Consider the following 224624-nt stretch of genomic DNA (forward strand, 5'->3'; position numbering starts at 1 on the left):
AACGACCGACACCCCGGACGCGGCGCCGTCTCAATCGTCTGCGGCCGCCTTCGCCCGTCGCACGTCCGCCTCGAGCCGTGCGGCGTGGTCCAGTCGGATCTCGCGCGCCCGGTCCCGAGAGACCGGTGCCGCGCCGTCGAGTTCGTGCGCCATCGGGTCGTACGCTTCGACGTCGAAGCCCATGCGGTCGAGATACGAGCGGACGCGTCCGGACGAGAGCCCGTCGCGGATCGCCTCGTTGACGTACTCGATGACCGCGTCGAATTCCGGGAGCACGACCGCCTCGTCGGTGATCCGTCCCTCCTCGCCTTCGATGCGGACCTCCACGTCGTCGAGGTGGGCGACGAGGGCGGCCAGCCGGTCCGCCAGCCGCACCACGTCGCTCGGGAGGGCGGTGTCCGGCGAGCGCCACTCGACGGTCGAGAAGGCCTCCCGGAACTGCACGGGGGTCCACACGGCGCTCTCGGGGTCGAAGTTCGACGCGACGAGGTGGCGGTTCACGCCGGCTTCCATCGCGGCCGTCTCGAACGCCTCGTACCGGCGTTCTATCCGACGCGTCCACTCCTCGGCGTCGTCGATGTACGACCACAGCCGCCCCTGATGGGGGACGTCGTCGTAGGCCATCCAGCGGTAGAGCTTCGAGCGCGCGCCAGCGGCGAGGCGCCCCCCGCGGAAGTACGGCGAGGAGTTGACCAGAGCGAGCGCGGGGTCGAGCGCGACGAACGCGTTCAGCTGGTCGACCGCCAGCCCGGGCTGTTGCTCGACGTGGACGTGCGTCCCCGCGCAGCGGCGGACGTACTCGAAGTCCTCACCGACGACCCTGTTCTGGACTCGCGTCCGCTCGCTCGGGAGTTCGGCGATCTCCCCGGCGTTCACGGGCGTCGCCAGCGGAACGAGCCCCTTTCCGACCTCCTCGGCACGGTCCAGCACCGATTCGATCCGTCGGTATAGCTCCCGCCGGAGCGCCGCTGTCGACTCGCACGGTGTCGTCTTGATCTCCAGCAGCGGCTCGACGAACTCCCGCTCGGTACCCGCGGACGCCTCGACGAGCGACTCGGGCTCGACCAGCCGCCCGTCGCCGTCTATCACCCAGTATTCGACCTCGATGCTCCGTCGTATCGGCTCTGAGTCGTGTGCTGACACTGTGACCTCGCTGTGTTACAGTCTCCTCGCACTGCCAGTGCACCGGACCGAGACACCCTATCGTGCCATTGTCACACATACCCATATGCAGCGAGGTCACTAAGAGTGTTTCGCGGAGCGAGATATTTGCGAGCGCCGACGAGCGCTCGGCTAGACGGCTCAGAAGGGCGTCTCGCGGACGACGGTCTCCGAGCGACCGGGGCCCACGCCGACGGCGTAGACCGGGGCGTCGAGTTCGGCTTCGAGGTATTCGAGGTAGGTGCGGGCGTTCTCGGGCAGGGCCTCGTAGCCCTCTTCGGCGACCGCGGCCCAGTCGGCGTCATCCCAGCCGTCGAAGGTCCGCAGGTTCGCCTCGCACTCGCCCCACTGCTCGGTCGTCGCGGGCATCGTACGGAACTCCTCGCCGTCGAGCGTGTACGTGTGGCCGACCTTCACCTCGTCGAGCCCCGCGAGGGTGTCGATGTGGTTGACCGCCAGCCCGGTGAACCCGTTGGCGCGCGCGGCGTGGCGGAGCATCGGCACGTCGAGCCAGCCGACGCGGCGCGGGCGACCGGTCACGGTACCGTATTCGTGGCCTTCGTCGCGGATGTACACGGCCAGCTCTTCGCGTTCGGTCTGGGGGTCCTCCGGGTCGCCGTCGTAGCCCGGCGTGTCGCCGGGAACGCCACCGAGTTCGGTCGGCATCGGCCCGCTCCCGACACGGGAGAGGTAGGCCTTGACGATGCCGATCACTTCGCCGTCGCCGACGACGCCCGGCGCGAGACCGGTGCCGGTGCAGGCGCCGCCCGCCGTCGGGTTCGAGGAGGTGACGTAGGGGTAGTTGCCGTGGTCGATGTCGAGGATGGTGCCCTGGGCGCCCTCCAGCATGACGTTCGCGCCGTCGGCCATCCGTTCGGCGAGGAAGTTACCGGCGTTGACGGTCATGTTTTCCTCGGCGAGTCGCTCGCCGTACTCGGCGAACTCGTCGTAGAGGGCGTCGACGTCGAGCGCGTCGGGGTCGTCCAGGTCGGCGACGTCGAGGCCGAAGACGTCCTCGACGAGCGCGCGCTTCTGCGGGACGGCGTACTCCAGGCGCTCGCGCAGGACCTCGGCGTCGAGGAGGTCGCCGACGCGGACGCCGCGGCGGCCGGCCTTGTCCTCGTAGGTCGGGCCGATGCCGCGGCCGGTGGTGCCGATCTCGTCGTCGTCCTCGCTCTTGACCTCCTCCTCGATGCCGTCGAGCAGGCGGTGGTAGGGCAGGATGACGTGGGCGCGTTCGGCGACGCGCACGTCGGGGTCGAGGCCGCGCTCGCGGAGGGCGTCGAGTTCGTCGAAGAGCGTTCGCGGGTTGACGACACAGCCGTTGCCGAGGACGTTGACCTTGCCCCGGATCGCGCCGCTCGGCACGAGCGAGAGCTTGTATTCCTGGCCCTCGTGGACGACGGTGTGGCCGGCGTTGTCGCCGCCCTGGTAGCGAACGACGACGTCGGCGTCGTCGCCGAAGACGTCGACGATGCCACCCTTCCCCTCGTCGCCGAGCTGCGAACCGACGATGGTGACGGTCATACACCCGAGATTTCGCCCACCGGGGTAAACCGATTACGGTCCATCGCCCGCCCGCCCGCCGGCCGATCCCAGAACTACCGCGCGCTCGCTCGCTCGCCCGCAGTCACGCGCACGCGCCACCGGAATCGTTAACTGCTACCACGGAGAACCTCCGGATCGTCATCGATCCGGCCGCGGTCCGGACTGAATACCGCTCGACGGCGGTGGTTCGCCGTCCGTCGATCCCCCGTTCGACAGCAACCTTTAAAACCCTCAAACACAAGTTAACAATTGCCATGATAGACAGACTTGAGAAGGAAGTAGACATGCTGGAGCGCCATCTGCAGGTGTTGCGGATGGTGATACAGAACGAGCCGATCGGCATCGTGAAGATGTCCAACGAGACAGGCTACCCGCACCACAAGGTGCGCTACTCGCTGCGCGTCCTCGAAGAGGAGAACCTGATCGAACCATCCAGCCAGGGGGCCATCACGACCGAACAGACGGGAGAGTTCGTCGAGGACCTCGACGGCAAGATCGACCACATCATCGAGAAGCTCGAAGGGATGAAGATCGAGGAAGCGGCCGAAGTCGAGAGCTGATTCTGCGACCGCCGATTTGCGTTTCTGCCCTTACAGTTCCGGGACGGCGAGGTGGAACTTGTCTTCGCGCGCCTCGACGAGACAGAGGTGATACCCCTGCTTCCGGGAGAGCTTCACGAAGCTCTCGCGCTTGTCGCGGCTGAGGAGCCCGCCGCTGGTCGCCTCGGCGGCCGTCTCCAGCGCCTCGGGCTCGAAGAAGCTCGACGTGACGAGGAACGACGCCCCCAGCGTCTCGGTCGACTCGCCGACGTGCGACGAGGCAGTGACGAGCGCGGACATCATGCTCTCGCTCGCGGCCTGCCGGGAGTCGTTCATGTTCGCGGTCAACAGCGGGTTGCCCATCCGGTCGCGCATCACCACGTCGAACGACTCCTGACTGCGTCGCTCCTGGCCGTCCTCGGTGTACTCCGTGGAGACGGTGCCGTTGAGCTCCGCGCGGTCGATCTGCGGGATCGCGTCGTACAGCGCCTGCAACTCGGCGATCTTCCCGGTGTCGCGGATCTCGTAGAGCAGGTCGTTGATGACCCAGGTGACGAACTGGAACTGGATCGTCTCCCGGAGGAACTCGTCGAAGGGGAGTCCTCCCACGGAGACGTTGTCCCGGTCGAACTGCGTGTGGTACTCTAGTCCCAGGTTCTCGCCGACCTTCTCCCGGCTGGCGTCGCCCGCGTGAGCCGTCTCCAGTGTCGCCTTCCCCTTCGACTCGTAGCGGACGAACAGGTTCGTCTGGTCGAGCGCCTCGCCCGGGCTCATCCGCCGCTCGGCGTCGACGGCGTCACCGAACTCGGCCTCGATCTCCTCGAGCTGGGATTCGAGGCGGTCGACCTCTTCCTCCAGTTCGTCGACCTCCGCGGCGAGGTCGTCGCGTTCGGCTTCCAGCTGGTCGCGCTCGGACTCGAGCGGGTCGATCCGCGACTGGAGGTCGTCGCGCTCGGTCCGTGCCGCTTCGAGTTCGGCCCGGAGGTCGTCGCGCTCGGTCTCGGCGGCCGCCAGGTCCGCTTCGAGCCGCTCGATCTCAGCCTCGCGCTCCTCCAGTTCGGCTTCCAGGTCCGCCACCCGACCGCTCGCCGGCTGGCTTCCGGCGTCCGCCGACCGCGGTTCGTCGGCGGCTCGATCCGGGCGCGCCTCGGAAGCTCTCCCGGGGTTCCGGCCGCCACCGGATTGGTCGCGAGCGCCCGACCGACCGTTCGGGCGACTCCCGCTCGGCTCGGCCGGCCCGCTCGCGGACTCCGCAGTTCGCTCTTCGGCAGCCGGGACGGCGGTCGACGCGTCCGTCGCCGGCGGGTCGTCGGTCGACGGCGACGTGGGCGACGAGTCCTCTTCGGACTCGCGCGAAGTCGTCCGGTCGGGGTCGAGCGACGGGATCGAGTGCGTCGCCAGCTGGTCGGGCGTCCCCGCCGACCCCGCCCCGCCCGCGCCGGCGTCGGCGCTCCGGCCGGCTGCGGCAGACTCGTTCGCTCGGCCAGTCGACTCCGGCGTCCGACTCGACGACCCGGCGGGCGACCCGGTCCGCTCGGCCGTCGCCTCGGTATCGGACTCCGCCGCGCGCGACTCGGTCGTCCGCCGCGCCTCGCGGCGGTCGGTGCGGGACCGCTCCGTCTCCGCCGATCGGTCCGTGCGATCTGACTCCGCCGATCGGTCGGTTCGGCCGGCGTCCGCTGACCGGTCGGTTCGGTCGTTCGCCGCTGCGTCGGTCGACCGAGCGCTCGAACCCGACTCGCGCACTCCACCGGCCGAGTCGTCGCCTCCGGACGCGTCGTCCCGGGAGCTCCCGCTCCCCGTCCTGTCGTCTCGGTCACGTCCTCCGGCGGAGCCGGCCCCGTCGTCTCGGCGGTCGGTCGCCCGGTCGACCGACGCGGTCGCGTCGTCGACGCCGTTCCCGCTCCCTGCGTGCGCGTCCGAACCGGCCTCGGTCGAGTCGGCAGCGTCGCCGTCCGCGGACGGACCGCCGCTGTCACGTGCAGCCACGCCGTCGTCGACGGAGGCGTCGCTGGCGGTCACGTCGTCGGTGTCACGCGCGCTCGCTCCGGTCGCCGTTTCCTCTCGCGCGCCGCTCGTCGCCGCGTCGGCCGACGGCTCGGCGGCCGCGTCGTCTGGATCGCCGCTCTCGTCCGCAGATGCGGTCGCACCGGTCGACGCCCCGTCGCCGTCGTCCCCCGCGGTCGACCTGTCCGCGTCGGCGGTCGCCGGCCGGTCGGCGTCGGGTTCGGCCGCGCCGGCGGACGCGGTGCCCTCCGCGCCGTCGTTCGGCGCGACGTCCCCCTCATCGGACTCTGGCGCGGTGTCGGCCGGGTCGTTGGCTGTCACGGCGCCGGCCGCCGCGTCGGGTTCGGCCGCGTCGTCGGATTCGACTTCCGGGATCTCGACGGGCTCGATCTCGGCCGGGCGGACCTCGAAGATGCCGACCTCGTCGTCTGCGCGGTCGAACGCCTCGTCGTCGGTGAGGAGCTGGCTGGAGTTGCCGACCCAGGCGACGGCCATCGAGCGGCCGCGGTGGTAGACGACGTAGTAGTCGCCGCTGAGAACGTTCTCCGAGAGCTCGATGAAGCCGGTGAACCCCCCGTCGGCGAGCGTGTCGTCGATCTCGGTGAGCGGCGTGTCTTCAGAGTAGTACTTGGCGCGGACCTCGTCGTTGCGTTCCTGCATGAGCGCGAGGAGCGGGAGCGCCGGCGACGGGGCCTCGTACGCGGTGCCCGTCGCGCCCTCGAACGAGTCGATATCGCCGTCGAGGATGCCGACGGCCGTCCCGTTAAGCATACAGAGTTTCGCGCCGCCGGCCTCGACGATCCCCGAGAACTCCCCGTCGGCGAGGTCGTGCAGGCCGCGATACCCGTCCCGGAACGGCGACGACTCCCACTCGTCGAACTGCTCCACAGCGCGCGTGGTCATTGTCTACGACAAGCCCCATGCGAACCAAATACTTTGCGCCCACGACCCGCGACCGAACGGGGATCGAGCGACCTCCCGACCGGACCCCCGACCCCCACGACGAGTCCGGTGCGCCTATGACCCGTCGGGCCCAACGCCGGGGCATGGAAGAGCAACCGGGACTGTCTGACCAGTATCGGACGGCCAGCCCGTGGCCGCTCCTCGTGGCCGTGGGGTTCGCCCTCTCGGAGGTGGGCGTCTTCCTCGGCGTGTTCCCCGTCGCCGTCGGCGGGATCCTCCTGCTCGGCGCCAGCGTCGCCGGCATCCTCGCCGAATCGGGCTACGCGCGGCGCCCCTGGCGCACGCTCGCCGCGCTCGGAGGCGGGTTCACGGTTCTCGGCGCGATCGTCGTCGCGACGCAGGTGTCGCCCTCGTCGGTCGACCTGCTCGGTATCGTCGGCGACCCGAACGGTATCACCGGCCGCGGCCTGGCGATCGCCGTCGCCGGCGTCATGCTGGTCGTCGCCGGCGGCGTCAGTCAGGCGGCCGGGCGGAACCGCGGGCTCTGACCGAGCGAGCCGCGTCGACGAGATCCGTCCGCGCGGTCGGTGCTCGCCGGCGCGAACCACCAATCTATTTATCCGCGTCCACGAACGCCTACGTATGACAGAGAAGGTCTTCGACCGCGAGACCCTGCTGGACCTGACGGTCAACTTCATCCCGCTCGGAATCCTGATCTTCTTCATCGGCGCGTTCGCGCTGGTCGCGCCCTGGGGCGTCGACCCGCTGATCACGAGCCTCCAGTTCACCATCGTCGGCGGCACGGCGATCCTGCTCATCATCCTCACTTACTACGCGGGCAAGGCGATCTCGACCGCCGAGCAGGAGATGGAAGCCGACCACGGTCACGACGCCGAGTAACACCACCCGCAGGATTCGCCGCCGGTCGACGCGAACCGGGCGACGCGGACCGTCTTCTCTACACGCGCCCCGACCTGTGCTCCCTCGTCGCGACTTCCAGTCGCGTCACCTCGATCGAGTCCTCCGAACGTCCCCGGTGGGGCCCCGAGATCGTGCGCCAGTCCTTCACGAATTACCATCACGGTAGCGGATAGGCGAACGGATTCGGCGGAAGGGTTTCCTAACCATTCATATGGCCCCAGTCCCGAGGTTCGAGCATGGCATCAGGGCAGCTCGTGCTAACGGTGTTGATGGGGGTCTTCCTCGTCGGCATCGCCGCTTTCCTCTCTCGTGTCGAAGACTGGCGCACGTACACACCGCTGGCGAGCGGCGGTGGCGGCTACGGCGAGGCCGGCGGCCACGTCCACCGCGAGAAGCCGGCAGGTATCGTCCGCTGGCTGACGACCGTCGACCACAAGGACATCGGCATCCTCTACGGCACCTACGGCGTCATCGCGTTCGCCGTCGGCGGCCTCATGGCGTTCCTCATCCGGATGCAACTCATCACGCCGAGCGGCGCCATCGTCGGCAACGGCTTCTACAACGCTATCATGACCAGCCACGGGATCACGATGCTGTTCCTGTTCGGGACGCCCATCATCGCGGCGTTCTCGAACTACTTCATCCCGCTGCTCATCGGCGCCGACGACATGGCGTTCCCGCGGATCAACGCCATCGCGTTCTGGCTGCTGCCGCCGGGCGCGCTACTCATCTGGGCCGGGTTCTTCCTGCCCGGCATGACCGGCGCCCAGACCTCCTGGACGATGTACACGCCCCTGTCGGTCGAACAGGCCAACGCCGGCGTCGACCTCATGCTGTTGGGCCTGCACCTCACCGGCGTCTCCGCGACGATGGGGGCGATCAACTTCATCGCGACCATCTTCACCGAGCGCGACGACGAGGTGACCTGGGCGAACCTCGACATCTTCTCGTGGACCATCCTCACCCAGTCGGCGCTCATCCTCTTCGCGTTCCCGCTGCTGGGCAGCGCCATCGTCATGCTCCTGCTCGACCGAAACCTCGCGACGACGTTCTACGCGGTCGGTGAAGGGGGCGGCCCGATCCTCTGGCAGCACCTGTTCTGGTTCTTCGGCCACCCCGAGGTGTACATCCTCGTGCTCCCGCCGATGGGCATCGTCAGCTACGTGCTGCCGAAGTTCTCCGGCCGCAAGCTGTTCGGCTTCAAGTTCGTCGTCTACTCGACGCTGGCCATCGGCGTCCTGAGCTTCGGCGTCTGGGCCCACCACATGTTCACGACGGGCATCGACCCGCGCCTGCGCGCCTCGTTCATGGCCGTCTCGCTGGCGATCGCGATACCCTCGGCGGTCAAGACGTTCAACTGGATCACGACGATGTGGAACGGCCGCCTGCGCCTGACCACGCCGATGCTGTTCTGTATCGGCTTCATCTCGAACTTCATCCTCGGCGGCGTGACCGGCGTCTTCCTCGCTTCGGTCCCCGTCGACCAGGTGCTCCACGACACCTACTACGTCGTCGGCCACTTCCACTACATCGTGATGGGCGCCATCGGCTTCGCCGTCTTCGCCGGCGTCTACTACTGGTTCCCCATCTTCACCGGGCGGATGTACCAGCGGACGCTCGGCAAGGCCCACTTCTGGCTGTCGATGGTCGGGACGAACATCACGTTCTTCGCGATGCTGTTCCTCGGCTACCTCGGCATGCCGCGCCGCTACGCGACCTACGACTTCAACGAGGCCATCGCCCCGCTGGACATGGTGACGCTCAGCCATCAGGCGGCGTCGCTCGGCGCCATCCTGCTGCTCGTCGGGCAGGTCATCTTCGTCTGGAACCTGCTGTCCTCGTGGCTCGAGGCCCCGAAGGTCGAGGACCCCGACCCGTGGGACCTCAAGGAGACTGACCAGCACGGCCGCGAGTTCCAGTGGCACGAGCGCCGCACCGCGACCGCCCTCGCCGACGGAGGCGAGGAAGAAGAAGCCGTCACCGACGGCGGTGAGGTCGTCGACGACGACGACGCCACCGAGCGCGCGGACGACTGACGACCCCGGCCGGTTCCGACGGCGTTTCTCTCCGAACGTTCACTCGCGCAGTGGCTCCGGTTCCGTTGCTCCGTACGACTGACGACGAAAACAGACTGGGCAGCGGCTCGCGGGGTCGCGGACAGCGGTCCGATTGACGAGGGTCGCGCTCCGGATTAGCTCCCGTAGACGAGCACGAACGCGGAGACCGCCATCAGGACCGCGATCGCGGTGAGGACGAACAGGAGCAGCTCTTTCTCCGAGAAGCCGGAGTCGTCGTCGAAGTCGCTCATATCCGGGCTAGCGGGCGTGATGTGAAAAGGCTAACCACCTGTGGGCGCAAGTCCGCCTGTGACAGTGAACTCCGATCGCTCGCCGCTGGCCGAGCGGGTCGCGGGACCGCGCGTCGTGCTGGCGGTGTATCTGGCGGTACTGGGCGTCGCTGGCGCCATGGGCGCGCTACTCGGCTACGTGAATCCGGAGGGCATGGACCCGGTGCTGTTCTTCCTCGTCGACCTCCCGGCGACGCCGCTCGGGATGGCGACGTTCGGCGTCGTCACGGTCGGCGTCGGGCTGGGCGTCCTCTTGCTCGCCGTGCGGTACGTCTCGCAGTTCGACGAGGACCGGGTCGAGTGAGTCGCCGGCGGAGACTACCCCGGTCGTCGACCGCGAGCGCGGGCCGCCGGCTAGTCAGCTGTCGCTGGACCGGCGCGCGCGAGGGAGATCCGGGCCCGGGACGACTGCCGAGAACGGGCTGTGGCCGAACACGTCAGGTCTCGGTGGGGGGTCGAGGGTGACGAGCGGGGCGATTGCGTCGAATCGCTAACGGTTTCGGGCGCGTGAGCGGCCACGCACGGGACGATACAGAAATCTTCAAAGGGCGTCCGGTAGGAGATTCGAGACAACGATGGCATTGCTCGAGTCAATCGCGTTTGCGCTGTTCGCCATAGTCACAGTGGGGAGCAGCCTGGGCGTCGTGCTGGTGCGCGACGTCTGGCACTCGGCGCTGATGCTCGGCGTCGCGCTGCTGTCGGTGGCAGTGCACTACGTCATGCTCCAGGCCGAGTTCATCGCCGCGATGCAAGTACTGGTGTACGTCGGTGGGGTACTCATCCTCATCACGTTCGCCATCATGCTCACAGAGACAGAATCCCAGCCCGACGAGGTGGCAACATGACCTCCCGCCCGCGGCTGGCGACCGACGTCAACTACGTCAACGGACTGGCCGCGCTCGCGCTGTTCGCCGTCATGGCTTACGTCTTCATGATCAGCGAACTCGGCGCGCCCGCCGGGTTCGCCGACGGCAGCATCACCGAGAGCATCGGCTACGCGATGTTCGACATGCTCGACCAGGCGGCGATCGAGGCCGAAGGGTTCCTGGTCGCGTTCATCATCATCGCGTTCGTCCTCGACGCCGCGCTCGACGGCGCGGTCATGCTCGCCCGCCGCGAGGACGACGAGAGCGTCGTCACCGCGCTGGCCGACGGAGGTCGCCGGATCGCCGGCCGCGGCGACGAGCCCCGCCGCACCGACGGTTCGACCGACGCCGCGGACGGAGGTGACCACTGATGGCGGTGTTGCCGCAGTACTACCTCCTGCTGTCGGCGGCGGTGTTCTGTATCGGTGTCTACGGCATCCTCACGCGACGCAACGCGCTGATCTTCCTGATGTCCGTGGAGCTGATGCTCAACGCGGCGAACATCAACCTCGTCGCCTTCTCGTTCTACCACGGGAACCTGACGGGACAGGTGTTCTCGCTGTTCACGATGGCGCTGGCGGCCGCCGAGGTGGCCGTCGGCATCGGGATCATCCTCGTACTGTATCGCAACTTCGAGGACATCGACGTCACGAAAGCCGCTACGATGAGGTGGTAAGATGGCAGGTGCATTCGACTTCGTTCCCGCGATCGCAGCGCTCCCGTTCCTGGCGTTCGTCATCGCTCTGTTCGCCGGGCAGTACTTGCCGAAGCGCGGCGCCGAGGCCGGCATCGTCGCGACCGCCGGCTCCCTGGTCCTCTCGATCTGGACGGCGCTGACCGTCGCCGGGTTTACGGGTTCGGCCACGACCTACAACGAGAACCTCTACACCTGGGTCGCCGGCGTCGCCGACAACGCCGTCACGCTCCGGTTCGGCGTGCTCGTCGACCCGCTGACGGCGCTCATGCTGATCATCGTCTCGCTCATCGCCCTGCTCGTCCACATCTTCTCGCTCGGATACATGAACGACGAGGGCGAGACGGGCCTGCCCCGGTACTACGCCGGGCTCGGCCTGTTCACGGCGAGCATGCTCGCGTTCGTCTTCTCGAACAACATCCTGATGGCGTTCATGTTCTTCGAGCTCGTCGGGCTCTGTTCGTTCCTGCTCATCGGCTTCTGGTTCCGCGAAGACGGCCCGCCGTCGGCCGCGAAGAAGGCGTTCCTGGTCACCCGCTTCGGTGACTACTTCTTCCTCATCGGCGTGGTCGGCATCTTCGCCACGTTCGGCACGGGCCTGTTCGCCCCGATCACCGACGGCGGCTCCGTGGTCGCCGAGAGCTTCCCGCAGATGGCCGAACAGGCCCTCGCCGATGACGCGAGCTTCTTCGGCTACGGCGCGCAGACGTGGTTCACCGTCCTCGGGCTGCTCGTGCTGGGCGGCGTCGTCGGCAAGTCCGCGCAGTTCCCGCTGCACACGTGGCTGCCCGACGCGATGGAGGGCCCGACGCCGGTCTCGGCGCTCATCCACGCGGCGACGATGGTCGCGGCCGGCGTCTACCTCGTCGCCCGGATGTACGGCTTCTACCTGCTCTCACCGACGGCACTGGCGGTCATCGCGCTGGTCGGCGGGTTCACCGCACTGTTCGCGGCGACGATGGGCGTCGTCAAGCAGGAGCTCAAGCAGGTGCTCGCGTACTCGACCATCAGCCAGTACGGCTACATGATGCTCGCGCTGGGCGTCGGCGGGTACACGGCCGCCGTGTTCCACCTGACCACCCACGCGATCTTCAAGGCGCTCCTGTTCCTCGGCGCCGGGTCGGTCATCATCGCGATGCACCACAACGAGAACATGTGGGACATGGGCGGGCTCAAAGAGCGGATGCCCGTCACCTACTGGACGTTCGTCTCGGGCTCGCTCGCGCTCGCGGGCATCGTCCCGTTCGCAGGCTTCTGGTCCAAAGACGAGGTGCTGTTCGAGGCCATCGTCCACGGGCTCGGCACCGAGGGCATCCTCGGGAACCTCTACCTGCTCGCGTACGCGATGGGGCTGCTGGCCGTGTTCTTCACGGCGTTCTACACGTTCCGGATGGTCTTCCTGACCTTCCACGGGGACGCGCGGACCGACGTCGCTCGCGACCCCGAACCCGTCCGCTGGAACGTGAAGCTACCGCTCGCGGTGCTGGGCATCGGCGCGGCGACGGTCGGGTTCATCAACATGGTCCCGGTCAAGGAGGTCACCGGTGCGGAGATCGACTACCTGCACCAGTGGCTCGACGGCGACCTGACCGCGACCGCCTCGCACCACTACAGCGACCTGCTCCACGACGTCGCCCACGTGCAGGCGGCGGAGCTGTCGGCGCTGATCCCCGGTGCGGTCTCGCTGCTGCTTGCGCTCGCCGGTCTCGGGTTCGCGTGGTCGCTGTACAACGTCCGCGACCCGGTCGAGCACACGGACAAGTTGGGAGGTGCGAAGACGCTGCTCATGCACAACTACTACCAGGACGAGTATCAGGTCTGGCTGGCACAGGGCGTGACGGTCCCGCTCGCGCGGGCGGCGGACAAGTTCGACCAGGGCGTCGTCGACGGCGTCGTCAACGGCGTCAGTAGCGTGAGCCTCTTCACCGGCTCGCGCTTCCGCCGCATCCAGTCGGGCGTCGTCTCGAACTACGCGGCGCTGATGACGCTCTCGCTCGCGCTCCTGCTCGTCGTCTTCGTCGTCCTGGGAGGTGGCGTCTGATGGCGATCGCAGGCCCGATCGAGGCGCTGCTGGGCGTGACGCTGCTCGGCGCGTTCCTCGTCTTCCTCGCCCCCGACGAGTGGGCGGGCAAGCTCGCCACCGCGGTGAGCCTCGTGCCCGTCGCGATCACCCTCTGGATGTACTCGGTCTTCGACGGCGCGGGCAACGCGCTGCTCGGCGGGACGCTCGCCTTCGAGTCGAACCTCGGCTGGGTCAGCCTCGGCCGTTACGACGTGGCCTGGCAGGTCGGCCTCGACGGGATCAGCATGCCGCTGCTCCTGCTGGCGACCGTGCTGACCACGCTCGCGCTCGTGAGCTCGTGGACGCCTATCGACGAGCGCGAGTCGCAGTTCTACGGGCTGATGCTCCTGATGGAGGCCAGCCTCATCGGCGTGTTCACCGCCCTGGACTTCTTCCTGTGGCTGGTGTTCTGGGAAGCCGTGCTCATCCCGATGTACTTCCTCATCGGCGTCTGGGGCGGCCCGCGCCGGAAGTACGCCGCCATCAAGTTCTTCGTCTACACGAACGTGGCGACGCTGATCATGTTCGTGGGCTTCATGGCGCTGGTGTTCGGGCTCGGCGACTCTATCTCGTCGTTCGGGATGCCCGAGATCACCCAGGCCCTGCGGGAGGGCGGGAACCTCTCGGCGGTCGCCGGCATCCAGCCCGCGAACCTGACGCTGATCGCCTTCACGCTGATGTTCGCCGGGTTCGCGGTGAAGGTGCCCGTCTTCCCCGTCCACACGTGGCTGCCGGACGCCCACGTCGAGGCGCCCACGCCGGTGTCGGTCATGCTGGCGGGCGTCCTCCTGAAGATGGGGACCTACGCGCTGCTCCGGTTCAACTTCACGATGCTCCGCGAGGTCGCACAGGCCAACGCGGCCATCATCGTCGCGTTCGGCGTCCTGAGCATCATCTACGGCGCGATGCTCGCGCTGGCCCAGCAGGACCTCAAGCGCATCGTCGCCTACTCGTCCATCTCGTCGATGGGCTACGTCATCGTCGGGCTGATCGCCTTCACGCCCCACGGGTTCGGCGGCGCGACCTTCCAGATGGTCGCCCACGGGCTCATCTCGGGGCTGATGTTCATGACGGTCGGCGTCATCTACAACGAGACGCACACGCGCATGGTCGGCGACATCTCCGGTATCGCCGACCGGATGCCCTGGACCGTCGGCATCTTCGTCGCCGCCGCGTTCGGGTACATGGGCCTGCCGCTGATGGCCGGCTTCGCGGCTGAGTACCTGATCTTCCAGGGCGCGTTCTCGTCGACGGTCATCCCGGCGGCGCCGCTGGTGACCGCGATCGCGATGTTCGGCATCGTCATCGTCGCGGGGTACCTGCTGTGGGCGATGCAGCGGACGCTGTTCGGCGAGTACAGCCTCGCGACGGACTACGAGGTCTCGCGGGCGCCCGTCCACGACGTGGCCCCGCTGGTCGTGCTGCTCGCGCTCGTCATCGCGCTGGGCGTGCGACCGGGACTGGTCTACCAGATGATTCAGGACGCCGTGAACCCACTTGTTGAGCCGCTGATGTACGGAGGTGTCGGTCTATGGTAGTCGACATCGCCGGCTTCCAGGTCGCCGACTGGGTGGCCCTGACGCCGACGCTGATACTCGGTGCGGCGGCGATGCTCCTGTTCATCGTCGACAGCATCGAGCCGCGACCGGGGTCGAGTTCCAACGCCGTGCTGGCCGGGATCTCGACCATCGGCGCGCTCGGCGCGTTCCTCGTCGCCGGGTACTTCCTCGTCCTCGGCGTCGGTCAGCCGCGCGGGACGGGCGCCGTCGACCTGTTCAACGGTCAGCTGGTCGTCGACGGGATGAGCCTGTTCTTCGTGGTCATCGTCGGCAGCGTGACCGCGCTCGTCACGCTGGCCAGTTACGATTACCTCGACGGTCAGGACTACCAGGCGGAGTACTACGGGCTCGTCATCATGGCCGCGACGGGCATGTCGCTGATGGCCTCGGCGAACAGTCTCGCGACAGTGTTCGTCAGCCTCGAACTCGCCAGCCTGCCGTCGTTCGCGCTGGTCGCGTTCCTCAAGACCAACCGCGGCAGCGTCGAGGGCGGCACGAAGTACTTCCTCGTCGGCGCGCTGTCGTCGTCGGTGCTCGCCTACGGGATCAGCCTCGTCTACGCCGCGACCGGCAGTCTCCAGCTGGACGCCGTCGCCGAGGCGCTCACCGGGTCGGGGATCCCCACCGGGGTGCTCGGCGTCGGCATCATCATGATCCTGCTCGGGTTCGCGTACAAGACCGCGAGCGTCCCGTTCCACTTCTGGGCGCCAGAGGCCTACGAGGGCGCGCCCGCGCCCGTCTCGGCGTTCCTGTCGTCGGCCTCGAAGGCCGCCGGCTTCGTCGTCGCCTTCCGCGTGTTCCTGACGGCCTTCCCCGAGGTCGGCGGGATCGCGGGCGGCGACCCGACGGTCGACTGGGTGGTCGCGGTGACGGTGCTGGCGGTCGTCACGATGACCGTCGGTAACTTCGCCGCCGCGACCCAGGAGAAGGTCAAGCGGATGCTCGCCTACTCGTCGGTCGGGCACGCCGGCTACGTCCTCATCGGGCTCGCCGCGCTGAACGCGCCCGACCAGGGCTTCGTCCTCGGCGCGAGCATGATGCACCTGCTCGTCTACGGGTTCATGAACACGGGCGCGTTCCTGTTCATCGGCCTCACCGAGCACTGGGGCATCGGCCGCACCTTCCAGGACTTCAACGGCCTCTCGGAGCAGGCGCCGCTGGCCTGCGCCGCGATGACCGTCTTCCTGTTCAGCCTCGCGGGCCTGCCCATCGGCGGCGGGTTCATCTCGAAGCTCTACCTGCTGGCCGCGACCGCGCAGGCCGGCGCGTGGCTGCTCGGCGCCTCGCTCATCGTCAACAGCGCCCTCTCGCTGTACTACTACAGCCGGGTCGTCAAGGCGATGTGGATCGAGGAGCCCAGCGGCGACTTCGAGATCGACTCCTACCCGAGTTCGCTGTACGCCGCGGTCGTCATCGCGGCGTTCGTGACCTTCGCGCTCCTGCCGGCCTTCGGCCTGCTCTCGCCGAGCGCCTTCGACGCCGCGTCCGTGCTGTTCGGCTGAACGCCAGCCGCCGTTCTCCCGGTCGTATTTTTGCGACGGCTTCCTCGCGGAGCAGTGCGCGCGAGTCGCGACGCAGGACCCGTCGTCATCGACACCGAACAGTTTACCTACAGCGCACCGACAGCCCTATCCAGTGACAGGAACGCGCGAGATGAGTGAGCCGCCCGATCACGCGGTTCGGCGACAGCGGCGGCTGTCCGCAGTGTCGTATCTAGCCATGCCCCTGAGCGGACTCGTCGTCTGGTACGTCACGGGGGACGACGAGCGCGTCGAGTTTCACGCGCTCCAGAGCGTCTTCCTCGGAGTCGGGCTGCTCACGCTGTTCCCGGTCGCCCTGTTCGTCGGGGAACTGTACTTCTCCGCGGCGATCGCGACGTGGGTCGTCGCGACGCTCACAGCCTACAACGGGATGGGTTTCGAGTTCCCGGTCGTCGGACCGCTCGCGCGCGAGCGGTCCTGAGCGGTGCGAAAAGGTGCCGCTGGGCAGACGTCCTCAGGCCGACTCGACGGCGTCCAGGACGGCGTCGTAGTCGGGTTCGTTGGTGGGGTCGTCGGCGACCCAGTCGTAGACGACGGTGCCCGCCTCGTCGATGACGAAGACCGCGCGGTTCGCGTTGCCGTACAGGCCCAGATCGGGGATGTCCATCTCCAGACCGTACTCGCGGATTGTGTCGCCGTCCATGTCGCTGACGAGGTCGAACTCGAGGCCGTGGTGCTCGCAGAAGGCGTCCTGCGAGAACGGCGAGTCGGCGCTGACGCCGAGGATCGTCGCGCCGGCGTCCTCGAATTCGCCGAGGCGGTCCTGCAACGCGACCATCTCGTTGGTGCACGGCGGCGTGAACGCGCCGGGGAAGAAGGCGAGGACGACCGGGCCGTCGCCGATGCGGTCGGCGAGGTCGAAGTCCTCGTGGTCGCTCGTGCCGAGCGTCGCGGTGAACGTGGGTGCGGAGTCGCCTGTGGAAACCATCACTCGGTAGTTCGGACGGCTGTCAGATAAATCACGTACCGAACGCGTTTTCGGGGCCCTCACAAGGGCCGGCCGACCTCCCGGTCATCTGGTCGATCGGCCGGGAGAACTTTGTGGTGGCGCCCCCAGCGGACTGGCAGATGCGCCGGGTCGGGTACCTCTCACTGGTCGGCGCCGGCGTCGCCGCCGTGGCGAGCCGGCTCGTCACTCAGTTCGTCGAACCGCGCAGCCTCCGGGGACTCTCGGCCGAACGGCTCGCGGTCACCGCGCTGGTGGGGGCCGCGGTCGTCCTGGCGACCTACGGGTCCTACCGTGTCGTCGGCGGGTGGCTTACCGAGCGGGCCGCCTCGAAGCGACGACGCCACGACCTCCGGAACGTCCTCCGGTTGGCCTTCGGGCTCGTCGGCCTGATCGGACTGCTCGGCGTCGTCACCGAGCAGTGGCTCGGGGTGTTGTTCTCGCTCGGTGTGGTCGGGTTCGCGGTGACGTTCGCGCTCCAGCAGCCCCTCTTTTCGCTCATCGGCTGGGTGTACATCATGGTCAACCGGCCGTACCAGGTCGGCGATCGGGTCGCCATCGAGGAGTCGAAGGGCGACGTCGTCGAGGTGAACTTCCTCGTGACGACGCTGTGGGAGATAAACGGCGAACTCGTCTCCTCGAACCAGCCCTCGGGCCGGATCATCACGCTGCCGAACTCCGTCGTGCTGTCCTCGCACGTAAAGAACTTCAGTCAGGAGGAGTTCCCGTACGTCTGGAACGAAGTCGCCGTCGAGGTGGCCTACGAGACGGATCTGGACTTCGCCCGAGAGACGATGATCCGGGTCGCCGACGAGGTGGTCGGCGACGAGATGGAGCGCAACATCGAGCGCTACCGCGAGCGGCTGGCCGAGACGCCGGTCGAACTCGAAGTGCAATCCCGACCGACCGTCAACGTCGCCCAGGAGGCGTCGTGGGTGAAACTGCGGGTCCGGTACATCGTCCACCCGCGGCGCGGCCAGCGGACGAAAAACCGGATCTACGAGCGTATCCTCGCCGAATTCAACGACAACCCCGAGCGCGTGAAGTTCCCGGTGAGCCGCAATCGGTGAGGCGCAATCGGTGAGTCCCGATCGCAGTGGCGCTTACGCTACCGATCGCTCGCGGCGCTCGTTGTGAGCCTCGACCGCTCTGTCGATCACCGGACAGTCGACCGGTGCGACCGGAACCGAGAGCGGCGAGACCGCGATCGCCCCGTCGCGGAGGGCGCCCTGCTCCGAGTCCGCCGGGAGCGACGAGGGCGCCAGTTCGCCCGGCGCAGGTGAGTCGTCAGCGAGCCGGTTCTGCGGCCCGTAGTAGTTCTCGAACAGGACCGCTCCCCCGTCGTCGTTGACGGTGGTGCCGTAGAACTCGCGCGGTTCGGTCACGCGCATCGGCGCGTCGTCGGCGACTTGCCCGCTCCGTCCGACCGGGACGTTCACGTTCAGGAGGGCCGCACCGCCCTCGCGGCGGCGGCTCTCGACAAGCGCCGGGAGGAGCGAGGCGGCGACGTCGGCCGCACCCGCGTAGCAGAACTCGTCTTCCGGTCGCGGCAACAGCGATCGCGGGTCGTACGCCGAGAGGGCGACGGCGGGGACGTCGAGCCACGCGGCCTCGACGGCGGCGCCGACGGTGCCCGACTGGCCGAGGACGTACGACCCCACGTTCGGGCCGTGGTTACAGCCCGAAACGACCGCGTCGGGGGTGCTGTCCAGTCCCCGGAGGCCGAAGGCGGCGCAGTCTGCGGGCATGCCGTCGACGGCGTACCCGGTGTCGGTCACTTCGTAGGAAATCCGGCGCTGGCGCGTGCGCCCGACCCCGCTGACGTCTCCCTCCGGCGCGACGACCGTCACGTCCGCCACCTCCGAGAGCCTGTCTGCGACCGCCCGGAGCCCGTGGCCGTCGATGCCGTCGTCGTTCGTCACGAGGACGTGTTCTATCTCCTCACCGAGGTCAGCGTCTCTCCCGTCGCTCCCGTCCATTCGTACTCCCGACGGTTTAGGCGGTCCCTCGAAAAAGGTTCCCCCACTGACGGAACGCACCGGCGAGCGTGAACGCGGAGCGAACCCGAACCGTCGATCGTGTCAGAGGCCTTTATTATCTCTCACCGCCGACGGTGTGTCAATGCCCAACACTCCGCCCGACTACTGCCCGGACTGCGGGGGTCGGCTCGAAGCGGTCGATCCACCGTCTGTCCAGCAGTGTGAAGACTGCGGCGAATACGAGTTCTTCAACCCCATCCCCACTGCGCGAGTGGCCGTGATCGACAGCGGGGGACGAAGTCCCCCGGGCAGTGCGGCGAAGCCGCACGACGACGACGCCGTGCTGCTGGTGAAGGTCGATATCCCCGACCGAGACCTCTGGGGGACGCCCGGCGGGATGGTCGAAGCCGGCGAGGACCCCGACGTCGCCGGCGCTCGCGAACTCGAAGAGGAGACGACGCTGACCGTCGATCCCGCAGATCTGGTCCTCTTCGACGCGCGGACGTTCGTCAAGTTCGAGGCGACCCACAAGACCTGCCTCTGTTACGCCGTCGACGCCGCCGACGTCGCCGGTACGCCAACCGCGGATGACGAGGTCGCAGCGGCGCGCTTCTGGACAACAGAGGAACTCGCCGCGGCCGAGGACAGACTGCTGACCAGCTGGCCCGAGGCGTACAAGGACTTGCAGTGGTGGGTCGACGAGGGACGGGCAGCGCTCGACCGGGCCGACTGACGACGAACCGAGCGGGAGAGCGCCTGGGCAGTTCTCACCGCTCCTCGACGCGCATCTCCATCGTCTGGCGGGGGTGCATCGTCAGCGACGGCATGAACTCCAGCGGCGGCTCTCCCAGGAAGTCCAGTTCGTACTCGGCGATCACGGTGGCGAGGATGAGTTTCGCTTCCAGCAGGGAGAGGTGCTTCCCGATGCAGTGGCGCGGGCCGCCGCCGAACGGGAAGAACGCGAAGCGCGGCCGGTCGGCGCGACGCTCGGGGCTGAACCGGTCGGGGTCGAACGAATCGGGGTCCTGCCAGTACCGCTCCGAGCGGTGAACGCCCCACTGGGGGAGCATGATCGTCGAGCCCGTCGGCACGCGATACCCACCGAGGTCCACGGGTTCCGTCGATTCGCGGAAGATGGTGAACACCGGCGGGTACAGACGCATCGCCTCGTTGACGACCCGGTCGAGGAACTCGAACTCCCGGACGTGCTCCATGCCGGGTCGGTCGCCCGCGAGCACGTCGTCGACTTCCCGCTGGACGCGACGCTCGGCCTCCGGGTGCTCCGAGAGGAGGTACCACGTGTAGGTCAGCACCAGCGCGGTCGTGTCGTGGCCGGCCAGCAGCATCGTCATCATCTCGTCTCGGAGCTGCCGGGCGGACTGCTCGCCGCGCTTTTGCGCCCGCAACAGGATCGAGAGGAAGTCCATCGGCGGGTCGCCGGTATCGGCGCCGGTCGATGCCCGCTCGATGCCCTCGACGCCTTCCGTCCCGCGACGCGTCTCGATGATCTCGTCCAGCACCGCTTCGAGCGCGTCGACCGCCGACTCGAACTCCTCGTCGCCGGGCATCGGCACCCACTCGGGCATCGCGAACCGGATCGGGTCGGGCTCGAAGCGCCGTCCCAGGGGTTCTAGCTGGTCCTCGACGGTCCGGACGCGCTCGTCCGAGAGTTCGACGCCCATCATCAGGTCGAGGATGACGTTCAGGGTCACGCGGGCCATCTCGCTCTCGACGTCGACGGTCTGGCCGGCCGACCACTCCTCGACCATCGACTCGGCGTGGCCGGTGATCCGGTCGGCCATCCCCGAGAGTCGAGCCATCCGGAAGGCCGGATTGGCGAGGTCGCGCTGGCGCTCCCAGGTCTCGCCCTCGCTGAGGAGGAGGCCGTCGCCCAGCAGGTCGCCGAGCGCGTCGTTCTGGAAGTCCGGTTTCCGGTAGGCGTCGGCCTCCGAGACGAGCACGCGCTCGATGTCGGCCGGCTCGGTCACCATGTAGGTGTCCATCGGCCCCATGTCGAACAGCGCCACGCCGTCGTAGGTCGCTTCGACCGCCGCGATGAACGAGAACGGATCGCGGGCGTAGCGCCGACTGCTCCCGAACAGTGGTTCGCCCTTCGGCCCCGGCGGCGTCTCTGACATGTCCGGGGTTACGGCCGTACCCGTTTGAATGTCTCGACGGCTAGGAGTGCTTGTGTACCGTGGTAGATGGATCGGTGTGATGACTGCCACCTCGAGGAGAATCGCTACGAACAGCGTGAAAGCCCCCGGGCGCTCGGCCGGCCCTGACTCGCTGCGCTCCTCGCTCACTGCGTTCGCTGTGGTGCTTGCGTCGTCAGTTACCGGCGAGCGCCCGGCCCCTTTCATTCCCACCCGCACAACTCGTTCGACAGTCTACGCGGGTGGGAATGAAAGGGGCGGCCGTCCCGACGAAGGCGGCCGACGGAAGCACCGCAGGGAGCGGAGTCGTTCGAAAGAGCGCGGAGCGCTCTTTCGTGATGACGAGAGAGCTTCGCTCTCTCGGACCACGACCGAGGAGCGCAGCGAGGCCCCCGAGTCGGGACGGCCGGGGCTTTCACGCTGTTCGCTGTTGCTGGCTCGCTGTCTCCGGACTCCTCGATTGGATTCCCACCGCTTGCCACTCTTGATCCGGCACGGACTACCGGGGCGGGGCCCCTTTTTCCGGACGGGGAGCGAACAGACGGCCTATGACGGCAGACGAACTCCCGGAACTGCTCGAATCGTACGCGACGGCCATAGGCCCCGAGGCCGACGAGATTATCGAGGAGATGGGCGCGCAGGCCCGCCGCGAGGGGTTCCCGTACGTCGGGCCCGCGGTGGGCGGGTGGCTCGCGATGTGCGCCCGGTTCGCCGACGCCGAGCGCGTCTTCGAGTTCGGGTCGGGCTTCGGCTACTCGGCGTACTGGTTCGCGCGCGAACTCCCGGAGGACGGTGAAGTGGTCCTCACGGAGATCGACGCCGACGAACTCGACCAGGCCCGCGAGTACCTCGACCGCGGAGGCCTCGCGGACCGGGCGGCATTCGAACACGGCGACGCTATCGAGACGATCGAGGACTACGACGGTCCCTTCGACGTGGTGCTGATCGACTGCCAGAAGGAGCGCTACGCGGAGGCGTTCGAGGCGGTCCGGGACAAGGTGGCACCGGGCGGCATCGTCGCCGCCGACAACGCCGTCGCCGGCGGGTCGATCGACGCCGAACAGCTACGCGACTACTTCGAGGGCGACGGGGACGCCGGGTCGATGGACGGGATGACGCGCGGCATCGCGGAGTACATCGAGACGGTCCGCGGCGACGAGGCGTTCGAGACGACGCTGCTGCCGCTGGGCGAGGGCGTCGCGGTGAGCCAGCGCGAGCACTGAACCGCACCGCCCCGTCTCGCCTCGCCTCATTCCGCCTCACCTCGTCCCTCCCCACCGCGGCGGATTCCTCGCCAGTCTCGATTGCGAAAATCGGGGGGGACCGCTTATGTGGGTCGGGTCGAAACCCGTCGGCACCCCGCAGGGTCGCCAATGAGTCTGAAGATAGATATCCGCAAACTCGGGTTGTTCAACAAGATGGCCAAGGAGGGCGGCAACACCGTCGCGGGCCATCTGAGCCAGATGACCGGGATGGAGACGGAGATGGAGATCACCAAGATCAACTTCATCGATATCCCCGACATCAAGACGCACGTGGGCCACGCCGAGCAGATCGGCATCAGCATCGAACTGGTCGAACCGCCCCACGGCCACATCCTCTTTCTCCTCGAAGCCGCGAGCGCGAAGGAACTCTCGCACGGGATGATCGGCGACATGGGGGAGACCGACCCGTCCGCCGACGGCTTCACCGACATGGAGCGCTCGGCCATCCAGGAGATCGGCAACATCATGACCAGCGGCTTCATCGACGGGTGGGCGAACGTCCTCGACACCACCATCGACATCGGCCCACCGAGTTTCATCTTCGGCCCCGGGAGCGGCATGGTCGACGAACTCGTCGGCGACCGCGAGAGCGACATGGCGCTCATGTTCGACTCGCACGTCCAGGCGCCCGACTCGAACGTCGACGTCAAGGTCTACACCTTCCCGCAGCTCGACGAGCTCGTCGCACTGATGCAGCAGATCGAAGTGTAGGCCGACGGCCCCGAGCCCGGACGCCTCCCGGCCCCTGCCGAACGCGCAGCCACCGAACGAACGGCCGATTCGTTTGCGATCGTTCATGCACATTTCTTGTACCAGCGGTACGTGTGCTACTGTATGCCAGGCGGAACCGACCAGACACTGCGACCGTTCGCGTGGCGGGCCGAACAACTGTATCCGGAGACGGAGGTCGTCTCGCGCACGCACGACGGCGTAGTCAGGTACGATTACGACGAGTACGGCGACCGGACGGCACAGCTGGCCGGTGCCCTCGACGATGCGGGCTACGGGGACGGCGAACGGATCGGCACGTTCTGCTGGAACCATCATCGGCACTTCGAGACGTACTTCGGCGTACCGGGGACCGGGGCGCAACTGCACACGATCAATCCACTCCTGCCCGACAAGCACATCCAGTACATCGTCGAGAACGCCGAGGACCGGACGCTGTTCGTCGACCACTCGCTGCTACCGAAACTGGAGGGCGCGGTCGCTGACGACCCCTCGTCGTTCGAGTCGGTCGAGCGCTACGTGGTGATGGGCGAGACGGTGCCCGACACGGACCTCGACGCGGTGGCCTACGAGTCGTTCATCGAAGGTCACTCGACCGAGTACGACTGGCCGGACAACGACGAAGACCAGCCCGCGGGGATGTGCTACACCTCGGGGACGACCGGGCGGCCGAAGGGCGTGGAGTACACCCAGGGCATGCTGTGGAGTCACACGATGGCACTCCAGCAACCGCAGGGGATCCCGCTGGACGACGACGACGTGGTGATGCCCGTCGTCCCGATGTTCCACGTCAACGCGTGGGGACTGCCGTTCTCGGCGACGGCCGGCGGCGCGAAACACGTCTACCCCGGCCCCAAGCCCGAGCCCGAAGACCTCGCGAACCTGATCGAGGCGGAGGGCGTCACCGTCACCGCGGGCGTCCCGACGGTGTGGCTCGGACTGATGGAGTACGTGAAGGAGAACGACGTGGATCTCTCGGCGCTTGACCGGCTAGTCGTGGGCGGCAGCGCAGCGCCCGACGCGATGATCCGCTTTTTCGACGACCACGACGTGGAACTGCTCCACGCCTGGGGCATGACGGAGACCTCGCCCGTCGGCTCGGCCGCCCACCTCAAGGGTAGCCTCGCGGACGCCGACTACGAGACGCAGCTCGAAAAGCGGTCGAAACAGGGGCTCATCACGCCTGGACTGGAGTTCAGAGTCGTCGACGACGACGGCGAGGAGGTCCCGTGGAACGGTGAGGACTTCGGTGAGCTGTGGGTCAAGGGGCCGTGGGTCACCACCGAGTACTTCGAGCGACCGGAGGCGAACGACCTGGAGTTCGAGGACGGCTACCTGAAGACCGGCGACGTCGTCTCGGTCGACGAGGACGGCTACATCAAGATCGTCGACCGCGCGAAAGACGTCATCAAGAGCGGCGGCGAGTGGATCTCGTCGCAGGAACTGGAGAACGAGTTGATGGCCCACGACGAAGTGGCCGAGGCCGCCGTCATCGGCGTGCCCCACGAGCGCTGGCAGGAGCGACCGCTCGCGCTCGTGGTTTCGAACGAGGGCGTCGACCGCGACGCGCTGGAAGCGAGCCTGCGCGACCACGTCCTCGAATCGTACCCCAAGTGGTGGGTGCCGGACAACGTCGTCTTCATCGACGAAGTTCCCAAGACCGCGACTGGTAAGTTCAACAAACAGGCCCTCCGCGAGGAGTACGGCGACGAGTCGCTCGTCGAGGGCCGCGTGCCCGACGACGCCGCACCTGGGGCCTGACTACCGCTCGCCTCCGTTCGTCGAATCGACGGCCGAACTGGGCGCTCGCCCCGGCGGCCGGGGACTGAACGATCAACGAGTCACCCGTTTGTTGCCGTGTCAGCGTTTATTTGGGTCTCCCGCTCCTTCCGGGGGACATGGAGCTACTGGACGAGCGACCGGTCCCCGAGGAGGCCCGCGAGGTCAAACAGCAGGCCCGCGAGTTCGCGGCCGAACACATCGCACCGAACGCAGCGGAGTACTTCGAGACGGGCGAGTACCCCCACGAGGTCCTCGAAGCGGGGATGGACGCCGGGCTCGTCGCTCAGGACATCGGCGAGGAGTACGGCGGGAAGGGGTTCTCGCTCCACCAGGTGCTCGCTATCGCCGAGGAGTTCTACCGCGCGGACGCCGGCATCGCGCTCACGCTCCAGCTTGCGAGTTTCGGCGCCGAGATACTCGAAGAGCACGGCGACGAGGAACTCAAAGAGGAGTTCCTCCGACCGGTCGCGACGAACGAGCAGATCACCGGTCTCGCCGTCTCCGAGCCCGACACGGGCAGCGACCTGGCGGGGATGACCACGACCGCGGAGAGAGACGGCGACGAGTACGTCCTGAACGGCGAGAAGTACTGGATCGGCAACGGCGTCGAGGCCGACTGGGTGACCGTCTACGCGAAGACCGGCGACGACGAGAACAACCGCTACGGCAACTACTCGCTGTTCGTCGTCCCCACGGACACCGACGGCTACGAGGCCGAGCACATCCCCGAGAAGATGGCCTTCCGCGCGTCGAAGCAGGCTCACCTCACGCTGGAGGACTGCCGCGTGCCCGAGGATCACCTGATCGGCGTCGAGGGCGCCGGCTTCTACATGCTCGCGGAGTTCTTCAACCACGGTCGCGTCATCGTCGGCGGCCACGGCATCGGCATGGCCGCCGCGGCCATCGAGGAGGCGTGGGACTTCGTCCACGACCGGGAAGCGTTCGGCCGGTCGGTCGACGAGTTCCAGGCCGTCCAGCACAAGCTCGCTGACATGCGGACGGAGTTCGAGGCCGCGCGCGCGCTGAACTGGCGCGCCGCCGACCACGTCGCTGACAGCGACGACGCCGGCTTCTGGGCGGCGATGGCGAAGCTCAAGTCCACGGAGACGGCCAACGACTGCGCCCAGAAGGCGATGCAGCTCCACGGCGGCCGCTCGGTCCTCCACGACCGTCGGATCGCCCGCGTCTACCGCGACGTGCGCGTCCCCGTCATCTACGAGGGCGCGAACGACATCCAGCGCAACCTGATCTACAACCAGGCGCCGAAGTAACCTCGGCTTTCGACGCCGGTTCCGCGGCCGCGTTCTAGCTTTTTCTGATATTTCTCTCGAGGTCGCCGACACCGATGGAACTGCGGCGGCGCTGTGACAGGTGATCCGACGACTGTCTGAGCGGCCGATATCTACCGGTAGCGACTCCGAGCGAGGTGATGATCGGTTTCGAATAGATGGTCAGGACTTGTAGGGAATGGTTTACTGATATAGAGAACACGTACAGAGATATACGACAGCGATCGTATGTGCGTGCAGTTGTCACCCTCGCCCGAGTTCAGGCGCGAGACGGTCCGTACCCAACCTTCACGATTATTAGCCGGTGACAGAGTGAAAACGCTTTAGTCGGGTCCAATCGTCGATCCGTTCACGGCACCCGAATCGGGGCCGATCGATGTATCCATGACAGATCAGGAACTAATATGGCGGATTGCGGGTGGTTCTGGCGACGGTATCGACAGCAACAGTCGATACTTCGCCAAGGCCCTCATGCGGTCGGGTCTCGACGTATTCACACACCGACACTACCCGTCCCGGATTCGGGGCGGCCACACCTACGTGGAAGTACGGGCCACCCCCGACGGGGCGCGTTCCCGCGGGGACGGCTACAACTTCCTGCTGGCGCTCGGTGACAGTTTCGCGCGGAACCCCCAGGAAGACGCCTACTACGGCAACGAGGAACTGAAACCCCTCTCGGAGAACCTCGACGACCTCCGCGAGGGCGGCATCATCGTGTACGACTCGGGGCTCATCGACGAGGAGCAGGTCGCGGAGATTAACCTCGAAGAGCGCGCCGAGGAGAACGGCTGGCACGTCTACCCGGTCGATCTGCGCGGCATCGCGAAGGAACACGGCCGCGAGATCATGCGCAACAACGCCGGGATCGGCGTCACCGCCGCGCTCCTCGACATGGACACCACCGAGTACGAGGGGATCATGGAGGAGATGTGGGACGAGGACATCCTCGAGGCCAACCTCGCAGTCATCCAGGACGGCTACGAGCAGGCCCAGGAGTTCGAGCAGAACCACGACATCTCCATGCCCGACCACGGCGAGCCCGAAGAGCCGCAGGCGCTCGTCTCGGGCAGTGACGCCATCGCCTACGGCGCCCTCGACGCGGGTTGTCGGTTCATCGCCGGCTACCCGATGACGCCGTGGACCGACGTGTTCACGATCATGTCCCAGAACCTGCCGCAGTTCGGCGGGATCTCAGAGCAGGTCGAAGACGAGATCGCTGCGGCGGCGCTGGCGCTCGGCGCCAGCCACGCGGGCGTGAAGTCCATGTCCGGGTCCTCCGGCGGTGGGTTCGCCCTGATGAGCGAACCGCTCGGACTCGCCGAGATGTCCGAGACGCCGGTCGTCCTCGTCGAGGCCATGCGTGCGGGGCCCTCGACCGGGATGCCGACCAAGCCCGAACAGGCCGACCTGGAGCACGTACTCTATACGAGCCAGGGCGACTCCACGCGGGTCGTGCTCGCGCCCGGCGACCAGGAGGAGTGTTACGAGCAGATCCGGACCGCCTTCGAACTGGCCTACGACTACCAGATCCCGGTGGTTCTGGTCTACGACCAGAAGCTCCAGGGCGAACTCCGCAACGTCGACGCGAGCTTCTTCGACCGCGACCCCGACGGCGACCCGGGCTCGGTCATCACGGAAGAGGAGATCGCCGAAGCCGCCGAGCACCACGCTGGCAAGTTCAAGCGCTTCGAGTACGACGCCGAAGGCGGCAAAGAGGGCGTCAGTCCGCGCTCGGTGCCCGGCCAGAAGGGCGGGCGCTTCCTCGCGACGGGGAACGAGCACAACGAGGCCGGCCACATCAGCGAGGACCCGACGAACCGCGTCCTGCAGATGAACCGTCGGCTGGGCAAGCTCGACTCCATCCGCGAGGAACTCGACGCGAAGGGCAACCAGACCCACCACGGTCCCGACGAGGCCGAGTACGGAATCATGTGCTGGGGGAGCCACCAGGGCACCGTCTTCGAGGCGGTCGACCGCCTCAACGAGGCCGGTCACTCCGTGAAGGCCATCGGCGTCAGCGACATGATGCCGTACCCCGAGGACGAGGTCAGCGAGTTCCTCGAATCGGTCGAGGAGTGCCTCGTCGTGGAGATGAACGCGACCGCGCAGTTCCGCGGGCTCACCCAGAAGGAACTCGGTCGCTTCGGACCGAAGCTCTCCAGTCTGCTGAAGTACAACGGCAACCCGTTCGAACCGGCGGAGATCGTCGAGGGCTTCGAGTCCAGCATCGAGGGCGAGGAACTCTCCGTCAGCAACATGAAGTACGTACCAGCGGCAGGTGACTAACCAATGAGTGCATTCAGCGCCATCGGCGAACAACGAGAAGCTGAGGAAGACGAGTTCACACCGGGGATCGAGCCCCAGCCCACGTGGTGTCCGGGCTGTGGCGACTTCGCGGTGAACAACGCCCTGAAGAAGGCGATGTCCAAGCTCGGGAAGAACCCCGACGAGGTCCTGCTGTGTACGGGCATCGGCTGTTCGGGCAAGCTGAACAGCTATTTCGAGAGCTACGGGTTCCACACCATCCACGGGCGCTCGCTGCCCGTGGCGCGCGCGGCGAAGCTCGCGAACCCCGGCGTCGAGGTCGTCGCGGCCGGCGGCGACGGCGACGGCTACGGGATCGGCGGGAACCACTTCATGCACACCGCCCGCGAGAACCACGACATGACCTATATCGTGTTCAACAACGAGATCTTCGGCCTCACCAAGGGCCAGACCTCGCCGACGAGCCCGAAGGGTCACAAGTCCAAGACCCAGCCCAGCGGGAGCGCCAAACAGCCCGTTCGGCCGCTCTCGCTGTCGCTGGCGTCCGGGGCTTCCTACGTCGCCCGCACGGCCGCGGTCAACCCGAACCAGGCCGCGGAGATCATCGCCGAGGCCGTCGAGCACGACGGCTTCGCGCACATCGACTTCCTGACCCAGTGTCCGACCTGGAACAAGGACGCCCGCCAGTACGTCCCGTACACGGACGTGCAGGACTCCGACGACTACGACTTCGACGTCACGAACCGGGAGGAGGCCGGCAAGATGATGTACGAGGTCGAGTCGAAGCTCTACGAGGGCGAGGTGCTGACCGGTCGCTTCTACAAGGCCGAGGACCGCCCCTCCTACGGCGAGGAGAAGCGCGCGACGGGCGAGATGCCCGAGGAGCCGCTGGCCGAGCGCTACTACGACGAGGACGCCGAGTGGGAGCGCTGCGCCGAGCAGCTCATCCAGAAACACACGTAAGCCGGACCGACCCGGCTCGACCCGAGTTCGGTCGTCTCCAGCCGACTCGTCGCCGCTGACGGGGTGCGGCCGTCCCCGGACGGCCCGTTCGAACCGCGTTTGTGGTTTCGGAAGATATTTTTCGTCGCGAGGTAAATTAAGGTGTATGAGCGCCGAATCGACGGAGGAACGGATCCTCTCCGTCTTAGAGGAGGACGCCCAGGCCTCCTACGCCGAGATCGCGGACCGGGTCGAGGTATCGAAGCCGACAGTCCGCAAGTACATCCAGCGCCTCGAAGACGAGGAGGTCATCGTCGGCTACTCCGCCGACGTCGACCCGAAGAAGTTGCCCGGCCAGTCGATCGCCCTCGTCGGGATGGACGTCGAGAGCGAACGCTACGTCGAAGCGATCCGCGAACTCAAGGGGATCGAGGAGATCGAAGCCCTCTACACCTCCAGCGGCGACCACATGCTGATGGCCGAGGTGCGCGCGCCCGACGGCGACGCGGTCGGCGACGTCATCGAATCGCGGATCAAGGCCGTCGCGGGCGTCAGCGCCGCCCACCCCTCTTTCCTCCAGGAACGACTGAAGTGACGCGGACCGACGCGGACGGGGGCCGCGAACCGGTCGATTCGCGGAGCGAAACGAGTGTGATGGTTTTTTATCTGCCGTTGCCTGACCACAGGGTATGACGTCCCGCCTCGTTCTGGGGACCGGGTCCCTCGCGGGCGCACTCGTCGGTGAACTCGCCGAGCGACGGGGCCGTCTCTCGGTCGTCTCCGCCGACGAGAACGCCGTCCGGACGCTCCGCGAGGAGGGGATCGCGGCGGAGGTCGGCGACCCCACCGAAGAGGCGACGCTGCGGGAGCGCGAGCGGCCCGACACCGTGGCCGTCGCGACGGCGGACCCGGGGACCAACGTGGCGGCCGCACGGGCCGTCCGACAGGTGTTCCCGGGCGCGTTCGTCCTCGCGTACACCGGCGAGGAGCCGACGAGCGACGAGGTGGCGGCCGTCGAGGCGGTGGCCGACGAAATCGTCGATCCGCGGGCGGCCACGGCCGAACGGTTGATCGAGACGGTCGGCGACGCGGGCCTGCGGACGCGGAAACTGACGAGCGTCCTCCGGGACGTCGACGGTCGGCTGGCGATCGTCACCCACGACAACCCGGACCCGGACGCCATCGCGAGCGCGGTCGCGCTCGCCCGGATCGCGGCGGCCGCGGACTGCCCCTCCGACATCTGCTACTTCGGCGACATCACCCACCAGGAGAACCGGGCGTTCGTCAACGTGCTGGAGTTCGACCTCATCAACCTCGAACCGGAGGCGGACCTGGACGAGTACGACGGCGTGGCACTGGTCGACCACTCCCGACCGGGCGTCAACGACGGGCTGCCGGACGACACGTCGGTCGACGTCGTCATCGACCACCACCCGCCGCGGTACCCGGTCGAGGCGCGGTTCGTCGACCTCCGGAGCGAGGTGGGCGCGACCAGCACGCTCCTGGTCGATTACTTCCGCACGCTCGGTCTCACGCCGACGCGAGAGGTCGCGACGGGGCTGCTGTTCGGTATCCGCGTGGACACCGACGAGTACACCCGAGAGGTGAACCCACAGGACTTCGAAGCGTCGGCGTTTCTGGTGCCGTACGCGGACCCGGGGACGCTCGACCGGATCGAGTCGCCGAGCATGAGCGCGGAGACGCTCGACACCATCGCGCGGGCGATCCGCAATCGTGAGCGCCACGGGACGGGCCTGTTGAGTTGCGTCGGCGAGCTGTCCGACCGCGACGCGCTCGCCCAGGCCGCCGACCGGCTCCTCGACCTGGAGGACGTGACGACGACGCTCGTCTACGGCATCAGCGACGGCATCATATACGTCTCGGCGCGCGCCCGCGGCACGGACCTCGACCTGGGAGAGACGCTCCGGGACGCCTTCGGCCAGATCGGGAGCGCCGGCGGCCACGCCGACATGGCCGGCGCGCAGATCTCTCTCGGCCTGCTTGACGCCATCGACGCGGACGACGAGTCGCTCAACGAGGTCGTCCGCGCCATCGTCTCGGACCGCTTCCTCGACGCGATGGGGTCGCGGTCGCACCGCGTCATGGCCGGTCTCCACGCCGACGACTACCACGGCTCTGGGGTGGTCGGAGCCCGCTCGCTAGAAGACCTCGCCGGCAAGGACCTGGAAGGCGACGGCGACGCGCGTGATGAGGACCCGTTCGGCGACGACCGCGACACGGACGCGGCGTCCGACGGCGACGCTCCCGACGACTCCTGACAGTCCTCGCCGACCGCGCGGGTCGCCGTCGGCTTCAGGCGGTGTGTTTTTGGCCGCGCGACGACACTGACCCCTAATGGTCGAGGAGGGCGCGCTGTCAGTGAAAGACTACATGACTCGCGAGGTCGACACCGTCTCGCCGGACGACACGGTCGGCGACGTCGCCGCGAAGATCGCGGGCAGCACCGAACACAGCGGCTTTCCGGTGTGCGACGGGCGTCACGTCGAGGGGTTCGTCAGCGCTCGCGACCTGCTGCAAGAGCCCGACGCCGAGCCCATCTTCAAGGTGATGAGCGACGACCTGCTGGTCGCCCATCCCGACATGAACATCGACGACGCCGCGCGCGTCATCCTGCGGTCGGGCATCCAGAAGCTCCCGGTCGTCGACGACGCCGGCAATCTCGTCGGTATCATCAGCAACGCGGACGTGATCCGCTCGCAGATCGAACGCGCCACGCCCGGGAAGGTGGACAACCTGATGCAGACCCTGGAGAACATCCACGGCGTCGCCGTCTCCCAGGAGCGCCGCGAGGTGTCGCTCGCCGACCTGACGCCGACCCAGGGGAAGGTCTACGCCGACGAACTGGAGGGGCGCCGGTACGAGCTCGAACGCCGCCTGGCGGAGCCGCTCGTCGTCATCGACAACGACGGCGACCTGTTGCTCGCCGACGGTCACCACCGCGTCAAGGCCGCCGCGCGCCTCGACATCGAGTCGATGGACGCCTACGTCATCGTCCTCTCGGAACCCGTCGACCTCGGGATGGCGAAGACCGCCGAGAAGGAAGCGCTCGAATCGATCGGCGACATCGCCGTCGTCGACTACGCCCACCACCCGCTCGTCCAGAAGACCCAGCGGTTGCAGGACTGACCGCCGCGGCCTCCGTCACTCGCGCTCGTACTCGACGACGTTCGTCTCCCCGTCGAGCCACAGCGACAGACGGTCGCCGTCCAGACGCACGTCGACGCGGACGCGGACTGGCTCCGCCGATTCGAGGGCGCCGCGGTTGAGGTGACAGAACGGCAGGGTGACGTACGGCCGGCCGCGGATCGGCTCGTCGTGGCGCCGGTAGAACGCCACGACCGCGGGGTGTTCGACGACGCACGCGCCCGGCGGGAGGTCGAACGAGATCCCGCACTGGCCGCAGTCGAACGTCGCGAGCAGCGCGTCTTCGGGGAGTTCGGCGTCTATCTGCGACGGCAGCGACGTGTCCGTCCCGGGGAGCTGTCCCTCGATCGGTCCCCAGCAGTTCGGGCAGACGCCCGCTCGGGCCCGCTGGACCTGCTGACGCAGCTCCAGCATGGTGATCGCGACCAGTTCGTCCGCCGTGTGGTGGTCGGCCGCGACCGGCGGAAGCGCGGTCCCGTTGAACACGTGGTGGTCGGGACAGCGCAGTCGGAAGTACTGGTCCTCGTAGACGGCGACGAGCGGGCGGTCGCAGTCGGGATACGGGCAGTCGTACGCGACCTCTTCGCGAAACGGGTCGCCGGGACCGGTGTACCGCCCCGACTCGACCGCCCCGACCAGTTGCATGCCGCGATTTCGCAGGTGGTACTCGTCGCCGTCCTTGACGACCAGCGGCCCGCAGAGCTTCTCCAGGTGGTAGCTGAAGTTCCCTGCGTCGTCGACGCCCACGGCGCGGCGCAACTCGGCGAACGTCGCACCCGCCCACTGCCAGTTCGACTGACGCTCCGCGGCGAGTTCCCGGACGATCGCCAGCCGCGTCTCGTCGGCGAGTAGCTCGAACACCGCCGCCGGATCGGCACCGCCGGCCGTCCGCCCGCCGCTGTCGTCGTTCGAGTCGCCGGCACCGCGGGCGTCGCTATCACCGTCGGTACCGCTACCACCGCCGTCGCCGTCCCCCACCCCGCGGGATCCACCGCGTTCGACCATGCGATCCGTTGCCCAGCCGCCGGAAAAACAGTTGCGTCCTGTCAGAAGTGAAACTGAACGGCCGTGCAGGAAATTGTTATGTGCTGACACCGACTACGCCGACCCACGATGACTACGGCACCTGAACAGGTCCCTCGCGACGTGGCTGCGGTCGACGAGCGGGGCGGGCCGACGGACGAGGGCGAGGCCGCCCTCTCGGTGCGGAACCTGACGAAGACCTTCGGGGACGGTGCGGAGGAGGTCCGGGCGGTGGACGACGTGACCCTCGACGTCCGGCCTGGAACGGTCATCGGCGTGCTCGGCCCCAACGGCGCGGGCAAGACGACGCTCATCAAGTCGGTCCTCGGGCTGGTGATCGCCGACGAGGGCGACGTTCGCGTCGCCGGCGTCGACGTCTACGATGACCCGCAGGCGGCCTACGCCCGCGTCGGCGCGATGCTGGAAGGCGCTCGCAACGTCTACTGGAAGCTCACCGTCCGGGAGAACCTGGAGTTCTTCGCGGCCGTCGGCGGCGAGTCCCCCGGCGCGCTCCGCGAGCGCCACGACGCGCTCCTCGAACAGCTCTCGCTCGCCGAGAAGGCCGACGAGCCGGTCAACGACCTCTCGCGCGGCCAGAAACAGAAGGTGTCGCTGGCCTGCGCGCTCGCCCGCGACGTGGAGGTCGCGTTCCTCGACGAGCCGACGCTCGGGCTCGATGTCGAGTCCTCGGTCGAACTCCGGCGGGAGATCCGTCGGTTGGCCGACCAGGAGGACATGACCATCGTCCTCTCCAGCCACGACATGGACGTCGTCCAGGACGTTTGCGACCGCATCGTCATCATGAACGGCGGCGAAGTCATCGCTGACGACGCCGTGGCGGACCTGATCGACGTGTTCCGCACCTTCGCCTACCGCGTGGTCGTCGGCGTGGCGGGTGAGCGAGACGCGGCCGCTACCGACGGCGACGGCGGCGGCGACGGGAGCGAGGACGCGGTCGGCGACGAGACGCGCGAGCGACTCCGCGAGGTCTACGGCGTCGACGAGTTCGAGGCCCGTGGCGACCGGACGGCGTTCGAGGTCGCGCTGGGCGACCCGGAGCGGTTCTACGACCTCATGGACGACCTGCGGGACGCGGGTCTCACGGTCCACGAGGTCGAGTCGATCGACCCCGACCTCGAAGACGTCTTCCTCGAACTGACGAACGGCGACGGGCCGGCCCCCGCGGCCCGTGCGAACGGTGGTGACCAGCGGTGAGCGCCGAGACCGCTTCCTCGGAGCCCGGCCCGACAGACGGGCGAGAGCGGGGACGCGCCACCGGGAGCTACGGGACGCTGCTGTGGGCGCTCGCGAAGAAGCGGGCGCTGTTGCTGTACCGCTACCCGGTGAACACGCTGTCGGGGCTCGCGATGACGTTCCTGTTCTTCGGGATGGTCTTCTTCGGTGGCCGGGCGCTCTCCGGCCGTGCGCTCACCGACAGCCTCGGCGGGATCATCGTCGGCTACTTCCTCTGGAGCATGGCGATGACCGCGTTCTCGGGCCTGGCGTGGAGCGTCACGCGCGAGTCACAGTGGGGGACCCTCGAACAGCTGTACATGTCGCCGTTCGGGTACGGCCGGGTGATGCTCGCCCACATCGCTGTCCGCGTCGCGGAGAGCTTCGGCTGGGGCGCGGCCACGCTCGCCTTCATGCTCGCGCTGACCGGCGAGTCGCTTCACTTCCCCCTGGTGACTATCGTGGTCATCACCGTCCTCGCCATCGCGCCGGCGATCGGGATGGGCTATTTCTTCGGCGGCCTGGCGCTGCTGTTCAAGCGGGTCGAGAACGTCTTCAACATCCTCCAGTTCGTCTTCCTCGGCCTGATCGCCTCGCCCTCGCTGGACGTGTTCTGGGTCCGCCTGCTCCCCATCTCCCAGGGGAGTTACCTCCTCGCGGGGTCGATGCAACAGGGGCTCCGCCTCTGGGAGTTGCCGCCCGCAGAGGTCGGCTTGCTCGTCGGCACCGCGGTCGTCTACTTCGGGCTGGGTTACGGGGCGTTCCAGTGGATGGGGACGCGCGCTCGCCGGCAGGGGCTGATGGGTCACTACTGAGAGCCGTCGCCGCGACGGTCGCATGCGACCGATTCGCAGCAGGTATCCTCAGATTACGCACGAGCCCGTCCGTCCCGAGGTGGGACGGGCCCGCTTCGAGCCCGGCCAGAGTCACGGAGGGAAGTGAGCACCCATCCGTGAGTAACCGGCACGGAAGCCGACGCGCAGGGAGAGGTATCCGCAGGAACCCCTTTTACGATATCTCTGTCTTACCCGGGTATGACGCGGCCTACCGCCCGACCTCGGACTGATTCCAACGGGCGTTCCGGACCGACCGAACCGACGACCGAACCGACTCCGTCGCCCGTTTCGACCGGCCCCTCGCCCCGTCCGTCCCGTGGGAGAGGGCAACACCGGTATCGCGACGCTACCGACGGCGAGGTCGACGACGGGGGACGCTGAGGATGTCGACACAGGGCGTCCAGTCGGAGTCCGACCCGGTCGACCCACTCGGGGAGATCCGGGACGTGACGCTCCCGGAGCGCGTGGAGCGACTGGCCGACGCGTACGCCGACCACTTCGAGGAGCGCGATCGGTTCCTCTGGCGATGGATCTACTCGCTGTTCCCCTCCTTCACGCTCTCGTCGGTCGCCGAGGAACACGCGGCGCACGTCCGCGAGCAGAAGACGGTCCTGACGATGTACGTCACGGTGCTCGACGACCTGATCGAACACCGCGGCGACCGCCGGACCTTCCGCGAGGCGTGCCGCCTCCCCTGCGACGTCGTGGACGCCGACCCCGAGCGGGCCGCCGTCGACGCCGAGACGTTCGCGTTCGTCGAGCGCCTCTGGACCGAGTTCGAGGCCGGAATCGAGGACGCCCCGCGCCGCGAGGAGTTCGCGGACATCTTCGCTTACGACTTCAGCCAGACCGCGGACGCGATGGAGTACAGCGCGCTCCTCAGCGACAACCCCGCGATGGCGAACCTGACCGGCGCGACCCAGTACGACTCGCACAACATGGTAATGTTCCCTTACGCCGACCTCGACCTGATGTACTCGCCGTCGTTCGACCCCGCCGACCTGGGCGCGCTGCGGAACACTCTCTGGGACCTCCAGGAGATGGCCCGCATCGGGAACTGGCTCACCACCTGGGAGCGCGAGGTCGTCGAGGGCGACTACTCCGCCGGGATCGTCGTCGCCGCCATCGAGGAGGGCGTCGTCTCGCCGGTCGAAGTGGCGGCGACGGACGACACCGAGTCGGTGGTCGAGGCGATCCGCGCCAGCGGCATGGAGGGTCGCTTCCGCCGTCGCTGGCAGCGTATCTACGAGGACGTCCACGCGCGCCACGCGGTCGCAGACAGCGTCGATCTGGCGACCCTCGTCGACGGTATGGAGACCGTCTTCGAGTACCACCTCGCCACCGAGGGCCTGAAGTGACGAACCCCGCTCCTCGATCCGACACTGAGCACCTTGACCTGCCCGCTGACGCGACGGCCCTCCTCCGTTGACTGATCCGTTTCCCCGTTGGCGCCCCTCTCCGTCCCTCTTCCGCTGTCTCTCGGCTCGCCCGAACCCTTATGCGCGCTCCGGCAAAATTTGCACCCATGTTCGACGACGAGGACCTCGCCGCGATCCGCGAGTCCCGCGAGGCGTGGGAATCGGAGACGCTCGACCCTGTCCTCGACGGTTACGGCGAGCGCACCGACCGCTTCGCGACGGTCTCCAACCACGAGGTCGACCGGCTCTATACGCCGGAGGACGTCGCCGACGTCGACCACGGGGAGGACCTGGGTTTCCCGGGCGAACCGCCGTACACTCGCGGCGTCTACCCGACGATGTACCGCGGACGCACCTGGACGATGCGCCAGTTCGCGGGCTTCGGGACGCCGCGGGAGACCAACGAGCGCTTCCACTACCTCATCGACGAGGGCCAGACCGGCCTCTCGACGGCCTTCGACATGCCGTCGCTGATGGGGCTGGACTCCGACGACCCGATGAGCGACGGCGAAGTCGGCCGCGAGGGCGTGGCGGTCGACACCCTGCGGGACATGGAGATCATCTTCGACGGCATCGACGTGAGCGAGGTGTCGACCTCCTTCACGATCAACCCGAGCGCCCCGGTCGTCTACGCGATGTACGTCGCCGTCGCCGACCAGCAAGGCGTCCCCCGCGAGGAGATCCGGGGCACCCTCCAGAACGACATGCTCAAGGAGTTCATCGCGCAGAAGGAGTGGGTGGTACCGCCCCGCCCGTCCCTCGATCTCGTCGTCGACACCGTCGAGTTCGCCGTCGACCAGACGCCGAAGTTCAAGCCCATCTCCATCTCGGGGTATCACATCCGCGAGGCCGGATCGACGGCCGTTCAGGAACTCGCCTTCACCCTCGCCGACGGGCTGGCCTACGTCGAGGCCTGCGAGGAGCGCGGCCTCGACGTCGACGAGTTCGGCCCGCAGCTGTCTTTCTTCTTCAACTCCCACAACTCGATCTTCGAGGAGGTCGCGAAGTTCCGGGCCGGGCGGCGGATCTGGGCGCGGCTCATGGACGAGTGGTACGACGCCGACGACGAGGCCCGGGCGATGAAGTTCCACACCCAGACCGCCGGCCAGTCGCTGACCGCCCAGCAGCCGCTGAACAACGTCGTCCGGGTGACCATCCAGGCGCTCGCGGGCGTGCTCGGCGGCACCCAGAGCCTCCACACCAACAGCTTCGACGAGGCGCTCGCGCTCCCGAGCGAGGAAGCGGTCCGCGTGGCCCTGCGGACCCAGCAGATCATCGCCGAAGAGTCCGGCGCCGCGGACATCGTCGACCCGCTGGGTGGGAGTTTCGCCGTCGAGGCGCTCACCGACGAGGTCGAGGCCGAGGCGATGGCGTACATCGAGACCATCCGCGAGATGGGCGACGGGTCGATGACCGAGGGCGTCCTGACTGGCATCGACGAGGGGTACTTCCACCGGGAGATCCAGGACGCCGCCTACGAATACCAGCAGCGCGTCGAAGACGGCGACGAGGTGGTCGTCGGCGTCAACGCCTACACCGTCGAGGAGGACACCGAACCGGACATCCTCAGCGTCGACGAGGAAGTCCAGGAGACCCAGCTATCGCGGCTGGACGACGTGAAAGCCGAGCGCGACGACGAGGCCGTCGAATCGGCACTCGCCGCCCTGGAGGAGGCCATCGACGCCGACGAGAACGTGATGCCGTACGTCGTCGACGCCGTCAAGGCCTACGCGACGATGGGCGAGATAATGAACCTGTTCGAGGCCGAGTACGGCACCTACCGCGAACGGATCGGGACCGCGGGGTAGCCGTCCCTCCCATCGCGGGGGCTACTCGCTCCCGCCGCCGGCCGGTTTCGACCCGTCCATCACGGACGATCCTGGATTAAATTCATACGGGGGCCGCGAGAACGCCGTACTGAGAGGTTCCAGAGCATGCCAGACGACACACCACTAGAGTCGCGGCTGACCGAACAGGAGTACTTCCGGCCGCCGGCGGACTTCGTCGGCCAGGCGAACGCGACCGATCCCGATATCTACGACCGCTTCGACGAGAACTACCCCGAGGCCTTCGAGGAGTACGCGGAGCTGCTCGAGTGGGACGAGCACTGGGACGAGGTGCTCGACGACTCGAACCCGCCGTTCTACGAGTGGTTCAGCGGCGGGGAACTGAACGCCTCGTACAACTGTATCGACCGCCACCTCGACGAGCGCAAGAACCAGGCGGCGTTCATCTGGGAGGGCACCGACGCCGACGAGCGCGAGACGATCACGTATCAGGATCTCTATAATCGGGTCAACGAGACCGCCGCCGCGCTGCAGGACGTGGGCGTCGAGGAGGACGACGTCGTCACGTGTCACCTCCCGATGCTCCCCGCGCTCCCGGTCACGATGCTCGCCTGCGCCCGCATCGGCGCGCCTCACTCCGAGGTGTTCGCGGGCTTCTCCGCCCAGGCGCTGGCCGACCGCATCGACGACGCCGATTCCGACGTCGTCGTCACCTGCGACGGCTACTACCGCCGCGGCGAGTTCCTCAACCACAAGGAGAAATGCGACGAGGCGCTCGAACTCGCCGAGTCCGACGTCGACACCGTCCTCCTCTGGTCGCGCCACGACGACCTCCACGAGGACGTCTCGGTCGACAGCGACGACCCGTACGTCCTGGTCGACGACCTGCTCGCCGACAACGAGCGCGCCCGCGTCGACCCGGTCTCCCGCGACGCCGAGGATCCGCTGTTCCTGATGTACACCTCCGGCACGACTGGCAAGCCGAAGGGCTGCCAGCACCGGACCGGCGGCTATCTCTCGTACGTCACCGCCACCTCGAAGTACGTCCTCGACATCAAGCCCGAGGACACCTACTGGTGCGCTGCCGACATCGGCTGGATCACCGGCCACTCCTACATCGTCTACGGCCCGCTCTCGCTGGGCACCACCTCGGTCATGTACGAGGACACGCCGGACCACCCCCACAAGGGCCGCATCTGGGAGATCGCCGAGCGCTACGACGTGGATATCTTCCACACCTCCCCTACCGCGGTCCGCATGTTCATGAAGTGGGGCGCGGAGTACGTCGAGGACTACGACTTCGACTTCCGCCACATGACCACGGTGGGCGAACCCATCCAGCCCGAGGCCTGGCTCTGGTACTACAAACACATCGGCGACGAGGACGCCGTCATCGTCGACACCTGGTGGCAGACCGAGACCGGCGGCCACCTCATCACGAACCTGCCCGCGCTGAAGGACATGAAGCCCGGCTCCGCCGGGCTGCCCGCACCGGGCATCCAGCCCGCGCTGTACGACGATAGCGGCGACCCGATGGAGGCCGCCAGCGGCAAGGCCGGCAACCTCGTCATCGAGAAGCCCTGGCCCGGCATGCTCCAGACCGTCTACGGTGACGACGAGCGCTTCATCGACGAGTACTGGCGGGACTTCTCGGACACCGACAGCTCGGCGAGCGAGGACTGGGTGTACAAGGCGGGCGACGGCGCCGTCCACGAGAAAGACGGCTACTTCCGCGTCCTCGGCCGCCTCGACGACGTGATGAACGTCGCCGGGCACCGCCTCGGGACCATGGAACTGGAGTCCGCCGTCTCCGAGGTCGAGTACGTCGCCGAGGCTGCCGTCGCCGCTCGCGAACACGACGAGAAGGGCGAGGTGCCCGACGTGTACGTCGTCGTCCGCGAGGGCATCGACGCCAGTCAAGAGGAGATCCGCGACCGCATCATGGAGGCCGTCGAGGACGAGATCGGCAAGTTCGCGCGACCCGCCCGCGTCGTCTTCGTCGAGGACCTCCCGAAGACCCGGTCGGGCAAGATCATGCGTCGCCTCCTCGAGAACATCTCCAACGGCGACGAACTCGGCGACACCACGACCCTGCGCGACCCGAGCGTCCCCGAGGAGATTCGCGACCAGGTCCACGGCGACTGAGTCTGGTCCGCGGCGACTGAGATCCCCTCCCCCGTCTGCCGACGACCGGCCCCCGTCGGTACGCAGCGCCTCGACGGGTCGCCCCGAACGGGGCAACGCCCTATTACGAGCGGGCCGAACCTCACAAGCGATGCCCGACACCGACGGGGAAGCGTACTACGTTATCAGCGACCTCCACATCGGCGGGGACGAGCAACTGGAGCACGTCGAGTTCCTCGACGAGTTGCTCGCGTTCCTCGAACGGCTGGAGCGCTCCGAGGAAGCCGCGGAACTGATAATCAACGGCGACGCGTTCGGGCTCTGGGAGTTCACCAGCATCGACGGACCGGCGAAGTTCGACGCCCTCCTCGAGCGGTATCCGGACCTGTTCGAACAGTTCCGCGCAACCGGTGCGACTATCCAGATCACGTTACAACCCGGCAACCACGATCACGAACTGGCCGCCTACGACGAGTACGTCGAGCGCTTCGCCGAGTACAACGTCGACGTGGTGCAGACGGAATCGATCGACCGGCGGGTGGGCGACCGGGTGGTCCACTTCGAACACGGCCACCAGCGCGACCCGAACAACCGGATCGAAGACTGGGGTGAGCCCAACGCGACGCCGCTGGGGTACTACTACAACACGCTCGTGACGAGTCGGGCGGGACAGCTCTCCGACCGCGGGCGCTACAACTGGTTGCGGGACATCCAGGCGGTGACGCCCACCGAACGGACGCCGATCTGGCTCCTCTCGAAGTACTTCTACCGCGAGATGAACCCCCTGCTGCGCTACGCGCTGGTTCCGTTCCTGCTGCTGTTCAACGTCAGCGTCGTCCTCGCGGCGCTGTCGGCCCTCGACCTGGCCGGTATCTGGTCGATGCCGGTCGAACGCGCCACGGCCTTCCTCGGTCAGTTCGGAACCGCAGGCACGGCGGTCTGGTTCCTGCTCGCGGTCAACGTCGTCGTCACCGGACTGCTCGTGCTCGTCGGGGTCCCGCTGTATTTCATCCGTCGGGACGTCCGGAAGACGATCCAGCGCTTCGGCGTCTTCGAGACGGCGCTCACCGTCGACGCCGAGACGCCGTACGAGTCGGCCGCCCGCGAGGTGTTCGCCGACCGCCCGGAGACGGCAGTCTTCTGCTACGGCCACACCCACCGTCCCGCGCTCCGGGAGGTCGACGGCGGACTGCTGGTGAACACCGGAACGTGGCTGAAGCGACTCCATCGCCACGACGGGATCATCGGCGTCTTACCACCGGTCTTCTACCCGTCCTATCAACTCACCGCGGTCCGCATCGCCGCCGGATCGGAGGGCCTGACCGTCGAACACGAGGAGATCCAGAAGCCGAACCCCGGATCCGAGGAGCTCACCCTCACCGAGCGGGTGCTCACCCTGGGCCGGGAGCCGGATCCACAGCTCCCGGATCCGGTCGTTCTCGAACCGGACGAGACGGCGTCGACTACTCGGGCGCCGACTCCGGAAGAGTAGCCCGACCCCGCCTCGATCCACGGCGTCGCTGGCTGAGTGGTCCTGGACGGTGTCGGTCGGCCCCTCAGCCGATGTACGCGTTCTCCTCGTCCACGGTGTTCGGGAGTCGATCGGTTCCGTCGCCGAAGGTCGCCGCCGCGTTGTGGGTGTCGAACGGATCTATCGGCGCCGGCTCGCCGTCGTTCGAGTCGAGTTCTGCGTCGGTTGTGGTCTCGGTGGCCGATTCGTGTCGGATATCTGGGCTCGCGTGTGTGCTCATCTGTGTCTGGATTTCGGGCGGTCTGCGAACTGGACGACTCCGTCAGGGGAAGAAAATCAGCGTACGGCTACGGGAAGTGACATCGTCCGGAGCATCGCGTGTCTACCGATTCGATGCATCAGTATATGATAAATGTTTATGTTATACGGTGGGGCGCCACCGACTCAGTTCGATCCCCCGTGCACAGTCAAATCGTTCCACGGACAGGGCCCGGATCGCCGTCCGAGAGTCGGTCGTGACGGCGTCGGAATTCGGGATTTTGGGCAAACGCCATAACCGTCGCGGTCGTTCCTTGCGATATGGGTGCAAATAACAGGCCGACCGTCGAAGACGTGATGTCCACGCCACTGGAGACCATCTCGAAGGACGCCTCGGTGAGGGAGGCCGCACAGCAGATGCGGGCGAAGAACATCAACGCACTGGTCGTCTTGACCACGCCGCGAGCGATAATCAGCAGTACGGACGTTCTCGACGCCGTCGCCGAGGGGCGAGACGTCTCGGAGTTACGCGTCGACGAGGTCATGACGACCGACGTCGAGACCGCCACGCCCGACCTCTACATGGAAGAGGTCGCCGCGATGATGGACACCTACGGCATCAAGCACCTCCCGGTCGTCGACGGCGACTACGTCGGGATGGTCTCCTCCACCGACGTCACCGCGCATCTTTCCTAACCACCTGGTTACCATCTTTTTGGCGGGTGGGTTTCCTCGCTCACTTCGTTCGCTCACGGGTCGCTTCGCTCCCCGTTCGCATGGAGGCTCTCACTCCGTTCGAGCCCACGCTCCCTGCGGGAACCCACCCGCCAAAAACATGGGTGAAAAAGGCCGAACTCGCGCGAAGCGCGAGTTCGGTGTCTGCGGGAGTGAGCACCGCGAACGACCGCAGGCTCGTCAGAGCGAAGCTCTGCCGGTGAACCGGCTCGGCGCTTCGCCCCTCGCCGGACGATAGAAAGGGAGTCGCCTACTGGTAGTCGACTTCGACGTCGCCTTCGCCGATCCACGCGCCGCGGTCCGGTTCGCGGGACTCCAGCGGGTCCATGGCCACCACCTTTTTTCGTCGGGTTTCCTCGCGTCGCTGCGCGACGCTGCGGGAACCACTCCTCGAAAAACGTGGGCGAAAAAGCCGGACGTCTCCCTCACTTCGTTCGCTCGCGTCCGGAGAATCGCGCTCGCTTCGCTCACGCGAACAAAAAACGAGTGTCGGTCTACTGGTAGTCGACTTCGCCGTCGCCTTCGCCGATCCACGCGCCGCGGTCCGGTTCGCGGGACTCCAGCGGGTCGATGTCCTTGTACCAGGGAACGTTCTTCAGCTGTTCCTTGTCGAGGACGAACTCGTCTTTCGTGTCGGCCGTCCACTCGAAGTTCTGGGTCAGCAGGATTGCGTCGACGGGGCAGACCTCCTCACACAGTCGGCAGTAGATGCACTGGCCGATGTGGAGGTTGTACTGCTCGCCGTTGCGCTGGTCGTCGGTGACGATCTGGATGGTGTTGTTCGGGCAGACGTTCTCGCACTGCCGACACCAGATACAGCGCTCCTGGCTGAACTTGTGGACGCCGCGGAACCGCGGACTGACCTCCGGCGGCGTCTCGGGGTACTCGACGGTGAACGTCTCACCGTCGAGGGCGTGTTTCATTGTCGTTGCCATCGATTTGAGGATACCTATCATTGGGAGTCACCTCCGACCGTCGGGACCGTCGCGATCATGCGTTGACCACCCCGACGATGATGGCCGTCAGGATCAGGTTCGCGAACGAGAGCACGAGCATCCCCTTCCAGCCGATCTGGATGAGCTGGTCGATGCGCACGCGGGGAACCGCGGAACGAGCCCACTGCGTGAACAGGTAGACCGAGATCATCTTGATGAAGAACCACACGATCCCGGGGAGCACCGGCCCCGACGCGCCGCCGAGGAAGATGGTCGCGATGATCGCGCCGCCGAGGAAGATGTGGATGAACTCGCCGAGGTAGATGAGCACGAAGTACACCGAGGAGTACTCGGTCTGGTACCCGGCGACGATCTCCGTCGGCGCCTCGGGGATGTCGAACGGGTTGCGCCCGACCTCCGCGAGGTTCGCGATCAGGAACAGCGCGAACGCGAAGGGGTTGACGAACGCGAACCACGACGGGATCCCGATCCCGCCCAGCGAGATGAGGGTCTGCTGCTGCACTTCGACGATGGTCGACAGGCGGAGCGACCCGGCGAAGAGCACGACCGAGGCGCCCGTGATGACCAGCGGGATCTCGTAGGCGAGGTTCTGCGCGACGGCGCGCAGTCCGCCGAGGAACGAGAACTTGTTGTTCGACGCGTACCCGGCCATCAGCAGGCCCAGCGACGCGATCGACGCGACCGCGAACAGGTACGCGAGCCCGATTTCGGGGTCGGCCAGCTGGAGGCCGTGTCCGAACGGGATGACCGCGAAGCCGAGCAGCGCCGAACTCGCGATGATGAGCGGCGCGAGGTCCCACGCCGGTCGGTCGACGCCCTCGGGAACGATGAGCTCCTTCGAGAGCAGTCGCACGGCGTCGGCCGGGATGATCAACAGCCCGTACGGACCGTGGCGGTTGACCGCGATGCGGTCCGTGAAGGCGGCGGTGATCTTCCGCTTGCCCCAGATACCCAGGACTGCGGTCATCGTCAGCAAGACCGTCGCGATCACGCCCGCTGCGGCGATCGCGGTGACCGCGACGACCCACGGCTCGTTGATGTCGAGCCCGAGCAGGTCGGCGAGGATCTTCGGGAACGGCGTCTCCGACTGGAGCGGTAACATCACCGGTCCACCTCCCCGAGGACGATGTCGAGGCTACCGAGCGAGGCGATCATGTCGGGGACGAACTCGCCCTCGGACATGACCGGTAGCGTCTGCAGGTTCGAGAAGCACGGACTCCGGATCTTGAACCGGGCGGGCTTGTCCGTGCCGTCGCTGCGGATGTAGATGCCGAGTTCGCCCTTGGCGGCCTCGACGGCGCGGTAGATCTCCGTGTCGGGGTCGGGGCGGAGCGTGCGGGGCACGTTCGCCTGGATCTCGCGCTCGTCTTCCGGCCAGTCTTCGAGCAGGTCGACGCACTGCTCGATGATGCGGGCGGACTGCTCGACCTCGCGCATCCGGACGAGGACGCGCGCGTAGTTGTCGCAGCCGTCCTCGGTGACGACGTCCCAGTCGAGCTCGTCGTAGTAGCCGTAGGGGTCGTCCCGGCGCAGGTCGTAGTCGATGCCCGACCCGCGGGCGACCGGGCCGGTCGCGCCGTACTGCTTGGCCTCTTCCGGCGGCAGGACGCCCGTGTCGACGCAGCGCATCTGGAAAATCTCGTTGGACGTGACCAGGTCGTGGTACTCCGTGAGCTTGTGCGGCAGGTCGTCGAGGAAGTCCCGCGTCTTCTCGAAGAACTCCTCGCGGGGCTCGGGCAGGTCCCACGCCACGCCGCCCAGGCGGAGGTAGTTGAACATGAGGCGCTGGCCGGTCAGGTCCTCCAGCAGATCCTGGACGACCTCGCGGTCGCGGAACGCGTACTGGAAGACGGCGGTGAAGTCTCCGAAGACGTCCAGCGCGAACGTCCCGAGCGCGAGCATGTGCGCGGCGATACGGGACATCTCCGCGGACATCGTCCGGATTACCTGCGCGTACTCGGGCACCTCGATGTCGGCAAGGTCCTCCGCCGTGCGCGCGTACGCCCACTCGTTGAGGATGCCGGCCGAGACGTAGTCCCACCGGTCGGGGTACGGCATGATCTGGTGGCGGTAGGTGCCCTGCTGGCACATCTGCTCTTCGCAGCGGTGGAGGTAGCCGATGTCGGGTTCGACGTGGGCTATCTGCTCGCCGTCGAGGACCGTCTCGACGTGGAGCACGCCGTGGGTCGCCGGGTGGTGCGGGCCGATGTTGATGTACATCGTGTCCGCGTTGTCGCTCTCCGCGCGGTGGTCGCCTTCGAGCGGGTTGGCGTGCTCGCGCAGGGTGACGATCTGCGGCTCCTCGCCGCTGAAGTCCTGGGAGAGCGGATGGCCCTGCCAGGTCTCGGGCAGGAGGATCCGTCGCAGGTCGGGGTGACCCTCGTAGTCGATCCCCACGAGGTCGTAGGCTTCGCGCTCGTGCCAGTCGGCCGTCCGGTAGACCGGTTCGGCGGTCTGGCTGACCGGGTCGTCCTTCGTCGTGGGGACGACGACCGATACTTCCTGGGTGGGGTCGTCGTACTTCCGCAGGTGGTAGATAGACTCGTAGCGGTCGTCGTAGTCCTGTGCGGTCACGCACGCGCAATGGTCGAAGCCGGCCTCGTCGCGCAGGGCGAACAGGGCGTCTTGCACCTCGTCGGGCCGGACGACGAACGCCTCCGCGTTGACGTGGCTCTCGCGGTCGATGACCGTGTCACCGAGCAGGTCCGCGAGCGCGTCGTAGTCGACGCCGTCCTCGGTGACGCCGACGTCCTGGGTGGCGAGCAGGTCGCCTTCCGGGTCCTCTAAACTCATGGCGAGTCACTCCAGTTGTACCGCATGACGAGGTCCTCCTCGTCGATCTGGTCGGCGAGCTTGTCCACGAGTTCGTCCTGTTCGAGGTCGCCGAACTGCTCCAGCTCGTAGGGCTTGACCGTCACCGGCGAGGACTCGCCGTTGGCGATGCGCTCCTGGAGCTTGGCGACGCCGTAGATGAGCGCCTCCGGGCGGGGCGGACAGCCCGGAACGTGAATGTCGACCGGGATGACCTCCTCGGCGCCCTTGACGACGTTGTAGCCCTCCTGGAACGGGCCGCCGGAGATGGTGCACGAGCCCATGGAGACGACGAACTTCGGCTCGGGCATCTGGTCGTAGACGCGCTTCATGCGCGGGGCGAACTTGGAGACGATGGTCCCCGGGACGATGATCACGTCGGCCTGGCGCGGCGACGCGCGCGGGACGCCCGCGCCGAAGCGGTCCAGGTCGTGCTTGATGGCGTAGGTGTGGATCATCTCGATGCTGCAGCAGGCGATCCCGAACTGCAGCATGAACATCGACGAGCCCCGCACCCAGTTCATGAACTTGTCGAACTTCGTGAGAATGAACGGCGAAGAGCCGAACGCCTCCCGGAGCGTCGAGTTGAAGCGGCTGTCGACGCCCTCGCCCAGCCGCGCCTCCTGGGTCGATTCGATGTCTGTGCCCTGCTCGTGCGTGCGTGTGTTGTTGCTCATGATTACTGTTCGACCCGCTGTGCTTGAGCCCGCGGGCTGCGGACCCACTTGACCGCGCCGTTACGCCACGCCCAGCCGAGGCCGATGACGAGGACACCGATGAACACGAGCATCGGGACCAGCGCTTCGGCGAGCCCGACGTTCGCGACCGCGTCCTGGTAGATGACCGTCCACGGGAAGATCAGGACGGTCTCGATGTCGAAGACGACGAACAGCAGCGCGACCATGTAGTACTGAATGTTGAACTTGATGCGCGTGTCGCCAGTCGGGACCTCGCCGCTCTCGTAGACGGCGCGTTTCCCCTGTTCGGGCACGCTCGGTCGCAACAGCGCTGACACCGCCATCATACTGAGCGGGATGACCAGCGCCACCAGTGCGAGCGCCCCGATGGCTATCCATGGGTTACTCATGACTCTCTATCGTTCGACGGTTTGGGGTCGGGCCATATAAGGGTTGATTGTTGTCCTCGGCGCCTCTCGGCCTGTGAAATCCGGCCAACGGGTAATCCGTGTCTACCCGAATCCATTCGACTCCGACTGGCGGCCCGTGCCGGTCGTCTCGGGAGACGCGCAAGTCGTCCGGGTGTCAGACCGGCACGTTCATGCGACGCCAGCCGCTCGTGACGTATCCGAGCGCCAGCATGCCCTCCGAGAATCCCTTCACGAGCACGGAGTCGTACTACGCGGAGCACCGACCGCAGTACGGCGAGCGGCCGATAGCTCACATCGTCGACCGGTTCGACCTCGGCGAACGGTCCCGAGCCCTCGATCTCGGCTGCGGCGCCGGACAGATCGCCGTCCCGCTCGCCGCGCACGCGGGCCGCGTCGTCGGGATGGACCCCAACGAACGAATGATCGAAGAAGCGCGCGAGCGGGCCCGCACCGCCGACGCATCGAACGTCGAGTGGCTGGTTGGTTCCGACGCCGACCTCCGCGGAGCGGTCGGCGGGGAAGTGGCCCCGCTGACGGTGACGACGATGGGCCGGTCGTTCCACTGGATGGACCGGGGACCGACGCTCGATCGGATCCGCGAACTAACTGAACCCGGCGGCGGCGTCGCCGTCTTCGGCGACACGGAGTGGCTGACGAGCGGGCGTCGCGCGTGGCAGGACGAGGTATACGAGACCGCTCGCGAGTACCTCGACGAACTGCCCGAACGGACTGGTCCACGGATCGAACCGTACGAGGACCCCTACGACGAGATGCTGGCCGACCACGGGTTCGTGGACGTCGAAGAAGCGGCGTTCGAGCGGACCCGCGAGTGGACCGTCGACGGGGTCGTCGGCTACGTCTTCTCCCTGTCGTTCTGCTCGCCCGCGACGTTCGGCGAGGAAGCCGACGCCTTCGAGGCCGAACTGCGCGAGCGACTCGAAGCACTGGGCGGCCCCTTCGAACAGGACGACGAGGTGCGCGTGATTTCGGGACGAAAACCGACGTGACCGCTGGGGACCGCGTGACTACTCGTCCCAGTACTCGTCCTTGAACCCAGGTGTCCCGAGTTCGTGCAGGTCCCGCGAGACGTCGCCCACGTCCTCTTGAAGTCCCTGGTGATACTCGACCAGTCGCTCGCGGATCTCGGAGTGCTGACGCGAGAGGACCTGTGCGGCGGTGAGCGCGGCGTTGAACGACTTGCCGGCGTCGACAGCCGTGATGGGCGCGCCCTGGGGCATCCCGATGACCGAGTCGACGGACTTCTCCTGAACGGGGACGCCGATGACCGGGAGCGGATAGGCGATGGAGGCGGTCATGTTCGGCAAGTCGGCGGACTTCCCGCCCGCGCCGGCGATGATCACGTCGATCCCGCGCGCCTCGGCCGTCTCGGCGTAGGCGTACATGAGATCCGGCGTCCGGTGAGCCGAGACGACGAACGTCTCGAACGTGAATCGGCTCTCCGGGGCGTCCTCGTAGTCGGTCTGTTCCTCGAAGCCGAGTTCGTCGGCGAGCGCGGCGTACGCGCCGGGCCGCTTGCCCTGCCCGCCGGCCATCGTCGGCAGGTCGGAGTCCGACCCCATGACGATGCCCACGTCCGGCGTCTCCTCGTTCGGCAGGTCCATCTCGGCCTGCTCGCGCAACTGGTCGATTATCGACTGGACGGAATCGGCGGTCATGCGCGAGGGTGCGCACGGGGAGACCGTAAGCGTGTGCGGTTCGGGCTGAGCGTCTGCAGTTCGGGCCAAGCGAGTCCGGTTCTGGCTAAGCGAACGCCCTTCGGGCGACTACCTGAAGGAGAGTCCGTCCCGCAACTCCCGCACGTCCGCGAGGACCCTGTCGGTCCGTTCGTCGCGCTTCCCGACCAGCGTCACGTGGCCCATCTTCCGCAGCGGGTACACCTCGCGCTTGCCGTACCAGTGGAGGTGCGCGCGCGGCGCCTCGAAGACCTCGTCCTCGCCGGAGAGTGTCGCGTTCTGTCGCTCGTCCACGTCGCCCAGGATGTTCGCGGACACCGTCGGGGCGCGCCGGTCGGTCGTCCCCAGCGGTCGGCCCGTCACCGCGCGGACGTGCTGTTCGAACTGCGAGGTGTGACACCCCTCGATGGTCCAGTGGCCGGAGTTGTGCGGCCGCGGCGCGATCTCGTTGAGGAGTATCTCGCCGTCGGAGCTCTCGAACAGCTCGATCCCGTAGACGCCGCGCCCCTCCATCACGTCGAGGACGTCGAGCGCGACCTTACGGGCGCGCTCGCGGACGGACTCCTCGGCCCGGGCCGGCGAGACGGTCTCGCGGAGGATCTCCTCCTCGTGGATCGTCTCGGTGACCGGGAACGTGTCGCGCTGTTGGCTCCCCTCGTCGTGCAGCGCGCTCCCCAGACAGCCCATTACGGCGAGTTCGCGCTCGAACTCGACCATCTCCTCGACCATGGCGACGCCCGAGGGGTCCTCTTGGCTCCCGCCCTGTGCGGCGTCGACGATTTCCGCGAACGCCTCCTCGACCTCGTCGGGCGATTCGACGGGAACGTTCCCGCGGCCGTCGTAGCCGCCCTTGCGGGCTTTGAGCATCGCGGGATAGCCCAGGTCGTCCAGCGCCTCGCGCAGTTCGTCGGCGGAGTTCACCTCGCGGAACTCGGGGACGGGCACGCCGGCCTCGGCGAGTCGGCGCTTCTGGACGAGTTTGTCCTCGATGATCCGCAGCGTCTCGGGCTTCGGGTGGACCGGCGTGTCCGTCTCCTCGGCGACCCGGTCGAGTAGGTCGGGGTCGGCGAGTTCGATCTCGAAAGTGAGGACGTCCGCGCGTTCGCCGAGTTCTCGAATCGTCTCGTAGTCGTCGAAGTCACCGACGACCTGGTCGCGGGCGACCGGCGCGGCCGGCGCGTCCGGGGTCGGGTCGCTGACGACGACCTCGACGCCGAGCGGCGCGGCGGCCTCGGCGAGCATGCGGCCGAGCTGGCCGCCGCCGACGACGCCGAGGGTGGGCGGGGGCGAGGAGAGTATCATTGCCGCCGGGTTACCCACCGGGCGGAATAAGCGTGTCTGTCTGCGACGAGCGAGGCGGGCGCTCACCCCCGGAGGTGGTGTTCGCCAGGTCCTCGCGGACGAAAAAGTGCGTCAGCGTGTCTCGGTCCCGCAGCAACGCCGTCCGCGCCTCGTAGTCCGAGAGCGCCCCGGAGACCCGAGACTCGTCGACAGGTCGAGCGACGACGAGCGGCGGGCGCTCCCGTTCGACGGTTCGGGCCAGCGCGTCGGCCGAGTCGACGCAGGTCGCCGTCGCGTCCGCGCGCTCGAAGTACCACGGGAGCGGGAGAACCTGCTGCCACGACGCGCAGGCGGGCCGTCGAGGACCGGACGATCCGGGCGCCTGGACGAAGTAGTCGCCGTACAGCACCACGTCTGTCCCCTCGTGGTCGGACGCGGCGGCGTCTAGCTGTCGCATCACCGGCTGGACGTCCGGCGCCGGCTGGGCGTACTGGACGAGTTCGTTGTCCTCGGTGTGGTCGGTCCGGTAGACGCTCCCGACGCTCGCCACCGCGACCTGTGCGGTGATGATGAGAACGATCAGGACCGCGAGCCCGGTGCTCACGCGGTCACCGTCGGCGCGGGCCTCCCGGCCCCAGCGGACGAATAGACCGAGCCCTACCGCCGCGGGTATCGCCAGCGGAACGGCGGCGTGGATAGCCGCCCACGGCGCCTTGATGTCCGTCGCGATCGGGTACCCGAGGACCGAGACGGCTCCCCAGTAGAAGGCGATCGAGACCAGATCCGAGGGGCCGTCGGGCCGGTACCGGTCGGCCACGAACCCGACGACTGCGAGGACACAGACCGCGAGCGCGCCGTGACGCAGCGTCGCGACGAAGTGCGCCAGATACGGGAGGTACGGGTGACGCTGATGCGCGCCGCCCACCCAGGTTCCCCACAGCGCCTCGGCGGATCCGGCGGTCGCCTCGCGGAGGACGGCCGGCAGGAGCGCCGGGTCTCGCAGTGCCGTCCCCAGTCCCGGTCCCAGCGTGGTCTGGCCACGCGGCGCGTAGAAGAACGCGACGACCGCGAGGAACCCGAGCGTCCCCAGGACGAGTGCGTCGACGTGACGCCAGCCGATCCCGATTGCGCGTCGGCCGTGGGAACGGGCGACCGCCGTCCAGTTTCCTCCGCGGTCGGCCGCCCGGAGCAGGCGGTGATCGAGCAGGAGCACCGCGCCCCCGACCCAGCACAGCAGGTAGAGCAGGGCGTTCTCCTTGACCGTGAACCCGAGGGCGACGAAGCCGACGCCCGCGTAGAAGTATCGCCGCCGGCCGGTGTCGACGGTCCGGACGAACAGCGCGAACGCGGTGACCATGAACACCGCGACCAGCGGATCGCCGCGCATGAACCGCGAGTAGTACAGGAAAACGGGTGTGAACGCCCACAGGGCCGCGAGCGCGACGACTTCGACGTCGCGGAGTCGGTCGCGCAAGAGAAGCGCGACCAGCGGAAACAGCGCGGTGACGGCGGCGACGGCGGCGCGCATCGCGAAGTCGGTCGGACCGAGGACGCCGAAGACGACCTCGTTGACGTGCTGGAAGAACGGACCGTGGATCATCGGCCGGTACCGGAAGTCACCGGTCGCCGCGTAGTCGACGACCCAGTAGGCGACGCGACCCTCGTCGAAGTGCGCGGTCCGCGCACCGAGGCGGAAGAATCTGGCCCCGAACGCGGCGACGACGACCGTGAGGACGGCCAGTCGGACACGATCCGAACCGTCACTGTCGCGGAAGGCGGTCACAGTCGCGCGCAGTCGAGCCCGTCCGTCGGAGGCTGCCATCACCGCCGACCACGCCCGCACCCCAAAGAGCCATACCGGTTGGAAAAGCAACCGTTTGATCCACCGAAAGAACTGGACGGGGTCGTTCTCGGGCGGAGCCGCCGTCGGTACTCGATCGGGAGTTGTCGAGGGTCTTCGGGTGCGGTCGTCCGCGGGCGAGTTGCCGCCGACGCCGCGGGTTCGGTAGTTCTTTTACCCGCGCTGGCTTGGCCGCAGATATGGCACAGCTCGGTCTGGTGGTCGCCCAGTTCGACAAGGAGGGGACGGTCATCGACGGGATGGAGGCCGCGGCGCGCGACGCGGCGGCCGAGCGCGACGCCGATATCGTCGCGACCGTCGAGGTGCCCGGCTCCTACGACACGCCGCTGGCCGCCGACCGGTTGGCCCGCCGCCAGGACGTCGACGCCGTCGCCGTCCTCGGCGCCATCGTCGAAGGCGACACCGACCACGACGAGGTCATCGCCGACGCCGCCGCGCAGGGGTTGACCGACGTCAGCCTCGACCGGGACACCCCGGTCACATTCGGGATCATCGGCCCCGGGATGAGCACGGCCGAGGCGAAAGCGCGCACCGACTACGGGGCGACCGTCGTCGACAGCGCCCTCGACCTCGTCGAAGAATTGCCCTGACACCGCACCAGCGCAGCACACAACACACTCATGGACTTCGCAGCACGCGTCGACCGGATCGAACCGAGCGCCACAGTCGCGATAAGCAACAAGGCCTCCGAACTGGAGGCCGAGGGAGTCGACGTCGTCGACCTCTCCGTCGGCGACATCGTCGACTTCGACACCCCCGAGAACGTCAAGCAGGCCGCTAAAGACGCCCTCGACGCCGGCCACACCGGCTACACGCCCTCGAACGGCATCCCCCAGCTCAAGTCGGCGGTCGTCGACAAGCTCCACGCCGACGGCCTCGACCAGTACGGGACCGACAATATCGTCGTCACGCCCGGCGGCAAGCAGGGCCTGTTCGAGGTCTTCCAGACCCTCATCGACGACGGCGACGAGGTCGCCCTGCTCGACCCCGCGTGGGTCTCCTACGAGGCGATGGTGAAACTCTCCGATGGGTCCCTGAAGCGCGTCGACACCGCGCAGTACGACTTCGCGCTCGAACCCGCGCTCGACGACCTCGCCGAGGCCGTCTCCGACGACACGGAGATCCTCGTCGTCAACTCGCCGGGCAACCCCCACGGCGCCGTCTACTCCGACGAGGCCCTGGAGGGCGTCCGCGACATCGCCGTCGAGCACGACATCACCGTGATCTCCGACGAGATCTACAAGGAGATCACCTACGACGGCGTCGAGCCGACGAGCATCGGCTCGCTGGAGGGCATGGAAGACCGCACTATCACGCTCAACGGCTTCTCGAAGGCCTACGCGATGACCGGCTGGCGGCTGGGCTACTACGCCGCCCCCGAGGAACTGGTCGACCAGTCCGGCAAGATCCACGGCCACTCCGTGACCTGCGCCGTCAACTTCGTCCAGCACGCGGGCATCGAAGCCCTCGAAAACACCGACGAGGCCGTCGAGGAGATGCGCTCGGCCTTCGAGGACCGCCGCGACATGCTCGTCGACCTGTTCGCCGAGCACGGCAAGGAGGTCCCGACGCCCGAGGGCGCGTTCTACCTGATGCTCCCCGTCGCCGACGACGACGTCGCCTGGGCCGAGGAAGCCATCGAGACGGCCCACGTCGCGACTGTGCCGGGCAGCGCGTTCGGCACCCCCGGCTGGGTCCGTCTCGCCTACGCCAACAGCGAGGACCGCCTCCGCGAGGGCGTCGAGCGCCTCGCCGAGCACGACCTGCTGTAAGCTGGCCCGTCCGTTCTCGGCCGATTTTCTGCAGTCCTCTCGTTCCGAGTGGCGCGTGCCGTCGAGCGTGTTATCGCGAGACGGTCCGCGCGAGGGATGAGCATCACAGCGAACGCAGTGAGCGAGAAGCGCAATCGGTTGGGGAGGTGTGAGGCGCGGTGCTGTGCGGTGGCCGTCCTGGTGGACTGAAAGGGCGAGGTCAGGTCGCGCGGTCTGCGCGGGCCCTATCCGAGGGAGCGCTAGCGACCGAGGATATCCCGCACAGACCGCGCGAGCGGGCCGAGGGCTTTCGTCGTTTGTTGTCAGTGATGGTCGAAGTAACTGCTAGCGAGCGGGCCGAGGGCTTTCGCCGAAGAATGGGGCGTCCGCTACCCGCAGCCGGTCTCGCTCAGACGATCCCGATCGCGTTGTGTCGCTTGTACGCGAAGTAGCCGAAGTAGAACACGCCCGGGATCACGAGGATCGTCGAGAGCAGGGCGATGAGGAAGTGATTCACCGGGTTGGGACGCCAGTCGCTGTTGAGTCGGACGTACACGGAGTCCTTGTAGATCCCGATGACGAACAGCGGGAGGGCGATGAGGGCGATGCCGAGCGTCAGCGGGTTGACGACGGAGCCGGCGACGGCGACGATGCCGACGGCGGCCCCGACGAGCGCGGCGTACCACCACGTCTCCGAGCCCACCCAGTCGATGACGTACTCGTGGCGCTTGTAGAGGTAGTGCAACACGGCGATGCCGCTGACGAAGAAGCCGAGGATCAGGTACAGGACCGGTTCGGGCTCCCAGTCGAGGTCCTGGTCCGCGACCTTCTTCGCGTCGAGATAGAGGCACAGCGGGATACCGACGATCGACAGCAGCCCGATGACGATCGCGAGGAGCCAGACGATCGCGATCCCGCCCGCTAACGCCAGGAATCCGGTACCACCCGTCTCGGCCCCGGTCGCGCTCGCGGCGGTCCCCGCGCCTGCTCCCGCGGCGGTCCCCGTCGGACTCGAACCGAGACTCATCAGGCCGACGACGAGGATCCCCAGCCCGAACAGCACCGAGAGGATCATCGGCACCAGCATGAACAGTTCCAACCCCCGATACGACCACGACGGCACGTCTTCCACCGTAACCCGTTCCATACCCTCCCGAGGCGTACCGGTGTGATTTAAAGATTGGTGATTTGACAGCAGAACGCAGAGCCCGTTCGCCGCAGTAACGCCGGCTGGACGGCAGATTCGGGGACGGTCTCACGCGCACCGGTGGGCCGGTATCGATCAGTCGCGCTCGTCGAGGATTCGGTCGATGATCTGGCCCGAGGAGAGGAGACTCCCGTCGTAATCAGGTTCGTACGCAGTCGCGCGGCGCACTTCGCAGTCGACGCCGCGGTCGGCGAGCGCGGACCGGATGCCGTCGGCGTCGTGGTGCTGGTCGTAGCCCAGCGCGATGACGCTCGGGTCGAGTTCCTCGATGGGGACGAAGATGTCCTCGGGGTGGCCGAGTCGCGCTTCGTCGACCGGGTCGAGGCCGGCGACCATCTCCCGGCGCTGCGGGCCCGGCACCACCGGCGGCGCTTTGTGCGTCACGTTCGCCGAGCGGGCGACGATGACGACCAGTCGATCGCCCATCGCCTTCGCGTCCCGCAGGTAGTGGAGGTGGCCCGGGTGCAGGATGTCGAAGGTCCCCTGTGCGACGACGACCTCCGCGGGCTCCGCGCTCTCTGGCCGGTCGTCGCCGGGGTCGGCGCCTCGCCCTTTCGTCATCGGTTGCCCCACTCCTCGTCATCCGGTTCGGACCGGAAATCGGTCGGATCCGCGCCGTAGCCGGTCTCCTCGGCGAGTTCGGCGTCGATGTCTTCCTGCGTGAAGTCGAAGAACTCGTCTTCGGGCAGGTCGATGTCCAGCACTGGCAGGTCGACGGGGTTGCCCTCGCGGTCGAACGCCTGCCAGTCGGTCTTCCCGTAGGGTGCGCCGATGATGATGTGGACCTTTCCCTTGCCGAAGGTCTGGAGGTCCTCGTCGCTGGGGCGGAGGACGCCGTTGGGGTGGGAGTGGATCGACCCGGCGGCCCGCGAGTCGTTGGGGATCATGCTGGTCTTCACGGTGGCGCTGACCGGGTTCGATTCGGTGCCGGGGATGACGAGCACGTCCGTGAGGACGGTCCCCTCGTAGTCGAGGTCGAACTTGCGTGCGTCCTCGCCGCGCAGAAAGCCCATGTACTCGTCCGGGTGGGCGTCCTCCGAGGCCTCCAGCGCGAACTCCAGCGCCGCCTCGGCGATGCCGACCACCTCGCCCGAGCGGAACAGTCCCATGTCCCCTTCTCCGGTAGCCCGCGTAACAAGGCTTTCCAAACCATCTTTTTCCCTGTGGGGTTTCCTCGGCGCGCGCGTAGCGCGCCTGCGGGAACCCCACCGGCAAAAACATGGGTGAAAAAGGCCGAGCGCTCGCTTCGCTCGCGCTCGGTTGAACCGCGCGCCGACGGCGCGCGGACGTTAACTGCAATATAGGGCGTCACAGAACAGTTCACAGGGTGATCGATTTCAGGTCCCAGGGGGATGAACAACCTGCTCAGTATACGTGCAAACTGAACGGATTCCACGAATCGGTCAGTGGCGTCAGCTCTACTTATTCAACCCTTTCAAAATCACCGTTCCTGAGACTACTGAAACGAGCAGGAAGACGAGCGGTGACTTCCACGCGGGTTCCCCAAGTCCCCCCATGCACAAGATCTTCCGCTCTCCCACATCGGTGCAACCTGGTAAAAACACATTCAAGATCCACAACGAAAGGACCGCTATAATGACGGAGCAACCTAGCGTTAGTAGCCACCTGAGAAGCCGATTATCCATGGTTGCGATTCCACCCCCACCCTAATGTAATTTCCAACTGTCACCTACCATCAAACAGGCCAGAGAGGGTAATTGATACAAATAATCAGTATCACAACAAGCACCGTCGGTTGGTAACTTTACCACCTGTACTGAGCATCCGCGCGAGCGGAGCGAGCGCGGTTCGCCGGACGCGAGGGAGCGAAGCGACCGAGTCGTCCGGTTTTTTCACCCATGTTTTTGGCTCGGGGGTCGCCTGCGGCGACCCCCGAGCGAAAAAGATGGTGGCCAAAGACTTTCCGAAGGTTAAACTGCCGGCGGGGCGGTATCGAGTACAAATGACTCCTGTACCTGACGCCGGGGATTCCGGCGTCGCGGTCCCCGATGGCGGGACCACCGTCTACGACCTCGACGCGAACTGTGACTTCGAGCACGTCTCCGAAGGTGACCTCTACCTCGCCGAAGTGAACGGCGTCGTCGAGTACGGCGTCTTCGTCGACGTCTCCGACGACGTCTCCGGGCTCGTCCACGCTTCGAACCTCGTCGGCACCTACGAGGTCGGCGACGAACTCGTCGTCCAGCTCGAAGAGGTCCGCGAGAACGGCGACCTGGCGTTCAACGAGGTCAGCCTCGACGACTACGAAGTCGAATCGATCTCCCGAGAGAGTCACGCCGTCGCCGACCTCGGCGACGTCGTCGGCGAATCGGTCACGCTGGAGGGCGTCGTCGTCCAGATCAAACAGACCGGCGGCCCGACCGTCTTCCAGGTGCGCGACGCGACCGGAATCGCGCCTTGCACCGCCTTCGAGGACGCGGGCGTCCGCGCCTACGAGGACGTCGAACTCGACGACGTCGTCAGCATCGAGGGCTACGTCGAGACGCGCGAGGGCGCCATCCAGGTCGAGATCGACGACCTCCAGATTCTGGACGGCGACGACGCGGCGACCGTCCGCGCGGCGCAGGACGAGCAGCTCGACGAACTCGCCGCGCCCCACGATCCCGACCCGCTCGTGGAGTGGGAGGCCTTCGAGAAGCTCCGCGACGACCTGCAGGCGGTCGCGCGACGCCTCCGCCGCGAGATACTGGAGGGGCGCCCCATCCGAATGCGCCACCACGCCGACGGCGACGGCATCTGCGCGAGCGTCCCGATGCAGGTCGCGCTGGAGCGGTTCATCGAGGACACCTACGAGGATCCCGACGCCGCCCAGCACCTCCTCAAGCGCCTGCCGAGCAAGGCGCCGTACTACGAGATGGAGGACGTCACTCGCGACCTCAACTTCGCGCTGGAGGACCGGAAACGGCACGGCCAGCGCCTCCCGCTCCTGCTCATGCTCGACAACGGGTCGACAGAGGAGGACACGCCCGCCTACCGGAATCTCGCCCACTACGACGTCCCCATCGTCGTCGTCGATCACCACCACCCCGATCCCGACGCCGTCGAGGGGCTGCTCGACGAGCACGTCAACCCCTATCTCCACGACGAGGACTACCGGATCACGACGGGGATGATGTGCGTCGAGCTCGCGCGGATGATCGACCCCGGCGTCACCGACGACCTGCGCCACGTCCCGGCCGTCGCCGGCCTCTCGGACCGCTCGGAGGCCGACGCGATGGACGACTACCTCGCCCTCGCCCGCGAGGAGGGGTACGACGAGTCCGAACTCCGCGACGTCGGCGAGGCGCTGGACTACGCGACCTTCTGGCTGCGCTACGACGACGGCGGCCAGCTCATCACCGACGCGCTCAACGTCGACTGCGACGACGAGGCGCGCCACCGCGAACTCGTCGACTTCCTCGCCACCCGCGCCGAGCGCGACGTGGAACGCCAGCTCGACGCCGCCATGCCCCACGTCGACCACGAACGCCTCGACAACGACGCCCATCTCTACCGGATCGACGTCGAGAACCACGCCCATCGGTTCACCTACCCCGCACCGGGGAAGACGACCGGCAAGATCCACGACTCGAAGGTCGCCGAGACCGGCGACCCCGTCATCACCATCGGCTACGGCCCGGACTTCGCCGTGCTCCGCTCGGACGGCGTCCGCCTCGACATCCCGAACATGGTCGAGGAGCTGAAAGACGAGGTCGACGGCGGCGGCGTCAGCGGCGGCGGCCACCTCGTCGTCGGCTCGATCAAGTTCGTCCGCGGCATGCGCGAGACGGTCATCGACGCGCTCGTCGAGAAGATGGCCGACGCCGAGATCGACGAGGCGCTCGGCAGCTCCGCCGCGTTCGCGGAAGACTGACGGAGACGCTCCGGTACTGGTTGTTCGTCCCGCTCTCTCGTCGTTTCGGTGGCTCCCATCCGACAGTCGCAGGTCATCGATCCGGCCCGATCCCTACGTCCGGACCGAAGTCGATGCGGCGGACGACCAGTAGCGCGAGCACGAGACAGCCGGCGACACCGGCGACGATACCGACCGGGAGCGGCCGCCCGGCGTCCCCGCCCCAGTCGGATTCGAACGCGTCCCGGTAGTACGCTCCCACCGCCTCGCCTTCCAGCGCGAGGACGACCTCGCGATTCTGCCGGATCGACTCGCCGTTCCAGTTGAGGCTCCCCAGGAGCACCTCGTCCCCGTCGACGACGACTCCCTTCGCGTGAATCTTCTCGTAGTCGCCGCCGGGTTCGGCCAGTTTCGCCGAGAGCGGCAGGTCCTCGCGGTCGGCCACCCCTCGAAGGTGTTCGACGAGCCGCCGGTTCTCTTCCTCGACGTACCAGGCGCTGCTGAGCAGGACGCGCACGTCGACTCCGCGGCGGGCCGCGCGAACCGTCGCGCGGAGGAACCGCTGGTCGGGCCCGTCGATCGACATCTGGATCACGTCGATGGACTCGTCGGCGTCGTCGAGCGCCGCAGTGACCTCCGAACCGGCGTTGTCTGGCGTGACGAGGAGCCGCGTCCGGTTGACGGGGACCGTCTCGGGCGAACGCTGACTCGGATAGGAGCCGTTCGCGACGCCCGAAGTCCCGAAGGAGCGTCCGCGGCGGACCTCTGTCCACGGACGGGCGCCCCGCCAGTCAGCGTCGGCGCGGAACGTCTCGGCGAGCCCGCCGACGATTTCGGACTGGGAGACGACGGCGCCCCACCCTCTGCTCGCGTGGCCGCCCGTGCCCGCCGGCTTCCAGTTCTCCGTCAGGACGACGGCCCTGTCGTCGGCGACGGCGTACTTCGGATGGTGATAGGCGTATCGACCGTGGGGGCCGCCGAGGAGTTCGACGGTCACGCCGGCCTCCGTCAGCGAATCGAGCAGGCGCGCCTGCCGGCGAGTGATACCGTCGACCGGTTGGCCCTCGAGGAGGACGTGCACGTCGACGCCGCGGTCGGCGGCGCGTTCGAGCGTCTCCGCGGTCCGTTCGGACGTGAAGGTGTACCCGGCGAGCAGGATTCGCCGGTCGGCGTCGCGGACGACCTCTAGCGGAACGTCGGGCGCGTCGGGGAGCGTGAACGCCCGCGCTTTACCACCGGTAGCGGTGACGACCGACCGGTTCGTCCGCCCGAGCGGTCGCCACGTGAGAGCGCCGCGGTCGTCGAAGCGACCGATCTCTCCCTCCGGCGCGTCGCGGTATCTCGCGGACGTGACAGTCGTGTTGCCGCGAATCAGCCGGAGCCGGTCGCCGCCGTTCGCGAGCGCGACGGATCCGTCCGCGTCGACGACCCGATAGTCCGTGCGGTTCCGAACTACCGTCGGTGCGGTCGTGACCGCGACGCGACCCCCCACCGTCGCGTTCGGGAACGAGAGCGTACCGTCGGCGTCCGTGAGTTCGTATCGGCCGATATCGGTCCCGTTCGGGAACGCGAGGACGACGAACTCCCCGCGGTCGCCGTCGGCCACGGGGTTCGGGTAGACCGCGGTGATGGCGGGCTGGAACGGCTGGGCGGCGTCTGTCCGGCCGTCTACCGCCACGTCGGTCGACTCGGTCGTCGCCCCAACGGCTGGACCCGCGACTCCGCCGACGAGCAGGCAGACCGCGGCGAACCACGCCACTCTGGACACGGGACTGGCTGGTCCCGCTCTCGAATATAAACGTACGGACGGAGAGAACGCCGCGGAGACGGGTGAAAACGGATTCGTCGGAACGGGGACGCCTCAGACCGCTTTCTGCGCTTCGGACTGGACGAGGAAGGCGCGGTCGTCGGTGTAGTCTTCGAGCACGCCCAGGGCGCGCTCGGTGCCGATCTGGTTGAGCGCCCAGGCGGCGCTCGCCCGGACCTCGTTGGCCTCGTCGTTCTCCAGCACGTCAGAGAGGGGTTCGATGGCGCGCGTATCGCCGATGAGGCCGAGCGAGCGGGCGGCGGCGCTGCGGACCTCGTAGCTGTCGGCGTCGAGTCGGTTCGCGACCGGCTGGACCGAGTCCTCGCTCCCGATCTCGCCGAGTGCGCGCAGGGTGACCTTCTGCAGCGCCGGGTCACCGTCGCCGTCGATAAAGTCGTGGAGCGTCTCGGTCGCCCGCTCGTCGCCGATCTTCCCGAGGATCTCGACGGGGCGCTTGTTGCGCTTCTGCGCGCGCTGGTGGACGGCGTCGAAGGCCTCCTCCGGCCCCATCCGCCAGAGGGACTTGAGGACGTTCTCCTCCATGAAGTCCGAGTCGAACGTCTCCAGGGCCTTCACGATCGGCTCGACCTCACCCATCTCCTCGTAGACCTTCACCGCGTTCCACTCGGCGGGGAAGTCCTTCCGGTTCTCCGATTCGAGCACGTCGTAGAAGCCCTCGGCGTCGAGTTGCTCGCGGACCGTGAGGTCGTCCCACTCCTCGGCGGCCTCCAGGTCGTCCTGGAGCGCCTCGGCGTCTTCGAGCAGCGCGGCGATGGTCTCGGCGTCCTCGTCGGGGTCGAGCGTGCTCCCCTCGACGACCTGTGCCGCCTGGTCGAGCGCGTCCGCGAGGTCGTCCGTGCCCTCGCTCTCCGGCGAGATCTCGGTGTCGAGCTCCTCGGCGAGAGTGCCAAGATACGAGTCGACGGCGGCGACGACGTCGGGCTCTCCGTTCTCGGTCCAGCGCGTGTCTGCGACGGTGGACTCGGCCTCTTCGAGGACGGCGACTACGTCTTCGGCGTAGGGCCCGCGCTGGTCGTCGAGCTGGTCGCGCAGGTCGGTGACGCGGTCTTCGAGTTCGGCCGCCGGGTCCTCGGCGTCCTCGTCGTCTTCGTCGGGTTCGGGCAGGTCGGCGGCTTCGAGGTCGGCCTCGATCTCGTTGAGGTCCTCCTCGACCGCGTCGAGGTCTGCCTCGGTCTCGGCGGCTTCGAGGTCGGCCTCGGCGTCGTCGAGCCGCTGGTCGAGGGTGTCGGCCGACAGTTCGGTCGTCTCCGCGGCCTCGTCGGCGCCGGCTTCTTCCTCGGGAGCGGCGTCCTCCTCGGCCGCTTCGTCGTCCCCGTTGCTCATGCCCGGAAATGCGACTCTTTGGGGCAAAGGCGTTTCCATTCGAAGCCCTCGGTGCGACCGGTTCGGACCGAGAGAAACCGGGGAAGTCCGTCAGCCTCACCTACGCCCGCTCGAACTCACCGGCGAGTTCGGACAGGCGTTCGATGCGCTTCTCCGGGTCGGGATGGGTCTGCATCGCCTTCACCAGGCGCGATTTCGCGTCGGCCGGGACGATGAACAGCGCGTTCAGTTCGGCGTGTTCGCGGAGGTCCTCGTCGGGTGTCGCGGCCATCTCCGCGGAGATGGTCTCGATCGCGGCGGCCATCGCCCCCGGCTTGCCGGTGATGACGGCCGCGCCGCGGTCGGCGGCGAACTCGCGGTGGCGACTGATCGCACGCGAAACGAGGTAGCCGCCGATCCACGCGACCAGGGAGACCGCGACGAACGCGAGGAACCACGGCGTCCCCCCGTCGCCCCCGCCGCCCCCGTCGCCACCGCCGTCGCCGAACCACCAGAAGTTCCTGACGACCATCGCCGCGGTGGTCACGAGGAACGTCACGACCGACATCACCAGCGCGTCGCGGTGCTCGACGTGTGCGATCTCGTGGGCCAGCACGGCGTCGAGTTCGTCGCCCTGCAGCGTGTCGAGCGTACCCTTGGTCACGGCGACCACGGCGTCGTCGCGACTCTTCGCGGTCGCGAAGGCGTTCGGCTGTGCCTGAGGTGCGACTGCCACGTCGGGTTTCGGGATGCCCGCCTGCGCAGCGAGGCGACCGACGCGCGCGTGGAGGTCGGGATACTCGGGCTCGGTGACGCGCTCGGCGTCGAGGGCCTTCAGCGCGGCCGCCGGGGCGTACTTGTACTGGAGGACGACCAGCACCCCCGCGACGCCGACGACGAGGACGACGCCGGCCGACCCCATCGCGTCGGTCGCCCACCACGCGGCGACGCCGACGAACGCCGCGTAGAGGACCGCCATCCCGGCCATCGCCAGGGCCATGCGAACCCGCAGGGACCAGTCGGGTTTGAGGCGCATGCCGAGATCTACCCGCTGCGGACGAAAAGTTGTTGCGCCACCATCTTTTTCGCTCGGGGGTCGCCGCAGGCGACCCCCGAGCCAAAAACATGGGTGAAAAAACCGGACGACTCGGTCGCTTCGCTCCCTCGCGTCCGGCGAACCGGCGCCTTCGGCGCCGGATGCTCAGTACAGAGTGTGTACTGAACAGGGTTGTACCCGACGTGACAAGACTTACACTATTTCGGGGAAATCATTCTTCATGCGCCGAGGCTTTTTCTATGCTCTGGTGTTGCTATTGGTTTCCTTCGTTAGTTACGGACTCTGGCAGGAGGTATCTGTAGGACTGCTCCTCGCTGGCACAGTTATCTTGGTAGGTGGTATGATTTTCACGACGTACGGGTTGTACGGGTTGCTCGACCCGTATACCGTAGCGCGGTTCTTCGAACAGTTAGATGCCATCGGTAGCACGCGTCGACTCTCATCCGTTGAACCCGTTGGCTGGAAAGTCTCGCTGACGAAAGTCCAGTCGATAGCGTACCTCGTGATTGGAGTCTTCCACCTGTGTCTCACCCTCTATTTCCTCGCATTTATAAGCTGAACGAGAATTGCGTTCTATCCAGATGCCTCTCCCAACAGCATCCAATTCTGAGACGACTATGAATGCTCAGTAGGCAACATATACCGAACACCGTCAGAGGGCATCTCCAGCGGATCGTCCCCGTTCGAGTTCTGACGACCGTTCGATACCGAGTCCTCTATTTGGGCCGAGTACCCACCGTTTCGTATGGACAGACGGGCGTTCCTCCGGAGTGCGGGCGCGGTCGCCGTCGCGGCCGGGGTAGCCGGTTGCGGCGAGAGCAGCGGCGAGACCGGCGACTACGACGTCAGCATGACGCCCCGGAAGTTCGATCCGGCGACGGTCGAGGTCCCGCCCGGGACGACCGTCGTCTGGAAGAACACGAGCACGCACGCCCACACGGTCACCGCCTACGAGGAAGAGGTCCCCGAGGGGGTCGACTACTGGGCGTCCGGCGAGTTCGACTCCCAGTCGGCGGCAGAGGATGGCTGGCTCGACGGCAACGAGGGGGCGATCTACCAAGAGGAGACCTACGAGCACACCTTCGAGACGGTCGGCACGCACAGCTACTTCTGTGTCCCCCACGAGACCGGCGGGATGGTCGGTGCGGTCGTCGTGAGCGAAGACGCGACGGCGGACCCGACGGACGCGTAACGGGCGGCGGCCGAGCGCACTGACGGCCGCGTCGCTCGGCGCTGTGGATTCGCCGAGCGAAAGAAATCGAAGGCGCGCGTCGTCAGTCGGCGGTCTCGTCGACTGCGACTTCCTCTTCGTCGACGTCGACGGAGGTCTCCTCTTCGGCGGCGACTTCCTCGGGGCGGGCCTCGAGGGTTAGCTTCTGGATCTCCACGCGGCGCAGCGGGTAGATGGTCTTCGCGTCGTTGTAGATAGCCGAGGAGAGCCGCCCCTCGACGACGCTGTCGACGAGTTCCTCGTACGTGCGCTCGCGGGCGGACTCCTCGACGATGTCGATCATCGTGCGGCGGATGGCCTTCTCCTGGCTCTCGTCGGCGCTCTTGGTGGTGAGCGCGACGGGCTGGATCTGGACGCGGTAGTCGTCCTCGGTGAGGACGGTGATGTACGCCTGGATCTTCGAGGAGCCGCGGCGCACGAGCGAGCGCAGGTAGTCCCGCGTCAGCTCGTGTTTGACGAACTCGGTGTACGCCGAGTCCGACGCGACTTCGTCGACCTTGAAGGTCAGCTTGGTGTTGTTCTCGCTGGCGTCGTTGCGCAGGTCGCCCAGCGTGGTTTCGATGGTGCGGCCGAGCACCTTGTCCGGTTCGTCCGCGGGGGTCTCACCGAGTTCCTCCCGGTCGAACTGCTCGGGAGCCATCAGTGTGTACCACCGCTTCTCTTGTTTTTGCCGTGAGACTGATCGTTCGCTCATGTGTTGGTGTCTGTGTCTGGTGTGTCGTCTGTCTGCACTGTACTCCACTCCGCCTCGCCCTCGTCCCGGCCGAGTCGCGCGGCGACCCGGCAGTTGACCACGTAGTCGTCGACCGTCGACCGGAGCCCGCCGGTCGCCTCCCGCGTCACCGTCGTGACCACCGCGTCGCCGTCGACGCGCGTGTCCATCTCGGCAGTGTTGTCGGGTGCGAGCGCGGCCGCGACGCGCATCGCGGCCTCCTCGTCGCCGTGGGTCGTCGTGATCGTCGCTCGTCTCATAGCGCCTCCCTGAACGCGGTGATGAACGCGCCCGTCTCGACGTCGAAGCGGGCGTGCCCGGTCGTCCCGGTTGCGTCCGTCGCGGCGGTGCCGTCGACGCCCTCAGCGGCCGTCGCCAGCACGGAGTCGAGGTCGCGGTCGTCGGACGCGACGGCCGCTACGCCGTCCGTGACGGCCAGCGTCACGGGTTCAGGCGAGCGGTAGTCGTGGACGAGCCGCGCCATCGTCTCGACGGGCGCGTCGTCCGTCTCGGCGCGAGCGACGAACAGGCCGTCGTACCGACCGGTCGTCGCGTCTGAGACGGCGGCATGCGCGCGACGGGCGTGCGACCGCCACGCGTCGAGTGCGACGGCCTCCACGTCGTGACCGAGCGCGAGCGCGACACCGGTGCCGGGCTCGTCTCGCGCCAGCGCATCGAGGACGTCCGCGTAGCCGCCGATCGTCCCGAATGGACCGCCCGCGAAGGGACGGAGCGCCCGTTCGACCGCGTGGCCGCCCCGGGACGGGACGGCGTCGTCGCCCGCCGCTCGCAGCGCGACCAGCGAGGCGACGTGACGACGCGCGTCGTCGTCGAGCGCGCTCGCGTCGACGCCGTCGTCGCCCGGACCGAGTCCGAGGTCGGCGAGCGTCGCCGCCGTCGCGTCGACATCGCCCGAGAACGGCGCGTGAACCAGCATCGAGTGGGTGAGGCCGTCGACGAGGTCGCCCGTCGGGACGGCCACACCGGGTCGGCGCTCGATGCCGGCGTCGGCGGCAGCCTCGGCGACCGGCCCATCGAGCGCGCGCCCGTCGGCAGTGACGCCGGCGAGCGCGAGCGCGATGTCGGGCTCGGTTTCGAGTTCTCGGGCCGCCTCGAAGGCCGTCTCGCTGGCCGGCCGCGCGCTAGCGGGCAGCGAGCAGTCGGCCGTGGAGTCGGCGCGGCCGACGGCGACGGTCAGGTCGGCGTCGGTCGCGCGCTCGGCGTCGGTCGGGAGCGCCGCGAGACTGATCTGGAAGGGGCTGTCGAGTTCGGTCAACGCCCGCGCGAGGACGCCGCTGGCGGCCAGCGCGTCGCCGGTCGCGGCGCCGACGAGGCGGACGAAGCCGGCCTCGCGGAGCCGGTCGGCGAGCTCGCCGGCGGCAGCGTCGTCTTCGGAGCGGGCGGTAGCGGACATCTATTCGAGGAGTTCCGCGGCGGTGTCGGCGCTGTAGGTAAAGTCCTCGTCCAGTTCGTCGCCGCGGTAGTAGTTCGCCAGGCGGCGGATCTTCGCTTCCGTGTTCTGGAGCGCGCGCTTGTTCTGGTGGTCGGTCGGGTTCTCGTCCATGTGCTCGTGCAGGCGGACGGCCCGCTCCAGCAGGTTGCGCAGGTCCTCCGGCAGCTCCGGGGCGGCGTCGTTCTCTTCGAGGATCTCGGTGATCTTCTTGCCCGTCGCCAGGGAGACGTCCGGGACGGGCGTCCCGTTGACGCCTTCGTCGCGGAGCTTCAGGCCGATCTCGCTGGTGCTGAGGCCCTGCTCTGCCAGTTCGACCACGCGCTCTTCGATCGCCGATTCGTCTACGTCGCTCCACTCCGGGGGTTCGTCGGCCGCCGGCTTGTCCGAGGAGGACGAGCCGCGACGGCGCGTATGCATTCGTGCCATGTGTCTGAATTGGAACGCGACTGACCGCTGTTCGACGGTCGTGAGACCGCGCAGTGCGTGCGTGCGCCGCGGCGGGCCTCGCGGGAGCGAGGCGGCCGGATCGGCGCGAACACGGCCGCAATCCCGAGTCGCGCAATCGCGCGACGATGTCAGATTTGCGGTCGTGCGTTCCCATCGGAGAGTGCCTCCTCGCACACTAAACAGTTTCCATCGGGTACTCACCGCCCGGGCCGAAAGACCGTTCTCACTGACAGGGAAGACCACGCGACGGCGAGGCAACCGAAACGAGATCGAATCTCTGGGCGTTATCACAGTTTGTATTAACACTGTCGTGTCGTCTACTGGGTCTAAAACGGGTTTGAGCGGGCCGACGGGCGCGCTGGATTCAATCGTGATAAACGAAGGCGCGCGTTTATTGACCGGGGTGTCGAACGGAGGGCAGAAACCGATGAGTCAGGACGCTCGGGGCGTGAGCAACGTGTTGGGGATCGTACTGCTGTTCGCCGTCGTCATCGCCGGGACCGCGCTGGTCGTGTCCATTGGCGCGGCGGCGCTGGACGACACGAGCAACGGGCTCGACGTGAGCCGGGCCGAGAAGACGCTGACGCAGTTCGACTCCCGGAGCGCGATGGTCGCGCTCGGCGGCACGAGTCACCAGGGAGTCTCCCTCTCGGCCGCCAGCGGCGCCGCATACCGCGTCGACGACGCCGCCGGCTGGATGAACGTCACCATCTACAACCAGACCGCCGACGAGACGGAGACGCTGACAAACGTGACGCTCGGGGCCGTTCGCTACGAGAACGGCGACCACGACATCGCCTACCAGGGCGGCGGCGTCTGGAAGGGGACCGAGGCCGGGACGGTCATGCTCTCCCCGCCGGAGTTCCACTTCCGGTCCGCGACGCTGACGCTACCGATAATCACCGTCGACGGCACGTCGACCCTCGGGTCCGGCGTGACGGTGTCCAAGGCCGACCAGACCCGGGTCCGGTATCCCAACGCGACCGACGACGCCGACTTCACCAACCCGCTCGACATGGGCTACGTGAACGTCACCGTTCACAGCGACTACTACGAGGCCTGGGGGCGCTTTTTCGCCCAGCGGACCGAAGGCAACGTGAGCTACAACCACACCAGGGGGACCGCCCGCGCGAAACTGGTCGTCCCCTTCGACGCGACCTACGACCAGGTGCTCGCGGCGACCCAGCCGGGCGGGATCCGGATGAACGGCAACGACGACCCGCCGGATCGCTCGGAGACGGGTATCAACTACCCGCTCGCCGACGAGCGTATCGAGGACCGGATCGACGAGTGCGAGAGCGACGACGACGCCTGCGATGATATTTCGCCGGACAGCACAGTCTCCATCACGAGCGGGGGGACCTACTACGCGGATTCGTACTTCTCGGGGACGCTCGACGTCGACAACCCGGGCGACGACGTCACGGTCGTCGTCGACGAGAACTTCAGTCCCGAGGAGGTGACGATCACCGGCAGCCACAACGTGACGGTGCTCGTCCGCAATTCCTTCGACATGGGCTCGGGCGACGACCTCAACGACGGCGGTCAGGCGGGCAAGTTCTCGGTCGTCATGCACTCCGACGGGGCGGTCAACGGCAACGGCAACTTCAAACTCGTCGGCCTGCTGTACGCGCCCGGCTCGGACTGCAACATGAACGGTGGCGGCTCGGTCGAACCGAACGTCGTCGGCGGCGTGGTCTGCGAGAGCGTCACCGTCAACGGTAACCCCAACGACTTCGAGTACGACCCCAGCGTCGAGGACACCGACCTCAAGCTGACGGGCGATATCACGCCGGTCACCTACCTCCACGTGACCGAGAACCCGGTCAACGTCACCAGCAAGTGACGCGCGACGCGACCAGTTCGCACACCTCCGCAGTTTCTCTCGCTGGGAGCTACCGTCCCGCCTGTCCGACCTCTCCCCCTCGTTGACCGGTGGCTGTCGGCCCACCGACCGTTCCGTGCGGGCGGCTGTGGCTCGCGTTAGAGGAGCAGTGAGCCCGGTGAGTCACGGGAGTCCGCGAGGCGATCGCAGCCGGCTCAGGCCTTCAGGTCGACCGCGATCCGGACCTCCGTGACGTAGAGCTGCTCGGGCGTCTCGTCGAGCTGGCAGGAGACCCGCTCGGACCCCGAGCGGAAGCAGGTCAGGGCCGGGTCCCGGCCGAGCATCGACAGCCAGAGGTCGTCCCTGGGGGAGGTCACGTTGATCCAGACGTCGTCGTACTTCCCGGTGTCGTCGGCCACGGGGACGAGTCGGCTGTTCGTGTTCGCGCGCACGAGGACCGTCGAGCTCTGGATCTGCTGGACGGTGTCGGTGGCCGAGATCGTCGTGACGATCGGGATCAGCGTGCGCTCCTCGTCGAACACCGGCGACCACGGCTGGACGACCGTCCCGCCCCGCGGGTCGTCGCGGAAGATGGCGCCCATCGCGTACACGAGTTCCGTGTCGCCGTCGTCGTAGACGATCGGCCGGATCTTGTGCGTCCGGTTCACCAGGAACGACGGATCGCCCGCGCTCTCGTTCGGGTCGCGGACGGTCACGATCGTCTCGTTCGCGAGCGAGAGCGACGCGTCTTCGAGGCTGATCTCCGTGGCTCGGCTGGGCGCTCCCCGTTCGGCGATGTCGCCCATGTTGTCCGAGAGCACCTCCATCGCGCGCACGGCGTTGTCGGTCTGCTGTGCGTCCCGAGCCGATTCGAGGCTGGCGAGCCCCGACAGCGAGACGATCCCGACCACGCTGACGATCATCGCGAACACCAGGACGAACCCGATGACGTCGCTCACGGCGCGGTCGTCGCGCGTTCGCGGCCCGGTCATCCTCGCACCTCCAGATTCGGACCGCTCGGGTCGTAGACGACGCTGACGTCGCTGCCGCCGGATACTGCACCGGTCGCGACGGTCGTCTTCGTCTTGATCCGGACCGACACGGAGACCGACGGGTCAGACGTCGAGAGGTTCAGCCACTGCTCCGAGCCGGTGTGGGTGACCGCGACGCTGTAGTGCGAACCCGCGATCGTCGGTGGGAGCGACGCGTTGACCGCGACAGTGTCCGTGCTCGCGCCGGCCTCGACGAGTCGGTCCGCCGCGACGACGTCGCCGGCGAGTTGCTGGCCGACGACGCCCAGTTCCGTCCGCACGACCTCGGTGCGCTGCTGGGTGACGAAGTCGCCCGCGGCGACGAATAGCCCGGTGATCACCAGCGACGCGACGGCGAGAGCGAGCGTGTACTCCAGCGTCGTCGACTGTCCGCGACTCGCGCTCGCGAGGCCGCCGTAGCGCCGGCCGCTGTCCGCGCGCTCCGCAGCTTGCCCGCGACGCCGCGGGGGCGGGCTACCCATCGATCTCACCCGGCCCGACCCGGATCGTCGACCGGTAGCGGACGTCCGACGACCAGTAGATCAGGTCGACGTCCATCGAGTAGAGCACCTGCGTCTGCTGATCATCGGTCACTCTGGATCCAGCGGTCCCGTTGACGAGCATCGTGAAGTCTCCGTTCGCGACCGAGCCGTTCTCGAACCGGAGGTCGTACGGACCCGACTCGCTCGCCAGATCGAGAGAAGCGCAGTCATCGCCGTCGACCGTTCCCGCCGCGAAGTCGACCGTGAAGTCGGCGGCGATCGACGAGTCACACGTCGAGTACGTCCCCGAATCGTTCACACCGACCGTGTACTCCGACCCGTCGAACGAGACGTTCATGTACCAGGTTTCGGTGTCGTCGGCGACGACGCGGAGCTCCTCGCTATCGGAGTCGGGCCATCCCTCGATGTCGAGGCGGAACGTGTGGAACTGCCGGACGCCCGAGGCGACTTCCCAGTCGTCGGTGCCGTCGTCTGCGTCGAACGTATCGTCCGTGTTCGTGATGTTCACTCCCGGCGACGTCGACGCGACGCTGACGTTGGTGAGCTGGGCGTGGGCCGCCTGTTGCCGTCGGGTCGCGTTGTGGTAGGCCTCGATCGCGTCCTCGACACTCTGGTTTAGTGCGTCGTGGTCGCCGCTGTGGACGTCGTGCGCGTAGCGGAACGATTCGGTCGCGGTCGTCTCCGTGGCGCGGTGGAAGGCGTGGGCGTTCGACGTCTCCGCCGACTCGCTGCGCGTCGCCAGGTTCTCCGTGTAGATGGCGGCGTTCATTACCAGCGCCAGCGCGACGAACACGACCGCCAGCGCGAACGCGCCGACCAGAATGATCTGCCCGCGGTCAATGTCCGCTCCGCCGATGTCCGGCCTCAGATCCGCCACACGACCACCTCCACGTTGATCACGTTGTAGACGCTGGAGCCAGACGGATGCGGCGCGAAGTACGTGTCCTCGTCGCTGACCGCCGTTCCCGTCGGGTCCCCGTTCTCGTCGCGGATCTCGTCGTCTACCACGAGCGAGAGCGACCACGTCGCTCGGACCGCGTGGTCGCTCGGCTCTCCCTGATAGACGTACCGCTGCGTGTGCGTCTGCCAGTCCGTCCCCTGGTAGCGCAGGTAGACGTTGTACGCGATTCCCTTCCGGTCGAACGACCGTTCGAGCATCGCCCCGAAGCGGTTCGGCGGCGCACCGGTGGTGAAGTAGCCGACCTGGCCCGTGTGGTAGAAGTCCTCGCTCGTCTCGTTCCACGAGAGCACTGCTCGTTCGAGCGCCCCCGTCTCGGCCGCCGACGCGAGCACGCCCCGCGCCGTCGCCTCCTGCTGGTTCTCGATGTGCTGGCTCGACGTGCTCGCCGACAGCGGCGTCACCGCCGTCATCTCCAGCGCGAACACGACCGCCGACAGCAGGACCAGGCCCGCGACCATCCCTTCCAGCGTGTGGGCCTGTCCGCGGTCGCCGTCCGCGGCGTCCGTGGTCCCGGGGCTCCCGTTCGTCCGACTCGACGGCGACCGCGGCGGCCGACGGGCGCTCACCACATCACCACCTCGACCGTGACGTCCCGTCCGTCGAGCAGCGCGACTCGCTGCGCACTGACGGTCTTCCCGCCGCTGCCGGCCGGGTTCGACCCGTCGGTCAGGACAGTTCCGCAGCTCGGACTCTGCTCGACGACCGAACTCCCGTCCCAGCAGAGTATCGCGTCCTCGCTCGATCCGACGTCGCCCCTGATAGTCACGTTCACCGGCGTCCGGTCGATGACGCCAACCCGCTGTTGTATCGGATCGCCGTCGAACCCGCAGGCGGTGACCGACTCGTCGAAGAACGCCCGCGTGCACTCGCCGTCGAGTACGTACGGCGCCGTCGCGTTGCCCAGCGACCGCTGGGTAAGGTCGTCGGCCACGCGATTGACCGCCGGCGTCTCCGTCTGGCCACTGTCCGAGAACGGCTCGAACATCCCCGGGACGAACGCCAGCGCGAACGTCAGCGCCAGCAGGAAGATGCTCATCCCGATGGCGAAGTCCAGCGTCGTCTGGCCGCGCCCGTCCCGACGGCGGAGCGCTCGCTCTATACGGCCCTCTCGCTGTGGGCCCGTGCCGTGTGTCTTCACGGGCCCGGGTGGATCCCCGGATGCTCGCATTGTGTGTGTGTCTGCCGGTCGCTGCGAGCGCCGTCCCCCGAGGGCGCCGCAGGTTCCGTGCCTTGCCGACTGAACGACAGTCCCCGTTATATCCGTTGGCCCGGCAGTACAGAAATTGATACTCGGACGGTTGCGCGACTGACATCACCGCCGTGTCACTCGATGACGATCGGCCGCCCGCTTCGATGGGTTTATGAAAAGTCCCCGGATACGTGTCTTTGCAGGCGGGCTCGTAGATCAGTGGTAGATCATCCCCCTGGCACGGGGAAGGCCCCGGGTTCAAATCCCGGCGAGTCCACTACTTTTGCGACGAACAACTTCCGCGAGCACCGCGTAGCGTGTGCTCGCCAGCGTGAGTCGCATCGTAGTGCTGTGCGAGACGGGATTTGAAGCCCTGGAAGTCGCAGCCCGGAACGGCCGAGCGAAGCGAGGCCGCACGCCCGGAACGTCTTCCTCTGGGTTCAAATCCCGGCGAGTCCACTCACTTCTTCCGTCGCTTCGCTCCGTCAGTCGTTCGTGGACTCGCCGACCCTCGCGAACGCGAAGCGTTCGCTCAGTCCCGGCGAGTCCACTACCACGTGTTTCGACGAGCCTTCGGTTCGCTGCGGGAAGGCCCCTCGAAACACGTGGGCGAAAAAGGCTGGACGTTCACTCCGCTCGCGTTCGGAGAACCGCACCGAGCGGTACGAGGTGCGACCGAAGGGAGCACCTCGACGTGAACGGGGAGCGAAGCGATCCGTGAGCAGTGCGAGGCGCGGACGCTGGTTCCAACCGCCCGCCACAGGAAGCACCGGCGCCCGTCCCGTCCGTCGAAGCCGTATTGTACCTCACGTCCCTAGCGACGCCCAATGCGAACAGGGGCGGTCATCGTCGCGGCGCTCGTCGTCCTGTCCGGGTGTAGCGCGGTCTCGTTCGGAAGCGACGGCCAGCCGGGCGCTTCGACGGACACCGTCACACCGGTCCCGATCACCGACACCGACGCGGGCGCGACCGGGACGGCCACGCCGGTCGACCTCCCGCCGGGCGTGAGCGCGGACGGCTCAGTCGACGCCGTCGAACTCAGTCGGGCCCACGAGGCGTTCCTGGAGAACCGGACGTACACCTGGTTCGTGGACTACGACACGGGCGAGGAGGACTTCGTCGGGGGCGTGTTCACCCGGCGGGCGGTCGTCGGCAACGAGAGCTTCTTCGTCCAGCAGGTCAGCCTCGGCCCAGGCGCGAACACCTCGCTGTACGTCAACGAATCGGGCGGGTTCCTGCGAGCGGTCGAGGGGAACGAGACGCGCTACGAGATGCTGCGGATCCCGGGACAACAAGATGAGTACGCCTTCGCCGGCGACGCCATCCTCCGGTTTCTGGACGGCACCCAGTTCGACGTGACGACCGTCGAGCGGGGCGGACAGGCCTATTATCGACTCCACACCGCTGACGGCCCGATCCCCCAGACGCTGGCCTCGTCGTCGGTCGACGTCCGCAACTACTCCGCGACGGCGTACGTCACCCCTGAGGGGTTCGTCCGGTCGCTGACCGCCGAGTACGACCGCGTTGTCCGGGATACCCAGACCCACGTGAGCTTCCGCTACGACTACAGCGGTGTCGGCGAGTCGACGCCGGAACCTCCCACCTGGGTCGACGACGTACAGCGACGGTCGACGCCGGAGCCGGCGCAACCGGGGACCCCGGCGCAGAACGGAACAGCGACACCGGACGGCTCGACATCGACTCCCGAGGCCCCGACGCCGACGGACGAACTCGACGGGTAGCCGTCGCGACGCGGTCGCTACCCCGGATAGGCGCTGCGAGCAGGTTCGCAGAAGTGGCCGGTTCGCACAGCGAACGGCCGGGAGCGGACACTCAGGACCTGATACGGAGCATCCCGTCGTTGACCGAGAGGTCGGTCACGTCGTCGGACACTTCGAACTCGAACTGGCGGTCGCCGGCGACGACGATGGCCGTGCCGCCGACCACGTCGAGTTGCGCGTCGGCGCCCTCGCCGAAGTCGACGACGATCAGCGTCTCTCCGTCGAAGTCGCGGCGCGTGATCGCGATGTCTTCGTCCTCGGCCGCGGCCGACTGCAGCGTCCTCGGTGCTTCCATGGGCACCTTCGGGCCGTCGCACACCTAAGGGCGTTGCCGGGCCACGCCGGGTGCGCTGCGGTCAGCGAGGGTGGTGCGGATCAGGCCGCCGTCACGACATGAGCGTGACGACGTACCAGACCACCAGCGCGATGGTCGGGAGCACCACGGCGAACTTCACGCCGGCGAGCAGGCTCACGTCGCGGATGTACCCCGCGATGAACGAGGACAAAAGCGCCTGCAGGACGACGGCGTGGAAGAACAGCACCGAGAGCATCTGCGTGTTGACGCCGCTGAATTTCCCGCCGGGGGCCTGACTGCTACCCCCGCCCGACGAGGCGGACTGGCTGGCCAGGTCCGCCATCACGTTGAGGAACTTGATCTTCAGGAGCGCCATCACCCCGAGCAGCGTGAGGTAGGTCATGATGATGATGACCATCTGCATCCGCGTGCGGGACTTGCGCTCCAGGTCGATGTCGTCCTGGTTCTCGGAGGCCTGGGCGGCCGTCGAGAGCACGTCCTGGATCTGACTGGACGCCTCCTGCGCTTCGCTGATCAGCTTGACAGTTCGCGCGAGCCGGGGGATGTGATAGCGGTTATTGAACTCCCGGAGCGCGTTCTTGAGGCTGGTCCCGTAGTTGACCTTCGCGTGCATCGTCTCCAGCTCGTCGGCCATCCGGCCCGAGGAGGTGTCGGCGACGACCCTGATAGACTCCAGAAGCGTCATCCCGGTGTCGTTGGCGCTGGCGAGTTTCCGGAGGTTCTCCGAGAGGTTCCCGACGACGCTCCGGCGGGTCCGGAGGTTCCACTCGTAGAATACGGCCAGCGGCAGGAGATTCAGGTAGATCGGGACGTAGACCCACATGAACGTCCCCGTGATGACCGGGTAGGTCCACCGCTTGTCCGGCGTGTTGAGGTCCTCGGGCACGTCGCCGCCCACGGGGACGACGAGTTCCGAGATGGTCATCGGCGCCATGTGGAAGATGACGACGACCGCGAAGAAGGCGACCGTGACGGGGATCGTGATCCCGAGGACGTACAGCGGGTTGTCCCGGAAGAAGATGTGCGGGCGCTTGAGGATCTGGGTCGCGCGGTAGGTCCCTTCGCGGCTTTTGATGCGGTCGAAGACGCCGAACCGACCCGTGTAGCCCTCGACCAGACCGAGACTCAGGACCCCGTCGTCGGCCTCCGAGTAGGTCTCCTCGGTGTCCCTGTCGGGGCGGAGGTAGCCGTCGCCGATGGAGTCCTGGGTCACCGTCGAGGTGAGGACGAGGAACCCGACGCCGGTCAGCGGGATGAGGCCGTACACCGTCCCCAGCATCATGTCCATCTTCGACCCCGAGGACATCATGCTCATGATGACGAGGATGATGATGAGCAAGAGCGGGAACAGCGAGAGCGTCATGTACATCTCGCCGAACAGCTCCAGCGTGTCCAGCATCTTCTTCTGCTCCTGCTTGGCCGTCCGCATGTGCTTGTCCTTCTGGTCCTCGAGGAACGAGGTCATGTCCCCGCCGGAGTCGACGATGGAGAGCATGTCCGTCAGGAACTGGCTGAGTTCGTCGCTGGGCGTCTCCAGGGCCTGGTTGCGGATCGCCGTCCGGTAGTCTGTGTCGAAGTACTCCGTCTCGAGGACGAGCGACTGGAACTCCTTGGCGACCTCGCCGTAGGTGTCGTCGGCCTGGGCCATCGCCTGCAGAATTTCGAGCTGGTTGAGACCGCCCACGGAGAGGGCGTACATGAACGCGACCGAATCGGAGAGAAGGACGTTGATTTCGCGTTTGCGCGCGTTCGAACGGAAGTAGGGTATCGAGACGAGCGAGCCGAAGCCGACGCCGAAGCCGATCGCGCCGAAGACGATCCCCGAGACGAAGATGATGGTCGGGACCTTCAGCGCCGCGACGATCGGCTGGATCGACTCGGGCAACCGGAGGCCGATGAACTCGGGGTTGGTGATCCCCAGCATCTGGACGACCAGGTACCCGAGTAGCATCCCGAGCAGCCAGAGGGTCAGGCCGGCGACGGTGCCGACGGCGAGCGCGCGCGAGATGTACATCTCGACGTTGTCGTCCATCCGCGCCTCGGCCAGCTTGTCCTCGATACCGGAGACGAAGTCACCCTCCTCGTCGAACAGCGTCTGGTAGAGCGGGTAGAACGTGTCGCCAACGGTGTTCGAACCGCCGAGCTGCTGGGTCTCGCGCCCGAGGCTCATGCCTCGTCAGCCTCCGCACCGGCCGCCGGGACGAACTCGCTGAAGTCGATCTCGTCGTCGTCGTCCTCTTTCTCGACGGGCGTGATGTCGGTCTCCTCCTCGTCGACGCCCGAGCCCGTCAGCGCGCTCACGATGTCCGAGGTCTCCTTGTCGCGGAACTGCTGGAACAGCGGCTGGGCGTTCTCGAGGATGTCGCCGGCCTCCGCTAACATCTCCGCTGGCGGGTCCGGCCGCGGGACCATCTCCTCTTTCTCCGGGTCGATGTTGATCTTGACCGACTCCATCTCCCGGAGGTCCTCCAGCGAGCGCTCCAGTTTGTCCTCGGCGATGAGGGCCATGATGGTGTCCGGGTCGTTGATGAACGCCTGGACGGCGGCCGCGACCTCGGTGTAGGTGTTGAGGTCCTGCTCGATGAGGTACGCGAGGACGACCTTCCGCATGAACAGCTCCTCGTCGAGGCGCTCCTGTTTCCACCCGCGGTCGAACTTGAGCTCCTCCAGCGTGTTGGAGTTGCCCATCTGGAGGTACTCGTCGGTCTCGGCCTGCCACTCGTAGACGTCGCGGACGTTGATCTCGTCGTGTTCCGCCGAGTACTCGTTGATCTCGGTGAGGTTCTTGTTGCGGCGCACCTTGTTGCCGTCGACCCGCGTCTGGGTCTGGATGGACACCAGGTCGAGCGCCGTGAAGAGGGTCTTCGAGACGTTGATCGGCTCGGTGGTGAACCGCTTGATGACCTCGCCGACGGTGTCGGCGTGGAAGGTGGAGTAGGCCGTGTGCCCGGTCGACATGACCTGGAAGAGGTCGCGACCTTCCTCCCCGCGCACCTCGCCCATGACGATGTAGTCGGGGCGCTGACGCAGTGCGGCCTCCAGCAGGTCGAACTCGTCGACGTCGCCCTTGTCGTCCTCGCCGAAGGAAGGGCGCGTGACACTGGCGACCCAGTTGCGCTGGGGCAGTTCGACCTCGCGCGTGTCCTCGATGGAGACGATCTTCGCGTTGGACGGAATGAACAGCGAGATGGCGTTCAGCGAGGTGGTCTTCCCCGACGCGGTACCGCCGGCGAAGATCATCGACTTGTTGTTCTCGATGCACAGCCAGAGGAACGCCATCTCGTCGAGCGAGAAGGTGTTCCAGTTGATGAGGTCCACCGGCGTGAACGGGACGTCCTTGAACTGACGGATGGTGTAGTTGGTCCCGTGGTCGGAGACCTCCTCGCCCAGGGTCAACTGGGCACGCGACCCGTCGGGCAGCGTCGCGTCGACCTGCGGTTGGCGCTTCGAGATGCCCTTCCCGGAGCGCTGAGCGAGTTTGACGACGAAGTCGTCGAGCGACTGCTTGCCGTGCTCGACGTTCGTGATGATGTTCTCGTACTCCGTGTGGTAGACGAACACGCGGGAGTTGTACCCGTCGCAGGAGATGTCCTCGACGTTGATGTCGTGTTTGACGGGGTCGATCCGCGCGTAGCCGACGAAGTCACGTTTGAGGCGGTAGAGCAGTTTCTCCACCTGGTACTCGTTGAGCGTCTCGGGGTCGTCCTCGATGACGACCGGTTCCGGCCGCGCCCCGATCCCGTCGAGTTCCCCGCCCTGCGTCTCCACGCCCACCTCCATGCCGAGCGCCTCCTTGAACTGGTCCATGACCCCGAGGTCACCCTGTTGCCCGGGCGTGTAGAGGTCGTACCGTTCGAGCAAGCGCTCGGTCTCGCGCTGGATGACGTTGGCGCGGTCGGCCTCCGACCCCTCGACGACGACGTCGTCGTCGGAGTACTTGATCGCGGACTTGAGTTTCCCCGAGAGGAAACTGACGAGGTCGGACTCGATGTCGTTCTCGTAGGGCTCGATGGCGTAGTACTTCTTCTCGTTCTCCTTGCGCGAGTGGAAAATGATCACGCAGGCGTAGGGCTTGTTCACCCAGTAGCGCTCGACTTCGACGAAGTGGGCCTTCTTCTCCAGCGGCACGGCCTTCTCCAGGTCGTAGCGGTTGACGACCGTCGTGTGCCCGTCGACCGTCGAGAAGAAGGCGTCCTCGTCGAGGTCCGGGTTGACGTCGACCGTCCGCTCGTCGACGATGGCCGACAGGCGCTCGGCGGCGCTCCCGCCCTGGCTCAGTCGGTCCTCCGTCTCCTCCGGGTCGAACCCGAGGTACCCCTCGGGTTCGAACGGGATCTTCTCCCCGTCGCTGTCGCGCGGGATCTCCCCGTCCTCGTCGTAGTAGTACTCCTGCTTGAAGTGCTCCCAGGTGTAGCGGTCCTTGACGACGAACGACCGCTCGGCCTCGATCCGGTCTCCCCAGGCCTGTTCGAGCGTCTTCGCCGCGCTCGCACCCGACTGGAGGCGGTTCTCGATGTCGAGCGGGTCGAACCCGAGATACTCGCTCCTGTCGAACCGTCCGCCCGTGTGGACGTCCCGCCGCAGGTCGTTCCACGTGTACTCGCCGACGGTCGGTCCACCCTCGGAAAACCGGTCGCCCCCCGACCCGACCTGGTCAGACTCGTTGCCCCCCGTACCATCAATTGCCATTACAGGCTAACTACTGGTAAGACAGAAAAAGCTTTACGCCCAGGAGGTTGCTGTCGATAATTCCACCAATTACCGGCTAAGCGGCGGTAGGGACTCCCTACTACCAGAGAATGGTTCGGTGACGGTGAATGTTGTCAACTGATAAACGATTCGATCCGGGCCATCGCTTCCTTGAGATCGCCGAGGCCCGTCGCGTAGGAGACGCGGAGGTGGCCCTCGCCGCCGGCGCCGAAGACGTTCCCCGGAACCACGGCGACCCGCTCCGCTTCGAGGAGCGCTTCGGCGAAGGCGTCTCCGTCGTCCCAGGGGCACTCGGGGAAGGCGTAGAACGCGCCTGCGGCCGGGAAGCAGTCGATCCCCATCTCCTCGAACCGCGAGAGGACGAAGTTCCGCCGCCGGTCGTACTGGGCGCGCATCTCGCGAACGTCGTCGTCGCAACTGTCCAGGGCCTCGACGGCGGCGTGCTGGGCCGTCGTCGGCGCCGACAGCATCGTGTACTGGTGGATCCGGTTCATCGCCTCGATCGCCTCGGGCGGCGCGAGCGCGTAGCCGAGCCGCAAGCCCGTCATCGCGTAGGCCTTCGAGAAGCCGTTGAAGACGACCGTGCGTTCGCGCATGCCCGGCAACGTCGCGATGGAGGCGTGGTCGTGCTCGTAGCTGAGCTCCGAGTAGATCTCGTCCGAGAAGACGAGGAGGTCGTGCTCGCGGGCGAACTCGGCGACCGGCTCCAGTTCCTCGCGAGTCATCGTCGCGCCGGTCGGATTGTTCGGATAGCACATCACGAGTGCATCAACCTCGGCGGCGCCGGAGGATTCCAGCACCTCGCGGGTGAGTTTGAACTCGTCGGCGGCCCGGGTCGGCACGTCGATCACGTCGGCGCCCGCGAAGCGCGCGCCGGGCACGTACGAGACGTAACACGGCTGGGCGATGGCGACCGAATCGCCGTGGTCGAGGAAGGCGCGGAACGCCAGGTCGACGGCCTCGCTCGCGCCCGAGGTGACGAGGATCTCCTCGTCGGGGTCGTACTCCAGCCCGTAGCGCTCGCGGGCGTCGACGGCGATCCGGTCGCGCAGGGACGACATGCCCCGGTTGGCCGTATACGACGTCTGCCCGCGCTCCAGCGAGGCGATCGCGGCGTCGCGGGCCGCCCACGGCGGGGCGAAGTCGGGTTCGCCGACGCCGAGCGAGATGATGTCGTCGTACTCCTCTGCGAGTTCGAAGAACCTGCGGATGCCGGAGGGTGGCACCGAGGCGACGCGGTCGGTCGGGTCGAACGTCATGGCGAGATCGACAGGCGGTCGTCGTCGTGGCCGTCCCCGAACTCGACGCCGCGCTCCTTGTAGCTCTCCATGATGTAGTGGGTCACCGTCTGGGTGATCTCGGGAACGGGCGCGACCTTCTCGCTGATGAACCGGGACACTTCGCTCATCGAGTCGCCCTCGACCTCCATGGCGAAGTCGAAGTCGCCGCTCACCAGCCGCAGCCCCTGCACTTCGGGGAACTTCGCGAGGCGCTCGGCGATGTCGTCGTAGCCCGTCTCGCGGTCGAGGGTCACGTTCAGCTCGACGGCCGCGCGGACGCGCTCGGGTTCGACCTTGTCCCAGTCGACGACGGCCTGGTAGCCCTTGATCACGCCGTCGCTCTCCAGGTCCTCGACGACCGCCTCCACCTCGCTCTCGGTGAGGTCGGTCTGTCGGGCCAGGTCCTCGGTCGAGTACCGCGCGTTCTCGCGGAGCAACGCCAGTATCTCCTCGCGGTCGCTCATACCTATCTACCGGCCCACTGCGAACAAAAGGGTTTCTCCATCCCGGTATCGGGTGGCACGCTCCGAACCGACGGCCGCGTACGCTGCCGCGACGGGCGGCTTTATCCGCACGTCTCACATAGGCCGTCAGTATGCTCGACACCGACCCCTCTGACGACGCGGGGGACGACGCCGGCGCCTGGGCCTTCGTCGCCGACAGCGACGGGGCCGCGAAACTGTTCGGGACCCTGGTCGACCTCGACGCGGACGACGCCTACACCCGCTCGGAACTCGCCGAGCGCTCGGGCGTCCCGCTGAAGACGCTGTACCTGAACGACCTTATCGCGGCGTTCGTCGACCGCGGCGTGCTCGAAACCGAGGTCGCGCCGTCCGACGACGAGGGCGAACCGCGGTATCGCGTGGTCCCCGACTCGGACCTCCTGGCGGCCGCCGCCGCGTTCGAAGACGCCTATCGATCACAGACGGACTGATCGGCAGGTCCAGTCCCCTCCGCTCTCGGGCCGCACCCGTGCCGCCCAGCCGCGACCGTCGCTACTCGGTCGACCGCGCCCCCTCGAACCCGTCGAGCCAGCCGGTGACCGCGGGCTTGAGCGCCCCCGTCGTGCTCCCGACGTGGAGGATCTGGTAGCCGTTCTCGGCCTTCTCGTTGACGTCGTCCATCCCGAAACCGAGGCCGCCCAGCGCGACGTCGGCGTCCACGGCCGTCGAGCGAATCCGCTCGATTCCCTCGCGGACCTCGTCGTGGTCGAGTTCGCCGGGGTGGCCGAGCGACACCGAGAGGTCGAGCGGACCGGCGAAGACGAAGTCGAGTTCCGGGACGGCGACGATATCGTCGATGGCGTCGACTGCCTCTCGGTTCTCGACGGTCACGCCGAAGAACACCTCCTCGTCCTCCGTGGCGACGTAGTCCTCGGCCAGGCCCCAGCGACGCGCTCGCGGGCTCGCCATGCCGCGGTCCCCCGGTTCGCCGTCGTACTCGAAGCGGGCCGCCCGCGCCGCCCGTTCGACTTCCTCGGCGTCCTGCACGCGCGAGAGGAAGACGTTCCTGACACCGGCGTCCAGCGTCTTCCTGACGAGCGCGGGCTCGGTGGTCGGGACCCGGGCGAGGATCTCCGTGCCCGTCCCCTCTGCGGCACGGAGCAGTTCCTCGAGCGCGCTCGCGTCCCACGGACTGGGGCCGCCGTGTTCGAGGTCGATCCAGACGAAGTCGACGCCGAGTTCCCCGTAGAATTCCACGAGCGTCGGGCTGTACGTGTTGTCGAGGACGCCCAGCGCGACTTCGCCGGCCTCGACTCGGTCCTTGACCGCGTTGGTTCGGTGGTCGTCGACCATGCGGAGCCAAGGGCCGTCACGCCCCTAAGGGTGATGCCGGCATCGGCCGGAGGCCGGTCGGGAGAGGGGCCGTTCCACCCAAAACGTCATTCTTCAGCCCTGCGTAGCACCGCCCGTCATGGTCGCACTCGACTCCGAGGAGGACGCGCTCGACCGCGGCGACGCCGCACCGGCCTTCAAACTACCCGGCGTCGACGGGGAGACCCACGCGCTCGACGACTTCGCCGACAACGAGGCGCTGCTGCTCGTATTTACGTGCAACCACTGCCCGTACGCCCAGGCGAAGTTCGACGAGCTGAACGCGCTCGCCGACGAGTATGACGACGTCGCCGTCGTCGGGATCAACCCCAACGACGCCGAGGAGTACCCAGAAGACTCCGTCGAGAAGATGCAGGAGTACGTCGAGCGCGGGGAGGTCCAGTACGACGCCTACCTGCGCGACGAGAGCCAGGAGGTCGCCGCCTCCTACGGCGCGACGTGTACGCCCGACCCGTTCCTCTTCGAGGAGGCCGACGGCGAGTTCCGTCTCGTCTACCACGGTCGGCTGGACGACGCGCTCAATCCCGACGACGAACCGACCGAGCGGGAGATGAAAGACATCGTCGACCGCCTGCTCGCCGGCGAGGATATCGAAGACGAGTTCCAGCCGAGCCGCGGCTGTTCGATCAAGTGGAAAGACGAGTAGGTCGCAAGCAGCGGTAGCGCTTCGCCTCTCAGGGCAGATCGAGCGGCGCGGACGCGTAGCGGATCTCACAGCGCCCATCGGCGACGTGCGTCGAGGTCATCTGGAGCAGTTCCTCGCCGTCGGCCGACGGGAGTAGCGGCGTCGTCCAGGCGACTGTTCCGTGGCCAGCGTCGAACTCGTCGTCGAAGGCCAGCGGCGCGGTGACCGGTTCCCAGTCGTCGAAGTCCTCGAAGTCGGTCGTCGCGAGGAGCGTCCGCCCGCTGCCGGGCGCCTGTTCGCCGTCGCCGGTCCGCAGCGTCTTCGCGGACGCCACGACCGCGCCGTCCGCACGGTCCGCTTCGTCGGCCCCTTCGGACCCAATATCGGGTACCCACGTGACGTACGGCCCGTTCGTGAGCTGGTGGCCCTCGACGGTCTCGACCGGTGACCCGAGGTCCTCGGGGTCCCCCCAGTCCAGTCCGTCCGGCGAGGTCTTGACGAAGACGCCGCCCTCGTACGTCGGGCCGACGACCTCGAACGTCAACACGTAGCGGCCGTCCGGGAGTCGCGTGACGACGGGCATCCCCGGCCGGTCCTCGCCGTTGGGGACGACCGCGTCGAACACCTCGTCCTCCCACGTCTGTCCCCCGTCGAGCGACCGCCGGTGGCCGACGAGCTGGTTGTATCCCTCGCCGTCGTGGCGTTCGTCGGCGAAGTAGCAGACGAGTTCGCGGTCGGCGTCGAGCGCGAACTCCGGCTCCCACACCGGCGTCTCCTCGGCCTGGGGAGCGGCGCGGCCGCCCTCGGCGACCGTGCTGACGTAGGACCACGAGTGGCCGCCGTCCTCGCTGGCGTACACGTCGATTTTGGTCTGCGAGCGGTCGTCGGGGATCGAGTTCCCGGCGGCCAGCACCGTGCCCGCCTCCCACGGCCCGACGGCCTCGGGCAGTTCGAACAGGACCGGCTGGTAGCGCAGGCCCCAGCCGTTCTCGGTGTCGCGGATCGCCGAGAACGGTTCCCACGTCTCGCCGCCGTCGGCACTCCGGTAGATCGGGAAGTAGGGCTGGTCTTCCGGGACCACGGTCGTGTCGTCCAGTTCGTCGGCGAACGGGTCGGCGCAGTCGGGATCCGCGCTCGCGTAGTGCTCGAACGTCGCGAGCAGGACCTCCCCGTCGGCGTCGTCGTGCAGTAACCGCTCGACGCGGGGGTACATGGCTCCCGCGCCCGGTGCGTCCGCTGGAGGCGCGTACAGCACGCGTCCCTCACCTGATCGGGTCATACCGACTCGTCCGCGGCCAGCCACATAGATCCGGGGGATCCGGAGCGGAAAGCTACAAAGGGGTCGGTACCACGAATCGACGTCTGGGAACTGCGAACTACGATTTCTCGGACGAGACAGTCATCGTGACGGGCGGGACCTCCGGCATCGACCGCGAGGGCGCCCGCGAGTTCTGAGACGGCGTCGACGTGATGGTCAACAACGCCGGCATCTACCGCGACGCCGCGCTCACCGAGACCGACGCCGACGAGTTCGACCAGGTGATGGCCATCAACGTCCGCGGCGTCTTCGCCGGCTGTCGCGCCGCCGCGCGCGACATGCTCGACCGCGACGAGCCCGGGTCCATCGTCAACACGACCTCTATCAGCTCCGAGTACGCCCAGCTCGGCCACACGATGTACGACGCCTCGAAGGGCGCGGTCATGATGATCACCCGCGTCGCCGCGCTCGAACTCGCGCGCCACGACATCCGCGTCAACGCCGTCGCGCCGGGGATCATCCGCACCACCTTCGGCCAGGGCAACCCCGACGTCGACGAGGGACTCGGCGACGGCTTCCTGCTCGACGACACCGACCTGCCGGACCTGCGCGACCAGGATATCGAGCCGACCGTTCCCATGGGCCGGATGGCGACCCCCGACGAGGTCGCCGGCGCGTACCTCTTCCTCGCCTCCGACGACGCCTCGTACGTCAACGGCCACCTCCTCTACGTCGACGGCGGCTATCAGATCGTCTGCCCATCTTTTTCGCTCGGGGGTTTCCTCGCGCGCCTGCGGCGCGCTGCGGGAACCCCCGAGCCAAAGACATGGGTGAAAAAGGCCGAGCGCTCACTTCGTTCGCGCTCGGAGGAACCGGCGCCTTCGGCGCCGGATGCGCAGTGATCCGTTCAGTAGTCCGTCACCGCTTTTCCGCTCACAGGTCGAGTTCGACGCGTCGCCCCTCTTCGGCGGATTCGTAGAAGGCGCGGATGACGCGCATGTCGACCATGCCGTGTTCGCCGTCGGGTTCGGGGTCGAGCCCGCGCTGGAGACGGTTGGCGAAGTAGTCGAACTCCTCGCGCATCTGGTCGACCGGTTCCGGCCGGTACTCGCCCTCGATGCCCGGTCCGGAGACCCGGAGCACCTTCCGGGTGTTCGGGAAGAACAGCCCCTCGATGCTCAGTTCGCCCTCGGTGCCGACGAACCGGAGGCTCGAAGCCAGTGACGCGCTGTGGGTGACCGTACACGAGGCGAGCTTCCCGTCGGGGAACTCCAGCTGGAACGCCCCGTGCTCGTCGGTGCCCTCGTAGGCCGGCTGCTCGGACTCCGCACGGGCGTACACCGCCTGCGGGTCCTCCCCCAGGATGAACCGGATCGTGTTCAGCGGGTAGATCCCGATGTCGTTGAGCGTCGTCCCGCCGGAAAGGTCAGGATCGAACCGCCAGCTCGTCTCGTCGACGGCGTCGAGGATGTTGTCCGACATGTGCCCGGTTATCGAGACGACGTCGCCGATGGCGCCGTCCTGAATCAGTTCTCGGGCGCGGCGTGCCACCGGTTCGGTCTGGAGCCGGTAGGCGACCATCAGCGGCACGTCCGCCTCCCGGCAGGCGTCGACGGTCGCCTGTGCGTCCTCGACGGTCGCCTCCAGGGGCTTCTCGCAGAGGACGGCCTTGTCGTGCGCGGCCGCGGATTCGACGTTGTCGCGGTGGAGTCCGTTGGGCGTGCAGACGTACACCGCGTCGTAGGCGTCGGTCGCCGCGCCGTCGGCGTACTCGTCGTAGGTGAGCGTTCCCTCGATCCCCTCCATGTCGGCCGCGACGTCCTCGGCCTTCTCCGTACTCGAACTGACCAGAACCGTCGTCGTGCAGTGATCGGCGCCTTCGACGGCGGGGATTGATAGCTCCCGCGTCCACCACCCGAGTCCGACCATGGCGAACCGGATCGGATCTGCGTCCGTCGGCTCCTCCCAGTCGCGAGCACTGAAGCTGTCGAGATCGATCTCCATGAGCGAGAGTTCGCCGCGCACCACAGATAATCTTCACGCAAGAGGAACAACGGCTGCGACGCATTCGGGAACCACGGAACGCCGTCCGACGGACCGGAGCCACAACAGCAAAGTGGAGACCCGCGGAGTTGCGGGTATGAAGGCGACCGCGAAGGCCCACCCGATCCAGGGACTCGTGAAATATCACGGGATGCGCGACGAGGAACTGCGACTCCCGTACCACGACTCGATCAGTCTCTGCACCGCGCCGAGCCACACGAAGACCACCGCGGAGTTCGACCCCGACCGCGACGAGGACGAGTACGTCGTCGACGGCGATCACGTCGAGGGGAGCGGTGCTGCCCGCATCCGTAAAGTCGTCGACGAGGTCCGCGACCGCGCCGGCATCGACCACCGCGTCCGCTTCGTCTCCGAGAACTCATTCCCGACGAACATCGGCTTCGGCTCGTCAGCGTCCGGATTCGCAGCGGCGGCGATGGCGCTGACCGAGGCCGCGGGGCTGGACCTCTCGCGGCCCGAGGTCTCGGCGATCGCTCGCCGCGGGTCCGCCTCGGCAGCCCGCGCGGTCACGGGCGCGTACTCGCACCTGCGCACCGGCGCGGACGACGTGGACTGCCGCTCCGAACGCATCGACGTGGCCGACGAACTGGAGGACGACGTCCGTATCGTCGCGGGGATGGTCCCGAGTTACAAGGAGACCGACTCCGCCCACGCGGAGGCCGCCGAGAGCCACATGTTCGAGGGGCGGATGGCCCACATCCACGGCCAGATCGCGAAGATGCGTGGGGAACTCCGCGCGGGCGACTTCGACGCGGCCTTCGAGCGCGCGGAACACGACTCCCTGTCGCTCGCCGCGACGACGATGACCGGCCCCGCCGGCTGGGTGTACTGGCAACCGCGCACCATCGAGATTTTCAACGCCGTCCGCGAGCTCCGCGAGGAGGGCGTCCCCGTCTACTTCTCCGTCGACACCGGCGCCAGCACCTACGTCAACACGACCGCCGAGCACGTCGACCGCGTCGAGGAGGTCGTCGCCGACTGCGGCGTCGACACCCGCGTCTGGGAAGTCGGCGGCCCCGCACAGATCCTCGACGAGAGCGAAGCGCTGTTCTGATCTGCCGGGTACCGGGCGCGCTCACTCCGGGTTCTCGTGGCGGACGGACAGCACGGGGGCGCTCGCGTGGCGCATCATGCGCTCGGTCGTGCTGCCGAGGAGGACGCGGTCCAGGCCCGTTCGCCCGTGGGTGCCCATCGTCACGAAGTCGATCGACTCCGTGTCGACGTACTCGACCAGGGCCGATCCGGGCGACCCTTCGACGACCTGGGTGGTCGCGTCGAGGCCCGCGTCGTGCGCCCGTTCGGCGATCCCCTCCGTCGCGTCCTCGCCGCTGGAGACGAGCGGTTCCAGGAGGTCGCCGGTCGCGACGCCGCCACCCCCGCCGGCCATCGTGGTGTCGGCGCCGCCGGCCAGGGCCATCGTGTCGATGACGTAGACCGCGTGGACGGTCGCGTCGAACGCGTCCGCGACGGCGATCCCGTGGTCGACGGCCACCTCGGCCGCGGGGCTGCCGTCGGTCGGAATCAACACGTCGTCGTACTCGGTGGACAGCGAGCCGTCGACGTCCCGGACGGTCACCACCGGAACCGGCGACTCGCGGACGACTTGGGCGCTGGTGCTACCGGTCACGACCCGGTCGAGGCCCGTCCGGCCGTGGGTCCCCATCGCGACGAGGTCGACGCCCTCCTCGGCGGCGTAGTCCACGATGGCGTCAGCGGGGTCGCCGTCGACGACGGCGGTCTCGACCGGCCGGTCACCAACCGCGTCGACGACCGAATCGACCGCCGCTTCGGCGTCGGCTTCCAGCCGACCGACGAACTCGTCGTCGACCCCGCCCACGTCGAACGGGCCCGCTTCACCCTCGACGTCGACGACGCCGAGGACGTGGACAGTCGCGTCGAAGGCGTCGGCCAGCGCCAGCGCGTGGTCGGCGGCCAGTTCGGCCGTGTCGCTGCCGTCCGTCGGCACGAGGATGGACTCGTACATACACTCGATTGGGCGCCCGGCCGTTTCAATGACAGGCCGTCAGAGTCACTCCGCCGGTCGGTCGGCGTCGGGACGAGCGGCCAGCACGGGCACGGGAGACCGACGGACGAGGCGTTCGGTCGTGCTCCCCAGGAGCACCCTGTCCAGACCGGTCCGGCCGTGAGTGCCCATCGCGACGAGGTCTATCGACGCCTCGTCGATGTAGTCGAGCAGTTCCGTCGACGGGAACCCGTGTTCGACCGCGGTGACCGCCTCGATGCCCGCGTCGCGGACCCGTTCGGCGATCGCTTCGGTCGCCGCCTCGCCGGCTTCGGTCATGCGATCGATCTGGGCCGTGGGCGGTTCGAGTCCCGAGCCGGCCGTCGCTGCGCTGATGTCGACGACGTGGAACGCGTGCACCGTCGCGTCGAACGCCTCTGCGATGGCCAGTGCGTCGTCGACGGCGGCCTCGGCCGCCGTGCTGCCGTCGGTCGGAACCAGCACGTCGTCGTAGTCGGTCACGGGGTCGGCGTCGGTGTTCCGCGCGGTGAGCACGGGGACCGTCGCGTGGCGGAGGACGTGTTGCGTGACGCTCCCGGCGAGGAGCCGAGCGAGCCCGCGGCGCCCGCGCGTTCCCATGGCGACAGCGTCGACGGCGTGGTCGTCGGCGTAGTCGAGGATCGCCTTCGCCGGATCGCCGCGGACGACGTCCGTCTCGACGGAGACGCCCTCGGCCAGCTCGGCGGTCTCCTCGACGGCTGCCCGGCTCTCGGCCACGATCCGCTCGACGAACTCCCTGTCGACGCCGCCGGCGTTGAACGGTCCGGCCGCTCGTTCCACGTCGGCGACGCCGAGCACGCGGACGGTCGCGTCGAACGCGTCGGCGAGCGCCACCGCGTGGTGGGCCGCCCGTTCGGCGTGTGTGCTGCCGTCGGTCGGGACGAGGATCGTCTGGTACATATCTGAAAGTTCTCGGGGGCCGTATTTGAAACCAACCGGGAATCCCAGGACCGTGGGACTCCCGCACGGTCGTTCCTGTCAGATATCGTTATCACATCTCGCGTGGTAGGACGTCGCATGCCGATCGACGAGCCGACGCGGGAGGCCTACGAGATCATGGCCGAGGAGAACCCCGACTGGAGCGACGAACCGCATCGGCGCCACCTCGAATGGCCGGCGACGCGGTCGCTGCTGCCTGACCTCGACGGTCTACGACTGCTCGAAGCCGGCTGTGGCATCGGCGATTACACCGAGTATTTCGTCGAGGGAGGCGCGGAGGTGGTCGCCGTCGACGCCACGGAGCCGGCGGTCGAGCGAGTCCGCGAGCGGTACGCGGACGACCCGGTGGAGGTCCACCACGCGGACCTCACCGAGCCGATGTCGTTCCTCGACGACGGATCCGTGGACCTGGTGGTCAGCCAGCTCGTGCTCGAACACATCCCAGACTGGCGGCCGGTATTCGCCGAATTCGCCCGCGTGCTGCGCTCCGACGGGCAGTTCGTCTTCTCGACCGGCAACCCCGTCTCCGGCTGGAACGGTCCCGACGACGCCGAGGCGTACTTCGAGACGGAGCAGCTCACCCAGGACTGGGGAGCGATGCAGCCGCGCAACTATCGGCGACCGCTAGCTGCGCACCTCAACCCGCTGGCGGAGGCCGGGTTCACGATCGAGCGATTCCTCGAACCGACGCCCGACCCCGCCTATCGCGAAGTCGACCCGGAGAAGTACGAGCGCCTCACCGCCCTGCCCCGGTGGGAGTGCGTCCGCGCCCGCCTGATCGAGTAGCGGCCCTGAGCTGGGGCAGTCGCGCCGACACCGTGGCGAGCGGACGCCATCGCGACCGCGTCGGTGGCCGACCGCGACGGGAGCCGTCAGTGGGCTTTTCTCGATTGCGGCCGCAGGTCCGCCATGCGCGTCGCCGTCTTCGGCGCCGGATACGCCGGCCTGACTCTCGCCCGCGAACTCGAATCGGCACTCCCCGAGGAAGTCGACCTGATCGTCGTCGACGAGGACGCCGCGCACCTCGTCCAGCACGAACTCCACCGCGTCGTGCGTCGTCCGGACCTCGCCGAGGAAATCGTCGTCGACCTCGACGACGTGCTCGACCGGGCGACCGTCCGCGAGGCGACCGTCATCGACGTCGACACGGCGGCCGGGGTGGCGACGCTCGACGACGGGAGCGACCGGTCGCGTCTCGATTACGACGTGGGCGCGGTCTGTCTCGGTGCCGAGACCAACTACTACGACCTCCCCGGCGTCGAGGCCCACGGAACGCCGCTCAAGCGGATCGCCGACGCCGAGCGCGTTCGTGCGGATTTCTTCGACGCCGTCGAATCTGTCGGCCCCGACGATCCCCCTCGGGTCGTCGTCGGCGGCGCCGGCCTCTCGGGTGTTCAGGTCGCGGGCGAACTCGCCGCGCTCGCGGACGACGAGGGCGTCGGCGCATCGACCGAAGTGGTCCTTCTCGAACGGGAAGCCAGCGTGGCGCCGCGGTTCCCCGAGAACTTCCAGCGAGCGGTCGCGGGCGAACTCGAAACCCGCGGCGTGCGCGTCGAGACCGACCGACGCGTCGCGAGCGCGGACGACGACGGGATCACCTTCGCCGACGGCGCGGCGATGGCCTACGACCAGTTCGTCTGGACGGGCGGGATCCGCGGGCCGGACGCGCTCGACGGCGAGCGACCGGTCGTCCGCAACACGCTCCGCTGCGAGGACGGCACGTTCGTCGTCGGCGACGCCGCGCGCGTGGTCGACACCGACGGCGAGGCCGTCCCCGCGAGCGCCCAGGCGGCTATCCGCGAGGCCCGCGTCGCGGCGGACAACATCAGCCGCCTCGTCGAACACGAGCGGGCGGGGGACGGCGGGTTCGAACCGCGACTCGACGGCTACCGCTTCGACTCGGTGGGCTGGCTCGTCAGCGTCGGCGACGGCGCCGTCGCGCAGGTCGGCCCCACGGTGGTGACCGGCCGCGCCGCGAAAGCGCTGAAAACCTCGGTCGGCGCGGGCTACCTCTCCAGCGTCGGCGCCGTCGAGAACGCGGTCGACCTCGTCAGGGAAGAAGTGGGATGGCCGGACGGCGACGAAGGCGATACGTCGGCAGACGAGGGCTCCCGCTAGTTCGGGGAGTGCGATAGATCGGACGTCCCGGCGGGAAACACTGAAACCAGTTCAGTGTGTATCGCGATACACATGGGGAAGACGATCCGGGTCGACGACTGGTTTCACGAATGGATCCGAGCGGAGAAGCGCAAAGACGAGACGATGCGGGAGGCGTTGGTCCGTCTCACCGGGGCACCAGCGCCGGACCCGGACGTAGTCTCGGGCATCATCTCCCGCGAGGACGGAGAGCGAATGAAAGCCAAGATCGAGGAGGCCGACGTGTCGAGCACGAGCGACGTCAGGTCGCGGATGGGCAATGATCCTTGATACGAACTATCTGATCGATCTATTCAGCGGTGTTCCGGGAGCTCACGAGAAAGCCGAGGAACTCCAGGAGAGACAAGTCGTCCAACGGATTCCAGCGACAGTTCTAGCGGAACTGGAGTACGGTGCAGAATGGCAACTCGACGAAGACGAGCGACGGAAGATTCGGAATCTCAGCCGGATGTATTCGATCACCGAACTGGACGAACCGATCGCGAGGAGAGCGGGGCGTCTCTACGCACGGGCCGAGAGAGAAACCAACGGAACGACTGGCGCAGATATGATCGATGCAACGGTCGCGGCAGTGGGTCAGATCGTCGACGAGCCGGTTCTAACAGCCGACGGTACCGACTTCGAGGATCTCGGAGTCTCCGTCGAAACGTTTCGAGAATAGCTGCCGTTACCCGGTCGCTTCGTCGAGGTCGAGTTCGGGCGTCGTCCAGATGACGAACTCGCCGTCGCGGTCGACGACGCCGTTGACGTGGTCCTGGTCGACCGGCGAGGGATTGACCTCGTCCTCGGTGATGGGCGTGACCTGGTTCACGTCGTCGACGACCCAGCCGACGGCGCCCTGGTCGTCGAATTCGTCGGGGTCGAAGACGACGATGAGGTCCTTGCTCCCCGCTTCGGGGATGTCGAGCAGAACCTTCGGGTCGAGGATCGTCGTGATCTGCCCGCGCAGGTCGACGACGCCCTCGACACAGTCGGCGGTGTTCGGCACCCGCGTCACCGTCTCGCGCTTGACGATCTCCTCGACGTACTCGATGTCGAGGCAGTACTGCTCGTCGCCGAGCGCGAACTCCAGGACGCGCGTCTCCTCGCCGGTCTGGGTCTCCGCCGCGTCGGCGCGGCCCGCGGCGCCGGGCGCGACCGGGTCCACGCTGCCGTCGTCGGCCTCGCCGTCTGCGCCGCCGCCGGTCCCGTCCGTCGAGGTCAGGCCCGCCTGCCGGGCCATCTCCTCGACGTCGACCTCCACGTCGCCGACGTCCGCGCCGGGGATGTGAATCGTCCCGCCCTGGTCCCCGTCGTCGAGTTCCGCGGCGGCTTCCGCCGCCGCAGCGGCCGCCGCGGCCGCTGATTCCGCGTCGTCGAACTCCTCGCCGTCGGACTCCGCGTCGGGTGCGGTCTCGTCGTCAGTCGGCGCGTCTTCGTCGTCGGCTGTCACCTCCTCGTCGCCCGCATCGGTATCGTCGCCCGAATCCGCGTCGTCACCGTCGGTCGCGTCGGTGGGCTCGTCGGCCCGCGTCTCTCCGTCGTCCGCGGCCTGCCCGTCGTCCGCGGTCCGAGCGTCCTCGTCGGACTTCGTCTCTTCCCCCGCGTCGCCGCCGTCGGGGGTCGGGTCCGCGGAAGCGTCGGCGTCGGCTCCGTCCGCGTCCGCCGGCTGGTCGTCGTTCGATGCGTCGTCCTGTGGCCGGGAACCCTCGCGCATCTCGCGGATGCGCCGGGCGCGGTCCATGCGTTCGTCGTCGTCAGTCATGCAGTTACCTCCGCGTAGCCGAACTGCCGGTCCAGGTCCTCCGCGATGTCGAGGAACACCTCCGTCATGTCGACCGAGGGGTCGTAGGCGAACAGCGACTGCCCCGCCGAGAACGCCCGCTGGAGCGCGACGCGCTTGCGGACCTCCCAGACCGGGTCGTCCGCGAAGACGGCCTCGAACCACTCCAGCATCGTCTCGTCCTCGCCCGTCGTCTCCACGCGGTTGGCGACCACGCCGAGCGTGTCGACGGTGATGTCGGTCTGGGTTTCCAGCGCCGTCATCTGGTCGATGAGGAGCTCGATGGCCCGCTCCGACGACGCCTCTGTCAGCGCGGGGACGAGGATGTTCCGGGTGGCGAAGATGCCCGTGTCGGTCAGCTTCCCGTAGAACGGCGGCGAGTCGACCACGATGTAATCGTAGTCGTCCTCTACCGCCGCGAGCGCCTCGTCGAGCGTGTCCAGAGCGTGCCCGCCCGTGACCGTGTCAGGGGTGACGTTCACCGCGAGCGACGACAGCGCCTCGGGGTCGATGTCGACGTCGCCGGCCGTCGCGCGAGCGACCAGGTCGGCGATGGTCAGCTCGCGCTCGGCCTGGAGCATGTCGATGTTGCTCGGGACCACGTCCATCTCGGGGTGGTCGACGATCAGGTCGCCGATCCGGTCGCGCTGGTCGCCGTCGGTCAGGACGTCGAACAGCGTCGGCGGCGCCGAGTCGAACTCCTCGAGCAGGCCGAGGCCCTCGGTCGCGTTGCCCTGCGGGTCGAGGTCGACGAACAGGACGTCGCGGCCGCGCTCGCTGAGCGCTCCGGCGACGTTGATCGCCACGGTCGTCTTGCCGGTCCCGCCCTTCGCGTTGGTCACGCAGATGCGCGCCGGTCCTGATCTGCTGGTCGCCACGTTGTCTCGCTCTCTGCCCTACCGGCTTATAAAAATACGCGCCGGGCTATCAGATGCTGAAATCGGGCGGGGGCGGAGCGGCGTCCCGGGACCGCGCGACGACGGCGGCCCGAGACCGGTCTCGGATTTCCGCCGCTCTCACGGCCCGATTCGGCGGAGACGGCGTCAGACGACCGTCTGACCGAGTGGAAGATTTAAGCCACCGGGTGAGAATACGGACAGTATCATGACGATTAACCCCCGAGACTACGACCTGAACGAGCTGCGGGAGATGGCCCGTAAACGAGGCGATGGCGAGGTCGACGGCCGGCGCGCGGACCCCGAGGACCCCGCCGATCCTGCGGAGATGGACTGGGGCCCCCTCGGCGAGGGCGACGACGTGAGCATGTCCGCGGGCGACTCCTTTCGGGCGGGGCTGTACCGCGAACTCCTGCCCCTGATCGGCGGGAGCGACGACCTCGAGAAGCCGTACCTTCACTCGATCCCGGACACGTACGCCGCGGAGTTCGTCGTCTTCGAGTGGCTTGAGTTCCTGCTGATGCACGCCGGCTACAAGGGCGCCGCCGACGCGCTGCACTACTACGAGTCCATCGACTGGATCACCGAGGACGTCGCGTCGCGGCTCAACGACTACCTGCTGGGTATCGACGAGAACGGATCGAACGACGGCGTCGACCTCGACGTCGACGACCACATGCTCAGCCTGGTCTACGTGGCCAAGCTGACGAACATGCAGTAACAGCGGAACGGGGACCCGGGATCGGACCGAGAAGAACCGTCCGGAAGAATCGCCGGTCGCGGGGGTGACCGGCGCTACAATTTCTCTTCGATGTCGTCGTCGAGATGGCTCCGGAGCAACTGGAGGAGCACCGTCGCGATGCCCGTGTCGGAGCTCCAGATCGCCGTCTCCGTCCGGACGCCGGGGAGTTCCTCGCCGCCGAGGACGCTGAGCAGGACCGTCTCGCCGTCGACCGCCAGCAGGCGCCCGGCGGCGTCGGCCGTCGGGTCGTCGGGGAACGGCGCGACCGTGACCGCCGAGTCGGCGAACTGCTCGGTGATCGCGGGATCGTCGCTGAACTCGCTACAGACCCACACGTCGACGTCCTCGGCGCGCTCGCGGAGCGCGGCCGCGACCTCGTCGTCCACGAGGTCCGGACCGCTGGCGTAGAGCACGTGCTCGCGCGCGTCGGCGAGGATCTGCCGGACGCGGGCGGAGACGTTGTCCTGGCCGTGGACCGTCCAGACGCCCTCCTGGTGCTCGTCCTTGTAGTCCTCGCCGCGGCGTGCGGTTTCGAGGTAGTCGAACGCCCGCGCCTGCTCGCGCTCGAAGCGCTCGGCGAGCGTCTCGCGGGCCTCGTCGAGGGGGACGGCCCGATACTGGATCGGGTTGGACTGCTGGACCTCGACGAGCCCCCGTTCCTCCAGGTTCTCGGCCGCGCCGTACACCTGCGACCGGGGCACGTCGGTCATCCGGTCCACGTCCCGGGCGGTACCGGTGCCGAGCCGCTCCAGCGCGACGAACACCTGCGCCTCGTACTTCGAGAGCCCGAGTCGCTGCAGCGCTTCGATCGCTGCGGACTCGTCTTCGTCGGTCATCGGTCGCCCTCCTCGCCGTCCACAGACGAGCGGTCCCCGACGGCCGACGGGTCCTCGCCGTTCGAGCGGGTTCGATCGTCTGCCCGCTCCGGTTCGGTCGCCGCCGCGTCCCCGTCGCTGGCCCGCTCGTCGAGCCACGCGTGACAGACGCGTTCGAACGCCGGCACGGAGATCTGTCCGGCTGCGAGGTGACTGCCCGCGTCCGCGAGGTCGCGGTCGGTCACCCGGTCGCCGGCGAGGACAGCCCCGGCGACGTCGGCCGTGACCGGCGCCGCGTCGGGACCCGCCACGGGGACCGCGTGGTCGGGCAGGAGCAACTCGCCGTCGAAGGTCACCGTCTCGCCGTCCGCGAGGCCCTCGGGGACGGTGAGCGAGTACTCGACTCGCGCCTCCGTCTCGGCGTCGAACTCCCAGAGGACGTAGACGCGCCCGTCCCTCGTCACCTGCTCTATCGGCTCTGGGGTCACCTCGTCGAGCGTGACCGTCCCGACCGAGGGGGCCTCGCGGAAGACGACCCGACCGGAGGCCGAGGGGAGCGTGACGGTCACGCGGGCGGTCCCACCGGGCCAGACCCGTTCGGGTGTCAGCGAGCGCGTCGCGAACGGCGTCGCGTCCCCGTTCGTCCCGGCGCTCGCCGCGGGCACGGCCGCCGCGTCGCTCGCGGTTGCGGCGGCCGATTCGCCGTTCGCCGCTGCCGCACCGGCCGCAGTCGCCGCTCCCGTCGCGGTGGCCGCACCGTCGTCGGTCCCGGCAGTCGATCCGGTTCCGTTCCCGACGTCGTCGACTCCAGCGGGTGCGTCCGTTCCCGAACCGCTCGCCTGTCCGTCGTCGGCGATCGGGTCTGCGCCGGGTCCGTCGCCGGACGAGCCGTCCGGTTCGAGCGCGCCGGCCGGGCCGACGTGGCGGGTCCAGACCGCCAGCAGGCTCGGGAGGACGAACACGCTCGCGAGGAACGCGTAGACGATGGTGAGCCCGGTGATGAACCCGAACTGCTGGAGCGGCGGCAGGATGGCGAACACGAGGACGCCGAACCCGCCGACGGTGGTCGCCGCGCTCCCCAGTAGCGCGCCGCCGGTCCCGGTGACGGCGGTGCGCATCGCGTCGCTGGCGTTCGCCTGCCGGTCGAGTTCGAGGCTGAACCGCTCGCTGATGTGGATGCTGTAGGCCACACCGAGCCCGATGGTCAGGCTCGTGATCATGCCCGTCAGGAGGTTGAAGGGGATGTCGAGCAGGAACATCGTCCCCAGGATCCACGAGACGTTGAACACGACCGGCAACAGCGTCACCAGCCCGAGCGTCGCGCTCCCCTCGGCGACCCGGTAGACCACCATCAGGAAGACGAACGAGACGACGAGCGTGATGATCAGGCTCTCGACGACCGTCGTCAGCAGGTCGTCCTGGACGATCTTGTCGACGATGGGGCGCCCGGTAGCGGTGACGGTCACGTCGCCGCCGGAGACGGCCGACTCGACGGCGTCCATCTGGGTCGTGACCGCCGACCCGGAGGCGCCGCCGTCCAGCGAGACGGTCAGTCGGAGCGCGCGGTAGTCGTCGCCCTCGCGGTGGACAACCTGCGCCGCCTCGTCCGGCGCCGCGTCGAACAGCGCGGCGTAGACCCCCTCGACGTTCCGGTCGGGGACGCCGTCGCCGTCGGTGTCCGCCGCCGCGAACGTGGCGTTGAACGAGTCGTTGGTCGCCGCAACGGAACGCATCACGGTGATCGGACTGCGCACGTCCGCCTCACCGTTCGAGAGTCTGACCGTCGCCGGTTTGTCGGCGGCCAGGCTCCCGGTCCGGTTCACCCGCTGGAGGGCGTCGGCGGTCGCCACGTCGCCCTCGAAGAGGAACTCGGCGGTCGAGTCCTCGCGGAGGAAGTTGTCGTTGACGTACTCGAAGGTCGCCCGCATCGAGTACTCGCCCGGCTGCATCTCCGCGGGCAGTTCGTCCATCCACTCCGGGGGCTCCTCGGCGATGAAGTCCTTCTGCTGGAAGGAGGTGTCGACCTGCGTGGCGCCGTAGGCGCCGCCCGCACTGATCAGCAGCGTGAGGACGATGACCGCCCAGGGCGCCCGCTCGGCGGCGCTCGCGCCGACCGAGAGGACGCGGCTGAACGCGCCGCCGCCAGTCCCGAACGCCCGCTTGCGGCGGTCGAACCCGAACCGTTCCAGCAACGCGTCGCCCTCGACCTTGAGCGCCGGGATCAGCGCGCCGAAGACGACCAGCGCGGCCGCGATACCGACCGCGCTCACGACCCCGAACTCGCGGATCGGCCCCACCGGGCTGGTGAGGTTCGAGAGGAAGCCGATGACCGTCGTCGCGGTCACGAGCACCAGCGCCGTGCCCACGCCGGCCAGCGCGGTCCGCATCGCGCCTGCGGCGGACCGGTCCTCGTCGTCGCCGTCGACGGGGCCTGTCCCACGCTCTTCTCTGTGCCGCATGAACACGTGTATCGCGTAGTCGATGGAGAGCCCGATCAGCAGGACCGGTATGGCGACGAACAGCTGGTTGAAGGCGATGTCCATCCAGCCCATGTATCCGAACGTCACCAGCAGCGTCAGCGCCAGTCCGACGACGCCCAGAACGATGTCGAGCAGGTCTCGGTAGGCGAACGTGAGCACGAGCAGGACGAAGACGGCCGCGAACGGTCCGACGACGAGGAGGCTGTCCTCCATCGACCGGTTGGTCTCGTCGGCGATGATGCCCGCGCCGAACACCATGGCGTCGTCACCGAGTTCCTCCTGGGCGAGCTGCTGGATAGCCGTCTGGGAGGTCTGGATCCGCTCGCCGGCCATCCCGCCCGCCACCGACGTTTCGGTCGTCTGCGTGAGGACGATCATCGTCGCGTCCGCCGAGGTCGACCCCGGCTCGTAGCCCGTCGGCATCAGCGCGAAGGCCTGTGCGCCGCTGCCCTCGCTCAGGACCCGGCCGACCGTCGACTCGACGGCCGACGCGTTCATCGATTCGACCCGGTCGATCTGATCGGCGAGCGGCGGCATCGACCCGTTCTCGAATCGCTGCTGGAGGCGCTCCTGGTCGCGCTGGAGCGAGGCCGCGCGCTCCTGTAGGGCGCGAGCGTCCGGTGCCAGCACGCCTTCGATACCAGCGTACACCTGCCCGAACCGCTGCTGGATCTGCCCGGCGCGCTCGCGGTAGGTCGACTCGTTGATCTCCCCCTGCGCGTAGGAGGCGTTCAGCGACGCCAGTTCCGCCTGGTGCGTCCGGGCCTGGGAGGTCAGATCAGCGAACGTCGCGGTCTGGTTGGCCGACAGGCCGCTCGTGGCCCGCTCGCGCATGGCGGTGAGGTTCCGTTCGATCGCCGCGGACCGCTGGCGGTAGGTCGCGTCGTCGACCTCGCCGCGCGCGTACGAGCGGTTGAGTTCGACGTACTGCTGCTGGAGCCCGCGCGTCCGGTTGAGCGCGTCGCTCAGTCGCGCGCCGGTCTCGTTCAGCCGCTGGCGGTCCGCTCGGAGCGCGCGCCCGCGCTCGGTCAGTTCGGCGGCCTGCTCCTCGCGGATCGCCGCCGTCGCGACGACGTTGGCGACGCCGACCGGCGGCTGATCGTCAGCGAGCGTCCCGTTGATCGAGCGGTCTTCGAGTACCGTACGCTCGAATCGCAGTTGCTCCAGGAGCGACGCCCGCGTGAGGACGTCGTCGCCGCGGACGATCACCTGGGCCGACGTCGTGTTCGCGCCCGTCCCGAAGTTCGAGTCGACGTAGTCCAGTTTCTCGGCCTCCGTCGAGTCGGTCTGGAACTGCGAGAGCGACGACGAGTCCTCGACCTGCGCGGCGCCGACGCCCACGGCCCCGATCACCAGAAGCAACGCGACGATCACCAGCCGCCTGTGGTCCACGATGCCGTCGGCGACGTCTCCGATCCCGACCATCAACGATCCCTCCGTCCGGCAGCGATACTGTGTTCTCTCATCACGACAACTCTGTTGTTAGAATCCTACTAACGGATCTACTTAACCGTGCCGAAAGGGGGTCGCATCTCGCAGCTGTAGACGGTGATACGGACGAGGACGCTCGTGTCCCCTAATTTCCGGGCCTCCGACGCGTAATTTCCGTGTGCTCGGACGTTCGCAGAAACGATAATGCACGGGGTACATTTATCCGGGGAGACGCGAAAGCCCGGAGCATGAGCGACGACGAGCCGGTTCCGATCGGCGTGAAACTCGGCAGCACGCGAACGGTCCTGGCCTACCCCGACGACGACGGCGAGATACAGACGCTCCGGACGTTGACCTGTCTGGCGACGTACGAGGACGCACTGACTGGTGAAGAGCGGGTCCTCTACGGCGAGGAAGCCGCCCGCGAGTACCCCGACGAGGTCCAGTTCATGCTCCGCTCGGGCCTCCCCGAGGACGAGGACCGCGCGGAGCTCACGAAGACGTTCTTCGAGGAAGTGATCGACGCCAACGACGTCCCCGAGAACAGCGGCGTCGTCTACGCCATCCCGACCATCGACAACCCCGAGGGGTTGGCGAACCTGGAAGAAGTGATCGAGGAGTCGTCGATCGGGCAGGCGCTGGTCGAGAGCTACCCCGAATCGCTCTGTGGCGCCATCCCGGCTCGCGGCGACGACCTGGAGGCCATCGAGGAGATCTTCGTCGCCGTCAACATGGGGTCGACGAACCTCGAAGCGTCGGGCTACCGCCGGGGCGAACAGCTCGCGCCCTTCACGACCGGCGCGGTCACCGGCAACGAGGTCGACCGGATGATCGCCAACTACGTCGAGGAAGAGACCCAGGGGCGGGTCAACATCGACACCCAGACCGCCCGGGAGTACAAGGAGGAGCACGCCGACTTCGACGACTTCGAGTCGTTCACCGACATCATCCAGCAGCCCGGCGGCGGTTCCCACGAGTTCACCATCGAACGTAGCGTCATGGACGCCTGCAACGAGTACCTCGACGACGCCGTCGAGGAGTTCTGCAACACGTTCCTGCCGGAACTCGCCAACGACTACATGAAAGTGTACCAGCTCGCGCTCGACAACCGCATCGTCCTCACCGGCGGGATGGCCTGCATCCCCGGTATCGTCGAGGAGTTCGAGCGCCGCGTCAGCGAGGAACTCGACCGCGAGGTCGAGGCGGTCGCCGCGGGACGGCCGGACATCTCCCCGTCCCTCGGCGCCCAGCGCATCGCCGGTCGCCTCGTCGACTCGCTGTGAAGCCGGCCGGCGGGAGTTACGCTCCGGCCCAGCAGCCGACCCAGTCCACGAACGCTTCTGTGGCCGCGCCGACTCCGTCCGCCCGGTAGCCGTTCTCCGTCCCTGCCGCGCGTTCCGTCGCCGCCTTCCCTTCGAACCGGAGTTCCGACGGCAGTTCGATCGTCAATCGAGCCATTGACACCCTGTTACCGAACGCTCCTTGTAAAACACCGTCAGACGGGCGTCTGTCGGGAGTTCTCTGCGTCGTGACCGTCGGATGGCTCATCATACCGGCTGGTTTCTCGCGGTAAGTCTCCCTTATCGCGCCGCTCGGGCGCTGTTCTTTCGGTGAGTCGAGACGCCCCCGTCCACTGTCGCACGCAGTCCGTCGTCCCGAACGTCCCCTGCCGTTCCCGTCTCCGTGGCGGCCTGAGAGGGTATCGAGAATAGCCGACGAGTGGCACCGCCGGGCCGGTTCATCGGCGGTAATCGGGCGGTAATCGGGCGGTAATCGGGCGGTAATCAGGTCTTACCGGGCGTGGCGCGTCGGTAGGTGCATTCTACTGACCGGTAGGAACCCGCACGTAACCGTCGTCCAACCGGCACCCAAATACCACATATGGTAGAGTTATCGCGAAAGAACCCTCTTGAGCGGTAAGTCCATCGTACCTGTCGATGGCTGGCTCAGACGCACCAGACGACTCCGACGCGACGGACGGTAAGGAGTCCATTCGAATGAATAGACGGAGACTACTGAAGGCGGTCGGCGGGATCGCTGCGGTGTCGAGCGTCTCGCACCTGACGGCCCGCTCCGCGAGCGCGACGGAGACGTACGACTTCTCGACGACGGTCGACCTGGCAGACCACGCGGATCCGGGCGACCGGATCGACAGCGTCCTCTCCGACCTCGCCGGCAACAACACGCTGATCGAGGTCCCCGACGGCACCTACCAGTGCGGCAGCGTCGACTTCGGCAGCGTGGAGAACTTCGGGATCGCCGCGAAGGACGGGGCCACACCGACGTTCGTGGCTCCGGACTCGCTCGGCGGTCGGTGGTTCAACTTCGACGGTCGCAACGTCCTGCTTGACGGGATCACCTTCGACCACAACGGCCACCCCCGCGGGACCATCAACCTCCACATGACCGGGCCGTTCGTGTGCCGCGACGTCCACCACGTCGGCGAAGTGATGGCCAGCGCGTTCCGCCTCGCCTGCACCGACAGCGACGCGACCGGCCTGCTACAGGACTGCACGGCCGTCGACGGCGCCGTCCAGGGCGAGCGCGGCCGCGGCGCGTTCGTACCGTCGGGCAACAGCGGCGAAGTGGTCATCGACGGCTGCCACTTCGAGAACATGACGGACAACTGTATCTACTGCTCCCCGTCGAACGGGCCCGTCCGCGTTCTCAACTGCTTCTTCAAGAACAACAACATCTCGAACGTCCGCGTCAGCATGCCCGCGACGGTCCGGAACGTCGTCGTGGTCAACGACTCGCTCGCTCGGACCCACGGCGGCGGCCGCAATCAGCGCGGGATATGGCTGCGCGACCGCGGTAGCGGGAGCGTCACGGTCGAGAACTGCGACGTCACGCACACGAGCGACGACGACTCCCACCCCATCCTCGTCGAGGGCGGGGACGGCGACGTCACCGAGTGCCGCGTCCGCAACGACACGTACGCGGCCGCCGTGAACCCGGGCGGCACCTACTCGGGGTCCGGCATCCACGTCTCCGGCGGCGGCGACCTCTCGGCACCGTCCGAGTGGGTCGCGTGTTCCGCGGACGGCTGCGACGAACCGCGGACGACCGCGCCCGAGGTCGACCGGACGACCGACGAGCAGACCACCACGACGGAGACGGATTCGGGAAACGAGACCGGCGGTAGCACAGACCTGCCGAACGTCGTCACGGTCCGCGGCGCCAGCGAGCCCGCCGAGTACCAGTTCACCGTCAGCGGCGGCCTCGAACCCAACACCGACGGCGCCGGCATCAACAGCTACGACACGATCGACGGTTCGACCGCGACCGGCCGCGTCTGGAGCGGCGAGGACAGCTACGTCTTCGGCGGCGAGATCACCGACTTCTCGCTGAGCGGCGCCGCCACCGTCCTCGTCAACGGCGAGGAGGTCGATCCCGCCGACCTCGGTGCGCCCGACCTGCCGAACGTGGTCTCGATCCGCGGCGCCAGCGAGCCCGCCGAGTACCAGTTCACCGTCAGCGGCGGCCTCGAACCCAACACCGACGGCGCCGGCATCAACGACTACGACACGATCGACGGTTCGACCGCGACCGGCCGCGTCTGGGGCGGCGAGGACAGCTACGTCTTCGGCGGCGAGATCACCGACTTCTCGCTGAACGGCGCCGCGACCGTCCTCGTCAACGGCGAGGAGGTCGACCCGAGTCAGTTCGGGGCCGGCTCCCCGCCGTCGGTCGACCGCTACGACGTCGTCGAGGCCGGATCGAAAAACGACGACGCGAACATCATCGCCACGTGGGCGGTCTCGGACGAGGACGGCGACCTCTCGACCGTCACCGTGGACGTCCTGGACGACGGCGGGACCGTCGTCGATTCCAAGACGACGACCGTCAGCGGCGACGCCGAGTACAGCGTCGACTACTTCGCGATCCCGGACGTGCCGGACCAGACCTTCGACGTCCAGCTGACCGCCGTCGACGCCGAGGGGAACGAGACCTCGGCGTCCGCGACCGTTCAGGAATAGCGCGAACGTTTTCTGGTTCTCCCTGCGGACCCGCCGAACGGCGGTCGTCGGGGCCCGACGAGCGGTCGCCACCGAACTCGGGACTCCCGAAGACGGCGCCGCCACGCCCGGCTCCGCCGCGCGCGAGCGGTGCTGGAGTCACTCCGGCATCGGCGAGACGTCCGGTGCCGGTCGCGCCCGCGTCTGTCCGTCCCGTTCTATCCCTCGGTCCGCTTCGACCACCCGCTCGCAGAACGACGCGAGCGTCTCCGCCTGTCGCTCCCAGGCGAACCGCTCCGCCACCTCGCGGCCTTCCCGACCGAGCCGTTCGCGGAGCGTCGGATCGGCCAACAGTCGCTCCAGGTTCGCGCGGATCCGCTCGATCGAGTGCGGCGGGGACAGGAGCGCCGACTCCTCGTGAGTCGCGTACTCCGGGACGCCGCCGACGTTCGTCGTGACCACCGGCGTCCCACAGGCCATCGCCTCGATGTTCCCCATTCCGAGCCCCTCGTAGTGGGAAGGGAGACAGTAGACGTCCGCGGCCGTGTAGTACCCGGGCAGCGCCTCCTCGGGGACGACGCCCTCGAACACGACGGCGTCGGCGATGCCCAGCGAGTCGGCGATCTCCCGCGCCCGTTCGTAGTCGCCGCGACCCACGACGTGGAGCGTCGCGTCGTCGGCGAGCGGCCCGAACGCCCGCAGCAGGTCGAAGATGCCCTTCGGTTCCGTGACGCGACCGACGTACAGCACCGCTGGCTCGTCGTGTTCGAACTCCGGTTCGACGTCCGGGTGATACTCGTCGACGTCGACGCCGGGGTAGACCACTTCGTCGACCGAGATGCCGAACTCGTGGCGGATCCGGATCGCGGTGTGGTGGCTGTTCACCAGCGTGTACTCGGCGTCAGAGAACCGATTTCGCGTCTTCACGCCGAGGCCGATGTTCGGGCAGCCGTGGAACTCGTAGGCGGTCGGCGTCTCCGTGGCGTTGGACAGGAGCACGTCGTCGAACCACTGGGACGTGAGCAGCAGGTCGACGTTCCTGTCGATGTGGTCGAGGTAGCCGTCCCGACGGGCGGCGTAGAACATGAGGAGCTTCGACACGTTCTGCCTGTTCAGGGGCGTCACCTTCGACACCGCCGTCCGGATCGCCTCCTCGTGGCCCGGTATCGGGATCTGAACGACGTCGACGGCCGACTCCCGCAGCTTCGGAACCGGGTCGCACTCTCTCGTGTAGAGGGTGACGTCGAAGGTGTCTGCCAGTTCGATCGCCATCTCGCGGACGAAGACGGCGATCCCACCCGATTCACGTTCGCCTGCGCTCTCGTGGTAGAACCCGATTCTCATCGGTCCGGATTTCCACGCAAACCGGTATTGTTAGTTACACCTTTCGGCCGTCGAACAGCCCGTATAACGGGTTTATCGGACTAATTCGCCCGCTCCGGTTCGAGAGCAGCGGATCCGCGAGCCCCGTACGCTCACCATAACTAACGGTACGGACAGGGATGATCCCTCGTGTGTCCCGCGAGAGTGGCAACAGGTCGAACCGGCGTACCTTCCTCCAGACGGTTCTGTGCTCCGCGGGAGCGGCGCTGGCAGGCTGTTCGCTCGACGATTCAGACGGCGACAGCGAACCGACGCCGAGCGCTGAACCCGCGTCCCAGCCCACCGGCACCCCCAGACCGGGGTCGGGCGAGTCGACGCCGACCACTAGCGAGCCGACGGCGACGCCCGAACCCGTCCACCCGCTGGCCGAGGAGTACGACCTCGCGATGGACGTCGTCGAGGCGGGGGTGGACCCGAACGGCGAGGTCCCCGTCCGCGAGGGACTCCCCGACCTGGGGCCGGACACGTTGCTGTTCTTCCCCGAGGGGCGGTACCTCGTGGACGGCGGCTGGGACCTCTCGTCGTTCGACCGGCTGGCGCTGATCGGCGACGGCGCGACGCTCGTCCCCCCGGACGGGTACCGCGGCACCATGTTCTACTTCGCCGAGGAGCGCGAGACGAGCGCCGTCCACATCGAGGGTATCACCTTCGACTTCAAGACCGAGGATACGGGACCGCGGCCGATGAACGTCCGGGCCACGGACGAACTGTACGTCGGCGACGTCGCCGTCGAGGGATCGACGCGAGGCGTCCGGTTCGACGTGACCGACCCGGACGGCCGCGGTGAGATCAGACGGCTGCAACTGACCGACGGGGGACTCCCGGGCGTCAACGCTGTCGGCTGCCTCGTCAGTCCGAAAAACCGCGGCGAGCTGGTGTTCGGCGACTGCCGGATCGCGGGGTTCCCGAACAACGGTCTCTACGCGTCGTCGTCGAACGGCCCCGTCACCGTCGACGGCGGGCGATACACGAACAACGGGATCGCGAACGTCCGCGTGAGCGGCCCGAGCACCGTCCAGGACGTCGCGGTGACCTGCGACCGCGCGCCGGAGGGATTCCTCAACATGCGCGGCATCTGGCTCCGCGGCGGTCGGTGTACGATCACGGGCTGCGAGGTGGAGATGAAGACGCTGACATACAGCGACGGTGCCGTCGTGGGCGTCTGGCGCGGCGACCTCCGCGACAGCCGGATCCGGGTCGACACCGACGACGTCTCCGCGATATCGGTCAAGCCCGGCGACGAGACCGGCCGCATCGAATCCGACGCGGGAGAGGGGATCAACTGCAGCGACGTCACCATCGAGGGATCGGCGTCAGGGGCGTCGGCGGTGCTCGTCACCGACTACGAGTCGTGCAGCTTCGAAGACGTCTCGATCCACCAGAACGGGGCCGAGCGGGACGGCCTCTACCTGATCCGCTCCGACGACGCCGTCGTCAAGAACTCGGTCATCGACGTCACCGGACGACCCATCCGAACGGAGGACTCGTCGGTCGAGCGGATCAACGTTCAAACGACGACGACGACGATGACACCCACCCCGGAGTCGACGCCCGAGTCCTCGTCGTGACTGGGTCGCGAAAAATCGAGTTTTCAGGCCTTGTAACCGAGATTCTGTAGCCGGTCCTCGATGACGTCGTCCGAAAGCTCGTCCCGGCCGGCCGCGACGGGCTCGTCCGACCGGATCGTCCGGCGGTCGCCGACCGAGACGACCTGCCAGGGGATCTCTATCAGCTGTGGCGCGTACAACCCGCGAGGGTGCCCGTAGCCGCGGACCGGGATCGGCCACAGGCGGTCCCCGACGAGGTTGCCGTGGTCGGTCGTGACGACGGTCTTCCCGTCGAGGTCGGCGTCCAGCGACCGGACGGCCTCGAGGACGATGTCGAGGTTCTCCCGGTAGGCCCGCCACACGAGGTCGCGGTCGAGATCGCCGTACCGGAGCTTGTCCCAGACGTCCAGGCTGTCGCTTCGCTCCTCGTCGTCCATGTGCAGGTCGATCCCCGGTTCGTCGAGCCGGCGCCCCGTCTCGCCGAGAAACGGGAAGTGCGGCTGCATGAAGTGGACGAGCAGTCGCTTGTCCGGGAACCGCTGGTGGGCTTCCCTGGCGGCGGCGGCCATCTCGGCGGGCCGGACGGTCCCGACCTCCGGGTCCCACGCGTCGTCGAGGAGGTTCCGGCGGTGGTGGAACACGCCCTCAGAGAGCCGGTACGCGTGGGGGTTCGCCGTGACGTAGACGGTGTCGTGGAACTGCCGTCCGGCGAAGTTGGCTTCGAGGAACTCCCAGCTGTCGCTGCCCGCGGACCGGCGGCGGTCGACGGGGCGGTCGAACGACGTGTGCTCGCGGTACATGTCGTACCGGCACCCGTCGAGGATGAGCAGGTTGTCCCAGTCCTCGGCCATCACGTCGACCCCCGACCCCTGCCGGCGGCGGTGGTAGGCCTTGTTCAGTTCGCACCCGACCCGGTTCACCTCTCCGAGCAGGAGTCCGGGGTCGTCCGCGAGTCGTCTGAGGTTCTCGGTGTTGTATCTACTGGGTAGCATCGTTCCACGCTCCGGTTGTCGCGTCTCTCATTACCGGTGGCATCGGATCAGCCGGCCATTGTTATACTGCGCCTTCGCTGCGGGAAGACGGCACATTTCCAGACTCGGATTTCGAGACGCGGGAGCGGAAGGAAGACCGAAGCGGAAGAGAGGCGAGAGCGGAAGGTGAAGGGAGCGGAAGCGAGACTGGAGCGGAAGGGAAGTGGGAGCGGAAAGGGGAACCTCGCTCCGGCGTTCCGGAGCGACCGGCCGACTCGCGGGGTGACGAGACGGTGAACTCAGTCCAGCACCGAGAGGTAGTCGTTCAACATCTGCTTGTCGCGCTGTTCGATCCCGAACAGGAGCAGGCAGCCGACGTAGACGAGCCCGCCGAGGAGGCTGCCGGCGACGAGGAGGACGAGCCCGGAGAGGACGACCGTGGCGCCGTACATGACGGCCACGGCGGCGACCGCCGCGGTGATCGGCTTCCACAGCCGGGTCGAGTAGGGAGTCATCCCCTCGAGGTACCACACTTCGAGCACCCGGAGGACGTTGAGCACGGCGTTGATCCCCGCGGTGGCGATGGCGGCGCCGATGAAGCCGTACTCCATGATCAGCACGTAGTTCAACACGACGTTGAGGACGCCGAACGACCAGTGGTTGATCATGACCACGTACTGGTGGTCGGTCATCATCAGGAGGTCGTTGCTCGGCCCGGAGAACGCCACCACGGCCTTGCCGAAGACGAACAGCGTCAGCACCATCGTCCCGGCGGTGAACTCCTCGCCGAACAGCACGAGCGCCTCCCGGCGGTAGATCACCAGGACGCTCCCGATGAACAGCGTCGCCGTGATGGTCCAGCGGGTGACGGTCGTGAAGACCGACTGGAGCATCGCCGTGTCGCCCCCGGAGTACAGCCGCGAGGCGACCGGCGGGAACAGCTGGTTGAACCCACTGAGCGGGAGCAGGATGACCCCGGCGAGCAGCATCGAGATGCTGTAGATGCCGACCTCCGTGGACGAGAGGAAGATTCCGACCATGAAGACGTCGACCTGGTTGTACAGCAGCGACCCGGCCTTCGACCCCGACAGCGGCAGCGAGTAGTTGTAGAACTCCTTGAGCTCGCCGACCGAGATGTCCGAGGTGGGGCGCAGGTCCGTCCGATGGACGACGACCACCGTGACGAGGACGAACGCGAACACGCTGGCGAGCGCGAAGCCGGCGACCGCGCCCATCAGCATGTACCCGCTCAGCACGGCCGCGCTGATGACCGCCAGTCGCGTCAGCCGGACGGTGATCCGGAGCGCGTTCTGGTACCCCGGCCGCTCGAGGCCGCGGAAGGAGTTGATCCCGAGCTTCGCGAGCGAGATGAACGGGACCGCGACCGCGAACGCCTGGAGCGCGGTCGTGAAGGTCGGGTCTTCGAGCGTGTAGGCGCTGACGACCGGTGCGGCGACGAACAGCACGGCGGCGCCGAGCACGCTCACGACCGCGCTGGTCGCGTAGGCCATCGTGAACGCCCGGTTTCTGGCCGCTCTGTCGTCGAGATTGGACGATATCAGGCGGGTGATCGCGATGTCCGTCCCGAGGTTCGTGAACTTCTGGACCTCGCTCACGATCCGCCGGGCGAACGTGTAGAACCCGTAGAGGTTCGCCCCGAGCAGATTCGTCAGGATCAGGCTGAGGACGAACGCGACGCCGTTTTTCACGATGTTGCTGCCGAAGTGGAGGACGGCGCCGTCGGTGACCGACCGGATCGACGACAGCCAGCTGTCGGACTCGGCCTGCTGGGGTTCTTCGATGTTGAGTCCCGCCATCTCACCGGATACAGCCCGTAGTGGGGCTTCGTAATAGTCCGAATAACTGCCTCCGGAGCGGGCGACTACCGACGACTGCGGGGCACCGGTCGACCGACGCGGTCACCGCGTCGGCGGACCTGGGTGCCGGCGCCGGGCGGACGGCGCCGGTGACCGACCGGCCGCGGCGCCGTTCACGCCGCCTCATCGTCACCCGGCAGGTGGTACTGCTGGAAGCCGCCGTTGGACTGGACGCGGTTGATCCCCGGGGTCGTATCGAGCGACCTGAACCCCTCGGCCGAGTAGCGGAACCCCTCGTACAGCACCACCTCGCGTTCGTAGTCGAGCTGAGTTACCGGGAGGTATCTGGGGTCCTCGTAGTACGTCGAGATGTTCGAGTTGAACACGGTCTCGGGGACGCCGGCGGGTGCCTCGTACTCGGCTCGCCGCGTCGTCTCGCGGCCCCGGATGCTGTCGATGTACCGGACGTACTTCTGGCGCACGCCGGTGACGGCGACGCCCTCGTCCCGGTGTTCGAGCATGGTATCGTACCCGTCCACCTGCGCCTCCGTGATGTGCGAGGAGGGCTGGTAGATGTACGGCGAGGAGTACAGCACCATGCCGGAGACCGGCACGAGCACGACGAGGAGCAGGATCACCGCGACGGCGTGCGGGGAGCGACTGCTCCGCTCGACCCGGCCGGGGACGAACGACGCCAGCGCCACGGCGCCGATCAGCGCGACCAACAGCATGGCCGCGCCGTGGTACCGGAAGTGCTGGGTCGTGACGTTCGCGACGAAGGCGACGACGAACAGGGCGCCCAGCGAGGCGAGGGCGACCGCCATGTAATCCACGAAGCCGCGCACCCGTTCGGCCGCCGCGTCGGCGTTCAGGAACCACCGCGAGAACAGGAACGCCGCCACGAGCACGGCGAACAGGGCGCTCGGGAGGAAGAGCTTCGCGAACAGCTCCGGGATGCTCCCGCCGACCTGCTGCAGGGAACTCCCCCGCTGGGTGGCCTCGGCCCCGGGCGCGCCCCCGATCATGAGCCTGTCGACCGTGCTCCAGAAGATCCGGCTCGCGACCGTGAACTGCGTCAGCCAGAGCAAGAGGACCCCGCCGGCGAAGGCGGTCAGTCCGTGGACGGAGCGGTGGTCTGCGATCCGGTGGCGCCACCGCGTCCGCCGGACGACGAACTGGACCACCGAGACGGTGCCGAGGATCATCACGACGACCAGCGCCGCCTGCGGGTGGATGAGCGTCATCGCGACGCTCGCGAACGCGAGTAACGCGCCGACTTTCGTCGGCACGAGGGTGTGCGAGCTCCCCTCCCACGGCGCGGAGACGTACGACAGCAGGAGGTACAGGACGAAGGGGAGAAAGAGGACGCCCATGGAGAACGGGTGAAACGCCTTGTGGACGCTGATCCCGTTGATCGGCAGCCAGAGGAGGGCCGTCAGCAGGCCGACGAGGAACACGAACCCTTCGTTCGTGTCCCGGTCGCCGGCGACCGCGACCACGAGCAGCGGGAACGCCAGCAGGTACGTCGCGACGAAGACGGCGGCGATCAGCTGTTCAGCGAGGCGGTAGGGGAAGCCGCCGACGTCGTGCAGGAGGACGGCCATCGTGTGGCCGCCGGGGTAGCGTAGCTCCACCGGGTCGAGCGCCCCGCTCCCGAGTTCCCTGATCCAGCCCAGGTGCGAGAGCGGGTCGCCGAGGCCGATGAAGTAGTAGTCGCGCAGGAGCGGAATCGTAGCGACCGCGAGCGCGCAGAGGTACAGCTGGAGGTACGCGCCGCGGCGCGCCCAGACGTCGGTCGACGCGCTGAGCGCGACCGCCACGCCGAGGAGGAACGCGGCGCCGGTCGCGGCCCAGAACAGCACCGGCGTCGCGCCGTAGATCGAGAGTTCGTATGCGACCGCCGGCGTCCGGATCGCCGTCGCGAGCCCCGCGAAAAAGAGGGCGAAGCTACCCGCCAACAGCGCCCTGAGCCGGAGGGAAGCGGTACGGACGAGTCGCGTGTTCGATCGGTCGTATTTCATCTGTTAACCACCTCGAACTCCTGAGAGGGCGAGGAAGCGCCGTCGGACGGTCCGGGGGGCACCACCCGTTCGCTCGTCGGCTCGCCGCTCGCCGAGACGTTCAACCAGACGTGGACGTACCGGTAGGCCGAGTCCACGGTGGGGCGCTCCGGGGCGTCGCCGCGGTAGAGGAGGTAGACGACCCGGACGTCCGAGCCGGTCAGTTCCGCGTCGACGGTGTGTCGCTCGTAGACGTCGTCGCCGTCGGCGAGTGCGAGCGTGAACGCGTCGAGCTGCCGCTGTTCGACGACGTTCGTCGACCCGTCGCCCGTCTCCACGCGCTGGACGACCGGCACGACGGTGTACTCCGCGCTCGCGCCCTCGTGGTTCTCGACGTTGACGACGAGTGACGCCTCCTCCCCGCTCGTCAGGTTGCTCGGGAAGCCCCCAGCGACGTACTCCCCGGACTCGTTCTCCGTGACGAGCGTCATCGTCGTGTACCGTTCCGCCGAGGAGTACGACGTCAGCCCGTACGCGAGGCCGCCGGCGGACAGCACCACGAAGGCGACCAGGATCAGGTTGACCGCGGTCGCCGGCCAGGACGGCGACGTCAGCGCGTCGGCGAACCGCGTCGCCGACCGCCGATACGGGATCCGGAAGCGCTCGCTGGGCGTCACCCAGATGCGGCGGACCAGTCCGACGGTGAGCGCCGCGACGATCACCGTCTCGAGGGCGGCGAGCGGGATCCACTCGGAGCTCAGCCGGAGGCCGAGAAGCGAGAGCGCCACTCCCAGGACCGAGAGCACGCACAGGCTGACGGGCACGGACAGCAGCCCCCGGACCCGCCACCCGGCCGACCGACCCAGGATCCACCTGCCGTCGCGGTCGGACCGCGAGTCGGTGAGTCCGGTGTCCGAACGCCGGGGGTACAGCGCCGCGATGACGACGTACCCCGGGACGAAGCACAGGAGCGGCACCGCGACGACCTTCCGGAGCACCGATCCCGCCGGGAGGACGTACACCAGGACGTCCACGAGCGCGACGTACGCCGCGACCAGCACCAGATCGGCGAACACCGGAAACGTCCGGTCGACCGCGACGTTCTCGGCCGTGTTCTGATACTTCATGGTCACCTGCTCCCGACGCCGTCCGACTGCGGCGGTCGCCGTCCCCGCGGGCGCCTCGTCGTCGGTCGCGCGAGCGGTCCGGCGCTCGGCCGAGGGTCGCCACCGGGGCTGCGCTGTCGGCGCTGGTTCGACGGGTCGCGTCGGTGCGTGAGTCGATTCGGTCCGTGTCGTTGCGATGTTCGCGTCATTGGTCGATCATCTGTATCCCAGGTGTTCGAGCTTCTCTTCGACCGAGACGGCCGGCTCGTCGGCGCGCTCGCTCGTCTCGGGACGATACGCTCCGGTGTCCCGGGCGGTGGTCTCACACCACGGGACCTGCCGGACGACGCCGGCCGTGGAACTGGCCGGATGGCCGATCACGTCTTCCTCGCCGAGCGCCTGTCCGTGGTCGGCGGAGACGACGAGACGGTCGGCGTCGAGGTTCTCCCGGAGCAGTTCGACGTCCGAGAGCACGTACCGGAGGTTCTCGAGGTGGGCCTCCCAGAGCTCGTCGAGGGAGTGTCCACCCTCCTCGTGCAGTTCTCGGACGTTCATCCCCCGCCGTTCGTCGCCGGGTCGGGTGACCTGCACGGCGTCCATGTCGGGGCGCGTGACGAACGGCGGGTGCGGCTGCATGTAGTGGACGATCATGCGCTCGGGCCGGTGCTCGCGACCGGCCGCGATTGCGCGGTCGGTGACCGTCCGCGCGGGGACCGTGCCCTGCTCCTCGTCCCAGCCGAACCGCCAGATCTCCTCCAGACGGTCGAAGTCGTCGCCGTCGAGGTGGTCCGCCGAGTTCGGGTTGGCCGTCAGGTGGACCGTCCGCCCCATCTCGTCGGCGTACTCGTCGACGAACGTGACGTCCATCCACTCGGCGGAGTTCGTCCCCGGCGTCGGGTGCGTCCCGACCGGGTCGAGGAACGGGAACTCCTCGGCGAGCGATTCGACCATGTCGACGCGCGCGCAGTCCAGCAACACCAGCACGTCCCAGTCGCGCTCGTAGACGTTCGTCCCGCGACGGACGTTCAGCCGCCTGACGGCGTAGTTTTTGACCGCCGTGCCCGTGTCGAGGAGTCCCGATATCCCCTGCTCGTCGACGTTGCGTCGCACCGACTGGAAGAAGCGCTTGACGTTATCCATGACTGTGTGTTCGGGGCCGTCTCATCCGGTATCCGCCGATTACGTCTCGTCCCTCGACCCATTGGCTAAAAAGAAGATACCTCCTAATTGCTCGGTCGCGGCCGACTCGTCTACGAGTAGAAACCGTATACGAGCGGCGAGCGGCGAGAAAATACGACCTAAACCCGGCGACCGGGAACCCACGGCGGGGCTGCGCTACTGGTAGCCGAGTTCTTCGAGACGGCGTTCCACGGAGGCCGACACGGCCGTCGCTTCCTGCTCGGAGCTGGCCCGCTGCTTGTACTCGCACAGGTCGCCCGCGAAGAACCGCGACCAGCGCGACGAGACGGAGTCGATGTCCGCCGGGGTCCCCTGCCAGCAGGGCCGCTCCGGGTCGAGTTCGTACCGGACGGTCCGCCCGTCGGAGTCTTTGACGTCCTTCTCGTCGCCGTGGAGCACCGCCCGGATCATCCGGTCCCAGTGGTCGTGTTCGGGGCCGGGGTTCGGGCCGGCGCTCAGCCCGACCAGTTCGGCGGGGACGGCCGCTCGCCCGACGTCCGGGAACTCGCTGCGACCGAGCGCGGGGAGGAGCCTGTCGAAGTCGAGGTGGCTCGTGAACCGACCCGACGGCGGCCGCGCCCCGGCGGGCGGGTTCACGATGTCGCAGGGGACGTGCAACAGCCCTTCCGAGAGACTGCTCTTGTGCCTGACGAGGCCGTCGTCGCCGGGGTAGCCGAGGTTCTCGCCGTGGTCGGCGGTCACGACGACTGTCGTCTCGAGCGCCGTCTCGTCGAGCACGGTCTCGACGAACTCGGAGACGTGGCGGTCGAGGTAGTCGATGCTGGCCCCGTAGAGCCCGCGCCGCCGCCGCAGGTACTCGGGGTACTCCTCGGCCGAACCCAGCAGTTCCCAGACGCTCCTGTCGCCGGTGGAGAACGTGTTCGGGGCCGAATACAGCGACTCGTCGTACCCGAGCGTCGGTTCCAGCGGCAGGTGCGACTCCATGAAGTTCACGAACAGGAAGAACGGTCCGTCGGTGCCGCGGACCTTCTCCCGGGCCGCGCGGAGCAGCGGTTTCGTCCCGCCGTCGAACAGTCGCGGGACCGGGAGTCGCCGCGAGAGGCTGTCCGCGTAGGTCAGCGAGGCGTTCGCCGCGCTCCGGAGCGGCCGGTCGTGGCCGACGGCGTCGGCCAGTAGTCGCAGTTGGTTCCGAACGAGTCCGCCGTCGTCCGGCGAGATGTAGTCCGTGGGGTCGATGCCCTGCGGGAACCGACGCGCCTCCGTGACGGTCTCGAACTCGTCGAACAGGTGGTCGAACTGGAACGCCTCGCTGGCGAAGACGTTCGAACTGACGCCGATCCGCTCGTGGTCCGGCATCGCCGAGAACAGCGTCTCCTCGACGGGGATCGACGAGTAGTCACGGTCGTGCGTGTGGACGCCGTGCTCGTGCGGGAGCGTCCCGGTGAACATGCTCCCGTGGCTCGGGACGGTCCAGGAACTCGCCGCCCGACACTGGTTCAGTGAGACGTCCGAAAGTTCGCGCACGCGCGGCGCGTACACGTCGTAGAAATCCTTTCGGACGGAATCGTAACAGAGAACGACGACGTTCCGCATGGGGACGCCAACACGGACTGTCGCTATTAGTATTCCCACACTTACCCGGTTATAGACGAGTAATAACCGATTATTCACTCCGTCAGACGCTCTATACGGTCGTGTCCGGGCGTTTGTCGCTCGAGTGTTAATTACAGTATAACAATTACCGTCGGTAGATACGTTTCTGGAAACCGAGTGATACTGATGCAGGAATCGAACGACTCCGCGAGTCAGGCCTTTGTGCTCGGATTAGACGGGGTTCCGTGGTCGCTGTTACAGGGATGGATCGCCGAGGGAGAGCTCCCGAATCTCACTCGACTGATAGAAGAGGGGGCCGCCGGCCCGCTGGAGAGCACCACGCCGGCGACGACCGCGCTCGCCTGGCCCTCGATCGCGACCGGGACTCGCCCCGACAAACACGGTATCTACGGGTTCCGGAAGATCACCGCCTCGTACACGCCGCAGATGTACACGAGCCACGACCGCCGTCAGCCGGCGCTCTGGGACGTCCTCTCGCCCGCGGTCGTCGGGAACGTGCCGATGACGTACCCGGCCCAGTCGATCGACGGGAAGCTCGTCAGCGGGATGATGACCCCCGAGATCAACGACCAGTTCGCGTCGCCGCCCGAGCTGGGCCGCGAGCTCCTCGACCGCGTCCCCGACTACGAGGTCGGGCTCGACTGGAGCGAGTACGTCGGTCGCGAGGACGAACTCCTGTCGGACCTCTCGGCGCTCGTCGAGAAGCGCCGGCAGCTGATGCGGCTGCTGATGGAGACCGACGACTGGCGGCTGTTCTTCTTCGTGTACACCGCACCGGACCGACTCCAGCACCTCGTGTGGGACGAAGCGGTGCTGCTCGAACACTACCGGCAACTGGACGACATCGTCGGTGAGGTCATCGAGTACGTCGAGCGGTTGGACGCGACCCTGTACGTCGTTTCCGACCACGGCTTCGGCCCGCTCTCGAAGTTCGTCGCCTCCAACCGGGTTTTCGAGACCGAAGGGCTCCTGTCTCGACAGGAGGGGACCGGGACGCAGTCGCTGCTCACGAGACTCGGGGTCTCCCGGAACCGGATCGTCTCGCTCCTCTCGAAAGCGGGCATCAGCGGCGAGTCAATCGTCAACACCGTTCCGGAACGACTCCTCCGGGTCGTCGGGCGGCAGTTCCCGGGCGACGACGTCCTGTTCGACGTCGACTACAGCGAGACGGAGGTGTTCACCTACGACCACGGCTGCCTCTACGTCAACGACACGGACAGGTTCGTCGACGGGTGCGTCGCTCCGGAGGACCGGGAGGCGGTGAAAGCCGAAGTCAAAGCGGCCCTCTCGGGGATCACCGACCCCGAGACCGGGAAGTCGCCCGTGACCGTCAGGGACGGCGACGACCTGTTCCCGACCGACCCGCACTCGCCCGACCTCGTCGTCGAGACGGGACCGGAGTACGAGTCGACGGGCCGGCTGTCCCAGGACACGTTCGTCGCGCCCGGCGAGAAAACGGCCAGCCACCGGTCGGAGGGCATCATGATCGCCTGGGGACCGAACGTCCAGGAGGGCGGCGCTCCCATCGACGCGTCCGTCTACGACGTCGCGCCGACGCTCCTCCACGACCTCGGCGAGCCCGTCCCGTCGGACACTGACGGGCGCGTGCTCACCGAGATCTTCGAACCAGCCTCGCAACCGGCCGAACAGGTTCCCACGTCGGCGAGCTACGACGACAGCGAGTCCGCCGAAGTGGTCGGCGAGGACTTCGAAGACGTCGAGGAGCGCCTCACCGGTCTCGGATATCTGGAGTGAAACCGGAGACCGGTCGAACACCCGGCCACGCGCCGGTTCCAAATCGAGGCACACCTGGTCGCCGCTCCGCGCATATCTGGATCCCGACGGCGTCCACGGACGCGTCGATACGTGCAGCCTGGAGACCGGATCCGAGCGTGTTGGACGTCGAACGTATCACAATCGTTTCCTAGTCACTCATTACTCCCGATAGCATACGGGTCTGTATGGCCCCGATTATCAACTCATATAATTCAGGCGGCGTCGATCAGTCGGCGCTCGAGGGGACGGGGCGCGGGGGGATTCTGTCGGACGGGTACCTGCGGTCTGACCCGCTCGCGGCGTATCTCGACGACGATGAAGAGCCGGTAATCCTCCGTTCGAACGCCAAGAAGGGCGTCGTCCGGCGCGCGGTCGGGTCGGAGGAGAGCGAGCGCGTGACGCCGGGCGACGGGTACCGCGCCTTCGCGCTCGCGACGGATACGAGGCTCCTGATTGTCGTCGGTGATACCGAATACGGAGACTGGTCGGTCACTGTCCCGCTGACGGACGTGGAAGTGGTCGAGCACAGCGACGGCGTCCTCGCCAGCGAGTTCGTGGTGACGACGGCGGACGACGCGCAGCTGTACTTCCCTTGCCGGGAGGACCTGACGCCGATGGTCGAGTACCTCGACGCGGCGTCGCTGCGCTGGATCGCCGTCGAGGAGCGGCTCGACGACGCCCGCGAGGCGGTCATGGAAGCCGACCGACTCACGCGGTCGCGACGCTACGACGAGGGGATGGCGGCGGTCCGCGACGCGATGCGCGAGACCGACGCCGCCCGTCGGAGCGAACGGGAACTCGCGGAGGGCGGCGTGGCCGCGGCGGCGGCGCGCATCGAGCGCGTCGAGGAACGGATCGCGAGCGGGAGGCTCCGGACGCTCGAAGGGCGGGCGGCCCACGCGATCGACCGCGCGGAGGCCCACTGGCGCGAGGGGGAGTACGCGCAGGCCCACGACGCCTACGGTCGCGCGCACGACGACTACGAGGAGGCCCTCTCGGTGAACGGTGGCGACCCAGAGGTCGCCGAACGCCTCCGGACGAAACTCGACAGGGTCGAACGCAACGTCGCGGCGCTGGAGCGAGCGCCGGTCGAGCGCGCCGAAGACGCCCACGAACGCGCCGGCGAGGCGGACGACCTCGGCGAGCGCGGCGACGAACTGGCATTCGCGCTCGACCGCTACCGGACCGCGCTGGAACTCGACTGGGGCCGGTCGGCCCGGCGCTTCGACGGCGACACCGAGGCGATCCGCGCCGCCGTCGACACCGTGGCCCGGGAACTGGTCGAAGCCCGTCGTCGCTACGCCGCCCAGCGCGTCCGACGGGGCGACGTGCACCGCGACGGCGGTCGCCACGCCCGCGCGGAAGCGCGCTACCGGGACGCCTACGACGCGCTGGTCGAGACGGTCCCAGTCGCCCGCGAACTGGTCCCCGAGACCCGCGACGCCGTGCAGGACCACTGCGACGCGGTCGAACGCCGTCTCCGCGGCCTGGACAGTACCGACGACCAGACGCCGGTCCCCCGCGGGACCAGCTGACCGGTCGCGAACGCCGCCGTTATCCGTGATTCAGGGCTCGATAGCCGCGCTTCTTGCCGTCGAGAATCGGGAACGTAACTATTTATAGTGTGCCCCACCATAATAGGAATATAATGCCCCAGTGTTCGAACTGCGGCGAGCGCATGAGCCGCAACGACGAGACGACGAAGCTGACAGAGTACGTCTGCGCTCGCTGTCACCGGACGGAGATCGTGCGCAAACCGGCGTACCGAGTGACGGCCGCGGGCGGGGCGGACGCGGCCGCGGTCGCCGACGACGACTGAGCGGTTCGAACGCTGGTTGGCTTTTCGCCGACGCGACTGTCGAGAGCAGTAGCTACGGGAGAGTCGCGACGAACGAGAGCGAGAAGCGTCGACTGTTCCGTTCGACCCGCGCCGGTCAGCGGTGGAGGACGGCGTGGCGCTCGATGGCGGGGCCGTCGCCGACGGGTTCGACGGTCTCGGTCGGCCAGTCGCCGGTGCCGGTCAGCAGTTCGATATCGTCCTCGGTGACGAGGTGCGTGTCCTCGCTCTTGGCGCCCTGGACGGTGGGATTCCAGGCGTACGCCATCGGCAGGTGGACGGGGTCGTCGGCCGTCGGATTGGCGAACCACTCCCGGCCGGCGTAGCCCGCGGCGCCGCCCTGATGGTGGTTGCGCCACTCGCCCTCGTAGCCCTCCTCGGCGTAGGCGTCCTGAATGGCGGAGAAGACGTCGCTGGCCGTGCCGCCCTCCCGGCCGACTCGCTGGGTCGCCGCGAGGGCGCTGGCTTCGACGCGCATGGCGACCTCGGTGCGGTCGTCGAGCCACTCCGGCGGGTCGAAGGCGACGCAGCGGGTGACGCTCGCGTGGAGGCCGTCGCGGACGGCCGTGATGGAGGCGAGCGCGTACTCGCCGAGTTCGGCGTCGCCCGTCGTGTAGTGGCGGTACTGCTGACAGCGCTCGCCGCTCCCGACGAGGACGACCGGCGACTCGATGCCGCGGGCGAACAGCCGGTCGCGCAGCCGACCGCCGACCTCGCGCTCCTCGTCGTCGGGGCTGGCCTCGCGGACGACGGCTTCGAGGACCTCGGCCGCCTCCTCGCCGAGCGACCGGTAGTTCTCGACGTCCCGCTCGGTCATCGGCTGACGGAGCGGGGTCGGGTCGACGTCTTCGAACCCGGGCACGTCGAAGTCCGCAGCGGCCGGCGTCGGGCTCACGTCGGCGACCGCCTCGTCGAGGTCGGCCTCGAACCAGTCGGCCTGCGCGACGGTGACGTCGTCGGGCAGTTCCTCGTCGGCCAGCCGCGGGGCCTCGATGTTGTCCGTGACGACGGTGAAATCCTCGCCGTCGTAGCCGGCGGCGGCGACGCCGAGGTCGGCCTCGCGCGCGACGACGTTGTTGCCGCCAGTCGCCCAGGTGAAGGAGTTCGGTCGCGCGAACCAGACAGCTTCGAGGTCGCGGTCGGCGAGCAGTGCGTCGAGCCGCTCGCGGACGGCGTCTCTGTGACTCATAGGGGGTAGTGCTCGGCAACGGCAGTTAAAGCCCCCGCCGTGGCGGCAGCGCGGACCGAGCCGACCGCGCCGCCCCGCCCCGCCCCGGGTCTGCCGTCACGCGCCAGGTCCCGATATCCTTAAGTGAATGTACTTATTTGTTCATCGTACTACGGAACAGTCCATCGGTGGCACTCATGGAAGGATACATCGAATCAGTCACGGACGGGGAGGACCTGACGCTGGAAGAGGCCCGAGAGGCGGCGACGGCCGTCTTCGACGGGGCCACGGAGGCACAGATCGGCGCACTACTGGCCGCACTGCGCGCGAAGGGGGAGACGGAGGCCGAGATCGCCGGCTTCGCACAGGGGATGCGCGAGGCCGCGCGGACGATCGACCCCGACCGGTCGCCGCTGGTCGACACCTGCGGCACGGGAGGCGACGACTACAGCACGATCAACGTCTCGACGACGAGCGCCATCGTCGCCGCCGGCGCGGGCGTGCCGATCGCCAAGCACGGCAACTACTCCGTCTCCTCGTCGTCGGGGAGCTCGGACGTGCTCGAAGCGATCGGGCTGGACATGGACACCGAGCCCGAGGCCGTCGAGGCGACCGTCGAGGAGGCCGGCATCGGCTACATGCACGCGCCGGCGTTCCACCCGGCGATGAAGGCCGTCATCGGCCCGCGCCGCGAACTCGGGATGCGGACTATCTTCAACGTGCTCGGCCCGCTGACCAACCCCGCGAGCGCCGACGCGCAGATCATGGGCGTCTTCGACCACGACCTCGTCGGACTGATCGGCCGCGCCGTCGCGGAGATGCCCGTCGACCACGCGCTGATCGTCCACGGCTCCGGCATGGACGAGATCACCGTCCACGACGAGACGACCGTCGCCGAAGTCGAGGGGAGCGAGGTCACCGAGTACACGATCACGCCCGAGGACCTCGGGCTGGAGACCCACGACATCGACGCCGTCGCGGGCGGTACGCCCGAGGAGAACGCGGCCGACCTGCGGGGCATCGTCGAGGGGACGGTCACCGGCGCGAAGCGGGACATCATCCTCGCGAACGCTGGCGCCGCGGTGTACGTCGCCGGGCAGGCCGACTCGCTCGAAGCGGGCGTCGCGGCCGCCGCCGACGCCATCGACTCCGGCGACGCCGCCGCGAAACTGGACGACCTGCGCGAAGTGAGCGCCCGCGTCGCCACCGACGGGGGCCGATGAGCGGCGTGAGCGACTCGAACCGGGGGCCGCGGTCGAGCACGCGCGTCAAGATCTGCGGGGTCACCAGCGCGACCGACCGCGACGTGGTCGTCGCCGCCGGCGCGGACGCCGTGGGCGTCATCTGCGACGTCCCCGTGGACACCCCCCGGGAAGTCGACGAGGAGACCGCCGCGGATCTGCTCGACGGCGTCCCGCCGCTGGTCACCGGTGTGCTGGTCACGATGCCCGAAGGCGTCGACGACGCGGTCGAACTCGTCGAATCCCTCGGGCCAGACGCCGTGCAGGTCCACGGCGGGCTCTCGCCGAGCGAACTCGGCGCGCTCGGTCGCCGACTGAGTCAGGATATCGTCGCGGCCGTCGACGCCGACGCGGACGACGTCACGGCGTACGCCGACGCGGCCGACGCCCTGCTCGTCGACTCGGTCGACGCCGAGGGCGGCGGCGGCACCGGCGAGACCCACGACTGGGAGCGCACCCGCGAGATCGTCGCCGACCTCGCTGCTCCGGTGATCCTCGCGGGCGGGCTCACGCCCGGCAACGTCGCCGAAGCCGTCGAGACGGTTCGTCCCTACGGCGTCGACGTCGCGACGGGCGTCGAGCGGGTCGACGACGCCGGCGACCGCGTCGGCGGCGAGAAAGACCCCGAAGCGATCGAGCGGTTCGTCGCGAACGGGGCTCGGGAGGTGACGACCGCATGAGCGGACCTACGCTGGACCACTCGAAGGAGGAGTTCGTCGAACTGGCCGACGCCGACGAACCGGTCGTCGTCCGCGCGGCGGCCGAACTCGACACCGACCTCGAACCGCTGGCGGCGTACGCGGCGCTGTCGGGCCGGACGACCGACGTCGAGGGCGCCGACTACACCTTCCTGCTGGAGAGCGCCGAGAAGGTCGCCTCCAGCGATCCAGATGGAGCGTTCTCGCCGACGACTGACGACCGCCACGCCCGCTACTCGTTCGTCGGCTACGATCCGAAGGGGGTCGTGACCGTCGACGCCGACGACGCGACCGTCGACGTGTTCGACGACCGCTACGAGACGTGTTTCGACGTGAACGGCGGTGACGTCCTCGACCGAGTCCGCGGGTCGATGCCCGACGTGGAGCGGCGCGGGTTCCCCGACATGGACCGCGAGCACTTCGAGGGCGGCCTCGTCGGCTTCCTCGCCTACGACGCCGTCTACGACCTCTGGCTCGACGAGGTCGGACTGGACCGTCCCGACTCGCGGTTCCCCGACGCCCAGTTCGTCCTCACCACGAGCACGCTGGTCTTCGACGACGTCGAGGGGACCGTCTCGCTCGTCCTCACACCGATCCTCGAACCCGGCGACGACGCCGCCGCGCGCTACGAGGAACTGCAGGCCGAAGTCGAACGCGTCGCAGCCCTCCTCGCGGGCGCCGGCGACCTGGAGACCGGTGGGTTCGTCCGCGAACACGAGGACGCGGGTCCGCAGGACGAGTACGAGCAGGCCGTCGAGACTGCCAAGGAACACGTCCTCGCCGGCGACATCTACCAGGGAGTTATCTCGCGTACGCGCGAGCTCTACGGCGACGTCGATCCGCTCGGCCTCTACGAGTCGCTCCGGTCGGTCAACCCCTCGCCGTACATGTACGTCCTCGACTACGACGGGCTGAGCATCATCGGTGCGAGCCCCGAGACGCTCGTCGCCGTCCGCGGCGACCAGGTGCTCTCGAACCCCATCGCGGGCACCTGCTCGCGCGGGACGAGCCCCGTCGAGGACCGCCGCCTCGCCGGCGAGATGCTCGCCGACGGGAAGGAACGCGCCGAGCACACGATGCTCGTCGACCTCGCGCGCAACGACGTACGCCGGGTGTCCGAGCCCGGGAGCGTCCGCGTCGAGGAGTTCATGAGCGTGCTCAAGTACAGCCACGTCCAGCACATCGAGTCGACCGTGACGGGCACGCTCGCCGCGGACTCGGACGCGTTCGACGCCACCCGCGCTTCCTTCCCCGCGGGTACGCTGTCGGGCGCGCCGAAGATCCGCGCCATGGAGATCATCGACGATCTCGAACTGTCGCCGCGAGGCCCCTACGGCGGCGGCGTCGGCTACTTCACGTGGACCGGCGACGCCGAACTCTGCATCGTCATCCGGACCGCAACCGTCGAAGACCTCGACAGCGATTACGGCGCCGATATCGACGTCGACTCCGTCGCGCCAGGGGCGACCGACCGCGTCACCGTCCAGGCCGGCGCCGGTATCGTCGCCGACAGCGACCCGACCAGCGAGTACGAGGAGACCGAGAAGAAGATGGGTGGCGTCCTCGACGCGCTCGACGCCATCGAGGTCGACGACGCGGCCGGCGAAGCAGCGGACGAGCGCGATACTGCCGTCGGGGCCGAGGAGGTGTCCCGATGAGCGCCGGCCAGCACGAGCGGACCGAGCGTGCCGACGTGCTCTTCGTCGACAACTTCGACTCCTTTACCTACAACCTCGTCGAGTACGTCAGCGAGCACGCCGACACCGAGGTCGTCCGCAACACGGCCTCGCTCGACGACGTGCGCGCCGCGGACCCGGACGCCATCGTCGTCAGCCCCGGCCCGGGCCACCCGGAGAACGACCGCGACGTGGGCGTGACGAACGACGTCCTCACCGAGGTGAGCCCCGAGGTGCCGACGCTGGGCGTCTGCCTCGGCCTCGAAGCCGCCGTCTACGCCTACGGTGGCGAAGTCGGGCGCGCGCCCGAACCGATCCACGGCAAGGCCTTCCCCGTCGACCACGACGGTCAGGGCGTCTTCACCGGCCTCGACCAGGGCTTCCAGGGCGGCCGCTACCACTCGCTCGTCGCCACGGAGGTGCCCGACTGCTTCGAGGTGACCGCGACGACCGAGGCCGAGACCCAAGACGGTGGGACCGTCGACCTCGTCATGGGGATCCGCCACCGCGAGCACCCCATCGAGGCGGTGCAGTTCCACCCCGAGTCCGTGCTCACCGCCGTCGGCCACGACGTCATCCGGAACTTCCTCGACGGTGTCTGAGTCGCTGATACTGATTTTTCCACCGTGGCGCGCGCTGTCGCGCGTCTCGTCGCGCGACAGCATCGTGCGAGGGATAACTGAGGGAGCGTAGCGACCGAGGGAATCGGTTGGGGAGGTGTGAGGCTGTTGGCGGTGCTGTGCGGTCGCTGTCCCTGGCGGACTGAAAGGGCGAGGCGGGCTCGAGGTGAGCGGAGCGAACGGAGTCGCCTGCACGGGCACTATCCGAGCGCAGCGAGGATATCCCGTGCAGCGACCGCGAGCCCGTCGAGGGCTTTCGTCGGATACGATCGTCCGCAATCAGATCAGCTGAGTCTCACACCCCGATCATCAGCGGAACCAGCAACACACCCATCAGCGACGCCCGACGAGCGCCGAACTTGACGGGGACCAATCCGACGAGCGTGGACAGACCGAACACCCCGACGCCGAGCGGCCCGGTCAACGTGAGAATAACGACCAGCACGAGACACAACACGCCGACGGACAGCTTCGTGTAATCGGCCTGGCCGACCCGCCGGAGGTACCCGTCGCCGAGGGTGACCACGAGGACGAAGCCGGCGGCCGCGGCCGCCAACACGCTCCCGAGCATGAGCGGGAGGTCGAGGGGCACGCCGGCCTCGTCGACGGCGACCATCACGCCGGTTCGTGGGGTTCCGAGCGCGACCAGTGCAAGAAGCGCAAAAATCGTATTCGCCGTGTTCACGCCGCTGGTCGTCACCACGAACGCACGCGGGCCGTCGCCGGAGACGGCCAGCAGGGCGACCGTCGCCGCGATGGCGCTCGATACGCCCGGGACGTAGCCCACGACGGCGCCCGAAAGCGTGCCGATCAGCGCGAGTCCCGCGATCGATCGCCGAGACGCGCTCACGTTCGCTTCCTCCTGTTCCGGCACGCCCTCGCCGGTCAGCGCGTCGAGCAGGACCGGCGCGCCGAACAGGCCCGTAAAGATCGGCGCGAGCATGCCGCCCGAGTCCACCAGCCCGCCGGCGGGCAGGTCCAGCACCAGGATTCCGAGCGCACCGCTGGCCCCGACCGACAGCGCGGCACCCAGACGCCCGAGATCCGTCGCCTCCGTGAGGACGAGCACGACCACGACACCCCCCAACAGCAACGGCAGGTGCGCCCGGAGCGTCGGATAGATGGCGGTCATCGCGCGAGTCATCGGGATCGCGAGCGGGGCGGCGATCACTACGGCACCCGCGCTCCCGATGGCCGACAGCCGCAACGCCTCCCGGCCGCGCCCGGCCAGAACCAGCCGATGACCCGGGAGCGCGGAGCTCGCCATCGCGGGGTCGGGCACGCCGAGCGCGAGCGCGGGAACGACGTCGAGGAACGTGTGGACCGTCCCGGCGGCGAGCATGGCCGCGCCGACGTACCGAACGGGACCGGGAACCGAGGGCGCGACCCCGGCGAGCAGGAGCGCGAACGTGTTGGCGTGGATCCCCGGCGTCAGTCCGCTGACGGTCCCGAGCGCGACCCCACCGGCGAGGAACCCGCAGAACAGCAGCGTCTGCCGGGGCGCGAGGACGACGCGAACGCCGAGCGGGTCCATCGCGACGGAGTGGACCCGCGATGGCTTATAAACTCTCGCGCGAGGTACATCGTTCTGTCGCGGTCCGATCGACCGCGGTCGTCGGCCGTCTACCGGGTGCAGCGGCTCGGGAACGGAATAAATCGGAGAAGTTCGCGGCCGGCGTTAGCCGAAGAGTTCGCCGAGGCCCTCGCCGCTGGCCTCGTCGTCCTCGTCGTCGTCGTCGTCGCCGCCTTCGTCGGCGTCGGCTTCCTCGGCTTCGTCGTCGCCGCCCTCGTCGGCCGCTTCGGTCTCGCCGCCGGCGCCGCCCGCGGACCCACCGGTCGCGGCGGGGACTGCGGCGGCCTGCTCGACGGCGTCGTCGATGTCGACGTCTTCGAGCGCCGCGACGAGCGCCTTGACGCGGGACTCCTCCACGTCGACGCCCGCGGCCTCGAGCACGTCGGTCAGGTTTTCTTCGTTGATCTCTTCGTCGTTCTCGTTCAGGATGAGTGCTGCGTAAACGTATTCCATTGTTGTTAGAACATGGCTCCGAGTGCGTCGCCGGCGTCCTCGTCGTCGTCATCGTCGTCCTCGTCCGCGGCCTCGTCGGCCTCGGATTCGGCGTCCTCGTCGGCGGACTCCTCGGTGTCGGTCTGGTCGTCAGTCTGTTCGTCCGCGGGCTGCTCGACGTCCTGCAGCTCCTCCGGCAGGGCCTCGGGGTCGTCGACCTGCGCCGCCAGCGCGCGCACCTGCGCGTCGGCCTTCGAGACGAGGTCGTCGGCCAGGTCCGGGCTCTCGATGGAGGCCTGGAGGCCGAGGCTCTTGGCGTCGCCGCGAGCCTTCTGGAGCAGCGTCGGAGCGGTCTGGTCCGTCGGGTAACTGGCGTTGACGGCGAGGTTGCGACCGCGCGCGGCCGCCGCCTCGATGTCCGCCTGGTACTCCTCGACGTCCAGTTCGAGTTCCTCGGGCTCGAACAGCACGCCGTCCGCGTAGACGGCGCGCAGGTCCAGCCCGACTTCCTTGGGCTCGATGCCCAGCTCGTTGAGGACGTTCGCGAGATCCGTCGAGACCTCTTCGCCGGTCTCCAGCACCGTCGAGTCCGACAGCACCTGGATCGAGCCCTCCTGGATGCGGGCGTCGGCGCCGACCTGCTGGAGGTCGCCGACGAACGGCCCGGGGTCGATCCCCGTGTCGCCTTCCGGGATGACGATGTCGTTCGGGGCGACCTCGCCGGCGTTGATCGGCGCCGGCGTCTTCGACGCTTCCAGCTGCTGGAAGAGCCCGAACGGGTTCTCGTTGGTGCCGATGAGGCCGACCTGTCCGGAGACGTACCCGGTCAGGACTTCGAGGCCGTCGTCGACCTCCTCGAGCGCGCGCTCGACGAGCGTGTTGCGCGAGACGCGCAGTTCGGCGGTACCGTACAGGTCCCGGCGCATGTCCTGGAGCTGTCGGGAGGGGATGCCGGTGATGTCGACGATGCCGACGCTGTCGTACGATTCGATCATCTCGACGACGTCGGCGACCTCCTCCTGCTTCCACTGCGGGATGGTCTCTGTCTTGCGTTCTGCGCTCATATCAGGCGACCTCCACTGCCGGCCCCATCGTCGTCTTCACGTAGATGGAGTCGATGTTGAGTGGACCCTTCTCGAGGTCCGCGTGGAGGCGCCGGAGGATGACGTCGATGTTGTCGCCGATGTCCTCGGCGGACATGTCCTCGGCGCCGACGCGGGTGTGGAACGTACGCCGGTCGCGGCTCCGAACGGTCACGGAGTTTTTCAGACGCTCGACCGTCTCCACCACGTCGTCGTCGGGTGCGAGGGGGTCGGGCATCTTCCCGCGCGGACCGAGTACGGTCCCGAGGTAGCGACCGATGTCCTGCATGAGGCTCTCCTCTGCGAGGAAGAAGTCGGTCTCGTCGGCCAGGTCCTTGGCCTCGTTGTCGTTGTCTCCCAGGTCGGCCAGATCGTCGCTATCGAGGACCTCTTCGGCAACGTCCTCGGCGCGCAGGGCGGTCTCGCCCTCCGCGAACACGACGATCTTGGTCTCCTGTCCGGTCCCGGACGGGAGGACCACGTCCTGGTCGACGCGGTTCGACGGATCGTCTAAGTCGATGTCGCGCAGATTTATCGCGAGGTCGACCGTCTCCCGGAAGTTCCGGGGCGGTGCGTCCTCGAGTGCACGAGTTACTGCGTTCTCTATTTCCTGATCTGCCATTGTTCACCTCCGTAGTACGCCAACGGCTCCTACGGGTCAGTGAAACAGGCAAAGCCTGTCTCACCTGTGGGAACGCCGATGCGAAACTTAAACCCGTCGAAGCGAACGAAGGCCGTCACTCCGTACCAGCCCGGGCACAGCTACAGACCGAGAAAACGCGGAAGAAAGTCGGATCGGCCGATTTTCGAGCGGTCGCCTCGAAGCCGCTTACGCTGCGGCCTCGTCCGCAAAGACGTCGTCGTACTCGCCCTCGTCGATCCGCTCTTTGAACTCGCGGGGGTTGTTGCCCTCGATGGTAACACCCAGCGAGGTGCAGGTCCCGACGACTTCCTTCGCGGCGTTCTTCAGGTCGTAGGCGAGCAGGTCCGGGTGTTTCTGCTCGGCGATCTGCTTGACCTGATCGGCCGAGAGGTCGGCGACGAAGGTCTCCTGGGGTTCGCCGCTGCCCGTCTCGAAGCCGGCCTCGTCCTTGATGAGTTCGGCCGTCGGCGGGACGCCGACCTCGATCGAGAACGAACCGTCGTCCTCGTACTCGATGGTGACCGGCACTTCCGTGCCGTCGAACGCTTCGGTCTGGTCGTTGATCTCCTGGACGACTGCCTGCACGTCCACGGGAGTCGGACCGAGCTCCGGTCCGAGGGGCGGGCCCGGGTTGGCCTGCCCGCCGGGAACGAGCACTTCGATAGTTCCAGCCATACACGACGAAACCGTCGGGGCGGGTTTAAGAATTGCTTTTCCCGGACGCTCCGTGCCACACTGACACATGTGGGGTATCGCCCCCATTATCCTTCGGCCCCACTATCAACAACCGTCGGCTCAGACACCGAACCCTCCCCGACGGAGACGTGACCCCCGACTGGCGTCTCGCGCTCGGCCGCACCTGATGTAACTACTACCGTAACAACTCGTCAATACCTATTTCAGTGCTCAATACCAAGGGTCGAATGCAGAACACGGGCCGGTGGGACACGCCGTCGGCCCGGGACCACAATGACAAGCACGAACCAGCGAGTTTCGGACCGCCACGTCCAGCCATTCGAACGCGAGGGCGAGGAGTCCGCGGACGAACGCGAGGGGACCGACGGCGAGCGCGAACGGAACGAGTGTCCCGAATGCGGCGCGACGGGCATCACCGACGAGAAGCGCGGGGAGACGGTCTGTCGGGACTGCGGCGTGGTCCTGGAAGAGGACGTCGTCGACCGCGGTCCGGAGTGGCGGTCGTTCGACGCCAGGGACAAAGCCGAGAAGAGTCGCGTCGGGTCGCCGACGACGGGGATGCTCCACGACAAGGGCCTGTCCTCGGTCATCGACTGGCAGAACAAAGACGCCAACGGCCAGGCCCTCTCGGCGAAGAAGCGCGAACAGATGTCGCGCCTGCGCACGTGGGACGAACGCTTCCGCTCACAGAACGCGCAGGACCGCAACCTGAAGCAGGCACTCGGCGAGATCGACCGGATGGCCTCCGCACTCGGCCTTCCGAAAGACGCCCGCGAGACGGCGAGCGTCATCTACCGGCGCGCGCTGGACGCGGAGCTCGTCCCGGGCCGATCGATCGAGGCGATGGCGACGGGATCGTTATACGCGGGCGCGCGACAGGCGGGCGTCCCGCGCACGCTCGACGAATTCGAAACGGTCAGCCGAGTCGAACGCAAGGAGTTCGCGCGCGCGTACCGGTACATCGCTCGCGAACTCGAACTCGCGATGGAACCGACGGACCCCGAGCAGTACGTGCCCCGCCTCGCTTCGGATCTCGAGCTCCCGGAGGAGACGAAACAGCGCGCCGTCGAACTGCTCGCCGCCGGCAAACGGGAGGCGGTCCACTCGGGCAAGAACCCGGTCGGTCTCGCCGCCGCGGCCATCTACGCGGCGGGGCGGCTGACGAACGTCGACGTGACCCAGCACGAGGTCGCCGACGCCGCGGACGTCTCCGCGGTGACGATCCGCGACCGCTACACCGAACTGCTCGATGCGGCCGACCAGGTCGCCTGACGTGGCCCCCACCTGGTCAACCGGAGACCCCGCACCTGTCGCCGGCGGTACCGCGCGGACCGACCGCTCGCGCCGACCGGTGGCCGACCGGCGTCAACGGCCACCGTTATCCCTCCGTCCGTTCAATGTCCGCTGAGAGACCCCCCGAATCCATGTCGAACGACGAGTCCGCCGCCGGCCCCGACGGAGACGACATCGTCGCCGAGACGACGTCGCTACTGGAGACGTTCGGGCTGACGACCTACGAGGCGAAGTGTTTCGTCGCGCTGACGCGCATCGGCCACGGCACCGCCCGGGAACTCGCCGAGGTGGCCGACGTGCCGCGCCCGCGCGTTTACGACAGCGTCGAGTCCCTGCAAGAGCGCGGACTCGCCGACGTCCAGGACTCCACGCCCCGTCAGTTCCGCGCTCCCGACCCCCGAGACGCTGTCGAGACTGTCCGCCGGGAGTACGGCGAGCGACTCGACCGACTCGAAGGGCTGCTCCCGCGGCTGCGCTCGCCGGAGTCGCGCGACGAACGCGCCGGGGTCTGGGTCGTCGAGGGGAACGACGCGGTCAGCGACCGCCTGGCCGGCCTCGCCGACGACGCGACCAACGAACTCCTCGTCGTCGTCGCCGTCGAGAGCCTGCTGACCGACGAACTGCGCGCGTCGCTGTCGGCCGCCGCCGACCGCGGCGTGGCGATCACCGTCGGGTCCCCTAGCCGGGCGATCAGGGAGACGGTCGCCGAGGTCGCGCCGGAGGCCACCGTCGTCGAGACGTGGACGTGGTGGGAGGACCACCCGATCCGTCCCGGTGAGATCAGCTCGATCCTCATGGCTGACGGCAGCCAGTTGCTCGTCAGCTCGGACCTCGAGACCGACCTGCCGGGCGTCGACCGCCACAGCGCCGTCTGGACCGACGACGAGCGCGCGCCGCTGATCGGGTTGATGCAGCCGCTCCTCGCGAACGCGATCCGGTCCGGTTCGGCGACCGACGGCCCGACGGCCGACGGCTCGGCGTAGCTCCTCCGGGTAGATCATCCACGGTCGGCCGCTCGGTGAGAGACCGTCGGTCCGCCGGTCGCTCAGGCGACCGAGATCCCGTTGCGCGCGAGAAAGTCGCTGGCGCCTTTGATCTCGACCGGGCTGCCGATGATGCGCACCCGACACTCCTCCTCCCGGATCGTCAGCGTGAACCGCTGCTCCAGGTCGTCCTGCAGTCCGTCGACCGCGCCCGCCGGCAGGAGGATCTCCGTGCTGTCACGGAGTCGCGTCGGGTCAGACATGATCGATCCTGTTCGGCTCTCGTCGTATTAGTTTGTCGAAGTGATTCATGCGTTCGCGAAATCCGTTCTCGCGGACACGACAGGTCGCGCGGCCGCGACGGCGTCCGGGGGCGTCGACCGGTCCGGAAGAACACCTTTTTCGGTACCGCTTGCCGACTCACTGCTAATGGGGCTCGAAGAGGAGATCCGCGAGATCGAAGAGGAGATCGCGACCACGCCCTACAACAAGTCCACCGAGAGCCACATCGGTCGGCTGAAAGCGAAGCTCGCGGAGAAAAAGGAGAAGCTAGAGAACCAGTCGTCGGCCGGCGGTGGGTCGGGGTACGCCGTCGAGAAGACCGGCGACGCGACCGTTGCGCTGGTCGGCTTCCCCAGCGTCGGCAAGTCCACGCTCCTGAACGCCCTCACCAACGCCGAGAGCGAGGTCGGCTCCTACGAGTTCACGACGCTCGACGTCAACCCCGGTATGCTGCAGTACAACGGCGCGAACATCCAGATGCTCGACGTGCCCGGCCTCATCGAGGGCGCCGCGGAGGGGCGCGGCGACGGACAAGCCGTACTCTCAGTGGTCCGCACGGCAGATCTGGTCGTCTTCGTCCTCTCGGTCTTCGAGATCGATCAGTACGAGCGCCTCTCGGAGGAACTGTACAACAACAAGGTCCGAATCGACGCCGAACCCCCGCGCATCACCGTGCGGAAGAAGCACAAAGACGGGATCCACGTCACCTCTAGCGCCGACCTGGACCTCGAGGAAGAGACGATCAAGAGTGTCCTGCGCGAGCGCGGGTACGTCAACGCGGACGTGAACATCGGCGAGCAGGTCGACATCGACCGCCTCCTCGACGGCGTGCTCGACAACCGCGAATACCTTCCGTCGCTGGTCACCGTCAACAAGGCCGACCTCATCGAACCAGACTACCTCGACACGGTCAACGAGCAACTCCGCGAGCACGACATCGATCCCGACGAGACCATCTTCATCAGCGCCGAGGAACAGAAGGGGCTCGACGCGCTCAAGGAGGCGATCTGGGAGGAGCTCGGCCTCATCCGGATCTACATGGACAAGCCCGGCCGCGGCGTGGACTACGACGAACCGCTCGTCCTGCGCGAGGGCGACACCATCGAGGACGCCTGCGAGAAGCTCGGCGGCGAGTTCGAGGAGCGCTTCCGGTTCGCCCGCGTCTCCGGCCCGAGCGCCAAACACGACGAACAGCAGGTCGGGATGGACCACGAACTCGCCGACGAGGACGTGCTCCGTATCCTGACGACACGATGAGTCGCCGGTCCGGTCACCGACTGACCGAAGCCGTAACACCGCGAGTCGTCGCCGTTCTCGCCGCAGGTCTCGTTCCCTGGCTGGTGATCCCGTACGAGGGCGGCGTCAGTCTAACGTTCTCCGTCGCGCTCGTCGCGCCCGAGACGCTGTCGGTGACCTCGGTGTATCATTATGTTTTCGTGCACACGCGGGACATCCCCCCGGCGCTTCTGGCGTGGCCGATCGCGACGCTGCTTTACGGTGCCGGCGTCGCGAGCGCGGCGCTCGCACGCCTCGACCGCGAAGACCGACGCGTGACCGCCGGGCTGTTCGCCCTGGCGGCGTTCGACGTCTGCTACGCCGCGGTCGGATTCTCCTCCGCTCGGGCCGGCGTGTTCGCGCTCCCCTTGGGAGCGGCCGTTCTCGGAGCGGCGGCCTGGACGAGCCGGCCCTGAGTTCCGGGTTCGGTATCCTTTTCGAACTGGCTGCCCAGATTTCGGACATGGACGGAACGCTCGACCACGTGATGATGCGCGTCGAAGACCTCGACGAGTCGCTCGACTGGTATCAGACACACCTCGGTTACGAGGAGAAGGGTCGCTGGGAGGCCGACACCTTCACGAACGTCTTCCTCGGTCCCGAAGACGTCCACGACGATGGCGCGCTGCTCGAACTCACGTACAACCACGACGGCCGGTCGTACACGATGGGCGACGGCTGGGGCCACATCGCCGTCCGCGTCGAGGACGTCCACGACGCCTACTACGAACTGATGGACGAGGGCGTCGAGGACTACCGGCGACCGGAGGACAACCCGGGGTACGCCTTCGTCAAGGATCCCGACGGACACGAGATCGAGATCGTGGAGCGGGACTTCGGGGCGCGCTGGAGCATCGACCACACGATGGTCCGCGTCGAGGACGCCGACGAGCACCTCGGCTGGTGGACCCGCAAGTTCGAGTACGAACACACGGGCCGCTGGGAGGCCGACACGTTCGCGAACTACTTCATGAAGCCCGAGGACGCCGCCGAGGAGGCCATGGCTGTCGAACTCACGTACAACTACGACGGGCGCACCTACGAACTGGGCGACGCCTGGGGGCACCTCGCGGTCCGCGTCGACGACCTGGACGAGGGCTGGGAGTCGCTGATGACCCGGGAAGCGGAGGACTACCGCGACCCCGAGAGCTGCGACAACAACTACGCGTTCACCAAGGACCCGGACGGCCACGAAGTCGAGATCGTCACGTCGTAGAAGAGATTGACGGACCGCGAACGAAGTAAGCGGCCGCCTTTTTGCCCCGTCTTTTCGGGCGGGCGATCGTAAATGAAACGCCAACCGCAGGCGACCCGTTCTGGACGACCCGGAATGAAACCGGAGGTCGAAACGGATCTCGGTGTCCGATCCCCACACTTGTCGACGTGTATCACCACTGTCTCAGTGCGGTAAGGGCATCTTACGGAGGGATTTCCACACTTAATACCCCGGTCCGTCAGCCCCGCGTCAGACAACAGTCTGACACGATTTCGGTGTGCGTGAATGTGTCACATACGCGTTCTACCGACCGATCTACGGGGTGAGACGGGCGTTCCTCCCGGTGCCGTGACCACAAAACATTTATAACATCCGACGCTGGTTCATACCGTACCCCTACCCATGGCTGCAGTATCGAGTACACCACTGCTGGTTCGGCGCGGCCGACTACCGGTCGCGTGTCCGCGTGGTAGGAAAGTTGCTGTGGCCGCTGATAGCAGATCCAACAAACTATGACAGGAACTAACGACAAACTTCGCAGTTTGTTCCTGACGGTGCTGATGGTCGTCTCCGTGTTCGGAGGCTCCATCGCATTCGCAGGAACAGCCGCTGCGGCTAACACGGACCCCGGCGTAACGAGCGCCACGGAGTCCAACAACGCCATCACGGTTGAGTTCAACCGTACTGGTGTCGCATCGAGTAACGGAAACGGTGACGTCGCTGCGGAAGACGTCGAAGTCTTCGTCCGGAGCGCCGGTAGCAGTGAGTTCGTCAACTACAGTACGAACGAATCTGCGGACTTCGACCTGACCGACGTCAGCACCAACGAACCCGCCGGCGAAAACACCGAGGTGGTTCTCGGAACCGGCAACGGCTGGGGCGACCTGAGCCCGGCCGACGAGGTGAAGGTGAAGTTCCGGAACCTCGAGAGCCCCGAGTCGTCCACCGGTGTGTACAACACGGGGAACGTCACGGTTGACCTCTCCGCTGCTGTGCTCACTTACTCCGGTGACAGCCACAACACCGAAGACACTGCCCAGCGCGTCTACCAGGGTACGCCGATGACCATCGACGCATCTGGGTCTACCGCCACGGACGGCTCCGCGGACAACACGCCGTTCCTCTTCCAGAACGCGGACACCAACAACACGGTCCTGGAAGGGTCGACTGGCGAGGACACTGCGCGCTTCGTTTTCAACACCGATGAGCTGTCCTCGGGCGACACCTACCGACTGGTGTTCAACCCGGACAGCGGTGCGCAGGACATCGAGAACACGGGCGATCGTAAGGTCCGATACATTACGATCGACTCCCTCGACTTCGAGGCCACCCTCGACCAGGACGGTAGCCTGTTCGAGCACAACGAGAACGTCGAAGTCGACGTGAGCGGGGAAGCCATCCGCGGCAACTCCCGACTCGCAGTCACTATCGACGGCCCCTCGGAGAAGTTCGAGGAAGCCCGCCTCGACAACGCCGGTGATATTGTCGACGCGAGCTACTCGTACGAACCGAGCGAAATTGACGCCGGTGACTACGAGGTCACCGTGACCGACGTCAAGACCGGCGTCGACGTCACTGCTGGCGAGTTCTCGGTCGACGAGTTCCCGTCCGCTGACTCCGCCTCCTTCGGTGGCGGCGTCTTCGAGGAAGAGCGCGGTGACGTCGTCGAGATCCCGATCAACCTGCAGAACAGCGACGAGGGCGCCCAGGCTACCGTCTCGATCGGTAGCAAGGGCGAGACGAACTACGTGACGAACGTGACGGTCGCCGACGAGGACGGCGACGGCGAGGTCGTCCTCGAGTGGAACACGTACATGTCCGGCACGAACATCTCTGACCGTATCTTCACGGCAGAGGGTGCCGACAACGTCACCACGTTCGGTGGCGAGAGCGGTGACTTCGTCAGCGATCTCCGACAGGCCACCTACGACTACTACGACGACGAGGACAACCCCGACTTCCCCGACGAATGGGGTCAGGTCGACAGCGTCGAAGACCTGCCGGCTAACAGCACGCACTACGCTAGCGCCGCCACCATCGACGCCGCGTCCTACGACCTCGCAGTGGTCGCCAACGACGAAGACGACCGCCTCGTCGACTACCAGTACAACCTGACTGACGTCGACGAAGACGACGTCGGTGCGGTGTCGATCAACTCTCGCTCGACCGAGAGTTCGACCGTGTGGGTCGCTCCGTCCGGTAAAACGGACGAGGTCGACCTCGAGTTCATCGACGAGAACACGGACAACACTGACGACGACATCGACGGTAACCTCACCCAGACCGACCAGGTGACCAACGGTGAACTCATCGTTCACCAGGTCTCCGCCTCGGGCCTGGAAGGTATCCTCGAGAACCGCACGGACGAGGACACCAACATCACGCAGGCGTTCCTCAACGAAGAGTCGCACTACAACGCGGACAACGAACTGGCCGCGTTCAACGCGACCTTCCAGGAGAAGGAGCCCGGTCCGAACCGCGACCGCCGCACCTTCGACCTGAACACTGACAACACGCTTGTCATCCCGGACTACGACAACGACACGTACTACATCGCCGTGAAGCTCGGCGGTGTGGATGAGGGCGACCTCAAGGACGGCGACACGTGGGACGCGTACTTCAGCTTCGAAGAGTACGGTTCCATCGGTCCGGTCCTCGGCGGTGACGGTGGCGGCACCGTCAGCTCCGAGTGGACCTACTACGACGCTGAAGCGTCGCTGAACACGAACGCGGACGACGAAGTCGTCATCCGCAACCAGGACGAGCAGACCATCCGCGGCGACACGAACGTCGCTCCGGGTACGAAGCTCGGCCTGCGCATCAACAGTCAGTCGGACACGAGTCCGTTCCTGACCACGCTGAACACCCACGTCAGCGAAGACCGCACCTTCGCTGCCACCGGTGACTTCAGCGAGCGCGGTGCAGGCATCAACTTCACCGTCAACATCCGCCGCGGCGGCGACGGTATTGGCGGCCCGTACGACGGGATGATCCTCGCCGAGCCGACCTCGTCGGTCACCTTCAGTGACCAGTCGGTCTCCGAGGAGAACCAGGAAGTTCGCGTCGAGTCCGTCACGCTCTCCGACGGTGGCTTCGTCGCCATCCACTCGGGTAGCGCGAGCGGCGACGTCATCGGCACCAGCGGCTACCTCGGCGCCGGTACGCACTCGAACGTGCGTATCGACCTCGACACGCCCGTCAACGAGACGACCACGCTGGTCGCCATGCCGCACCTCGACGACAACTCCAACAACCTCTACGACTTCCCCGAGGCTGACGCCCCGTACTCGGTCAACGGCACGACCGTGACCGACAGCGCGGAAGTCACTGTCGGCGACGCGACGCCGACCCCGACCGCGACCGCCACCCCGACGGCAACTCCGACGCCGACGGACACGCCGACGGCGACGCCGACCGCAACGGCGACGCCGACGGACACGCCGACGCCGACGGAAGCTGACGACGGCGGTGACGGTGGCGACGGTGGCGACGACACGCCCGAACCGACGACCACGGCTGACGGTCCCGGCTTCGGTGTCGCTGTCTCGCTCATCGCCCTGCTCGCTGCTGCGCTCCTCACGGCGCGCCGCCGCGACTAAGGCAGAACCATCGGGCTGACGCCCGACTCGATTCACTCGATATTTTTTCGACGCTATTCCGATAGCGGCAGCTGTGCGATAGTCTGTTTTCGATGCCCGCTCGTGCGCGTGACGGACACGTAACGACAAAGCATATAGCCGCGATCGCAATAGGTGGAGACAGACAGATGATAGACGGGCTACTCGCGGGACTGGAATGGGCCACGCAGTTCTCCGACCCGCTGGCGTGGCTGGTCCTCGCGGCGTTTCTCGTCACCGCCGTACTCCACTGGCACGGCGAGCGCGAGGTGGCGCGGTACGCCGGCGTCGTGGGCTGGGGGCTGTTCGGCGTCTTCTGGTTCAGCCTCATCTACCACTTCGCGTTCGTCCAGAAGAGCATCATCGAAGGTATCGGGTCGGTCGTCGCCGTTCCGGCGGCCTTCTACGTCGGATACCTGCTCTGGGAGGGGCGCGACTCGCTGTTCGTGCTCTCGCGTGCGGTGTTGCTGATGGGTGTGGTGTTCTTCCCGTTCGAGTCCATCCCAATTCTCCGACAGCTCCTCGTCGAGACGGTTACGCGCCAGACCGAGTTCCTGATGGGCCTGACGGGTCACCATCCGGAGGTCGCCAACGGAGCGCAGCTCGACCTCCCCGGCGTCGACCCCGATCCGTATCGCAACACGTTCGTCTTCGTGAACGACTTGCCGTACACCGAGGGCGACGCGAACCACCGGATCACGTACACGATCCTCCTCGCCTGTACAGGTATCGGGAGCATGTCGATCTTCGCGGGGCTGATCGCGGCAGTGGAGGCGCCGTGGCGCCGGAAGTTCCGCGCGCTGGCCGTCTCACTGCCGGTTATCTACGTGCTCAATCTCTTCCGGAACGTCTTCATCGGGGTGACGTTCGGCGAGCAGTACCTCCACGTGTTTCCCGACCTGGTGTTGACGATGTTCGGGAGCGACGCCCTCCCGCGAGTGTCGTATTTCGTCGCCGACCGCATCATCGCCCAGAGCCTCTCGGTCGTGGCGCTCGTGGGCGTCACGTATCTGGTCGTCCGGGAACTCCCGGAGATTCTGGCTATCATCGAGGACCTGCTGTTCGTCGTCACGGGCTCGGAGTACGACCTCCGGACGGCGCTCGAGGCGCCGCCGGTCGCCGCCGACGGCGGCGCGGAGACAGCGTCAGACGACTAGCTCGTCGAGCGCTTCGGTCGGCGCGTCGCCGAGTTCGGCGAGCGCGTCGCGCTCCATGAGGTGGAGGTCGCCCGGGATCACGAGCAGATGGAGCGGGTCGCCGAACGATCCCTCGGAGAGTACGGAGAGACGGTCGGCACGGACGACGGGGTCGGGACTCCCCGCCCGCGCGACGACGACGCCGAGGACGTCGTCGTAGGCGGCTGCGAGGCGGGCGGCGGCCGCGTTGGCGCGCATGTAGTCGTCGCGTTCGGCGTCGATATCGAGGAAGACCAGGGTGTGGAGGCCGCGGTCCCGGTTGTCGTCGATCGTGTCCAGAACGCTTTCGGGGAGCGCCTCGCCGGCGTGCGACCGCTCGAACGGGAGCGTCGTCGCCTTGCCGAAGCGATAGTTCTGCAGGCCGGTGAGCGAACTCGCGGCGGCCTGGGCGGTCGTCCCGTGGACGACGCGGGTCTCGACCCCCCGGTCGTGTGCGCGGAGGCGGAGGTCCGTGTGGGTCGTCGAGATCATCGTGTCGCCGGCGGTGAGGAAGACCACGTCGGCGTCTGCGGCGTCGTCGAGGACGTCGTCCGGGGTCTGTTCGACGCCGGCGCGGTCGCGGACTTCGATCTCGGTATCGTGGTAGGCTTCGAGGTCGTCGACGGTCGCGCCGGCGAGCTTGCTGGTGTAGAACTCGGCGACGACGCGATCGGCCGACCGGATCGCGTCACGGCCGGCGACGGTGACCGAACGCTCGTCGTAGAGTCCGAGTCCGACGAAAGTGAGCATACTGCAGGTCTCTCGCCGAGGGGATTAAGCCCCCCGAACCGACGGCGGGGAGCACCAGTCGTGCCGTCCGCTGGACGGAAGCGTCAGGCTTACCGCTCGACGCCGACCTACCGGTGGTATGGACGTCTCCTGCGTTCGGGTGCCCCGCGAGGACGGCGAAGCGACGCGTCGGCGCCTCGCCGAGGCCGACCTGATCGCCGAAGACTACGAGATCGAGGTTGCCGACGGCGCTCTCTTCGTCCCCGTCAGCGACGAGACCGCCGTCCCCGACGAGTTCGAGGTCGTCACCCGAACGGTCGAACCGCGGGAGACGCAGACGATGCCGGCGGACCACCTCTCGTTCGACCCGACCTACGAGCGACTCGGCGACGTGATCATCGTCGACGAGGACGACCCAGACCGGGCACGTGAACTCGCCGACGCCATCGTCGAGTCGGACCTGCCGGTGAAGACGGTCGTGAACCGCGCGTCGAAGGTCAAGGGCACCGAACGGGTCCGCGACTGGGAGGTCCTCGCCGGCGAGAGCACGGAAGCGGTCCACCGCGAGTACGGGTGCGAGTTCGCGCTCGACCTCGCCACAGTGTACTTCTCGCCGCGGCTCGCGACCGAGCGCCACCGCGTCACCGAGCAGGTGGCGGAGGGCGAGCAATTCTTCGACATGTTCGCCGGCGTCGGACCGTTCGTGATCCCCGCCGCGAAGCGCGGGGCGACGGCCGTCGGCGTCGACATCAACGAGGCCGCGATCGAGTACCTCCGCGAGAACGCCGAGCGGAACGGCGTCGCGGACCGCGTGACGGCCATCTGTGGTGACGTGCGCACGGTCGCGGACGACTACGAGGGGTGGGCGGACAGGCTGGTGATGAATCTGCCCCACAGCGCCGACGAGTTCCTCGACGCTAGCGTCGCGCTGGCGAGCGACGAGTGCGTCGTTCACTACTACGACATCCAACACGAGGACGACCCGTTCGGACCCGGCGAGCGGGCGATCCGCGAAGCGGCCGAGCCCGAATACGACGTGAGCGTCGAGACGCGCCACATCGTCCGGTCGTACGCGCCCCACGAGGTGAACGTCTGCCTCGACGTCCGGCTGGTGCGGGAGTGAGTCGCCGTCACAGAGTCGGCCCGATTCGCAATCCTTATTGCGGTTATCGGCGCTACGTTGAACTGAAGCGAGGCGGCGCGTCGCCGCACGCGCCGGTGTAGCTCAGACTGGCTAGAGCGAATCCTTCGTAAGGATTAGGCCGAGGGTTCAAATCCCTCCACCGGCTTCCTGCTGGGAACGAACGTGAGCAGCGAAAGCCACAGAGGGATTTGAACGAGACCGAGGTTCTGCGCGAAGTACAGGTTCTCGGGCGTCGTTCACAATCCCTCCACCGGCTTCACTTCTCCGACGGACTGGCGTGAAGAGCGGAGCGAGCGAATCCGAAGCAGTCCGCTTCCCGCTCGACCGTCGCCCGTCGGTCGTTCGACTCCCGCCACCGACTCCTTCTGCGGCGCCCGACTGGGTCGCCGGCACGTAACTGGGTACCGAGCGCTAGCAACCACACGAGTTATACGAGACTGTGAAAAATCACGTGGTAGTGAATATGGTCCCCTGGACGAAAGTCCGCGAGGTTGTCACAGCGAGGCCGCTGCTGTCCATCGTGTTGGCCGGGGTCTGTCTGCGACTCCTCCTCCTCGACCTGATCGCGGTGAGCAGCGACGCGGGGCTGTTCGTCTACGATGCGCGGATGATCCTCCTCGGAAACACGCCCATCGTCGATTACCCCACGCGGTCGCCGCTGTTCCACTACCTGCTCGCGGGAGCGCTCGCGCTCGTCGGCGGGGAGAGCCGCATCCTCGGGGCGCGCCTGTTCATGATCGCGGTGTCGGCGCTCCTCGGCGTCGCCGTGTTCGTCCTCGCGCGGCAGCTCCACTCCCGGCGAGCCGGGCTGGCCGGCGCGGCTCTCTTCCTCGGGACGCCCGTCGCGTACGTCTACGGCGTCCCGGTCAAGACGGAACTACTCGCCCAGCTCTTCGGGATCACCGCGTTGATACTCGCCGTGCGGGCGTTCGACGGTGAACGTATCGCCTACGGAGAAGCGGCGCTCGCCGGCGCGTTCGTCGGCGCGGGATTCCTCGTCCGCCGGGTCGTCCTCGTCCACCTCGTGGCCGTCGGACTCGTCGTGTCCTACTATCGGCTCACTCGCCACGACCGACAGGTGCCGGCCCTGTTCGCCGCCGGGGTCGCGGTGTTCGCGGGAACGTCCCTGGCCGTCGCGTTCGGATACGTCGCCATCGCCTGGCCGGACCTCGGGCAGGTCCGTCCGGTCGCCGTGCAACACGCGCTCAGCAGTTTCATCGGGACGGGCGCCGGGAACGTCGCGTGGATAGAGCAGTCGCTCACGACGGGCGCCGAGACGGGCCAGGAGAACGCCGGCGGGTTGCTGTCGGCCGTCTGCCAGGGCTGTGATGGCGGGACGGTCCGTGTGGTCATGTGGTCGGCGGTCGTCTCGCTGCCGGCGATGCTCCCGTTCCTCGTCTACCTACGGTCGGCGACCGACCGGTACGCGGGGGAGCCCGTCCGCCGCCTCGTCCCGGTCGCACTCGTGGTCGGGCTGCTGGGCGGGACGGCCGCTGGCGGCGTGCTGTTCGCCCGACACGCGGAGGCCAGTCCGCTGCTCGTCGTGCTCCCGGCGTCGGTCGTGCTCGGCGGCGTCGCTGTCGTCTGGAGCGGGCCGGCGCACGTCGGCGAGTGGTCGTTCGACGAGCGACTCGCGCTGCCGGCGCTGGTCGTCGCGTTCGTGGTCGGCGGCTACCTCTACCGGGACAGTCCCGTCTCGGTGTGGTACATGCTGGACCTGCTACCGTACGTCGCGGTCCTCGCTGGCGTCGCGGTCGCGGTGTCGCTCGACGCCGGCAGATGGACCGAGCGTCGACTCTCGCTCGCTGGCGTCGTCCTCGCCGTCGCAGTCGTGGTCGCGACGGTGGCTTCGGTGCCGTTTCTCCCGGCGCGAGCGGCGCTGGGAGAGGGGACTTCGGGATTAGAGACCGTTTCCGACGTCCAGGCCGCCGGTGCGGACCTCGACGAACGGACCGCGTCGGGGGACCGCGTCCTCACGGCCGACGCGCTGTACGTCACCGACGGCGACCGGCGGCTGGCCGGTGACCTCTCCCGCGGCTTCTGGCTGCTCAAACACACCACCAGAACGCCCGCCGCCGACCTGGTCGAGGCGAAGGTGCTCTCCGACGTGCAAGCGGGCCGCGTCCCGTACGTCGTCGTCGGGCCGCGAACGCGGACGCTGCTGGACCGGAGCCCCGCGCTCGCTCGGGCAGTCGAGGCGAACTACTGCCCCACCGGCGACGACTTCTATCGAACGCACGATGCCGAACTGTACGTCGAATCGGCCGATGCCCCGAACTGCGGGTCCTGAACCGGCCCGGAATCGATAGTAACACTATTCTGACCGAGCGCCGATGACCCTGTAACGCGTGACTGCCGCCGATTCTGACGAGCGCTCCGTCCTGCCGGCGTTCGTCGCGGACCGCAGCGACCTCCTCGAAGAGGTCGTCAAGTTCGCGATCACGGGCGGGAGCGGTCTCGTCGCCAACCTCGCACTCCTGTACGTCCTCGTCGAGACCGGAACGATACCCGAGCGGTACGCCGCGATCGTCTCGACGCTCACCGTGTTGCTGGGGAGTTTCGCGCTGACGAACTGGTGGGTGTTCACCGACGCGGACGCGTCGAACTCCCAGTCCGGCCTCCTCAAGCGTGGCCTCAGCTACTACGGCATCATGGGCGTCGGCAAACTCGTCAACTACGGCATCTACCTCGGACTGCTCGCCGTCGACGTCTGGTACCCCCTGGCCTGGTTCGTCGGGAGCGCCCTCGTTTTCTTCGGCACGTTCTCGATGAACAGGCTCCTCTGGTATCGGACGGACTGACAAGTAGAACCGATAGCCGGTCGGAGATTCACGTCGTGGGCGTGAAGTGAGACCGTCGAACGAGTCCGCGGTTATCGGCGTTTCGACGGGGTAGCGGCCTGTTCGCGGTCGGTTCCGTCACCAACCGGCTCTCCACCGTCGAGCACGGATTCGATCCGATAACCGCGGTCGTCCCGGAGTTCGAAGTAGTTCTTGATGCCGATATCTGCGAGAATACCCGACATGAAAAACTGTAACCCGAGCAGGCACATGAACGCCGCGAACAGCGGAACTGCGGTGTCCGAGAGGCTCTGTCCGACCGCCAGTTTGAGATACACCGAGTAGAGGCCGGCCAACCCGCCGACGACGCCCGAGATGATCCCGAGCCCGCCGAAGACGTGCAGCGGGCGCCCGGAGTAACGCTGCCAGAACCAGACGTTCACCAGGTCCATGAATCCCTTCGGCAGTCGCCCGATCCCATACTTGGTGTCACCGTGTCGCCGCTCTCGGTGGTTGACCTCGATCTCGTCGACGCTGTAGCCCCGCCAGGTCAGAAGCGGCGGGATGTATCGGTGCATCTCCCCGGTCAGCGTGAGCTCCTTCGCTGCTCGGGATCGCATCGCTTTGAGCGTACAGCCGAAGTCGTGCATCTCCGTCCGGAGCACGAATCGTCTGAGCAAGTAGGCGAAGCGGGAGGCTGCTCGCTTCCCGAGCGGGTCGTCTCGCTCTCTCCGCCAGCCGGCGACGCAGTCGTACCCCTCTTCCAGCCGGTCGACCAGTCGGGGGATGTCGGCGGGGTCGTTCTGCCCGTCCGCGTCCATCGTCACGATCACCTCGTGTTTGGCCGCCTGAATCCCCGCGTCGAGGGCCGCGCTCTGGCCGAAGTTCCCGCGGAACCGGATCACTTTGACGCGGCGGTCCCGGGTGGACAGTTCCGCGAGTCGGTCGTAGCTCCCGTCCGTCGAACCGTCGTCGACGAAGATGATCTCCCAGTCCTCGTAGTGGCGGCCGAGCGTCTCCGCGATCTCGCCGTGTAGGTCCATGAGGTTGCCGTATTCGTTGTATACCGGGACGACGATGGAGAGCTTCACTGTGGAACAGTTGAATAATATTTCTGTTAAACTTTTTGATTAACCTGCATGTACGACCGAATCGGCCTAACCGGTACCATCAAGCGGGTTCGGACGGTCCACCTCAGTATGCGGTCAGAGGACGACATCCGGGAACGGATCGCCGAACTCGAGGACGCGTACGACAGAACGGACCCGCCCACCTCGGAGCTGGAGGACGAGGCCGAGGTCGCCATCCTCCGGGCCATCGAGGAACTGGAGTGGGTGCTGGAAGAACACGAAGCCGACGCCGGCTTCACGACCTGACGCGACCCGTGGACGTCACCGGACCACGGTCGCGTCGGACGGTCGATTCGACGGCTGTAGCCCCCGAACAGTTCTCCCCGACGGCCGAGCCGTGACGGCCCCGCCGTCGGCCGCACGCGACGCGCTGCTGGCGGCGGTGAGCGGGGCAGTCCTGCTCGCCGCCCTCGCGGCCGCGGAATCGCTCTCGCTACTGGTTCGACCCGGGAGCGCCGCGGCCGGTATCACCGCGGCGCTGGCCGTCGAAGCGCTGTTCGTCGTCGAGACGCCCGCCGGTGACCTCTGGGAACGGCCCGCGGTTCGGATCGGGAGCGTCGTCGCGCTCGCCGGGGGTGGCATCGCCGCCGTCGCCCTCGGCGGCCCCTGGGTCGTCGCCGCGGCCTGCTGGGGGCTGGCGACGTACTTCGCCCTGCTCGCGCTCGTCCTGACGGACGTCTGGAATCCGGCGGCGTCCTGAGAGCGGAGAACCGACGTCGGTGAGCGCGCGTTCAGTGTCAGTGACCGTCCGTTCAGTGGGTGAGCAACAGGATCTGGTCGTCGGTGCGGACGACGCAGAAGGAGGTCCCGGGGTCGCCGAACGTGTTCTCTCGGTGCTCGGAGACGAACAGTTGCTCGAAGACGTCGCCGCAGGCGGGACAGGCGAAGTCGTCGCGGTTATCGAGGTGCATCGTTCCACGGTCCTGTTTGCGGAGCTTCAGGCCGTGGCGGTACTCGTGCACGTCGAATCCGTCCTCGACGTCGAGCGGTTCCATGCCGGAAGAATGGGAAACTGGGTCTTGAAACTCCCGCTCAGAGCGAGGCGGCCGCGCCGACGTAGAGGACGACGACGAGGAACACCCAGACGACGTCGACGAAGTGCCAGTACATCGAGACGGTGCTGACCGAGGTGTGACGGTGTTCGGAGTACTGGCCCTTGAGACCGCGCACGAAGACGATGCCCAGCAGGACGGCGCCGAGGGTGACGTGCAGGCCGTGGAGGCCGGTCAACCCGAAGAACGCGGAGGCGAAGGCGCCCTCCGCGAGCGTGAACCCTTCCTCGACGATGAACACGTAGTACTCGTACACCTGACCGCCGATGAACACGACGCCGAGCCCGAGGGTGAGAGCGAGCAGTTGGAGGAACCGCGAGCGGTTGTTCTTCCGGAGCGCGACGTGCGCGTAGTGGAGCGTGAAACTGCTGATGATCAGGATGACGGTGTTGGCGAGTACCAGGCTACTCAGCAGGTGCGGGAGGTGCTCCGGCGGCCACGTCCCCGCGCGGATGAAGAAGTAGTAGACGAAGCCTGCGCCGAAGGTGGCGACCTCCGTCACGAGGAACAGTATCATCGCGAGCCGGAGCGTGCCGCCGCCGTGCTCGTCCGTGCCGCCTTCCCAGAAGTTGACGATGAACGCGTGATACAGCCAGCCGTAGAGACCGACGAGGAACAGCCCGACGCTCGCGACGGCGGCGCCCGGGCCGACCATCGGTCCGACGAGCGGTTCGTCGCCCTGGCCGAGCACGAACAGCGCGGCCGCGACGTAGATGCCCGCCGCACCAACGGCGGTGACGAACGGCCACCAGCTCGCCTCGCCGAACCCGCGCGGCCAGTCCTCGACCGCCGGCAAGTGGTGACCGCCGTGGTCCCCGTGGTCCTCTGTCGTATCGTCCGCGAGACTCATACGTCTCGCTTGCGCCAGCAACACTAAAAAGCCTCTCAAACCGTCCGCGGCCCGCCGCGTTCTCGCGATCGGTCGCGTGAAACCCCGAACCAGTTCGCCCGCGAGAGCGAACGAATTCGGAGCGAGCGCTATCGGCGGCCTCGACCCGTACGCGAGAGCACCGGCTGAAGACCCGCCATCCGGACGCGTCTCGTCGGCGGTCCACGGCGGGTTTCGATACTTTCAGGCGACGGGGGAGCGAACCCCCGGCAGATGGGACGACGCACGCGCTGGTCGGGACTGGTCGGGTTCACGCTCGCCGCGCTCGTCGCGGTCGCGGCGCGGCCGGTGCTCGCGCACGGTGGGTCGCTCGGCGGCGCCGCCCGGGAGCCGCTGACGATTCCGACGTGGCTGATGCTTGCCACCGGCGGGGCGGTCGTCGGCGCCTCCTTCCTGCTGGCGAGTTTCGCGACCGACCGCGCGGCCGTCGACGCGCTGGTCGAACGCCGCTGGGCGGTCGCGCTCCCGGCCCCGACGGTGCTCCGCTGGGCCGCGGGCGCCCTCGGCGTTGTCGTGCTCCTCGGCGTCGTGGTCACGGGCTTCGTGGGTCCGAGCGACCCGCTCTCGAACCCCGCCGTCGTGATCGTCTGGGCGGGCTGGTGGGCCGGGTTCGCCATGAGCACCTACCTCGTCGGCAACGCCTGGCCGGCGCTGAACCCGTGGCGGACCGCCGTCGCGGCGCTCCCTGACTTCGGTCGGACCTACCGCTGGCGCTTCGGCGCGTGGCCGAGCGTCGCGGGACTGCTCGCACTGGTCTGGATCGAGGTGGTCAGTCCGCTGGCCGACGAACCGCGCGTCCTCGCCGTGACGGTCGTCGCCTACTCCGTCGTGACCGTCGCCGGCGCCGTCGTCTACGGGACCGAGACGTGGTTCGCCGAGGTCGACCCGGTCGCCCGGGTGTTCCGCTACTACGGCGCCGTCGCGCCGATCGGCCGCGACGGGGAGGGTTCGTTGTCCGTCCGCCTGCCCGGGGCCGCGCTCGCCTCGGACCTGCTGGACGGCGTCGACGACGCGGCGTTCGTCGTCGCGATCCTCTGGGTGACCACCTTCGACGGGTTCGTCGCCACGCCGGCCTGGCGAGACCTCGCGCGCGGTCTCGTCGGTCTCGGCTACCCTATCGAACTGCTGTACCCGGGCGCGATGCTGGTCGGGTTCGCCCTGTTCCTCGGCGTCTACCTGCTGGCCTCGCGGCTGGCCCGTCGGACCGCGCCGACCTACGTCGCCAGCGAGACGCTCGCGCGGCGGTTCGCCCCGCCGCTTCTGGCGATCGCCGCCGGCTATCACGTCGCGCACTTCCTGGGCTACTTCGTCTCGCTGATTCCGGCGCTGTTCGCGGCCGTGACGGCGCCGCTCGCGACGGTGAACCCCGGGCTGATCGTCGTGCCCGGCTGGTTCGGCGGCGTCGCCATCGCCGGCGTCCTGGGCGGGCACCTGCTGGCCATCCTCGCCGCCCACGCGACGGCGTTCGACCTCTTCCCCGGCCGCCTGCAGGCCATCCGCAGCCAGTATCCCTTCATCGCCGTCATGATCGGTTACACGATGGCGAGCCTCTGGATCGTGACCCGACCGGACGTACCGCTGCCGTACCTCCCCTGACCCATGACCACCGAACGGACCAGCTACGACGTCCCGCCCGACCGAACGCCCGTGGAGTGCGAGTACTGCGGCCGCCCCTTCGAGAACGAGGGGCTGCTCGCGCTCCACCGCGGGCGGGTCCACGCGGCCGCCGTCGACGACGAGGAACGCGACGCTTACGACGCCGCCTACGAGGCGGAGACGAGGGAGCTGCGCCGGTTCAGGCTCAAGGCGCTGGCGGTGCTGATCCTCGCCTACTTCGGGCTGTTGATGGTCTACGCGGTGGTGTGAGGGCGGGGCGTGACGGCGGACGAGGACGGGAACGTAAGTTTGATGCGCGCGAGCGCGCTGGATACGGGTATGGAACTGCGGGTCATCGAGAAAGAGCCGACGATGATCTCTATCGAGATCGCGGGCGAAGACCACACGTTCATGAACGTGCTCAAGGGCGCGCTGCTGGAGACCGACGGGATCACCGCGGCGACCTACGACGTCAACCCCGAGCAGTCGGGGGGCCAGACCGACCCCGTGCTGACGATCAAGACCGACGAGAACACCGACGCGCTCGACGCGCTGGAAACCGGCGCCGACCGCGTCATCCAGAAGTCCGACTCCCTGCGCGACGCGTTCGAAGCGGCCGCCTGAACGGCCTGTTCTGCCGCCCGCCGACACGCCGCCTTCGAGCCCCGCGTGCGTACCCTTTTGGTCCGCTCGTCCCTCGACCGGGACATGGGCACGGACCGGGAGAACGAGTCCGGGGCGAACGCGAGTCACCTCGCCGACGGCGGCAGCGATACCGACGACGTCGCGGACAGTGACTGCGATACCGACTTCGCCACCGACGGCGGCCGTCGCCGCCGCGACACCCGAGGCGACCCGGACGAGGACCTCGACATCGACGACGTGCTCGACGACCTCGAGGAGTTAGAGGAGATGGTCGACTCCCGGGAGGAACGCGAACAGGTCCGCGAGGCGATGCGGACCGCGCGGCGAGCGGACCGGCCGCGAGTGATCGGCCGGATCCGCGACTCGTTCGACCTGCGGGACGCGGGCGAGGCGGTCGTCGGCGCGTTCGTCTTCGGCATCCCGATGATAGTCGAGGGCGGGACCCTGGAGATCGGTGAGGCCATCGCCGGGTCGCCGCCGGCGCTCGCCGTGACCGCCGCGTTCGGCCTCGTCGTCGCCCTCGGTATCCTCTACGCCGCGCGTTTCGAGGAAGTCGAGTCCGACCTGCTGTTCGGCGTCGTCCCGCGGAGGCTGCTCGGCATCCTCGCCATCGCCAGCGCGATGTCCGTCGGACTGATGACTGTGTGGCGTCGCGTGGACTGGAGCGAGCCCGACGTCGCCGTCGCGCAATGCCTCGTGACCGCCGTGGTGATGGTCGTCGGCGCGTCGCTCGGTGACGTGCTTCCCGAGTGATCCCGTCGGCGCACGATTCCCCGTGTGAGTTCGACCCCAACCGACCCGGACCGGATCCGACCCCGCTTCCCGACCGAATTCAGTCGGCCCGGTCCACGGCGACGACGGCCTCGTCCTCGTAGGCTTCGAGGCGTTCTTCCTCGGATCCCATGCCGGTCGTGACGATCATCCCCATCCCCTCGCGGACGCTCATGTCCGTCTCGTGGATCTGCGACTCGGGGACCATCACGAGGCGCCCGGCGGTCGGGTTCGGGCTGTTCGGCAGGAACACCGAGTGGGCCCGCTCGCCGGCGACCTCGTCGATGCTCGATCGGCCCTCGCCCGTGACGAAGCCGACGGAGTAGACGTCCTCGCGGGGATATTCGACCAGAACCGTGCGCTCGAACTGCGACCCGCTCTCGACGAGCGACGTCGCCACCTGGCGGATGCTCCCGTAGATAGTGCTCACCAGCGGGACGACGTTGATCGTCCGTCCGAGGTTCCCGAACAGGTGCTTCCCGATCGACCACTGCGCGAGCAGTCCCAGCGCGGTGATCACGGAGACGATGAGCACGACGGCCAAGATCTGCGCGGCGACTTCCACGTTGGCCGCCGTCTGGATCAGGCCGAGTTCGGTGACGACCGGATTGATGAACTGCAGCGACCACGAGACCAGAATCCGCAGGATGTAGAGTGTGACCGCGAGCGGCGCGACGAGGATCAGCCCGGCGACGAAGCTCTCCTTGAGTCGACTGGTCACGCGCATACACCCAGGTTGGTCCCGGCGATCAAAAAGGTGGGGGCGAGCGGTATCGGTCCCTTACCGCGCGAACGGCCGATCGCTACCGGCGCGTTTTCGGTAGTTACCTCGCGATCCGCGTGTACTACTACCGAGGTGTCCACGTGAACGGTCGCGGTCGGTTAAGAGCGTCCGGTGGCTTGCCTCTCTACAGTGACACGAGATGACACGCGTCCGAGGGACGAACCGGCCTTCACGAAGTGGCTGGAGACGACGGGAGAGCGCTTCGAGCGCGCCGACGCGCGACGGGTGACGGTGTTCGTCCGTTCGATGCTCCCCCCGATGGGCGCGAAGCGAACCCAGGAAGCGCTGCTCCGCACGCTGCGCGAACGCGAAGCCGAGGGCCGACTCGACGACGTGTCGGTCACGATCACGGGGGACCGGCTCTGTCTCTGCGAGACCTGCGTCGGGACCGACGCGGGGTCGTCGCTACTCGACAGCGTCAGCGAGCTGGACGGGTGGGGCCGCGAGTTCGACGCGTCCGCGAGCCGCTTTTTCGAGACCCGCGAACTCGATTCGAGCGTGGCCGACGAGACGGCGCGCGCCCTCGTCCCGCCTCGCATCGCCGTCGCTCTCTACTGCGACGAGACGCTAGCCGGGGTATTCCCCTGCGAGATGGGCGAGGCGACGGTCGGGACCGCGGACTTCCTCGCGGCGCTCGACCGCCTGTGCGAGGGCGTCGGTTCGTCGTCTACCGGTAAGGGGCCGTTACACGCCGATCCGGTGCCGAACAGCCCGAGCTGACGGCTGATCGAGCGGGCGTCCACCGACCCGAGAGTGGCCGCGCGACCGACGATTCTGTACGGGTCACCTACTCGGCGAATCGAGCCGAAAACAGCTGCATAACAATACCGTACTCTCGGGTAAGCGAGTGTATGGAAGAGTCGCCTGTCAGAGACCTCGACGCGACTGCGACGGACGAGTTCGGGCCGGTGGGAGAGGTGAATCGGTGATGTGCGGGATCACCGCCGCGGTCGGCGCAGACGACGCGGTGTCGCGCCTCCTGACCGGCCTCGAGAACCTGGAGTACCGGGGATACGACTCGGCCGGCGTCGCCGTCGCGAACGGGAACGGGGTCGAGGTGATCAAACGGGAAGGACAGGTCGACGAGCTCGTCGACCTCCTCTCGTCGGCGTCCGTCGGCGGTCACGTCGGGCTCGGTCACACCCGCTGGAGCACGCACGGGCCGCCGACGAACGCCAACGCCCATCCGCACACCGATTGCAGCGGCGAGCTCGCCGTGGTCCACAACGGGATCATCGAGAACCACGCCGAACTCCGCGACCGTCTGAGAGGGGCGGGCCACACGTTCACCAGCGACACCGACACCGAAGTCGTCCCCCATCTGGTCGAGGAGTACCTCGCGGACGGCGCGGGCGTCGAGGCGGCGTTCCGGCGGGCTGTCGCCGATCTGTCGGGCAGCTACGCCATCGCGCTCGTCCACGAGGACGAGGACGCGGTATACGCGACCCGGCAGGGATCGCCGCTCGTGTTCGGCGTCGACGAGGGGACAGACCCGCAGAGCGCGTCCCCCGGTGCGACGTACTACCTCGCCAGTGACGTACCGGCGTTCCTGGAGTTCACCGACGACGTGGTGTATCTCGAAGACGGGGACGTCGTCCGGGTCGCTCCCGACGGCTACGACATCACCGATCCGGAGGGGACGGCAGTCGAGCGACCGGTCGAATCGGTCGAGTGGTCCCCCGATGACGTCGAGAAAGGCACGTTCGACCACTACATGCGAAAGGAGATCGACGAACAGCCGACGGCCATCGCACAGGCCGTTCGCGGTCGGGCCGAGGACGGCCGCGTCGCGTTCGAGTCGCTGTCCGACGGGGCCTTCGCGGACGTCGAGCGCGTCCAGTTCGTCGCCTGCGGGACGAGCTATCACGCCGCGCTGTACGGCGCTCAGCTCCTGCGTGACCGCGGGATCCCCGCGCGCGTCTTCCTTGCGAGCGAGTACGCGACCACCGCGCCGCCAGCCGACGACGGGACGATTCTGGTCGGCGTGACCCAGAGCGGCGAGACCGCGGACACGCTCGCCGCGCTCCGGCGCGGCCGCTCGGAGGGCCTCCGGACGATGGCGGTGACCAACGTCGTCGGATCGACCGCCGCACGGGAGTGCGACGAGACGGTGTTCATCAGAGCCGGTCCCGAGATCGGCGTCGCGGCGACGAAGACGTTCTCCTCGCAGGTCGTCACGCTGACGCTGTTGGCCGAGCGGATCCGCCGCGACGTGGTCGGGTCCCACAGCGAGACGGCGCCGGAGCTGCTCGACGCGCTGAGCGAACTCCCCTCCGCGGTGGGGTCGACGCTCGCGGACTCGTCGGCCGAATCGGTCGCCGAGCGCTACGGCGACAGCGACGCCTACTTCTTCATCGGCCGTGGCACCGCTCACCCGGTCGCGCTGGAGGGCGCGCTCAAGCTCAAGGAGATCTCCTACGAACACGCCGAGGGGTTCCCCGCGGGCGAGCTGAAACACGGCCCGCTCGCGCTCGTGACGCCGAACACGCCCGTGTTCGCCGTCGCGACCGGCGCGCACACGGAGAAGTTACTCGGGAGCATCGAGGAAGTGAGTGCGAGGGGGGCGCCGGTAATCGCGGTCGCCCCGCGGTCCGAGCAAGCGGTCGCCGAAGCGGCCGACGACGTGTTGTGGGTGCCAGATTCCCATCCCGAGCTCGTCGGTCTCCTGGCGAACGTCCAACTGCAGTTGCTGTCCTATCACACTGCGACGCTTCTGGACCGACCCGTCGACAAACCGCGCAACCTCGCCAAGAGCGTCACCGTGGAGTGACCCGCTAGATCGTCGTACGGGACGGTCCCGCGACCGACTGTCCGAACCCATGCACGCGGAGGCTCATCGCTTGTCCGTCAGGTCGCAGACCGAGTCCTTCTCCGAGACGATGAAGGCGTCGTCGCGGAGCTGGTCTTCCGAGTTCGGCAGGAAGATGACCTGGTCGGGGTTGTCGACGACGTTGATCTTCTCCCACGCTATCAGCTCGTAACCGAGGTTCTCTTCGAGATCGGGGTCGACCGGCTGGTCGCGCCAGCCCGTCGGCAGTTCGGTCTTTCCCCGCGTCGTCTGTTCGTCCGTCCACATGTCCGCGTTGTCTTCTTCTTTGGTCATGGTTCCTCGTTCACTCGTCCCGGGCCGACCGGCCGTCGCCCGCTTCGACTCGGGGTCACGTTTCCGGTAATGCCCACCTACTCGTATAACGCTACTGTCCATATGAAACCTGTTGGCCCGTGAGAATTCCATACTTCCTGGCCGGATACGTACCAGATACGTTCTGTGTGTCGTGGTATCAGACCGGTCGATTTCCGAGTGAGAACGGAGGGATTACCGGACGGACGGGCGCACGCGGTGCCGTTGAACCCCCCGTAAGCAGCTCTTACCGGTGATTTGAACGCGTCTACCGCGTGTGGGCACGGAGAAAAACCGTCGCGATCAGGTCGGGGTGGCGCCGGCGACGCTCGTGAGATGCTTGTTCGATCGTTTGTCAAGAGCCATTGCCAGGACGAGGAAGAGCACGCCGAACGCGATCGTCGCGAGCGCTGGCAGTTCGATATCGGTCACGAGGCTCGCGAGGCCGCCGACCGTCCCCGTCGTCAGGGCGCCGAGAGCGACGACGTAGCAGAGCGCGACGGGGTGGAGCCGTTCGGAGAGGTACTTCGCGTGGATCCGCCACAGGAAGTTGCGAAAGAGCATGCCCGACACCTTCGGGATGTACGAGGAGTAGTCGATGTGGCTCTCCTCGTCGCCGTACACCGCCGGCGTCGGCACGTCGACGACGCGCATGTCGGCGACGTTGAGTTTGACGAGGAGATCGTTGCAGTAGCCGTAGAACTCGTACATCTCGTCGACGTCAGCGGCCTCGATGGCCTCGCCGGAGATAGCGGTGTAGCCGTTCTGGGGGTCGCCGATCTCCCAGTAGCCGCTGGCGATCCGTGTCAGGTACGTCAGCACGACGTTCCCGACGTAACGGAACCGCGGCATGGAGTCGTAGTGGTCGCCGAGCAGCAGGCGGTTGCCCTTGGTGTAGTCGGCGCGGTCGTTAACGACGGGCTCGATGATCCGCTCGATGATATCGGGGTCCATCTGCCCGTCGCCGCCCATGACGGTGATGACTTCGATGCCGTCCGCGTGGGCGCGCTGGTAACCGGTCTTGATGGCGCCGCCGACTCCGCGGTTCTCACCGTGCTGGATGGGGACGACGCGGCGTTCGGTGCCGCCGTCGCCCACGAGCTCCGCGGTCGGAGTGTTCTGCTTCTCGGCGTGTTCGAGGATCTCTTCCCACGTCTCGTCCGTCGAGGCGTCGTCGACGACGTAGATCCTGTCGACGAACGCCGGAATAGTGTCGATGACGTCGCCGACGAATCCCGCTTCGTTGTAAGCCGGAACGACGACGCCGATTGTCGAGTCCTGATACATAAGCGTGTCTGGTGGACGCTCTGTCGTACGAGAACTGCGTGTTTTGTTATACCGCCCATACGACGGGAATACGGCGGTTTCGGTCGCGCGTCACTCAGTTCGTCACGCTCGCGGGCTCGACGAGTGTCTCCAGTCCGTCGCCGAACGAGTAGGCGGGTTCGTATCCGAGTTGACTCCGCGCGCGGCCGATGGCCGCGCGGCTGTGTTTGATGTCCCCGTCGCGCGCGTCGCCGGAGACGATCGAGCTGTCCGAATCGAGGAGGCGGGTGACCCGCTCGGCGACCTCCTGGACCGTGACTCCGGTTCCGGTGCCGACGTTGTACGCCTGGCCCGTGTCGTTGGTCGTCGCGGCGAGGAGGTTCGCCTGGACGACGTCGTCGACGTGCACGAAGTCGCGCGTCTGCGTCCCGTCGCCGTGGACGGTCAGGACGGCGTCGGATCGGGCGCGGTCGAGGAACGCGCTGACCACGCCGCTGTATCCCCCGTCGGTCCGCCCCGGACCGTAGACGTTGAAGTACCGCAGCGCGACGGTGGGGAGGTCGTAGAGGTCGGCGTACGCGCGGGTGTGCTGGTCGGCGGCGAGCTTGTCGATGCCGTACGGCGAGGTCGGCGTCTTCCGGTCGGACTCGTGGATCGGGAGCGTGTCCGGCTGGCCGTAGATGGCCGCGCTGGAGGCGGTGACGACCCGGGCGTCCTCGCGCCGAGCGGCGTCGAGCACCTTCACCGTCCCCGACGCTGTCCGGTGATGGGCCTCGACCGGCGACCGGATCGACGTCCGCACGTCGGCCAGCGCCGCCTGGTGGAAGACCACGTCGGCACCCCCCATCGCCGTCTCGACGTCGACGGAGTCGCGCACGTCGCCCTCGACGAACTCGGCGTCGTCGGGGACGTTCGCCGCCTCGCCCGTCGAGAGGTCGTCGAGCACGGTCACGTCGCAGTGGTCGGTCATCGCCGCGGCGAGGTGGCTCCCGATGAAGCCCGCCCCGCCGGTCACGAGCACCGACTGCCCGGCGAGATCGCTCGCGGGATCACGCGGCACAGTCGGTCACCCCTGTCGCGGCGCGAGCGGTCGTCGTCGATCCAGCGTGTCCGTCGTCCCCGGTCCGTCGGGGCGAACTCACCGCGTCAGTCTCGGGCATTGGGGTGAGTGGGGGCGCTCTCCACCATTGTTATAGGTCTCCTGACTGGTCTTAGTCGCCGCCTTCGGCGGGTCTGCGAGCCGCTATCGGTGCGCGCAGTGACGCGCGAATTCGGACCGGGGCCACCGCCGAGTCGGTTCGCGGGTCAGCCCCACCCGTCGGTCGCCACCGTCTGCGGTTCGGCCCGCGTTCGCGCGGCGACCTCGGCCATCGTCTCGACGGGGACCTCGTCCCGGTGAGCGTCGATGGCACGGAGAACCCCCTCGAACCGCTGGACCTGCGGTTCGCCGACGAGGTTGTTCGGGTGCAACCAGAGGTGGAGGACTCCCTCGCCCTCCGCGGCGGCGTCGAGCCCGCGTTCGACGAGTTCGACGATAGGGTCGCCGACGACGGGTTTCGTCGCCCGGAGCGCCGGTCCCTCGAAGCTGTAGAGGAACAGCGACGCGGGCACGTCGACCAGGCCGTACTCGTCGACCGCCGGCGTGACGAGCGGCGGTGCCCCGGACCCGAACGCGACCGTCTTGAGCTTCTGCGGGAGCGTCCGTCGCGCGACCGGCCGGCCGCCGCGGTAGGCCCCGAAGCCGTGTTCTGCGAGCTGGTCGCGATGGCCGACCTCGTTGCGCGGGAAGACGAACGACTGCAGGTCGATCCCCCACTCGTCCGCGACGGCCCGACTGCGCGCGAGCTCGGCCGCGGCGACGTCGCTCGTCGTCTCGTCGTCGCCGAACAGGACGTGCGAGTACGTGTGGCAGCCGATCTCGTGGTCCGGACCGGAGTTCCGGACGGCGTCGATCAGCTCCGGCCCGCAGGTCAGGTCCGGCCGGTCGGCCCACAGCCCGCGTTCGGGCGCGAACCACTCGGATCCGGCCGGGTGGTCGGGATGGCGACCGTCGCAGGCCTCGTGGAAGAGGTGGCCGACGACCGCCCAGGTCGCGGGCACGTCGTAGGCGTCGAAGAGCCGACAGAGAGTTTGCCAGCCCGAGCGCGCGCTCTCGACGCGGGACTCCGGCGGGCGCTCGTAATCGACGAAGCCCCATCCCAACTCCGCGTCCACCGAGACGACTACCGATCCCACGGTTCGATCCACCCGTTCATGGTCCCTCTCAGACCACGTTCACTGTTTGTTATGTCGTCGCTACCGCGGTTCGGCCGGTCCCACCGCGGGATTCAGACGACCGGACCGCTCCGACCTCGGCGTGCTCGCCCTCGTTATAGACACATTCTATTGTATAACTACAATATTATACAATAAGTACGGTACTTTGAGGGCGGTTTTCGCCCGCAATCCAGTAAACGGGGAGAATACCGCTATATGGGCGACAGTTGGCGAGTATCCATCCATTCTCACGAGACGGTCGAATTCGCTGAGTGTATCGGGAAATTGCCCCAGAACCAGAGTATAGATACCTCTAGGGCGTGGGATGCCGATTCTGCCGGTCGTATCTGACAGACGCGTCTGAAATATATAGTATTGGGCTGTTTCCGAAAACAGTATAGATTCTTATCTGAATATCGAATCGGCCTCAGTCGAACACCAGTGACCGAGGTGGGGAGCGACGATGGACCGACGGCAGGTGGGGGGTCCGCGGGTATCGATACCGATACCGGAGTGAGCGGCGTTCAGCGACCGCATAACAATACCCCGATGCGGCCACGCTCGGGCCGTGACTGGACTCATCGGAACCACGGCGGGCGAACAGCGGCTGGAGGCGATAGCGGAGGCCTCTCACAGAGAGGACTGGTACGAACTCGACCGGGCCGTCGACGGCGAGGCGGCCCTGGGCGTACTGGAACACGGCAGTCGGGACCCGGACGCGAACACCGTCTGGCGCGGCGACGGACTGGTCGGCGCCGTCTACGGCGTCGTATCGAACCGCGACCGGCTCTCCCTGTCCTGGGGCGACGTCTTCCGCGGCGTCGTCGACGACTCGCGGGACGTGCTCGCGCGACTCGACGGGCCGTTCGCGCTGGCCTGTATCGACGCGCGCGCGAGTGAGGTCCATCTGGCGACCGACGTCGCCGGGAGCCGACCGATCCGCTACGTGACCGGCGATGAAGGCGGGTTCGACTTCGCCTCGGAGGTCCGCCCGCTCCTGTCGGCGGTCGACGACCCGTCGCTCGACGCGGCGGCGGTGAGCGACCTGCTCCTCGCCGGGGGCGTCCTCGGCGAGCGGACGCTGGTCGACGGGGTCGCGAGCCTCCCGTCGGCCACGCACCTGGTGTTCGACGGGGAGGTCTCGACGAGTCGGTACTGGGCGCCCGAATCGCCGGGACTGGCTCCGTCGGGGTACCCGGACCGCTGGCTCGGCGCGTACCGCCGGGCGATGGGGGACGTCGCGGCGACGACGGGTGACCCGTCGCTGTGGTTCCCCGGCGACTCCGGGAGTCGCATCGCCGCGGCGGTCCTCGCCGAGCGGGGCTGTCCGGTCGAGACGCTGACCTGCGGCGGCCTCGACGGCGACCGGGAGTCGGCGGCGCAGGCGGCCGCGTACCTCGGGCTCCCCAACAGACAGGTCCACGCCGACCCCGACCGCCACCTCGTCGACGCCGTCGCCGACGCCGTCCACGCGACCGACGCGATGGTCAACTGGGCCGCGGTCGACGGCCTCCCGTACGTCACCGACCGGCTCCACGGCGACGCGGACGCGCTCGTGTTCGGCCGGCCCCAGTTCAGCGCGCTCTCGTGGACCGGGGCGGTCGGCGCCGACGACTCGCCGGTCGCGGCGCTGTCGGAACACGCGTGCGCGCTCCCACCCGCGACGGTCGATGCGCTGCTGTCGACCGATCGCGATCCGGTGGCGTCGCTCCGCGAGGTGGTCTCGGGGAGCGTCGGCGGGCCGCCCGAACGCACCGCCGTCGACGCCGCGCTGCGGATCAGGGCCGCGACGCGCCTGCGGAGTCGTGCGGTCCAGCGCAACCGGGTCGGCACGCGGACCGTCGCTTCCGGCGCGCTCCTCGACGCCGCGGCGCGGATGCCGGCCTGCTACCGACTGGAGACGCGCCAGCTGTCCGACCCGGCCGGCGCGGGGAATCCACCGATCGAGCGGGCGGTCGTCCGCCGACTCGACCCGAACCTGACGCAGATCCCCGAGGGGTCGGGCGGGCGAAACCGGTCTCGATCGACCGGCCTCCGAGCCGACGGCGAAAGGGGATCCGACGGCCGAACGGTCGAGGGCGACGCGTACGTCCGCCGGTACGCGAGCGACGACCGGTTCCAACGGTTCGTCGACGACCTGCTGGAGCGCGTCCGCGAGCGCGACCCGCTCGACGGCGACGCCGTGGCCGCGCTCCACGACCGGCTCGCCGCCGGCGATCTCGCCTCGTTCACGCCGGTCGCGGCGCTGACCGGACTCGAACTCTGGGCCGGTCGGCATCTGGACGGAACGTCGCGGGCGGCGACGGGCGTCGAGGCCTGAACGGCGCTCCGCTCGTGCGGAGACTCGTCCGGATCGACGCGAAAAAATCTTCTATCGTTTTCTCACTGCACCTGGTACAGCGACAGCGCGTCGGCGATGGCCTCGCAGTCGGCGTCCGTGAGGCCGGGGTGGACCGGCAGCGAGAGGGCTTCGCCGGCGGCCCGCTCGGCGACGGGGAACCGCTCGTCGACGTGGTCGTAGGCCGGCTGCTCGTGGATCGGCGTCGGGTAGTAGATCCCGGTGTGGACGCCCTTCTCGTCGAGGTGACTCACCAGGCGCTCCCGGTCGGGCGCCCGGACGGTGTACTGGTGGAACGCGTGGTCGACGCGCTCGGGCACCGTCGGCGGGTCGAGGGGCGTCCCGTCGAGCGCCTGGGAGAGCGCGGCGGCGTTATCGCGGCGCGCGCGGACGAACCGGGAGAGCCGCTTGAGCTGGACGCGACCGATCGCCGCGGCCACGTTCGTCATCCGGAAGTTGTGACCCAGTTCGACGTGTTCGTACTGGTCGTTGCGGCCGTGGTTGACGAACCGCGCGGCACGGTCGGCGACCTCCTCGTCGTCGGTGACGATCATTCCGCCCTCGCCGGTCGTCATGTTCTTGGTCGGGTAGAACGAGAAGGCCGCGGCGTCGCCGAACGACCCCACGGGCTCGCCGTCGTAGCGGGCGCCGTGGGCCTGGGCGGCGTCCTCGATCACGGCGGCGTCGTACTCGTCGGCGAGGCCGCAGATGGCGTCCATGTCCGCGGGCAGTCCGTAGAGGTGGACGGGCATGATCGCGTCGACGTCGCCGCCGCGGATCTCGATGGCCTCCCGGGCCGCCACGGGGTCGAGGTTGTACGTCTCCGGGTCGATGTCGGCGAAGACGGGTTCGGCGCCACAGAAGCGGACGGCGTTCGCCGTCGCGACGAACGAGAACGGCGTCGTGAGGACGGTGTCGCCCTCGCCGATACCGCAGGCGTGGAGCGCGGCGTGGAGCGCGGCGGTCCCGTTCGCGACGCCGACGCCGTGGTCGACGTGACATGCCGTCGCGAACTCGCGTTCGAACGCGCGGACCTCTTCGCCGTCGGCGAGCATCCCGCTGTCGAGCACTTCGTCGACGCGCTCGCGCTCGCGCTCGCCGATGGCCGGCGAGGCGATGGGGATCTCGCGGTGGTCTTCGAGGCTCATCGCAGTTGATTCCCTCCCTGGAGATCCTCGGGGAGCGGTTCGTGCGTCGCCGGCGTGCCGACCGCGACCGAGTCGGGCGGGACGTCCTCGGTGACGACCGCGCCCGCGGCGACGAACGACCCCTCACCGACGGTCACGCCGGGGAGGATCGTGGCGTTCGCGCCCACGGAGGCGCCGGACTCGATCGTCGCGCCGACGAGTTCGCTCGTCGGTCGCACTGGGTAGGGGTCGTTGGTGACGACCGCGTGCGGGCCGAGGAAGACGTTGTCTCCGACGGTGGTCTCGGGCGGGAGGTAGACGCCCGTCTGACAGCTGACGTGCGATCCCACCTCGAGTTCGCCGTCGAGGACGGCGTGGCTCCCGACCAGGACGTCGTCGCCGACGGTCGTGCCGCCGCGGACGAGCGCGTGATGGCCGGTCGAGAAGTCGTCGCCGATCTCGACGTCGGTGTAGACGATCGTGCCGCCGCGGATCGTCGCGTCGTCGCCGATCCGCGTCGGGGCGTCGGTCTCGCCGCCTGACTCGCCGACGACTGCCGCCTCGGCGATGTCGCAGCGCGCCCCGGTCCGCACGGTCTGGAGGTCGTGCTCACTCATGTGCCGGTCGAGACTCTGCCCGGACCGACCTTTGTTAATGAGCGCCTGTCGGTCCGCCGGTCGCGGGCCCGGTCACTCCGCGGAGAACTGATCCATCGCGAGTTCGAGGTACGGCGCGGCGACCTCGGTCGCGGCCGTCGGGCGGACCGTCCTGTCGTCCGGGTCGTAGTCGACGAGCCCCGCGTCGTCGAGCTTCGGCAGGTTCGAGTGGACGAGTCGCGTCGCGACCTGGTTCCGGAAGTCGGCGGTCGAGAGCCCGTCGGGCGTCCCCCCGGTATCGACCACGTACTCCACGAGGTCGTCGTACGGAACGGCCCCCTCGACGCGGGTCATGTACGCCAGCGCGTATCGGTTGCCCGGCTGGGCGAGCAGTGCGAACAGCTCGTTTATCGACACCGGGCTCTCGGCGCCGGGCGCGCCGCTGCTGTCCCCTCCGTCGTTCGTACCGAGCTCTACGTCTTCCCCCTCGGGAGTGCGGCGCGCGTCCGGATCGCTCCCCGGCGATCCGGATCGCCGCCGGTCGTCGTCACTCGACCGGCTTTCTTGCGGTTGCTCTGACCCCATACCCATACTTCTCGCTCGACTGTTATATATTCTCGCCCGACTCGCGTGCGCCGCGGCGGTTCAGCCCTCGATCGCGCGGTCGTCGGACCGTGGCCGCGGCAGGCCCGGCAGGCCGTCGCGCAGCCAGAGCAAGGCGGCCGCCGCGAGGAGCGAGACCTCGCTGAGCAGGTAGAGGGCGCCGGTCGGCGACGCGAGGAAGCCGACGAACTGCTCGGCGAGGTCGACCACGTGCAAGAGGACGTCGGTCGAGTCGTCGGTGGGTGCCGGGCGTAGCGGCCAGAGGAGGAACCAGGTCTTCGGGTCGCGGCCGAGGACGACCGGGTACAGTACGTCCGCGGGGAGGTGGCACAGGTAGCCGACGACGAACGCGAGCGCGGGGCGCTCGCGTTCGGTGGCGATCCCGACCGCGAGCACGACGAGGCTGAGGGGGACCGCGGTCAGCAGCGAGTGCGCGAGCGTCGTCCCGCCGGGGAGGACGCCCAACCACCAGCCGAGCGGTTTGTCCACCAGGTCGGGGAACTGCGTCCCGAGGGCGACGGCGACCGCGGCGCTCCCGGTCGTGGGTTCGCGCCAGACGACTCTACTCAGGAGGCCGTACGCGAGGTAGCCGATCGCGAGGTGTTCCCACGGCCACATCTTATCGACGCCCGACCCGGGGGTCCTCGCTCCGTCCTCGGCGGGGGACGCCGGAGCGCCCGAGTCGTGTCGGCGAACGAGCGCGTCCTGCGGGTCGGCGTCGGGGCGTGAGAGCACTCCGAGCGCGCGCGGATTCCATGCGCGAGAGGCCGAGAGGGATCCGGATTGTTATGGTCTCGTTACGGACCGAGGGCGCCCGTCAGGCTCGCCGTTCTGGCGCCCCTAATCGCGGTACGGAACGCGAAAAATCTGGAGCGTCGAAACCTCTTTACGTGGTAGCCGACTCGGTGTGAGTACAGCGGAAAGTGGGACGCAAGCGAGTCCCGCCGACAACAGCCGCGTGAGTTCTCGGTCAGTGACCGGGAACCGGACGAACGCGACAACACCTATCCGGCAACTTCCGCAACAAACAATGAGCACAGATTGGGACGACGTCAGCTTCGTCATCAGTTCGCGCTACCGCGTCGCGGTCCTCAAGCGGCTCGCAGACGGCCCGTCGACGCCGTCGCAGATCGCGTCGGACGAGGACGTAGGTATCGCACACGTCTCGCGGGCGCTCCAGCGCCTGCGAGAACGGGAACTCGTAGACCTCTTGGTCTCCGACGACCGCAAGAAGGGACGCGTCTACGGCCTCACCGAGCAGGGACGCGCAGTCTGGGACAAGATAGAAGCAGAAAACATGGTCTGACCAACGCCACGGGTCGACGGCGATCGACGCCGCGCCCCGGCCACCCGCGACAGACGCGACCACGACGGAACCGACGGCGTCCGACTCGACCCTCGGTCCGTCCGCACCGACGCCCGACGCGATCGACCGCGACGGCGCTCGGGACGCCCCGAGGGACGCTTTTCTCTCACCGTTCGGTAAGCACGGACAACTGCCCGGTACGCCTCGCGTACTCAGTCGCGACGCCCGCCGCGGCCCTTCGTTCGACCCGTCTCCGATACCCCACCGCCGTCCGGCAATACTGGCTGCCTTTACAGCCATAGGTTTGTAATACTTCGTCCGAGGTAAGGCCTGATTATCGTCGGGACCGATCAGCTCGGATCGCCTCACCGTCCCCCGACCGCTGGTCCCGCTATGCCGCTCGTCCCTCGCCGCCTCGACGCCCGGCCACTATCGACGATGCCGTTCTCTTCGCCCGTGCGACTCCACAGTCGCCGGCGGTCGCTCGGTTCGACGGGGACGCCGACGACCGATGGGCGTCGGTACCTCGACGACCGAAGTCGATCGCGTCGGCAGTGGAAGCCGGTCACTTCGACGACGGAAGCCGGTCACTTCGGTTCCGGAAGTCCGCGACTTCCAGAAGCGGCTCCACCGTTCGATGTCGCGGTCTCGTGTCGTTCGGGCGGAATCCGGGTCGGCCCGACGTGAAGCCCGGGGGCCGAGACCCCGCCGTAGCGGCCGGCCTCGACCGACCCCGTCGGGGAAGGGACTCACTTCGCGTCCGGCGCGGGCGATGCGCTCGATCCCGTGTTAGTTGCCAGCAGGTAGCGTCTCGGTTTCGCTCTACCCGCCGAACTCGTCGTCCTTGGGGGCGAGTGGTTATCGAGAACGTGCAGGGTCGATGCCAGAGACCCCCCTCTCGGTCGCGCCACGCGAAGCGGCTTTAGGGGATGGATTACTAAGCAGTCCTGGGACGGAATAGGAGTCGATGACGGAACACATCTCTGACAGCGACCTCGACCGGATCGCCCAGTTCGTGGACACCCCTGCGTACAAGCGGGAACCCGAACAGCTGCTACCCGAGGACGTCGAGGACGACTGACCGCCGACGTCGCTCGCGACGCAGCCGATCTGTTCTGGGTCCCCGATCTCCTCGCGCGACGCGTCGTCGGTCCCGACGGTCCTCCCCACGAGACCGCTCCGACGACGTCGTCGACGCGATTCCTCCGAAACCAGCCGATACGTGCACGTAAGCTCGACAGACGCATCTGGTCGGAAGACGGGTATCCCCTGTGCGGACGGCGAGACAGTCGAACTGCCGACCCGCGTCGGCCCGGCCGGCTGCGCCGATTCGATCCCTGGAACCGGCAGCCGTCGGGAGCGGCGCTGGGGCCGCTCAGCGGCAGCTGTTGGTTCTGTCAGCCGCCGGTTTCGTCACCGGGGGAGGAAGCGCTGTTCGGCGAGCGACGGCCAGCTGAGCGCCCAGCGGCCGCTGGTGGGTGCTGTGCGTGGCCGCGGCGGCGGTCTCAGGTCTGTCGACGGAGGTCGTCGGGGACCTGGCGCCGGTTCATCGTCCAGACGACGATGTGCGCGCCGACGGTGAGGAGGAAGCCCGAGAAGATGATGACGCCGAGGGTGGCGTCGGTCATGTTCGCGAAGATCCAGACGTTCAGGTTGGTGAGCGCGACCAGCGCGATCCCGAGGATCGCGAGCGGGAGATACAGGTACTGCCAGGGGACCTCTCGCTCGCCCGGGTTGAGGTACTGGTCGACGTCGTTGGCGGCCTGGGTCAGCTCGACCTCGCCGGTGTCCTGGTCGTAGTTCACGAGGCCAGCGTCCTCCAGTTTCGGGACGTGGGTCTGATACAGCGATACGTAGACTCGTTTCCGTTGTTGTTTCGTCAGTTCGTCGACAGTCGTATCATTCTCCCAGGCGGCGACATCCTCGGCTAACTCCGTCAACTCGACCGGGGCGTCTTCGGTGCGGAGCAGGTAGAGAACGTACCGCCGTCTCGCGCTACTCAGGATGTCGAAGACGACGTCCTGCGTCAGGGTTTCGTCCTCTATCGACATCCACCATCAGCCCTCGCGTCGGTCTGTCGGCGGATTGCCACTACTGGCAGCCACCCCGTTGTCGTATCTCGACACAGGCAGGGAGATTAGTGGGTATCACTTTGTTACGAACCGGTTACCGACGCCGCCCGCGACCGGGGACCGCGGATCCGCCCGAGGGCGGTCGAATCCGGTGCCGTCGGGACGACGCTGACGGTCGTCACAACCGTTTTGCCCCCGTATCGACCCGCTACCGGCCAAAGGAGACGTATAACAAAGCCAACTCTCGGCGCTACCCTCGGGTGATTCATGAGCCACGGACGGTCGACTCCGGCGACAGCAGATACGCCGCGGACACAGATCCCAGCATCGTCGCGATACGGGCCTGTGCGCACGATCAACTCCCGTTCCCCCTCCAGCGAACGGTCGCCTCGCCGTCCGCCGTCGGTCGGACGCGGCCCGGCGGGAGGACCCGGACGATGACCGAGCGCGTTCGGGCCGGCGTCGTCGGCGTCGGGAGCATGGGGCGCCACCACGCCCGCGTGTACAGTGAACTCCCGTCCGTCGAACTCGTCGGCGTCACCGACGTCGACCCCGACAGCGCGCGCTCCGTGGCCGCCGAGTTCGACACCCGAGCGGTCGACCGCGAGGACCTCCTCGCGCGAGCCGACGCCGTCTCCGTGGCCGTGCCGACGCGGTTCCACGAGGAGGTGGCCCGCGAGGCGATCGAAGCGGGGACACACGTCCTCGTGGAGAAGCCCTTCGTCGACGACCCGGAGGTCGGCCGTTCGCTCCTGGCCGAGGCCCGCGAGCGCGATCTGGCGGTTCAGGTCGGCCACATCGAGCGGTACAACCCGGCCATCCTCGCGCTCCAGGACGTGATCGTCGAAGTCGACCCGATCGCCTTCGCGGCCCGCCGGCAGGGGCCGCCCGTCGACCGCGACAGCGTCGACAGCGTCGTCTTCGACCTCATGATCCACGACATCGACGTGGTCTGCTCGCTCGCCGGCGAACCGGTCTCGGACGTGTCCGCGGCCGGCGCCGCCGACGGCGACCACGTCGTCGCCCAGCTGGAGTTCGAGAGCGGCCACGTGGCATCGCTGACCGCCAGTCGCGTCACCCAACAGCGGATCCGCGACCTCGCAGTCACCGCCGAGGACTGCCACGTCGACGTCGACTACATGGACCAATCCGTCCAGATCCACCGTCACTCGCTCCCCGAGTACGTGGCGACCGACGGCGACGTCCGGTACCGCCACGAGAGCGTCATCGAACGCCCGACCGTCGAGACGGGCGAACCGCTGAAAAACGAGCTCTCGTCGTTCGCCGAGGCGGTCCAGGACGGCAGCGAGCCCCGGACCACCGGCGAGGACGGGATCCGCGCCGTCGAGATCGCCGCCTGGATCGAGTCCGAAGTCGAGGCGAGCGCCGAGACCGTGCCGCCGGAGGTCCCGAACCTATGAGCGGCCAGCGGTCCGAACCGGCCCGGCTGTACGGCTCCGACGCGAGCGAGCCGACGCAGCGACGCGCCTTCACCGGGGGGGCCGTCCCAGTCGCCGTCTACGGCCTGGGCAAGATGGGTCTCCCGCTGGCCGCCGTCTACGCGGACGTCTGCGGCAACGTGACCGGCGTCGACATCGACGCCGACGTGGCCCGGGCGGTCGACGCCGGTCGGTGTCCGGTCGAGGGCGAACCCGGCCTCCCCGAGGCGATCGAACGACTCGCCGGCGACGGCTCGCTCACGGCGACGACTGACGCGACCGGCGCCGCCGACGCGGGCATCCACGTGATCATCGTCCCGACGCTTATCGAGGACGACCAGCCGGACCTCTCGGCGCTCGAAGCGGCGGTCCGCTCGGTGGGCGCGGGCCTCGACGAGGGCGACGTCGTCGTCGTCGAGTCGACTGTCCCGCCACGGACCTGCCGCGACCGGGTCCGTCCGTGGCTCGAAGCCGAGAGCGGGCTCGAACTCGGCGAGTTCGGCCTGGCCTTCTGCCCGGAGCGGACGATGAGCGGCCGGGCGCTGGAGGACATCCGCGGCTCGCACCCGAAGGTCGTCGGCGGCGCCGACGCCGAGAGCACGCGCGTCGCCGAGCTGATCTACGGCGAGATCACCGACGCGGAAGTGATCCCCGTCGCCGACTGCACCACCGCGGAGTGCGTGAAGGTGTTCGAGGGGCTCTACCGCGACGTCAACATCGCGCTGGCGAACGAACTCGCGACGCTCGCGGGCGAGTTCGGCGTCGACGTCAACGAGGCCATCGACGTCGCGAACACCCAGCCGTTCTGCGACATCCACACTCCGGGGCCGGGAGTCGGAGGCCACTGCATTCCGTACTACCCCTACTTCGTCATCTCGGAGTTCGAGGGCGAGACGCCGCTGCTCCAGACCGCCCGGCACGTCAACGAGTACATGCCGGAGTTCACCGTGGAGTCGGCCGCCGAGGGGCTCGCCGACCGTGGTCGGGACCTCTCGGAGAGCACCGTCGCGGTGTTCGGACTCACCTACCGGCCGGGGGTCGACGAGACGCGGGCGTCACCGGGCGTCGACGTCGCCGAGGAACTGGCCGACCGCGCCGAGACCGTCTACGCGGTCGACCCGATCTGCACGACTGCGCCGCCGGAGGGCGTCGAACGCGTCTCGCTGGAGGGGATCGGTGCGCGGGAGCTCGACCTCGCGGTGATTACGACTGATCACGACGAATTCGAGGCGATCCCCTGGTCGGCGTTCGAGGACCTGGTCGTCTTCGACGGGCGCCGTATGCTCGACGGCGAGGACACGCCGCACCCGGTGACCCGTCTCGCCGACGGATCGGCGGAGAACTAGCGGGGATCGACGCGACGGACGAGGATGTCGCCGTCGGAGTGGACAGTTATCTCGTGCGCGTCGAAGTCGAAGACGACCCTGCCGGCGACGCTGCCCTCGCCGTCAGTGAACAACCGGTCGAGCGCGTCCGGGTCGACCACGTCGTACAGCGGCTGCTCGATGTCTATGGGCGCGACGCCCTTCGCTTCGGCCAGCGACTCGATGACCGCCACGCTCAGATCCGTCTCCGGCGAGCGGTCGTCGGCCGACGAGTAGACGACTTCCGTCCCGCCGCTGCCCACAGCGCCTGCGCCGCCGTCCTCCGTCGTTCGTTCCGCCATCGTCACACCCCCGGCGTCGATATAGCGAGGCAACTACAAACCATTCCAGTACAGATACACGGACTCGACCGACGTAGTATGAATCTTCGGGTTCTCCGCGATCGCTCGGTCGTGCTCGTCGCAGCCTCCCTCCCCGTCGGCGGCGCCCGAGACAGGCTCCCGCCGCCCGTCGGGCGTCTCGGCTGGGTCCGGGAGCGGGCGACTGACCGTCGCCGGCCCGCGCGCTCCTGACGTAACGAGCCATCATTCATTTGAGAGTTGATCGGCCGTGCGGCGGGGGCCCGGGTAAGAACGGGTTGCCTCTCTCCGGCGCGCGCGCCGGGATCGGTGGCGCCCGATCGCTGACGCGACTGATTCAAGTCCGCCGACGCGTCCGATGGCCCGGCGAATCGCCGCTGTCGCGGAGAATGGCCTCCATTATACGCAGGAATCATGATATTACTCGATGATACACGGTGACAACCGGTCCTTACTTCCTCGCGCACGGGGGTTGTCGACGGTAATGAGTCCGTTATACTCTCGCGGACGATTGTTCAATCAAGAAAGATTAAGTAGCTATGCTCCCCAACAAGCAATCGGCGCAACAAACTCTGTGGAGGGGTCTCCAGCGCCGGGGGTACGGACACATGAAGGCAGACAATTCCCACGAATCGACCGCGAATCGAACGCCAACTACCCTCGAGAGGGGGACCGTCACCATCGGGCGGGCGAGGTATGAGTAATTCCTCGGTCGCCACAGTGATACTCCGGATCGCGAGCGCGTCTCGCGGTCGTCAGCACCGGGAGGTGTGGAGCTGATGTCTTCGGCATCACAGCACGCGAGCGAACAGGACGTCGTGCCCGAAGAGACGGAGGCCGACGCGGATCAAGCGGCCCCTACCGACGCAGCGGAGGGGGCCGAGGAGGAGCAGAGCTCGCAGCTCCCCCTCGACCACGTCTTCGAGATCCTCAAAAACGAGCGACGCCGGACGGTGCTGCACTACCTGCGCGAACACGGCGGAACCGTGTCCCTCGGCGAACTCGCCGAGCACGTCGCCGCCGTCGAGAACGGAACGACCGTCGCACAGGTGACGTCCAACGAGCGAAAGTGCGTGTACGTCGGCCTGTACCAGTGCCATCTGCCGAAGATGGACGACATGGACATCGTCGAGTTCAACCAGAACCGAGGTCGGATCTCGCTGGGCCCCAACGCGGCGCAGCTGTTCGAATACCTCGAGGAATCCGACGACGTCGACCGACCGTGGCCGCTGTACTACGGATCGCTGACAGCCGCCGGCGCCGTACTGCTCGTCGCGAGCCAGCTCGGCGCCGCCGCGGTCGGACTGACCGCGACCGTCGTGTCGACCGTCGTCCTGGTCGGACTCGTCGGCATCGCGTCCGCCCAGACGCTCGACCAGCGGTCCGCCGACTGACGGCGGTTCCGGTCACCACCGATTTTTCTTCCGGTCTCCGGGTATCTGCACCTCTCGCGACCGCCGGACAGCGACGGGTCAGACCCGGGAGTTCCGACAGTCGGATCGACGCTTGCACCGCGGATCCACACGGATCCCGGGCTCCAACGCGCGGATACGGGTCCGGACTCCGAACGCAGACCGGGTTTCGACGCGCACCCGCGATTCGCGGCGGGCACTGTTCGCTCACTCCGTTGCCGTTCGGCGAAAAACTGGCCGGGTCGACCGCGGATCTGTGCGTCCGGTCGCGCGGTGAGTGGAAAAAGGGGCCGCTCGTTCTCGGGGGAGCCGCCGTCAGCGGACGGCGTCGAGTTCGACGAACGCCGGTTCGGTCGCGGAGATCCAGGTCGCCATCCGCTTGTGGTCGTCGACGCCCGCCGGGTAGATCGTGCACTCGTCGGGGGCGTCCTCGTACCGCTCGACGACCGCTCTGAGTTTCCACGCCGCCTCCTGCCTGCCGCGTCCCTGACCTTTCGGTTCCGTCGACATGGACTACCGTACCCCCCAGACGGCCATTGTAATTGATCCGCTACAGCGTTCGTAAAGAGCGTATATCTCGATATGCCGGGAGAAACCCGGGTGAAACTGACGAAACTGTCTCCTGGCAGCGAGTAACGCAACGACCGGGGAGTCGAGATCGAAACCCATCAGTTGCCTCGCGATTCCGCGCCGCCGTGGCAGTGGTACACGTCGCGCCCGGCGACGAACGCGCGGGTCACCGTGGGGACCGGGTCGGGGTCGACGACCACGAGGTCGGCGCGGGCGCCGGGGACCAGTTCGCCGCGGTCGTCCAGGCCGGCGACGCGCGCCGGTTCGCTCGTCACCCGTGACACCCGCCGTTCGAGCGGTTCGCCGGTGTCGACGAACACCGACGCCAGCAGCGCCTCCGGCCGGTAGTCCGAACAGAGGACGTCGACGACGCCCTCCTCGATGGCCTCGCGCGCGTCGAGGTTGCCCCAGAGACTCCCTCCGCGGACGAGGTTCGGGGCGCCCATCGCCGTCGCGGCGCCGCGCTCGGTCGCGCGCCGAGCGGCCGACAGCGACACGGGGTACTCACAGAGGTCGACGCCGCGGTCGACCGCGTCGTCGACGGCCGCCGGGTCGGCGTCGTCGTGGGACGCGAGCGTGACGTCGGACTGCGCGAGCGGCCCGGTCAACTCCGCGCGTCGCTCGCGCAGCGTGGCCTGTGCGATCCCGCGGCGGTCCCGCCCGGCCCGCGCGGCTTCGTCGGCGACGGCGCCGCGCCCGTCGGTGTAGCGCTGCGCGAACGCGTCCTCGTCGTCGAACTGGCCGCGCCCGGGGACGTGAGCCATCAGCGAGACCACGTCGACGACCGGCCGGTCGGCGAGGTCGGCGACGCAGTCGACGGAGGCGGCGTCAGTGAGCTCACAGCGGGCGTGGACGCGGTGGTCCGCCCCGAGGCCCGCGCCGTCGGCCACCGCCTCCAGGACTTCGGTCGCGCCCTCGATCGTCCTGTTTTTCTCCGGTGAGTCCTCGAAGGCGATCGCGTCGAACTTGGTGGTGACGCCGGCCGCGAGCGTCAGTCGATCCGCCGTCGTCAGCGCCGCGGTGGGGTCGACCCGTTCGCCCGAGCGCGGACAGAGGTACCGCTCGACGTCGTCGCCGTGCAGGTCCACGAGGCCCGGCAGGACGTACTCGCCGCTGGCGTCGATCCGCCGTGCCGCCCCGTCGCCGCTGCTCGGGGGCTCCTCGCGGTTCGCCGCGGGGTCGACGTCGACGATGCGGTCGCCCTCGATCACGACGCGTCCGCCCTCGCAGGTCTGGTGTGGGGTGACGACGGTGCCGCCGTCGACGACGACGCGTTCTCGGTCGATCCGTTCGGTCATTGCCGAGTACTGAAGGGATCGACCGCGATAGTTATGGATTGGCTAAGGTCGGTCGGTTCGCGGCCCGTCGCCGCCGGCCGACGGGAGAGCGGCGGCTGCGACCGGCCGGTACGCGCGTACTCGGACGAACCAGTCGCCGTCGGTTTCGTCGCAAAGAATGAACGGGGTAGCAGGACGGTGGACCGGGCCGGGCGAACCCGGTCCGGATAGCCAGCGTCGGTGCGGCCGAACGGCATCGGACTGGACTGGGCGTCTCCCCCCAACCCCCCGATAGACACGTGGCCGTCCCCCGACTTCGTTATACCCCGCATACGGCCCGTGTCAGGCCGTCTCTACGACAGCGATGGACCGGACGGACCCGCGTTTCACGACCGCCACAGGGCGATATCCCGATTTCCGGTAAACCGGGCTGGTCGTGCGTCGGGGTGCCGGCGGCGACGGAGAAGCGGTCGACTGTCGGGCCCTAGCCGGCGTTTACTCCCCTGGTCCGGGCGTGAACGATTGCACCCGTTTAACCGTTCGACCCCCCATCGTTTCGTTGCCGTCGACCCATCGACCGGCACCACCTGACACGCCCGAACCCCTGTGCATCGCCGGCGAGGCTCCCGTTCCCGCCGGCTTCCCAGCCCACCGGTCGGCCGCTCCTTCGGTGTGCGCTCCTGCCCGGGGCGTCGCACGGGAAGACGGCACCGTCTACCAGCGGTCCGCGGCTGCCCGTCGGCCCACCCGCCCGTGACCCACCGGGCCGACGGGTTCCGGAATTTCTGCCGTCGTCGCGCGACCAGCGGCGGCCGCGTCCGCGCTCCGACCACCAGTCCCACCGACAGGTGTAAGTCCGTCCCGGAACTGTCCGTGTCCCATGGGATCGGACGATTCCGTGGAGACGCGGAGCAAGGTCGCCCGGGTCATCGCGGCGTACGACCTCGACGGGATGGGCGACCGGCTGGTCGAGCGGTGGACGGAAGTCGACGGCGAGCGGACGAGCCTCCGCGACCTCGCGGACGAGTTCAATCGGGAGCTGTTGCGGACTGCGATGCGCGAAGCGGACCGGAACCCTATGGAGCGCGTGGTCGAGCAGACCCACGAGTCGCTGACCGCGAGCGACGTGAGCGAGGGGCGGAAAGCCGAAGTGCGGAACCGGCTGTCCCGCGACGGCATCGACGTCGACGGCCTCCTGGAGGACTTCGTCTCCCACCAGTCGATGCACACCTACCTCACGTCCGTGCGCGACGCCGCGGCGCCGTCGACCGACTCCGACCCCGTGGAGACGGACGTCGGAACGATCCAGCGGCTGCTGGGTCGGACGGCGACGGTCGCGGAAGACACGCTCGAACGCCACCGCGACGCCGAGCGAGTGGTCCTCGACGACTTCGACGTCTTCCTGGACCTGCGGGTGCTGTGTCACCGCTGCGGGGCCGACCGCGACGTGGTCACGTTACTCGAAGACGGGGGCTGCGCGTGCGACCGACCGGTCGACGCGCAGCCCGAGTGATCGAACTGCGCCGCAGCGAACGGGGATTACGGGAACCGAGGCGGCGGGCTCGGATCCTCGGGGTCGGAATCGTCGTCGGCCGTCACGTCCGCTGGTCGCTCGGTCGAACCGTTTCCGCTCTCCTCGGAAATCGCGGAGAACGGGGGCCTCGTGTCGGTCACGCGATCCTCCGTTCGCCGACCGGGTCCGCGTCGGCTTCGAGTCGAACGACTTCGTTCGTGCTGTGGTCGACGGCGCGTCGGTCGATCGTGAGTGTCGAGCGGTGCGCCTCGTCGCCGGTCGGGTCGACTCGGTCGGACTCGACGCGCTCCGGATCGAGCAGGACGCGCGCTCGCTCGCCGTCGACCCGGACGATCGTGCCGACGGCCGTCCCGCCCGTCGTGACCACGCGCTTCCCTCTGTCGGTACCCTGAAAGTTCCGTTGCATACTGGGACTCCGATCCGCCTGTCCGCGCGCCCACGGACGGGGATTCGTGTCACAGTACCCGAGTTCGATACGTAAAGGCGAACACTCGTCCCACGGGTGCCGGCCGTTCCGACCGTTGCAACCGTCTCTCCGACCGGTAAGGTGCGCTTTCTACGCACCTCCCGGCGTCGCATTACCCGTGACCCCCGATCCGAGCACAGGCTCGCCAGTCGCCGCTCTCGAAAAATGATACCTGTGGAATCCAAACCCGTTTTTGACAGAACTGTGGTAGTAACCGACTCGATGTCGTCAGACAGACAGAATACGCGCAAATGGCCCTTTTCGAGCCGTTTCTATCGCGTTCTATCCACCGAGTCCGCGGAGCCGTCGCAATGGCATCCACCCCTCGGATAGACCGTCATACGACTGTATTCCGGAGTTCTCTGCGTTTCGGCTATCGAGACACTGCACTAATTATTCTTCGATAGATAGTTTCGGTCGATGGGACGATGGGTGATCGGGTCCCGTTCGCCGTCGCGGCGAAACCACTCTACCGAGCCAGCTCGGTGGGGTCGCGACTCGATGAGAACTGACCGTTCGATCGGCAGGGGGGGATCAGGGCGCGCCCGCGAGGACGAAAGTGCTCTCTCCGTCTCCGTTCTCGATCTGTCGCCGCTCCTCGGGGGCGATCCGGAGCGCGTCGCCCTCGGACATCTCCACGTCTTCGCCGTCGACGGTGACGGTCGCCTCGCCCTCGACGAGGACGTAGACCTCCTCCTGACCGTCGTCGGCGTGGTCGTGCGGCTTCCCTTCCCACCCGGGTTCGCACTCCAGCAGGGAGACGCCGAGGTTCTCGCAGTCGAGTTCGTCGCGCAGGAAGTGGAGACCGCCGCCGACGGCGTCCACGTCCTCGTAGTTCGCCTTGGTCGGGGACATCCCGTGGACGTACGTGGACCGGCCTGAAGTTACTGTTGGCGGGAGCCGCGCCGAATCCGGCGGACGAACCGACAGGGCCGTCAGTCGTCGCCGAGCAGGTCGGTCGTCACCGTGGTGTTCCGGCTCAGCGAGTCCAGTCTGACGGTCTCGGTCCCCGCCCGCGTCTCCACGGTTGCGGTGACGGTCACGGTCATGTTCGAGGTCTCGCCGCGACGGACGTGGCCGACCCACCACTCGTCCATCTTCCGGTTGTCGAGGGCCATCGTGAAGCCGACCGCTTCGGTCTCGCCCGGGTCGACGGTGTGGCTGCCGGGCGCGGTCCGGTTCGCGAGCACGACGTCGTTCAGCGCGACGCGGTAGCGAATCTCCGTCACCCGTACCGGTTCGGGCTGCTCGTTCTCCAGCGTCGCGTTCACCTCGATCGGTGCCGTCTCTGGCGTCGCCTCGCCCCACTGGACGGACTCCGAGCGGACTACCAGCGCGTCGCGTCCATCGACGGTCACCGTCTCGGCGTCGTCACCCATTCCGGCCAGCAGATCGGTCTCGAACTCGCTCCGCCGGTCGATCACCGGCACGTCGAACTGGCTGAACCCGAGGTCGGCGCGGACCGCTGGCATCGTCGTCACGGTCGAGGTCTCCCCGCGATTGAGGTGGCGGGCCCACCACGCCGGCACCTTCGAGTTGTTCATCGTGGAGGTCAGTTCGAACGCGGACCGGCCGGCGGTGAGCCCGTCGGTCCGCTGGCGGCCGGTCGCGACGAGGATGCCGTTGACCGCCGTGTGCTGGGCGGCGCGTATCGAGAGCAGCTCGTTGACGGCCGCGTCGTCGTTGGTGTTGTTCAGCGCGACGGTCGTCAGGATCTCCGTGGTCTCGTCGTCGACGGCGCCCCACTCCCGGCTCGTCTCGCCGATCTGGGGGCGCTCGAACTCGATGTCGCGCTCGGGCGCGTCGCGGGCCGACACCGAGGTCGAGCCGCCGCCGAGGACGTCCGTCTCCAGGTCGAGCAAGCGCTCGTAGATGCGGATGGGGACGCGCTCGTACTCGCCGTCGCGCTCGACGAGGCCGTAGAGTTCGACCGAGAGCGTGCTCCGCTCGCTGTCGTTGACATGGTTGGCCCACCAGTCGGCCATCCGAGCGGAGTCCAGCGCCATCCGCACATCGAGCGTGCCGGTCTCGCCGGGCTCGACGCTCACGCCCGAGAGCTGTCTGTCCTCGGCGAGCGTGACGTTGTTCATCTGAACGGCGTAGGCGACGCCGTCGAGCGCGACCGGATAGTCGTGGACGTTCTCGACCTGCGACGTGACGGACAGCGGCGTCACCGACTCGTTCGCCTCGCCCCACTCGGCCCGCTGTTCGCCGATAGCCAGGAACGGTTCGCCGCGGAACTCGACCGTCCGCTCGCCCTCCGTTGCGAAGCCGCCCAGGAGATCCGTCTCTATCGACGAGCGCTGGGCGGGCACGTCACGGGCGAACCCCGGCCCGGACACCGTAGCGTCGACCCGGAGCGTCGACTCCTCGCCGCCGTTGACGTGTGTGACCCACCACTGGGCGATCTTCGCGTTCGACATCTGCGTCGACAAACCCAACCGGCTCGTCCCGGGTCCGAACCCGACACCGGACTTCCCACCGCGCGCGAGCACGACGTCGTTCAGCCGCGCGGTGTAGGCGACGTCGACGACGCCGGGCACGCCGACCGGGTTCGGATTCGTCACCGTGGCGGTCGTCCGGATCTCGGTCGTCTCCGCGGTCACCGCGCCCCAGTCGCTCTCGATTCCGTCGACCGTCGGCTTCGCGAGGACGCCCGTCCCGGCGAGCGCCGCGATACCGACCGCGAGGACGAGGAAGACGCCGAGGGAGACCGCGGCGATTCGACGGAGACGGGCCCGTGAGATCATCGTCCGATGCAACTCCCCCACGGACAAAAGGGTTTAGCTCCGAGTCTCGAAATCGATAGGCCGCGAACGGATCGCGTAGCGGTGGTGACCAGCGACGCTCAGGCGTCCGGGATGGTCACGTCGTGTTCGAGCGTGCCGACGCCCTCGATCTCGATCTCGACGGTGTCGCCGTCCGAGAGCGGGCCGACGCCCGCGGGCGTCCCCGTGATGATCACGTCGCCGGCTTCGAGCGTCATGTAGGTCGTGATCTCCTCGATCAGTTCCGGGACGGAGAAGATGAACTCCTCGCGCGAGGAGGACTGCTTCGTCTCGCCGTTGACGCGGAGTTCGACGCTGGCGTCCTCGGGGACCTCGTCGGGCGACGCGACGACCGGGCCCATCGGCGCGGCGCCGTCGAAGGCCTTCCCGCGGATCCAGTTCTGCTCGACGCGCTGGTCGTCGCGGTTCGAGAGGTCGTCGACGCAGGTGAACCCGCGGACGACGTCCATCGCCTCGTCGGCGTCGACGTCCTTGCACTGGCGGTCGATGACGACGCCGAGTTCGGCCTCCCACTCCAGTTTCTCCTTGCCCGCGGGCAGTTCCACGGTCGAGCCGTGGCTGGACACCGCGTTCGGCGGCTTCAGGAACAGGAGCGGGCGGTCGGGGATCTCCATCCCCTCCTCCTCGGCGTGGTCGGCGTAGTTGAGGCCCACGCAGACGATCTTCGTCGGCTCGGTGGGTGAGAGAATGTCCACTTCGTCGGCGTCGTAGGTGCTGTCGCCGAAGGTGACTGTGCCGTCGTCGTAGGTGCCGGTGCGCTCGGCGCCGGCCGGGTCGCGGAATCGAACCTGTCGCATACGTGCGCCGAGTGGCGAGGCCCCTCCAAAACCGTTCCGTTCGAGACCGATCGGCTGCGAACCGGGCCCCGCGACGCCGCGATCGAGCGCGTCCGAGCGCGATCAGAACGTCTCCGGAATGTCGGGGTCACGGCCGCCTCCGCCGGCCTCGCTCCCGTCGGCCTGTTCCTCGTCGAACAGCGTCCCGCCGTAGGGGCGATAGTCGAAGTCGTAGGCGGAGGTAACCCGCTCCAGTTCGTCCTCACGCCTGGCGATCTGTCCGGTATCGAAGTCCGACTCCTCGACGGCGGCGACGAGTTCGTCGTCGTCGATCCGCCCGTCGGCGTAGGCGGCAGCGACGCCGTCTCGGAAGGCGTCGGCGTTGCGTCGCAGCCGCCGGGCCTCCGCGAACGAGGACCGGATCTCGGGGGTCGGCTCGCCCCTGTTCGTCGGGATCCGCTCCAGTTCGTCGGTGGCCCGCCGGTCGTATTCGGCCGCCTGCCCGAGCACTTCGACGGTCTGCTCGGCCACCGAGAGGCCCTCCCACGCGTCGCGGGCGTCGGGGGCGACCATCGCATCGACGACGTCCGCCCAGGTCGTCGTCCGCTCGGGGTCCTCGAAGGCCTCGGCGACGAACGCCCCGACGTGTTCATCCGGAATGGGGACGCCCATGGCCTCGTCGTCAACCGGTCCGTCGGTTCCGTCGCTGCTCCGTCCGTTCGACGCGCCGTCACTCCTGTCGGTCGCTTCGGGCTGTGCTCCCAGCGAGTAGGTCTCGCGGTCGGCGGAATCGGACGGGTCGCTCACGAGTCGTCACCTCCGGTGTCAGTCGCGGATTCACTGCGCCGTGGCTCGCCGTCGTCGTTCGGTTTCGACGGTCTGTGTCCCTGCGGTCGCGGGTCCGGGCCGGGGCGAGAGCCGACGCGACCGGTCCCGTCGTCGACCGGCGCAGCGCCAGGCTGTGGCACGCCCGGCCCGTCGTCAAGGCGACCCGACGGCGCGTCGGACCCGCCGGGGGGTCGTGGGCGGCCGCTCTCGGGCCCGGTGCGCGGAGCGCCGGATCCGCCGGGGCCGGCGCTCGCTCCCCCGGCTTCGCCGGACTGCCGAGGTCCGCCGTCGACGTCGAGGTTCTCCGGGTCGACCCCGCGCGAACGGGCCAGCGCCCGCTCGGCCGTCTTGCGCACGTCGTCGCTCCGGTCGTCGAGCCCGTGGGTCTCCAGGGCCTCCTCGGCGCGGTCGGTGCCCAGGTCGCCGAGCCCCTCCGCGGCCTTGGCGCGGACGAACGAGCCGGGGTCGCGCGCCAACACCGCGGCGAGCAGGCGGACCGCCCGCTCGGTCTCGGCCGCCTCCGGCAGGAACTGCGCGGCGTATTCGCGGACCGCGGGCCTGGGGTCGTTCTTCAGGCGATCGACCAGCAGGTCGGCGCCCGCGGCGTCGGTCTTCGCCAGCGCGATGATCGCGTTGCGCCGCACGGCCGCGTGGTCGTCTTCGAGCGCGTCGCGCAACCGCTCGCTCGCGCCTGGCGCGGCCCGCGAGAGCGCGACCACGGCCTCCGCGCGGACCCACTCGTCGGGGTCGTCCAGCGCCGCCGCGATGGTCTCGACTCCCCGGCCCGCGACCCCCAGGGCTTCGACGGCGAACTGCCGGGTCTTCGCGCCGTCGGCCGAGCGGGCCGCACCGGCGACTCTCTCGACCGTCGCGTCGGTCAGGCCCGATTCGGCCTCGTCGACCAGCGCCAGCGCCGCCTCGCGCTTGCGGGGCTGGTCCCCGTCGAGCGCCTCGCGGAGGCCCGCCTCGTCGTCGGCCGGCGCCCGGCCGCGGGCGCTCCAGTTGGCGTACTCGTCGGTCATCAGGCGGCCCTCCGGTAGGTCACGAGCCAGACGAGCAGCGCAGACAGGACGACGCCGCCCGTGAACCCGGGGATGGCGAGAGCACGGCCGTCGGCGCCATCGCCGCCGGTCCCGTTCCCGTTCCCGCCGACCTGCAGGACGCTTCCGCTCCCCGACCCGCCACTGTCGGGCACCGAAAGGTTGCCCGACGAGGGGTCGAGCGTCGAGAACTGCAGCGTCAGCGACTTCTGGCCGTTGGCCTCGTCGGCGCTCCCGTTCCAGACGGCGAAGGCGAGGTACACCTGTTCGTCGGTGAGCGACGCGTCGTACTGCCCCACACCGGTCCGGTTGCGGACGAAGGTGACCTCCCAGCCGTCCTCGGTGCGCTCGCCGCTGGCCTCGACGGGCTGCTCGGGCGCGTAGCTCAGCGACCCGTAGCCCTTCGCGTAGTAGTTCTGCGCCCCGTTCTCGAAGGTGGCGCGCGAGAGGGGGTTGCCCGCCTGCCGCCCGGGCATCGTCACGGAGTCGTTGTGGGGGTACGCGTACATGTCCCCGGCGCCGTCGCTGCGCTCGGGCCCGTGGCGCCAGCTGGCCCGCCAGTACCAGACGTTGACGGGCGTGCCCGCGGCGCCCATGGTGATCGGGGGCTGCTCGCCGGTCTTGAGCATCACCGCGGCGCCGTCGCTGAAGTTCCTCGGTTCGGCGATGTCGTCGTCGCGCGTCGAGTCCTCCCACGAGAGTCGGACGGCGACGTGGCTCTCGTTCGCGGCGGTCTGCACGTCGAGTTCGTCGACGCTCCCGCCGCCGAACGGCGGCGCCATCTGCTGTTTCGACAGTGAAACGGTCCGCGTGGGGGCCTCGTCCCACGCGCTCGCGGTCGGCTCGGTCGGGACGCTCTGGACGCCGGCGACCGGCTGGCTCCCGCCCGTCACCGCCGCGGCCACGGCCGCCTGTCCAGCGAGCAAGAGCGCGACCGTCACGGCCGCGAGTGTCGTCGCGCGGACGGCCGCTCCCCTGTCGAGCGGGAGCCGCGTCGCGACCCGCGACAGCGCGACGTCGTCGCTACCGTCACTCGGCATCGTCGCCCACCTCCGCGGTCGTGTCACCATCGTTGCCGGCTCCCTCGTCACTCGGGTCACCGTCCCCGTTCCGAACCGCGTCGTCCCGCCTGACCAGTTCCGCGGCGAGCGTCGCGGCCGCGCGGTAGGCGCACCAGCCCGCCGCGCCGTCGTCGTCGACCGTCCGCTCGACGTCGTGGGCGAGCGCGGGGACGAATCCGCGGAGGTGCTCGTCGAGGACGGTCGCCTCCGCGTCGGCCAGCCGGTCGGCGGCCGCGTCGTCGCCCTCGTGGACGGCCACCGCGCGCTGGGCGGCGATCACCTGCATCAGCTCTAGCTCGGCGGCGACGTGGTCCTGGCGCTCCGCGAAGTCGTCGCCAGGTTCGACGCCGAACGTCTCCATCAATCCGACGACCGCCGCGATGCGGCGTTGGGACTCGCCCACGTCCGACCCCGTCGTGTAGTGGGCCTCGTACGGGACGACGGGGTACTCGCCGCCCTCCGGGAGACCGAACAGCCCGTTGTACGCCGATTCGAGGTCCGAGACGGCCGCGTCGGCGAACGCGTCGAGGAACTGCTCGGCCTCCGCGCGGAGTCCGAGGCGCTCGGCGGCCTGTAGAACGCCGTCGCGGGCGTCGTGTGCGGTCAGCGTCGCGCGCATCTCGGTGTCGGGGTAGCAGAACGCGCCACCGACCGCTCCGTAGAGGGTCGCCCGCGCCGCGTGCAGCGCTTCGGCCGCTTCCGGGTCGCGAGCGTTCTCGTCGGTGTCGGATGTGCGGTCCGCGCACGCGTCCCCGCCGGCCGGTCGCGCGTCGGTGCCTGTCGTGGCGGAGTCGTCCGCCTCGTCGAGTCGTGTCATGGCTGGTTGGTCCACTGCTCGCCCTCGCGGACTTCCAGTTCCTCCTCGAAGGGCAGGTCGGCGACCTTCTCGCCGTCGCGGTTCCAGCCCCGCACGCGGTTCTCGGTGACCTCGTAGGTCTCGATCAGCTCCGTCGTCGCGCCGAACAGCTGGAGGATCCCGAGGACGTGATGCGAGGGGTTGCGAACGCGTTCCTGGACGATCTCGATCGACTCCCGGTAGGTGTCGCCGGGCCAGTCGTTGCGCTTGACCTCCTCGTTGGGGGTGAACATCTGGGTCAGGAACTCCGGCGGCACGTGGTAGGGCGGCATGTAGAACACCTGCGGGCGCGTGCCGAACTGCGGATAGAGGGGCAGCGCCACCTTCTCGTCGGAGTGGACGAGGTAGTTGATCGGCGAGCGGCCGCCGGGGGCGTCGCCGCCGGGCGAGGGAGCGTCCGGCCCGCGGTTGATGTTGCCGTGCAGTCGCGTCTTCCCGATGCACGAGGAGACGCAGCGGGGGACGAACCCCTCCTCGATTCGCGGGTAACAGCCGACGGGCTTCTCCGAGACGCCGGTCTCGGGGTTGTACATCGGTTTGTGGTACGGACAGCCCTTCACGCACTTGCGGTAGCCTCGACACCGCTCCTGGTCGAGGAGGACGATGCCGTCCTCCTCGCGCTTGTAGATAGCCTGGCGCGGGCAGGCCGCGAGACAGGCGGGGTTCTTGCAGTGGTTGCACAGCCGGGGCAGGTAGAACTGCCAGATGTCGTGGTGTTTGCCCTCCTCCAGGTCGCTCTCGACGACCTCGCCGGTGGGGTACTCGCCGTGGACCTGATCGTCGCCGAGCGCGGGGTACTCCCACTCCTCCTTGTCGGCGATGTACCCGCGGACGCGCTCGCCGTCCTCGGCGGCCTCGAAGATGGTCTCGCCGGCGTCGAGTTCGTCGAGCAGGCGCATGTCCCAGCCCATCGGGTAGCCGCCGTAGGGCTCGGTCTCGACGTTCATCCACCACATGTACTCCTCGCCCTTCCCGCTGGTCCAGGTGGACTTGCAGGCGAACGAGCAGGTGTTACAGTTGATGCAGCGGTTCGTGTTGATGACCATCCCCCAGTGGTAGTCGCGCTCCTCCTCGCGGTGCTCGTAGGGGTAGTCGTGGCTCCGGCCGAGTTGTGGGTTCTCTACCTGTGGCATCAGTCGTCACTCTCCGTCGCGGTCGCGTCGGTCGAGGAACTGCCCTGCAGCGACCCGCTCACGTAGTTCCGGAAGGCGTCGTCCTTCCGGGCGTCGGCGGGCTTCCAGTCCGCCTCGGCGTACTTCTCGACGTCGACGAGGTCGTCGCGGTTGGTCCCCGTCGGCGCCCAGACCGTCTCCTCGTAACCGTGCTCCAGTTCCGCCCCGTGCCAGACGATATCCTCGTCGACCTCCTCGGCGACGTTCGGGTCGCCGAAGACGGCCTTGTGGACGAGGTCGTCGGTCTCTTGCAGCGGGTCGAGCCAGATGTTGGTCGTCGTGTTGTACCCCTTGACGCCGTCTTCGTCCTCTTCGTCGTCCGGGAAGTGCTGGGGCCACCAGCCGTGCCAGATGGTCAACTGGCCCATGTCACCGGCCGAGCGGGGCCGCTGTCGCTCGCTGACCATCGCGCGGACGACGAGGTCGCCGCGCTTGCCCGTGATCCGAACGTAGTCTCCGGTCTCGACGTCGATGTTCGCGGCGTCCTCGGGATGGATCTCGACGAACGCCTCGCCCAGCGGCGGTGCGTCCTCCGTCTCGCCGTCCCCGGTCGGGAACGAGAAGTCCTCGACGAGTCGTTCCGTGCCCTCTGGGTCGGCGTCGACGCTCCCGAAGTCGCGGGCCGACCAGATGAGGTTCCAGTCGGTCATCCCCCACGAGGAGTGGGTCCGGTACTTCGGGTGGGGCGTGTTGTAGTAGAACTGCTTGTCCTCGTCGTGATACAGCGGGTTTTCCTCGTCTTTCGCCTCGTCCCACTTCTTGTTGACCCCGTAGGGGGTCCCCTCGACGCTCTCGACGTGGTCGAGGTCGTCGCGACCCAACTCGATGAACCTGTCTTCCTCCTTGTGGAACTCCATCCGGCCGGTCTTGGTGTAGAACGGCCGGTCCTCGTGGATCTGCGAGTAGAAGGGGATCCGCGGGTACGTCTTCAGTTGGAGCCGTTCGGGGCCGTCCCAGAGGTCCTCGACGTCGATGCCGCGGGTCGTCATCCCCTTGTCGAAGGTCTCCTTGATGTAGTCGATGGGGTCCTTGTCGTCGTCGAGGAACTTGTCGAAGTACGCCCGGTAGGAGTCGACGTTGCGCTCCTCCTGTGGGATCTTCTCGTCGAGCTTCTCGGCGACCATCGCGACGGCCTCCCCGTCCTGCTTGGTGTCGTAGATGGGGTCCATCACCCCGTGGTCCATGTGGACGAACGGGTTCTCGGGACCGACCGTGATGTCGGGGTACTCGCACTCCAGCCACGAGGGCACCGGGAGCACGATGTCCGCGTGCCGGGCGGAGTAGGTCATGTGCATGTCCGAGACGATGAAACACTCGTTGCCCGTGTCCGGGTGCTTCACGAAGTTCTCGATGACGTGCTCCTGGTGTTTGGTCTGGTTCAGGAGGTTGCAGTTCATCGTCCACAGGATCTCCGGCCGGGACATCGTGTACGACTCTGCCTCGGTCGGCATCACCGGCTCGTCGGCGTCGCCCTGCGGGACGAGCTCCATCTCGCGGTCGAAGTCGCCGCGGACCTCGTGTGGATCGAGGTTCTCGCCGCCGAAGAAGGCGAAGGCGTACCCGGGGTACATCCCGTGGGCGCTGTGCCCGTCGGGGTTGACGTAGTGGGGGTAGCCGTCCAGCAGTTCGATCTTGTACTGGCCGGAGTAGTTGTAGTAGCCCTGGCCCACGTCGCCGATGTTGCCCAGCATCGACTGGACGAAGAAGATGGCTCGCTGGAGGGAGTCGTTGGAGTGGAACCAGTGGTTGATCCCCTCGCCGGTGAACCATTGCCCCTTCTCGGCGTCGGCGAACTCCCGCGCGGTCCGCGCCAGCGCGTCGGCCGGGATGGTCGTGATATCCTCGACCGTCTCGGGGTCGTAGTTCTCGAGGATGTTGTCGCGCTGGCGGGCGAAGTCACTCCGAACGGCGACCGTCGACCCGTCGGCCAGTTCGACCTCCCTGTCCACGTCGAGTCGCGGGGTCGTCGGCGTCTCCTCGCCCACGTCCTCGCGGGTCACCGCGACCAGTTCGCCGTCCTCGCCGACGGCGACGAAGTCGCCCCAGTCGTTCTCCTCGTGCTGGTGTTCGGGATCCTCGGGTGGCGCCTCGTGGTCGTCGAACACCTCGTGAGCGCGGAGGTACTTCCCGTCGTCCTCGCGGACGAGCAGCGGCAGGCTGGTGAACTGCCGCATGAAGTCGGCGTCGTACAGCTCCTCGTCGATGATCACGTAGGCGATGCCGAGCGCGAACGCGGGGTCACTCCCGGGGCGGACGGGGAGCCAGCGGTCGCACTTCTGGACCGTCGGCGAGTAGTCCGGGTAGACGCCCACCATCTTGCCGCCGCGCTCGCGAGTCTCCTGCAGAAAGTGGTTGTCCGCGAGCTTGTTGTGGATGAGATTCTTCCCCTGGATGATGGTGTAGTCGGCCTGACGCCACGCCGAAGCGTCCGAGTCGGAGGTCTGGTACCCGGTCGTGATGACGTGACCCGGCGGCAGGTCGGCATACCAGTCGTACTCCGTCCACTCGCAACCGCCGAAAATGGAGGCGAGCCGGCGCCCGGAGCCGTGGCGCGTGAACAGGCCGTCTGACTTGATCGCGTTGAAGATGTGGAACCGCTTGTTGTCCTCCAGATTCGCCATCTTCTCGGCGATGAGGTCGACGGCCTCGTCCCAGGACACGCGCTCGAACTCGTCCTCGCCGCGGCCCTCGGGGTTGGGGTCGTCGGGGTCCCAGCCTTTCCGGACCATCGGGTACTTGATCCGCGAGGGCTCGAACGTCCGGCGGTGGAGCGTCAGCCCCTTCATGCACCCGCGAGGGTTCCAGTGCTGGGTGACGTTGGCGTCCTCGTAGCCCGACGGGCCGACCGAGGCGTCCTCGTTGTGGTAGACCTGCTCGGCCCTGATGGGGACGCCGTTTTTCATGTAGAAGTTCAGCGCGCAGGACTGGGTGCAGTTGGGGTGACAGACCGTCCAGTCGACCTCGTCGTAGTCGTAGATGTCGTGGTACACCTGCTCCCAGTCGCGGTTGGGATACGATTTCAGGGGGTTGTCGACCGACGTGACGGGGTCGACGGCCTGGGTCGCTCCCCAGGCGGTCCCGACGAGCGCGCCGACGCTCCCGGCGCCGGCGGCCGCCAGGAAGTCGCGTCGCGATAGCGTCACGCCCGGTCACCTCCGCGGTCTCTCGGTACTGTCTGGCGCATGTTCGTCCGTCCGGACTCCCCGTACCTCAACCCGCGCGCACGTTCCAGCCTGGCAGGAACGGGGGCGAAAATGTTCTCACCGCGGTTCAGCAGCGCGGGCCCGAACACTGCGGGTTTTCAAGTATCAGGGCGGCCGCGGTCGTCTCGGCCCGCCCGTCCGCGGCGGCGACCCGCTCGACGGGATAAGTGAGACGAACATATTCACCCTCGTTTCCCAGCAACTGAGAGCGCCGAACGGGGTTCATTGAGGGGGGCTCCGTTCGCTCGCACATGGGAGCCGAACAGACAGACGGCATCCGGGTCAGACTCGCCGTGGAGGCGGCGGTGGGCTGCCCGGTCGCGGCATCGACGGGCGGGGACAGGATCGCCAGGTCCGCGACGTGGAGCCGCGCCGGGTCCGACGGCCGCGTCGTCGAGGAGTACGATATCGTGGGCGACTACGACGAATCGGCGCTCCCCGACGACGCGTCGGTCGTCTTCGAGACCGACCGCTCCGAGCGGGTGCGTTTCACCAGGGACGCGAGCGACTGCGTCTGCGAGGCGGTCGAGGCGCTCGGGACGCCCGTCACCGACGTCAGCGCGTCGCGGGGGACGCTCCGGCTGAGTTTCCACGCGACGGACGTCGAGACGGTTCGGGCGGCCGTCGACGAGCTCGACGAGGCCTACGGGTCGGTTCGTATCGACCGCCTCGCCCGGACGAGGGACGGCGAGGGCGAGGACATGGTCCTCGTCGACCGCGGACGGCTCACGGACCGCCAGCAGGAGGTGCTGGAGACGGCGATGGAGATGGGGTACTTCGAGCGGCCGCGATCGGCCAACGCGACCGAAGTGGCCGGGAAACTCGACATCACCCCGTCGACCTTCGCCGAGCACCTCGCGACGGCCCAGTCGAAAGTGCTCGACTCGCTGCTGGAGGGATCGGCGTGAGCGACGGTCGCCCGACAGTCGGTCTGAGGGACCGAAGCGGTCGGGGGGTGACGTAGCGATGCGAACCAGGACACTCGTCGTCGTACTGGTAGTGCTCGCCGTGTTGGCTCCGACGTGGTACGTCGCGATACAGGGGGAACCGCCCTCGGAAGAGATAGCGATAGACCACAGCGTCAGCGAGATCCGACCGCTCGACGGCTTCGTCGACACGCCGAACAAGCTCTCGCCGAGCCAGGTCGGCGTCATCGTCTGGGTGGCGCTACTGGCGCTGCTCGGCGTGCTGGCCTTCTTCCATCGGTTCATGGACCGACTGGCCAGGCCGCCCGAGGGGCCGTCGGAGGCTGTGGCCGACGGGGGCGTCGCGAGCGGCGAGGGACGCAGTCCCTCGAACCGATCGGGCGGGCGAAGCCCGCGAGACGACGCAGCGAGTGACGCCTCGTCGGAGCCTCGCTCCGACGGCGGGATCGTCACGTTCCCGTGGATCGAGACCGACGACCGCTGGGTCGTCGAGTACACCGACGCGAGCGACGCCATCGAGGGGCTCGTCGCGATGGGCGGGCTGACGGTGTTGACCATCGTCTTCGCGGCGCTGTTCACGGGCGAGTACCTCACGCTCGCGCGGACGCAGTACTTCGGCGTCTACGCGTTCGGGATGTTCATGTCGCTGACCGGGCTGACCGTCTCCTACTACGCCTGGTTCATGCCCCACGTCGAAGTCGCCGAACGGAGGGACCACTGATGCCCGACGAGACCGCACGACCGGATCTGGACGAGGTGGATCTCACGCGTAGCTACCCGCAAGCGGGCGAGAGCGGGCCAGACGAGTGTCACTCGTGCGAGAGCGGCGAAACGGCCGCCGAGCCGAGTATCTATCAGGAGTTCTGGGGCGACGCCCGCGCCGAGATGGAGCGGCGAGATTACGCCAAGGCGCTGGCGACGGTCGGCGGGCTGACGGCGCTTGGCAGTCTCGCCGCGCCGCTCGCGAGTCTCACCCGCGTCTTCGAGCGTGGCTACTCCGGCCCGGTCTACTCCGACGGCGTCCCGCTGGTCGACGAGAACGGCGAGCGAATTCAGGAAGGGCGCCTGAGCGAGGGCGAGCAGCTCACCGTCTTCCCCGAACCGCGCCCGGGCATCGACCGCGCGCCGACGCTGCTCGTCCGGTTCGCCGAAGACGCCTACGGGGGCGGCACCCGGATGGAGTCGACCGTCGGCGGGTACGCCGCGTACTCGAAGGTCTGTACGCACGCCGGCTGTATGGTCGCCAACAGGGAGGGGCAGACCCTGATCTGTCCGTGTCACTCCGGGCGGTTCGACCCGCTCTCGGGCGCGGCCGTCACCGGCGGACCGCCGGGCCGCGCACTCCCGCAACTGCCCATCACGCTGTCGAGCGAGGGATATCTCGTGGCGACCGGAGACTTCGAGGGCCCCGTCGGGCCCGGAGGTGAGTGATGAGTCGACTCGACCCGCTCTATCGCGCGTACGACTGGACCGACGACCGACTCGACCTGACGGGCGAGCAGTCGATACTGGGCAAGGCGTTCCCCGCCGAGGACTCGTTCCTGCTCGGCGAGGTCGCGCTGTTCTGCTTTCTCATCCTCGTGCTGACGGGGATGTTCCTCGGCTTCTTCTTCGAGCCCTCCACCTCGGACGTCGAGTACGAGGGGAGCGTCGCCGAGTACCAGGGCGAGGAACTCCCGGAGGCGTTCGCGAGCGTCCTCAACATCACCTACGACGTGCCGTTCGGCATGCTGATCCGCCGGATGCACCACTGGGCGGCCCACCTGTTCGTCGCCTCCATGGCGTTGCACATGTTACGGGTGTTCTTCACCGGCGCGTACCGCAACCCGCGCGAGCCCAACTGGCTCGTCGGCACCGGGCTGGCGGGCGCGTCGATGTTCGCGGCCTACACGGGCTACGCGCTCCCGTTCGACGAGTTCGCCAGTACCGCCGTCGGCATCGGCTACAACGTCGCGCTGTCGGTGCCGCTGGTCGGCGACCTGCTCGGCAAGCTCGTCTTCGGGGGCGAGTTCCCGTCGAGCGCCACGATACCGCGGTTCTACTTCCTCCACGTCCTCGTGTTACCGCTCGTCATCGCGGGGCTGATCGGGGTCCACATGGTGATCCTGATGCGGCAGAAACACACCGAGGACAGCCGCGAGGAAGACGTGGGCGGCCGCGAGCACGTCGACCGCGACGACGACAGCGTCGTGGTCGGCCTGCCGGCGTTCCCGAACCAGGCGGCGGTCAGCGCCGTCGTCTTCTTCCTGACGCTGGCGACGCTGTCGCTGCTTGCAGGGTTCCTCCCGGTCCACAACATCGCCGAGTACGGCCCCAACAACCCCGCCTCGACCCCCTCGCTCATCATGCCCGACTGGTTCCTGATGTGGGGGTACGGGTTCCTGAAGCTCACGCCCGCGTGGATGAGCTTCGACCTGCTGGGCGTCCACGTCAGCTCGGAGTTCGTCGGCGGGCTCCTCCTGCCTGGGCTCGTGTTCGGGGCGGTCGCGCTCTGGCCGTTTATCGATTACCACGACGAACCGGTCCACTTCACCGCAGACCCGATCGAGCGGCCCTGGCAGACGGCCGTCGGCATCGCCGGCGTCACGTTCGTGATGGTCGCCTCCATCGCGGGGATGGACGTCATCGTCGCCGACGTCCTCGGCACGTCGACCGACGCGATCAAACCGCTCCTGATCGGCGCCCTCATTGGCGTCCCGATCGCGTCGGGGCTGATAACCTACGCCACGCTGGGCGGGTTCGGCGACGAGCCCTCGGGCGGCGGCGGCACCGCTGAGCCGGAGATGGCGGACGGTGGTGTCGCGAACGACACCTCGTCGGAAGCGGGATCCGACGACGGACCGGCCGACGACGGGACGGCGGAGGGCGACCGGTGAGCGACGACGTGCGACACGCCGTCAGGATGTCGGCGCGTCGCTACCGCTGGCTGGACAGGCTCACGAAACTCGCCGGCGTCGCGCTGATCGCCGCGGGGCTGGAAGTCGGCGGTGACACGCTCCCCGGCGTCGCGCTCGCGGCGCTGGGCGTCGCACTCGGACTCGCGACCGTGCTGATCTCGAAGCAATGACCGACGATTCCCACATGACCGACGAACACGACTCGACCGAGGCCGAGACGACTGGTATCGACAGCGAAGCGACCGACCGTGCCGAGACTGACGGCGGCGCGGACATCGACGTCTCCCGTCGCGACTTCCTGAAGGGCGTCGGCGCGGCCGGCGTCGCCGGCGCGGGGGCCTCACAGACCGGCCTCGCGCAGGACTTCCTCCAGATGACGCGGCTCCAGGTCGTCAACGACCCCATCGGCGACTACCCCTACCGCGACTGGGAGGATTTGTATCGCGAGCAGTGGGACTGGGACTCGAAACACCGCTCGACCCACTCGGTCAACTGCACCGGTTCCTGTTCGTGGAACGTCTACGTCAAGAACGGGCAGGTCTGGCGCGAGGAACAGGCCGGCGACTACCCGAACTTCGACGAGAGCCTGCCCGACCCCAACCCCCGCGGCTGTCAGAAGGGCGCCTGTTACACCGACTACGTCAACGCCGACCAGCGCATCAAGTACCCGATGCGCCGTACCGGCGAGCGCGGCGAGGGCAAGTGGCAGCGCATCTCCTGGGACGAGGCGCTCACCGAGATCGCCGAACACGTCGTCGACGAGGTCGAGGCCGGTCGCTACGACGCCATCTCCGGGTTCACGCCGATCCCGGCCATGTCGCCGGTCTCTTTCGCCGGCGGGTCGCGACTCGTCAACCTCCTCGGCGGCGTCAGTCACAGCTTCTACGACTGGTACTCCGACCTGCCGCCGGGCCAGCCGATCACGTGGGGGACCCAGACGGACAACGCCGAGAGCGCCGACTGGTACAACGCCGACTACATCATCGCGTGGGGGTCGAACATCAACGTCACGCGCATCCCCGACGCCAAGTTCTTCCTCGACGCCGGCTACAACGGCACCAAGCGCGTCGGGGTGTTCACCGACTACTCCCAGACGGCGATCCACACCGACGAGTGGATCTCGCCCCAGGGCGGGACCGACACCGCGCTCGCGATGGGGATGGCCCGGACCATCGTCGACGAGGACCTCTACGATGAGGCCCACCTGAAAGAGCAGACTGACATGCCGCTGCTCGTCCGGGAGGACACCGGGAAGTTCCTTCGCGCGAGCGAGGTCGACGGGCTCGGCGGGGACACCGAGGACCCGGAGAAGGTGTTCGTCATGGCCGACGGCGACGGGAACCTGCGACTGGCGCCGGGCTCGCTCGGCGACCGCGACGGCCAACACGACCCTGAGTCGAGCATCGAACTCGACTTCGACCCGCAACTGGCCGTCGAGCGCTCGGTCGACCTCGCCGAGGGCGCGGACGCAGACACCGTCGACGTCCGCTCGGTCTGGAACAACCTCCGCGACGAACTCGCACAGTACACCCCCGAGACCGTCCACGAGGAGACGGGCGTCGGCGAGGAGACCTACCAGCGGATCGCCCGCGAGTTCGGCGAGGCGGAGAAAGCCAAGATCATCCACGGTAAGGGCGTGAACGACTGGTACCACAACGACCTCGGGAACCGCGCCATCCAGCTGCTCGTCACGCTGACCGGCAACCTCGGCGAGCAGGGCACCGGTCTCGACCACTACGTCGGCCAGGAGAAGATCTGGACGTTCCACGGCTGGAAGACCCTCTCGTTCCCGACCGGGTCGGTCAGAGCCGTCCCGACGACGCTGTGGACGTACTTCCACGCGGGCATCCTCGACAACACCGACGAGCAGACGGCCCGGATGATCCGCGAATCGATCGACAACGACTGGATGCCGGTCTACCCGGAGGAACGGGAGGACGGCTCCCGGCCGGACCCGTCGACGATGTTCGTCTGGCGGGGCAACTACTTCAACCAGGCCAAGGGGAACATCGCCGTCGAGGAGGAGCTGTGGCCGAAACTCGACCTCGTCGTCGACGTCAACTTCCGGATGGACTCGACGGCGCTGTACTCTGACATCGTCCTCCCGGCGGCGAGCCACTACGAGAAGTACGACCTCTCGATGACGGACATGCACAGCTACGTGCACCCGTTCACGCCCGCGGTCGAACCGCTGGGCGAGGCCAGGACCGACTGGCAGATCTTCCGCGACCTCGCCGAGAAGATTCAGGAGGTGGCCACCGAACGGGGCGTCGAACCCATCGACGACCGGCAGTTCGACCGCGAGATCGACCTGCAGTCGGTCTACGACGACTACGTGCGCGACTGGGAGACCGGCGAGGAAGGCGCGCTGGTCGAGGACCGCGCGGCCTGCGAGTACATCCTCGAACACTCCGAAGAGTCCAATCCCGAGGGAACGGACGACCAGATCACCCTCGACGACACCATCGACCAGCCCCAGCGCCTGCTCGCCACGGGCGACCACTGGACCTCGGACATCGAGGACGGCGAGGCGTACACGCCGTGGAAGCAGTACGTCCAGGACAAGGAGCCGTGGCCGACGTTCACGGGTCGCCAGCAGTACTACGTCGACCACGACTGGTTCCTCGAACTCGGCGAAGAACTGCCGACCCACAAGGAAGGCCCGCAGAACACCGGCGGGAGCTACCCGCTGTCGTACAGCACGCCCCACGGCCGCTGGTCGATCCACTCGACGTGGCGAGACAACGAGACGATGCTCAACCTCCAGCGCGGCGAACCAGTCGTCCATATCAACCCCGAAGACGCCGAGGAACGGGGTATCGAGGACGGCGACACCGTCGAGGTGTTCAACGACCTCGACTCCGTCGAGGTGCAGGCGAAGATCTACCCCTCCAGCGAGCCGGGGACGATCCGCCACTACTTCGCGTGGGAACGGTTCCAGTACCCCGACCGGAACAACTTCAACTCGCTCGTCCCGATGTACATGAAACCGACGCAGCTCGTCCAGTACCCCGAGGACGAGGAGAGCCACCTCTACTTCTCCCCCAACTACTGGGGCCCGACCGGCGTCAACTCCGACGTGCGCGTCGACGTGCGCCCGGCCGATCAGGGCACGGAAGACGAGGGGGAAGACGAGGACGAGACCGAGGCCGAGGCCGACCTGCGGCTGGCCGACGGCGGCCCTGCGGCAGACACTGGAGGTGAGGCCGAATGAGCACCGACGACGCGCAGGACGACGACACGCACATCGACATCGCGGACGGCGTCGACCACCAGGTCGCGATGGTGATGGACCTGAACAAGTGCATCGGCTGCCAGACCTGTACGGTCGCGTGCAAGACGCTCTGGACGGAGGGCGGCGGCCGCGAGCACATGTACTGGAACAACGTCGAGACCAAGCCCGGGAAGGGCTACCCCGAGGACTGGGAGGACTCCGGCGGCGGCTGGCAGTCCGACGAGCACAGCGAGCGCCAGCCCGGAGAAATCCCGAATGACGGGGAGTACGGCGGCGACTGGGAGTTCAACCACGAGGAGATATTCTACGACGGCAGCGACGAACCGTTGCGGCCCCAGGCCGACCCCGAGTGGGGCCCCAACTGGGACGAAGACCAGGGCGCGGGCGAGTACCCCAACAGCTACTACTTCTACCTCCCGCGGATCTGCAACCACTGCACCCACCCCTCCTGCGTGGAGGCCTGCCCGCGGAAGGCGCTGTACAAGCGCGAGGAGGACGGCATCGTCCTCGTCGATCAGGAACGCTGTCGCGGCTACCGCTACTGCGTCGAGGGGTGCCCCTACAAGAAGGTGTACTACAACGCCGTCTCGAAGAAGTCCGAGAAGTGCATCTTCTGCTTCCCGCGCATCGAGGGCGAGGGCCCGGACGACACGGTCCACGCGACCGCCTGCGCGGAGGAGTGCCCCCCGCAACTGCGGCTGGTGGGCTACCTCGACGACGAGGACGGCCCCATCTACAAGCTCGTCGAGGAGTACGAGGTAGCCCTGCCCCTGCATCCGGAGTTCGCGACGGTGCCGAACGTCTACTACATCCCGCCGTACGCGCCGCCCCAGCACTCCGAGGACGGCGAGACCATCGACGTCGAGCGCATCCCGCGGGACTACCTCGAGGAACTGTTCGGCGAGCGCGTCGACGAGGCGCTGGACACCATCGAGCGCCACCGCGACCGCGTGCGCCGCGGCGGGGAGAGCGAGCTGATGGAGATACTCCAGGACAAGAACCCGGCGCAGCAGTACAGGCTGGGGGTGTTCGACGATGCATGAGCGAAGCGAATCATCGTCGTGCTCGTCGGACCGCAGGTCCGACGGTGTTCGATTGATGCGAGCGCAAGCGAGCGAAATCGAGCTCGCCGGAACTCGTTCCGGGGGTGTTCAACGATGACTGAGACCACCGGTTCCGACGGCTCCTGGCTCGCGGTCGCCGCGCTCGTCGTCGTCGCGGTGGCGGTTGCGGCGGTCGTGCCGTCGCTGACGAGCGCGCGGCCGGCCAACGAGGTGCCCGTCGGCGACGTGGGCGCGAACGCGACGAACCCGACGGCGGAGTCGTGGACGAGCGTGCCGAGCGTCGAGATGGCGCTGGCGAGCGCGCCGAGCGGGCTCCCGGAGGCCGGGAACGTGTCCGTGAACCACGCGCGGGTCCGCGCGGCGACGAACGACTCGCACGTCTTCGTCCGGGTCTCGTGGGACGACGCGACGGCCGACCGGAACGTCTCCGGGCCGCGTGCGTTCGCCGACGCGGTCGCCGTCCAGTTCCCCGAGAACGAGAGCGCCCGGCCGCCCATCGCGATGGGCGGGACCGACAACCGCGTCAACGTCTGGTACTGGACCGGCGACGGCCGGACGGAGGAACTGCTCGCGGGCGGCGCGGGCACGACGACGCCGTTCGAGCGGTCGAGCGTCGTCTCCGAGGCGGTCCACGAGAACGGCGAGTGGCACGTCACCTTCGCTCGCGAGGCCGCCGCCGCGGGCAACCGGACCGATCTGTCCGCCGAACAGGACATCGACCTCTCGGTGGCGGTCTGGAACGGCTCGCACCACGAGCGCGCCGGTCGCAAGGCCGTCAGCGAGTGGCACTACCTCGCGATGGGGCCGGGCCCGCAGGGACCGCCCTACGAGACCATCCTCTGGACGGTCGCCGGGCTCGCGATCCTCTTCGCGACCGTCGTGACCATCGAGGGCGTGCGCCGAACGCGGGGTGAGGCGGCGTGAGCGACGCGCCCACGGGGACGCCCCCGTCCCGAGCAGGCGGACCCGCTTCGGACCCGCCGACGGACGCCGACCGCGACGCCGCGGCACGCGGGGCGCTTTACGCGCTCGTCGCCCGCGCGGCGACCGAACCCGACGAGGAGCTGTACGAGGCCCTCGACTCGGGGGGGCTCGACCGCGAGTGCCGGCGCCTGCTCGACCGCACCGCGCTCGACGTGGCGCCGCCGGACCTGACCGTCGACGGCTCCCGCGCGGACGTCTGCGCCCGGTTCAACGATCTCTTCGTGATCGGCCACACGACGGTCGAGGACCGCACCGACGGGACCATCGACGCGGAGGGGCCGACGGTGTCGCTCTACGAGTCGAGCTACCGCCCGGAGGCGTCGTGGAACGACGTGAACCTCGACCTCGCGCGAGCGTACGACTACTTCGGCGTCGAGGTCGACACCGAGCGCCGCGAGAACCACGACCACCTCCGGCTGGAACTGGAGTTCGCCGGCTTCCTCTGCCGGCGCGAGGCGGCCGTCGACCCCGACGCCGCCCGCGCCCGCCTCGACTTCCTCGACCGCCACCTGGCGGTCCTCGCAGAGGGCGTCGCCGAGGCGCTGGCCGACGAACCGGCGACGGGATACTACGGCGAACTCGCCGACTTCTGCCGGCGACTCGTCGCCGCCGACACCGACGACCTGGCCGACCGACTGGAGGGGGAGCGAGCGTGAGCCGCCCGACCGCCGACGAAACCGGGATGCTCAACGCTCGCCGTCGCGCGGCCGGTGACCTGCCCGTCTCGACGGCGGCGCTGCTGGGCGCCGTCGCACTCGTCCCGACCGCGGGCGTACTGGGCCTGCGCGTGCTCCGGAACGCGCCCGTGGCCCTCCCGGACGTGGCGCGGACCGCGACGCCGGCGGTCCAGACGCTGGCAGCGGTCGTCCCGGCGCTCGCGGCCCTCGGCCTGGCAGTCGGGAGCGACCGCCGCGCCGCCCGCGTCGCACTTGCCGCCGTCGGCGTCTTCGGCCTCCTCGGCGCGGTCGACGCCGCCGCCTGGCTCCCGGCGGCTGCCGCCGTGCTGGTCGGCACGACGGCGGCGCTCGCGCTCGACCTCGGCGGGCTGGTCGACCCATTGCGGGCGGATACCGACCCCCGCGACGCCCTCTCCCCGGCGATTCGGCCGGCCTCGCTGGCCGCGCTCGGCGTGCTGGCGCTGGCGTGGTCGCTGATCGCCTCGGCGGGCATCGGAACGACGACGTTCCGTCCCGCGGGCGCGGCGCTGGCGTTCGCGACGCTGGCCGCGCTCCCGCTCGTCCGCGGCCTCGACGGCGCGGTCGAGCTGGGCCTGTGGGCGCTGGCCGCGTTCGCCGTCACCGTCACCGCGGCGAGCGCGCCGTTCGTCGCCGGGGCGGTCGTCCTCGTGGCGTTCGGCGCCGGCTCGGTCCCGTTCGTCCTGCTGGCGCTCGGCATCGGCGGAGCAGTCGCCACCGTGGTCGCGGACGCCCGTCGCGGCGCGCTCGGTCCGGCCGTCGGCGCCGCGCTCCTGCTGGCAGCGGGCGTCCCGGCGACGCTCCCCCGAGCGGTCGCGTTCGGGCTCGGACTGCTCCTCGTCGTTCGCGAGTGGGCGCCCGCGGCACGACCGGTATCGACAGACCGAGCCGAGGCCCGGGGAGGTGTCGCCGATGCGTGACCCCGAGGAAGCGACGGACGGACCGACGGACCCGCGGGTCCACCCCGAGCAGAGCCCGGGATTCGGCGTCGACCACGCCGGCCTCGACGATATCGAGGTGAGCCGCGAGGACGTCGAGATCGGCGAGGCGACACCGCGGGAACTCGCCGCGACCGACATCTCCCGGATCGCCAGCGAGAGCGCCCGCGAGAAGCTCGAACGGCTGGCGACCGGTGACGCCGTCGAGCGCCAGCGGGCGGCGCTCGCCCTCGCCGAGGAGGACCGCGACCCCGCTATCGTCGAGGCGCTCGTCACTGCGGGACTGAACGACGAGAACGCCGACGTGCGCCAGTTCGCTGTCGAAGCGCTGGCGAAACTCGGCGGTGAGCGCGCCGAACAGGCCGCGCTGGAGATTACCGAGGACGGCGACCCCTGGGTCCGCGCCGAGGCGGTCGTCGCCCTCGACCGCCTCGACCGCGAGGAGTTCGCCGACCGCATCGAGGCCGCGCTCGACGACGACCACCACGCAGTTCGCCGGAACGCGCTGGTCTCCGTCTTCAAGCGCCGCGGCGAGGGCGCGCTCGAACCCCTGCTCGACGCCGTGGACGACGAGAGCGAGCGCGTCCGCGAGTGGGCGGTCCACTTGCTGGCGGGCGTCGACGACGACCGCGCTCGCGCGGCGCTCCGGGAGAAAGCGAGCGACGAGTCCGAGCCCAGGATCGTCCGCGGCACCGCGGCGCGGGCGCTGGAGGCCGACCCCGGCCGCTTCCGGCGGCAGTTCACCGGCGCGCTCGACCGCGGTGACACCACCCTCCCCGGCGAGGACCATCTCAATCGCCAGCCCGACCTCTGATCGACCCTCGATTCACCTCTCCGCTGTCCACCCCACAATGTCTGAACACACCGATCCCGACGCGACGCCCGACGACCGAGACGGTATCGACGACCAACCACCCGACGACGCCGAACTGACGGAGGAAGTCGAAGCCGCACTCCGGCAGGTCCGCGACCCCGAGGTCGGCAAGGACGTCTTCGAGGCGGGGCTCGTCTCGGATGTGGCCGTCTCGGAGGGCGCCGTCACGGTCGTCGCGGACCTGTCCGACTTCGACCCGCAGGGCGGCGAACAGGTCACGAACGCGATGCTTCGCGCCGTCTCGGAGGTGCCCGACGTCGACCACGCCCACGTCGAGCAGGCGACGCCTGGCGTGGACGAGGACCGGTCCCCGGGTCTCGCGGACGTGGACCGGGTGATCGCCGTCGCCAGCGCGAAGGGCGGCGTCGGCAAGACGACCGTCGCGACGCACCTCGCCTGCGCGATGGCCGGTGCGGGTCTGGGCGTGGGGCTGTTCGACGCCGACATCCACGGCCCGAACGTCCCCGGGATACTGGAGGTCGACGGACCGGTCTACTCCGACGACGAGGGCAACCCGCTCCCCGTCGAGGCCGGCGACCTGGACGTGATGAGCGTCGGCCTGATGCAGGACGGCGCGCCGCTCGCGTGGCGCGGCGCGATGGCTCACGACGCCCTCTCCGAACTGTTCGAGGACACCGCCTGGGGCGACCTGGATACCCTCGTCGTCGACCTCCCGCCGGGGACCGGCGACGTCGTGCTGACGACGCTCCAGGAGGTCCACCTCGACGGCGTGGTCTTCGTCACGACGCCGTTCCACGCCGCGGTGTCCGACACGGCGCGCTCGCTCGACCTCTTCCGCGACAACGACGTGCCGGTGGTGGGAGTCACCGTCAACATGGCCGGGTTCACCTGCCCCACCTGCGGCGACGAGCACGACCTCTTCGAACACGGCGACCCGTTCGACGGGCTCGACGCCCCGGTCCTGGCCGAACTGGACTTCGACCCGGCCGTGCAGGGGACGCCCCGCCCCGGCGAGTTGCCCGAGCAGATGCAGGAACTGGGCGAGGAGGCACACGACCGCGTCGAGGAGATCTGGGCGCTCGACGTGCCTGACGACGCGCTCGACCTCCGCGGCGTCCCGGCCGACGACCGCCACGGGCGCGTCCGCGAGGCGTTCGACGCAACCGAGCCGGGCGACCCGTTCGTCCTCGTCAGCGACCGCGATCCGACGCCCGTGCGGTCGTTCATCGCGACGCTCTCGACCGGCGTCGACGACCCGTCGGAGGTGTCGCCGTTCGACGTCGAGCGAGCGAATCCCGAGACCTGGGTGCTCAGAACCGTCCGTCCGTAGGTCGGGGGTCGACTTCCCCGGCCTACGTTCGGCTATACAGGATTCATAGCAGCCGTCATGGGGACCCGCCCCGACCCATCACCTGACCATCACGATGTCCGGACGCACGCGGTCGGACGACGACCCGCTCCCCGAGAGTCCCGCCTCGCCGACCGACGGTGAACGGTCGAACCGGCCCGACGCGCCGCGGCTGGAACTCGCGCTCGTCAGGTACGCCGACCGGCCGGACCGGTGTACGATCCACCCGCCGGACGCGACCGGCGTCGACCGCATGTCGACGTGGATCTCGGTCGACCGGAGCCTCGTCGTCGACGCCGACTCGATGCGGTGACCCTCGCGGCGGTCAGCCCTGTCCGACGCGTCGGTCGGGCGCGCCGGACGCGCTTCCCGGTCGCTTTAGTCGGTCGCCGGCGAACGGCCGCTAATGGGACACGAGGGCTTCGCGGAGGTGACGCGCCTCGCGGCGGCGCGCGAGGAACTGCTGTCGGCGGTCGACCTGCCCGGGGACGCCGAATCGGTCGCCGTGGCCGACGCCGACGGGCGGACGCTCGCCGAACCGGTCGCCGCCGAGCGGGACGTGCCGGGCTTCGACCGCGCGGCGATGGACGGCTACGCGGTCGTCGCGACCGACACGCACGACGCCAGCGGCCACTCGCCGGTCGAACTCGACGTCGTCGACAGCGCGGTCGGCCGCCGACAGGCCCGCTACGTCCACACGGGGAGCCCGATGCCCGACGGCGCCGACGCCGTCGTCAAGGTGGAGGAGACCGAGGAGCGCGGCGACCGGATCGAGATGTTCGCGGCGGTCCCGCCCGGCGAGAACGTCGCGCCCGCCGGCGAGGACGTGGAAGCCGGCGACGCGCTGTACGAACCGGGCAGGCGGCTCCGCCCCTCCGATCTCGGCCTGTTGAAAGCCGGCGGGCACCGCTCGGTGGCCGTCCGCCCGCGCCCGCGGGTCAGCGTGATCCCGACGGGCGAGGAACTCGTCGACTTCGACCCCGGGTACGGCGAGACGACCGAGACCAACGGCCTGACCGTCTCGCGACTCGTCGAACGCTGGGGCGGCGAGGCGAACTACCGGGATATCGTGGGCGACGACGAAGACGCGCTCCGCGCGGCGATCGAACGGGACACCGACCACGACATCGTGGTGACGACCGGCGGTTCCTCCGTGGGAGAACGCGACCTGATCGCCGACGTGGTCGCGGATCTGGGCGAGGTGCTGTGCCACGGCGTCGCGCTCAAACCCGGCCATCCCGTCGGCTACGGCGTCGTCGACGGGACGCCCGTGCTGACGCTGCCCGGCTACCCCGTCTCCTGTCTCGTGTGCGCCGTCCAGTTGCTGCGTCCCGCGGTCGCCCGCGCCGGCGGGTTCGAACCGGCGCCGTTTCCCGAGTTCGAGGCGACACTCGACCGCAAGATCGCCGGCGAGGTCGGCGTCCGCTCGTTCGTCAGGGTCCGGAAGACGGGCGAGGGGACCGTCGAACCGGTCCGCGGCGGCGCGGGAGTGCTGTCCTCGGTGGCCGCCGCCGACGGCTGGGTCGTCGTCCCCGAGAGCCTGGAGGGCGTCGCCGCCGGCGAGCCGGTGGTCGTCCAGCGCTGGGAATCGTTCTACTGATCTGCCGAATCACCGGCCTGCGAGCGCGTGCCGAGCGCTGACGGTGATATCACCCGAACACAGAACATGGCGACCCTCACCGAGGACGACGTGGGGAAGACGGTGATCAACCCGGTCGGCGACGAGATCGGGATCGTCGAGGACTACGAGCACGGGACGGCCTACGTCGACACTCACCCCAGCTGGACCGACCGGATCGAGGCCCGACTCGGCTGGAACGACGACCCGGACATCCGAGAGGCGCCGCTCCGAGACGAGTACGTCGAGGAAGTCACCGACGACGAGATACGCCTGCGCCAGGACCTCCAGATCGACCGCTAGCGCGCCGTCGCGACCGCGGAACGAAACCGCTCTCGAGGTGGAATGGAACCGTCCCGGGGGGTAGAAAGGGACCGTTCCGGGGGTAGAACGGAATCGCTCCGGCACGGCGCACAGCCGGTGGTGTTCGGTGACCCTCGAACTGTAGGGATCGACCTTATCGGACGGCTCGCCATAACGCGGGTATCGGATCCGACCCGCTCTCACTATGTACCAGACAGACCCTTCGGACTCGGAGAACACGGACGTCGAGGCCGACGACCACACGACGCGGCGGCACGACCACACGACCCAACGCTACGACGGGGACGACCACACGCTGCTCCGTGCGGTGGTCGAGGCGGTCGCGACGGAGACAGGACGGCGACCGATCGAGTTGGACCCGCTGTACGACGCGCTCGACACCGAGGCGCTGGAGCGGGTCGTGTCCCCGGGCGGCGACGCCACCCCTCCGGCGGGGCGCCTCCGGTTCCGCTACGAGTCCTGCGACGTGACCGTCACCGGCGACGGCCGCGTGATCGCCGCCTACCGCGAGAGCGAGGTCCGCTGACGCGACCGCTCCCGACCGGCGGTTCGCAGTCCGCGTTCACTCCGCTTCCGAAGCGTCGAACATCGCGGCGAACAGCTTCCGTTCGGCAGTGTGAACGTGCTGCGAGAACGTCGCGGAGGTGATGCCCAGTTGCTCGGCGACCTCCTGACCGGTGGTCTCCCTGGGCCACTCGTAGTAGCCCGCCTCGAAGGCCGCCCGGAGGACTTCGCGCTGTCTGTCCGTGAGGCGGGTGTGCAGCGCCTCCCGGAAGGCGGCGTCCGAGAAGATCGGCGTCACGGAGTCGATACGCCGCTTGGCGGCCAGGTCCGCATCCGGGACGGCGTCGAGGAACGCGTTGACTACCTCTGAAGGGTCGTACGGCGGCGGGATCTCGGCCCTGATGCGTCCGCTTCCCTCCACGCTCCGGACTTCGCGCGGGAGCGCGCCGTGTTCGGCGAGCGTCATGGCGGGGCAGTCGCCGACGACTGCGAACTCCACGAGCCCCCCGCGGTCCCACTCGCGGAGAACCCGCGCTTCGAGGGTCTCGTAGTCCCCGGCCAGATCGACGATCCGCTGCGGGTCGGTGCCCGTCACGTTGAAGAACTCCGCGTACTCACCGTCCTGTCGCGGGACCATCTCGGCCAGTTCGAACCTGCACGCCTCGGCCTCCGAGGCACCCACGAACGGGTACTTGGTGTCTCGAACGGTGAACTCCACCTCGAAGACCGACGGGTCGTCGTCCGCCGCCGAAGCAGTGCTGTCCATCCGCTGGATGTACTTGCCGCGCTACAAAAAGCGTCCCGCCAAAACGCGTTGATCTCACCGCTCGGGTCGCTCGTGCGACCAGAAGGCGTCGTCGACGGTGACCTCCTTCTTGAACAGCGGCACCTCGTCTTTCAGCCGGTCGATGCCGTCTTCGACCGTCTCGAAGGCCTCCCCGCGGTGACCCGCGAGGACGACCACGAAGACGATGTCCTCGCCGGCCTCGACGACGCCCGTCCGGTGGTGGAGTCGGACCTCGTACACGCCATCGCGGGCTTCGAGCTCCTCCCGGATGGTCGCCATCCGCTCCTCGGCGACGCCGTCGTACTTCTCGAACGCCAGGTGCTCGGTCGGGTCGTCGTCGGGACCCTCCAGAGCCCGCACGCGCCCGGTGAACGTCGCGATCGCGCCGCTGTAGCGGGCGTCCGGTGCGCGCTTCACTTCGGCGACGAGCGAGGCGAGGCACTCGTACGGTTCGAGGTCGTCGAGGGCCGCGACGACCTCGTCGACGTCGACCGCGTCGGCTTCGGGTGCGGTTGCGACCGTCTCGCCAGCGTGGCCCCGGTCACCGAGGGCGACAGTCGGGATCGCGGCGTCGCTGTACCCCTCGACGAGGGCGTAGTCGTAGTCGGGTGCGAGGTCGTCGAGCGTCTCGTCCAGGGTCCGTTCGGCGCCGCTGGCGAACCAGCCGGCGTCGTCGGTGATCCCGTAGGTGGCCGCGGCACCGGCGGCGCGGTGGCGGGCGGTGTCTTTCCCCTCGGTGTCGACGGTCGGCTCCGTGGTGAGGTGTTTCACCGTCGCGACGCGCGCCTCCGCCGACAGCCGCTCGGCGAGGCGCTCGACCAGCGTCGTCTTGCCCGAGTCCGACGGCCCGGCGATGCCCAGGACCTGCATACTCCGACTCGGGGTTCCTCCCGCTTGTAAATTCCTGATGGCGCGTTCGGGCCGCCGGCCGCGAGGGCGCTGGTCACCGGTCGTCCGCGATGGAACAGTGACATACCGGCCGCCGCCGTATTCGCACTCGATGAGCGAATCGCCACCGGATCGGGTCCGCGGCGTCGTCCTCGCGGGCGGGAGGAGCACCCGCTTCGGCGAGGAGAACAAGGCGCTCGCGACGCTGGACGGGCGACCCGTCGTCGCGCACGTCGTCGAGGCCGTCGCCGACGGGACCGACGGGACGCCGGTCCTCTCGGTCGCGACCGACTCCCAGGCCGAACGGCTGCGCGACGCGCTCGGCGACCGACGCGTCGAGCCCGTCCGAGACGGCGCCGATCGCTCCGGGCCGCTGGCCGGTCTCTCGGCGGCCGCCGACGCGGTCGACGCCCCCTGGCTGTTCGTCTGCGCCTGCGACATGCCGCTGGTCACGCCCGAGAGCGTCGACGCGTTGCGCGCCCGTGTGGCCGCTGGCAAGGGAGACGCCGCACCGGACGCCGTCGTACCGGTGATCGACGGCTACGATCAACCGCTCCACGGACTTTACCGTCGCTCGGCGCTCGGTCCGGCGCTCGAAGGTCTCTCCGTGGACGGCGCGATGATGGCGCTGCTCGACCGGCTGACAGTCGAACGAGTCGCGGCCGCGGCGACCGACGCGCCGCTGGGAGCGGCGACGACGAACGTGAACACGCGGGTCGACCTCGACGCCCTCCGCGACGACTGACGGCTCGCGGGAACCGTCCACCGCGCCGACGCGTTCCGCCGTCTGGCTTCGTGTGCAGGCCCCCGCCCTATCCGTCGCGCTTCCCTATTTCCGACCGACATGGTCGACGTGATGGGACACCTTGCGATGGGGTTGCTATGGGCGCTCCCGGCGTGGTGGCTCCTCTGGGACGAACACGCGAGCGCGCTCTTCGTCGCCCTCGCCGTCCTGATGGCCCCGTTTCCGGACGTCGACAAGTACGTCGCGATGGCGTTTCCGAACGCGGTTCACCACCACGGCGTCACCCACACCGTGGTCTTCATCGCGGCGATAAGCGTCGTCGCCGGTGCGCTGGTCACCGCGGCGTTCACCGACCGGATCGACGGCTGGACGGCCCAGCGCTTCGACGGACGGCGGACGTTCCTGTTCGCGACAGCCGCGTTCGCCGTCGGCGGACTCAGCCACGTCTTCGCCGACATGCTGTCGGCACCGGACATCTCGACGCCTATCGAGCCCCTGTGGCCGTTCGTCGACGGCTCGTGGGGGATCGACGTGCTCTACTACGACAACCCCTGGTGGAACGTCGGCTTCCTGTCGCTGATGGTCGTCGTCCACCTCGTGGTCGCCTACAGCGCGTTCGACGTCCGAGGGTCGTCTCGCACCGGAGAAGCCTGACCCCCGGCCCGTGCCCGTCGATGCCGGTGCAGCCGGAGCCGCTGGAACGGCGCCGGTTTCGCCCAGCTCCGGCGACCGATCAGTCCGTCTCGCGGCTGTACGGTTCCAGCAGCGCGCTGGGCGCGCCCAGCCGCGAGTCGTCGAAGCGGACGACCGTGATCACGAGGACGAGGATGGTCGCGAGGTACGGGTACGTCGCCATGATAGTCGGGTGCATCAGCAGCTCCAGCAGGGGGTTGACGACGCCCGCGAGCGGTGCGCCCGCGTCGAGCGCCATGTCGATCCCCTGCGAGCGCAGCTGGAGCGCGTCGAGCAGCCCGAAGAGGTACGCGCCGACGAGCGCCCGTTCGGGCCGCCACTGCGCGAAGATGACCAGCGCGACGGCGATCCAGCCCCGCCCGGCGACAATGCCGGTCGCCCACAGCTGCGAGAACGCCAGCGAGAGGTGCGCACCGGCCGCGCCGGCGAAGGCACCGCCGAGCAGGACGCAGAGATAGCGCATCTTGAACACGTCGACGCCCATGGTGTCGGCCGTCTCGGGGTCCTCGCCGACGGCGATGACCTCCAGGCCGAGGTTCGTCCGGAAGAGGAACCACCAGACCAGCGGCACCAGCGCGAGCGCGATGAAATCGGGTGCGGTACTACGGAAGAAGGCCTCCCCGACGACGGGGATCTCGACGAGGTACTGGCCGACGAGCGGGAGCGTCATCTGGGGGAACCCGTCGATGGACTTGTCGACCCAGTCCGCGCCGAAGAAGGTGGTGAGCCCGGTCCCCAGCAGCGTCAGCATGATGCCGCTGATGACCTGGCTCGATTTGAGGGTGATACAGAGGAACGCGTGGACGAGCGCGAGCAGCGAACCGAGGGCCATCCCGACGAGGAACCCGAGCCAGTAGTTGCCGGTGACGACCGTCGTCGCAAAGCCGCCGAGCGCGCCGACGAGCATCATCCCCTCGACGCCGAGGTTGAGGACGCCGCCGCGCTCGCTGATGATCTCGCCGAGCGCGGCGAAGATGAACACCGTCGAGGCCCGCACCGCCGCGTCGAGCAGTCCCGCGGCGAAGCCCATCATCAGGCTTCACCTCCCGCGCTCCGCCGGGCCGACTCGACTGTCTCGGCGAGCGATTCGATCATCGGGAATCACCCGCCCCGCCGGCCGGAGCCGGCTCCCGCGTTACCTCCACGTCGACGCTGTAGCGCTTGAAGAACTCCGCGGTGATGAGACAGAGGATGACGAGCGCCTGGATCACGTCCACGAGCGCCGCGGGGACGCCGTAGGACACTTCCAGTTTCGACCCGCCGACGAACAGCAGGGCGAAGAAGGCGGCGGCGAGGAGCACGCGCGCCGCACCGTTGCGCCCGAGCAGCGCGATCGGGATCGCGGTGAAGCCGTAACCCGGCGAGAACTCGGGCCTGAGTCGTTCCTGCACGCCCGAGATCTCGTTGAAGCCGGCGATCCCGGCGAACGCGCCGCCGACGAGGAACACGAACAGGTACACCCGGAACGTGCTCATCCCTGCCTGGGCGGCCGCGAGCGGGTTCGACCCGACGAAGGTGATGTCGAAGCCGACGCGCGTCCGGCCGACGACGATCGCGGTCACCGCGACCGCGAGCAGGCCGACGAGAAAGCCCGCGTGGACGTCGAGGACCGGGATCGCCGGGAACTGCGCGGCGTCGGGCAGGAGTTCGCTCCCGGGGAAGTTCCCGCTGCCGCCCTGCATCGGCCCGCGGACGAGGTAGCTGGCGAACTGCGTCGCGACGAACGTGAGCAGGAGCGTCGTGATGATCTCGTTGACGTCCCACTTCGCCTTCAGGTAGCCGGGGATGCCCGCCCAGAGGCCGCCGGCGACGCCGGCGCCAGCCAGTGCGAGCGGGATCAGCGCGACCATCGGCAGCGAGACGTTCAGCGCGAGCCACGTCCCGACGACCGCGCCGGCGTACAGTTGCCCTTCCGCCCCGACGTTCCACAGGCCCGCGCGCAGCGGGAGGTAGACCGCGAGCCCGGTCAGGACCAGCGGGACCGTCCGCGTCGCGGTCTGGCGGAGCCCGAACGGATCGGTCAGCGTCTCGACGAACATCGTGTTGTACGCGGCGATGGGATCGACGGAGAGGGCGACGAGTGCGACGGCGCTCAACGCGAGCGCGCCGACCACCGTGAACACCGGCGTCCCGTAGGCCAGCCAGGTCGGCACCTCGTCGCGGGCCGACAGCTCGACCGAGAGGTTCACCGGGAATCACCGCCGTCGAGCGCGTTCCCGTCGCCGGGCGGATCGCCCCTGGTCCCCGAACTGCCGCCGTCCGTCATCGCCCGGTCGGTCGCGCTCGCGTCGTCGTCGGGCTCTCCGGCCCCACGGCCGGCGTGGTCCGGGTCGGCCGCGCCGCCGGTCATCCGCATCCCGACGCGCTCGCGGTCGGCATCCTCCGGCGTGGTCTCGTGGACGACCTCGCCCTCGTACAGCACGAGCAGTCGGTCGCTCAGGTCGAACAGCTCGTCTAGGTCCTCGGAGATGAGGACGGTGCCCGTGCCCTCTGCGCGCTGGTCGAGCAGCGCGTCGCGGAGGAACTCGATAGCGCCCACGTCGACGCCGCGGGTCGGCTGGTGGGCGACGAGCAGGTCCGGGTCACGGGCGAGTTCCCGGCCGAGGATGAGCTTCTGGAGGTTTCCGCCGGAGAGGTCGCCCGCGGCCACCTCGCCCACGTCGTGGACGCCGCGGACGTCGAACTCGTCGACGACCTCCTGAGCGTAGCTGCGCAGTTCGTCGTAGTCCAGGAAGGGCCCGTCGTCGAAGCGCTCGCCGCGGAACTGCTTCAGCGCGGCGTTGTGCATCACCGACAGCTCCGGCGCGCAGCCGTACTCGTGGCGGTCCTCGGGGACGTACGAGACGCCGCTGTCGACGAACGTCCGCGTCGACGCACCGGTCAGGTCCGTCCCGTCGACCGCCACGGTCCCAGCGGTCGGCGACCGGACGCCGGCGAGCGTCTCCGCGAGTTCGCGCTGTCCGTTGCCGCTCACGCCCGCGATGCCGACGATCTCGCCCGCGCGAACGGAGAGGTCGATGCCCGAGAGGGCCTCGATCCCGCGGTCGTCGTCGGCGCGCAGGCCGCTCGCGTCGAGGACCGGCGCGCCGGTGTCGACCGGCTCGCGGTCGAGCGAGAACAGGACCTCGCGGCCGACCATCATCCGCGCGAGGTCCGACTGGTCGACGTCGCTGGTCGCGACGGTCCCGACGTTCTTCCCCTCTCTGAGGACCGTCACCCGGTCGGTGATCGCCGTCGCCTCCGAGAGCTTGTGCGTGATGAAGACGATGGCGATGCCTTCGTCGGCCAGCGCGCGGAGCGTCTCGAACAGGCGCTCGGCCTCCGTCGGCGTGAGGACGGCGGTCGGCTCGTCGAGGACGAGCAGATCCACGTCCCGATACAGCGCCTTCAGGATCTCGACGCGCTGGCGCTGGCCCACGTCGAGTTCGTGGACGGGCGCCCGTACGTCGACGTCGAAGCCGTACTCGTCGGCCAGCGCGTCGATCTCGTCGGCGGAGGCGTCGAGCCCGATCGAGAATCGCTCGGCGAGGGCGCGAGCGACTCGGTTCGTCCTGATGGACTCGGGCAGCCAGCCGCTGTCATCAGTGGCACCCTCCCCCTCGCTCGCGCGGTCACGGAACGGGCCGGCGGGTTCGCGCTCGCCGAGGACGACGTTCTCGGCGACGGTGAGCCGCGGGATGAGCTTGAAGTGCTGGTGGACCATTCCGATGCCGCAGTCGATAGCGTCCTGTGGCGAATCGAGATCGAGCCGGCGGTCACCGAGGTGGACGGTTCCACCGTCGGCGTCGTAGAGCCCGTAGAGTATCTTCATCAGGGTGCTCTTGCCGGCGCCGTTCTCGCCGAGGAGCCCGTGAATCTCGCCGCGGCGGACTGAGAAGTCGATGTCGTCGTTCGCGACGACCCCCGGGAACTCCTTGCGGACGTCCGACATCCGGAGGAACGCGTCCTCGGCCATTACGATCCGGCACGGCTTCGAGCGTCCTTGAAGATACCGTTTGGCCCGCGCCCCGGTTCGCGCTCACACGGCGCGTAGACCGCCGCTGGCGCCCGGTCCTAGAGGGCCTCTGTAGTCCTAATACCGCTATCCAGCCCGCTATAGGCAACCTTATCAATTGCCGCATATCCGTACCAGACGAGGAGCGATCGACCGGGGTGGATCCCGGATCACAGCCACCGACACAACAATGTCGACAGACATCACACGACGACGGGCGATCAAGGCACTGGGACTCGCGGGCGCGGCCGGACTGGCCGGCTGTACGGGAACGGGCGACCCCGAGACGGACACGGGCGGCGGCGACGGAACGGGGACGAGCGGCGACGGCGGATCGGGCGGGAGCGACACCGTCAGGGCCGCGTTCGTCTACAACTCGGCGGTCGGCGACCAGGGCTGGTCGTGGGCCCACGAGCAGGGCCGCAAGGCCGTCGCCGAGGAGTACGACTGGCTGGAGTCCGACTACTCCGAGGACGTCAAGCCGGCCGACGCCAAACCCGTCTTCCAGCAGTACGTCCAGGACGGCTACGACATCGTGTTCGGCAACACCTTCGGCTACATGGACACGATGGTCTCGGTGGCCGAGGACAACCCCGACACCCTCTTCGAGCACTGCTCGGGCTACGAGACCCGGGAGAACATGGGCCGGTACTTCGGGCGGATGTACCAGGCGCGCTACATGGCCGGCGTCGCCGCCGGCATGCTGACCGAAGCGAACACGCTCGGGTACGTCGCGGCGCTGCCCATCGCGGAGGTCGTCCGCGGCATCAACGCCTTCACGCTGGGCGCGCGGTCGGTCAACGAGGACGTCACGACGAAGGTCCGCTGGACGAACACGTGGTACGACCCGCCCAAGGAGAAGGAGGCGGCCAACGCGCTCATCGACCAGGGCGTCGACGTGATGGCCCAGCACCAGGACTCCGCGGCGGCCGTCCAGGCCGCGGCCGAGGCCGGCATCTGGGCGACCGGCTACGACGCCCCGATGAACGAACAGGGCGGCGACAGCTACGTCACCTCCCCCATCTGGCACTGGGAGCAGTTCTACGGCCCCACGCTCGAAGCCGTCCACGACGGCTCCTGGGAACCCGACTTCTACTTCGAGGGGCTCAACGACGGCATCGTCGGCCTCTCCGACTGGGGGCCCGAGGTGCCCGACGACGTGAAATCGGCCGTCGAAGACACCCGCTCGGCCATCGAGAGCGGCGACACCGACGTGTGGGCCGACAGCGAGTTCGCCGACGCCGACGACGCGACGCTGTTCCAGGACATGGGCAGCTACGTCGAGGGCGTCGAGGGCACGGTCCCCGAGTAATCGCGGCCGATCGCTTCGATCCCGCCGGGGCGGGGACGCCCCCGGCCGGCAAACAGGAGTTTTTTTGCGACCCTCGGCAACCGGACGGCATGGAACGGCTCCGCGCGTCCCTGCACGAGGCGCCTATCATCGACAAGGACGGCTACGAGTACCTCGTCCACCCCATCAGCAACGGCGTACCGATGCTCGACCCCGCGCTCCTGCGCGAGGTCGTCGTCGGCATCGTCCGCAACGCCGACCTCGACGTCGACAAGATCGTCGCGCCCGAAGCGATGGGCATCCACGTCGCGACCGCGCTCTCCCTGCAGACCGACATCCCGCTCGTCGTCATCCGCAAGCGCGAGTACGGCCTCCCCGACGAGGTCGCCCTGCAGAAGTCGACCGGATACTCCTCCTCGGAGATGTACATCAACGACATCGAGGACGGCGACCGCGTGCTCATCGTCGACGACCTGCTCTCGACCGGCGGGACGCTCGCCGCGATCACGCAGGCGCTCGACGACATCGGCGCCGAGGTCGCGGACATCGTCGTCGTCCTCCGCAAGGTCGGCGAGAGCGCGCTCGACGAGACCGACTACGAGGCGACGAGCCTCCTCGACATCACCGTCGAGGACGGCGAAGTGACCGTCCACTGACGGCCCGACGCAGATCCGATCCCGCTACAACTGGTGGCCACAGGCGCAGTTGCCGATGCAGTACGTCGTGTCGGCCTCACCCACGTCCAGCCCGACGGCGGCCATCGCGGCGAGCAGGCTCGCCGTCTCGTCGGGCTCCGGCCGGACCTGCGCGGCCGTCGCACCGTAGGGCGCGGCCCCGACCGAAATCCGCTCGACGATCTCGCGCGACTCGTGGTCGATCACCGCGACCTCGTCGTTCGTCTGGACCGGCACGTAGAGTTTCTCGTGGCCGGGCCCCCACGTCCCGACGAACGCCGCGCCGCCGAGGTCGATGCGGTCGACGACCTCCCGATCCTCGACGTCGACGACCGACACGTCGTTCGTTCCGGGCGTGAAAACGTATCCCGTCCGTGAGTCCGGACCGATCTCGCTGGTGAGCGCGCCCTCGCCGAGTCCGTCGTCGGGCGTCAGTTGCGCGAGTAACTCGGGACTCGCGGGGTCGCTCGTGTCCCAGACGCTCTCGGTCCCCGTCTGGTGTTCGATCAGGAGTCGGTCGCCGCTGGGTGCGATAGTCCCCATCCACGGCTTCGACGCGCCGCTCGCGGCTTCCGTGCCGTCCGCGTCTACCCCCTCGCCGACCGGCGGCACGTCGATCTGCCGCTCGATCCCGAAGTTCTCGACGTCGAGGACTGTCAGCGTGTCGCCGAAGAGGTCGGGCACGAACGCGAACTCGCCGTCGGGGTGGATCGTCACGTCGCACGGCCCGGGTCCGTCGTTGTCGCCCCGTCCTCCCTCGTCGGTTCGGTCGATTTCGGCGGTGATCTCCCCGAACGTGTCCGAGTCGCGGTCGGCGTCGATCCGGTAGTTGGTGTGGGCCGGTTCGCGCGCGCTGACGACGACCGACTCGCCGTCCGGCGTCAGTTCCTGCCAGTTCGACCCCGACCCGGTGTCGACGTGCGCGACCTCCGACAGCGATCCCGCCGCGAGTGCCCGGACGCCCCGATTCACGTTCAGCCAGAGCGGGTCCGCGGCGTCGGTCGTCAGTCCGGGCGCGTACTGGTTCGACGGGAACGACGCCGAGAGTCCGACGTGCTGCGTGTCGACGACTTCGTCGTCCTCCGGGTCGACGATGCTCACCGTCGCGTCCTCGGTGTTGAACACGAAGACCGTCGCTTCGCCGCTTTCCCGGGTTCCGCGGCCGTCGCCGGTCGCCGTCTCCCCCGTCCTGCCGGTCGATTCGCTCGAACACCCGGCCGCGAGCGCCGCGCCGGCCGTCGCTGACCCCGCGAGCAGCCCGCGGCGAGAGACGCCGCTCTCGCCGCTCGCACCGGCGCCGTCTCCGTCGGTGGCCCCGTCGCGGTTCGGGTAGAGCCGGTCCGCGTCGCCGTCGGTCATACTGGCGCCACGGGCCGTCGGCGAAAATACCTGCTGGTGGCGTGCGTGAGTGGCGCCGAAGCGGTCTGCGCTCCCCGGCCCGAGTCGACCCTGGCGAAGTCCCGTCAGTCGTCGGCGGGACTGACGACCTGATTCTCCAGGCCGTCGTATCGGCCGCTGTCGTCGATGCGTTCGAGATTCGATTGGAGGATCTCGGCGAGCCGCGTCCAGTACTCGGGCGTCGCGCCGGAGTTGTGCGGCGTGATGCGGACGTTGTCGAACTCCCAGAGCGGGTGGTCCGCCGGGAGCGGTTCGGGGTCCGTCACGTCCAGTCCGGCCCCGGCGAGCTTGTTCCCCCTGATAGCCGAGACCAGCGCGTCGGTGTCGACGATGGGGCCCCGGCCCACGTTGATCAGGACGGCCTCGGTCGGCATCGCCGCCAGCTCCGTCTCCGCGATGAGGCCCCGCGTCTCGTCTGTCAACGGCGCCGCGACGACGACGTACTCCGACCGGGTGAGCGCGCCCTGGAACGTTTCCTCGTCGGTGAACCCCACGACGTCGTCGGTCGGGCCGCCTTTGTCGGGAGAGTACCGGGCGCCGATGGTCTCCACGCCGAAGCCGTCGAGACGCTCGACGACCGCCTGGCCGATGGCGCCCATCCCGACGACCGTCACGGTGGAACCCTGAAGTTCGCCGCCCCGGAAGTGCTGCCAGAGGTTCTCCTGTTCGCGACGCCACCCCTCGTCGAGCCGGCGGGCGAAGGCGAGCATCCATCCGATCACGTGTTCGGCGATGTTCGGTCCGTGGACGCCCGAGGCGTTCGTGACCGCGACGCCGCGCTCGCGGAAGGCGTCGAGGGGGAGGTGCCCCACGCCGGCCGACCCGCAGGCGAACAGGCGCAGCTCGTCGGCGCGCGCAAGCAACTCCTCGTCCATGTGGAGTCCGGTGACGATCCGCGCCTGTCCGACCGTCGCGCGCGTTTCCCCCTCGGTCAGCGGGAGTTTCACGTGGTAGTCCGGCAGGCGTCTGCGGAGTTCCTCCGCGTACTCGCTCGCCGGAATCCCGTGTGCGGGCTGATTCAACACGACGATCCGCTCTTGTCCGGCCATGGTCCGTTGTCGAACGTGACGGGAATAAACGTTCTCGACGTATCAGTCGCTTCCCCCGGTCCTCGGGCGCATTTGGTCAGACCGTCCCCCGACTCCGCGTTCTCCCCGGATCGAAGGCTCGGCCGTCAGTCCGAACTGTCGCCGTTCGCGTCGCGGTCGCGACCGTGGCCGAGCGCGCCGACCGCCGCCGTACCCAGTGCCGCCACTCCGCCGAACACCGACATCCCGTCGCCCGTGCCGGACGTAGTCGTCGTTTGCGTCGCCGTCGGCGTCTCCGTGGGGTCTGCAGTCGCAGTCCCCGTCGCCGTCGCGGTGCCCTCCGAGACGCTACTCTCGAACGCGTCGCTCTCGCAGTCGAATTCGCCGCTCCCGGGCACGGGACTGCTCGCGCTCGGGTAGCCGTTGCAGGCCACCACGGGCCAGTCGTCGTCGTCCCACTGGATACGGTCGACCATCATCGTCCGCACCTCCCGCTCGGCCGTCGCCTCGACGTGGTAGAACATCCACCAGTCACCGTTCTCGTCCTGATAGGCGGTGTTGTGACCCGGTCCGGTGAACCGGTCCGTCGCCGAGAGGACGGCGACGCCGCTGTTGTGTTCGTTCAACTCACGCAGGTCGGTCCCGTTCTGGTTGTAGTACGGGCCGGTGAACGACTCCGACCGACCGACCTCGACCTCGTAGGTGCTGTCGTAGCCGTCGCAGCAGTGACCGGTCGAGTAGAACAGGTAGTAGTAGTCGTTCTCCTCGATTACCATCCCGCCCTCGCGCATATCGCCCGCGAGGTGAAAGTCGGTTTCCTCGACGTAGTCGTCGGCGCCCTCGGTGAGTTCGACGCCGTGGATGCCGTACCAGCTCCCCCACACCATGTAGGGCGTGCCGTCGACGACCCGGAACTCCCCGTCGATGCAGTTGGTCATCCCGAGGTCCTCGGCCCGGAACACCGGCCCCTGATCTTCGAAGGGGCCGTCCGGGGAGTCCGCCGTCGCCAGGCCGATGCCGGGGTTGTCCTGGCTGCCCCACGTCGAGTAGGAGTAGTAGAGGTGGTACCGCCCGTCGTAGTAGTTGATATCCGGCGCCCACACGCCGGCGTCCTCCTCGTCGCGCCAGTCGGGGTACTCCTCCAGTGCCGGCGCGATGTACTCCCAGTTGGCGAGGTCTTCGGACCGCGCGATCGGGACGATGTCCTTCGGCGTCTCGGTCCCGTAGGCGTAGTAGGCGTCGCCGTCGTCGCTCTGGTCCTGGATGACCGTCACGTCGCCGAACCCGATCGGCCCGACGGGGTTGTGGTAGTGCTCGCCGCTCTCGTCGGCCGCCGCCGCACCGCTGGTCGCGACCGTCCCCGTCGCGGCCACCGCTCCCGCCCCGATCGTTTTCAGCACGCTTCGCCGGTCCACGCCACCGCTATCGCGTTCCACCACGGTAGCACCCCTTTTTCGAACTGTCGTGCAAAACTGTTGTTATCTGAAACGAGTTCGATCGCGACCGGCGCTCGGACCGCGAGGGGACTGTCAAGCGATACCGTGAAATGCCGTTCGTGTCACTGTCAGGTCATGCGCTACGAGAACCCCGTGCTTCCGGGCTTTCACCCCGATCCGACGATCTGCCGGGCCGACGGAACGTTCTATCTCGCCACCAGCTCCTTCGAGTACGTCCCCGGCGTCCCGCTCTACCGGAGCGAGAACCTCGCCGACTGGGAACCGATCGGGCACGCGCTCACCCGCGAGTCGCAACTGGCCGTCCACGACGCCGGCGCGTCCGCCGGCATCTACGCGCCGACGCTCCGCCACCACGACGGCACCTTCTACCTCGTCACCACGAACGTCAGCGGCGACGGCCACTTCTTCGTCACGGCAGACGACCCGGCAGGAGAGTGGTCCGACCCGACGTGGGTGGACGCGCCGGGCATCGACCCCGACCTCTTCTTCGAGGACGACACCTGCTACTTCACCTACCACTCCGGCGACCCCGAGAATCCCATCCGACAGGCCGAACTCGACGTGGAGACGGGCGAACTCGGCGACGCTCACACCGTCTGGACCGGTTTTCGCGACCCCTACGTCGAGGCGCCGCACATCTACGAACGCGACGGCACCTACCACCTGATACTCGCCGAGGGCGGCACCCACGCCGGACACATGGTCGTCGCCGCGCGCGCCGACGAGCCGAGCGGCCCCTACGAGGGGTGCCCCGACAACCCCGTCCTCACCCACTGGGGCCTGCCGCGCGAGGACATTCGCGCCGTCGGCCACGCCGACTTCGTGCGAGACGGCGACGGGAACTGGTGGCTCGTCTGTCTCGGCATCCGCCAGCGCGGCCCGTGGCCGCGGTTCCACCATCTCGGCCGCGAGACGTTCCTCGCGCCCGTCTCGTGGGAGGACGGCTGGCCGGTCGTCAACAGTGGCGACCCGATTACGACCGAGATGGACGGCCCGCTTCCGGGCGAGCGGCGGCCGGACGAGACATCCATCGAGCGCACCGACACGAGTTTCGCGGACGGGCTGGGCGTCGAGTGGCAGTTCCGCCGCCACCCCGACCGCGAGCGCTACGAGACCGGGTCCGACGGGCTTCGCCTCCGCGGCGGTCCGGAGACTCTGGACGAACCCGGAGCCGCCTTCGTCGGCCGCCGACAGACCGGCTTCGACTGCCGGACCGAGGCGACGCTGACCTTCGACCCCGGTCGCGGCGAGGAAGCCGGCCTCGCGATAGTCGCCGACGACGACCACCACTACCAACTGGGCGTGACGCGCCGCGACGGCCGTCGAGAGGCCTTCGCACGGCTCCGCATCGGCGACGCGACGGACGTGATCGGACGCGCGCCGGTCGGGACGAAGACCGACCTCGCCGTCACGGCCGACGGCGAGGAGTACCGCTTCCTTGCGGACGACGAACAACTGGGCGCGGCGGCTACGCGCTACCTCTCCACGGAAGTGACGGCCGGGTTCACGGGCGTCGTCATCGGTCCCTACGCGACCGGCCGGGGGCGAACCTGCGAAGCGGTCGCGACGGTCGAGCGCTTCGTCTACGATTCCTGAGCGGTCGCACCGTCCGTCTGGTGGCCTCGTTCAGTGGATTCGGCGCCTGAAGAACGAATACATGCAGTGACGGTCGGAAAGCAACACGACCGTGTCTGGCGAACGTCGACTGTTCGGAAACGTGATGGGCGCTGCAGGCTCCGGTTCGACTGTCGATCGATTCGACTCTTCAGGCCTGAGAAAGCCGAATTCGGAGGTCTGAAATACGCAGATTTGATCCGATTCCGGAGTGGTCCATGACAAAGACTACACCGGGTCGGTGTCGATGAACGAGTGAATGGGAGACTCGTTGTGGTATCCGTCGGTCGAGGATGTCCTTGCCCTCCACGACGATATCGTCTCGGAGTACCCCAACACGCACTCCGGCGTGGCGAACCGTGGGGACATCGAGTTCGCACTGAGCTACATCGAAGAAGGGAGTTTCGATACCGTACCGGAGACGATCCACGAGAAGGCGTTTCACCTCCTCCGGCTCCTCGTTGCCAATCATCCGTTCGTCGACGCGAACAAGCGCACTGCACTCAATACGGTGGTCGTGTTCTACTTCCTCAACGGCTACCAGTTCGAGTACGATGACGAAATCAGGTCGATACTGAAGCGATTCGGAACCGACGAAGCGACTGTGGACGAGAGAGAATCTGTCGAGTATCTCCGGTCCCATACCGAAGAGTTGGACCTGATAGGGGAGATCGAAGACTGGCGTGAGGACCTGATTCGATACGGACTAGAACAGCTAACTGACGATTCCTCCCACCCGAACGATTAACCGCGTTCAGGACATCCACTCGGACATGGCCACTGAGGAAGGAACGGAGTCCGCCTCTGCACTCGACGAAGTGATGGAAGATATCCGTCGGGAGTTAGTTCGGCGCGTCGCGGCGGCCGACCGAGAGTCGAACCGAGACATCTACGACGCACTGGAAAACGAGTAACTCGGACTCACCGGTCTGCGCCCCTGTCGTCGCATATCGATTTAGCCCGCGTGCTTTATCGGCTCAGTAGTCGGCGCGACGAGTTTCAATCGATGATTGATTTTCTCGGTACTTGTCCTGATTGCAGGTACGCGATCCCCGTTGGAAACTACCCCCACGTTCGACTATCGAACGAAAGCACTCAACTCCGGTCGTTCGACCGGTAATCGCCACGCGGTCTGGCGATTATTTCACTGCAAATGTATGGGCGCTGCAGGCTCTGGTTCGACTGTCGAACGAATTGTCCTTTGAGACGTGAGACGACTGATTTCGAGGGGTTCAGAATAGGTACTTAGAAGAGTGAATACTAAGATACGGGCGTTCCACATTCAGAAACTACTAGTAGGCTCTATTGTGTCGAAAATTGCTATACGACAGGCGACTGCAGCAGGATAGTATCCTATATTGGTCATCTCTATCAGGTCTCTTGCGGAGTTATCAGGCGGACTGCTTCAATCTCTGCCCGTGAAGGGCCCATGCGGACTTTTCAGTCGCCCCGTCCAAGGACACCGCATGGACGACACCCCACTTGACGATGTGGACCGGAGCATCTTGCACCAACTCCAGCTCAACGCCCGCCAGACCGATACGGAGATCGGCGAGAAGGTGGATGTGACCTCCACGACGGTCCGGAATCGCCTCGACAAACTGGAGGGGAAGGGCGTGATCCGGGGCTACCACCCCGAGATCAACTACGAGGAAGCGGGCTACCCCCTCCACGTCATGTTCGTCTGCACGGTCGATCCGAATAAACTGGACTCACTGAACGAACAGATCCTCGACATTCGCGGTGTGGTGACCACCCGCGATTTGCTTGGGGGCGAACGAAATGTCCACGTCGAGGTCGTCGCCGGCACGGTCAGGGAGATCGAAGAGATCCGCAACGAACTGGCGGGCTTGGGCATGACGATCAACAGCTCCGAGATCATCTCCGAGACGCAGGTCCAGTCATGGGACCACTTCTATCCACAGTCAGGCCCCGGCGCGCGCCCGGACGACGACACCGACGACGGGTCGGTCACCGATCAAGGATAGCCGGAGATTCGCTTGAAATTTTCAAATCTATCCGCGTCTATAGGCCATGGACCCACATCTGCATTTCAAAATATCCACCAATAACCGATCCGGATTGATTTTTACAAATGTATTGATTATATGGGTAAAAGGGCTTATTCGTTTAGGGATTCTTGCCACGGTATGTCTGAATCAACCGGGGGTGTACCCAATACTTTCAATACATTGTTGGTTCCCGTTCGTCAGTGCTCCTTTCAATCTGTCGTACGTGACAGGACCACATAATGACAACTGAGAACTATAAAGCCGAGACGGTGGGTCTGTTGCAGGATCTCGGACTCAAAGAGTACGAGGCGGGGTGTTTCCTGGCATTGACCCAACTCTCGGCGGGGACCGCCAAGGAAATCAGCGAGCTTTCGGAGGTTCCGCGAACCCGGGTGTACGATGCCGTCCGAGTGCTGGAGTCGAAGGGACTGGTCGAAGTGCAGCACTCCAGCCCTCAGCAGTTTCGCGCAGTTAGCATCGAGGAGGCAACCGCGACCCTCCGGCAGCAGTACGACACGCGGATCGACACCCTCCAGTCACATCTCGAAGCGCTCGACCTCCAGCCGGAGGACAAGAGCGACCGAATGCAGGAGGTATGGTCGCTGTCCGGCCACGACGGCATCGAGTCCAGGACACACACGCTGCTGGAGGACGCCGACTCGGAGGTCGTCTTGTTGGTCGTCGAGGAGGAGCTTCTGACGGAGGCGTTGTATGAGCGACTCCACGACGCAGTAGACCGCGGCGTCGATGTGATTATCGGTGGCGAGACGGACGCGATCATTGCCAAGCTCGGCACCGAGCTGCCATCTGTGAAGGTGTTCGAAACCGAACTGGACTGGCTCCTCGGGCCAGCGAGCGACGACGAGGTTGGCATCAGCCGCCTACTGTTGGTTGATCGCACAAAATTGCTGGTCAGTTCCTTCTACCCGGACGACGATCACGACGACTCAGACGAGCAGGCGATCTTCGCCAACGGCCTGGAAAATGGTATCGTCGTCCTGCTTCGTCGGATGATCTCTTCGGGGCTGCTCCCCCTGGCGGACCCGGGCGACGTAGCCAGGCAGCGGTTCCCGGGCCAGACTACACGAACAGAGCGGTGACTACAGGAAATTGACTGACTAACTGTTGGGAGTCCCCCCCGAGGGCACAGTAGCGAGTAATCCAAAAGAGCGACGCGCTAGTCATCCAGTATGGCCATCGAAGCCTCATTCACTGTCAAGCAGGCCGATTTCCCGTTGAGCGCTGTGTTTGAGCAGTTGACGGATGTCACGATCGAGTTAGATCGTATCGTGCCGACGGGCGAGGCCGTTATTCCTTACTTTTGGATTTCTGCTGATGACACGGATAAACTCACGACAGATTTGAGTTCTGACATCGGGATCGAGCAGGTTAAAGTAATCGACAAATTGGAGAAACAGATGTTCGTCCGCATTGATTGGAACCTCACCCACGAGAGCATTCTCACGGCAATCATAAACACTGATATCACGCTCCTATCCGGCATCGGCAAGGAAAAACAGTGGACCTTTGAAGTCCGGGCAAGCGAGCAACAAGATCTCTCCGATTTCCAGACATACTGCAAAGACCACGATATCCCGATTGAGCTGACTGAACTACACGCGATTTCATCGCTCAGGTCCGACCGCGAGTACGACCTTACCGACGGGCAACGGGATGCATTGGTCATGGCGTATTCAAGCGGGTACTTCGACTCGCCACGAGACGCTACGCAAGATGATCTCGCAGACGAACTCGGGATCACCCGACAGGCGGTCTCATCACGGTTACAGCGCGGGATGCGTCGCCTCGTAGCGAGTACCCTCATCACTCCTGAGAAGTAAACGCCGATCCTCCTGTATAAAAACATGTTGCGTGAGCAAAATCCAGACTCAACCCCGTAGATAGCCTCTATTTGGGTGATGGAAGCTTCTCAAACGATGACCGCGAACCCGGAGATCGCGGAGTCACTGACCCTCATTGAATTCGATGTGGAGAGCGAATCGTTCCACGCGACGTACGACAGCATCCGTGACTCACAGAGTTTCGCGGTCGTTGCAGTGGCCGCGGCCGCCAGTGAGGAAGACCCACAGGCTTTGTCACCGCTTCAGACCGTTATCGACACAGACGCGCTTGACAAACTGACGACGGAGCCAGCTACCGGCCACGGGACCTGTGACAGCATTTTATTCTCTTACGAAGGGTTCGAAGTCACGATAACTAGTGAGGGAGTTATCCAGGCGGCCCATATCGAGAACGCATAATGGGTTCGATGCTACCGTATCGCATTGTGTGTACTTGCCGTGGAACGCCTCGAATTGGCCGGAAACGGACACCTGATACTGCAACCGTTCCGTATCAGGACACGGACCCGGAGTGTGGGTGCGAGAATTTCGAGATCAGAGGGACGACTGGAGATGAGTGAGCAGGTCGCTTCGAGTCGGGAGGACTTCCAGACAGCGCTACGAACGCAACAAGAACGAGTGGTCGCTGCCCTCACAGCAGCGGAGACGATAGATGCAACCCCGATTGTTCGGGATGATGAAACGCTCTCCTGCGAGGAATACGTCACGCTCGTATACGAACTCCACCACGTCGATCTCCCCGAGTTACAGGCTGCGGGGCTGATTGAGTTTGATCGACGCGAAGACATAGTGAGCCGGGGAGCACGCTTTGACGAGGGACGCCCGAGACTCAAATACGGTCATGACCGGTGAGACACTACAGGCCGCAAGTTTCCTACTCGATAGTCCCGGTTCACTCGTATGAGCGATATATCCTCTGTACTGACCGGTACCTGTGCCACGTGAGGTTAGCATAAGAGTTCGTTCGGTTCGGCATGGACGATAGAAGCAGGCGATAGGCACGTTGCATGCCTGTTAGCCTGTGTGCGCTTTACTATCGCCACGAGTGTGGAGCCAGAGTGTTAGCGTCCCGGTTATCACGACCATGCCTGCATTTACGACGAGTAAGAGGAGGCCGCCACTGGCCCTAGCAGGCGCTCGTGACAGTAATGTTATTCCGCCAGCAGCTGCGGCCGGGACGAGTGCGAGGGCAGCGACGACGCCGACGAGCGTATCTGTCCGTTCTTCGTCGGTCGCTATCCCCGCCGCGATACCCGCCGCGGCAGCGGCAAGGACGCTATACCAGCCGGCCGTAATGCGTTCCTCAAGGAGTGGTTTCTCGATGAGGTTCTGCGCAGGTGGGAGCACTCCTGTCATGTTCAGTATCACCGTCGTTCCCATCGCTCCAGCAGTCGCAGCCAAAAGACCGCCGAATGCGACCATGGCCCCGAATCCGGCTCGATGCAACCGGTTGGAAGCAATGCCAGCGGAAACGAGTTCCAACGGCGTCAATGCCGGGGCAATGACCATCGCGCCGATGAGAATTGGAATCGAGTTGGTCAGGAGAGCCACGCCAGCAAGCACACCGGACATCGTCATCAAAACAAGATAGGACGTATCAAGCCCGACCTGTTCGTAGAGGTTCTCGCATTTTTCACCGAGTGAGACTTCGGGACACACATCGAAGAAATACGGGCCTGTCGATTGAAACAATTGCGACGATGCGAGAGTGTCTAATACTGGAACTCCGTCCGTAATATTACACTCTTATTTGCCCCATCAACCCCCTGTATCCAGCACGCCGCTTTTGATAGGGAAACAGTAGGTCGAGAGCGCGTGTGCAAGATGGAGGGCACAAATATCGTGATCCAGATCGTGCTAAAATCGCCAGTAACGATCCCCACTTCGTTTTCAGTTCCCCTTCAGTTCATTCATACACTTGGCGCAAACTTTCATACCACTCCCCCCGGCAAAGTCTTCTTCGCCATGATCAATGGAGTCGATTAGTTCTTTCGAGATGACATCTGGCGGGACGCTTTGAAGATCATCCACATTACGACCGCATCGAGCGCATTTGACCATGGAATGAAGTAACAAAGTCACAGCTAATTATTGTTGGCCACGACTCCTCCCGTTAACGCTGTACCCTGTATTGACCGTCGGTATGAGTCAAGAGCTCTTTCGAATATGCTCAGTACGTGTGCGAACTGAGTAGAGTATATACTCTTGTGTGCTCATCGCCTTCGTACGATCTGATGACAAAACTCGCATTCGTCTGTGTTGGCAACGCTGGTCGGAGTCAGATGGCGACCGCCTTCGCCGAACAGGAGCGCGACCAGCGCGCCCTCAATGTCGAGATCATCACCGGTGGCGTTGATCCCGCTGACAGCGTCCACGAGGAAGTCATCGAAGCGATGCAGGAGGTCGGTATCGACATCAGTGACCGGACGCCCCGTGAGATCACCCCCGAAGATATCGAGGACGTGGACCACGTCGTAACAATGGGCTGTTCAGTCGAACAGTTCCGTCCTGACGACTGGAGTGGTGACAGTACCACATGGGGCTTATCGTCGTCCGATACCCGTGACCAGCGAGACGAACTCAACCAGCGTGTCAAGCAATTCTTCGACGATCTTCAACAGCACGAGCAAGTATAGGAACGAGCCATTCCAGTCGAGTTGCCAATATACTTCTCTCCCGCCTAACTACGAGAGTGTGTGCGGCGCGTATTCGCCTCCCGCGAGAAAGCCGACCTCGACTTTGCCTGGAACGAGGTGACAGGGGCGATCGGCGATTCGGTGACAGTCCTGCCGATCGTGGTCGCAGTCGCAGTCTTGACCGGCCTTTCGCTGGCAGTCATGCTCATCTGGTTCGGCGTCTTCCAGGTCGTGTGGGGGCTTTACTACGGGGTTCCCATCTCCATCGAGCCGATGAAGGCGCTGGCCGCCCTGGTCATCGCGGGGTCGATCACGACCGGTGAACTCCTACTCGGCGGCCTGCTAGTGAGCGGCGTCCTGCTTGGTATCGGACAAACCAATTCGCTGGACCGGTTTGGTTCGTATATCGGCGATTCCGTGGTCGGGGGTATCCAGTTCGGGGATTCACCCGTGTTGCTGGAGACGGGTGGTCGTCTCGGACTTGCCGACCCCGGGTTGGCGGGTCTCGCTGGCGGTGTGGCCGTGCTGTTGATTGCGGCTGGCTACTGGAATCTGAGTGCGCTTGTTGTTCTTGTCCTTGGTGGCGGGATTGCTATCCTCCAGACGGGACTCCCATCCCCCGTACTTCCGCCGATCGAGAGCCTTCAGCAATTACATTCGCTCAGGTTCACGCTCGGGACGGTCGAAGGAGCAGTCGGACAGCTGGCGATGACCGTCGGCAATGCGGCACTGGCGGCGTCGGTCCTGCTCGACGATTACTTCGACCGCGATATCTCTCCGGACGACCTCTCGACGAGTATGGGGGTAATGAATCTCGTTGCGGTCCCCTTCGGCGCGTTACCGATGTGTCACGGGAGTGGTGGCATCGCCGGGAAATACGCCTTCGGTGCACGGACGGCAGGGGCGAACATCATTCTCGGGGTCAGCTACATCGGGGTCGCTCTGCTGGCTGTCGGGCTGGTTGCCGTCTACCCGACGGCGATGCTCGGGGTCATCTTGGCGTTGATCGCTATTCAGCTCGGGTGGACGAGCATCCGCCAGACGAAGGGTCTCTCTTGGTCATTGGTATGGGCGTTATCGGCCTCATCCTCAACCTTGCAGTCGCATTCATCGTCGGTGTCAGCATCTCACTGGCTGCGATCCGTTGGAGAGATAATTCAACTGACCTGTCTGATATCTAGAACTAACGTTCTGATCGGTTCATGCTCTGAATCTATCCTCTCTACAGCGGACCGAGGTTGCTGCGTGCATCCTCTGTGATCAGTATGGCGCTTGGGCAGAATGGGTAGATTAGCAAGGCAATCTATTGGTCCGTGGTCGCAGAGGTCCGTGCATCAACCACCGATTGATTTTCTCGGTTGCCACTAGTTTGGCTGTACGCGAATCCCTTTGGAACCCACCCGTCGTTCGACCATCGAACGAAAGCAATGTCGCTGCGTTCGATTGGCAGGCCACCCCGACGCAGTCAGGCGATTATACCCCTCGAAAATATGGGCGCTGCAGGATTTGAACCCGCGACAGCTTGGTCCGAAGCCAAGCACTCTGTCCAAACTGAGCTAAGCGCCCTGCACTCTTTTCTACACGAGCGTTCGTGTTTAAACGTCCCGATTCGTCACGGCGCCGTCCCGCGTCATTTATGGGGGCGTCGGTGAACGGGATGGACATGGAACGCGCCAGGGGGGTTCTCGAACTGACGCGTCCGGGCAACGCCGTCGCCTCCGGCGCGCTGACGGCCATCGGCGCGTTCGTCGCGGGCACGTCAGCTAACCAGCTTCCGGCCGTCGCGGCCGCAGTCGCCGCGACCGTCTTCGCCGTCGCCGGCGGCAACACCATCAACGACTACTTCGACCGCGACATCGACCGGATCAACGACCCCGATCGACCGATCCCGAGCGGCAGCGTCTCAGCCCGCGGTGCGCTCGTCGTCAGCGGCGTCCTGTTCGCGCTGGCGATCGTCTCCGCGCTCGCCCTACCGACGCTCGCGCTCGCCATCGCGGGCGTCAACCTGCTCTTGCTGATCGCCTACACCGAGTTCTTCAAGGGGACGCCCGGCGCCGGCAACGCGCTCGTCGCCTACCTCGGGGGGAGCACGTTCCTCTTCGGCGGTGCGACCGTCGAGAACGTCCCGCCGACGGTCGTGCTCGCGCTGCTCGCGGCCGTCTCGACGCTCGCCCGCGAGATAATCAAAGACGTGGAAGACGTGGAGGGCGACCGCGAAGAGGGGCTTCGCACGCTGCCCGTCGTCGTCGGCGACCGACGCGCGCTGTCGATCGCATTGGGGCTGCTCGTCGTCGCGGCCGCGGCGAGCCCGCTCCCCTA

205 protein-coding genes, 3 tRNA genes and 2 pseudogenes (1 of these 210 cut by a window edge) are annotated in these 224624 nt (G+C 67.7%); 113 read left to right on the forward strand and 97 right to left on the reverse strand.

The features are described 5' to 3' along the window. Positions 1–30: 30 nt before the first annotated feature. Together ACMGFH_RS01885 and ACMGFH_RS01890 are read right to left on the reverse strand one after the other, a co-directional pair. A complete protein-coding gene (locus tag ACMGFH_RS01885) occupies positions 31–1143 on the reverse strand; it encodes a glutamate-cysteine ligase family protein (RefSeq protein WP_415381078.1) in 1113 nt (370 codons plus the stop codon). A gap of 159 nt (positions 1144–1302) precedes the next feature. Then, positions 1303–2688 (reverse strand): adenylosuccinate synthase, encoded by a 1386-nt coding sequence (locus tag ACMGFH_RS01890; protein WP_415381079.1) that lies wholly within the window; start codon positions 2686–2688, stop codon positions 1303–1305. A gap of 275 nt (positions 2689–2963) precedes the next feature. On the opposite strand from ACMGFH_RS01890, the gene ACMGFH_RS01895 reads away from it, so the two are divergent. Continuing rightward, positions 2964–3269: a hypothetical protein gene (locus tag ACMGFH_RS01895; protein ID WP_415381080.1), complete on the forward strand. Its 306-nt coding sequence runs from the start codon at positions 2964–2966 to the stop codon at positions 3267–3269. A gap of 30 nt (positions 3270–3299) precedes the next feature. Here ACMGFH_RS01895 and ACMGFH_RS01900 read toward each other — a convergent pair whose 3' ends face one another. Further along, on the reverse strand, positions 3300–6158 hold the full coding sequence (locus tag ACMGFH_RS01900; protein ID WP_415381081.1) for a hypothetical protein: 2859 nt from the start codon (positions 6156–6158) through the stop codon (positions 3300–3302). A 143-nt stretch (positions 6159–6301) separates the two neighbouring features. Here ACMGFH_RS01900 and ACMGFH_RS01905 point away from each other — a divergent pair, with 143 nt between their 5' ends. The 11 genes from ACMGFH_RS01905 (at position 6302) to ACMGFH_RS01955 (ending at position 16569) form a co-directional block, all read left to right on the forward strand. Further along, complete coding sequence (locus ACMGFH_RS01905; RefSeq protein WP_415381082.1) at positions 6302–6706, forward strand: cox cluster protein; 405 nt, start codon at positions 6302–6304, stop codon at positions 6704–6706. A 94-nt stretch (positions 6707–6800) separates the two neighbouring features. Beyond that, positions 6801–7058, forward strand: coding sequence for a DUF6684 family protein (locus ACMGFH_RS01910; protein WP_415381083.1), 258 nt, complete (start codon positions 6801–6803; stop codon positions 7056–7058). Positions 7059–7315: 257 nt separating this feature from the next. Then, positions 7316–9115 carry a cytochrome c oxidase subunit I gene (ctaD, locus tag ACMGFH_RS01915; RefSeq protein ID WP_415381084.1) on the forward strand — a complete coding sequence of 600 codons (1800 nt, stop codon included), beginning with the start codon at positions 7316–7318 and terminating at the stop codon, positions 9113–9115. Positions 9116–9451: 336 nt separating this feature from the next. After that, positions 9452–9730, forward strand: a complete 279-nt coding sequence (locus ACMGFH_RS01920) for a cox cluster protein (protein WP_415381085.1) — start codon at positions 9452–9454, stop codon at positions 9728–9730. Between the two features lie 271 nt (positions 9731–10001). Continuing rightward, on the forward strand, positions 10002–10271 hold the full coding sequence (locus tag ACMGFH_RS01925; protein ID WP_415381086.1) for an NADH-quinone oxidoreductase subunit J: 270 nt from the start codon (positions 10002–10004) through the stop codon (positions 10269–10271). Beyond that, complete coding sequence (locus ACMGFH_RS01930) at positions 10268–10663, forward strand: hypothetical protein (RefSeq protein WP_415381087.1); 396 nt, start codon at positions 10268–10270, stop codon at positions 10661–10663. Before ACMGFH_RS01925 ends, ACMGFH_RS01930 begins: the two co-directional genes overlap by 4 nt. Then, complete coding sequence (gene nuoK, locus ACMGFH_RS01935) at positions 10663–10968, forward strand: NADH-quinone oxidoreductase subunit NuoK (RefSeq protein WP_415381088.1); 306 nt, start codon at positions 10663–10665, stop codon at positions 10966–10968. Before ACMGFH_RS01930 ends, nuoK begins: the two co-directional genes overlap by 1 nt. Position 10969: 1 nt before the next feature. Continuing rightward, complete coding sequence (gene nuoL / locus ACMGFH_RS01940) at positions 10970–13027, forward strand: NADH-quinone oxidoreductase subunit L (protein ID WP_415381089.1); 2058 nt, start codon at positions 10970–10972, stop codon at positions 13025–13027. Then, positions 13027–14586 carry a complex I subunit 4 family protein gene (locus ACMGFH_RS01945; RefSeq protein WP_415381090.1) on the forward strand — a complete coding sequence of 520 codons (1560 nt, stop codon included), beginning with the start codon at positions 13027–13029 and terminating at the stop codon, positions 14584–14586. The genes nuoL and ACMGFH_RS01945 overlap by 1 nt, the downstream gene beginning before the upstream one ends. Further along, positions 14580–16109: an NADH-quinone oxidoreductase subunit N gene (locus tag ACMGFH_RS01950; RefSeq protein WP_415381091.1), complete on the forward strand. Its 1530-nt coding sequence runs from the start codon at positions 14580–14582 to the stop codon at positions 16107–16109. Before ACMGFH_RS01945 ends, ACMGFH_RS01950 begins: the two co-directional genes overlap by 7 nt. Positions 16110–16326: 217 nt before the next feature. Next, a complete protein-coding gene (locus ACMGFH_RS01955; RefSeq protein WP_415381092.1) occupies positions 16327–16569 on the forward strand; it encodes a hypothetical protein in 243 nt (80 codons plus the stop codon). Positions 16570–16602: 33 nt separating this feature from the next. Here ACMGFH_RS01955 and ACMGFH_RS01960 read toward each other — a convergent pair whose 3' ends face one another. Next, positions 16603–17076: a redoxin domain-containing protein gene (locus tag ACMGFH_RS01960; RefSeq protein WP_415381093.1), complete on the reverse strand. Its 474-nt coding sequence runs from the start codon at positions 17074–17076 to the stop codon at positions 16603–16605. Between the two features lie 140 nt (positions 17077–17216). Between ACMGFH_RS01960 and ACMGFH_RS01965 the strand changes: the two genes are divergently transcribed. Next, complete coding sequence (locus ACMGFH_RS01965; protein WP_415383300.1) at positions 17217–18164, forward strand: mechanosensitive ion channel family protein; 948 nt, start codon at positions 17217–17219, stop codon at positions 18162–18164. A 33-nt stretch (positions 18165–18197) separates the two neighbouring features. Here ACMGFH_RS01965 and surE read toward each other — a convergent pair whose 3' ends face one another. Continuing rightward, positions 18198–19073, reverse strand: a complete 876-nt coding sequence (gene surE, locus ACMGFH_RS01970) for a 5'/3'-nucleotidase SurE (RefSeq protein ID WP_415381094.1) — start codon at positions 19071–19073, stop codon at positions 18198–18200. A gap of 142 nt (positions 19074–19215) precedes the next feature. Here surE and ACMGFH_RS01975 point away from each other — a divergent pair, with 142 nt between their 5' ends. Next, on the forward strand, positions 19216–19806 hold the full coding sequence (locus tag ACMGFH_RS01975) for an NUDIX hydrolase (protein WP_415381095.1): 591 nt from the start codon (positions 19216–19218) through the stop codon (positions 19804–19806). A gap of 34 nt (positions 19807–19840) precedes the next feature. Here the strand turns inward: ACMGFH_RS01975 and ACMGFH_RS01980 are convergent, their stop codons facing one another. Further along, complete coding sequence (locus ACMGFH_RS01980; protein ID WP_415381096.1) at positions 19841–21211, reverse strand: cytochrome P450; 1371 nt, start codon at positions 21209–21211, stop codon at positions 19841–19843. Between the two features lie 566 nt (positions 21212–21777). Between ACMGFH_RS01980 and ACMGFH_RS01985 the strand changes: the two genes are divergently transcribed. From ACMGFH_RS01985 to ACMGFH_RS02025, 9 genes are all read left to right on the forward strand, one after another. Continuing rightward, positions 21778–22452, forward strand: a complete 675-nt coding sequence (locus tag ACMGFH_RS01985) for an O-methyltransferase (protein WP_415381097.1) — start codon at positions 21778–21780, stop codon at positions 22450–22452. A gap of 150 nt (positions 22453–22602) precedes the next feature. Continuing rightward, complete coding sequence (locus ACMGFH_RS01990; protein ID WP_415381098.1) at positions 22603–23205, forward strand: chemotaxis protein CheC; 603 nt, start codon at positions 22603–22605, stop codon at positions 23203–23205. 123 nt (positions 23206–23328) lie between these two features. Next, positions 23329–24984 carry a long-chain fatty acid--CoA ligase gene (locus ACMGFH_RS01995; RefSeq protein ID WP_415381099.1) on the forward strand — a complete coding sequence of 552 codons (1656 nt, stop codon included), beginning with the start codon at positions 23329–23331 and terminating at the stop codon, positions 24982–24984. A gap of 137 nt (positions 24985–25121) precedes the next feature. Beyond that, on the forward strand, positions 25122–26276 hold the full coding sequence (locus ACMGFH_RS02000) for an acyl-CoA dehydrogenase family protein (protein ID WP_415381100.1): 1155 nt from the start codon (positions 25122–25124) through the stop codon (positions 26274–26276). A gap of 402 nt (positions 26277–26678) precedes the next feature. After that, positions 26679–28580, forward strand: coding sequence for a 2-oxoacid:acceptor oxidoreductase subunit alpha (locus ACMGFH_RS02005; protein ID WP_415381101.1), 1902 nt, complete (start codon positions 26679–26681; stop codon positions 28578–28580). Positions 28581–28583: 3 nt separating this feature from the next. After that, positions 28584–29522: a thiamine pyrophosphate-dependent enzyme gene (locus tag ACMGFH_RS02010; RefSeq protein ID WP_415381102.1), complete on the forward strand. Its 939-nt coding sequence runs from the start codon at positions 28584–28586 to the stop codon at positions 29520–29522. Positions 29523–29667: 145 nt separating this feature from the next. Then, positions 29668–30096 carry an HTH-type transcriptional regulator LrpA1 gene (gene lrpA1 / locus ACMGFH_RS02015; RefSeq protein WP_415381103.1) on the forward strand — a complete coding sequence of 143 codons (429 nt, stop codon included), beginning with the start codon at positions 29668–29670 and terminating at the stop codon, positions 30094–30096. A 94-nt stretch (positions 30097–30190) separates the two neighbouring features. Continuing rightward, on the forward strand, positions 30191–31780 hold the full coding sequence (locus ACMGFH_RS02020; RefSeq protein ID WP_415381104.1) for a DHH family phosphoesterase: 1590 nt from the start codon (positions 30191–30193) through the stop codon (positions 31778–31780). A 76-nt stretch (positions 31781–31856) separates the two neighbouring features. Further along, entirely contained in the window at positions 31857–32648 is a 792-nt protein-coding gene (locus ACMGFH_RS02025; protein ID WP_415381105.1) for a CBS domain-containing protein, read from the forward strand. A gap of 15 nt (positions 32649–32663) precedes the next feature. Here ACMGFH_RS02025 and ACMGFH_RS02030 read toward each other — a convergent pair whose 3' ends face one another. Next, positions 32664–33671, reverse strand: coding sequence for a winged helix-turn-helix domain-containing protein (locus ACMGFH_RS02030; protein WP_415381106.1), 1008 nt, complete (start codon positions 33669–33671; stop codon positions 32664–32666). 108 nt (positions 33672–33779) lie between these two features. On the opposite strand from ACMGFH_RS02030, the gene ACMGFH_RS02035 reads away from it, so the two are divergent. From ACMGFH_RS02035 to ACMGFH_RS02060, 6 genes are all read left to right on the forward strand, one after another. Next, positions 33780–34904 (forward strand): ABC transporter ATP-binding protein, encoded by a 1125-nt coding sequence (locus ACMGFH_RS02035; RefSeq protein WP_415381107.1) that lies wholly within the window; start codon positions 33780–33782, stop codon positions 34902–34904. Next, a complete protein-coding gene (locus ACMGFH_RS02040; RefSeq protein ID WP_415381108.1) occupies positions 34901–35737 on the forward strand; it encodes an ABC transporter permease in 837 nt (278 codons plus the stop codon). Before ACMGFH_RS02035 ends, ACMGFH_RS02040 begins: the two co-directional genes overlap by 4 nt. 404 nt (positions 35738–36141) lie before the next feature. After that, complete coding sequence (locus ACMGFH_RS02045) at positions 36142–37116, forward strand: hypothetical protein (RefSeq protein WP_415381109.1); 975 nt, start codon at positions 36142–36144, stop codon at positions 37114–37116. A 167-nt stretch (positions 37117–37283) separates the two neighbouring features. Continuing rightward, complete coding sequence (locus ACMGFH_RS02050; RefSeq protein WP_415381110.1) at positions 37284–38984, forward strand: acyl-CoA mutase large subunit family protein; 1701 nt, start codon at positions 37284–37286, stop codon at positions 38982–38984. A 126-nt stretch (positions 38985–39110) separates the two neighbouring features. Then, positions 39111–41108 (forward strand): acetate--CoA ligase, encoded by a 1998-nt coding sequence (gene acs, locus ACMGFH_RS02055; protein ID WP_415381111.1) that lies wholly within the window; start codon positions 39111–39113, stop codon positions 41106–41108. A gap of 130 nt (positions 41109–41238) precedes the next feature. Next, on the forward strand, positions 41239–42579 hold the full coding sequence (locus ACMGFH_RS02060; RefSeq protein WP_415381112.1) for a metallophosphoesterase: 1341 nt from the start codon (positions 41239–41241) through the stop codon (positions 42577–42579). Positions 42580–42643: 64 nt separating this feature from the next. Here ACMGFH_RS02060 and ACMGFH_RS02065 read toward each other — a convergent pair whose 3' ends face one another. Next, a complete protein-coding gene (locus tag ACMGFH_RS02065) occupies positions 42644–42838 on the reverse strand; it encodes a hypothetical protein (RefSeq protein WP_415381113.1) in 195 nt (64 codons plus the stop codon). Between the two features lie 299 nt (positions 42839–43137). Between ACMGFH_RS02065 and ACMGFH_RS02070 the strand changes: the two genes are divergently transcribed. Then, positions 43138–43512: a cyclic nucleotide-binding/CBS domain-containing protein gene (locus ACMGFH_RS02070; protein WP_415381114.1), complete on the forward strand. Its 375-nt coding sequence runs from the start codon at positions 43138–43140 to the stop codon at positions 43510–43512. Between the two features lie 533 nt (positions 43513–44045). On the opposite strand, the gene ACMGFH_RS02075 is transcribed toward ACMGFH_RS02070, so the two are convergent. The 5 genes from ACMGFH_RS02075 to ACMGFH_RS02095 are packed head-to-tail and all read right to left on the reverse strand — an operon-like array spanning position 44046 to position 48405. Next, a complete protein-coding gene (locus ACMGFH_RS02075; RefSeq protein ID WP_274324529.1) occupies positions 44046–44507 on the reverse strand; it encodes a NuoI/complex I 23 kDa subunit family protein in 462 nt (153 codons plus the stop codon). Between the two features lie 34 nt (positions 44508–44541). After that, positions 44542–45609 carry a complex I subunit 1/NuoH family protein gene (locus tag ACMGFH_RS02080; RefSeq protein WP_415381115.1) on the reverse strand — a complete coding sequence of 356 codons (1068 nt, stop codon included), beginning with the start codon at positions 45607–45609 and terminating at the stop codon, positions 44542–44544. Further along, a complete protein-coding gene (locus ACMGFH_RS02085; RefSeq protein ID WP_415381116.1) occupies positions 45609–47300 on the reverse strand; it encodes an NADH-quinone oxidoreductase subunit D in 1692 nt (563 codons plus the stop codon). The genes ACMGFH_RS02080 and ACMGFH_RS02085 overlap by 1 nt, the downstream gene beginning before the upstream one ends. Then, positions 47297–47995 carry an NADH-quinone oxidoreductase subunit B gene (locus tag ACMGFH_RS02090; RefSeq protein ID WP_415381117.1) on the reverse strand — a complete coding sequence of 233 codons (699 nt, stop codon included), beginning with the start codon at positions 47993–47995 and terminating at the stop codon, positions 47297–47299. Before ACMGFH_RS02090 ends, ACMGFH_RS02085 begins: the two co-directional genes overlap by 4 nt. Positions 47996–47997: 2 nt before the next feature. Then, entirely contained in the window at positions 47998–48405 is a 408-nt protein-coding gene (locus ACMGFH_RS02095; protein ID WP_415381118.1) for an NADH-quinone oxidoreductase subunit A, read from the reverse strand. A 191-nt stretch (positions 48406–48596) separates the two neighbouring features. On the opposite strand from ACMGFH_RS02095, the gene ACMGFH_RS02100 reads away from it, so the two are divergent. Next, positions 48597–49433 (forward strand): class I SAM-dependent methyltransferase, encoded by an 837-nt coding sequence (locus tag ACMGFH_RS02100; protein ID WP_415381119.1) that lies wholly within the window; start codon positions 48597–48599, stop codon positions 49431–49433. Positions 49434–49451: 18 nt separating this feature from the next. Here the strand turns inward: ACMGFH_RS02100 and ACMGFH_RS02105 are convergent, their stop codons facing one another. The 3 genes from ACMGFH_RS02105 to ACMGFH_RS02115 all read right to left on the reverse strand — a co-directional run bounded on the left by ACMGFH_RS02105 (position 49452) and on the right by ACMGFH_RS02115 (position 53223). Next, positions 49452–50102, reverse strand: coding sequence for an AIR carboxylase family protein (locus tag ACMGFH_RS02105; protein WP_415381120.1), 651 nt, complete (start codon positions 50100–50102; stop codon positions 49452–49454). A 108-nt stretch (positions 50103–50210) separates the two neighbouring features. Next, positions 50211–51422 carry a 5-(carboxyamino)imidazole ribonucleotide synthase gene (locus ACMGFH_RS02110; RefSeq protein ID WP_415381121.1) on the reverse strand — a complete coding sequence of 404 codons (1212 nt, stop codon included), beginning with the start codon at positions 51420–51422 and terminating at the stop codon, positions 50211–50213. A gap of 10 nt (positions 51423–51432) precedes the next feature. After that, positions 51433–53223 carry a flippase activity-associated protein Agl23 gene (locus tag ACMGFH_RS02115; RefSeq protein WP_415381122.1) on the reverse strand — a complete coding sequence of 597 codons (1791 nt, stop codon included), beginning with the start codon at positions 53221–53223 and terminating at the stop codon, positions 51433–51435. Positions 53224–53441: 218 nt separating this feature from the next. Between ACMGFH_RS02115 and ribH the strand changes: the two genes are divergently transcribed. Both ribH and ACMGFH_RS02125 read left to right on the forward strand, forming a co-directional pair. Further along, positions 53442–53852, forward strand: coding sequence for a 6,7-dimethyl-8-ribityllumazine synthase (ribH, locus tag ACMGFH_RS02120; protein ID WP_415381123.1), 411 nt, complete (start codon positions 53442–53444; stop codon positions 53850–53852). Between the two features lie 30 nt (positions 53853–53882). After that, entirely contained in the window at positions 53883–55034 is a 1152-nt protein-coding gene (locus tag ACMGFH_RS02125) for a pyridoxal phosphate-dependent aminotransferase (RefSeq protein ID WP_415381124.1), read from the forward strand. A gap of 388 nt (positions 55035–55422) precedes the next feature. Here ACMGFH_RS02125 and ACMGFH_RS02130 read toward each other — a convergent pair whose 3' ends face one another. The 3 genes from ACMGFH_RS02130 to ACMGFH_RS02140 form a co-directional block, all read right to left on the reverse strand. After that, a complete protein-coding gene (locus ACMGFH_RS02130; protein WP_415381125.1) occupies positions 55423–56160 on the reverse strand; it encodes a hypothetical protein in 738 nt (245 codons plus the stop codon). Positions 56161–56295: 135 nt separating this feature from the next. Continuing rightward, a complete protein-coding gene (locus ACMGFH_RS02135) occupies positions 56296–56781 on the reverse strand; it encodes an adenylyltransferase/cytidyltransferase family protein (protein WP_415381126.1) in 486 nt (161 codons plus the stop codon). Further along, positions 56778–57329: a Mov34/MPN/PAD-1 family protein gene (locus ACMGFH_RS02140; protein ID WP_415381127.1), complete on the reverse strand. Its 552-nt coding sequence runs from the start codon at positions 57327–57329 to the stop codon at positions 56778–56780. The genes ACMGFH_RS02135 and ACMGFH_RS02140 overlap by 4 nt, the downstream gene beginning before the upstream one ends. 854 nt (positions 57330–58183) lie before the next feature. Here ACMGFH_RS02140 and ACMGFH_RS02145 point away from each other — a divergent pair. Next, on the forward strand, positions 58184–60094 hold the full coding sequence (locus ACMGFH_RS02145) for a DHH family phosphoesterase (RefSeq protein WP_415381128.1): 1911 nt from the start codon (positions 58184–58186) through the stop codon (positions 60092–60094). A 73-nt stretch (positions 60095–60167) separates the two neighbouring features. Here ACMGFH_RS02145 and ACMGFH_RS02150 read toward each other — a convergent pair whose 3' ends face one another. From ACMGFH_RS02150 to ACMGFH_RS02160, 3 genes are all read right to left on the reverse strand, one after another. After that, positions 60168–61841 carry a phospholipase D-like domain-containing protein gene (locus tag ACMGFH_RS02150; protein WP_415381129.1) on the reverse strand — a complete coding sequence of 558 codons (1674 nt, stop codon included), beginning with the start codon at positions 61839–61841 and terminating at the stop codon, positions 60168–60170. A gap of 93 nt (positions 61842–61934) precedes the next feature. Then, entirely contained in the window at positions 61935–63224 is a 1290-nt protein-coding gene (locus tag ACMGFH_RS02155; protein WP_415381130.1) for a HEAT repeat domain-containing protein, read from the reverse strand. Between the two features lie 100 nt (positions 63225–63324). Continuing rightward, positions 63325–64239, reverse strand: a complete 915-nt coding sequence (locus tag ACMGFH_RS02160; protein WP_415381131.1) for a M48 family metalloprotease — start codon at positions 64237–64239, stop codon at positions 63325–63327. A 766-nt stretch (positions 64240–65005) separates the two neighbouring features. On the opposite strand from ACMGFH_RS02160, the gene ACMGFH_RS02165 reads away from it, so the two are divergent. Beyond that, positions 65006–65452, forward strand: coding sequence for a plastocyanin/azurin family copper-binding protein (locus ACMGFH_RS02165; protein WP_415381132.1), 447 nt, complete (start codon positions 65006–65008; stop codon positions 65450–65452). Positions 65453–65534: 82 nt separating this feature from the next. On the opposite strand, the gene ACMGFH_RS02170 is transcribed toward ACMGFH_RS02165, so the two are convergent. From ACMGFH_RS02170 to ACMGFH_RS02185, 4 genes are read right to left on the reverse strand one after another with little or no spacing between them, the layout of a single operon-like run. Next, positions 65535–66185, reverse strand: a complete 651-nt coding sequence (locus ACMGFH_RS02170) for a 30S ribosomal protein S3ae (RefSeq protein ID WP_415381133.1) — start codon at positions 66183–66185, stop codon at positions 65535–65537. Beyond that, on the reverse strand, positions 66182–66463 hold the full coding sequence (locus ACMGFH_RS02175; RefSeq protein ID WP_415381134.1) for a KEOPS complex subunit Pcc1: 282 nt from the start codon (positions 66461–66463) through the stop codon (positions 66182–66184). Before ACMGFH_RS02175 ends, ACMGFH_RS02170 begins: the two co-directional genes overlap by 4 nt. Beyond that, positions 66460–67617, reverse strand: coding sequence for a hypothetical protein (locus ACMGFH_RS02180; protein WP_415381135.1), 1158 nt, complete (start codon positions 67615–67617; stop codon positions 66460–66462). Before ACMGFH_RS02180 ends, ACMGFH_RS02175 begins: the two co-directional genes overlap by 4 nt. After that, positions 67618–68082 carry a 30S ribosomal protein S15 gene (locus ACMGFH_RS02185; RefSeq protein WP_415381136.1) on the reverse strand — a complete coding sequence of 155 codons (465 nt, stop codon included), beginning with the start codon at positions 68080–68082 and terminating at the stop codon, positions 67618–67620. It lies immediately after the preceding gene. A gap of 448 nt (positions 68083–68530) precedes the next feature. Here ACMGFH_RS02185 and ACMGFH_RS02190 point away from each other — a divergent pair, with 448 nt between their 5' ends. After that, positions 68531–69949 (forward strand): hypothetical protein, encoded by a 1419-nt coding sequence (locus tag ACMGFH_RS02190; protein ID WP_415381137.1) that lies wholly within the window; start codon positions 68531–68533, stop codon positions 69947–69949. Positions 69950–70143: 194 nt separating this feature from the next. Here ACMGFH_RS02190 and ACMGFH_RS02195 read toward each other — a convergent pair whose 3' ends face one another. The 5 genes from ACMGFH_RS02195 to ACMGFH_RS02215 all read right to left on the reverse strand — a co-directional run bounded on the left by ACMGFH_RS02195 (position 70144) and on the right by ACMGFH_RS02215 (position 73561). Continuing rightward, positions 70144–70920 (reverse strand): hypothetical protein, encoded by a 777-nt coding sequence (locus tag ACMGFH_RS02195; RefSeq protein ID WP_415381138.1) that lies wholly within the window; start codon positions 70918–70920, stop codon positions 70144–70146. Next, positions 70917–71441, reverse strand: coding sequence for a hypothetical protein (locus ACMGFH_RS02200; RefSeq protein WP_415381139.1), 525 nt, complete (start codon positions 71439–71441; stop codon positions 70917–70919). Before ACMGFH_RS02200 ends, ACMGFH_RS02195 begins: the two co-directional genes overlap by 4 nt. Next, the gene (locus ACMGFH_RS02205) at positions 71434–72339 is read right to left on the reverse strand and encodes a hypothetical protein (RefSeq protein WP_415381140.1); all 906 of its coding nucleotides are present in this window, start codon (positions 72337–72339) and stop codon (positions 71434–71436) included. Before ACMGFH_RS02205 ends, ACMGFH_RS02200 begins: the two co-directional genes overlap by 8 nt. Beyond that, the gene (locus ACMGFH_RS02210) at positions 72327–72881 is read right to left on the reverse strand and encodes a hypothetical protein (protein ID WP_415383301.1); all 555 of its coding nucleotides are present in this window, start codon (positions 72879–72881) and stop codon (positions 72327–72329) included. Before ACMGFH_RS02210 ends, ACMGFH_RS02205 begins: the two co-directional genes overlap by 13 nt. A 104-nt stretch (positions 72882–72985) precedes the next feature. Next, positions 72986–73561: a hypothetical protein gene (locus ACMGFH_RS02215; protein ID WP_415381141.1), complete on the reverse strand. Its 576-nt coding sequence runs from the start codon at positions 73559–73561 to the stop codon at positions 72986–72988. A gap of 256 nt (positions 73562–73817) precedes the next feature. Here ACMGFH_RS02215 and ACMGFH_RS02220 point away from each other — a divergent pair. Together ACMGFH_RS02220 and ACMGFH_RS02225 are read left to right on the forward strand one after the other, a co-directional pair. After that, positions 73818–73889: transfer RNA gene (locus ACMGFH_RS02220), tRNA-Ala, on the forward strand. Between the two features lie 550 nt (positions 73890–74439). Next, positions 74440–75354, forward strand: a complete 915-nt coding sequence (locus ACMGFH_RS02225; protein WP_415381142.1) for a hypothetical protein — start codon at positions 74440–74442, stop codon at positions 75352–75354. Between the two features lie 91 nt (positions 75355–75445). Here the strand turns inward: ACMGFH_RS02225 and ACMGFH_RS02230 are convergent, their stop codons facing one another. The 5 genes from ACMGFH_RS02230 to ACMGFH_RS02250 form a co-directional block, all read right to left on the reverse strand. Beyond that, positions 75446–75688 carry a hypothetical protein gene (locus ACMGFH_RS02230; RefSeq protein WP_415381143.1) on the reverse strand — a complete coding sequence of 81 codons (243 nt, stop codon included), beginning with the start codon at positions 75686–75688 and terminating at the stop codon, positions 75446–75448. Between the two features lie 91 nt (positions 75689–75779). Beyond that, positions 75780–77879, reverse strand: a complete 2100-nt coding sequence (locus ACMGFH_RS02235; protein WP_415381144.1) for a type II secretion system F family protein — start codon at positions 77877–77879, stop codon at positions 75780–75782. Next, positions 77876–80398: a type II/IV secretion system ATPase subunit gene (locus ACMGFH_RS02240; RefSeq protein ID WP_415381145.1), complete on the reverse strand. Its 2523-nt coding sequence runs from the start codon at positions 80396–80398 to the stop codon at positions 77876–77878. Before ACMGFH_RS02240 ends, ACMGFH_RS02235 begins: the two co-directional genes overlap by 4 nt. Positions 80399–80532: 134 nt before the next feature. Then, on the reverse strand, positions 80533–81678 hold the full coding sequence (locus ACMGFH_RS02245) for a pyridoxal phosphate-dependent aminotransferase (protein ID WP_415381146.1): 1146 nt from the start codon (positions 81676–81678) through the stop codon (positions 80533–80535). After that, a complete protein-coding gene (locus ACMGFH_RS02250) occupies positions 81675–82163 on the reverse strand; it encodes an Lrp/AsnC family transcriptional regulator (RefSeq protein WP_415381147.1) in 489 nt (162 codons plus the stop codon). Before ACMGFH_RS02250 ends, ACMGFH_RS02245 begins: the two co-directional genes overlap by 4 nt. Before the next feature lie 131 nt (positions 82164–82294). Between ACMGFH_RS02250 and ACMGFH_RS02255 the strand changes: the two genes are divergently transcribed. Then, positions 82295–82633: a hypothetical protein gene (locus ACMGFH_RS02255; RefSeq protein ID WP_415381148.1), complete on the forward strand. Its 339-nt coding sequence runs from the start codon at positions 82295–82297 to the stop codon at positions 82631–82633. A gap of 61 nt (positions 82634–82694) precedes the next feature. Here ACMGFH_RS02255 and ACMGFH_RS02260 read toward each other — a convergent pair whose 3' ends face one another. Beyond that, entirely contained in the window at positions 82695–83495 is an 801-nt protein-coding gene (locus ACMGFH_RS02260) for an HpcH/HpaI aldolase family protein (protein WP_415381149.1), read from the reverse strand. A 118-nt stretch (positions 83496–83613) separates the two neighbouring features. Here ACMGFH_RS02260 and ACMGFH_RS02265 point away from each other — a divergent pair, with 118 nt between their 5' ends. Then, positions 83614–84180 (forward strand): thioredoxin family protein, encoded by a 567-nt coding sequence (locus ACMGFH_RS02265; RefSeq protein ID WP_415381150.1) that lies wholly within the window; start codon positions 83614–83616, stop codon positions 84178–84180. 28 nt (positions 84181–84208) lie between these two features. Here the strand turns inward: ACMGFH_RS02265 and ACMGFH_RS02270 are convergent, their stop codons facing one another. Continuing rightward, positions 84209–85438 (reverse strand): sialidase family protein, encoded by a 1230-nt coding sequence (locus tag ACMGFH_RS02270; RefSeq protein WP_415381151.1) that lies wholly within the window; start codon positions 85436–85438, stop codon positions 84209–84211. 83 nt (positions 85439–85521) lie between these two features. Here ACMGFH_RS02270 and ACMGFH_RS02275 point away from each other — a divergent pair. Further along, a pseudogene (locus ACMGFH_RS02275) lies at positions 85522–86172 on the forward strand (SDR family NAD(P)-dependent oxidoreductase); the annotation flags it as partial. A gap of 178 nt (positions 86173–86350) precedes the next feature. Here the strand turns inward: ACMGFH_RS02275 and gfo6 are convergent. Continuing rightward, positions 86351–87421 (reverse strand): D-xylose 1-dehydrogenase Gfo6, encoded by a 1071-nt coding sequence (gene gfo6 / locus ACMGFH_RS02280; protein ID WP_415381152.1) that lies wholly within the window; start codon positions 87419–87421, stop codon positions 86351–86353. A gap of 136 nt (positions 87422–87557) precedes the next feature. Between gfo6 and mvaD the strand changes: the two genes are divergently transcribed. After that, positions 87558–88535: a phosphomevalonate decarboxylase MvaD gene (gene mvaD, locus ACMGFH_RS02285; protein ID WP_415381153.1), complete on the forward strand. Its 978-nt coding sequence runs from the start codon at positions 87558–87560 to the stop codon at positions 88533–88535. 21 nt (positions 88536–88556) lie between these two features. Here mvaD and ACMGFH_RS02290 read toward each other — a convergent pair whose 3' ends face one another. Beyond that, positions 88557–89465: a universal stress protein gene (locus tag ACMGFH_RS02290; protein WP_415381154.1), complete on the reverse strand. Its 909-nt coding sequence runs from the start codon at positions 89463–89465 to the stop codon at positions 88557–88559. 45 nt (positions 89466–89510) lie between these two features. Next, positions 89511–90404: a universal stress protein gene (locus tag ACMGFH_RS02295; RefSeq protein WP_415381155.1), complete on the reverse strand. Its 894-nt coding sequence runs from the start codon at positions 90402–90404 to the stop codon at positions 89511–89513. Between the two features lie 117 nt (positions 90405–90521). Here ACMGFH_RS02295 and ACMGFH_RS02300 point away from each other — a divergent pair, with 117 nt between their 5' ends. From ACMGFH_RS02300 to ACMGFH_RS02315, 4 genes are all read left to right on the forward strand, one after another. Then, positions 90522–91229 (forward strand): class I SAM-dependent methyltransferase, encoded by a 708-nt coding sequence (locus ACMGFH_RS02300; protein ID WP_415381156.1) that lies wholly within the window; start codon positions 90522–90524, stop codon positions 91227–91229. A gap of 123 nt (positions 91230–91352) precedes the next feature. Further along, positions 91353–92561 carry an NAD(P)/FAD-dependent oxidoreductase gene (locus tag ACMGFH_RS02305; RefSeq protein ID WP_415381157.1) on the forward strand — a complete coding sequence of 403 codons (1209 nt, stop codon included), beginning with the start codon at positions 91353–91355 and terminating at the stop codon, positions 92559–92561. A gap of 72 nt (positions 92562–92633) precedes the next feature. Continuing rightward, the gene (locus ACMGFH_RS02310; RefSeq protein ID WP_415381158.1) at positions 92634–92870 is read left to right on the forward strand and encodes a hypothetical protein; all 237 of its coding nucleotides are present in this window, start codon (positions 92634–92636) and stop codon (positions 92868–92870) included. Further along, the gene (locus ACMGFH_RS02315) at positions 92860–93261 is read left to right on the forward strand and encodes a PIN domain-containing protein (protein ID WP_415381159.1); all 402 of its coding nucleotides are present in this window, start codon (positions 92860–92862) and stop codon (positions 93259–93261) included. The genes ACMGFH_RS02310 and ACMGFH_RS02315 overlap by 11 nt, the downstream gene beginning before the upstream one ends. A gap of 6 nt (positions 93262–93267) precedes the next feature. Here ACMGFH_RS02315 and ACMGFH_RS02320 read toward each other — a convergent pair whose 3' ends face one another. Both ACMGFH_RS02320 and ACMGFH_RS02325 read right to left on the reverse strand, forming a co-directional pair. After that, positions 93268–94344, reverse strand: a complete 1077-nt coding sequence (locus tag ACMGFH_RS02320; protein WP_415381160.1) for a chemotaxis protein CheW — start codon at positions 94342–94344, stop codon at positions 93268–93270. Beyond that, a complete protein-coding gene (locus tag ACMGFH_RS02325) occupies positions 94341–95240 on the reverse strand; it encodes a ParA family protein (RefSeq protein ID WP_415381161.1) in 900 nt (299 codons plus the stop codon). The genes ACMGFH_RS02320 and ACMGFH_RS02325 overlap by 4 nt, the downstream gene beginning before the upstream one ends. A gap of 226 nt (positions 95241–95466) precedes the next feature. Between ACMGFH_RS02325 and ACMGFH_RS02330 the strand changes: the two genes are divergently transcribed. Beyond that, entirely contained in the window at positions 95467–95979 is a 513-nt protein-coding gene (locus tag ACMGFH_RS02330) for a FlaD/FlaE family flagellar protein (RefSeq protein WP_415381162.1), read from the forward strand. Between the two features lie 74 nt (positions 95980–96053). Here the strand turns inward: ACMGFH_RS02330 and ACMGFH_RS02335 are convergent, their stop codons facing one another. Together ACMGFH_RS02335 and ACMGFH_RS02340 are read right to left on the reverse strand one after the other, a co-directional pair. Beyond that, a complete protein-coding gene (locus tag ACMGFH_RS02335) occupies positions 96054–96836 on the reverse strand; it encodes a TrmB family transcriptional regulator (protein ID WP_415381163.1) in 783 nt (260 codons plus the stop codon). Continuing rightward, positions 96833–100720 (reverse strand): MMPL family transporter, encoded by a 3888-nt coding sequence (locus tag ACMGFH_RS02340; protein WP_415381164.1) that lies wholly within the window; start codon positions 100718–100720, stop codon positions 96833–96835. Before ACMGFH_RS02340 ends, ACMGFH_RS02335 begins: the two co-directional genes overlap by 4 nt. Before the next feature lie 254 nt (positions 100721–100974). Here ACMGFH_RS02340 and ACMGFH_RS02345 point away from each other — a divergent pair, with 254 nt between their 5' ends. Next, entirely contained in the window at positions 100975–102009 is a 1035-nt protein-coding gene (locus tag ACMGFH_RS02345; RefSeq protein ID WP_415381165.1) for a hypothetical protein, read from the forward strand. 16 nt (positions 102010–102025) lie between these two features. On the opposite strand, the gene ACMGFH_RS02350 is transcribed toward ACMGFH_RS02345, so the two are convergent. Then, the gene (locus tag ACMGFH_RS02350) at positions 102026–102184 is read right to left on the reverse strand and encodes a hypothetical protein (RefSeq protein WP_415381166.1); all 159 of its coding nucleotides are present in this window, start codon (positions 102182–102184) and stop codon (positions 102026–102028) included. Positions 102185–102723: 539 nt separating this feature from the next. Here ACMGFH_RS02350 and ACMGFH_RS02355 point away from each other — a divergent pair. Further along, entirely contained in the window at positions 102724–104706 is a 1983-nt protein-coding gene (locus ACMGFH_RS02355; RefSeq protein ID WP_415381167.1) for a right-handed parallel beta-helix repeat-containing protein, read from the forward strand. 138 nt (positions 104707–104844) lie between these two features. On the opposite strand, the gene ACMGFH_RS02360 is transcribed toward ACMGFH_RS02355, so the two are convergent. Next, positions 104845–106029: a glycosyltransferase family 4 protein gene (locus ACMGFH_RS02360; protein ID WP_415381168.1), complete on the reverse strand. Its 1185-nt coding sequence runs from the start codon at positions 106027–106029 to the stop codon at positions 104845–104847. A 170-nt stretch (positions 106030–106199) separates the two neighbouring features. Between ACMGFH_RS02360 and ACMGFH_RS02365 the strand changes: the two genes are divergently transcribed. Next, on the forward strand, positions 106200–107636 hold the full coding sequence (locus ACMGFH_RS02365; protein ID WP_415381169.1) for a hypothetical protein: 1437 nt from the start codon (positions 106200–106202) through the stop codon (positions 107634–107636). A 23-nt stretch (positions 107637–107659) separates the two neighbouring features. Here ACMGFH_RS02365 and ACMGFH_RS02370 read toward each other — a convergent pair whose 3' ends face one another. From ACMGFH_RS02370 to ACMGFH_RS02395, 6 genes are all read right to left on the reverse strand, one after another. After that, a complete protein-coding gene (locus tag ACMGFH_RS02370; protein ID WP_415381170.1) occupies positions 107660–108607 on the reverse strand; it encodes a hypothetical protein in 948 nt (315 codons plus the stop codon). A gap of 278 nt (positions 108608–108885) precedes the next feature. Then, entirely contained in the window at positions 108886–110403 is a 1518-nt protein-coding gene (locus ACMGFH_RS02375; RefSeq protein WP_415381171.1) for a flippase, read from the reverse strand. Positions 110404–110576: 173 nt separating this feature from the next. Next, positions 110577–112424: a hypothetical protein gene (locus tag ACMGFH_RS02380; RefSeq protein WP_415381172.1), complete on the reverse strand. Its 1848-nt coding sequence runs from the start codon at positions 112422–112424 to the stop codon at positions 110577–110579. Continuing rightward, positions 112421–113530, reverse strand: a complete 1110-nt coding sequence (locus ACMGFH_RS02385; RefSeq protein ID WP_415381173.1) for a DUF1616 domain-containing protein — start codon at positions 113528–113530, stop codon at positions 112421–112423. Before ACMGFH_RS02385 ends, ACMGFH_RS02380 begins: the two co-directional genes overlap by 4 nt. 195 nt (positions 113531–113725) lie before the next feature. Then, a complete protein-coding gene (locus ACMGFH_RS02390; RefSeq protein WP_415381174.1) occupies positions 113726–114649 on the reverse strand; it encodes a hypothetical protein in 924 nt (307 codons plus the stop codon). Positions 114650–114844: 195 nt separating this feature from the next. Beyond that, entirely contained in the window at positions 114845–116242 is a 1398-nt protein-coding gene (locus ACMGFH_RS02395; protein WP_415381175.1) for a sulfatase-like hydrolase/transferase, read from the reverse strand. Between the two features lie 186 nt (positions 116243–116428). On the opposite strand from ACMGFH_RS02395, the gene ACMGFH_RS02400 reads away from it, so the two are divergent. From ACMGFH_RS02400 to ACMGFH_RS02410, 3 genes are all read left to right on the forward strand, one after another. Further along, positions 116429–118018: an alkaline phosphatase family protein gene (locus ACMGFH_RS02400; RefSeq protein ID WP_415381176.1), complete on the forward strand. Its 1590-nt coding sequence runs from the start codon at positions 116429–116431 to the stop codon at positions 118016–118018. Positions 118019–118224: 206 nt separating this feature from the next. Continuing rightward, positions 118225–119574, forward strand: coding sequence for a hypothetical protein (locus tag ACMGFH_RS02405; RefSeq protein ID WP_415381177.1), 1350 nt, complete (start codon positions 118225–118227; stop codon positions 119572–119574). A gap of 113 nt (positions 119575–119687) precedes the next feature. Continuing rightward, positions 119688–119858, forward strand: a complete 171-nt coding sequence (locus ACMGFH_RS02410) for a hypothetical protein (RefSeq protein ID WP_415381178.1) — start codon at positions 119688–119690, stop codon at positions 119856–119858. Positions 119859–119973: 115 nt separating this feature from the next. Here ACMGFH_RS02410 and ACMGFH_RS02415 read toward each other — a convergent pair whose 3' ends face one another. Continuing rightward, entirely contained in the window at positions 119974–121065 is a 1092-nt protein-coding gene (locus ACMGFH_RS02415; protein WP_415381179.1) for a M24 family metallopeptidase, read from the reverse strand. A 176-nt stretch (positions 121066–121241) separates the two neighbouring features. On the opposite strand from ACMGFH_RS02415, the gene trpD reads away from it, so the two are divergent. From trpD to trpG, 4 genes are read left to right on the forward strand one after another with little or no spacing between them, the layout of a single operon-like run. Next, positions 121242–122267, forward strand: coding sequence for an anthranilate phosphoribosyltransferase (gene trpD, locus ACMGFH_RS02420; protein WP_415383302.1), 1026 nt, complete (start codon positions 121242–121244; stop codon positions 122265–122267). Continuing rightward, positions 122264–122965, forward strand: a complete 702-nt coding sequence (locus ACMGFH_RS02425) for a phosphoribosylanthranilate isomerase (RefSeq protein WP_415381180.1) — start codon at positions 122264–122266, stop codon at positions 122963–122965. Before trpD ends, ACMGFH_RS02425 begins: the two co-directional genes overlap by 4 nt. After that, complete coding sequence (trpE, locus tag ACMGFH_RS02430) at positions 122962–124641, forward strand: anthranilate synthase component I (RefSeq protein WP_415381181.1); 1680 nt, start codon at positions 122962–122964, stop codon at positions 124639–124641. The genes ACMGFH_RS02425 and trpE overlap by 4 nt, the downstream gene beginning before the upstream one ends. Further along, positions 124638–125261 carry an anthranilate synthase component II gene (gene trpG, locus ACMGFH_RS02435; protein ID WP_415381182.1) on the forward strand — a complete coding sequence of 208 codons (624 nt, stop codon included), beginning with the start codon at positions 124638–124640 and terminating at the stop codon, positions 125259–125261. Before trpE ends, trpG begins: the two co-directional genes overlap by 4 nt. Positions 125262–125574: 313 nt before the next feature. Here the strand turns inward: trpG and ACMGFH_RS02440 are convergent, their stop codons facing one another. The 5 genes from ACMGFH_RS02440 to ACMGFH_RS02460 all read right to left on the reverse strand — a co-directional run bounded on the left by ACMGFH_RS02440 (position 125575) and on the right by ACMGFH_RS02460 (position 129684). Then, complete coding sequence (locus ACMGFH_RS02440) at positions 125575–126813, reverse strand: tripartite tricarboxylate transporter permease (protein ID WP_415381183.1); 1239 nt, start codon at positions 126811–126813, stop codon at positions 125575–125577. Between the two features lie 144 nt (positions 126814–126957). Continuing rightward, a complete protein-coding gene (gene rpl12p / locus ACMGFH_RS02445) occupies positions 126958–127305 on the reverse strand; it encodes a 50S ribosomal protein P1 (RefSeq protein WP_415381184.1) in 348 nt (115 codons plus the stop codon). 5 nt (positions 127306–127310) lie between these two features. Beyond that, a complete protein-coding gene (locus tag ACMGFH_RS02450) occupies positions 127311–128348 on the reverse strand; it encodes a 50S ribosomal protein L10 (protein ID WP_415381185.1) in 1038 nt (345 codons plus the stop codon). A 1-nt stretch (position 128349) separates the two neighbouring features. Next, on the reverse strand, positions 128350–128988 hold the full coding sequence (locus tag ACMGFH_RS02455) for a 50S ribosomal protein L1 (RefSeq protein WP_415381186.1): 639 nt from the start codon (positions 128986–128988) through the stop codon (positions 128350–128352). A 207-nt stretch (positions 128989–129195) separates the two neighbouring features. Continuing rightward, positions 129196–129684, reverse strand: coding sequence for a 50S ribosomal protein L11 (locus ACMGFH_RS02460; protein ID WP_415381187.1), 489 nt, complete (start codon positions 129682–129684; stop codon positions 129196–129198). Positions 129685–129978: 294 nt separating this feature from the next. Between ACMGFH_RS02460 and ACMGFH_RS02465 the strand changes: the two genes are divergently transcribed. Both ACMGFH_RS02465 and ACMGFH_RS02470 read left to right on the forward strand, forming a co-directional pair. Next, complete coding sequence (locus tag ACMGFH_RS02465; RefSeq protein WP_415381188.1) at positions 129979–130977, forward strand: transcription initiation factor IIB; 999 nt, start codon at positions 129979–129981, stop codon at positions 130975–130977. A gap of 152 nt (positions 130978–131129) precedes the next feature. Next, entirely contained in the window at positions 131130–131981 is an 852-nt protein-coding gene (locus ACMGFH_RS02470) for a TrmB family transcriptional regulator (RefSeq protein WP_415381189.1), read from the forward strand. 62 nt (positions 131982–132043) lie between these two features. Here the strand turns inward: ACMGFH_RS02470 and ACMGFH_RS02475 are convergent, their stop codons facing one another. Next, entirely contained in the window at positions 132044–132244 is a 201-nt protein-coding gene (locus ACMGFH_RS02475) for a hypothetical protein (protein ID WP_415381190.1), read from the reverse strand. A gap of 166 nt (positions 132245–132410) precedes the next feature. On the opposite strand from ACMGFH_RS02475, the gene ACMGFH_RS02480 reads away from it, so the two are divergent. The 5 genes from ACMGFH_RS02480 (at position 132411) to artA (ending at position 139528) form a co-directional block, all read left to right on the forward strand. After that, the gene (locus tag ACMGFH_RS02480; RefSeq protein WP_415381191.1) at positions 132411–133520 is read left to right on the forward strand and encodes an OBG GTPase family GTP-binding protein; all 1110 of its coding nucleotides are present in this window, start codon (positions 132411–132413) and stop codon (positions 133518–133520) included. Beyond that, positions 133517–133954 (forward strand): TIGR04206 family protein, encoded by a 438-nt coding sequence (locus ACMGFH_RS02485; protein WP_415381192.1) that lies wholly within the window; start codon positions 133517–133519, stop codon positions 133952–133954. The genes ACMGFH_RS02480 and ACMGFH_RS02485 overlap by 4 nt, the downstream gene beginning before the upstream one ends. Before the next feature lie 47 nt (positions 133955–134001). Next, a complete protein-coding gene (locus ACMGFH_RS02490; protein WP_415381193.1) occupies positions 134002–134754 on the forward strand; it encodes a VOC family protein in 753 nt (250 codons plus the stop codon). A 512-nt stretch (positions 134755–135266) separates the two neighbouring features. After that, positions 135267–138353, forward strand: a complete 3087-nt coding sequence (locus ACMGFH_RS02495; RefSeq protein WP_415381194.1) for a BGTF surface domain-containing protein — start codon at positions 135267–135269, stop codon at positions 138351–138353. 167 nt (positions 138354–138520) lie between these two features. Next, positions 138521–139528 (forward strand): archaeosortase A, encoded by a 1008-nt coding sequence (artA, locus tag ACMGFH_RS02500; RefSeq protein ID WP_415381195.1) that lies wholly within the window; start codon positions 138521–138523, stop codon positions 139526–139528. Here the strand turns inward: artA and dph5 are convergent. Then, positions 139517–140296 (reverse strand): diphthine synthase, encoded by a 780-nt coding sequence (dph5, locus tag ACMGFH_RS02505; protein ID WP_415381196.1) that lies wholly within the window; start codon positions 140294–140296, stop codon positions 139517–139519. The genes artA and dph5 overlap by 12 nt on opposite strands. A 118-nt stretch (positions 140297–140414) precedes the next feature. On the opposite strand from dph5, the gene ACMGFH_RS02510 reads away from it, so the two are divergent. The 4 genes from ACMGFH_RS02510 (at position 140415) to ACMGFH_RS02525 (ending at position 144220) form a co-directional block, all read left to right on the forward strand. Then, complete coding sequence (locus ACMGFH_RS02510; protein ID WP_415381197.1) at positions 140415–141398, forward strand: class I SAM-dependent methyltransferase; 984 nt, start codon at positions 140415–140417, stop codon at positions 141396–141398. Positions 141399–141489: 91 nt separating this feature from the next. After that, positions 141490–141564 (forward strand) — tRNA-Thr (locus ACMGFH_RS02515). Positions 141565–141882: 318 nt separating this feature from the next. Next, positions 141883–143709, forward strand: a complete 1827-nt coding sequence (locus ACMGFH_RS02520) for an ArnT family glycosyltransferase (protein WP_415381198.1) — start codon at positions 141883–141885, stop codon at positions 143707–143709. Between the two features lie 58 nt (positions 143710–143767). Then, entirely contained in the window at positions 143768–144220 is a 453-nt protein-coding gene (locus ACMGFH_RS02525; protein ID WP_415381199.1) for a GtrA family protein, read from the forward strand. A gap of 71 nt (positions 144221–144291) precedes the next feature. On the opposite strand, the gene ACMGFH_RS02530 is transcribed toward ACMGFH_RS02525, so the two are convergent. Beyond that, positions 144292–145290 (reverse strand): glycosyltransferase family 2 protein, encoded by a 999-nt coding sequence (locus ACMGFH_RS02530; RefSeq protein WP_415381200.1) that lies wholly within the window; start codon positions 145288–145290, stop codon positions 144292–144294. Positions 145291–145398: 108 nt separating this feature from the next. Here ACMGFH_RS02530 and ACMGFH_RS02535 point away from each other — a divergent pair, with 108 nt between their 5' ends. Together ACMGFH_RS02535 and ACMGFH_RS02540 are read left to right on the forward strand one after the other, a co-directional pair. Beyond that, positions 145399–145575, forward strand: coding sequence for a hypothetical protein (locus ACMGFH_RS02535; RefSeq protein WP_415381201.1), 177 nt, complete (start codon positions 145399–145401; stop codon positions 145573–145575). Between the two features lie 91 nt (positions 145576–145666). Next, entirely contained in the window at positions 145667–146029 is a 363-nt protein-coding gene (locus ACMGFH_RS02540; RefSeq protein ID WP_415381202.1) for a hypothetical protein, read from the forward strand. A gap of 52 nt (positions 146030–146081) precedes the next feature. Here the strand turns inward: ACMGFH_RS02540 and ACMGFH_RS02545 are convergent, their stop codons facing one another. Together ACMGFH_RS02545 and ACMGFH_RS02550 are read right to left on the reverse strand one after the other, a co-directional pair. Further along, a complete protein-coding gene (locus ACMGFH_RS02545; protein ID WP_415381203.1) occupies positions 146082–146324 on the reverse strand; it encodes a flagella cluster protein in 243 nt (80 codons plus the stop codon). 37 nt (positions 146325–146361) lie between these two features. Further along, on the reverse strand, positions 146362–147231 hold the full coding sequence (locus tag ACMGFH_RS02550; protein ID WP_415381204.1) for a cytochrome c oxidase subunit 3: 870 nt from the start codon (positions 147229–147231) through the stop codon (positions 146362–146364). 252 nt (positions 147232–147483) lie between these two features. Here ACMGFH_RS02550 and ACMGFH_RS02555 point away from each other — a divergent pair, with 252 nt between their 5' ends. The 4 genes from ACMGFH_RS02555 to ACMGFH_RS02570 all read left to right on the forward strand — a co-directional run bounded on the left by ACMGFH_RS02555 (position 147484) and on the right by ACMGFH_RS02570 (position 150264). Then, on the forward strand, positions 147484–148866 hold the full coding sequence (locus ACMGFH_RS02555; protein ID WP_415381205.1) for a hypothetical protein: 1383 nt from the start codon (positions 147484–147486) through the stop codon (positions 148864–148866). Between the two features lie 3 nt (positions 148867–148869). Continuing rightward, positions 148870–149136, forward strand: coding sequence for a C2H2-type zinc finger protein (locus ACMGFH_RS02560; RefSeq protein ID WP_415381206.1), 267 nt, complete (start codon positions 148870–148872; stop codon positions 149134–149136). Between the two features lie 69 nt (positions 149137–149205). Beyond that, positions 149206–149490, forward strand: a complete 285-nt coding sequence (locus tag ACMGFH_RS02565) for a DNA-directed RNA polymerase subunit L (protein WP_415381207.1) — start codon at positions 149206–149208, stop codon at positions 149488–149490. Positions 149491–149574: 84 nt separating this feature from the next. After that, complete coding sequence (locus ACMGFH_RS02570; RefSeq protein WP_415381208.1) at positions 149575–150264, forward strand: hypothetical protein; 690 nt, start codon at positions 149575–149577, stop codon at positions 150262–150264. Positions 150265–150343: 79 nt separating this feature from the next. Here the strand turns inward: ACMGFH_RS02570 and ACMGFH_RS02575 are convergent, their stop codons facing one another. Continuing rightward, a complete protein-coding gene (locus ACMGFH_RS02575; RefSeq protein WP_415381209.1) occupies positions 150344–151009 on the reverse strand; it encodes a DUF502 domain-containing protein in 666 nt (221 codons plus the stop codon). Positions 151010–151195: 186 nt separating this feature from the next. On the opposite strand from ACMGFH_RS02575, the gene ACMGFH_RS02580 reads away from it, so the two are divergent. Together ACMGFH_RS02580 and glmS are read left to right on the forward strand one after the other, a co-directional pair. Next, positions 151196–151786 carry an HTH domain-containing protein gene (locus tag ACMGFH_RS02580; protein WP_415381210.1) on the forward strand — a complete coding sequence of 197 codons (591 nt, stop codon included), beginning with the start codon at positions 151196–151198 and terminating at the stop codon, positions 151784–151786. Between the two features lie 208 nt (positions 151787–151994). After that, a complete protein-coding gene (gene glmS / locus ACMGFH_RS02585) occupies positions 151995–153836 on the forward strand; it encodes a glutamine--fructose-6-phosphate transaminase (isomerizing) (protein WP_415381211.1) in 1842 nt (613 codons plus the stop codon). A gap of 63 nt (positions 153837–153899) precedes the next feature. Here glmS and ACMGFH_RS02590 read toward each other — a convergent pair whose 3' ends face one another. The 4 genes from ACMGFH_RS02590 to ACMGFH_RS02605 all read right to left on the reverse strand — a co-directional run bounded on the left by ACMGFH_RS02590 (position 153900) and on the right by ACMGFH_RS02605 (position 157688). Further along, entirely contained in the window at positions 153900–154169 is a 270-nt protein-coding gene (locus ACMGFH_RS02590; protein WP_415381212.1) for a hypothetical protein, read from the reverse strand. Positions 154170–154490: 321 nt separating this feature from the next. Then, positions 154491–155474, reverse strand: a complete 984-nt coding sequence (locus ACMGFH_RS02595) for a glycosyltransferase family 2 protein (RefSeq protein ID WP_415381213.1) — start codon at positions 155472–155474, stop codon at positions 154491–154493. A gap of 94 nt (positions 155475–155568) precedes the next feature. Beyond that, positions 155569–156513 (reverse strand): NAD-dependent epimerase/dehydratase family protein, encoded by a 945-nt coding sequence (locus ACMGFH_RS02600; RefSeq protein WP_415381214.1) that lies wholly within the window; start codon positions 156511–156513, stop codon positions 155569–155571. Between the two features lie 245 nt (positions 156514–156758). Next, complete coding sequence (locus ACMGFH_RS02605) at positions 156759–157688, reverse strand: polysaccharide deacetylase family protein (protein ID WP_415381215.1); 930 nt, start codon at positions 157686–157688, stop codon at positions 156759–156761. A 589-nt stretch (positions 157689–158277) separates the two neighbouring features. On the opposite strand from ACMGFH_RS02605, the gene ACMGFH_RS02610 reads away from it, so the two are divergent. Beyond that, positions 158278–160029, forward strand: coding sequence for a hypothetical protein (locus ACMGFH_RS02610; RefSeq protein ID WP_415381216.1), 1752 nt, complete (start codon positions 158278–158280; stop codon positions 160027–160029). 62 nt (positions 160030–160091) lie between these two features. On the opposite strand, the gene ACMGFH_RS02615 is transcribed toward ACMGFH_RS02610, so the two are convergent. The 4 genes from ACMGFH_RS02615 to ACMGFH_RS02630 all read right to left on the reverse strand — a co-directional run bounded on the left by ACMGFH_RS02615 (position 160092) and on the right by ACMGFH_RS02630 (position 162991). Beyond that, entirely contained in the window at positions 160092–161195 is a 1104-nt protein-coding gene (locus ACMGFH_RS02615) for a DegT/DnrJ/EryC1/StrS family aminotransferase (protein WP_415381217.1), read from the reverse strand. Continuing rightward, on the reverse strand, positions 161192–161791 hold the full coding sequence (locus tag ACMGFH_RS02620) for an acyltransferase (protein ID WP_415381218.1): 600 nt from the start codon (positions 161789–161791) through the stop codon (positions 161192–161194). The genes ACMGFH_RS02615 and ACMGFH_RS02620 overlap by 4 nt, the downstream gene beginning before the upstream one ends. 72 nt (positions 161792–161863) lie before the next feature. After that, positions 161864–162355, reverse strand: coding sequence for a hypothetical protein (locus ACMGFH_RS02625; RefSeq protein ID WP_415381219.1), 492 nt, complete (start codon positions 162353–162355; stop codon positions 161864–161866). A 60-nt stretch (positions 162356–162415) separates the two neighbouring features. After that, complete coding sequence (locus ACMGFH_RS02630; RefSeq protein WP_415381220.1) at positions 162416–162991, reverse strand: metal-dependent hydrolase; 576 nt, start codon at positions 162989–162991, stop codon at positions 162416–162418. A 412-nt stretch (positions 162992–163403) separates the two neighbouring features. Between ACMGFH_RS02630 and ACMGFH_RS02635 the strand changes: the two genes are divergently transcribed. Next, positions 163404–163679 (forward strand): winged helix-turn-helix domain-containing protein, encoded by a 276-nt coding sequence (locus tag ACMGFH_RS02635; RefSeq protein WP_123533274.1) that lies wholly within the window; start codon positions 163404–163406, stop codon positions 163677–163679. A gap of 1505 nt (positions 163680–165184) precedes the next feature. Here the strand turns inward: ACMGFH_RS02635 and ACMGFH_RS02640 are convergent. Then, entirely contained in the window at positions 165185–165730 is a 546-nt protein-coding gene (locus tag ACMGFH_RS02640) for a hypothetical protein (protein WP_274324642.1), read from the reverse strand. A gap of 458 nt (positions 165731–166188) precedes the next feature. Here ACMGFH_RS02640 and ACMGFH_RS02645 point away from each other — a divergent pair, with 458 nt between their 5' ends. Together ACMGFH_RS02645 and ACMGFH_RS02650 are read left to right on the forward strand one after the other, a co-directional pair. Continuing rightward, entirely contained in the window at positions 166189–167172 is a 984-nt protein-coding gene (locus ACMGFH_RS02645; protein ID WP_415381221.1) for a Gfo/Idh/MocA family protein, read from the forward strand. Next, positions 167169–168536, forward strand: a complete 1368-nt coding sequence (locus ACMGFH_RS02650; RefSeq protein ID WP_415381222.1) for a nucleotide sugar dehydrogenase — start codon at positions 167169–167171, stop codon at positions 168534–168536. Before ACMGFH_RS02645 ends, ACMGFH_RS02650 begins: the two co-directional genes overlap by 4 nt. Here the strand turns inward: ACMGFH_RS02650 and ACMGFH_RS02655 are convergent. Next, positions 168533–168856 carry a HalOD1 output domain-containing protein gene (locus tag ACMGFH_RS02655; RefSeq protein WP_415381223.1) on the reverse strand — a complete coding sequence of 108 codons (324 nt, stop codon included), beginning with the start codon at positions 168854–168856 and terminating at the stop codon, positions 168533–168535. The genes ACMGFH_RS02650 and ACMGFH_RS02655 overlap by 4 nt on opposite strands. A gap of 797 nt (positions 168857–169653) precedes the next feature. On the opposite strand from ACMGFH_RS02655, the gene ACMGFH_RS02660 reads away from it, so the two are divergent. Continuing rightward, a complete protein-coding gene (locus tag ACMGFH_RS02660) occupies positions 169654–170268 on the forward strand; it encodes a hypothetical protein (protein WP_415381224.1) in 615 nt (204 codons plus the stop codon). 333 nt (positions 170269–170601) lie between these two features. Here the strand turns inward: ACMGFH_RS02660 and ACMGFH_RS02665 are convergent, their stop codons facing one another. Both ACMGFH_RS02665 and ACMGFH_RS02670 read right to left on the reverse strand, forming a co-directional pair. Further along, on the reverse strand, positions 170602–170796 hold the full coding sequence (locus ACMGFH_RS02665; RefSeq protein ID WP_415381225.1) for a hypothetical protein: 195 nt from the start codon (positions 170794–170796) through the stop codon (positions 170602–170604). A 158-nt stretch (positions 170797–170954) separates the two neighbouring features. Further along, a complete protein-coding gene (locus ACMGFH_RS02670) occupies positions 170955–172154 on the reverse strand; it encodes an alpha-D-ribose 1-methylphosphonate 5-triphosphate diphosphatase (RefSeq protein WP_415381226.1) in 1200 nt (399 codons plus the stop codon). 859 nt (positions 172155–173013) lie between these two features. Here ACMGFH_RS02670 and rdfA point away from each other — a divergent pair. Further along, positions 173014–173646 (forward strand): rod-determining factor RdfA, encoded by a 633-nt coding sequence (gene rdfA / locus ACMGFH_RS02675; protein WP_415381227.1) that lies wholly within the window; start codon positions 173014–173016, stop codon positions 173644–173646. Between the two features lie 157 nt (positions 173647–173803). On the opposite strand, the gene ACMGFH_RS02680 is transcribed toward rdfA, so the two are convergent. From ACMGFH_RS02680 to ACMGFH_RS02725, 10 genes are all read right to left on the reverse strand, one after another. Then, positions 173804–174073, reverse strand: a complete 270-nt coding sequence (locus tag ACMGFH_RS02680; protein ID WP_415381228.1) for a hypothetical protein — start codon at positions 174071–174073, stop codon at positions 173804–173806. Between the two features lie 594 nt (positions 174074–174667). Next, on the reverse strand, positions 174668–174988 hold the full coding sequence (locus ACMGFH_RS02685) for a cupin domain-containing protein (RefSeq protein WP_415381229.1): 321 nt from the start codon (positions 174986–174988) through the stop codon (positions 174668–174670). A gap of 80 nt (positions 174989–175068) precedes the next feature. Next, positions 175069–176883 (reverse strand): LEA type 2 family protein, encoded by a 1815-nt coding sequence (locus ACMGFH_RS02690; protein WP_415381230.1) that lies wholly within the window; start codon positions 176881–176883, stop codon positions 175069–175071. Between the two features lie 98 nt (positions 176884–176981). Beyond that, positions 176982–177719: a fumarylacetoacetate hydrolase family protein gene (locus tag ACMGFH_RS02695; RefSeq protein WP_415381231.1), complete on the reverse strand. Its 738-nt coding sequence runs from the start codon at positions 177717–177719 to the stop codon at positions 176982–176984. Between the two features lie 102 nt (positions 177720–177821). Continuing rightward, complete coding sequence (locus ACMGFH_RS02700; RefSeq protein ID WP_415381232.1) at positions 177822–178505, reverse strand: hypothetical protein; 684 nt, start codon at positions 178503–178505, stop codon at positions 177822–177824. Next, positions 178502–179548, reverse strand: a complete 1047-nt coding sequence (locus tag ACMGFH_RS02705; RefSeq protein ID WP_415381233.1) for a HEAT repeat domain-containing protein — start codon at positions 179546–179548, stop codon at positions 178502–178504. Before ACMGFH_RS02705 ends, ACMGFH_RS02700 begins: the two co-directional genes overlap by 4 nt. Then, positions 179548–180606, reverse strand: coding sequence for an ethylbenzene dehydrogenase-related protein (locus ACMGFH_RS02710; RefSeq protein ID WP_415381234.1), 1059 nt, complete (start codon positions 180604–180606; stop codon positions 179548–179550). Before ACMGFH_RS02710 ends, ACMGFH_RS02705 begins: the two co-directional genes overlap by 1 nt. Beyond that, positions 180596–181444, reverse strand: coding sequence for a TorD/DmsD family molecular chaperone (locus tag ACMGFH_RS02715; protein WP_415381235.1), 849 nt, complete (start codon positions 181442–181444; stop codon positions 180596–180598). Before ACMGFH_RS02715 ends, ACMGFH_RS02710 begins: the two co-directional genes overlap by 11 nt. Next, on the reverse strand, positions 181441–182616 hold the full coding sequence (locus ACMGFH_RS02720; protein ID WP_415381236.1) for a 4Fe-4S dicluster domain-containing protein: 1176 nt from the start codon (positions 182614–182616) through the stop codon (positions 181441–181443). Before ACMGFH_RS02720 ends, ACMGFH_RS02715 begins: the two co-directional genes overlap by 4 nt. After that, complete coding sequence (locus ACMGFH_RS02725; protein ID WP_415381237.1) at positions 182616–185798, reverse strand: molybdopterin-containing oxidoreductase family protein; 3183 nt, start codon at positions 185796–185798, stop codon at positions 182616–182618. The genes ACMGFH_RS02720 and ACMGFH_RS02725 overlap by 1 nt, the downstream gene beginning before the upstream one ends. A gap of 311 nt (positions 185799–186109) precedes the next feature. Here ACMGFH_RS02725 and ACMGFH_RS02730 point away from each other — a divergent pair, with 311 nt between their 5' ends. From ACMGFH_RS02730 to ACMGFH_RS02805, 16 genes are all read left to right on the forward strand, one after another. Beyond that, positions 186110–186766, forward strand: a complete 657-nt coding sequence (locus ACMGFH_RS02730; protein ID WP_415381238.1) for a helix-turn-helix domain-containing protein — start codon at positions 186110–186112, stop codon at positions 186764–186766. A gap of 58 nt (positions 186767–186824) precedes the next feature. Continuing rightward, positions 186825–187505 carry a hypothetical protein gene (locus ACMGFH_RS02735; protein ID WP_415381239.1) on the forward strand — a complete coding sequence of 227 codons (681 nt, stop codon included), beginning with the start codon at positions 186825–186827 and terminating at the stop codon, positions 187503–187505. Further along, on the forward strand, positions 187505–188215 hold the full coding sequence (locus ACMGFH_RS02740) for a ubiquinol-cytochrome c reductase iron-sulfur subunit (RefSeq protein WP_415381240.1): 711 nt from the start codon (positions 187505–187507) through the stop codon (positions 188213–188215). Before ACMGFH_RS02735 ends, ACMGFH_RS02740 begins: the two co-directional genes overlap by 1 nt. Beyond that, the gene (locus ACMGFH_RS02745; RefSeq protein WP_415381241.1) at positions 188215–189660 is read left to right on the forward strand and encodes a cytochrome b; all 1446 of its coding nucleotides are present in this window, start codon (positions 188215–188217) and stop codon (positions 189658–189660) included. The genes ACMGFH_RS02740 and ACMGFH_RS02745 overlap by 1 nt, the downstream gene beginning before the upstream one ends. Further along, positions 189657–189851 carry a hypothetical protein gene (locus ACMGFH_RS02750; RefSeq protein ID WP_415383304.1) on the forward strand — a complete coding sequence of 65 codons (195 nt, stop codon included), beginning with the start codon at positions 189657–189659 and terminating at the stop codon, positions 189849–189851. Before ACMGFH_RS02745 ends, ACMGFH_RS02750 begins: the two co-directional genes overlap by 4 nt. Further along, positions 189848–192895, forward strand: coding sequence for a molybdopterin-dependent oxidoreductase (locus ACMGFH_RS02755; protein ID WP_415381242.1), 3048 nt, complete (start codon positions 189848–189850; stop codon positions 192893–192895). The genes ACMGFH_RS02750 and ACMGFH_RS02755 overlap by 4 nt, the downstream gene beginning before the upstream one ends. Further along, positions 192892–193959 carry a 4Fe-4S dicluster domain-containing protein gene (locus ACMGFH_RS02760; RefSeq protein WP_415381243.1) on the forward strand — a complete coding sequence of 356 codons (1068 nt, stop codon included), beginning with the start codon at positions 192892–192894 and terminating at the stop codon, positions 193957–193959. Before ACMGFH_RS02755 ends, ACMGFH_RS02760 begins: the two co-directional genes overlap by 4 nt. A gap of 114 nt (positions 193960–194073) precedes the next feature. Then, entirely contained in the window at positions 194074–194904 is an 831-nt protein-coding gene (locus ACMGFH_RS02765) for an ethylbenzene dehydrogenase-related protein (protein ID WP_415381244.1), read from the forward strand. Further along, positions 194901–195620: a molecular chaperone TorD family protein gene (locus tag ACMGFH_RS02770; RefSeq protein ID WP_415381245.1), complete on the forward strand. Its 720-nt coding sequence runs from the start codon at positions 194901–194903 to the stop codon at positions 195618–195620. Before ACMGFH_RS02765 ends, ACMGFH_RS02770 begins: the two co-directional genes overlap by 4 nt. Continuing rightward, positions 195617–196579, forward strand: a complete 963-nt coding sequence (locus ACMGFH_RS02775) for a hypothetical protein (protein WP_415381246.1) — start codon at positions 195617–195619, stop codon at positions 196577–196579. The genes ACMGFH_RS02770 and ACMGFH_RS02775 overlap by 4 nt, the downstream gene beginning before the upstream one ends. Then, positions 196572–197411 (forward strand): HEAT repeat domain-containing protein, encoded by an 840-nt coding sequence (locus tag ACMGFH_RS02780; RefSeq protein WP_415381247.1) that lies wholly within the window; start codon positions 196572–196574, stop codon positions 197409–197411. Before ACMGFH_RS02775 ends, ACMGFH_RS02780 begins: the two co-directional genes overlap by 8 nt. Before the next feature lie 37 nt (positions 197412–197448). After that, entirely contained in the window at positions 197449–198762 is a 1314-nt protein-coding gene (locus tag ACMGFH_RS02785) for a P-loop NTPase (RefSeq protein WP_415381248.1), read from the forward strand. A 94-nt stretch (positions 198763–198856) separates the two neighbouring features. After that, on the forward strand, positions 198857–199093 hold the full coding sequence (locus tag ACMGFH_RS02790) for a hypothetical protein (RefSeq protein ID WP_415381249.1): 237 nt from the start codon (positions 198857–198859) through the stop codon (positions 199091–199093). 93 nt (positions 199094–199186) lie between these two features. Beyond that, complete coding sequence (gene glp, locus ACMGFH_RS02795) at positions 199187–200380, forward strand: gephyrin-like molybdotransferase Glp (RefSeq protein WP_415381250.1); 1194 nt, start codon at positions 199187–199189, stop codon at positions 200378–200380. Positions 200381–200446: 66 nt separating this feature from the next. Next, positions 200447–200701, forward strand: a complete 255-nt coding sequence (locus ACMGFH_RS02800) for a hypothetical protein (RefSeq protein WP_415381251.1) — start codon at positions 200447–200449, stop codon at positions 200699–200701. 205 nt (positions 200702–200906) lie between these two features. Next, positions 200907–201248 carry a HalOD1 output domain-containing protein gene (locus tag ACMGFH_RS02805; RefSeq protein WP_415381252.1) on the forward strand — a complete coding sequence of 114 codons (342 nt, stop codon included), beginning with the start codon at positions 200907–200909 and terminating at the stop codon, positions 201246–201248. A 36-nt stretch (positions 201249–201284) separates the two neighbouring features. Here ACMGFH_RS02805 and ACMGFH_RS02810 read toward each other — a convergent pair whose 3' ends face one another. Then, positions 201285–201992 carry a bacterio-opsin activator domain-containing protein gene (locus ACMGFH_RS02810; protein WP_415381253.1) on the reverse strand — a complete coding sequence of 236 codons (708 nt, stop codon included), beginning with the start codon at positions 201990–201992 and terminating at the stop codon, positions 201285–201287. Positions 201993–202046: 54 nt separating this feature from the next. Continuing rightward, positions 202047–202883, reverse strand: a complete 837-nt coding sequence (locus tag ACMGFH_RS02815) for a molybdopterin synthase (RefSeq protein ID WP_415381254.1) — start codon at positions 202881–202883, stop codon at positions 202047–202049. Between the two features lie 130 nt (positions 202884–203013). Between ACMGFH_RS02815 and ACMGFH_RS02820 the strand changes: the two genes are divergently transcribed. Further along, a complete protein-coding gene (locus ACMGFH_RS02820) occupies positions 203014–203646 on the forward strand; it encodes a molybdenum cofactor guanylyltransferase (RefSeq protein WP_415381255.1) in 633 nt (210 codons plus the stop codon). 111 nt (positions 203647–203757) lie between these two features. Then, complete coding sequence (locus ACMGFH_RS02825) at positions 203758–204300, forward strand: metal-dependent hydrolase (protein WP_415381256.1); 543 nt, start codon at positions 203758–203760, stop codon at positions 204298–204300. A 79-nt stretch (positions 204301–204379) separates the two neighbouring features. On the opposite strand, the gene ACMGFH_RS02830 is transcribed toward ACMGFH_RS02825, so the two are convergent. From ACMGFH_RS02830 to ACMGFH_RS02840, 3 genes are read right to left on the reverse strand one after another with little or no spacing between them, the layout of a single operon-like run. Further along, positions 204380–205372, reverse strand: a complete 993-nt coding sequence (locus ACMGFH_RS02830; protein ID WP_415381257.1) for an ABC transporter permease — start codon at positions 205370–205372, stop codon at positions 204380–204382. A 58-nt stretch (positions 205373–205430) separates the two neighbouring features. After that, complete coding sequence (locus ACMGFH_RS02835; RefSeq protein WP_415381258.1) at positions 205431–206528, reverse strand: ABC transporter permease; 1098 nt, start codon at positions 206526–206528, stop codon at positions 205431–205433. Next, positions 206525–208294, reverse strand: coding sequence for an ABC transporter ATP-binding protein (locus ACMGFH_RS02840; protein ID WP_415381259.1), 1770 nt, complete (start codon positions 208292–208294; stop codon positions 206525–206527). The genes ACMGFH_RS02835 and ACMGFH_RS02840 overlap by 4 nt, the downstream gene beginning before the upstream one ends. 229 nt (positions 208295–208523) lie before the next feature. On the opposite strand from ACMGFH_RS02840, the gene ACMGFH_RS02845 reads away from it, so the two are divergent. Together ACMGFH_RS02845 and hpt are read left to right on the forward strand one after the other, a co-directional pair. Next, a complete protein-coding gene (locus ACMGFH_RS02845) occupies positions 208524–209645 on the forward strand; it encodes a BMP family ABC transporter substrate-binding protein (RefSeq protein WP_415381260.1) in 1122 nt (373 codons plus the stop codon). An 89-nt stretch (positions 209646–209734) separates the two neighbouring features. Beyond that, the gene (hpt, locus tag ACMGFH_RS02850; RefSeq protein ID WP_415381261.1) at positions 209735–210280 is read left to right on the forward strand and encodes a hypoxanthine/guanine phosphoribosyltransferase; all 546 of its coding nucleotides are present in this window, start codon (positions 209735–209737) and stop codon (positions 210278–210280) included. 24 nt (positions 210281–210304) lie between these two features. On the opposite strand, the gene ACMGFH_RS02855 is transcribed toward hpt, so the two are convergent. The 3 genes from ACMGFH_RS02855 to ACMGFH_RS02865 all read right to left on the reverse strand — a co-directional run bounded on the left by ACMGFH_RS02855 (position 210305) and on the right by ACMGFH_RS02865 (position 214163). Next, on the reverse strand, positions 210305–211657 hold the full coding sequence (locus ACMGFH_RS02855; RefSeq protein WP_415381262.1) for a YncE family protein: 1353 nt from the start codon (positions 211655–211657) through the stop codon (positions 210305–210307). 104 nt (positions 211658–211761) lie between these two features. After that, positions 211762–212745, reverse strand: coding sequence for a D-2-hydroxyacid dehydrogenase (locus ACMGFH_RS02860; RefSeq protein ID WP_415381263.1), 984 nt, complete (start codon positions 212743–212745; stop codon positions 211762–211764). A gap of 125 nt (positions 212746–212870) precedes the next feature. After that, positions 212871–214163 (reverse strand): family 43 glycosylhydrolase, encoded by a 1293-nt coding sequence (locus tag ACMGFH_RS02865; protein ID WP_415381264.1) that lies wholly within the window; start codon positions 214161–214163, stop codon positions 212871–212873. A gap of 132 nt (positions 214164–214295) precedes the next feature. On the opposite strand from ACMGFH_RS02865, the gene ACMGFH_RS02870 reads away from it, so the two are divergent. The 8 genes from ACMGFH_RS02870 to ACMGFH_RS02905 all read left to right on the forward strand — a co-directional run bounded on the left by ACMGFH_RS02870 (position 214296) and on the right by ACMGFH_RS02905 (position 220521). After that, on the forward strand, positions 214296–215777 hold the full coding sequence (locus ACMGFH_RS02870; RefSeq protein WP_415381265.1) for a glycoside hydrolase family 43 protein: 1482 nt from the start codon (positions 214296–214298) through the stop codon (positions 215775–215777). A 277-nt stretch (positions 215778–216054) separates the two neighbouring features. Next, entirely contained in the window at positions 216055–216543 is a 489-nt protein-coding gene (locus ACMGFH_RS02875; protein ID WP_415381266.1) for a type II toxin-antitoxin system death-on-curing family toxin, read from the forward strand. 25 nt (positions 216544–216568) lie between these two features. Continuing rightward, on the forward strand, positions 216569–216709 hold the full coding sequence (locus ACMGFH_RS02880; RefSeq protein WP_415381267.1) for a hypothetical protein: 141 nt from the start codon (positions 216569–216571) through the stop codon (positions 216707–216709). A 552-nt stretch (positions 216710–217261) separates the two neighbouring features. Beyond that, on the forward strand, positions 217262–217783 hold the full coding sequence (locus tag ACMGFH_RS02885; protein ID WP_415381268.1) for an Lrp/AsnC family transcriptional regulator: 522 nt from the start codon (positions 217262–217264) through the stop codon (positions 217781–217783). Between the two features lie 263 nt (positions 217784–218046). After that, on the forward strand, positions 218047–218907 hold the full coding sequence (locus tag ACMGFH_RS02890; protein ID WP_415381269.1) for a TrmB family transcriptional regulator: 861 nt from the start codon (positions 218047–218049) through the stop codon (positions 218905–218907). 90 nt (positions 218908–218997) lie between these two features. Beyond that, positions 218998–219648, forward strand: a complete 651-nt coding sequence (locus ACMGFH_RS02895; protein WP_415381270.1) for a helix-turn-helix domain-containing protein — start codon at positions 218998–219000, stop codon at positions 219646–219648. Between the two features lie 96 nt (positions 219649–219744). Next, a complete protein-coding gene (locus ACMGFH_RS02900) occupies positions 219745–220068 on the forward strand; it encodes a HalOD1 output domain-containing protein (RefSeq protein ID WP_415381271.1) in 324 nt (107 codons plus the stop codon). Positions 220069–220221: 153 nt separating this feature from the next. Continuing rightward, entirely contained in the window at positions 220222–220521 is a 300-nt protein-coding gene (locus tag ACMGFH_RS02905) for a hypothetical protein (protein WP_415381272.1), read from the forward strand. A 162-nt stretch (positions 220522–220683) separates the two neighbouring features. Here the strand turns inward: ACMGFH_RS02905 and ACMGFH_RS02910 are convergent, their stop codons facing one another. Beyond that, positions 220684–221328 carry a DUF389 domain-containing protein gene (locus tag ACMGFH_RS02910; protein WP_415381273.1) on the reverse strand — a complete coding sequence of 215 codons (645 nt, stop codon included), beginning with the start codon at positions 221326–221328 and terminating at the stop codon, positions 220684–220686. A 575-nt stretch (positions 221329–221903) separates the two neighbouring features. Here ACMGFH_RS02910 and ACMGFH_RS02915 point away from each other — a divergent pair. Together ACMGFH_RS02915 and ACMGFH_RS02920 are read left to right on the forward strand one after the other, a co-directional pair. Then, entirely contained in the window at positions 221904–222305 is a 402-nt protein-coding gene (locus ACMGFH_RS02915) for a low molecular weight phosphatase family protein (RefSeq protein ID WP_415381274.1), read from the forward strand. A 60-nt stretch (positions 222306–222365) separates the two neighbouring features. Beyond that, a pseudogene (locus tag ACMGFH_RS02920) lies at positions 222366–223486 on the forward strand (putative sulfate/molybdate transporter). Positions 223487–223796: 310 nt separating this feature from the next. Here ACMGFH_RS02920 and ACMGFH_RS02925 read toward each other — a convergent pair. Next, positions 223797–223871 (reverse strand) — tRNA-Arg (locus tag ACMGFH_RS02925). A 97-nt stretch (positions 223872–223968) separates the two neighbouring features. On the opposite strand from ACMGFH_RS02925, the gene ACMGFH_RS02930 reads away from it, so the two are divergent. Continuing rightward, positions 223969–224624 carry the 5' portion of a geranylgeranylglycerol-phosphate geranylgeranyltransferase gene (locus ACMGFH_RS02930; RefSeq protein WP_415381275.1) on the forward strand. Its footprint extends 184 nt past the window's final position, so the window shows 656 of its 840 coding nt (coding positions 1–656); the start codon lies at positions 223969–223971; its stop codon lies beyond the right edge, outside the window.

This window comes from Halosimplex rarum (assembly GCF_047715405.1).
GTDB lineage: Archaea > Halobacteriota > Halobacteria > Halobacteriales > Haloarculaceae > Halosimplex > Halosimplex rarum.

What these genes read in the sequence shown, in the direction of transcription:
- ACMGFH_RS02290 (WP_415381154.1), bottom strand. Translation starts at nt 89,465, where the DNA reads ATGTACGAGTCCATCCTCGTGCCGACGGACGGCAGCGACACGGCCGAA.
- ACMGFH_RS02095 (WP_415381118.1), bottom strand. Translation starts at nt 48,405, where the DNA reads ATGAGTAACCCATGGATAGCCATCGGGGCGCTCGCACTGGTGGCGCTG.
- ACMGFH_RS02655 (WP_415381223.1), bottom strand. Translation starts at nt 168,856, where the DNA reads ATGGCGGAACGAACGACGGAGGACGGCGGCGCAGGCGCTGTGGGCAGC.
- ACMGFH_RS02845 (WP_415381260.1), top strand. Translation starts at nt 208,524, where the DNA reads ATGTCGACAGACATCACACGACGACGGGCGATCAAGGCACTGGGACTC.
- rpl12p (WP_415381184.1), bottom strand. Translation starts at nt 127,305, where the DNA reads ATGGAATACGTTTACGCAGCACTCATCCTGAACGAGAACGACGAAGAG.
- ACMGFH_RS02210 (WP_415383301.1), bottom strand. Translation starts at nt 72,881, where the DNA reads ATGGTCGCGGGCCTGGTCCTGCTGTCGGCGGTCGTGTTCGCGCTGGAG.
- ACMGFH_RS02030 (WP_415381106.1), bottom strand. Translation starts at nt 33,671, where the DNA reads ATGGTCGAACGCGGTGGATCCCGCGGGGTGGGGGACGGCGACGGCGGT.
- ACMGFH_RS02475 (WP_415381190.1), bottom strand. Translation starts at nt 132,244, where the DNA reads ATGTCTGACCCGACGCGACTCCGTGACAGCACGGAGATCCTCCTGCCG.
- ACMGFH_RS02145 (WP_415381128.1), top strand. Translation starts at nt 58,184, where the DNA reads ATGACTCCTGTACCTGACGCCGGGGATTCCGGCGTCGCGGTCCCCGAT.
- ACMGFH_RS02805 (WP_415381252.1), top strand. Translation starts at nt 200,907, where the DNA reads ATGTACCAGACAGACCCTTCGGACTCGGAGAACACGGACGTCGAGGCC.
- ACMGFH_RS02320 (WP_415381160.1), bottom strand. Translation starts at nt 94,344, where the DNA reads ATGACTGACGACGACGAACGCATGGACCGCGCCCGGCGCATCCGCGAG.
- ACMGFH_RS01890 (WP_415381079.1), bottom strand. Translation starts at nt 2,688, where the DNA reads ATGACCGTCACCATCGTCGGTTCGCAGCTCGGCGACGAGGGGAAGGGT.
- ACMGFH_RS02115 (WP_415381122.1), bottom strand. Translation starts at nt 53,223, where the DNA reads ATGGCAGCCTCCGACGGACGGGCTCGACTGCGCGCGACTGTGACCGCC.
- ACMGFH_RS02240 (WP_415381145.1), bottom strand. Translation starts at nt 80,398, where the DNA reads ATGGCAATTGATGGTACGGGGGGCAACGAGTCTGACCAGGTCGGGTCG.
- ACMGFH_RS02760 (WP_415381243.1), top strand. Translation starts at nt 192,892, where the DNA reads ATGAGCACCGACGACGCGCAGGACGACGACACGCACATCGACATCGCG.
- ACMGFH_RS02740 (WP_415381240.1), top strand. Translation starts at nt 187,505, where the DNA reads ATGCCCGACGAGACCGCACGACCGGATCTGGACGAGGTGGATCTCACG.
- ACMGFH_RS02635 (WP_123533274.1), top strand. Translation starts at nt 163,404, where the DNA reads ATGAGCACAGATTGGGACGACGTCAGCTTCGTCATCAGTTCGCGCTAC.
- ACMGFH_RS02705 (WP_415381233.1), bottom strand. Translation starts at nt 179,548, where the DNA reads ATGACCGACGAGTACGCCAACTGGAGCGCCCGCGGCCGGGCGCCGGCC.
- ACMGFH_RS02045 (WP_415381109.1), top strand. Translation starts at nt 36,142, where the DNA reads ATGTCGACACAGGGCGTCCAGTCGGAGTCCGACCCGGTCGACCCACTC.
- ACMGFH_RS02050 (WP_415381110.1), top strand. Translation starts at nt 37,284, where the DNA reads ATGTTCGACGACGAGGACCTCGCCGCGATCCGCGAGTCCCGCGAGGCG.
- ACMGFH_RS01990 (WP_415381098.1), top strand. Translation starts at nt 22,603, where the DNA reads ATGAGTCTGAAGATAGATATCCGCAAACTCGGGTTGTTCAACAAGATG.
- ACMGFH_RS02255 (WP_415381148.1), top strand. Translation starts at nt 82,295, where the DNA reads ATGCTCGACACCGACCCCTCTGACGACGCGGGGGACGACGCCGGCGCC.
- ACMGFH_RS02400 (WP_415381176.1), top strand. Translation starts at nt 116,429, where the DNA reads ATGCAGGAATCGAACGACTCCGCGAGTCAGGCCTTTGTGCTCGGATTA.
- ACMGFH_RS02685 (WP_415381229.1), bottom strand. Translation starts at nt 174,988, where the DNA reads ATGTCCCCGACCAAGGCGAACTACGAGGACGTGGACGCCGTCGGCGGC.
- ACMGFH_RS02510 (WP_415381197.1), top strand. Translation starts at nt 140,415, where the DNA reads ATGGACGTCTCCTGCGTTCGGGTGCCCCGCGAGGACGGCGAAGCGACG.
- ACMGFH_RS02460 (WP_415381187.1), bottom strand. Translation starts at nt 129,684, where the DNA reads ATGGCTGGAACTATCGAAGTGCTCGTTCCCGGCGGGCAGGCCAACCCG.
- trpD (WP_415383302.1), top strand. Translation starts at nt 121,242, where the DNA reads ATGGAAGGATACATCGAATCAGTCACGGACGGGGAGGACCTGACGCTG.
- ACMGFH_RS02715 (WP_415381235.1), bottom strand. Translation starts at nt 181,444, where the DNA reads ATGACACGACTCGACGAGGCGGACGACTCCGCCACGACAGGCACCGAC.
- ACMGFH_RS02660 (WP_415381224.1), top strand. Translation starts at nt 169,654, where the DNA reads ATGTCTTCGGCATCACAGCACGCGAGCGAACAGGACGTCGTGCCCGAA.
- ACMGFH_RS01985 (WP_415381097.1), top strand. Translation starts at nt 21,778, where the DNA reads ATGACGGCAGACGAACTCCCGGAACTGCTCGAATCGTACGCGACGGCC.
- ACMGFH_RS02075 (WP_274324529.1), bottom strand. Translation starts at nt 44,507, where the DNA reads ATGATAGGTATCCTCAAATCGATGGCAACGACAATGAAACACGCCCTC.
- ACMGFH_RS02735 (WP_415381239.1), top strand. Translation starts at nt 186,825, where the DNA reads ATGCGAACCAGGACACTCGTCGTCGTACTGGTAGTGCTCGCCGTGTTG.
- ACMGFH_RS02080 (WP_415381115.1), bottom strand. Translation starts at nt 45,609, where the DNA reads ATGTTACCGCTCCAGTCGGAGACGCCGTTCCCGAAGATCCTCGCCGAC.
- ACMGFH_RS02140 (WP_415381127.1), bottom strand. Translation starts at nt 57,329, where the DNA reads ATGGGACTGTTCCGCTCGGGCGAGGTGGTCGGCATCGCCGAGGCGGCG.
- ACMGFH_RS02555 (WP_415381205.1), top strand. Translation starts at nt 147,484, where the DNA reads ATGGGACGACGCACGCGCTGGTCGGGACTGGTCGGGTTCACGCTCGCC.
- ACMGFH_RS02590 (WP_415381212.1), bottom strand. Translation starts at nt 154,169, where the DNA reads ATGACCAAAGAAGAAGACAACGCGGACATGTGGACGGACGAACAGACG.
- ACMGFH_RS01965 (WP_415383300.1), top strand. Translation starts at nt 17,217, where the DNA reads ATGCGCCGGGTCGGGTACCTCTCACTGGTCGGCGCCGGCGTCGCCGCC.
- ACMGFH_RS02235 (WP_415381144.1), bottom strand. Translation starts at nt 77,879, where the DNA reads ATGAGCCTCGGGCGCGAGACCCAGCAGCTCGGCGGTTCGAACACCGTT.
- ACMGFH_RS02425 (WP_415381180.1), top strand. Translation starts at nt 122,264, where the DNA reads ATGAGCGGCGTGAGCGACTCGAACCGGGGGCCGCGGTCGAGCACGCGC.
- ACMGFH_RS02890 (WP_415381269.1), top strand. Translation starts at nt 218,047, where the DNA reads ATGACAACTGAGAACTATAAAGCCGAGACGGTGGGTCTGTTGCAGGAT.
- ACMGFH_RS02085 (WP_415381116.1), bottom strand. Translation starts at nt 47,300, where the DNA reads ATGAGTTTAGAGGACCCGGAAGGCGACCTGCTCGCCACCCAGGACGTC.
- ACMGFH_RS02060 (WP_415381112.1), top strand. Translation starts at nt 41,239, where the DNA reads ATGCCCGACACCGACGGGGAAGCGTACTACGTTATCAGCGACCTCCAC.
- ACMGFH_RS02165 (WP_415381132.1), top strand. Translation starts at nt 65,006, where the DNA reads ATGGACAGACGGGCGTTCCTCCGGAGTGCGGGCGCGGTCGCCGTCGCG.
- ACMGFH_RS01945 (WP_415381090.1), top strand. Translation starts at nt 13,027, where the DNA reads ATGGCGATCGCAGGCCCGATCGAGGCGCTGCTGGGCGTGACGCTGCTC.
- ACMGFH_RS02375 (WP_415381171.1), bottom strand. Translation starts at nt 110,403, where the DNA reads ATGGCGGGACTCAACATCGAAGAACCCCAGCAGGCCGAGTCCGACAGC.
- ACMGFH_RS02860 (WP_415381263.1), bottom strand. Translation starts at nt 212,745, where the DNA reads ATGGCCGGACAAGAGCGGATCGTCGTGTTGAATCAGCCCGCACACGGG.
- ACMGFH_RS02250 (WP_415381147.1), bottom strand. Translation starts at nt 82,163, where the DNA reads ATGAGCGACCGCGAGGAGATACTGGCGTTGCTCCGCGAGAACGCGCGG.
- ACMGFH_RS02875 (WP_415381266.1), top strand. Translation starts at nt 216,055, where the DNA reads ATGGGAGACTCGTTGTGGTATCCGTCGGTCGAGGATGTCCTTGCCCTC.
- ACMGFH_RS02880 (WP_415381267.1), top strand. Translation starts at nt 216,569, where the DNA reads ATGGCCACTGAGGAAGGAACGGAGTCCGCCTCTGCACTCGACGAAGTG.
- nuoK (WP_415381088.1), top strand. Translation starts at nt 10,663, where the DNA reads ATGGCGGTGTTGCCGCAGTACTACCTCCTGCTGTCGGCGGCGGTGTTC.
- ACMGFH_RS02560 (WP_415381206.1), top strand. Translation starts at nt 148,870, where the DNA reads ATGACCACCGAACGGACCAGCTACGACGTCCCGCCCGACCGAACGCCC.
- ACMGFH_RS02185 (WP_415381136.1), bottom strand. Translation starts at nt 68,082, where the DNA reads ATGGCACGAATGCATACGCGCCGTCGCGGCTCGTCCTCCTCGGACAAG.
- ACMGFH_RS02345 (WP_415381165.1), top strand. Translation starts at nt 100,975, where the DNA reads ATGAGCGACGACGAGCCGGTTCCGATCGGCGTGAAACTCGGCAGCACG.
- ribH (WP_415381123.1), top strand. Translation starts at nt 53,442, where the DNA reads ATGGCACAGCTCGGTCTGGTGGTCGCCCAGTTCGACAAGGAGGGGACG.
- ACMGFH_RS02550 (WP_415381204.1), bottom strand. Translation starts at nt 147,231, where the DNA reads ATGAGTCTCGCGGACGATACGACAGAGGACCACGGGGACCACGGCGGT.
- ACMGFH_RS02470 (WP_415381189.1), top strand. Translation starts at nt 131,130, where the DNA reads ATGTCGAACGACGAGTCCGCCGCCGGCCCCGACGGAGACGACATCGTC.
- ACMGFH_RS02620 (WP_415381218.1), bottom strand. Translation starts at nt 161,791, where the DNA reads ATGAGTGAGCACGACCTCCAGACCGTGCGGACCGGGGCGCGCTGCGAC.
- ACMGFH_RS02440 (WP_415381183.1), bottom strand. Translation starts at nt 126,813, where the DNA reads ATGGACCCGCTCGGCGTTCGCGTCGTCCTCGCGCCCCGGCAGACGCTG.
- artA (WP_415381195.1), top strand. Translation starts at nt 138,521, where the DNA reads ATGATAGACGGGCTACTCGCGGGACTGGAATGGGCCACGCAGTTCTCC.
- surE (WP_415381094.1), bottom strand. Translation starts at nt 19,073, where the DNA reads ATGGACGGGAGCGACGGGAGAGACGCTGACCTCGGTGAGGAGATAGAA.
- ACMGFH_RS01900 (WP_415381081.1), bottom strand. Translation starts at nt 6,158, where the DNA reads ATGACCACGCGCGCTGTGGAGCAGTTCGACGAGTGGGAGTCGTCGCCG.
- ACMGFH_RS02650 (WP_415381222.1), top strand. Translation starts at nt 167,169, where the DNA reads ATGAGCGGCCAGCGGTCCGAACCGGCCCGGCTGTACGGCTCCGACGCG.
- nuoL (WP_415381089.1), top strand. Translation starts at nt 10,970, where the DNA reads ATGGCAGGTGCATTCGACTTCGTTCCCGCGATCGCAGCGCTCCCGTTC.
- ACMGFH_RS02000 (WP_415381100.1), top strand. Translation starts at nt 25,122, where the DNA reads ATGGAGCTACTGGACGAGCGACCGGTCCCCGAGGAGGCCCGCGAGGTC.
- ACMGFH_RS02595 (WP_415381213.1), bottom strand. Translation starts at nt 155,474, where the DNA reads ATGTATCAGGACTCGACAATCGGCGTCGTCGTTCCGGCTTACAACGAA.
- acs (WP_415381111.1), top strand. Translation starts at nt 39,111, where the DNA reads ATGCCAGACGACACACCACTAGAGTCGCGGCTGACCGAACAGGAGTAC.
- gfo6 (WP_415381152.1), bottom strand. Translation starts at nt 87,421, where the DNA reads ATGGAGATCGATCTCGACAGCTTCAGTGCTCGCGACTGGGAGGAGCCG.
- ACMGFH_RS02335 (WP_415381163.1), bottom strand. Translation starts at nt 96,836, where the DNA reads ATGACCGACGAAGACGAGTCCGCAGCGATCGAAGCGCTGCAGCGACTC.
- ACMGFH_RS02455 (WP_415381186.1), bottom strand. Translation starts at nt 128,988, where the DNA reads ATGGCAGATCAGGAAATAGAGAACGCAGTAACTCGTGCACTCGAGGAC.
- ACMGFH_RS02180 (WP_415381135.1), bottom strand. Translation starts at nt 67,617, where the DNA reads ATGTCCGCTACCGCCCGCTCCGAAGACGACGCTGCCGCCGGCGAGCTC.
- ACMGFH_RS02545 (WP_415381203.1), bottom strand. Translation starts at nt 146,324, where the DNA reads ATGGAACCGCTCGACGTCGAGGACGGATTCGACGTGCACGAGTACCGC.
- ACMGFH_RS02520 (WP_415381198.1), top strand. Translation starts at nt 141,883, where the DNA reads ATGGTCCCCTGGACGAAAGTCCGCGAGGTTGTCACAGCGAGGCCGCTG.
- ACMGFH_RS02840 (WP_415381259.1), bottom strand. Translation starts at nt 208,294, where the DNA reads ATGGCCGAGGACGCGTTCCTCCGGATGTCGGACGTCCGCAAGGAGTTC.
- ACMGFH_RS01995 (WP_415381099.1), top strand. Translation starts at nt 23,329, where the DNA reads ATGCCAGGCGGAACCGACCAGACACTGCGACCGTTCGCGTGGCGGGCC.
- ACMGFH_RS02350 (WP_415381166.1), bottom strand. Translation starts at nt 102,184, where the DNA reads ATGGCTCGATTGACGATCGAACTGCCGTCGGAACTCCGGTTCGAAGGG.
- ACMGFH_RS02340 (WP_415381164.1), bottom strand. Translation starts at nt 100,720, where the DNA reads ATGGTCGGGATCGGAGACGTCGCCGACGGCATCGTGGACCACAGGCGG.
- ACMGFH_RS01910 (WP_415381083.1), top strand. Translation starts at nt 6,801, where the DNA reads ATGACAGAGAAGGTCTTCGACCGCGAGACCCTGCTGGACCTGACGGTC.
- ACMGFH_RS02395 (WP_415381175.1), bottom strand. Translation starts at nt 116,242, where the DNA reads ATGCGGAACGTCGTCGTTCTCTGTTACGATTCCGTCCGAAAGGATTTC.
- ACMGFH_RS02755 (WP_415381242.1), top strand. Translation starts at nt 189,848, where the DNA reads ATGACCGACGATTCCCACATGACCGACGAACACGACTCGACCGAGGCC.
- ACMGFH_RS02270 (WP_415381151.1), bottom strand. Translation starts at nt 85,438, where the DNA reads ATGACCCGATCAGGTGAGGGACGCGTGCTGTACGCGCCTCCAGCGGAC.
- ACMGFH_RS02410 (WP_415381178.1), top strand. Translation starts at nt 119,688, where the DNA reads ATGCCCCAGTGTTCGAACTGCGGCGAGCGCATGAGCCGCAACGACGAG.
- ACMGFH_RS02670 (WP_415381226.1), bottom strand. Translation starts at nt 172,154, where the DNA reads ATGACCGAACGGATCGACCGAGAACGCGTCGTCGTCGACGGCGGCACC.
- ACMGFH_RS02570 (WP_415381208.1), top strand. Translation starts at nt 149,575, where the DNA reads ATGGGCACGGACCGGGAGAACGAGTCCGGGGCGAACGCGAGTCACCTC.
- ACMGFH_RS02010 (WP_415381102.1), top strand. Translation starts at nt 28,584, where the DNA reads ATGAGTGCATTCAGCGCCATCGGCGAACAACGAGAAGCTGAGGAAGAC.
- ACMGFH_RS02800 (WP_415381251.1), top strand. Translation starts at nt 200,447, where the DNA reads ATGGCGACCCTCACCGAGGACGACGTGGGGAAGACGGTGATCAACCCG.
- ACMGFH_RS02710 (WP_415381234.1), bottom strand. Translation starts at nt 180,606, where the DNA reads ATGCCGAGTGACGGTAGCGACGACGTCGCGCTGTCGCGGGTCGCGACG.
- ACMGFH_RS02170 (WP_415381133.1), bottom strand. Translation starts at nt 66,185, where the DNA reads ATGAGCGAACGATCAGTCTCACGGCAAAAACAAGAGAAGCGGTGGTAC.
- ACMGFH_RS02680 (WP_415381228.1), bottom strand. Translation starts at nt 174,073, where the DNA reads ATGCAACGGAACTTTCAGGGTACCGACAGAGGGAAGCGCGTGGTCACG.
- ACMGFH_RS02330 (WP_415381162.1), top strand. Translation starts at nt 95,467, where the DNA reads ATGACGATTAACCCCCGAGACTACGACCTGAACGAGCTGCGGGAGATG.
- ACMGFH_RS02315 (WP_415381159.1), top strand. Translation starts at nt 92,860, where the DNA reads ATGATCCTTGATACGAACTATCTGATCGATCTATTCAGCGGTGTTCCG.
- ACMGFH_RS01925 (WP_415381086.1), top strand. Translation starts at nt 10,002, where the DNA reads ATGGCATTGCTCGAGTCAATCGCGTTTGCGCTGTTCGCCATAGTCACA.
- ACMGFH_RS02295 (WP_415381155.1), bottom strand. Translation starts at nt 90,404, where the DNA reads ATGTACCAGACGATCCTCGTCCCGACCGACGGCAGCACACACGCCGAA.
- ACMGFH_RS02695 (WP_415381231.1), bottom strand. Translation starts at nt 177,719, where the DNA reads ATGCGACAGGTTCGATTCCGCGACCCGGCCGGCGCCGAGCGCACCGGC.
- ACMGFH_RS02100 (WP_415381119.1), top strand. Translation starts at nt 48,597, where the DNA reads ATGCGACGCCAGCCGCTCGTGACGTATCCGAGCGCCAGCATGCCCTCC.
- mvaD (WP_415381153.1), top strand. Translation starts at nt 87,558, where the DNA reads ATGAAGGCGACCGCGAAGGCCCACCCGATCCAGGGACTCGTGAAATAT.
- hpt (WP_415381261.1), top strand. Translation starts at nt 209,735, where the DNA reads ATGGAACGGCTCCGCGCGTCCCTGCACGAGGCGCCTATCATCGACAAG.
- ACMGFH_RS02110 (WP_415381121.1), bottom strand. Translation starts at nt 51,422, where the DNA reads ATGATACTCTCCTCGCCCCCGCCCACCCTCGGCGTCGTCGGCGGCGGC.
- ACMGFH_RS02225 (WP_415381142.1), top strand. Translation starts at nt 74,440, where the DNA reads ATGCGAACAGGGGCGGTCATCGTCGCGGCGCTCGTCGTCCTGTCCGGG.
- ACMGFH_RS02260 (WP_415381149.1), bottom strand. Translation starts at nt 83,495, where the DNA reads ATGGTCGACGACCACCGAACCAACGCGGTCAAGGACCGAGTCGAGGCC.
- ACMGFH_RS02565 (WP_415381207.1), top strand. Translation starts at nt 149,206, where the DNA reads ATGGAACTGCGGGTCATCGAGAAAGAGCCGACGATGATCTCTATCGAG.
- ACMGFH_RS02575 (WP_415381209.1), bottom strand. Translation starts at nt 151,009, where the DNA reads ATGCGCGTGACCAGTCGACTCAAGGAGAGCTTCGTCGCCGGGCTGATC.
- ACMGFH_RS02640 (WP_274324642.1), bottom strand. Translation starts at nt 165,730, where the DNA reads ATGTCGATAGAGGACGAAACCCTGACGCAGGACGTCGTCTTCGACATC.
- ACMGFH_RS02105 (WP_415381120.1), bottom strand. Translation starts at nt 50,102, where the DNA reads ATGACCGCCGATTCCGTCCAGTCGATAATCGACCAGTTGCGCGAGCAG.
- glmS (WP_415381211.1), top strand. Translation starts at nt 151,995, where the DNA reads ATGTGCGGGATCACCGCCGCGGTCGGCGCAGACGACGCGGTGTCGCGC.
- ACMGFH_RS02535 (WP_415381201.1), top strand. Translation starts at nt 145,399, where the DNA reads ATGCGGTCAGAGGACGACATCCGGGAACGGATCGCCGAACTCGAGGAC.
- trpG (WP_415381182.1), top strand. Translation starts at nt 124,638, where the DNA reads ATGAGCGCCGGCCAGCACGAGCGGACCGAGCGTGCCGACGTGCTCTTC.
- ACMGFH_RS02370 (WP_415381170.1), bottom strand. Translation starts at nt 108,607, where the DNA reads ATGCTACCCAGTAGATACAACACCGAGAACCTCAGACGACTCGCGGAC.
- trpE (WP_415381181.1), top strand. Translation starts at nt 122,962, where the DNA reads ATGAGCGGACCTACGCTGGACCACTCGAAGGAGGAGTTCGTCGAACTG.
- ACMGFH_RS02265 (WP_415381150.1), top strand. Translation starts at nt 83,614, where the DNA reads ATGGTCGCACTCGACTCCGAGGAGGACGCGCTCGACCGCGGCGACGCC.
- ACMGFH_RS02825 (WP_415381256.1), top strand. Translation starts at nt 203,758, where the DNA reads ATGGGACACCTTGCGATGGGGTTGCTATGGGCGCTCCCGGCGTGGTGG.
- ACMGFH_RS02810 (WP_415381253.1), bottom strand. Translation starts at nt 201,992, where the DNA reads ATGGACAGCACTGCTTCGGCGGCGGACGACGACCCGTCGGTCTTCGAG.
- ACMGFH_RS02305 (WP_415381157.1), top strand. Translation starts at nt 91,353, where the DNA reads ATGCGCGTCGCCGTCTTCGGCGCCGGATACGCCGGCCTGACTCTCGCC.
- ACMGFH_RS02490 (WP_415381193.1), top strand. Translation starts at nt 134,002, where the DNA reads ATGGACGGAACGCTCGACCACGTGATGATGCGCGTCGAAGACCTCGAC.
- ACMGFH_RS02495 (WP_415381194.1), top strand. Translation starts at nt 135,267, where the DNA reads ATGACAGGAACTAACGACAAACTTCGCAGTTTGTTCCTGACGGTGCTG.
- ACMGFH_RS02125 (WP_415381124.1), top strand. Translation starts at nt 53,883, where the DNA reads ATGGACTTCGCAGCACGCGTCGACCGGATCGAACCGAGCGCCACAGTC.
- ACMGFH_RS02790 (WP_415381249.1), top strand. Translation starts at nt 198,857, where the DNA reads ATGTCCGGACGCACGCGGTCGGACGACGACCCGCTCCCCGAGAGTCCC.
- ACMGFH_RS02815 (WP_415381254.1), bottom strand. Translation starts at nt 202,883, where the DNA reads ATGCAGGTCCTGGGCATCGCCGGGCCGTCGGACTCGGGCAAGACGACG.
- ACMGFH_RS02065 (WP_415381113.1), bottom strand. Translation starts at nt 42,838, where the DNA reads ATGAGCACACACGCGAGCCCAGATATCCGACACGAATCGGCCACCGAG.
- ACMGFH_RS02070 (WP_415381114.1), top strand. Translation starts at nt 43,138, where the DNA reads ATGGGTGCAAATAACAGGCCGACCGTCGAAGACGTGATGTCCACGCCA.
- ACMGFH_RS02245 (WP_415381146.1), bottom strand. Translation starts at nt 81,678, where the DNA reads ATGACGTTCGACCCGACCGACCGCGTCGCCTCGGTGCCACCCTCCGGC.
- dph5 (WP_415381196.1), bottom strand. Translation starts at nt 140,296, where the DNA reads ATGCTCACTTTCGTCGGACTCGGACTCTACGACGAGCGTTCGGTCACC.
- ACMGFH_RS01895 (WP_415381080.1), top strand. Translation starts at nt 2,964, where the DNA reads ATGATAGACAGACTTGAGAAGGAAGTAGACATGCTGGAGCGCCATCTG.
- ACMGFH_RS02195 (WP_415381138.1), bottom strand. Translation starts at nt 70,920, where the DNA reads ATGACCGGGCCGCGAACGCGCGACGACCGCGCCGTGAGCGACGTCATC.
- ACMGFH_RS02020 (WP_415381104.1), top strand. Translation starts at nt 30,191, where the DNA reads ATGACGTCCCGCCTCGTTCTGGGGACCGGGTCCCTCGCGGGCGCACTC.
- ACMGFH_RS02630 (WP_415381220.1), bottom strand. Translation starts at nt 162,991, where the DNA reads ATGTGGCCGTGGGAACACCTCGCGATCGGCTACCTCGCGTACGGCCTC.
- ACMGFH_RS02615 (WP_415381217.1), bottom strand. Translation starts at nt 161,195, where the DNA reads ATGAGCCTCGAAGACCACCGCGAGATCCCCATCGCCTCGCCGGCCATC.
- ACMGFH_RS01975 (WP_415381095.1), top strand. Translation starts at nt 19,216, where the DNA reads ATGCCCAACACTCCGCCCGACTACTGCCCGGACTGCGGGGGTCGGCTC.
- ACMGFH_RS02130 (WP_415381125.1), bottom strand. Translation starts at nt 56,160, where the DNA reads ATGGAACGGGTTACGGTGGAAGACGTGCCGTCGTGGTCGTATCGGGGG.
- ACMGFH_RS02665 (WP_415381225.1), bottom strand. Translation starts at nt 170,796, where the DNA reads ATGTCGACGGAACCGAAAGGTCAGGGACGCGGCAGGCAGGAGGCGGCG.
- ACMGFH_RS02385 (WP_415381173.1), bottom strand. Translation starts at nt 113,530, where the DNA reads ATGAAGTATCAGAACACGGCCGAGAACGTCGCGGTCGACCGGACGTTT.
- ACMGFH_RS02730 (WP_415381238.1), top strand. Translation starts at nt 186,110, where the DNA reads ATGGGAGCCGAACAGACAGACGGCATCCGGGTCAGACTCGCCGTGGAG.
- ACMGFH_RS01960 (WP_415381093.1), bottom strand. Translation starts at nt 17,076, where the DNA reads ATGGTTTCCACAGGCGACTCCGCACCCACGTTCACCGCGACGCTCGGC.
- glp (WP_415381250.1), top strand. Translation starts at nt 199,187, where the DNA reads ATGGGACACGAGGGCTTCGCGGAGGTGACGCGCCTCGCGGCGGCGCGC.
- ACMGFH_RS02895 (WP_415381270.1), top strand. Translation starts at nt 218,998, where the DNA reads ATGGCCATCGAAGCCTCATTCACTGTCAAGCAGGCCGATTTCCCGTTG.
- ACMGFH_RS02830 (WP_415381257.1), bottom strand. Translation starts at nt 205,372, where the DNA reads ATGATGGGCTTCGCCGCGGGACTGCTCGACGCGGCGGTGCGGGCCTCG.
- ACMGFH_RS02035 (WP_415381107.1), top strand. Translation starts at nt 33,780, where the DNA reads ATGACTACGGCACCTGAACAGGTCCCTCGCGACGTGGCTGCGGTCGAC.
- ACMGFH_RS02190 (WP_415381137.1), top strand. Translation starts at nt 68,531, where the DNA reads ATGAGTCAGGACGCTCGGGGCGTGAGCAACGTGTTGGGGATCGTACTG.
- ACMGFH_RS02690 (WP_415381230.1), bottom strand. Translation starts at nt 176,883, where the DNA reads ATGATCTCACGGGCCCGTCTCCGTCGAATCGCCGCGGTCTCCCTCGGC.
- ACMGFH_RS02915 (WP_415381274.1), top strand. Translation starts at nt 221,904, where the DNA reads ATGACAAAACTCGCATTCGTCTGTGTTGGCAACGCTGGTCGGAGTCAG.
- ACMGFH_RS02780 (WP_415381247.1), top strand. Translation starts at nt 196,572, where the DNA reads ATGCGTGACCCCGAGGAAGCGACGGACGGACCGACGGACCCGCGGGTC.
- ACMGFH_RS02390 (WP_415381174.1), bottom strand. Translation starts at nt 114,649, where the DNA reads ATGGATAACGTCAAGCGCTTCTTCCAGTCGGTGCGACGCAACGTCGAC.
- ACMGFH_RS02900 (WP_415381271.1), top strand. Translation starts at nt 219,745, where the DNA reads ATGACCGCGAACCCGGAGATCGCGGAGTCACTGACCCTCATTGAATTC.
- ACMGFH_RS01905 (WP_415381082.1), top strand. Translation starts at nt 6,302, where the DNA reads ATGGAAGAGCAACCGGGACTGTCTGACCAGTATCGGACGGCCAGCCCG.
- ACMGFH_RS02310 (WP_415381158.1), top strand. Translation starts at nt 92,634, where the DNA reads ATGGGGAAGACGATCCGGGTCGACGACTGGTTTCACGAATGGATCCGA.
- ACMGFH_RS02300 (WP_415381156.1), top strand. Translation starts at nt 90,522, where the DNA reads ATGCCGATCGACGAGCCGACGCGGGAGGCCTACGAGATCATGGCCGAG.
- ctaD (WP_415381084.1), top strand. Translation starts at nt 7,316, where the DNA reads ATGGCATCAGGGCAGCTCGTGCTAACGGTGTTGATGGGGGTCTTCCTC.
- ACMGFH_RS02230 (WP_415381143.1), bottom strand. Translation starts at nt 75,688, where the DNA reads ATGGAAGCACCGAGGACGCTGCAGTCGGCCGCGGCCGAGGACGAAGAC.
- ACMGFH_RS02765 (WP_415381244.1), top strand. Translation starts at nt 194,074, where the DNA reads ATGACTGAGACCACCGGTTCCGACGGCTCCTGGCTCGCGGTCGCCGCG.
- lrpA1 (WP_415381103.1), top strand. Translation starts at nt 29,668, where the DNA reads ATGAGCGCCGAATCGACGGAGGAACGGATCCTCTCCGTCTTAGAGGAG.
- ACMGFH_RS02415 (WP_415381179.1), bottom strand. Translation starts at nt 121,065, where the DNA reads ATGAGTCACAGAGACGCCGTCCGCGAGCGGCTCGACGCACTGCTCGCC.
- ACMGFH_RS02870 (WP_415381265.1), top strand. Translation starts at nt 214,296, where the DNA reads ATGCGCTACGAGAACCCCGTGCTTCCGGGCTTTCACCCCGATCCGACG.
- ACMGFH_RS02720 (WP_415381236.1), bottom strand. Translation starts at nt 182,616, where the DNA reads ATGCCACAGGTAGAGAACCCACAACTCGGCCGGAGCCACGACTACCCC.
- ACMGFH_RS01930 (WP_415381087.1), top strand. Translation starts at nt 10,268, where the DNA reads ATGACCTCCCGCCCGCGGCTGGCGACCGACGTCAACTACGTCAACGGA.
- ACMGFH_RS02175 (WP_415381134.1), bottom strand. Translation starts at nt 66,463, where the DNA reads ATGAGACGAGCGACGATCACGACGACCCACGGCGACGAGGAGGCCGCG.
- ACMGFH_RS02745 (WP_415381241.1), top strand. Translation starts at nt 188,215, where the DNA reads ATGAGTCGACTCGACCCGCTCTATCGCGCGTACGACTGGACCGACGAC.
- ACMGFH_RS02135 (WP_415381126.1), bottom strand. Translation starts at nt 56,781, where the DNA reads ATGACGAAAGGGCGAGGCGCCGACCCCGGCGACGACCGGCCAGAGAGC.
- ACMGFH_RS02465 (WP_415381188.1), top strand. Translation starts at nt 129,979, where the DNA reads ATGACAAGCACGAACCAGCGAGTTTCGGACCGCCACGTCCAGCCATTC.
- ACMGFH_RS02155 (WP_415381130.1), bottom strand. Translation starts at nt 63,224, where the DNA reads ATGAGCAACGGGGACGACGAAGCGGCCGAGGAGGACGCCGCTCCCGAG.
- ACMGFH_RS01955 (WP_415381092.1), top strand. Translation starts at nt 16,327, where the DNA reads ATGCCCCTGAGCGGACTCGTCGTCTGGTACGTCACGGGGGACGACGAG.
- ACMGFH_RS02025 (WP_415381105.1), top strand. Translation starts at nt 31,857, where the DNA reads ATGGTCGAGGAGGGCGCGCTGTCAGTGAAAGACTACATGACTCGCGAG.
- ACMGFH_RS01950 (WP_415381091.1), top strand. Translation starts at nt 14,580, where the DNA reads ATGGTAGTCGACATCGCCGGCTTCCAGGTCGCCGACTGGGTGGCCCTG.
- ACMGFH_RS02005 (WP_415381101.1), top strand. Translation starts at nt 26,679, where the DNA reads ATGACAGATCAGGAACTAATATGGCGGATTGCGGGTGGTTCTGGCGAC.
- ACMGFH_RS02360 (WP_415381168.1), bottom strand. Translation starts at nt 106,029, where the DNA reads ATGAGAATCGGGTTCTACCACGAGAGCGCAGGCGAACGTGAATCGGGT.
- ACMGFH_RS02480 (WP_415381191.1), top strand. Translation starts at nt 132,411, where the DNA reads ATGGGGCTCGAAGAGGAGATCCGCGAGATCGAAGAGGAGATCGCGACC.
- ACMGFH_RS02625 (WP_415381219.1), bottom strand. Translation starts at nt 162,355, where the DNA reads ATGGGGTCAGAGCAACCGCAAGAAAGCCGGTCGAGTGACGACGACCGG.
- ACMGFH_RS02645 (WP_415381221.1), top strand. Translation starts at nt 166,189, where the DNA reads ATGACCGAGCGCGTTCGGGCCGGCGTCGTCGGCGTCGGGAGCATGGGG.
- ACMGFH_RS02200 (WP_415381139.1), bottom strand. Translation starts at nt 71,441, where the DNA reads ATGGGTAGCCCGCCCCCGCGGCGTCGCGGGCAAGCTGCGGAGCGCGCG.
- ACMGFH_RS02405 (WP_415381177.1), top strand. Translation starts at nt 118,225, where the DNA reads ATGGCCCCGATTATCAACTCATATAATTCAGGCGGCGTCGATCAGTCG.
- ACMGFH_RS02785 (WP_415381248.1), top strand. Translation starts at nt 197,449, where the DNA reads ATGTCTGAACACACCGATCCCGACGCGACGCCCGACGACCGAGACGGT.
- ACMGFH_RS02450 (WP_415381185.1), bottom strand. Translation starts at nt 128,348, where the DNA reads ATGAGCGCAGAACGCAAGACAGAGACCATCCCGCAGTGGAAGCAGGAG.
- ACMGFH_RS02855 (WP_415381262.1), bottom strand. Translation starts at nt 211,657, where the DNA reads ATGACCGACGGCGACGCGGACCGGCTCTACCCGAACCGCGACGGGGCC.
- ACMGFH_RS02905 (WP_415381272.1), top strand. Translation starts at nt 220,222, where the DNA reads ATGAGTGAGCAGGTCGCTTCGAGTCGGGAGGACTTCCAGACAGCGCTA.
- ACMGFH_RS02485 (WP_415381192.1), top strand. Translation starts at nt 133,517, where the DNA reads ATGAGTCGCCGGTCCGGTCACCGACTGACCGAAGCCGTAACACCGCGA.
- ACMGFH_RS02885 (WP_415381268.1), top strand. Translation starts at nt 217,262, where the DNA reads ATGGACGACACCCCACTTGACGATGTGGACCGGAGCATCTTGCACCAA.
- ACMGFH_RS01980 (WP_415381096.1), bottom strand. Translation starts at nt 21,211, where the DNA reads ATGTCAGAGACGCCGCCGGGGCCGAAGGGCGAACCACTGTTCGGGAGC.
- rdfA (WP_415381227.1), top strand. Translation starts at nt 173,014, where the DNA reads ATGGGATCGGACGATTCCGTGGAGACGCGGAGCAAGGTCGCCCGGGTC.
- ACMGFH_RS02355 (WP_415381167.1), top strand. Translation starts at nt 102,724, where the DNA reads ATGAATAGACGGAGACTACTGAAGGCGGTCGGCGGGATCGCTGCGGTG.
- ACMGFH_RS02090 (WP_415381117.1), bottom strand. Translation starts at nt 47,995, where the DNA reads ATGAGCAACAACACACGCACGCACGAGCAGGGCACAGACATCGAATCG.
- ACMGFH_RS02160 (WP_415381131.1), bottom strand. Translation starts at nt 64,239, where the DNA reads ATGCGCCTCAAACCCGACTGGTCCCTGCGGGTTCGCATGGCCCTGGCG.
- ACMGFH_RS02380 (WP_415381172.1), bottom strand. Translation starts at nt 112,424, where the DNA reads ATGAAATACGACCGATCGAACACGCGACTCGTCCGTACCGCTTCCCTC.
- ACMGFH_RS02820 (WP_415381255.1), top strand. Translation starts at nt 203,014, where the DNA reads ATGAGCGAATCGCCACCGGATCGGGTCCGCGGCGTCGTCCTCGCGGGC.